Origin of the sequence: Chenggangzhangella methanolivorans (assembly GCF_042648545.1) — a bacterium.
Classification (GTDB): domain Bacteria; phylum Pseudomonadota; class Alphaproteobacteria; order Rhizobiales; family Methylopilaceae; genus Methylopila; species Methylopila methanolivorans.
Genome location: NZ_JBHRXS010000006.1, coordinates 879,215 through 1,100,358, shown reverse-complemented (window position 1 = coordinate 1,100,358; position 221,144 = coordinate 879,215). Strand labels below are relative to the sequence as shown.

The window sequence follows — 221,144 nt, the reverse complement described above, 5'->3', positions numbered from 1 at the left end:
CGGCCGCGCGCCGAGATCGCGATCACGCGGCGTCCCTGCGCGGAGAGCCGCTCGGCGAGCAAGACGAAGTCGTCGAGCGTGCGCGCAAGTCCTGGGAGACAGACGACCGGCGCGCCGCGATGGGCGGCAGGCCGCCAGTCCCGGACGTGAAGCTTGAGCCCGTCCGGGACTGTGACGAAGCGATCCTCGGTCGAAACGACCGAGTCGGTCACCGGTGTGCGCCGCGCGCCATGTCGCGCTCGATCAGCAGCGCGGTCCGGCCGTTGAGGCGGGTGCGGTAGATCTGGGTGTTCTCCATGACGCGCTGCACGTAGTTGCGCGTCTCGGCGAAGGGAATGCGCTCGACCCAGTCGACCGGATCGACCTCGGCCTTGCGCGGGTCGCCGTAGCGCTGCGTCCATTCGAGGACGCGCGCGGGACCCGCGTTGTAGGCGGCGAACACCATGACGTAGGAGCCGTCATACTTCTCGGCGAGCTCGCCGAGATGGGCCGCGCCGAGCTGCGCGTTGAACGCGGCGTCGGTGGTCAGGCGCTTGGCGTCGAAGGGCAGGCCGGCGGCCTTTGCGGTCTTGGCCGCCGTGCCCGGCAGAAGCTGGAGCAGGCCGCGCGCGTTGGCGTGGCTCACCGCCTTCGGGTTGAACGCGCTTTCCTGCCGGGCGATCGCGTGCACGACGGGCGTCTCGATCGCGGGCCCCACCGCCTTGAAGCTCGGAATGCCGCTCGTCGGATAGGCGAGGGCGTCCATCGGGAAGCCGTTCTTCAGCGCCGCCTTGCCGACCACGAGGGTCGCGCGCGGATCCTTGTATTTCTGGGTGAGCGCGCCGAGCAGCACGACCTCGCCGGGGTTCTTGAGGTCTTCGGCGAGCGCGCCGGCGAGCGGCAGCGCGAGCTCCTTTTGGTCTGCGCGGTAGAGAAGATCGATGGCGCGGACCGAGAGGCGCGATCCGAAGGTGGCGCGGTCGGTCGCGCTCGGCTGCGGCAGCGAGCGGATCGGCAGGTCGGACAGGCCAAGACGCGCGCGGGAGATCTGGCCGTAGTAGCTGGTGACGTAGCGCGCCGCCCGCTCATAGGCGCCGCGGGCCGAGGCGGTGTCGCCCATCGCCTCCAGGCAGCGGCCCTGCCAATAGAGCGCGCGCGAGGTGGTGCCCGGGATCGTGGCTTCCTTATGGACGGCGGTGAAGTGCTTGTAGGCGGTCTTGGCGTCGCCGAGCGCGCGCAGGGCGATGAAGCCCGCAAGCATGTCGGTCTCGATCTTGTCGCTGTCGTTCTCGGCGTCGTCGCGTGCGAGGGTCTGGTAGGCGAGTTTGGCGTCGCCGTTGTCGAGCAGGTCGCGGGCGACCACGCGGCGCTCGATCGACCAGGCGTCGGCGTCGACGAGGGCGGCGCCGCGCGGCGCGGCGTTCAGCGCGGCGGCTGCCTCGCGGGGCTTGTCGGCGCGGCGGTTGAACTTCGCCACCGTGAACAGGAAGCCGGGGTCGGACCGCGCGCCGCTCGGCACAGCCGCGATCAGCGCGCCGGCTGAGGGGTTCTTGCGTATCACCGCCGCGCGCGCCTTGGCGATCGCGAGATAGGAGCCGCCCACGCGGTTGGCGGCGCGCATGCCGGCGTCGATCTCGTCAGCGAGGAAGCGGCCTTCGGCGCGGGCGCGGTGGTCCGAAGCGCTGAGCAGCGAGCCGAAGGTCTGGAGAGCCTGGGCTTCAAGCGACCCGTCGAGCGCGTCGCGGCGCCACGCCTCGCGGGCGACGGCGGCGGCGGACGCCTTGTCGCCGCTCGCGAGCAGCGCGCGTGCGAGCGCCAGGCGCCCTTCGGGCCGCTCGGGCTTGCCGTTGGCGGCGAAGAAGCCGCGCACGGTCGAGGGCGACACGTTTTCGAGCCAGAGCGCCTCTTCGGCGCGGCGGCGGACCCAGCTCGCCATCGGCCAGTCGCGATGGGCGCGATAGAAGGCGTCGATGCGGCTGAAGCCGACCTGCCGCGAAGCGAGCCGCACGCCCAGCCAGTCGACCAGCGCCATCGCGCCAGGATCGGCCAGCTGCGACTTCACGGCCATCGCGCCGGAGGTGTCGCCGCGCTCGAAGGCCGAGATCGCCGCGCGCACCAGCGCGACGTCGTTGGCCGACACCGACGCCGTCGGGGCGGCGCGTGACGAGGTGGAGATCGAGCCGGTCGCGGTCGCGTCATAGGCGAGCACCATGCCGGCCGACTTCATCGTGTCGGCGGAAAGCTGGTCGCTGTCGCCCTCGACCGCGGGGATGAACCGCTCCTCGGTCAGAGGCTCGGGCTTGCCGCCGACGGACGCCGCGAAGGCGGTGGACGCCGTCGACAACAGCGCGACTGCGGCCACGCCGCGAAGGAGAAAGCTCAAAAGGGGCATGGCTCTCGGCTTCGGCTGAGCGACCGGCGGGAGGGACCGGGCGAGGGACTCGGGAACTGGCCTCAGTTTCGCCATGCCGGCTTTACGAAACGCTAACCGAGAGAACACGACGCCCGCTAAGACCGCCTCCGACGGACGGCGGGCTTTCACTTGCGCGCGAGCGGGTCTATCAAGACCGGCCGACCGCGGCGCCGGCATGGCGAGCGCGATCACCTTTCCGCGCGTCTGCTGCGCCAAGGCGCAAAACCGCGCCCGACACGTTAAAGCGTCTCGTCATGACCCAACCGATCTTTCACGGCTCCATCACCGCGCTCGTCACGCCCTTCAAGGACGGCAAGCTCGACGAGGCCGCGTTCCGCCGGCTGGTCGACTGGCAGATCGCCGAAGGCACGCACGGCCTCGTGCCGGTCGGCACCACGGGCGAGAGCCCGACGCTGAGCCACGACGAGCACAATTCCGTCGTGCGCTGGTGCGTGGAGGAGGCGAGGGGCCGCGTGCCTGTGATCGCCGGCGCGGGCTCCAACTCCACCCGCGAGGCGATCGCGCTCGCGCGTCAGGCGGAGAAGGACGGCGCCGACGGCCTGCTGGTCGTGACGCCCTACTACAACAAGCCGACCCAGGCGGGCCTGATCGCGCACTACACCGCGATCGCCGAGGCGACCGCGCTGCCGATCATCATTTACAACATCCCGGGCCGCTCGGTGATCGACATGTCGGTCGACACCATGGCGCGGCTTTACGAGATCAAGAACATCGTCGGCGTGAAGGACGCGACCGCCAACGTCGTGCGCGTCAGCCAGCAGCGCGCCGCGATGGGGCCGGACTTCATTCAGCTTTCCGGCGAGGACGCGAGCGCCATCGGCTTCATGGCCCATGGCGGCCATGGCACCATTTCGGTCGCCTCCAACGTCGCCCCGGCGCAGTGCGCGGCGTTCCAGGAAGCCTGCATCGCCGGCGACTACCGCGCCGCGCTCGCTTATCAGGACCGGCTGCTGCCGCTGCACATCGACCTGTTCTGCGAGGCCAATCCGGGACCCGCGAAGGCCGCGCTCGCGATGCTCGGCCGCTGCGGCGAGGAGATGCGGCTTCCGCTCGTGCCGATCTCGGACGCGAGCCGCGCCAAGGTGCGCGCCGCGCTTCTGCACGCCGGCCTCCTTCAGGAGGAGCCACGCATCATGGTGGCGGAGCGGGCTTGAACGGCTCGCCGCTCAGCCAGATCTAGACCTTCATGAGCTCGAAGAATCCCAATCCCCGCTACAAGATCGTCGCCGACAACCGCAAGGCGCGCCACAACTACGAGATCGGCGACACGATAGAGGCCGGCATCGTGCTTGTCGGCACAGAGGTGAAGTCGCTGCGCCAAGGCAAGGCGACGATCGGGGAGTCGTACGCCGGCGAATACGGCGGAGAGTTCTTCCTCTACAACTCCTACATTCCGGAATATTTGCAGGCCAACCGCTTCAACCACGAGGTTCGCCGGCCTCGGAAGCTGTTGCTGCACGAGAGCCAGATCAACAAGCTATCGGGGGCCGTGACCCGTGACGGCATGACGGTGGTGCCGCTGAAGATCTATTTCGACGACCACGGCCGCGCCAAGGTCGAGATCGCGCTAGCGCGCGGCAAGCAGCTCCACGACAAGCGGCAGGCCGACAAGGAAAAGACCTGGAACCGCGACAAGGCGCGCATCATGCGCGATCGCGGGTGAGCGACGAGCCGCTCGCCGGAAGGCTTCGCGGCGCGCTCGACAGATGGGGCCTGGCCCCCGACGGCGACCTGCTGGCGACCCGCACCAGTTTCCTCCAGCCCGTCCACACCGCCGCCGGCGAGGCGGCGATTCTCAAGATCAGCCATTCGCCGGAAGAACGCTTCGGCGCCGAGGTGATGGCGTGGTGGGGCGGGCAGGGGGCCGCGAAGGTGTTGGCCCATGAGGGCGACGTCTTGCTGCTCGAGCGCGCGGCTGGCGAGCGTTCCCTCGCGGCGATGGCGCGCGGCGGAGACGACGACGAGGCCACGCGGGTGATCTGCGGCGCGGCCGAAGCGCTTCACGGCCGCCGCGAGGATCCGCCTGCAGGACTGACGCCTCTCGACGTCTGGTTCCGCTCTCTGTTTTCGGTCGCCGACAGCCACGGCGGCTTGCTTGTCCGCTGCGCGGAGACCGCGTGCGAACTGCTTGCTGAGCCCAAGGACATGGTCGCGCTTCATGGCGACCTTCACCACGGCAACGTGCTGGATTTCGGCCCGCGCGGCTGGCTTGCGATCGATCCCAAGGGGCTTCTGGGCGAACGCGGCTTCGACTTCGCGAACCTGTTGCGCAACCCGGATCCGGATACGGCGCAGACGCCGGGTCGCCTCGCCCGTCAGGCCGACGTCGTCGCGGAGGCCGCGGATCTCGATCGGACGCGCCTGCTCATGTGGGCGCTGGCGTGGTTCGGCCTCTCGGCCGTCTGGATGGTCGAGGACGGCGAGGCCGAGGCGATCGACCTGACCATGGCCGAGATCGCGGCCGCCGAGCTCGATCGCTAGCGCGCGTCCACATACGCCCGGACGCTCGCGAACACCGACTCGAACATCTCGGTGGTGAGCACGCCGGTGTTCGTGTTGTAGCGGGAGCAGTGATAGCTGTCGAAGAGCGTCACAGCGCCGAGCGCGTGGCGCGCCCCGTGGGCGAACGGCGCGGCCTTGAGCGCGACGCCGAGCGTCCGGCAGAGGCTGTCATGCGCAATGCGCCCGAGCGCGACCACCGCGGCGCCGTGACCGAGCGCCTCGATCTCCGACGTCAGATACGGCCGGCAGGTCGCGATCTCCCTGGTCTCGGGCTTGTTCTGCGGCGGCACGCAGCGCACCGCGTTGGTGACGCGCGCGCCGACGAGCGCCAGGCCGTCGTCGGGCCGCTCGTCATAGACCCCTTCGGCGAATCCGAACTTCAGCAGCGTCGCGTAGAGCAGGTCGCCGGCCCAGTCGCCCGTGAAGGGACGACCGGTCCGGTTCGCGCCCTGAAGGCCCGGGGCGAGACCGACGATCAGAAGCTTTGCGGAGACCGGCCCGAAGGACGGGACGGGCGCATTGTGCCAGTCGGCGTGCTTGGCCCGCTGCTCCTCTCGGAACGCGACGAGGCGAGGGCAGAGCGGGCAGTCCCGCGGCGGCTCGGCCGGCGCGGTGGCGGCGGAGATCAAGGTTCCGGCGTGGTGTCGACGGCGGCGGCGCGCCTCGCCTCGCGGGCGGCGCGCTCGGCCGGGTCACGGCCGACCTTGGAGGCGAGGTCGGCGAGGTCGAGGAAGTGGTCGGCGCGGCGGCGCAGGTCGTCGGCGATCATCGCCGGCTGGGTCGTCACGGTCGAGACGACGGTGACGCGCACCCCCTTGCGCTGCATGGCGGCGACCAGCGGCGTGAAGTCGCCGTCGCCGGAAAACAGCACCATGTGGTCGATCTTCTCGGCGATCTCGAGCGCGTCGATCGCGAGTTCGATGTCGAGATTGCCCTTCACCTTGCGCCGGCCCTGGCTGTCGGTGAACTCCTTGGTGGGCTTGGTCACCACGGTGTAGCCGTTGTAGTCGAGCCAATCGATCAGCGGGCGGATGGTCGAGACCTCGAGGTCCTCGCTGAGCGCGGTGTAGTAATAGGCGCGAATGAGATAGCCGCGGCCCTGGAATTCGCGGAGAAGCCGGCGGAAGTCGATGTCGAAGCCCACGCCGCGGGCCGTGGCGTAGAGGTTGGCGCCGTCGATGAAGAGGCCGAGCCGTTCGTCCGAATAAAACATCGCTTGAAACATCCCTTGCTTGAAACCCGCCGCAACCGACGAAGACGCAGATCTGAAAGCCGTTGCGAATAAAGGCCGAATGGCCGCTCCACGTCCGCGCGGAGCATTACGCCCGGTCCTTGCCACGAGATCGGTCCCGCGGTAAAGACCGCGCTCGTTTCCGAACCGTCGAACTCACACAACAGCGGAGGCCCCCATGGCCCGCGTCACCGTCGAGGATTGCATCGACAAGGTCGAGAACCGCTTCGACCTCGTTCTGCTCGCAGGGCACCGCGCCCGGCTGATCTCCTCCGGCCAGCCCATCACCATCGACCGCGACAACGACAAGAATCCCGTCGTCGCGCTTCGCGAGATCGCCGAACAGACCGTCGTTCCGGATGATCTGCGCGAGGATCTGATCCATTCGCTGCAGAAGTACGTCGAAGTCGACGAGCCCGAGGCCGAGGTTGTTCCGGCGCTCGCCGGCTCCGCCGGCGCGTCGGACGACGCCGGCGACGTCGCCTTCGACCGCATGACGGAAGAAGACCTTCTGCGCGGCCTCGAAGGTCTCGTGCCGCCGGCCGAGACCGACGACGACGAGTAAGCCGCTCTTAACTGAGCCGCAGATTCGAACGCCGTCGCGGACCGCCGCGGCGGCGTTTCGCTTTTTGAAGCGTTCGCGAATCTTGTGCGGCGCGATGATCGCCGCGATATTCGGCCGGGGAGCCTCACGCTCCCGAGAGGAGCGCCAGTCTTCACGACATGATGCGGCAGTACGAGCTCGTCGAACGCGTCAAGGCGTACAATCCCAACGCCGACGAGGCGCTGCTCAACCGCGGCTACGTCTACGCGATGAAGGCCCATGGCGCGCAGACCCGGGCCTCTGGCGACCCGTATTTCTCCCATCCGCTCGAAGTCGCCGCGATCCTGACCGACCTGCGTCTCGACGACTCCACGATCGTCGCAGCGCTCCTCCACGACACGATCGAGGACACCGACGCCACCCGCGCCGAGATTGACGCGCTGTTCGGCGAACAGATCGGGGCGCTGGTCGAGGGGCTGACCAAGCTCAAGAAGCTCGACCTCGTCACCAAGGAAGCCGCGCAGGCCGAGAACCTGCGGCGCCTGCTGCTTGCGATCGCGGCCGACGTGCGCGTGCTGTTGGTGAAGCTCGCCGACCGCCTCCACAACATGCGCACGCTCCATTTCGTGCCGCCGGCCAAGCGCGCCCGGATCGCGCAGGAGACGCTCGACCTCTATGCGCCGCTCGCCGGCCGCATGGGCATGCAGGCGCTGCGCGACGAGCTCGAGGACATCTGCTTCCGCACGCTCTTTCCGGAAGCCTTCGACACCATCGTGTCGCGGCTGAACCGGCTCGCCTCCCGCAGCGCCGAATCGATCGAGGAGATCAAGACGGCGTTCGAGAAGCGCTTCGCCGACCAGCGCGTCGAGGCGCAGATCACGGGCCGCGCCAAGAAGCCCTATTCGATCTGGCGCAAGATGGAGCGCAAGTCCGTCGCCTTCGAGCAGCTCTCGGACGTGTTCGCCTTCCGCGTGATCGTGAAGGACGTGCCGGACTGCTACCGCGCGCTCGGCGCGCTGCACAGCGGCTGGCCGACCGTGCCCGGGCGCTTCAAGGACTACATCTCGACGCCCAAGGAGAACGACTACCGCTCGATCCACACCACGATCGTCGGTCCCGAGCACCAGCGCGTCGAACTCCAGATCCGCACCGAGGCGATGCACCGCTTCGCCGAATACGGCATCGCGGCCCATGCGCTCTACAAGGACGGGCTTGGCGGCGACGTCGAGGGGCTTGCGCGCGAGAGCCGCGCCTATGGCTGGCTGCGGCGCACCGTGGAGCTGCTCGCCGAGGGCGACAACCCGGAGGAGTTCCTCGAGCACACCAAGCTCGAGCTGTTCTCCGACCAAGTGTTCTGCTTCACGCCGAAAGGCCGCCTGATCGCGCTGCCGCGCGGCGCGACCCCGATCGACTTCGCCTATGCGGTCCACACCAGCGTCGGCAACCAGTGCGTCGGCGCCAAGATCAACGGCAAGACCGAGTCGCTCGTCCAGCCGCTCTCGAACGGCGACGAAGTCGAGATCATCCGCTCGGAAGCCCAGACGCCTCCGGCCGCCTGGGAGGCGGTGGTGGTGACCGGCAAGGCGCGAGCCGCGATCCGCCGCGCGACGCGTTCAGCGGTTCGGGCGCAATATGCCGGCCTCGGCCGCCAGATCGTCCAGCGCGCCTTCGATCGGGCCGGGCAGCCCTTCGTCGAGGAGAAGCTGCGGACGTCGCTCCATCGCCTCGCGCGCAGCAGCGTCGACGACGTGCTGGCGGCTGTCGGCCGCGGCGAGATGCATTCCAACGACGTCGTGCGCGCCGTCCATCCGGAGGTGAAGGACGAGCGGTCGCCGACGATCGGCGCGCCGTCGAACGGATGGTTCGGGCTGGAGCACGCCGGCTCGCTGCGTTTCAAGGCGCCGAACGGCGAGCCCGCGGACGGCTTTCTCCCCTCGATCCCGATCCGCGGTCTTCGCGGCGACCTGCCGGTGCGCTTCGCGCCCGACGGCGGCGCGGTGCCGGGCGACCGCATCGTCGGCATTCTGGATCCGGGCGCCGGCATCACGATCTATCCGATCCAGTCGCCGGCGCTGAAGGCCTTCGACGATCAGCCCGAGCGCTGGCTCGACGTCCGCTGGGACGTGGATTTCGGTCGGAGGGAGCGGTTTCCCGTGCGCGTCACCGTGACGTCGATGAACGAGCCGGGCTCGCTCGCGCTCATCGCCGGGATCATCTCGAACTACGAGGCGAACATCGACGACGTGCGCATGGTCTCGCACTCGCCCGACTTTCACGACATCGTCTTCGACCTCGGGGTGTTCGACTCCAAGCACCTGAGCGCGATCATCGCGGATCTGAGGCAGACGCCGGTCGTGTCGAACGCCGAGCGGGTGAACGGCTGAGGGCCGAACGAGGAATTGCGTGCTTCGAGACGCCGGCCTACGGACGGCTCCTCAGCATGAGGACCGATTGGGACACTCGAAACGCCTCTCATGCTGAGGAGCGCCAAAGGCGCGTCTCGAAGCACGCAGCACAGTGGTGAAGGCCATGGCCCAAATCATCCGCCTCGGCGTCAATGTCGACCACGTCGCGACCGTCCGGAACGCGCGCGGCGGCGTCCATCCGGATCCCGTGGCGATCGCCAAGCTCGCGATCGCGGCCGGCGCGGACGGCATCACGGCGCATCTCCGAGAGGATCGTCGCCACATCCGCGACGCCGACATCGAGCGCCTGATGGCCGAGATCGATAGGCCGCTCAATTTCGAAATGGCGGCCACCGACGAGATGGTCGCCATCGCGCTCAGGCGTCAGCCTCACGCCGCCTGCCTCGTGCCAGAGAAGCGCGAGGAGCGCACGACCGAGGGCGGGCTCGACGTCGTCGGCCAGCGGAGGCACCTGGAGCCGGCCGTGCGCGAACTCGTGGCCGCGGGCGTCCGCGTGTCGCTGTTCGTCGAGGCCGACGCGGCGACGCTCGAGGCTTCAGCCGCCATGGGCGCGCCGGTGGTCGAGCTCCACACCGGCACCTGGTGCGAGGCGATCGCGCATGGCCGCGCCGACGAAGCCGCCCGCGAGTTCGACCGACTCGCCGAAGGCGCCCGCCGCGCTTCCGCGCTCGGTCTCGAGGTCCATGCCGGCCACGGGCTCGACTACGCCAGCGCCGAGACGATCTCCGCGCTGCCCGAGATCGCAGAACTCAACATCGGCCACTATTTGGTGGGAGAGGCGCTCGCCGTCGGGTTTCCCGAGACGATCCGGCTCATGAAGGCCGCGATCGCGCGCGGCAGGCGAAAGGCGGCGGCATGATTCTCGGTCTCGGCAACGATCTCTGCGACATCCGGCGCATCGAGCAGACGCTGGAGCGCTTCGGCGACCGGTTTCTCCAGCGCGTGTTCACCGAGACCGAACGCAAGCGCGCCTTCGCCAAGGCCGAGCCCGCCAACACGCTGGCCAAGCGCTTCGCCGCCAAGGAGGCCTGCGCCAAGGCGCTCGGCACCGGTTTTCGCGCCGGCACCTTCTGGCGCGACATGGGCGTGACGAACCTGCCCTCTGGACGCCCGACCCTGACGCTGACGGGCGGCGCCAAGGAGCATCTCGACCGGATGACGCCGGAGGGATACGAAGCCCGGATCGACCTCACTTTGACGGACGAGCCGCCGCTCGCCTCCGCCGTGGTCATCATCAGCGCGGTTCCCAAGGCGAGCGCGTGACGTGAGGCGGACGGGCGCCGTTTGCCAGCGGCCGCGCCCGGGGCTATCACGCGCCTGCCGCTCCTCTCGCCGCGGCGTCTTTCGGACAGGACTGGAATGAGCGCGACCACCGACAAGAAGGGCCAGTCCGAAGGCGGCTTCGCCGAGATCGTGAAGATCTGCGCGCAGGCGCTGATCATCGCGGTGGTGATCCGGACGCTGATCTTCCAGCCGTTCAACATCCCGTCCGGCTCGATGGAGGACACCCTCCTCGTCGGCGACTACCTGTTCGTGAACAAGTTCTCCTACGGCTACAGCCACCATTCGCTGCCGTTCAGCCCGAAGATCTTTTCGGGCCGCGTCATGGGCGCGGTTCCCGAGCGCGGCGACATCGCGGTGTTCAAGGTCTGGGTGCCGGGCGACGGCTGGACCGACTACATCAAGCGCGTGATCGGCCTGCCCGGCGATCGCATCCAGATGGTCGACGGCCAGCTGATCATCAACGAGAAGCCGGTTCCCAAGGTCCGGCTGCCGCAGGACTACATCGAGGGCACCGGGGGCGCGGCGCGCCACATTCCGCGCTTCGAGGAGACGCTCGACAACGGGCGGAAATACGAAGTCCTCGACATGGACAAGAACGGCTTCCTCGACAACACGCCGGTCTATGAGGTGCCGCCCGGCCATCTCTTCATGATGGGCGACAACCGCGACAACTCCACCGACAGCCGCGTGCAGTCGGCGGTGGGCTTCGTGCCGATGGAGAACCTCGTCGGCCGCGCCGAGATGCTGTTCTTCTCGGTCGAGCGCGGCGAGGCCGCCTGGGCGTTCTGGAAGTGGCCGTGGTCGGTCCGCTGGTCGAGGATCGGGACCTTGCTCGAATGAAGCGCCGTCCGGTCACGGACGGCCTCCTCGAAAACCGGCTTGGCCACGACTTTGCCGACAAGTCCCTGCTCGACCGCGCTTTGACGCATATTTCGGGCGCGACCTCGAAGGAAGGGCGGCTCGGCAGCTATCAGCGGCTCGAATTCCTCGGCGACCGCGTTCTGGGCCTTGCGATCGCTTCGCTGCTGATGGAGACCTATCCGACCGCCGACGAGGGCGAGATGTCCCGGCGCCTCGCCGAGCTCGTGCGCGCCGAGACATGCGCCGAGGTGGCGCAGGCGATGGATCTCGGCCCCTACATCCGGCTCGGCGCGGGCGAGGCGAGTTCTGGCGGGCGCCGCAAGGCGGCGATCCTCTCCGACGTCTGCGAGTCGGTCATCGGCGCGGTCTATCTCGACGCAGGGTTTCCCGCCGCCGCGGACCTCGTGGAGCGGTTCTGGCGCGAACGTCTGCTGGCGCCGCGTCGTCCGCTGCGCGACGCCAAGACCGAGCTTCAGGAATGGGCCCAGGGGCGCGGTCTGCCGCCGCCCGTCTATCGCGAGGTCGCGCGCTCGGGGCCCGACCACAATCCGCAGTTTCGCGTCGTCGTCCTGGTCGACGGCGCCGAAGAGGTCGAAGGTTCGGGCCGTTCGAAACGCGCGGCCGAGCAAGCGGCCGCCGAAGCTCTCCTCCAGCGCGAAGGCGTCGCGAACCATGACTGAAACCGAGACGCCCGACACGCCTGAGGCGACGACCCGCTGCGGCTACGTCGCCCTCGTGGGCGCGCCGAACGCGGGCAAGTCGACGCTGGTCAACCGGCTCGTCGGCGTGAAGGTCTCGATCGTCAGCCACAAGGTGCAGACGACTCGGGCGCTGATCCGCGGCCTCGTGATCGAGAAGGACGCGCAGATCGTCTTCGTCGACACCCCCGGCATCTTCGCGCCCAAGCGCCGGCTCGACCGCGCCATGGTCTCGACCGCCTGGGGCGGAGCGACCGACGCCGACGTGATCGCGTTGCTGATCGACGTGCGGAAGGGCCTCGACGACGACAACCTCGCGATCCTCGACAAGCTCGCGGGCGCCCCCCAGCGCAAGATCCTGATCCTCAACAAGATCGACATGATCGACCGCGAGAAGCTGCTGGCGATCGCGCAGGAGGCGGCGGCGCGCGTCTCGTTCGACCGGGTGTTCATGATCTCGGCCAAGACCGGGTCCGGCGTCTCGGACCTGCCCGCCTATCTCGCCGACGAGATGCCGGCCGGGCCCTGGCTCTATCCGGCCGACGACGTCTCGGACCTGCCGCTGCGCGCGCTCGCGGCCGAAATCACCCGCGAGAAGCTGTTCGCGCGGCTCCATGACGAACTTCCCTACGCCTCCACGGTCGAGACGGAGAAGTGGGAGGTCCGCGCCGACGGCTCGGCGCGCGTCGAGCAGACCATCTATGTCGAACGCGAGAGCCAGAAGCGCATCGTGATCGGGAAGGGCGGCCAGACCGTGAAGCAGATCTCCATGGAGGCCCGCAAGGAGATCTCGGAGATCGCGGAGACGGACGTCCATCTCTTCCTGTTCGTGAAGGTGCGCGAGAACTGGGCCGACGACCCGGAGCGCTATCGCGAGATGGGGCTGGAGTTTCCCAAGGGCTGAGGCCAAAGGGCGTGGGCACGCCGACCTCCAGCTCGGGCTTGATCCGGAATCCAGGAAATCGACGATCGCGAACGAAGCCGCGCCGCCAGCGCGTCTGGAGTCCGTCTCTGCGGCCGGAATGACGGCCGCGCGGTCCGCCGGGTCGTTCCGAACGCGACCAATTCTCGCTTCGATGGGCCGGATGGACGCCTCTTGGGCGTCCTGCATCGGCCAAAGTAGCGCTCACGCGCGGCTCACGCCGCCTTGATATCGCGCCAATCGTCCACGAAATTCGATCGATCTCTCTGAGGCTTCGGCGCTCGGACGACGACCGCGAGGGGAACCGCGGGCGCTCTCCTGTCGTCGCCTCGTCTCCAATCGGGCGGGCATGGAAAACATCGCGGTCGTCAACGCCATCCTGCTGTTCGGCGCGGCGCTGATGCTCGTGGGAATCCTGTCGTCGCTCGTGGCGTCGCGGTTCGGCGCGCCTCTGCTGCTCGTCTTCCTGCTGATCGGCATGCTGTCTGGCGAAGACGGCCCCGGCGGCATCGCGTTCGACAACTACCGTGTGACCTACCTGATCGGGTCGATCGCGCTCGCCATTATCCTGTTCGACGGCGGGCTCAGGACGCGGATATCGCATCTGGCAGGAGCGCTCTGGCCGGCGGTGAGCCTTGCGACCGTCGGCGTGCTCATCACCGCAGGACTGATCGGCGCCTTCGCCGCCTGGGCGTTGGGCTTGCGCTGGATCGAGGGACTGCTGATCGGCGCGACCATCGCCTCCACCGACGCGGCCGCGGTGTTCTTCCTCATCCGGGCGAGCGGCCTGCAGCTTCAGCGCCGCGTCGGGGCGACCCTCGAAATTGAATCGAGCACCAACGATCCGGTCGCGGTGTTCCTCACCGTGCTGCTCGTCGGGCTCGTGACGTCGGCCGCAGGCCATACGACCGGGGCGATCGTCGGCCACTTCCTCCAAGAGGCGCTGATCGGCGGCCTCGCGGGCGTCGCGGGGGGATTCGCGCTCGCCTTCATGCTGAATCGCGTCGACCTGCCGTCGGGCCTCCACCCGCTGTTCGTCGTGGCGTTCGTGGTGGCGCTGTTCTCGCTCACCGCGGTCCTGCACGGCTCGGGTTTCCTCGCCGTCTATCTGGCGGGCATCATCGTCGGCAACCGGCCGGTGCGCGCTCTGCCGTCGATCATCGCGTTCCACGACACGGTGACGTGGCTCTGCCAGATCGTGATGTTCATGGTGCTGGGGCTGCTGGTGACGCCCTCCACCATGATCTCCTCCATCCTGCCGGCGCTGGCGATCTCGGTCGTGCTGATCTTCGTCGCGCGTCCGGTCGCCGTCGCGCTCTGCCTGCTGCCGTTCGGTTTTTCGCGGAAGGAGATCGCGTTCGTCGGCTGGGTCGGCCTGCGCGGCGCCGTTTCGATCTTTCTCGCGGCGATCCCGACGCTCGCCAAGGTCCCGAACGCCGAGATCTATTTCAACGTCGCCTTCGTGGTGGTGATCGTCTCGCTGATCGTCCAGGGCTGGACCATCACGCCGCTGGCGAAGCGCCTCCATCTCGCCGTGCGCCAGATGACGCGAAGCGTCCACCGCGTCGAGATCGATCTGCCGGGCCAGCTGTCGCAGGAGATGGTCGGCTACGTGGTCACGCCGCACTGCCCGATCCTCAACCGCGATTCGGTGCCGAAATGGGCGAAGCCGGTCTTCGTGGTGCGCGACGACCGGATTCTCGATCCGCTCCAGGCCGGCGCGCTGAAGCCCGGGGATTACGGCTACTTTCTCACCGAGCCCGAACGCGTCTCCGAACTCGACGGACTGTTCGCGTCGACCGAAGCGGGCAGGGCGCGTCCGTCGCTCGGCGAGTTCCCGATGCGCGGCGAAACCCCGCTCGCGACGCTGGTCGAGCTCTACGGCCTCGGCGTCGACGCGGAGGAGGCCGGACTGACGGTCGCCGAAGTGTTCTCCGCGCGGTTCGAGAACGAGCCGGCGGTCGGCGACCTGCTCGAGCTCGGACCGGCGACGCTCATCGTGCGGGCGGTCGACGAAGGCCGCGTGACCCGCGCGGGCCTGCGCATCGAGGACGAGGGGCCGGACCAGCCGATGACCTCGCTCGCGCCCGCCGCCGAGACGCCCGCCAAGGCCGGGCCGGCGGCCACGATCCAGCGCCTCGCCGAGAAAGTGAAGGCGCAGATCGGGGCTGGCTGACGGCGCCTCTAAACGGTTTGGAAACCATGTCGGACGCATGCTCGTCCCATGATCGTCCGGACCAAATGGCGCATGGTCGCCGCCCAGCTCGCGCTCTGGATCGTCGCCGCGGGAGCGGTGACGTATTTCGGGCAGCAGGCCTATGTGGGCGCTCACGGCCTCGTCGCCAGCAAGGCGATGCAGGAGGAGATCGCCAAGCTCGAGACCCGTCTCGCAGAAGTGAAGGCGGAGCGCTCCTCCGTCGAACACCGCATCGACCTGATGACGTCCGAGCGTCTCGACCCCGATCTTCTTGACGAACAGGCCCGTTCCGACCTTGGCTGGCTAAGCCCCGCCGACCGCGTCCTTCAGAACGACTGACCCCTCGTCTTTCGCAGGCGGCGCGGGACAGCCATGCGGAAACGTGTGGCGGGGCGGGCTTGCGACTTTGGTCTAGCTTCTGTCAGGTTTCCAACCAACGCTCAGGCAGGGGTCGGCTCGCTTTCGCGTGGCCGGCGCCTTAGCTTGGTTAAAAAGACAAAAGAAACGACCAAGGGGACGTCATGGTAGCCACAGCCGCTAAGGCCGCGCCGAAACGCGCCGCGAAATCCTCCGCCGGCGCTTCGCGAGCGGCCGCGGACAAATCCCCCGCGGCCAAGTCGGCCCCCGCGAAATCCGCTTCGACCAAATCCTCCGGCGCTCTGTCCTTCGACAAGGACCAGGAACTCCACGCCCATCGGGAAATGCTGCTGATCCGCCGCTTCGAGGAGAAGGCCGGACAGCTCTACGGCATGGGCCTCATCGGCGGCTTCTGCCACCTCTATATCGGCCAGGAAGCCGTTGTGGTCGGCATGCAGATGGCGCTCAAGCAGGGCGACCAGGTCATCACCGGCTACCGCGACCACGGCCATATGCTCGCCTGCGAGATGGACCCGAAGGGCGTGATGGCCGAGCTCACGGGGCGCCGCGGCGGCTACTCCAAGGGCAAGGGCGGCTCGATGCACATGTTCAGCGTCGAGAAGCAGTTTTACGGCGGCCATGGCATCGTCGGCGCTCAGGTCTCGCTCGGCACCGGGCTCGCCTTCGCCAACAAGTACCGCAAGAACGACAGCGTGACGCTCGCCTACTTCGGCGACGGCGCCTCCAACCAGGGGCAGGTCTACGAGAGCTTCAACATGGCGAAGCTCTGGAGCCTGCCGGTCGTCTACGTCATCGAGAACAACAAGTACGGCATGGGCACCTCGGTCGAGCGCGCCTCGTCGAACACCAATCTCAGCCAGCGCGGCGCGAGCTTCGAAATCCCGGGCGAGCAGGTCGACGGCATGGACGTGCGCGCCGTGAAGGCCGCGGGCGACCGCGCCGTGAAGCACGCCCGGTCCGGCAAGGGCCCCTATATTCTCGAGATGGTCACTTACCGCTATCGCGGCCACTCCATGTCGGACCCGGCGAAGTACCGGTCCAAGGAGGAGGTCCAGAAGATGCGCGAGACCCATGACCCGATCGAGATGGTGCGCAAGCGCCTGATCGAGGCCGGTTTCGCAAGCGAGGACGACCTGAAGGCGGTCGACAAGGAGGTCCGCGAGATCGTCAACGCGGCCGCCGAATTCGCGACCAACGATCCTGAGCCCGATCCGTCCGAGCTCTGGACCGACATTCTGCGCTGATCGCGGTCCCTGAGACGGTCGACCGAACAAGCCCCTGCGAAGACGGGGGCGCTCAAGACAATAAGCCCTCTGGGCGAAAGGGACGTCCCATGCCGATCGAAGTCCTCATGCCGGCGCTGTCGCCGACCATGGAGGCGGGCAAGCTCGCCAAGTGGCTGAAGAAGGAAGGCGACAGCGTCACCTCCGGCGACGTGATCGCGGAGATCGAGACCGACAAGGCCACGATGGAGGTCGAGGCGGTCGACGAGGGCAAGATCGGCAAGCTGCTGATCGAGGAGGGGACCGACGACGTCAAGGTCAACACCCCGATCGCGCTCATTCTCGGCGACGGCGAGGACGAAAGCGCGCTGAAGAATGGCGCCGCCGCTCCCGCCAAGGCCAAGGAAGCCGAGGCCGAGGAGCCGACCAAGGCCGAAGAAGAGGCCAAGGCCGAGCCGAAGAAGGACGCGTCCGCCAAGGTCGAATCCGCCGCCGCCAACCCTCCCCAGCCGAAGACGCAGCCCGAACCCGACGTCCCCGAGGGGACCGAGATGGTCACAATGACGGTGCGCGAGGCGCTCCGCGACGCGATGGCCGAGGAGATGCGCAAGGACGACCGCGTCTTCGTGATGGGCGAGGAGGTCGCCGAGTATCAGGGCGCCTACAAGATCACGCAGGGCATGCTGACCGAGTTCGGCCCCGACCGCGTCATCGACACGCCGATCACCGAGCACGGTTTCGCAGGCGTCGGCGTCGGCGCGGCGCTTGCGGGCCTCAAGCCCGTGGTCGAGTTCATGACCTTCAACTTCGCCATGCAGGCGATCGACCAGATCATCAACTCGGCCGCCAAGACGCTCTACATGTCCGGCGGACAGATGGGCTGCTCGATCGTGTTCCGCGGCCCGAACGGCGCCGCGGCTCGCGTCGCGGCCCAGCACAGCCAGGACTACACCGCCTGGTACTCGAACGTGCCGGGTCTCACCGTCATCGCCCCCTACACCGCCGCCGACGCCAAGGGCCTGCTGAAGGCCGCGATCCGCGACGAGAACACGGTGATCTTCCTCGAGAACGAAATCCTCTACGGCCAGTCGTTCCCCGTGCCGAAGCTCGACGACTACATCGTGCCGATCGGCAAGGCCAAGATCGCCCGGCCGGGCAAGGACGTGACGATCGTCTCCTGGTCGATCGGCATGACCTATGCGCTCAAAGCCGCCGAAAAGCTCGCCGAGGAGGGGATCGAGGCCGAGGTCATCGATCTGCGCACCATCCGCCCGATGGACACCGATACGATCGTGGAGTCGGTCAAGAAGACCGGCCGCATCGTGACGGTGGAGGAGGGCTGGGCGCAGTCCGGCGTCGGCGCCGAGATCGCCGCGCGGATGATGGAACACGCCTTCGACTGGCTCGACGCTCCGGTCGTGCGCGTCACCGGCAAGGACGTGCCGATGCCCTACGCGGCGAATCTCGAGAAGCTCGCGCTGCCGAGCGTCGATGAAGTGGTCCAGGCGGCGAAATCCGTCTGTTACCGCTGATGGCGGCCCCCGGCGCGCCCAGGGAGCTCGCCGTGCCCTTCGCGGCCCACGAGGCCAAGGAGGCCTCGGAAGTGCTGCGCGCCTGGATCGTCGACAGCGGGCTTCATGTCTCTTTGCAACGGGGCTTCGAGGACCCGGCGGTCTGGGGCGTGCTGCTCTCCGACGTCGCCCGGCACGTCGCCAAGATCTTCGAGACCGAGAACGTCTGCTCGCAGGACGAGGCGCTCGAGGCCATCAAGGCGACGCTCGATGCCGAATGGGACGCGCCGCGCGACTCCACCACGCAGGCGATCCAGTGAGGGGTATCGATAGATGATCGGCCGCCTCATCAAGATCGCCGCGAACGAATTTCTGCGCCGCCGCCACGCGCAGACCGGAACCGGACCCCGCCGGCTCCCGCCGACTTCGATCGGCGAGGCCCAGAGCCGCGCGGCGCATACGCTGATCCGCATGGTCCTCGACCGGTTCATGAAGCGCTGAGACCGATCGAAACGCCCGATACGCCCCAGAAGCCTTCCGAAGAGGCCTGAAGACCGATGCCGACCAACATTCTGATGCCCGCGCTCTCGCCCACGATGGAAAAGGGCAATCTCGCCAAATGGCTCGTGAAGGAGGGCGACGAGGTCAAGTCCGGCGACGTCATCGCCGAGATCGAGACCGACAAGGCGACGATGGAGGTGGAGGCCGTCGACGAGGGCAAGATCGCCAAGATCCTTGTCGCCGAAGGCACCGCGGACGTCGCCGTGAACGAGCTGATCGCGATCCTGCTGGGCGACGGCGAGGACGAGAGCGCGCTGAAGGACGCCGGCGACGCGAAGGCGGCGCCCGAACCCGCGAAGGCTGAAGCGCCCAAACCCGAAGCCTCAAAGCCTGAGGCCTCCAAGGCCGAGGCTCCGAAGTCGGAAGAGGCGCCGAAGCCGGAGCCCAAGGCCGAAGCCAAGCCGGCCTCGAACGGCCACGACAAGGGCGCGCGCGTCTTCGCCTCGCCGCTCGCCCGCCGTCTCGCCAAGGAGGCCGGGATCGACCTCTCGGCGGTCTCCGGCTCGGGCCCGCATGGCCGCGTGGTGAAGGCGGACGTCGAAGGCGCGAAGGCGTCCGGCGGCGCCAAGCAAGCGGCCGCGCCTGCCGCGACGTCCGCCGACGCGCCGGCTCCCGCAGCCAAGGCTTCGGCGCCTGCGTCTGACGAGGCCATCAAGAAGCTCTTCCCCGAAGGATCCTTCGAGGAAATTCCGCACGACGGGATGCGCAAGACCATCGCGCGCCGCATGACCGAGGCGCGCCAGACGGTGCCGACCTTCTACGTGACAGTGGATTGCGAGATCGACGCGCTGCTGAAGCTGCGCGAGCAGATCAACGCTTCCGCGCCCCAGAAGGACGGCAAGCCGGATTGGAAGGTCTCGGTCAACGACATGGTGATCAAGGCGCTCGGCGTCGCGCTCGCGCAGGTGCCGGACGCCAACGTCTCCTGGACCGAAGGCGCGATGCTGAAACACAAGCACGCCGACGTCGGCGTCGCGGTGGCGCTTCCGGGCAACGGCCTGATCACGCCGATCATCCGCGCGGTCGAGACCAAGACGCTCTCGACGATCGCCAAGGAAATGAAGGACTTTTCGGCCCGCGCCAAGGAGCGCAAGCTGAAGCCCGAGGAGTACCAGGGCGGCACCACGGCGGTCTCGAACCTCGGCATGTTCGGCGTCAAGGACTTCACCGCGGTGATCAACCCGCCGCATTCGACCATCCTGGCGGTCGGCGGCGGCGAGAAGCGCGCGGTGGTGAAGGGCGACCAGATCGTCGCCGCGACCGTGATGAGCCTGACGCTCTCCTGCGACCATCGCTCGGTCGACGGTGCGCTCGGGGCGACGCTGATCTCGGCGATCAAGCGCCTGATCGAGAACCCGATGGGCATGCTGGTCTAGAAGGCGAGCCTCCGTGGTTCTGCGTGCTTCGAGACGCCGTCCCTTCCGGGCCGGCTCCTCAGCATGTGGGCTGTGGAGAAATGGCGAACCTCAGCCGTCCCTCATGCTGAGGAGCTTCGCGCCAGCGAAGCGTCTCGAAGCACGCAGTTCGTTTCCCCAAATGAGAGCCTGACCCCATGCCCCTCGTCCGCATCTCGCTCCTGAAGGGCCACAATGAGGCCGTCAAGCACGCCATGTGCGAGGGCGTCTATGACGCCATGCGCGAGGTCTTCAACGTGCCGGAAGACGACAAGTTCGTGGTCATGCACGAGCACGGCAAGGCGGAGTTCTCCTACGCCAAGTCCTATCTCGGCGTGGCGCATGACGACGGCCTGGTGATCGTCCAGATCACCTGCAACGAGGGCCGCAGCCTCGAGATGAAGAAGGCGCTCTACGCCTCGATCGCCGACAAGTTCGAGGCCGCGGGCGTCGCCAGGAACAACGTCTTCATCAGCCTCGTCGAGGTGAAGAAGGAGAACTGGTCGTTCGGCGACGGGATCGCGCAATATGCCTGAGGCGGGCGCCGCGCGATGAAAGCCTATCTCGCCGGCCCGGACGTCTTCCGCGCCGACGCGGCGGAGATCGCCGCCCGGCGCAAGGAGCTCTGCGCGACCTATGGCGTCGAGGCGCTGCATCCGTTCGACCAGGCGCTCGACGGGCTCGCCGCCCATGACCTCGCCGGCGCGATCTTCCGGGCCAACATCGCGATGATGCGCGAAGCCGACGTCGTGATCGCGGAGCTGTCGCCGTTCCGATCGCCAAGCGCCGATCCCGGCACCGCCTTCGAACTCGGTTTCGCCTTCGCGGCCGGGACGCCGGTCTACGGGTTTTCGGCCGCGGCTGAACCGCTGTTCGAGCGCACGGTCGGCGGGGTATCCCGCGACAATCTCGAAGTTCTGCCCGACGGCCGCCTGCTGCACGCGGACGGTCTCGTGGTCGAGGATTTCGGGCTCGCCGACAATCTGATGCTCATCGAGGCCATCACGGCCTCGGGCGGGCGCTTCTTCACCTCCGCGGGCGGCCCCTGGGCCGCGCCGGGCGGCCTTGATCCGTTCGAGGCCTGCCTCGCGGCGGCTTCAAAGCGCCTCGCTTTCGCTGCGGCCGCAGAGCCGCCGACACACAAGAAAACCGCAGGGACCACCCATGGCTGACGCATACGACGTGCTCATCATCGGCGGCGGGCCGGGCGGCTACGTCACGGCCATCCGCTCGGCGCAGCTCGGCTTCAAGACCGCCGTGGTGGAGCGCGAACATCTGGGCGGCATTTGCCTCAACTGGGGCTGCATCCCCACCAAGGCGCTGCTCCGTTCGGCCGAGGTCTACCACTACATGCAGCACCCCGACGCCTACGGCCTGAAAGCCGAGAAGGTCGGCTTCGACATCGCCGCGGTGGTGAAGCGATCGCGCGGGGTGTCGTCGCAGCTCAATGGCGGCGTCGGGTTCCTGATGAAGAAGAACAAGGTCGACGTCATCTGGGGCGAGGCGACCATCACGAAACCCGGAGAGGTGAAGGTCGTAGGCCCCAAGAAGTCCGTGCAGGGCCCTCCCGTCCCTGCGCCCAAGGGCGCGCTCGGGGAGGGGACCTATTCGGCCAAGCACGTCATCGTCGCGACCGGCGCGCGGCCCCGCTCGCTGCCGGGCCTCGAGGGCGACAAGAAGCTCGTCTGGACCTATTTCGACGCCATGGTCCCGACCGAGATGCCGAAGTCGCTGCTGGTGATCGGCTCGGGCGCGATCGGCATCGAATTCGCAAGCTTCTATCGATACATGGGCGCCGAAGTCACGGTCGTCGAAGTGCTGCCGCAGATCCTGCCCGTCGAGGACGAGGAGATCGCGGCGCACGCCCGAAAGCGCTTCGAGAAGCAGGGGATGAAGATCCTCTCCGGCGCGAAGGTCACGAAGCTCGACAAGGGCTCGAACGACGTCACCGCGACGATCGAGCTGTCCGACGGCAAGACCGAGAAGCTCAAAGTGGACCGCGTCATCTCGGCGGTCGGGGTCGTCGGCAACATCGAGAACCTCGGCCTCGAGGCGCTCGGCGTGAAGACTGAAAAGGGCTGCGTGGTCACCGACGGGCTGGGCCGCACCAATGTGAAGGGCGTCTACGCCATCGGCGACGTCGCCGGTCCGCCGATGCTCGCCCACAAGGCCGAGCACGAGGGCGTGATCTGCGTCGAGGGCATCAAGGGTCTCGACGTCCATCCGATGGACAAGGCCAAGATCCCGGGCTGCACCTATTGCCAGCCGCAGATCGCCTCGGTCGGGCTGACGGAAAAGAAGGCCAATGAGCAGGGCCGCAAGGTCAAGGTCGGCCGCTTCCCGTTCAACGGCAACGGCAAGGCGATCGCGCTCGGCGAGCCCGATGGGCTGGTGAAGACCATCTTCGACGCCGAGACCGGCGAGCTTCTGGGAGCCCATATGGTCGGCGCGGAAGTCACCGAGCTCATCCAGGGCTTCGTCATCGCCATGAACCTCGAGACCACCGAGGAAGAGCTGATGCATGCGGTGTTCCCGCACCCGACGCTCTCCGAAATGATGCACGAGAGCGTGCTCGACGCTTACGGGCGGGTGATCCACACCTGAGGCGTATCCATTCGGGCGGACGCGCCTCGACCGTCATGCCCGGCGAAGCCGGATATCCACGACTTCGTCGTCGCGTTTCACGATCTCAGAAAGTCGTGGGCGCCTGTGTCGCCGCGCGGGCATGAGGGCGGAGTGGGCGCGCGGCGGACATATCACACGCCCGCTATCAGTAATTTATTCCTGCCCTACTGGAACTTGGTCGGCGCCGCCCGAGTTCTTTACGCGACGGGACAACGCTTCGCGGGAGTTATGCAGGAATGACAGGCGTCGGCTGGTTAATGGCGATCATCCTCGGCGGCATCGCCGGATGGATCGCCGAGCAGATCATGAAGTCCGACATGGGACTGATCATGAACATCATCCTCGGGATCGTCGGGGCGCTGGTGATGAACGCGATCCTCGGCGCGATCGGCGTCGTGCCGCCCGGCGGCTGGATCTGGCAGTGCATCGTGGCGATCGCTGGCGCGTGCCTGCTGATCTTCGTCTGGCGGGCGATCCGCGGGCGGCGCGCGGCCTGACGCGCATCGACCTGAGCCCTGCATTCGCGCCGCGTCCGCTCTGCGGGCGCGGAGCAGCGGATGACGCGGGCTCCGGCCTCGGTTAAATTCACAAGGAGAGCAGGCGAAACGCCCGCTCTCCTTTTTTCATTCGCGGCGGCCCGTTGCGTATCCTCCGCCGCGTCACGATCTGGGCGCCATGGTCACGGTTCTCGACCGAACGAATGGACTTCCCCGCGCGCGTCATCCTGAAAAGGCGCGCCGCGAAGACACGCTCAAGCTCGCCAAGCCGGACTGGATCCGCGTCAAGGCGCCGGGCTCGCCGGTCTGGCGCGAGACCAACGAGATCGTTCGCGCCAACAAGCTTGTGACGGTGTGCGAGGAGGCCGGCTGCCCGAACATCGGGGAGTGCTGGTCGAAGAAGCACGCGACCTTCATGATCCTCGGCGACACCTGCACCCGCGCCTGCGCGTTCTGCAACGTGCGCACCGGCATGCCCGAGGCTGTCGACGCCGGCGAGCCGGAACGGGTCGCGGACGCCGTCGCCAAGCTCGGCCTCCACCACGTCGTCATCACCTCGGTCGACCGCGACGACCTCGCCGACGGCGGAGCGAAGCACTTCGCCGACGTCATCGGCGCGATCCGGCGCGCGAGCCCGCAGACCACGATCGAGATCCTGACGCCCGACTTCCTGCGAAAGGACGGCGCGCTCGAGACAGTGGTCGCGGCGAAGCCCGACGTCTTCAACCACAATCTCGAATGCGTGCCGTCGCTCTACCTCACGGTCCGCCCCGGCGCTCGCTACTTTCATTCCCTGCGTCTGTTGCAGCGCGTGAAGGAGCTCGATCCGGAGATCTTCACCAAGTCCGGCATCATGGTGGGTCTCGGCGAGGAGCGGAACGAGGTCCTCCAGCTGATGGACGACCTGCGCTCCGCCGACGTCGATTTCCTGACCATCGGCCAGTACCTGCAGCCGACCAAGAAACACCACGCGGTCATGCGGTTCGTGACGCCGGACGAGTTCCGGTCCTACGAGACGATGGCCTACGCCAAGAGCTTCCTGATGGTGTCGGCGAGCCCGCTCACCCGCTCGTCCCACCATGCGGGCGAAGACTTCGCTCGGCTCAAGGCCGCCCGCGCGGCCAGGCGGCCGGCGGCTGTCGCGGCAGAGTAGGTCTCGTCCGCTAAAGCCCCGTCAGAAGTGGTCGTAGGAGATCGAGGGATCGTCCTTCCATTTTGAAGGGGGCGCCGGCCGTGGCGTCGACGGGGCCGGAGGAGAGGGCGGCGTTTCCGACCGTGGCGGCTCGGGCCGGACGTCGGCGGCGGTCGCAGGCGCCGGCGGAGGGGGCTCCGGAAGTCGCTCGGGAGCTGCGATCGGGCCTGGTCGAACGGTAGGCGCCGCCACGCGATCTTCGACCGGCTGCCTGACGCGCGAGGGAAGCGCATCCTGATCCGGCTCGCGAACGCGGCGGCGCGTCTCCGAACGCTCCGACAGGCGCTCGGCGCGGGGCGGTCGCTCGGATGCTTGCGGGCTCCGGCGGCGGGGCGCGACGTCCGGTTCGAAATCCTGCGGCGAGCCCGCGAGCACCGGCGTCCGCTCGACCGTTCGCGCCCGGTCCGGCAGGGCGGCCCTCTCCACAGCGGGCGTTCTGATTGGCGGCGCGCGCCGGGCTTCGGTCGGCGCCGTCCCGCAAATCACGTCGACCACGGTCGTCTGCCTGACGATCTCTTCCCCCGGCGGTCGCCGCTTCGCCGAAACGACGCCCGTGCGGCACGCCTGGGCTGCGATCTCGGCGTCGCTCGGCGCCAGGCCGAACGGCGCGATGATCCAGTTGGTGAAGCCCGGCGCGACGATCGAGCATTGCAGAAGCGTCGGCGCGGCGCAGGCGACTTTTCGCGACGAGCCGATCTCGGAGAAGGCGGGAGCGGGCGCCGCGACGACGGCGAGCGAGGCGACGAGCAGTCCGGCGCGCATCTCGATCCTCCGAGGCGCGAGCCGGGCGGCGCGCGTCGCTGCGAGCTTACGTGGGGCGACCGGCGACACAAGACCCGCGCCGATCACGAGGCGGATGACGAAGCGCGGCGCCTCGGCTATTGCTCCTGCACACCTTCAAGAGGATCAAGCCGCTCATGCCGCTTCCCAAGCTTCTCGAAGGTCGGCTGTCGATCCCCGTGATCGGCGCGCCGATGTTCATCGTCTCGGGCCCCGAGCTCGTCGTGGCCCAGTGCAAGGCGGGCGTGGTCGGTTCTTTCCCGGCGCTGAACGCGCGGCCCGCCGATCAGCTCGACGTCTGGCTCGGCCGGATCGAGGACGAGCTTACAGCCTTCGCCGACGCCAATCCCGGCGCGCCGGTCGCGCCTTACGCCGTGAACCAGATCGTCCATTCCTCGAATGCGCGCCTCGGCGAGGACATGACCGTCTGCGCCCGCCGTCGCGTCCCGATCGTCATCACCTCGCTGCGCTCGCCGAACGAAGTGGTCAAAGCGGCGCATGACTGGGGCGGCGTCGTGCTGCACGACGTGATCTCGGTCCGCCACGCCGAAAAGGCGCTCGAGGCGGGCGTCGACGGGCTGATCCTCGTCTGCGCGGGCGCAGGAGGCCATGCCGGCATGCTCAGCCCGTTCGCGCTGACCCAGGAGGTGAGGGCGATCTTCGACGGTCCGATCGTGCTGTCGGGCGCCATCGCGACGGGAAGGGCGGTGCTCGCCGCGCAGGCGGCGGGCGCGGACCTCGCTTATGTCGGCACGCGCTTCATCGCCACGAAGGAGGCCAACGCCGACCCGCGCTACAAGGAGATGCTGGTGGCGGGCGCCGCGAGCGACATCGTCTATTCGTCGCTCTTCACGGGCGTGCACGGCAACTATCTGAAGCCGTCGATCGCGGCCTCCGGGCTCGATCCCGAGGCGCTGCCCGACGCCGACAAGTCGAAGATGGATTTCGGATCCGCCGCAAAGGCCTGGCGGGACATCTGGGGCGCAGGACAAGGCCTCGGCGCGATCTCGGACGCGCCGAGCGCTGGCGAAACCATCGCCCGGATGGTCGCGGAATACGGCGCCGCCAAAGCCGACCTCGCAGCCGCGTAACGGGGCGCGGCGGCGGCCATCCTTGAGCGAGCGCCCTTCGGCCAAGACAAAAGTCGGGCGACCGAGGGCCGCATGACGGCGGAAGTCCCTCTACGTCCTCGCCGCGTAGAATGGCGCAACCGCCTCCGATCCCTCCAAACCCGGAGACGGCCAGAGGCGCCGACCTTTGCGGCCGGCGTCTCGCCCTAACCGGATGAAGGACAGCGCCAGTGAACGTCGAGGATGCGGAGGGCGTGGATGGCTGGCTTATCGCCTTCGAAACCGGGCCGACCGGCAATCCGCTGTTCTGGGCCGTCAACGTGGCCGAAGAATCCCTGGCTCTGACCGTCGCGGCCGCGGCCGCGGACGTCTCGGTCGACGCTCCGGTCGTGTCGGGCCCCAATCCCACCCGTTCGATCGAAACCTTCGGACCTCTGCGAGGCGAGGCGGCCTTCGTCGGAGACATCGGAGCTCCAAGGCCCTGACCCACGCTCTAGCGGATCCGTCGTGAAAGCAGGCGAACCCGCCGGGATAAAACCCGCATAGGTGGCGATGCGGAGACGGCGCGGGATTCGCCAAAACGCCTGACTGGCTCGCGCTTGACGCCGCCCAGTCGCCGGTGGGACGATCCTGGATGCAACCGGGGCGGGGGCTCGCGATGCTGTCTGACGACCAGTTCGAGCGGTTCGCCCGAGACGGCTATCTGCAGGTGCCGGGCGCCGTCGCCAAGTCGACCTGCGACCACCTGCGCCGAATGGCGTGGCGCCGGCTTCCAGAACATTGGGTGAGAGGCGAGCCCGAGACATGGACGGGGCTCGTCACCGACTCCTGCCATACCGAAAGCCTGGGCTTTCGCCGCGGGCTTCTCAAATTCCAGAAGGGCGAGCTCCCGACAGACGACCTCGCCAACGCCACGTTCGGCCGAAAGTCGCCGTTCGAGAAGATGATCGCCTCGCTGATCGGCCGGCCGACGCGTCCGCGCTACCGGGGCCTTTACCTGATCGTGCCGTTTCAAGGGTCCGAAGACGCCGCGCGCTACGCCCTCCCGCATGTCGAGGCTCACCCGGTCCAGATCATCGCGACCACCTACCTGCAGGACGTCCGGCCGGGCGGCGGCGGGCTTCTGGTGTGGCCCGGCAGCCATCGCGACCTTTATCCCGCGTTCGAGTCGAAGGTCGATTTCATCGCTCGGGATTCCTACCGGGAAATCATGAAGCGTTATCGCCGCCTCGAGCCGGTGGAGCTTTCCGGGGCGGCCGGCGACGCGATTCTGATCCACCACCGCCTGCTTCACGCCCCGAGCCTCAACAGGCGCCGGCGCATCCGCTACGCGCTCCTCTGCGACTACTTCCTGCCGAATGTCGGCGAGCTTGCGCGCGAGACGCCGGGCGACGATCCGTTCGAGGATTTTTCCCCTCGCTTCGAGGCGTACCGAGGTCGGGAGACAGAGCATGACTATCGCACTGTCGATCCCGCCGACCTGAAGGGGCGGGCGATCGAAGGCGGTCATTACACCGCCATCAACAAGCGCGACGCGTCCCGGCTGATCCGCACGCTGAAGGACGGCGACATCTGGATCACGCTCGCGGACAACGACTCGCTTTCGGGCACGAACAAGGTGCAGCCCTGCGGGATGTCGCTCGCGGAGCAGGGGCTCCGCGTGTTCTCGGACGGCGTCGAACTCGTCTCGGCCTGCCGCAACGATTTCATCGCGAAGGCGCCCGCTGGGGATTTGCGGGCCCTCAAGATCGTCGGAGCGCGCCAGCCCCTGTGGCTGCGCGTCATCCGGGTCTCGCTGCCGGTTCGCAGCAGCGCGGTGATCCTCGACCAGCCGATCGAGCCCGAGGACGAACGCGAGTTCAGCGTGGGCGCGATCGGCTCAGGCCCGACTTAGTCGGCGGCCTGCGGCGGACCGGCAAAGTGGCGGAAGGGGTGGGATTCGAACCCACGGTGGAGTCGCCCCCACGGCGGTTTTCAAGACCGCTGCCTTAAACCACTCGGCCACCCTTCCGGCGCGCCATTCTTTGGGCCAAGCCGAGGCGCGCCGCAACCACATCGTCGCGCCTCGCGTCGCGATAACGGGTTTGGCGTTCGCAACCTTGGGTCGGCGCTGGCGCGCATGTGACCGTCAAAACGCCCTGACGTGGTGTCCGATCCGTTAATTCCGGCTTGTTTTGCCGCATTCACGCCATATTCTGGCGGCCACGTGGACGTGGAAACATGGCGATCCGGTGACGGTCGCCTTGTCTCGAGAAGGCGGCGGACGTCGATTGACGTCGGCGGCGCAGGGCAGGGCCGACGAGGTCCACGCCTGCGGTCTCTCGGGGGAATACGGGGACGGAATTGATGATCGACGCCGGCGCTCGCCGAAAGGCTCTGCAGCTTGCCGGCTCCGTCGTCGACGATCCTCGCGTCTCCATCATCAGCGAACTTTCGGGGGGCGCCGCCCGCGTCGCGGCGGCTGCGCTTTTGTGCGGCGGCCTCGCGGCGTGTTCGGCGCATGAGCGGGGCGTCGCGTCTTCGCAGACGCCGGCGACGGCCGAGCAGGCGGGCGTCTCGGTCGGCGCGTCGGCGAGCGCCGATGTCGTGGCGGCCGCTCCCGGGCAGGCGCAGACGGTGCAGACCGCCGCCGCGGCTCCGGCCGCCGCAGGTCCGGCGGGAGCCTCCCAGCCTGTCGTGGCGGCCGCGCCGGCGCCTGTCCCCGCGCCAGCCGCCGTAAGGACGGCCTCGACGGCGAAGATCGGGCGGTCGGGCGGCGGGCTCGCCTCCTGGTACGGCTCGCGCTTCCATGGCCGGCCGACCGCGAATGGCGAACGCTTCGACATGGGCGGGTTCACCGCCGCCCACCGCAAGTTTCCGCTGCCGTCCTATGTGCGCGTCACCAACGTCTCGAACGGCCGCTCGATCGTCGTGCGCGTCAACGACCGCGGCCCGTTCCACGGAAACCGCGTGATCGACGTTTCGCGGCGCACCGCCGACGTTCTCGGCTTCCGGCACGGCGGCGTCGGCAACGTGAAGCTCGATCTCATCGGCCCGGCGCCGGAGTCCGGCAGCGACGACCGCAGGCTGCTCGCGTCCTACCAGGAGTTCGGTCATCCGACCGCCGCGCCCGGACAGCAGCTCGCCATGGCGCCGGTGTCGGACCAGGATCTCGCCAACGAATCGCTCGGCTATGGCGGCCGCGCCTATGCGGTGGCGAGCGCCGCGGTGACGAAGTCCGCCGCCTTCGTGACGACGTCGGCGTCCGCGGTGGTGGCGAAGGCGTCCGACGCGGCCTCGAGCGCGACGGCGGCTGTCGGCAAGGCGCTGCCGACCTTCTCGCAAGCGAAGAAGACCCAGACGCCGACTCAGGTCGCGGCGGCCGCGCCGCAGCCCGCGGGCGCTCCCGCGGCCTACGCTGCGCCCAACCCTGCTCTCGCCTCGATGCCGGCGGCGATCACCGGCGCGCCCGCGCAGAAGCCGCGCGTGGTGGCGCCCGCCGAGCCGGTGCTCGCGAGCGCGGCTCCGGTTTCGGTCGCCCCGGCTCCCGTCCAGACGGCGTCGGTCGACGTCACGTCGCGCATCGCGGCCGGTTTCGACAGCTTCGACGCCTTCGCGCCGCGCCTGCGCTCCGGCGCCGACCGATAACCCTGTCTCCTGGAAAGCGAGCCGCGTCGCGCCGCGCCGATTGTGCGGGGGACGATCGCGCCGTATCTTCTGGCCAGTGAGCGTAAGGGTTTTGGCGCGATGGTCGTGATGACGTTCCGAACCGGTCGCTTCGCCAGGGCCGCGGCCGCAGCGCTTGTCAGCGCGCTCGTCGCCGTCCAGGCCGTCGCCAAAGAGCCGGCCAAGCCCGCGTCGCCCACCGACGCTCCGATCGCCTTCCTCTACGACGAGACCGCGGGCTCGGTGCTCTTCGCCAAACAGGCGGACCTGCCGTCGCCGCCTGCGAGCGTCGCGACGCTCATGACGCTCGAGCTCGTCTTCAAGGCGCTCGCCGAGGGCCGGTTGAAGCGCGAACAGACGTTCCGCATCACCGAGGACGCCTGGCGGCGCGGGGGCGCGCCTTCGCGTTCCTCGACGATGTTCGCCAAGCTCAATTCCGAGGTCTCGGTCGCCGATCTGCTGCGCGGCGTCATCGTCCAGTCCGGCAACGACGCGGCGATCACGCTTGCGGTCGGCCTGTCGGGGTCCGAGCAGGCCTTCGCCGACGAGATGAACCGCCGGGCGAAGGAGCTCGGTCTGTCGCGCTCGACTTTCCGGAACGCGACCGGCCAGCCGGACCCGGACCAGAAGATGACCGCGCGCGACTCCGCGCGGCTCGCCGCGCATCTCATCGAAGCCTATCCGGAGCAATACAGGATCTTCGCCGAGCCGGAGTTCACCTGGAGCAAGATCACCCAGCGCAACCGCAATCCGCTGCTCGCCGATTACCAGGGCGCCGACGGGCTCAAGACCGGCTACACCGAGGATTCCGGTTATGGCCTCGTGGGGTCCGCGGTGCGCGACGGACGTCGTTTGATCATCGTTCTGAACGGCCTCGAAACCGCCAAGGACCGGGCTGAACAGGCCCGCAAGCTGCTCGATTGGGGCTTTTCTGCCTTCGAACAGCGACGCCTGTTCGAGCAGAACGCGCCGGTCGCCGAGGCCCGCGTCTTCGGAGGCTCCTCGCTCTATGTGCCGCTGGTCTCAGAGCGCGCCATCGACCTGCTGACGCCGAAGGGCGACGACGCCCGCGTGGCGGCCCGGGTCGACTACGCCGGGCCGGTGACGGCGCCGATCGCGAAGGGAACGCGCATCGGCGTGCTGAAGGTCTGGCGCGGAGAGACGCTGATTGTCGAGACCCCGCTGACGGCGGGCGCGGACGTGCCGCATGGCGATCTTCCCCGGCGCGCCTTCGACGGCGCGATGGAGCTTGTCGGCGGCTGGGTCGGCCAGCTCGCCGACAGGATGTGATGCCCGGTCGTTTCGTCACCTTCGAAGGCGGGGAGGGGGTCGGCAAGTCGACCCAGATCCGTCTGCTCGCCGCACGGCTTCGTGCGCTTGGCCGCGAGGTGGTGGTGACGCGCGAGCCCGGCGGCTCGCCGCGCGCCGAGGCGCTGCGCGAGACGCTGCTCGGAGGCGGGGCGAAGCGGTTCGGACCGCTCGCCGAAACGATCCTGGTCGCTTCCGCCCGCGCCGACCATGTCGACCGGGTGATCCGGCCGGCGATCGCACGCGGCGACGACGTGCTGTGCGACCGCTTCATCGACTCCACCGCCGCCTACCAGGGCGCGCTCGGGGGAGTTCCGCCCGAGACCATTCGCGCGCTCGCTGACGTCGCCGCCCATGGCTGCCGGCCGGACATCACCCTCGTGCTCGACGCCTCGCCCGCGAGCGGCCTCGCCCGGGCGCGCAAGCGAGCCGGGGAGGGCGCGACGGCGGATCGCTTCGAAGCCGAGAACCTCACATTCCACGAGCGGCTGCGCGACGCCTTCCGCGCGATCGCGAAGTCCGAGCCGGAGCGCTGCGCGTTGATCGACGCGGAGGGGTCCGAGGACCAGGTCGCGGAGCGGGTCTGGGAGGCAGTCTCGCGCCGGCTGGGTCTCGCCGTCGCCATGCCGGCCGCAGGAGCGGCCGAATGATCGAGCCCGACGGACCGCCCGAAGCCGACCGCCGCGACGGTTGCCCGCATCCGCGCGAGACCGAGCGGCTCGTTGGGCACGCGGCGGCCGAGCGTGAACTCGTCTCCGCCTTCACGTCCGGCCGGATGCATCACGCCTGGCTGCTCACCGGACCCGAGGGCGTCGGCAAGGCGACGCTTGCCTACCGCATGGCGCGCTTCGCCCTGTCGCATCCCGACGCCTCGACCGAAGTCGCCGCCGCCCGAGATCTTTCCGTCCCGTTCGACGCTCCCGCGGCGCGGCGGATCGCGCGGCTGTCGCATCCGGACCTGCTGTTGTTGCGCCGCGGTTGGAACGCCGATCGCAAGACCCATTACGGCGAAATCCGCGTCGACGACGTGCGGCGGGCGACCGGCTTTTTCGGCTCGACCGCCGGGGAGGGGGGCTGGCGCGTCGCGATCGTGGACGCCGCCGACGACCTCAACGGCGCGGCCGCAAACGCCCTGCTCAAGGTGCTGGAGGAGCCGCCGCCGCGCGCGATCTTCCTGCTGGTCTCCGCGACCCCTCGCCTGCTGCCGGCGCCGGTGCGCTCGCGCTGCCGGACGCTCGCGCTGCGGCCGCTCGGCGTCGCCGAGGTCGCCGAAATCCTACGAGGCTTGCCCGAAATCGCCGAGGAGCACGAGGAGGAGGCCTTGGTGTCAGCGGCGGAGCTGTCCGAGGGCAGCGTCGCCCGGGCGCTGTCTTTGCTCGCGAGCGACGGCGCTTCGCTTCGGCGCACGGTTTCGGGTCTGCTCGACCGGCTGCCCTCGATCGACGTCAAGGCCACTCACGCGCTCGCCGAGGACCTCGCCAAGCGCGGCGCGGAGGAGCGGTTCGCGCTCTTCGTCGGCCTCGTCCAGGATTGGCTGCACGATCGCGCCCGCGCAGGCGCCGCAGTGCGGGAGCCGCGCCTTGCGCGCTTTGCGGAGGTATGGGAAAAGACGGCCCGCGCCGCCCGCGAGGTCGAGATCTTCAACCTCGACCGTCGGCCCTTCGTCCTCGAGACGCTGACCGAGCTCTCCGGCCTCGTGCGCCGCTGACGCGGGCCCCTGAGCTCTGGGACCAGCGATGCCGGACGCCAAGACGCCTTTCTACGTCACCACCGCGATCTCCTATCCGAACGGCGCGCCGCATATCGGCCACGCCTACGAGGCGATCGCGACCGACGCGATCGCGCGCTTTCACAAGCTCGACGGCCGCGACGTCCGTTTGCTCACCGGCACCGACGAGCATGGGCTGAAGATGTCCCAGACGGCCGCGCGCGAGGGCGTGACGCCGTTCGACTGGGCGACCAAGAACGCCGCGCGCTTCAAGGCGATGGACGAGCTCTACGGAATCTCGTTCGACCGCTTCATCCGCACCACCGACAAGGACCACTACTCCGCGAGCCAGGAGCTGTGGAGGCGGATGGCCGCCAGCGGCGACGTCTACCTCGGCAAATACGAAGGTTGGTACTCGGTCCGCGACGAGGCCTATTTCGACGAGAGCGAGACGACGCTCGCCGAGGACGGAACCCGCAGGGCGCCGACCGGCGCGCCGGTCGAGTGGGTGAAGGAGGAGAGCTACTTCTTCCGCCTCTCCGCCTATCAGGACCGGCTGCTGAAACTCTACGAGGACCAGCCGAACTTCATCGGCCCGGACGCGCGCCGCAACGAGGTGACGGCCTTCGTGAAGCGCGGCCTCACCGATCTTTCGATCAGCCGCACGACGTTCGACTGGGGCGTGCCGGTGCCGGACGACCCGAAGCACGTCATGTATGTCTGGGTCGACGCGCTCACCAACTATATCACCGGCGCGGGCTTCCCTGACGAGGCCTCGGACCTCTGGCGCTACTGGCCCGCTGACCTGCACGTCATCGGCAAGGACATCATCCGCTTTCACACGGTGTTCTGGCCGGCCTTCCTGATGTCTGCCGGCATTCCGCTGCCCAAGCGCGTCTTCGCCCACGGATTTCTGAATGTCCGCGGAGAGAAGATGTCGAAGTCGGTCGGCAACGTCGTCGATCCGTTCGCGATCGCAGAAGGCTATGGCGTCGACGCCGTGCGGTATTTTCTGCTGCGCGAGGCGCCGTTCGGGCAGGACGGCTCCTACAGCCACGAGGCGATCATCGGGCGCATCAACGCCGACCTCGCCAACGATCTCGGCAACCTCGCGCAGCGCTCGCTGTCGATGATCGCGAAGAACTGCGAGGGCAGGGCGCCGACGCCCGGCGCGTTCACGCAGGCCGACCAGGCAATGCTCGACGCCGCCGACGCGCTTTTGGCGAAGACACGCAAGGCCTTCGACGACCTCGCGCTGCATTCGGCGCTGGCGGGCATCTGGGCGGTGGTGGCGGAAGCCAACCGCTACTTCGCCAACGAGCAGCCGTGGTCACTGAAGAAGACCGACCCGGAGCGGATGGCGACGGTGCTCTACGTCACCGCCGAGACGGTGCGGATCGTCGCGTTGCTGGCGCAGCCCTTCGTGCCGACGGCGGCCGGAAAGTTGCTCGACCTTCTGGCGGCGGCGGAAAGCGATCGGAATTTCAACGCGCTGGAGGCTGGCAGGCGGCTCGCGCCCGGCGCCGAGCTTCCCACGCCGCAGCCTGTGTTCCCGCGCTACGTCGAGCCGACGCCCGAGGCCGCGCAATGAGCGGCGGCGTTTCCTTTTCCTCCCCTGCGTTGGCGGGTGAGGATCAAGGAGCGGCGGCATGACCATCGTCGACAGCCATTGCCACCTGGACTTCCCGGACTTCGCCCCCGAGGTCGATCAGGTCGTGGCGCGGGCCCATGCGGCCGGAGTCGGCCTCATGGTGACGATCTCCACCCGCGTGCGACGGTTCGAGCAGATCCTCGCGCTCGTCGAGGCGCATGACAGCGTCTGGGGCACGGTCGGCACCCATCCGCACAACGCGCATGAGGAGCTCGACGTCACGCTCGAAGAGCTCGTGCGGCTGTCCGGCCACCCGAAGATCGCGGGCATCGGCGAGGCGGGCCTCGACTACCATTACGAGGGCGACTACGCGGCACAGGAGGCGAGCTTACGCACGCACATCGCCGCCGCGCGGGAGACGAAGCTGCCGCTCGTCATCCACGCTCGCGCCGCAGACGAGCGCATGATCGAGGTGCTCGAGGAGGAGACGGGGAAAGGGGCTTTCCCGGCCGTCCTGCACTGCTTCTCGTCCGGCGCCGAGCTCGCCCGGCGGGGCGTGGCTCTCGGGCTCTACGTCTCGTTCTCCGGCATCCTGACGTTCAAGCGCTCCGAGGAGCTGCGCGCCATCGCGGCCGAAGTGCCGGCCGACCGGCTGCTGGTCGAGACCGACGCGCCCTACCTCGCGCCTGAACCCTTCCGCGGCAAGCGCAACGAACCGGCGCACACGGTCCGCACCGCGGCGACGCTCGCCAAGGTGCGGGGCTGGAGCGAGGCCGAGGCCGCGCGCATCACGACGGACAATTTCTTTCGTTTGTTCAACAAGGTGAAGCGACACTCTCTAGTGACGCCGAAGGGCGCCGACGCGGCATGAGCTTGCGGGTCACGATCCTCGGTTGCGGGTCGTCCGGCGGCGTGCCGCGCGTCGCGGTCGGCTGGGGCGCGTGCGACCCGGCCGAGCCCAGGAACCGTCGCCGCCGCTGCGCGCTGCTGGTCGAGCGGACGTCGCCCGAAGGCGTGACCTCGGTTCTCGTCGACGTCGGCCCCGACCTTCGCGACCAGCTGATCGGCGCCGACGTCCGCCATCTCGACGGCGTCCTCGTCACCCACGACCACGCCGACCACACGCACGGCGTCGACGACCTGAGGCCGCTCGTCCTCAAGATGCGCCGCCGGATGGACGTCTGGTCGGACGCGCGCACCTTTGAGGTGCTGAAGACGCGCTTCGGCTACGCCTATGAGTGCCCGCCGGGCAGCGACTATCCGCCGATCCTGACCGACCGGAGGATCGAGCACGGCCGCGCCGTTTCGATCGACGGGGAGGGCGGCGCGATCGAGGCGCTGCCGATCGACCTCATGCACGGCCGCGCCTATCGCGCGCTCGGCTTTCGCTTCGGCGCCCTCGCCTACACGCCGGACGTCAACGGAATCCCGCCGGAGTCCGAAGAGGCTCTGTCGGGTCTTGATCTCTGGATCATCGACGCTCTGCGCGAGACGCCGCATCCGAGCCATTTCTCGCTGTCGGACGCGCTCGCCGCGATCGAACGGTTCCGTCCGCGCCGGGCGATCCTCACCAACCTCCACACCGATCTCGACTACCGGACGCTGAAGGACAGGCTGCCGCCCGGGATCGATGTGGCGTTCGACGGGATGGTCATTGAGACTGGCTGAGCGGGAACTGCGTGCTTCGAGACGCCGGCCCGATGGCCGGCTCCTCAGCATGAGGGGCGTTGAATCAATGCACGCGCAAACTTCCCTCATGCTGAGGAGCCGCCTGCAAGGCGGCGTCTCGAAGCACGCCGTCCCGCCGACCGTGGACCGCCGATGACCGACATCCTGTTCTATGGCGCGACCGGCTATACGGGCGAACTCTGCGCCGAGCACGCGGCCGGCCGGGGCCTCAGCCCGATCCTCGCCGGCAGGAACGCCGATCGCGTCGATCGGCTCGCGCTGAGGCTCGGCCTCGAAGCGCGCAGTTTTGCGCTCGGCGACCGGGCGGCGATCGCAGCGGGCCTGACGGGCGTCTCTACCGTCCTCAATTGCGCCGGCCCGTTCTCCGCCACGGCGCGGCCGATGGTCGAGGCGTGCCTTGCGGCGGGCGTCCATTACGTCGACGTCACCGGCGAGATCGACGTGTTCGAAGCGCTGTCGGCGCGCGACTCCGAGGCGAGGGGCAGGGGAGTCGCCCTGCTCCCGGGCGCCGGCTTTGACGTCGCTCCGAGCGACTGTCTCGCGGCCCACGTCGTCGGCCGCCTGCCCGGCGCGACACGGCTGAAGCTGTCGATCGGCGGTTTCGGCGGGCTCGGTTCGGCGAGCCGAGGGACGGCCAAAACCATGCTGGAGGCGATCGGCGACGGCTGCCGCGCGCGCCGCGGCGGACGGATCGTGACGCTCGACGCCGCGCCGCCCGGCGTCGCCGATTTCGGCGACGGTCCGCGTCCCACGGTCGGCGTCGGCTGGGGCGACGTCTCGACCGCCTATCGCTCGACCGGCGTCCCGGACATCGACGTCGCCTTCGAGGCGACGCCGCCCATGCGCCGCGCCGCCGCCATGCCGGGCTTCGCGCGGCGGCTCGTCGGCACGGCGCTCGTGCGCGGCGCGCTGAACCGCCTGATCGAGCGCGCCATGCCGCCCGGCCCATCCGAAGACGAGCGGCTGGCAGGCCAAAGCCTCATCGTGGCCGAGGCCTGGGACGCCGCCGGAGGCCATGCGGTGAGCCGTCTGATCGCGCCGGAAGCCTATCGGCTGACCGCCTGGACCGCCGTCGAGATCGCGCGCCGCGTCGCGGCTGGAGAATGCCCGACCGGCTACCAGACGCCGGCCACGGCGTTCGGCGCAAACTTCATATTGTCGTTCGATGATGTTGAGCGGATTGACGTTTCCTGACGTCATGGCGGACCGTTGCAGGATCGCTTCCGCGAGGCCATCCTGACGCCTCGCCATCAACTTCACCCATCGGAATGTTCCATAATATATCTTATGCGACTCATGGGTCCGGCTCTGGAGGTGGATTGATGGCGGTCCGGCGCGTCCTCTTTCTCTGCAGCCGCAATCGTCTCCGCAGCCCGACCGCCGAGAGCGTGTTTGGGACCAGGACCGATCTCGAAGTCGCCTCCGCGGGTCTGGCGCCAGACGCGGAAGAGCCGGTGACGCCGGAACTGTTGGACTGGGCCGAAATCATTTTCGTCATGGAGAAGCGGCATCGGGCGGCGCTGTCTCGCCGGTTCCGCCGGCATGTGGGACATGCGCGGATCCTGTGCCTCGACATTCCGGACGACTTCGACTTCATGGACCCTCGCCTCGTGGCTTTGCTGAACGCGCGTGCGGGGCCGCATCTTCGCTGAATCCCGGAGCCCGTCATGCAGTCCTCCCGAGACGTCGCGCGCCTGATCGAGATCATGGCGGCGCTCCGTACGCCGGCGACCGGCTGCCCGTGGGACCTGGCGCAGGACTTTTCGACGATCGCCCCCTACACGATCGAGGAGGCCTACGAGGTGGCGGACGCCATCGCGCGCGCCGACATGCTCGACCTTCGCGACGAGCTCGGGGACCTGCTGCTCCAGGTCGCCTACCACGCAAGACTCGCCGAGGAGACCGGCGCCTTCGCGTTCGGCGACGTGGTGGAGGCGATCACCGCCAAGATGATCCGACGGCACCCGCATGTGTTCGGCGACAAGGGCGGCATGGCGACGCCGGCCGTCGAGGCGCAGTGGGAGCAGATCAAGGCGCAAGAGAAGGCGACGCGGGCGGCCGAGCGCGGCGAGGAACCGGCGAGGGCCGCGGGCCTGCTCGACGGAATCCCGGCCGCCCTCCCCGGCCTCACCCGTGCGATCAAGCTCCAGCAGAAGGCCGCGACCGTCGGCTTCGACTGGGACGACGTGTCTCTGGTGGTCGGCAAGGTCGAGGAAGAAGGCCGCGAGGTGGCCGAGGCGGTGGCGTCCGGCGACAGGGACGCGATCGAGGACGAGATCGGCGACCTGCTTTGCGCCGTGGCGAACCTTGCGCGCCACACCGGCGTGGACCCGGAGGCTGCGATCCGGCGGTCCAACGCCAAGTTCGAGCGCCGTTTTCGCGCGATCGAGGCCGCGCTCGCCGCCCAAGGGCGGACCCCCGCCGACAGCGACCTTTGGGAGATGGACGGGCTCTGGAACGAAGCCAAGGCTCGGGAGAAGGCGGCCAAGGCCGCGGAGTAGGGCGCGCAGCCCCTTGCCCCTTTGAGCCCGATCAGGACGCCAGCCGAAGCTCCTCGCTGCGGCGGCGAAGCTGTTCGGCGAGCAATTCGCCCGAGGTCGCGGCGATGTCTCCGAACGCCGCCCGCTGCGCGTCCGTGAGGTCGACGTCGCGATCCTCGATGATCTCGGAATAGCCGAGGATCGTATTCATCAGTGTCCGGACCTCACGCACGAAGGCGAGGTTGTCGGAGCATTCGACGCCGTCGGGCTCATCGGAGCGCGCAAGCAGCGTCGGCGTTTCGAGGGACGACGAATCCTTGACGGGCGCGGCAGTCGCGCCCGCTATAAGTAATTGAGACATAAGGATAATCCCCCGGAACAGGGAGAGTTTCTCACGCCTCGTTCGGGGCCGTCAAACCACGTTTTAACGCAACCTTATGGTTCTACGGCTGGCCGCCGGGCGGACGTCGTTGAGATGACTCAGTTTCGCCCCGGAAGGGCCGCGCATGAGTCAGAACGCCGCAGCCCCGGAGAGCGCCTTAGGCCGCAACGTCCGCGGGTATCGGCTCTTTTCCGATCTGGTCGCGTAGAAATGCCGTGATGTGGTCGATCGCCTCGCGACCCTCCGGCAGGAAGCGAGCGAAGGCCTGCCAGACATGCGGCATGCGCGGCCAGACCTCCAGTTTCGACGCGACGCCTGCGGCCAGCAGGGCGGCGTGCATCCGCGTCGCGTCGTCGAGCAGGATCTCGTCGCCGCCGCATTGGATGAAGCTCGGCGGCAGGCCTTGGAGGTCGCCGAACAGCGGCGACAGGAGCGGATCGAGCGGATCGAGGCCCGGGGCGTAAGCGCCGACCACGTCCGGAAGCCGAACCACGTCCAGAAACGGATCGAGCGTGGCGTTGGCGGTCATGCTGGCGCCGCTGCCCGTCATGTCGACGAAGGGAGAGAGGCCGACGACGGCGGCGGGGAGACAGACCCCCTCGCCTTTCAGTTTCAGCATCAGCGCGAAAGCGAGATTGCCGCCCGCGCTGTCGCCGACAACCGCCATCCGGGACGGATCGATCCCCGTGGCCAACAGAGCGCGATACGCGGTCGCGGCGTCTTCGAGAGCGCACGGATAGGGATGCTCGGGCGCGAGCCGGTAGTCGATCGTGTAGACCGCGGCCCCGACGCCCCGCGCGAGGCGTCCGGAAATGCCGCGATGCGTGCGAGAGGAGCCCATCACGAAGCCGCCGCCGTGAAGGTAGAGCACGACGCCCCTGCCCGCTCCGCCGCGCGGTTCGTGCCTGTCGCAGGCGAGCCCGCCGAGACGCGCGCGCCGTCGGGTGACGCCGCGAGGCGCGTCGGGCGCGAACACCGCGACGGCGTCGCCGTTTTTCCGCAGACGGAGCAGATCCTGCTCGCCATTGATATGATGCTTCACCACATGGCGCAGGAACGCGCGCAGCATGCGGGCCTGCGGGCTGACTTGTCTCGTCGGATCCTTACGCATTCCCCTGCGATCCTTGCAGTCCGTCACGCGCGACGGGCCGAGCCATGCCATTCTTGCGCGCGAGCCCACGCAGGCGAATCGGCGAACGTCACAGGACCGATATGGTGAAATCCAATGACCTTTTTGCGGGGCCGACCGCTGAGGAGCCGCGGCGCGGCGCCGCACGCGAGGCCAAGTCCGCCGCCACGCCGTTCGTTCCTGTGGGCGAAGCCGGCTACACCGCCGCCAGCATCGAAGTGCTCGAGGGCCTCGAGCCGGTGCGCCGCCGGCCGGGCATGTATATCGGCGGCACGGACGAGAAGGCGCTGCATCACCTCTTCGCCGAGGTGATCGACAACGCCATGGACGAGGCGGTGGCGGGCCACGCCACCTTCATCGCGGTCGAGGCGCTGTCCGACGGCTCGGTGGCGGTGACCGACAACGGGCGCGGCATCCCGATCGATCCCCACCCGAAGTTTCCGGGCAAGTCGGCGCTCGAAGTCATCATGACCACCCTGCACTCGGGCGGAAAGTTCGACGGCAAGGTCTACGAGACCTCCGGCGGCCTGCACGGCGTCGGCGTCTCGGTGGTGAACGCGTTGTCCGAAAGCGTCGAGATCGAGGTGGCGCGAAACCAGCGGCTCTACCGCCAGGTCTTTTCGCGCGGCGTGCCGCTCGGGCCTCTGGTCGAGGTTGGCGCGATCCAGAACCGGCGCGGCACGAAGGTCCGTTTCCGGCCCGACCCTCAGATCTTCGGCGAGGGCGCGCGCCTTCTGCCGGGGCGGCTCTACCGCATGGCGCGCTCCAAGGCTTACCTGTTCTCCGGCGTCGAGATCCGCTGGACCTGCGCGCCCGAGCTCCTGGGCGACGCCGACGCGGCGCCGGAGCGCGCCACTCTGCACTTTCCCGGCGGCCTGAAGGAGTTTCTCGGCGTCAGTCTCAATGAGCGCAGCCTTGCGGCCGAGATCTTCGCAGGCTCCCACAACCGCGCCGGCGGCCATGGCGGCGTCGAATGGGCCGTCGCCTGGACCGACGACGGCGACGACGGGTTCTCGCGCTCCTACTGCAACACGATCCCGACGCCGGACGGCGGCACCCACGAGCTTGGCCTGCGCACCGCGCTGCTGCGCGGCCTCAAGGCCTACGCCGAGCTCACCAACGTCAAGCGCGCCTCGATCCTGACCGCCGAGGACGTGATGGCGGGCGCGGGCGCCATGCTCTCCGTGTTCGTGCGCGAACCCGAGTTCCAGGGCCAGACAAAGGAGCGGCTTGCGACGCCCGAAGCCGCCCGCATCGTCGAGACGGCGGTCAAGGACGCCTTCGACCACTGGCTTGCGGCCTCCCCGCAGGCCGCGACCCGTCTGCTCGAGGCCGTCATCCTGCGGGGCGAGGACCGCATGCGGCGCCGCCAGGAGCGCGACGTCGCCCGCAAGTCCGCCACCAAGAAGCTGCGCCTGCCCGGCAAGCTCGCCGACTGCAGTCAAGCGGGCTCGAAGGGCTCGGAGCTCTTCATCGTCGAGGGCGACTCGGCCGGCGGCTCCGCCAAGCAGGCGCGCGACCGCGCCACCCAGGCGGTGCTGCCATTGCGCGGAAAGATCCTCAACGTCGCAAGCGCCGGCGCGGACAAGCTCGCCCAGAACCAACAGCTCGCCGACCTGATGCTCGCGCTTGGTTGCGGGACGCGCAGCCGTTATCTCGACGCCGATCTGCGCTACGACCGCGTCGTGGTGATGACCGACGCAGACGTCGACGGCGCGCACATCGCCTCGCTCCTGATGACGTTTTTCTATCGCGAGCTGCCGGAGCTGATCCGCCACGGCCATCTCTTCCTCGCCGTCCCTCCGCTCTACCGGCTCACCGTCGGCAGCGAGACGGTCTATGCCCGCGACGACGCCCACAAGGACGAGCTTCTGGCCAAGAAGTTCAAGGGCAAGAAGGTGGATATCGGCCGCTTCAAGGGTCTGGGCGAGATGATGCCGGCGCAGCTTCGCGACACCACCATGGCGCCGGCCAAGCGCACCCTGCTGCGTGTCGCCATCGACGAGGAGGACGGCGAGGGCACCCGCGACGCTGTCGACCGGCTGATGGGGACCAAGCCCGAAGCGAGGTTCCGCTTCATCCAGGAGCGCGCGGCCTTCGCGGGCGACCTCATCGACATTTGACCGGTCGTGCGCCCGCAGGGCGCGCCTCTGGCGAACGTGAACCGCTATAGGGGCCTGACGCCAACCCTTAGGAGGCGCCCGATGCGACCTGCGACCATCCTGTTCATCGCCGCCCTGGCCTGCGCCGCCGCGGCCGGGCCGTCGCTCGCGCAGGCCCCCTCGCCTGCCGCGCCGTCGCAGACGACGCCGCCCGACAAGATCGATCCGGTCCCGGTGACGCCTGAGGCCGGGGCGTCCGAGGCCCCCGCAGCCGGCGGCGACCGCATCGGCGTGCCCGCCAGGGTCTGGGCGATGCGGATCGCGGGAGGCTGGGAGGCGAACGGCCAGAAGGGCTTTTCGCGGGTGATCGGCACCTTCGAGGGCGACCGCCAGAAGCTCACGGTCCAATGGCTCGCCGAACCTGACGGACGCGTGGTGAACGCGGTGGAGCTGAACGACGAGGAGGCCGCCAAGCTCACCTTCGGCGACATGCGGGCCGAGCCGGAGGACCGCGGCGGCGTCACAATGTTCATCGACACGCTGCGGGACGCCGACGGCCTGAGCGACACCTGGGTGCTGGTGATCGGCGAGCCGGGAGACGCGCGCTTCGGCCCCGCCACGAACTGATCCGGATGGGGCTCCCCCTGCCCCTATAGCCACAGTCGGACCATCGTTCCACGCGCCGGATCGACCGAAAACTTCGGCTGCGCGACGTCGCCTTTACGTGCGCGGGCGCGCTCAGCGCGGCGAAACCGCCCGCTAAACTGCGTCCCGCATTGACAAACGGGGCCAAAACCCTCATTTCCCAACGCGATCGTGGAGCTTACCGCCGCTCGGCGCGACAGTCCCAAGGCGACCCGCCCATGGCGCCGCCGTCCTCGATCGCAATGCCTTAAGGACCCAATGAGCTTTTCCGAACTCGGCCTCAGCCCGAAGGTGCTCGCCGCCGTCGAAGCCTCCGGCTACACGGCGCCTACGCCCATCCAGGCGGCCGCCATTCCCCACGTGCTCGCCCGCCGCGACGTTCTGGGCATCGCCCAGACCGGCACGGGCAAGACGGCCTCTTTCACGCTGCCGATGCTCACCCGGCTCGAAAGCGGCCGCGCCCGCGCGCGCATGCCCCGCACGCTGATCCTCGAGCCGACGCGCGAACTCGCGGCGCAGGTCGAGGAGAACTTCACCCGCTACGGCCAGAACCACAAACTGAACATGGCGCTGCTGATCGGCGGCGTGTCGTTCGGCGACCAGGACGCCAAGCTGACGCGCGGCGTCGATGTTCTGATCGCGACGCCCGGCCGCCTGCTCGACCATTTTGAGCGCGGTCGTCTGCTGCTGACCGGCATCGAGATCCTCGTGATCGACGAGGCCGACCGCATGCTCGACATGGGCTTCATCCCGGACATCGAGCGCATCTGCAAGCTCATCCCGCCGGCGCGCCAGACGCTGTTCTTCTCCGCCACCATGCCGCCGGAGATCCAGCGCCTCACCGAGCAGTTCCTGCGCGATCCCGAGCGCATTGAGGTCGCCCGGCCCAATACGTCTTCGGCCAACATCACCCAGCTGCTGGTGCGCGCGAGCGACGACGCCTCCGAGAAGCGCGACGCGCTCCGCCGCGCGCTCCGGAGCCAGGAAAACTTCAAGAACGCGATCGTGTTCTGCAACCGCAAGCGCGACATCGGCGTGGTTCACAAGTCGCTCGAGAAGCACGGCTTCAACGTCGCCGCGCTTCATGGCGACATGGATCAGCGGGCCCGCATGGCCGCGCTCGACCGGTTCAAGACCGGCGACGTCGAGTTGCTGGTCGCAAGCGACGTCGCGGCGCGCGGCCTCGACATTCCGGACGTCAGCCACGTCGTGAACTACGACGTGCCGATTCACGCCGAGGACTACGTCCACCGCATCGGGCGCACCGGCCGCGCCGGCAAGAACGGCGTCTCACTGACGCTGGTCGCGCCGTCGGACGGCAAGAACCTCGGCGCGATCGAGCAGCTCACCGGCTCCAAGATCGCCTGGCAGGGCGACGCGCTTGAAGAGGACGAGATGGCCGCGGCGGGCGGACGGCGAGGCCGCGCCCGGTCTGGCCGCCGGTCCGAGCAGCCCGCCAAGGCCGAGAGACCCGCCAAGGCCGCCAAGCCTGCCGTCCGCGAGGAAAAGCCAAGCGAGGCGCGTCCGAAATCGCGTCGCCCCGACAAGGTCGCCGAGCAGGCCGCGCCGAAATCCCGCGACACGGCGCCTGCTGCGCCCTATGCGCGAAACGGCGAGCCGGCGCCTCGCGAGGCCAACGAAGGCCGTGTCGTCGGCCTCGGCGACCACGTCCCCGCGTTCCTTCTAAAGCCGGTGCGTCTCAAGCGCGCGTAAGCTTTGACGCTTTTGTGAAGTTTAAGAGAAGATTCACTGTGGGCGCCGAAGATGCCCTCGTGGGCGGATACGCCTGCAGGGGGAACTGCAACCATGGCGCGTGTGAATGATTTCGACCGCACGATCGCATTCAGCGACGCGGCGATTCAGCGCCTGCGCGCGCACAGGCATCCGGCTTACCCTCGCAACTACGAGCTCTGGTACACCTACGCCACGGGCTACAACTCGGCGCTGAACCGCGCGATCAACGAGGCGCTTGAGCGGGCCCCTCTCCTGTCCGAGCAGGATCTTGATCTTCTCTACGAGACCTATCTTTCGCCGCTGCGCCTTTCCGAGCGCGTCGACAACATCGGCACGCGGATCCTCAGCGAAATCTCGGAAGTCACGGACGTCCTGAAGAACGCCCGAGAGGCGAACGGCGGCTATTCCGACACGCTGGAGCGTCTCGCCGGCGAAGCCGAAGGCCTCGGCGACACCGGCAAGGTTCTGGGCGGTTTGGCGCGCGCGATGGTCTCGGCCACAAACGCGATGGTCGCGCGCACGCGCGAGTTCGAGTCGCTGCTCGCCAATTCCCAGGACGAGATGCAGGAGCTCCACAACACGCTGGAGGTCATCCGCGCCGAGTCCCTCACCGATCCGCTGACGGGCCTCGCCAACCGGAAATTCCTGCAGGGCACGCTCGACTCCTCGATCGCCGACGCGGCCAAGGGCCAGAGGTTCTCGGTGCTCGTGATCGACATCGATCACTTCAAGGCGTTCAACGACAATTACGGCCACCTCACCGGCGACCAGGTGCTCCGCCTCGTCGCTCAGGCGCTGAAGCAGAACGTCAAGGGCCAGGACCTCGCCGCGCGCTTCGGCGGCGAGGAGTTCGCCATCGTCTTGATCGACACCCCGCTCGCCGGCGCGGTCGCCGTCGCCGAGCGCATCCGCCGCGCGGTCATGACGAAGGATCTGGTGAAGCGCTCGACCGGCGAGCATCTCGGCCGCATCACGGTTTCGATCGGCGCGGCCACCTGGCGTCGCGGCGACAGCGGCCAGACGATCATCGATCGCGCCGACCGCTGCATGTATCTCGCCAAGCGCGGCGGTCGGAACCTCGTGGTCTCCGAAGACGATCCGCGCGTCACCGCCGACATGGCCGGTCAGGTCGCCTGACGTCGGCGACCTGCCGAGACCAAGTCAGGTTACGCCGCGCTGAGCGTCGCGCCCTCGAGCGTCGGGTAGTCGACATAGCCCTTCTCTCCGCCGCCATAGAGCGTCGCCTTGTCGAGGGCGGCGAGCGGAGCGCCTTCGCGGATGCGCTCCACGAGATCGGGGTTCGAGATGAAGGGCCGCCCGAAGGCGACGAGGTCCACGGCGCCGCTTGAGACCCGCTCGGCCGCGAGCGCCGCGTCGTAGTTGTTGTTGCCGATGTAGACGCCCTTGAAGGCGTTCCGCAGCTTGGCGAGGTCGAAACCGCCCTCTGGCGTGCGATTTCCCTGGGTCTCGCCCTCGATGACGTGGAGATAGGCGATGCCGAGCGCCGACAGCCGCTCCACCGCATGAACGAACAGCGGCTCCGGGTTCGAGTCCGAGATATCGTTGAAGGGGCTGAGCGGAGACAGGCGCACGCCGACGCGATCCGCGCCGATCGCGTTTGCGGCCGCCTCGACCGCCTCGATCAGGAAGCGGGAGCGGTTCTCGATCGACCCGCCATAGGCGTCGGTTCGATAATTGGTCCCGTCGCGCAAGAACTGGTCCAGCAGATAGCCGTTCGCGCCATGGACCTCGACGCCGTCGAACCCGGCGGCGCGGGCGTTTTCGGCCGCCTTGCCGTACTGGGCGACGATGCCCGGGATTTCATCGAGCTCGAGCGCGCGCGGCTCCACCATCGGCTTGAAGCCGTCCGTAGTGAAAGCCTGGCCCTCCGGCTTGATGGCGGAGGGCGCGACGGGCAGCTTGCCGTCCGGCTGGATATCGGGATGCGAGATGCGGCCGACATGCCAGAGCTGGAGCACGATGCGCCCGCCCTTGGCGTGGACCGCGTCGGTGACGAGCTTCCAGCCCGCGATCTGCTCGTCGGAATAGATGCCGGGCGTCCAGGCGTAGCCCTGCCCCTCGGGCATGATCTGCGTGGCCTCGGCGATGATGAGGCCCGCCGAGGCGCGCTGCGCATAGTAGTCGGCGTTCATCTGGCGCGGAGCCAGCGTCTTGGCGTCGGCGCGCGAACGCGTCAACGGCGCCATGACGATGCGGTTCGGAAGGTCGAGAGGGCCGAGCTTCAGCGGCTCGAACAAGGCGTCGACGGACATGGATGATCTCCAAATCACAGTTCAGGCGTGGCCATCAGCGGTCCGCCGGTTTCGGAAGTGGAGATAGGGGCCATGGTGCGCCGCGGCAAAGGGCGGTGCGGCGATCTGCGGCGCAAATCCGCGCTTGCACCGCCGCGGGGCCTTGTGGCTTGAGACCCGGAATGATTGCTCGCGGCCCGATCCATTCCGAGACATCCGGTTCGACGTCGGGCCTCCTTCAGGCCTTCGCCTCGCTTCCGCCCTTGACGTAGCGGCCCCGGCCGCTCTCGAGCTGACGTTTCCTGATTTTCTCGTAATAGCTGCGCTTGGTCAGCGCGATATTGGACTCGCTCCGGAAATTCCTGGCGAAGGTCATCGACAGGCCGATATCGAGGAACTGATAGCCCTCGAAATCCTCGAACACGATGGCGGCGCTCCATGAGGGCGTCGATCGCTTCCTGCCGCGTGAGCTTGAAGAGATACAGGTCGTCGAGACGAAGGGATTTCGTCTGCTTCACGAAATCGATCATCACGAGCGTGTCGGACTCGAACAGCAGGACCGGCAGCTTGCGCGGAATCACCTCGCGAAACTCCAGGAACCCTTTGGCTCTCGGAACGCGCTTTACGGGCTCGCCGAGGATCGCCGCGCATTCCTCGGTCGACATTCCCAGGCGCAGGGGGCCTACGCCGACCAACGGCGTGACCGCCCAGTCGATTTTCGACGGCGGCGCAGCCTTCTTGGCCTCGCCCGCGCTCATTCGGCTGCGTTCTTTCGCGGACGTTTTTCTGAGCGAGGTTTCGGCGTTTTGCCGGCCTTGGCCGCCGCGAGCGAGCGTCGCGCCCAAGCGGCCATCTCGTCCGGATCGTCAAGCGCTCGCTCGGGCGCGCGCCGATACGACGTCATGACGTGGCGGCCGGTCTTCGTGTCGTAGGCGAACGGGCCGAGGCCCTCGGCGTCGAAGTCCGGCGCGTTCGAGGGGCCCGCTTTCAGAAAAATCTCGTCGTCCGCCACGAGGCCGAACATCACGCCGTCGGCGTAGAGGCCGTGGCCGCCGAACATGCGCTTGACGCGGACCGGACCGAAGGCTGCGAAGAGTTCGTCGGCCTGGTCCTGATCCATGTCGTCAAGCGACCGGCTGATAGCTTTCGGGCAGCGCCGGCGTGATGGAGACCGACTCGCCGCAGCCGCAGGCCGAGACCTGGTTCGGATTGTTGAACACGAAGCGCTGCGTCATCTTCTCGGTCACGAAGTCCATCTCGGTGCCGAGCAGATAGAGGATCGCCTTCGGATCGATCAGCACCGTGACGCCCTTGTCCTCGACGACCTCGTCGGCAGGCCCGGCTTGCGCGGCGTAGTCGAGCACGTACTCCATCCCTGCGCAGCCGCCGGTTTTGACGCCGATGCGCAAGCCTGCGACGGGCGTCTCGGAGCGCGCGATGATCGCGCGCACGCGATCGGCGGCGCGGTCGGTCAGCGTCAGAACTTTTGGGCGCGGGCGAGCCATTTGCGGAACTCCTCGAGGACGCGTCCGCGCGCCCTCCATGTCGTTCGAAGATAAGCGCGACCCGCGGGTTTTGCGAGGCTGGGAAGCCTGCCGGCGAGCGTCGGCGACCGCTTGCGGCTCACCACATGTCGAGCGCGACGCGGGCCTCGTCGGACATGCGCGACTGATCCCACGGCGGGTCGAACGTCATCTTGACCTTGACCGCGCCCACGCCCGGAACCGCGCCGACGGCGTTCTCCACCCAGCCCGGCATTTCGCCGGCGACCGGACAGCCCGGGGCGGTTAGCGTCATGTCGATCGCGATGTCGCGGTTGTCCGCCACGTCGATGCGGTAGACGAGGCCGAGCTCATAGATGTCGACCGGGATTTCCGGATCGTAGACCGTCTTCAAGGCCGCGATGATGTCGTCGGTCAGCCGGTCAAGCTCCTCCGGCGGAATCGCGGAGACTTGCGCGTCGGTCTGGGGCTTCTCGGCCGTTGCGGCGTCGCTCATGGCTTAAGCCTTTCTCACGCAAACAGATCGCGCGCCTTGACGAGCGCGTCGGCGAGACGATCGACCTCATCGGTCGTGTTGTAAAGCGCGAAGGACGCCCGGCACGTGGAGGTGACCCCGAGACGCTTCAGCAGAGGCTGCGCGCAATGGGTGCCGGCCCGCACCGCGACGCCGGAGCGGTCGAGCACGGTCGCGACGTCATGGGCGTGGGCGCCTTCGACGTTGAAGGCGACGATCGCGCCCTTGTCCCGCGCGTGGCCGAAAATCTTCACCGCGTTGATGCGCGAAAGCCGCTCCATCGCATAGGCGCCGAGCTTGGCCTCATGGGCGGCGATCGCCTCGAGCCCGACGCCGCGCATGTAGTCGAGCGCGGCCCCAAGGCCGATCGCCTGAACGATCGGCGGCGTGCCGGCCTCGAAGCGATGCGGAGGGTCGCCGTAAGTGACGTTGTCTTCGGTCACGTCGCGGATCATCTCGCCGCCGCCGTTGAAGGGCGGCAGGGCGTTGAGCGCCGCGGTCTTGCCGTAGAGCACGCCGATGCCGGTCGGGCCGTACACCTTGTGGCCGGTCAGGACGTAATAGTCGCAGTCGATCTCGCGGACGTCCGGCGCGAGATGGACCGCGCCCTGGCTGCCGTCGACGAGCACCGGCACGCCGCGCTCATGGGCAAGGCGGCAGACCTCCTTCACGGGCACCACGGTGCCGAGCACGTTCGACATGTGGGTGACGGCGACGAACTTCGTGCGGGGGCTCAGAGCCGCCTCGAAGGCCTCGATGTCGAAGGAGCCGTCCTCGCGCACCTGCACCCACTTCAGCACCGCGCCGCGACGCTCGCGCAGAAAGTGCCAGGGCACCACGTTGGAGTGATGCTCCATGATGGTGAGGACGATCTCGTCGCCCTCCCCGATCCCGGACAGGCCGACGCCGTTCGCCACGAGATTGATCGACTCGGTGGCCGAACGCGTGAAGATGATCTCGTCGATGGTCGCCGCATTGAGAAAGGCCCGGACGCTTTCGCGAGCGTTCTCAAAACCTTCCGTGGCGGCGTTCGCAAGGTAGTGCAGCCCGCGATGGACGTTGGAGTACTCGGACTCGTAGGCCCTGCGCATCCGGTCCAGCACCTGGACCGGCTTCTGCGCCGATGCGCCGTTGTCGAGATAGACGAGCGGTTTGCCGTGAACCGTCAGCGACAGAGCCGGAAAGTCGGCGCGTAGGCGCTCGACGTCATAGGCCGCGGCGGGCGCGATGGTTTCGGCGAGTGACATGCGCCTGACTTAAACGCTTTTCAGCCGAGAACAAGCTGAACGAGCCAGTTGAGCGACTGGTCGAAGGCGAGCCCGCCGACCGAGATCACGCCGAACAGCAAGGCCGCCCCGCCGACCGCGCCGATGACCTGGATCGCGAAGGCCTGCCCGAGCGAAAACCCGGTCGCGGCCGCATAGCCGACGAGGCCGTAGCCGAACAGCGGCAGGATGAGCACGTAGTCGAGGATGTTGAGAGCGGCGACGCCCTGCTCCGCGCCGAGCAGGAACCGGAACGCGAAAGCGCTCGCGATCACGGCCGCGCTGCACGCGACCTGGGGAAGCGCGCCCGCCGCGACGCCGATCGCGCTCGTCCTGAGCGTCACTTTCGCGCCGAACAGGCGCGCCGCGCACCACCAGACGAGCGTCAGAAAAACGGCGATGACGACGAACAGGCAGAACGTCCCGACGCCGAGAATCGCGAAATCGCTCGCTTCGGCGCTCAGATGCGGATCGGTCGGCGGCGCGGCGTGTTCGCGCATGGCGGTCTCGACGCCGATCGCCACGGCGCTCGCGCCGGTCATCGCCGCGAACGCGCCCCACCCTGCTCCCGCCTCGAACGCTTCGCGCACGACGAGCCGCATGCGGGTGAGGCACAGTGTGAGATGCCGGGCGAGCAGAGCGGCCGAATAGCCGCTCCCAACCTCAGGAGACGGCTCGCCCGCCGGGCTCACCGGTCAAACGCGCTCGGAGAGCCAGCGCTCTGCGCGGGCCGACAGGGCGTCGCGCAGCGCGTCGTCGTCGACGCTTTCGAGCGCCTCTCCCACGAAGGCCTGGACGAGCAGCCCCTCGGCTTCGGCTTTCGGGATTCCGCGGGCCATCAGGTAGAACAACAGCTCGTCGTCGATCGCGCCGACCGTCGCTCCGTGGCCGCAGACCACGTCGTCGGCGAAGATCTCGAGCTCGGGCTTGGCGTCGGCTTCCGCGGTCTCCGACAGAAGCAGCGCGTTCGCCATCATCTTGCCGTCGGTCTTCTGGGCGCCCGGGCGAACCGTGATGCGGCCCTGGAACACCGAGCGGGCCTCGCCGTCGAGCGCGGTCTTGAACAGCTCGCGGCTTGAGCAGCCGAGCGTGCGGTGGTCGATCACGAGCGTGGTGTCGAGATGCCGCTTGCCGCCGGCGAGACCCGCGCCGAACACTTCGGCCTTGGCCTTGTCGCCGGCGAAATCGAGGTAGATCTGCTGACGCGCGGCCGACGAACCGGTCGCAAGCGAGACGCTCTCGAAAAACGCCTTCGCGCCGAGGCGGGCGGCGAGCGTTGCGAGATGCAGCGTGCCGAGCCCTTCGTCCTGGAGCTTCAAGACCTTGGCCGAGGCGCCGTCGGCGATGTCGAGGCCGATGAGCGTGTTGGTCTGATGCGCCCCGCTGTCGCCCACATGACTTTCGATCAGCGTGATCGAGCCGCCCTTGCCGACCGACACCAGCACGCGGCCGTACGATGCGTGCGCCGCGCCGGTCTGGATGTTGGCGACATGGATCGGGCGATCGATCTTCGCGCCGTCCGACACGGCGATCACCAGCCCGTCGGCCGCAAAGGCCGTGTTCAGCGCCACGACAGCGTTGTCATTCGGAACGCCCTTCAGAGCCAGCGCCGAAACCGCGTCGCCCGCGAGCGCGACGGCGAGCGGCGCGATCGAGAGCCCCTCCTCCAGCGTGTCCATGTCGGAGAGATCGGGCGAGAGCCGGCCGTTGACGAACACGACGCGCCGCGCCGCCACCTCGCCGAACGGCAGCAGCGCGCGCGCGGCCTCCACCTCGTCGGCGCCCGGCGTGTCGGCGAGCGGACGCGCTTCGCGCATGAGGGCGCGGAGGTCGGTGTACTTCCAGTCCTCGACGCGCCGGTTGGGCAAACCTTTGCGGCCGACGACCGCGAAAGCCTCGTCGCGGACCCTCAGCGCCGCTTCGCCGCCAGGCAGCTCTTCGCGCGCGGCGGCGAAGATGTCGCCGAGCGAGCTCTCGGCGGCCGTGCGGATGGGGCGGATGTCAGCGTTCATGCCGTCGTCCGTCCTCACGCCGCATCGGCCGCATAAGCGGCGTAGCCCTGGGCCTCGAGCTCATGGGCGAGCTCCGGCCCTCCGGTGCGCACGATCCGCCCCTTGGCCATCACATGGACGATGTCCGGGCGGATGTGGTCGAGCAGGCGCTGGTAATGGGTGATGACCACGAAGCCGCGGTTCTTCGCGCGAAGCGCGTTGACGCCTTCGGAGACGATCTTCAGAGCGTCGATGTCGAGGCCGGAGTCCGTTTCGTCGAGCACGCAGAGCTTGGGCTCGAGCAAGGCCATCTGCAGGACTTCGTTGCGCTTCTTCTCGCCGCCCGAAAATCCGACGTTGAGACCGCGCTTCAACATGTCGGTAGAAATACCGAGACCGTCTGCCTTTTCGCGCACCAGCTTCATGAAGGCCGGCGTCGGCAGCTCGTCCTCGCCGCGCGCGCGGCGCTGCGCGTTGAGGGCGGTCTTGAGGAACGTCATCGTGGCGACGCCCGGGATCTCCAGCGGATACTGGAACGCGAGGAACAGCCCGCGAATGGCCCGCTCGTCCGCTTCAAGCGCAAGCAGGTCCTCGCCCTCGAGCGTCGCCGAACCGTCGGTGACCTCGTAGTCGGGCTTGCCGGCCAGGACATAGGACAGCGTCGACTTGCCGGAGCCGTTCGGGCCCATGATGGCGTGGACCTCGCCCGCTTTCACCTCGAGGTCGAGCCCGCGCAGAATCGGCTTGTCCTCGATAGAGGCGTGGAGGTTCTTGATCGAGAGCATTTCCTGTCCGTTTCCCAACTCGTCCTCCCGGCGGCCGCGTCTTCGCCCGACCGGGATCGCCCTTCAAGAAGGGCGTCATATCCTGCGAACGATCCCGGATCGACCTTCGGTCGCCAGGGATGACGCGATCGTCGTTAACCCACGCTGCCTTCGAGCGAGATCGAGATCAGCTTCTGGGCCTCGACCGCGAACTCCATCGGCAGTTGCTGCAGCACGTCCTTGACGAAGCCGTTGACGATGAGCGCCACCGCCTCCTCCTCCGACAGCCCGCGCTGCTGGCAGTAGAACATCTGGTCCTCGGAGATCTTCGAGGTGGTGGCCTCGTGCTCGAACACTGCGGTGGAGGTCTTGGCCTCCAGATAGGGCACGGTGTGCGCTCCGCAGTCGTGCCCGATCAAGAGGCTGTCGCAATTGGTGAAATTGCGCGCGTTCGTCGCCTTGCGATGCGCCGAGACGAGGCCGCGATAGGTGTTCTGCGACTTACCCGCCGAGATGCCCTTCGAGATGATCTTGGACGTGGTGTTCTTGCCCAGATGGATCATCTTGGTGCCGCTGTCGACCTGCTGGCGGCCGTTCGAGATCGCGATCGAGTAGAACTCGCCGCGCGAACCGTCGCCGCGCAGCACGCAGCTCGGATACTTCCAGGTGATGGCCGAACCGGTCTCGACCTGCGTCCAAGAGATCTTGGAGTTTTTGCCGCGGCAGTCGCCGCGCTTGGTCACGAAATTGTAGATGCCGCCTTTGCCTTCGGCGTCGCCCGGGTACCAGTTCTGGACGGTCGAGTATTTGATCTCGGCGTCGTCCAGCGCGACGAGCTCGACGACGGCCGCGTGCAACTGGTTCTCGTCGCGCATCGGGGCGGTGCAGCCCTCGAGATAGCTGACGTAGGCGCCCTCATCCGCAATGATCAGCGTGCGCTCGAACTGGCCGGTGTTCTTCTCGTTGATGCGAAAATACGTCGAGAGCTCCATCGGGCAGCGCACGCCCTTGGGCACATAGACGAAGGAGCCGTCCGAGAAGACTGCGGAATTGAGCGTCGCGAAAAAGTTGTCGGAGGTCGGAACGACCGAGCCGAGATATTTCTTCACCAGCTCGGGATGCTCGCGGATGGCCTCGGAGATCGGGCAGAAGATGACGCCGGCCTTCGACAGCTCTTCCTTGAACGTGGTCGCCACCGAGACGCTGTCGAACACGGCGTCGACCGCGACGCGGCGCTGCTCGACGCCGGCGAGGATTTCCTGCTCCACGAGCGGGATGCCGAGCTTTTCATACGTGCGCAGCAGCTCCGGATCGACGTCGGCCAGCGTCTGCGGACCCGACTTCGTGCCCTTCGGCGCGGCGTAATAATAGAGGTCTTCGTAGTCGATCGGCGGATAGTCGACGCGCGCCCAGTTCGGCTCGGTCATCGTGCGCCAGCGCCGATAGGCTTCCAGACGCCATTCGAGCATCCACTCCGGCTCGCACTTCTTCATCGAGATGAAGCGGACCGTGTCCTCCGACAGGCCTTTTTCGGCCAGATCGGACTCGATGTCGGTGACGAAGCCGTACTTGTACTGGTCGACGTCGATCGCGCGGACGCGGGCGACTGTCTCCTGAACTGCCGGCATTTTCCTCAACTCCCTCGTCGCGGACGGGGCCGCGGCGTCAATCTGGAACGTCTCTAGCAGGGCTTTGCCGTAGGCGGAACGCCCTACGTCACGCGGCGGTCATAACCGCGCCCGGTTTTCGCCGCGCGACGATCGGCGTCCAGGCTTTCAGAAAGGCCTCGCCGTCTTGGGCGCCCGACGACCAGCCGAAGCTCACACGCAGCATTCCGGTGGAGAGATCGTGATCGATCCCCATCGCGTCAAGCACCGGCGACGCCTTGGTTTTCCCGGAAGAACAGGCCGAGCCTGCCGAAACCGCGATCCCTGCGAGATCGAGCGCGATCATGGCGTTCGCGGACGACAGGCCGCGAACCGCAAAGCAGCTGGTGTTCGGCAGACGCGACACGCCCTCCCCGAACACAGTGAGATCGCCCAGAGCGCGCAGCCCCGCCTCCAACGCATCCCTGACCTGCGCAAGGTCCGCAAAGGCTTCAAGCCCCGCCGCCGCCTCCTCCGCCGCCACGCCCATCCCGACGAAGCCAGCGACGTTTTCGGTGCCGCCGCGCCAGCCCTTTTCCTGGCCTCCGCCGCGGACGAGCGGCTCGTCGACCGAAAGTCCTTCATGCGCTCGCGCCAGCGCGCCGACGCCCGCCGGCCCGCCGAACTTGTGGGCCGCGATCGCCAGGAAGTCGCAGCCGAGTTCGCCGATGTCGACCGGGATCTTGCCCGCCGCCTGCACGGCGTCGACGTGGACGAGGCCGCCGTGGCGCTTGGCGATCGCGGCGGCCTCCGCCACCGGCTGGATGACGCCGGTCTCGTTGTTGGCCGCCATCAGCGCGAGGATCATGCGCTCATCGGGATGGACCGAGGCGTGGCGGGCGAACGCCGCCTCCACCGCCTGGAGGTCCACGACGCCGCGACCGTCGACCGGGATGGTTTCGACCGCGGCGGACGGAAACCGCGCGCCGGCGGCGACGGCCGGATGCTCGACGGCGGAGACCGCAAGCCGGGTCACGCGCCGCAGATCGCGCGAGTCGCGGATCGTCGGGGTCAAAGCAAGGTTCGAGGCTTCGGTGCCGCCGCTCGTGAAGGTGACGCAGGCCGCGTCCGCGCCGACGAGCGCGGCGACCTTCCGGCGCGCCTCTTCGACGAGCGCGCGCTTGGCGCGGCCTTCCGCATGGACCGAGGAGGGATTGCCGGTCGCTGCGAGCACGTCGGCCATCGCGGCTGCGACGGAGGGGCGCGTCGCAGTCGTGGCGTTGTGATCGAGATAGACGCGGGCGACGGTCATGCTGGCCTCTTCGCTCGAGCCGCCGCGCGGACGCCGGCGAACGTCACGCGATCCTTGCAAGGCGACCGACCATCCGTGCTAGAGACGACCGTCCCGCCGCGCAAGACGGCATATCTCAACAGCCGCGCGCGACAGCATTAAGGATTCGTCATGCCCGAGGTGATTTTCAACGGCCCCGCCGGCCGGCTCGAGGGCCGCTACCACCCCGCCAAGCGCCGCCGCGCACCGATCGCGCTCATCCTGCACCCTCACCCGCAGTTCGGGGGCACGATGAACAACCAGATCGTCTACAATCTCTATTACGCGTTTCTGAACCGCGGTTTTTCGGTCCTGCGTTTCAACTTCCGCGGCGTCGGCCGCAGCCAGGGGGCGTTCGACCATGGCTCGGGCGAGCTGTCGGACTCGGCCTCGGCGCTCGACTGGGCGCAGGCTCTCAATCCCGACGCGCGCGCCTGCTGGATCGCGGGCGTGTCCTTCGGCGCCTGGATCGGCATGCAGCTGCTGATGCGCCGTCCCGAGGTCGAGGGCTTCATCTCGGTCGCCCCGCCCGCCAACCGCTTCGACTTCTCGTTCCTGGCCCCCTGCCCGTCGTCCGGCCTGTTCGTCCATGGCGACCAGGACCGCGTCGCTCCGATGAAGGACGTCCAGACGCTGATCGAGAAGCTCAAGACGCAAAAGGGCATCGTGATCGACCAGTCGATCATCCCGGGCGCCAACCACTTCTTCGAGAACCGCGTCGACGAGCTGCTCGTCGAGGTGAACTCCTATCTCGACAAGCGCCTTGGCCCGACCGGCGATCCGATCGTCGAGGGCGGCGAGAGCGCGGCGTAAGCGCTGGCTTGGAACCAACGATGATGCGGCGACGAGAGATTGTTCTGGCGGCCGGCGGAGCGCTGGCTGCGTCGTTGTTCCCACCAAGCGCACGCGGACGCGAGGTCGGCGGCCGCACGGCGACAGTAACAGCGTCATCTCTCGGTCTCACCGCAGACGGGCGGACCGACATGCGGGCGGCGCTCTCAAAAGCGCTGAACTCCGGCACCGTGGTCGATGGCCAAGGCGGCGCCTTCGCGGTTCGCGGAAATCTTGAGGGGGCTGAGAATTTCAAGGGGCTGGTCAACGCCCGGCTCATTCAGCTTGAGCCAGACGGACCCAACCGCCGCACGCTGGCGATCTCGAATGCTTCTGATTTTGTGCTTGAGAACGTCACGGTGCGCCGCGGCGGCACCGGTCGAGAGCATCCCGAGCTAAAGATGGTGAATGACAACGGCGGGATTTTCATTAGCAAATGCACTAACTTCTCTGTTAGGGGCCTCGCCGTCGGCGGCGGCGGCATCGGGTCGGGAATTGCGTTTCTCTACTGCGATAACTTCACGGCCGATGACGTTTCGGCCTCGGACATGCGCTATCGCCTCGATGAACATCCGAAGGACGACGCGATCCAAGGCATTTGGATGGCGCGTTGCTCGAAGTTTAAGCTACGGCACGCGAAAGCGTCGGACATTGGCGGCACAGACAAACGCTGGGCCGTGTTCGACAATAATCGTGGGCTTGCAGTTGCGGGCTGCAACGACTTTTCGGTTGAAGATCTAGACGTTCGACGAGTCGGTCAGGCGGTCGACTTCAGCGGCAGCGGAGCGAACGAACGTTTTCGCGTAATCCGCGGCGTGGCGGAGGACTGTTACAGCTGGGGATTCAAGTTTGCGAATAGCTCGATCACCGGGGAAGTCGTAGACGCCGTTTCACGCCGTTGCGGCATTGGTGGTTTCGTTATTACGGGACCAGGCGACGCATCGAACCCCCTGACAGGAGACGTCCGGTTTCTCCGCTGCCTGGCCGAGGATGTGGTGGGATCACACCCCAATCCGTCGGCGAGCTACGGCTTCGCTACCGACGCCCGCCAGATCGCGCGAAGCTATCCGAGAGGCGTGATTTTTGAGGAATGCGTCGCACGAGCTGGAGACCTGCACTGTTGCATGAGGGTCGGCTTCCGCAACGACGTTCCAGTGGAAATGGCTGAGGACCGGCCGAACCGGGCGATCCGTTGCCGCGTCGAAGGACCAATTGAAATTCCATACATGGGCTTCTGAGGACCCGCGGGGTCTGCGTCAGGGCCGCGCCAGCACTCCGCCGGTCATCGGACGCGGCGCCCCTGTCGTTCCCGGATAGGTCAAAGGCAGGCCCCTGAGGCTTCTGACCGCCAGCACCGCAAAGGCCTGCGCTTCGATGGCGTCGGCCGCCAGACCGATCTCGTCGGCGGTCTTCACCTTGGCGCCGAGACGCTCCCGCAGCATCGTGAGGAGCGTCGGGTTTCTCGCCCCTCCCCCTGCGACGATCCAGAGAGCGGGCTTGGCCGGCAGATGCGCGGCGGCCGCTGCGACCGACGCCGCCGTGAAGGCAGCGAGCGTCGCCAGCGCGTCGGCGAGCGGAAGCGCGTCCGTGACGGTCGCGTCGAACGCATTGCGGTCGAGCGACTTCGGCGGCCGCCTCGAAAAATAGGGATGCGCCATCAGCGCGCCGAGCGCGGCGTCGTCCGGGCGTCCCGTTGCCGCGATCCGGCCGTCCTCGTCGAAGGCCTGGCCCGTTTCGCGCGAAAGCCGGTCGTCCATGAGGGCGTTCGCGGGGCCGGTGTCGAAGGCGATCAGTTCGCCGTCCTCGCCGATGAAGGTGACGTTGCCGACGCCGCCAAGGTTCAGAACGGCGAGCGGCCGCGGCAGGCCGAGCCCGCCGACGAGCACCGGGTGGATGGTCGGCGCCAACGGCGCGCCCTGCCCGCCCGCGGCGACGTCCGCGGCGCGAAAATCATAGACCACGGGCCGTCCGAGCGTCCGCGCCAAGGCGGCGCCATCGCCGATCTGGACGGTCAGGCGATCCTCCGGCCGGTGCAGCACCGTCTGCCCGTGAAAGCCGACCACGTCGACGCCCGCGAGATCGATGGCGTTGTCGGCCGCGAAGGCGTTGACCGCAGCGGCGTGCGCGCCGGTGACGATCTCCTCGGCCTCGGCGACGGCGCCGGGCCGGGCGTCACGGTCGGTCATTCCGACCGCCTCCCCCAAAGCCCGCGCGAGCACCGCGCGTTCGGCGGCATGATAGGGTCGATAGCCGGTCGGCCCGAACGACGTGATGCGCTCGCCGTCGGTCTCGACGAGCGCGACGTCGACCCCGTCGAAAGAGGTCCCGCTCATCAGCCCGATCGCGCGCATGCGCCGCCCTCCAGCACGCGCCGAAGGGCGCGGCGACTTAGCGCTCCCATGCTCGTCGCAGAGAACGCGGCGTCAAGACTGCTGGGCGGGAGCCGCAGTCGCGGCCCCCGCCCCGGCCGTGGTCAGGCGGCCTGCTTCAGCGACGCCATGTCGACGACGAAGCGATACTTCACGTCGCTCTTCAGCATCCGGCCATAGGCCTTCTCGATGTCCTGGATGTTGATGAGCTCGATGTCCGAGGTGATGCCGTGCTTGCCGCAGAAATCGAGCATCTCCTGCGTCTCCGCGATGCCGCCGATGAGCGAACCGGCGAAGTTGCGGCGGGAGAAGATCAGGCTGAACACGGCGACGGCGAGCGGATCTTCCGGCGCGCCGACCTGGCACAGCGTCGCGTCGCGCTTCAGCAGCCAGATGTATTCGTTGATGTCGTGGTTGGCCGCGACGCAATCGAGGATGAAGTCGAAGCTCGAAGCGTGGGCCTGCATCTGCTCCTTGTCCTTCGAGATCACGACCTCGTCGGCGCCGAGCTTCTTGGCGTCCTCGACCTTGTTCGGAGAGGTGGTGAACAGCACCACATGGGCCCCCATGGCGTGGGCGAGCTTCACGCCCATATGCCCCAGGCCGCCGAGGCCCACGATGCCGACCTTCTGGCCGGGCCCGACCTTCCAGCGCTTGAGCGGCGAATACGTGGTGATGCCGGCGCAGAGCAGCGGCGCCGCGGCCGCGAGATCGAGATTGTCCGGAAGGTGGAGGACGAAGCTCTCGTCGCAGACGATCTGGTCGGAATAGCCGCCGTAGGTGTTCTCGCCGGTCTGCTTGTCGGCGCCGTTATAGGTGCCGACGAAACCGTTCTCGCAATATTGCTCGAGCCCTTCCTTGCAGCTCGCGCAGCTGCGGCAACTGTCGACCAGGCAGCCGATCGCGGCGTTCTGGCCGACCTTGAACTTGGTCACCTGCGGGCCGACCTCGACAACCTTGCCGACGATCTCGTGGCCCGGGAGACAGGGATAGACGGTGTTCTTCCACTCGTTGCGGGCCTGGTGCAGGTCGGAATGGCAGACGCCGCAATAGGCGATCTCGATGCGCACGTCGCTCGGGCGCAGGGCGCGACGCTCAAAGCTGAACGGAGCGAGCGGCTTGTCGGCGGCTTCGGCGGCATATCCGGTGCATGAAAACATGGAATGATCCTTTGGATTTCGCCGCGGCCGCAGTCTCGCGGCGACTGGCGACGCGCGCGACTTAGGGCGCGCTTATCCGAAGTCCCGTTGCGTATGGGCACATACAACGCAGCGGACAGGCAAGAACGCTTCTTTTGCGCGCCCGGACGCTCAGAGACCCGCCATGTAGGTGGGCAGCGCCGCCATGTTCGGCACCACGACGAGCTTGGCGATCTCGCCGGCTTTGAAGGCTCTCAGGAAGCGGCCGTAATCCTTGAAGACGACGCAACCGTTCGACTGCGAGCGGGGGCCGCCGCCAGCGTACATGTAGGAATGAGCCAGCAGGCCGTCGCGATTGAAGACTTTCTTCTGATCGCGCGGCAGCAGCCGAATGGCTTCAGTGCCGTGGAACAGGGCCTCGCGCATTCTCATGTCGTAGACGTTGGGCGGCGTCGGGCCGCGGTTTTTTTCGCGCACATAGGCTGCGTTGTCCTGCCTGTGCGCGAGGCCCGAATGCGCCTCGAGTCGCTCGCCGTTCGGCAGGCGCACGGTCGCGGAGGCGATGTCGTAGATCGCAATCCCCCGCCGGCCGGAAAGCAGACGCGAAGCGTCGTCGCGGCCGAGCAGGCTGCTGAAGAAGCCGCCGGGGGTGTCGGTCTTCGTTTCGGTCTCGGGAGCCGCATAGGCGAGCGCAGTGGGCCGAGGAGACGGAGCCCCGGGCGCCTTGGTCTCCGGCCGAACGACCGTGGCCTCGGCGCGCAAGGGCGCGACCGGTTGCGACAGGCGGGCGAACTCGACTGGACGCGGCCTCGGGACAGGCACGACGACCGGCTCCGCGACCAGGGGCCGTTCGACCGCCATCGGCTCGACAATCGCCGGAGCCGGCGCAGGCTGCTCCAGCGCGGCGAGCCGGACGACAGGCGTCGGCGGGACCACGGACGCTTCGACGGGCGGCGCCGGCGCGATCACGCGAGGAGCTGGCACCGGCTCGATCGCCCGGGCCGGCGCCGGTCCGAGCGAGGCGATCCTGACGGCCGACGGCCTCTGATCCTGTGCGACGCGAGCCTCGCTCATCTCGGCGCCGAGCGTCGCCAGTTTCTCGCCGAGAGCCTTGGAGCCCCCACGCCCGAACTCGGCGTCATGTTCGGCGAACAGCGCGGACCATTTTCCCGCTGAAGTCCCCGCCCCCGAAGCGACCTGAGGCTGGCGCCAATCCGCGAGCGCTCCCGGGCGATGCGAGGCCGCGGCGACGAGGTTTGCGGTCGCCATCGACGTCACGGCAAGCAATGCCGCGATCGCGCCGCCGCTCGCCAGGAACAGCCCCGCCCCGACACAGATCAGCCGGCCCCTGCGGCCCGAACCCGCTACGCGAACGCTTGCACTCATCGACCGGCATCCCCCGACGCCAACGGCGCGGTCGGTTACTCCCAAGACTTTCGCCGCGGCCCGACACGATCGGCGTCGTGAGGCTTCAGCTTAGTCCTCCAGATGGTGGCGCAAAAACGTTAACCATCTTTGCGTGCGCGATCGAACAGGCGTTCGGCGTGGATTTGGTCCGCGAACCTGCTACACACCGCGCTCTTCTTTCCGCCTCGCCGACCGAGCTTTTCTGATGACCGCCTACGCCTCCGACCTTCTGCGCCTGCTCGACGAGCGCGGGCAGATCCATCAGGTCTCCGAGCCGCACGAACTCGACAAGCTGGCGTCGGAGGGCCGGGTCACGGCCTATATCGGCTACGATCTGACCGCGGCCTCGCTCCATGTCGGCCATATGGCCAACATCATGATGCTGCGCCGGCTCCAGCAGGCCGGCCACAAGCCGATCGTGCTGATGGGCGGCGGCACCACCAAGATCGGCGATCCCTCGTTCCGCGACACCCAGCGTCCGCTTCTCGACGACGCCGCGATCGCGGCCAACAAGGCGACGATCAGAGGCGTCTTCACCCAGTTCATGAGCTTCGGCGAGGGCGCGGGCGACGCCGTCATGGTCGACAACGCCGAGTGGCTCGACCAGCTGGAATATGTGCCGTTCCTGCGAGAAATCGGCCGCCACTTCTCGGTCAACCGCATGCTGTCGTTCGACAGCGTGAAGAGCCGCCTCGAGCAGGAGCAGCCGTTCTCCTTCCTCGAGTTCAACTACATGATCCTGCAGGCCTACGACTTCCTGGAGCTGAACCGCCGCTACGGCTGCCGGCTGCAGATGGGCGGCTCGGACCAGTGGGGCAACATCGTCAACGGCATCGAGCTCGGCCGCCGGGTCGACCAGGCGCAGCTTTTCGCGCTCACCTGCCCGCTGATCACCACCGCGTCCGGCGCCAAGATGGGCAAGACCGCGGGCGGCGCGGTGTGGCTCAACGCCGACATGACCGGTCCCTTCGCCTTCTGGCAGTACTGGCGCAACGTCGACGACGCCGACGTCGAGCGGTTCCTGAAGCTCTTCACCGACCTGCCGCTCGACGAGATCGCGCGGCTCGGCGCGCTCCAGGGCAACGAGATCAACGAGGCCAAGAAGGTGTTGGCCACCGAAGCCACCGCGATCGTCCATGGCCGCGCGGCGGCCGAGGCCGCGCTCGAGACCGCCCGCAAGACCTTCGAGGAAGGCGCGCTTGCCCAATCGCTGCCGACCGTCGAGGTCGACGCCGCGGCGCTTTCGGCGGGCGTCGGCGTGCTGACGGCGTTCGCCGAACTCGCCGGGCTCGTCGCGTCGAACGGGGAGGCGCGCCGTCAGGTGAAGGGCGGCGGCCTGCGGGTGAATGACGCGCCGGTCACCGACGAGCGCGCGACGCTGACCTCGGCGGATCTCGTCGACGGCGTGATCAAGCTTTCGCTCGGCCGCAAGAAGCACGTGCTGCTGCGGCCAGCCGGCTGACGCGCTCGGGCTGAACTGCGCGCGTCTCGAAGCGCGCGGTCGGCTTCAGCCGCCGCTACTGCGCGGTCGCCCCATCGGCGGCGTTGCCGCCGCTCGTGCTTCCTGTCGCGGCGTCCCCGCTCGGCGCGCTCTGGCGGAACTCGAACAGCTTCCGGAAAAATCCCGGCGCGACCGCCGACATTGGATTGATCACGACCGCCGGCTGGTTGGTCGCGCCTCGCACCTGGAACGTCACGCCCACGAGGCCGCCGTTCTTGCCGCCGCCGAGCAGCGCTCCGATGATCGGCACCCGGCTGACGAGATTGTTGAGAGCGTAGATCGGCACGAAGGTGCCGACGAGATCGACCTTGTCGGCGGCGTAGTTCACCGTGCCCGACATGGTCGCGCCGATCGTGGGCCCGTAGACCACGGCCTCGTCCACCTTGATCATTCCGGTCGACTGGACGAACTGCACCTGCAGGCGGTCGAAGCGCGTCGCGCCGCGCGAGGCCGCGGCCGCGGCCGCGCCCTGATCGGCGTTGGTGGTTCGCCGCACCCGCTCCAGCGCGGTCTCGTTGCGGACCGAGAAATTCCGGATGCGCAGAACGCCTGGGCCGCCGGCGAGCGAGGCGTTGAGGTCGAACGCGCCGCCGTCGATGCGGCCGTAGAGGTCGGCGAAACGGAAGAAGGAACCGGCGTCGCCGCCCTTCACGGCAAGCCGCCCGTCCTCGCCGGTGGCGAAGGAGATCGGGGCGGATCCGACGCGCCCCGATCCCTCCGCCTCGCGCACCTTGCCGTCGCGCACCGCGAGCTTCACGTCGAGCCCCGCTACGGCCTCGTCGCCGTAGCCGAGCCCGGTGCCGAGCTTGGCGGTGACGTCGAGGTTCTTCGGGGCCGAGCTGCTGTCGGATTTCGCCGCGCCGCCGCCAGGGCCGGGCTTCCCGCGAACCTTGTCGAGGATCGGCTTGAGGTCGAGCGCCGCGCCCTGAACCGCAATCGCCGTGACGCCGCCCTTGGCCTTGTCGATCTCCACCTTCGCGTCGTCGCCGGGACCCGGCCGGTAGATCGGCAGGTTCGCCGAGAGAAGATCGCCCTTCGGGCCGAATTCGATCGTGCCGCGAACGCTCCTGTCGCCGCTTTCCAGCACGAAGTCTTTGAGCGTGGTCTTGTCTGACCCCTTCTCGACCACGAAGCCGAGGCGGCCTGCGCGCCCTGCGGGCTTCCTGAAGCCCGGCACCACGCCGTCGATGCCGACCGCGGCGAGGTCGGCCTTCACCACCATGGGCGCGCTCTGGTCGTCGAGCATGATGTCGGCCGACAGCGGGATCGATCCCGTCAGCGCGCCCGGTATATCGAGACCGAGCTTCTGGAGGTCGGTCGCGTCGGCGGTCAGCGTCACGGCAAGCTTGCGGCGCGGCGGAGCGCCGTCCGAGCCCGGCGTCTCGGTGATCTGCACGACGGCGGGCGCGCCGCCCACCTGTCCCTTTCCGCTGAGCGTCGTCGGCTGGTCGCCTGCCTTCAGCGAGAGCGTCCCCCGCTCGAAGTTGCGGCCCGCGAACACGCCCGCGATCCTGACGTCGCGCGCCTCCGCCGTGACCTTGACGACAGGCGGCGGCGACTGGCCCGGCGGATGGCTGAGCTCGACGTCGATCGCGACGTCGGAGGTCACCTTGCCCGAGACCTTGCTGACGTCGAGCTGCTGCGGAATGGGGTTTTGGCCGAGTTGGCCCGAGCCGACGAGGGTGAGCGCGCGACGCAGCGACCCGTCGACGGTCAGGGTCACCCGCGCCTTCGGATAGCGCGGCGCGAGATCGTCGACGCGAAACAGCACGTTCTGCACCGCAAGCGGACCGTCGGCCTCCGAGCTTGGGATCTCGGCGCGCTCGATCGTCACGTCGACCTTGCGCGAGGTGGCGAGCACCCGGCCCTTCGCCTTCTCGATCCAGGGCAAGCTGGCGGAGCCCCGCAGCGTGCCTTCGGTGAAGGGAATGTCGAGCGACATCGAACCGGGAGGCAGCGGATCGTGCGGCCCCATGGCGGCGAAAGCTCCGGAGGGCACGTCGAGGGTCAGCGAGAGACCATCGACCGTGCCTGCGCCGACATTCTCCACCACCCACTCGCGGATCGAAGTCCCGAGGAAGAACGGCCAGAGCCGCTTCACTGCGGAGGCCGGCATGGAGGTCGACACCAGACCGAGGCGAACCGCGGGACTGGCGCCCTCGAAGCGGACGAGCCCCGTCAGCGCGGCGTGAGCGGTCGGGCCCTGAAGCTGGCCGCGCACGATTTCGAGCACGCCGGCGGTCGGATCGAAGGTCGCGGACAGGTCGATGCGGTCGAGCCTCAAGGGGGGATCGGCCTGGGTGTCGCCGGAAAGCAGGACGTCCCCGCCCGAGACCTCGGCCGCCCACGGCTTTCCGGGCCCGGACGGCGCCGTCAGTAGGCCGGAAAACGCCAACTGACCGCCGGGCCCGCGGATCTGCGACGGTTCGATCACGAGCGCCCGTCGAACCGGATCCCAGCGGGTCGCAAGTTGAAGGCGGTCCACCGAGATGGCGCGGACCGCCGTCCGTTCTCCTTCGGCGCGGGCAGGTCCTGGCAAGGCGAACTGAAGGCCGCGGGCCTCGAGCCGGCCTTCGGCGGCCAGCAGCGTCGCCTCTCGTCCGATCCGGGCGCTGAAATGACCGGACAGGCGTCCCTTGGCGGGCGACGCGCCGGCCTTTTCGGCGAACGGCGCGGAATAGGGCGCGAGATCGACGTTCTCGAGCCCGAGGTCGAGCGAACGCGATTGGTCCGGCGCCGACGCCGAGACCGTCACCGCCGTGGTCCAGCGGTCTTCCGCCCGCGCCGAGGAAGCGGTGAGCGCAAGCGCCCCCCCTGCCCCGCGCGACAGTCTGAGGTCGACGCCGTCAAGCGACAGCGGCGCGCGGGCGCGCGGCGCGATCAGGACGGTCGCTCCCGTGACCTCCACCTCCTCGAGCGCGCCCGCGGCCCCGTCCGCGCCGAGCAGACGGTCGAGGTCTCCGATGGCGGCGAGGATGCGGTCAGGCAAGTCGGAGTTCTTCGACGCCGCGTCCACCGCCATGTCGAAGCGCATGTCGAGCCGGGGATCGGTCACATGGACGGTGCGGATCTTCACGTCGCCTGCAAGCAGGCTCATCCCGTCGAGACGAAGCTCCGCCCTCGGAACGCTCGCCACCACAGGGCCGCCTCCGGCTTCCGTGATGGTGAGGTCCACGAGCCGCAGCTCGACGCCGTCCGGTCCGCGCTGGAGCTCGGCGTCGTCGATCTTGACCGCATAACTTGCGCCGAGCCGCTCCTGCAGCGCCGCCTGCACGCGAGGCGCGACCTGAGAGGCGGGAATCGGCAGATAGAGGATGGCGAGCCAGACCGCCGCCGCGACTGCGACGAGCGCCGCGACGCCGCTGAGCGCAAGGCTGAGGATCCGCCGCGCCGTCGGCTTCGGCGAGGCGGGAAGCCCGTCGGCCCGAACCCGCCGGCGTGGAAACGCGAACGCCGCAAGCCGCTTGCGCCGGCTCACAGACGGTTGCGCGGCCGCGGACGAGTCCGTCCGTCCGCCATCGATCACCGGCTTTTCGATCCCTGACGCGTCCGGCATTCCGAGATACGGGTCTCCTCCGGGCAGGCGCCCCGTCGGACGCGCGTGTGACGGCGGGACTCAACCGTCTCGCCGAAGCGGCTGGACCCGGCCGCGGGACCGTGTTTCATCCTGACGTCCGCCGCAAGCTATTCCACGCCCTAAGCGGCGTTTTCATGAAGCCTCTGGAGGACGTCCAATGCCACATGCGCTTACCGTCGGATCGCCCGCGCCCGATTTCGAGCTTCCGGCGTCCGGAGGCGGATCGATCAGCCTCGCGTCTCTCAAGGGTAAGGCGGTGGCGCTTTATTTCTATCCGAAGGACGACACCAGCGGCTGCACCAAGGAGGCGATCGACTTCAATCGCCTGAAGGGCGACTTCGAAGCCGCCGGGGCGGTGGTGGTCGGCGTTTCGCCCGACAGCGTCGCGAGCCACGACAAGTTCAGGGCCAAGCACGGTCTCGGCTTCGATCTTGCGGCCGACGAGGAGAAGTCGATGCTCGAAGCCTATGGCGTCTGGCGGGAAAAGAGCATGTACGGCAAGAATTTCATGGGCGTCGCCCGCACCACGGTGCTGATCGACCGCGACGGAAACATCGCAAAAGTGTGGGAGAAGGTGAAGGTCGACGGCCACGCCGACGCCGTGCTCGCCGCGGTCAGGGCGCTCTAGGCGAACCTGCCGCCCAAGACCCCGGCGTTATCTGCTGATTAACCCTAACCGCCCACGATCCCTCAGTGTTTCCGCTGGAGGGATTCGATGCCGGTCGCAGGGGCCAAGGGGTATGGCGCAAGCCAGGGCGAGCGGATCGTCATCGAGCGCGGCGGACGGCGCATGGCGGTGCGGCTGCCGCGCTACGGCGTTTTCGCCGTCGTGGCCTCCCTGCTGGCGATCGTCGTCTGGTCGCTGTCGTCAGCGGCCTACATGATCTTCCACGACACCGTCGTGGCCGAGCTCAGGGCCGGCGCCAACGCCTCCGCGAACGTCTATGAGGCGCATCTCGCCACGCTGCGCGACGAGCTGGAGCGCGCCCGCACCCGCAGTCTCGTGGCGGCTTCGGGAATGGACGATCGCTTCGCCGAACTCGCGGCGCGCCAGGCCGCGATCGAAAAACGTCAGAGCCGTCTCGACGAGCTCGCCGATCTCGGGGCGGGCCTTTCCGCCCGCGCCGAGCGCCCGTCTCCGGCGGCGGCGGCGAAGCCACAGCCGCTCGACGTCGAAAGCCACGGCGCTCCCGAACTGCGTTCGTCGTCCGGCGACGCCGCCGATCGCATGTCGGCCTCGCTCGACGCGATCGAAGTCGATCAGGCCCGCGCGCTCGAAGGGCTGGCGATCCGCACCTCCGAGCGCCGCAAGACGCTGGAGCAGGTCTATGACGCGGCGCGCATCCGTCGCCCCGCCGTCGGCGACGGCCGGGCGCGCGGCGGGCCGTTCGAGCCCCTCCCCGCGGGCGCCCTCACTTTCGAAAGTCGGGCGCTCGAGGTCGAGGCCGACCGCGTCGCCGTCACGGCGTTCGAGCGCGGGCTCGCCCGGGCGCCCATCCGCCTGCCCGTCCCCGCCGCGACGATCTCGAGCGGTTTCGGCGCGCGGCCCGATCCGTTCCTCGGCCGCGTCGCCTTCCACGCCGGCGTGGACTTTGAACGGGAACAGGGCGAGCCGGCCCGCGCCACCGCGGCCGGGCGCGTGACCAACGCCGAGTGGAGCGGGGGTTACGGCCTGATGGTCGAGATCGACCATGGCGGAGGTCTCGTGACCCGCTACGGACACCTGTCGTCGATCCTCGTGAAGGACGGAGACCAGGTCGAGATCGGCTCGGTGGTCGGCCGCGTCGGCTCCACCGGCCGCTCCACCGGCCCGCATCTCCACTACGAGACCCGCGTCAACGGCGAGGCGGTGGATCCGATGCGGTTCCTGAACGCCGGACGGTTGCTGGCGTCGCGGTGAGTTTCTTGTCCCGGACGTAATCCGGGAAAACCGAAGCGCCTTCAGAACAAGGCGTGGTTTGTCGAGCCAAACTCGAAAAGCGTCGCGGCTCTGGGTCCTGGCTCAAGGCCAGAACCCAGCTGGTGTTTCTTCAGTCCACGTCGTCGACGTCGCCGGCGGTCGTGCCATAGGCCCGCTGGGCGAGCGTCGCTTTCATGAAGTCGTCGAGTTCGCCGTCGAGCACGTCCTGCGGCGACGTGGAGGTGTGGCCGGTGCGGAGATCCTTCACGAGCTGATAGGGCTGCAGCACGTAGGAGCGGATCTGGTGGCCCCAGCCGATGTCGGTCTTGGCGGCCTGGTCGGCGGCGGCTTCCGCCTCGCGCTTCTTGAGCTCGGCCTCGTAGAGCTTGGCGCGCAGCATGTCCCAGGCGGTAGCCCGGTTCTTGTGCTGCGAGCGGTCGCCCTGCGAGACGACCATGATGCCGGTCGGATTGTGCACGAGGCGCACCGCCGACTCGGTCTTGTTGACGTGCTGGCCGCCGGCGCCGCCCGAGCGCATCGTATCGACGCGCACGTCGCTCTCATTGATCTCGATTTTGATCGTGTCGTCGATGACCGGATAGACGTCGATCGAAGCGAAGCTCGTCTGCCGGCGCGCGTTCGAATCGAACGGCGAGATGCGCACGAGACGGTGCACGCCGGCCTCGGTCTTCAGCCAGCCATAGGCCTTGTCGCCCTTGATCTGCAGCGTGGCCGCCTTGATGCCGGCCTGCTCGCCGTCCTGATGCTCGATCACGTCGATCTTGAAGCCGCGCCGCTCCGCCCAGCGGGTGTACATGCGCAGCAGCATCTCGGCCCAGTCCTGGGACTCGGTGCCGCCGGCGCCGGGATGGATCTCGAGGAAGGTGTCGAACTGGTCGGCCTCGCCGGACAGCATCGCCGCGAGCTGCAGGCGTCCGCATTCGTCCTTGAGCGAACGAAGCGCGCCCTCGGCTTCGGTGACGACGCTCTCGTCGTCCTCCATCTCGCCGAGCTCGATCAGTTCGAGATTGTCCTTGAGGTCCTTCTCGATCCGGACCACGCCCGACATCTGGTCGTCGAGCGAGGTGCGCTCCTGCATGATCTTCTGCGCGCGCTGGGGATCGTCCCAGAGCGTGGGATCTTCGGCGATGTGGTTCAGTTCGTCGAGGCGGGCTTGTGCGACATCCCAGTCAAAGATGCCTCCTCAGCAGCCCGACTGACTGCTCGATGTCCTGAACGAGTGTTTCGATCTCGGCGCGCATGGGCCTTGGGCTGAATCCGGCTGGGGCTGCGGGGCCGCGACTGTTAGCCCGAGCCCCCGCCGCATGTAAACCGCGCGACTTCCGCGCAGCCTCGCCCTATGTGGGCCACGCGGCCGTTCGAGCCGCCGACGAAACGATGATCGGAAGGACTTTTCCATGAGCGTGAAGCTCGTCGTCATGTATCCGAAGCCTGCGGACCCGGCCAAGTTCGACAGCTATTTCCGCAGCACCCACATGCCGCTCGTGGAGAAGATGCCGGGCCTGAAGTCCTTCAGCTTCGGCCCCTCGACCGGCCCGGACGGCGGCGAAGGCGCTTATTTCTGGATCTTCGTCGGGACCTTCGACAGCAAGGAGGCGCTCGGCGCGGCTCTGTCCTCCCCGGCCGGCCAGGACGCCGTCGCCGACATCCCGAACTACTCGCCGGACGCCCCCACGATCGCGGTCATCGACGCGACCGACGGCTGAGCTTTCACAGAGTTCAATCGCAACGGCCCGAGTTCAGCTCGGGCCGTTTTTGTTTCTGACTGCGGAGTTGAACTGCGTGCTTCGAGACGCCCGGCCATGCCGGGCTCCTCAGCATGAGGGACCTTGGCGTAGACTGAACCCATCCCCGTGCCGAGGAGCCGCTCGGAGAGCGGCGTCTCGAAGCGCGCAGTCGGGTTCAGCCGGTCGAAGTCTTCAGTAGAGCCCGCCCGTCCCCGAGCGGACCGCGCGATCCTGGTCCGGCGTCACGCTTTCAGGCTGCGAGCTCGCCTGGCCGATGATCGAGTAACTGTCGGGCGGCGCAGTGCCGGGCTTGAACGCCTCGAGGATCGTCTTGCCGCCCGACGCGCGCATGCCGTTCGACGGGTTGATGCGGATCAGCTTGATGCCCGGCGGCACGCGGAACGGCGTCGCGGGCTTATCTGAAAGCGCCGCCTTCATGAACTCGCCGAACACCGGAGCGGCCACCGAACCGCCGGTCTCGCCCTCGCCCATCGAACGAGGCTTGTCGTAGCCGAGATAGACGCCGACCACGAGGTCGGGCGAGAAGCCCACGAACCAGGCGTCCTTGTAGTCGTTGGTGGTGCCGGTCTTGCCTGCGATCGGCTTGCCGATCGACTTAAGGCTGGTGGCCGTGCCGCGCAGCACCACGCCCTCCATCATGGACGTGATCTGGTACGCGGTCATCGGGTCGAGCACCTGCTCGCGGGCGTCGATCAGCTTCGGCTCGTCCTGGCGAGCCCAGGCGGTCGAGGTGCAGCCGACGCACTGCCGGTCGTCATGCCGATAGATGGTCTTGCCGGTGCGGTCCTGCACGCGGTCGATCACCGTCGGCGTCACCCGCTTCCCGCCGTTGGCGAACATCGAATAGGCGGCGGTCATCTTCAGGACGGTGGTCTCGCCGGCGCCGAGCGACATCGAGAGCATCCGCGGCAGATCCTCCATGACGCCGAAGCGCTTGGCGTATTCGGAGATGAGCGGCATGCCCATGTCCTGCGCGAGACGCACGGTCATCACGTTGCGCGACTTCTCGATTCCGAAGCGCAGCGTCTGCGGCCCATAGAACTTCTTGGCGTAGTTCTCCGGCCGCCAGATGCCGATGCCCGGGCCCTGGTCGATCTCGATCGGCGCGTCGAGCACGACGGAGGACGGCGTGTAGCCGTTGTCGAGCGCGGCCGCGTAGATGAACGGCTTGAACGAGGAGCCCGGCTGGCGCAGCGCCTGCGTCGCGCGGTTGAACTGGCTCGCCTCGTAGGAGAAGCCGCCGGCGAGCGCCAGCACGCGGCCGGTGAACGGATCCATGGCCACGAGGCCGCCGGAAATCTCCGGCGCCTGGCGGAGCCTGTAGTCGCCGGAGCCCTGCTTGGACTCCTCGACATAGACCACGTCGCCCGGCCTCAGCACCTGAGCGGCGGTCTTGACCGGGCGGCCGCGGAGATCGCCCTTCGCCCATTTGGCCCAGCGCAGCCCCTCGAGCGGGATCCTGCCGGTCACGCGGTTGCGACTTACCTGGCCGGACCGCTCGCGCTCGGGCTGCAGGCCGATCGTGGCTTCGCTCTGTCCGCTGTCGAGCACCACCGCGAGCTTCCAGGGCACGTCGCCATAGGCCGGCACGTCGGCGAGCGCCACGCCCCAGTCGCCCTTCGGATCGATCTCGCGCTCGGGCCCGCGCCAACCGCGCGCCTCGTCGAAGCCGATCAGGCCGTCGGTGAGCGACTTTCGCGCCAGCGCCTGCATCTTCGGGTCGAGCGTCGTGCGGACCGAAAGGCCGCCTTCATAGAGGCCCTTCTCGCCGTAGCGCTCGTAGAGGACGCGACGGACCTCCTCGTTGAAATATTCGCTCGAGGCGAGCTGGAAGCCGGTCGGACGCGGCTTGACGTCGAGCGGCTCGCGCTTGGCGGCCTCGCCCTCCTCCTTGGTCGCGTAGCCGTTCTCGACCACGCGGTCGATCACCCAGTTGCGGCGCTCGATGGCGCGCTCGGGATAGCGGAACGGATGGTAGTTGTTGGGCGCCTTCGGCAGCGCCGCGAGATAGGCGGCTTCCGCAAGGTCGAGCTCGCCGACCGACTTGTCGAAATAGACGAGCGAGGCCGCGCCGACGCCATAGGCGCCGAGGCCGAAATAGATCTCGTTGAGATAGAGCTCGAGAATCCGGTCCTTCGAATAGGTCTGCTCGATCTTCAGCGAGAGCAGCGCTTCCTTGATCTTGCGCTCGTAGTTCTGCTGGTTGGTCAGGAGGAAGTTCTTGGCGACCTGCTGGGTGATGGTCGAGGCGCCCTGCGGCCGACGGCCGGCGTTCTGGAAGTTCGAGAGCGCGGCGCGCGCGATGCCGAAGAAGTCCAGGCCGCCATGCTCGTAGAAGCTCTTGTCCTCCGCCGAGATGAACGCGGTGGTGAGCCGCTTCGGCACGGACTGGATCGGCAGGAACAGGCGCCGCTCCTTGGCGTATTCGGCGATCAGCCGGCCGTCATTGGCGTGCAGCCGCGTCATGATCGGCGGCTCGTAGTTGGCCAACTGCTCGTAGTCCGGCAGCTCGCGCGAGTATTTCAGCGCGAAATAGCCCACGACCGCCGCGCCGATGAGCCCGAGCAGCGCGCCGGTCGCGAACAGGAAGCCGATGGCTCGAACGAGTAGCCGCAAACCCCGATCCTTTACGAGACCCCGCGACGCGTGACCGCCGCCCCCAATCGCCGACCGGCCCCGCCTTTCAGGCGGGATGGGCCGATGTCATCCGACGGCACCGGAATCGTGGCGCTTTGTGGAGAATGTACGGCGCCGCGGCCGCCTCCGACAAATCAGCGCCCGGCCGCGCCCTGGGCGACACGGGTTTCGAAATAGCGGTCGATCGCCTGCGCCACCGCGCCGGTCGCCTTTTCCCGCCACGCCTCCGACATCATCAGCTTGGCGTCCTCCTTGCTGGAGAGGTAGCCGAGCTCGAGCAGGACCGAGGGCACGTCGGGCGCCTTGAGAACGCGGAAGCCCGCCGAACGCAACGGGTTCTTGTTCATCTGCGCGGTCTTCTTCAACTCCCGGACGAGGCCCTTGGCGAACTGGCTGGTGAAGGACGCCGTCTCGCGCCGCGTCAGCTCGAACAGGATGCCGGCGACTTCGGCAGGCTCGTCGGAGAGATCGAGACCGGCGATCAGGTCCGCGCGGTTTTCTTTTTCGGCGAGGCGCTCGGCCTCGCGGTCGGAGGCCTTCTCCGAAAGGGTGTAGATCGTGGCGCCGCGCACTCCGAACGGATCGGACAGCGTGTCGGCGTGGATCGAGATCATGAGCGCCGCGCCGGCCTTCTGCGCGATCTCCACGCGGCCCGGGAGCGAAACGAACGTGTCGTCGTCGCGGGTGAGGACCGCCCGGCGTTTCCCGCTCGCGTCGATCCGCTCCTTCAGCCGCTTGGCGAAGGCGAGCACGATCTCCTTCTCGCTCGCCCCGTCGGGGCCCGCCGCGCCGGGATCGACGCCGCCATGTCCGGGGTCGATCACCACGAGAGGGAGCTCGCCGGCGTCGGCGGCCTTCGACGAGATGGCGCCGGTCTTGTCGCTCGGGTCCGGTTCGGCGGCGGAGATGGATTGCAGGAACTTCTTGCGGTCGCTCGGCGTAAGATCGATGACGAGGCGCGCCGGCTGCCCCTCGACGGGCTCAAGCACGAACGCCTTGTCGATCGCGACCGGTTTCTTGACGTCGACCACGATGCGTGAGCGGCCGGGCGCGAGCACGCCGAAGCGATAGGCCGAGATCAGCCCCCTGCCCTCGCGGCCCGCGCTTTCCGGCAACCGGAACGCCACTTCCGGCAAGTCGATGACGACGCGATAGGGGTCGGCGAGCGTGAAGGCGCGGATCGTGGCCGAGGCGGACAAATCCATCACGAGGCGCGTGCGCTGATCGTCGCCCGCGAGCCGCGCGTCGGTCGCGACCACGGCGGGCTCGGCGCGTTGCGCGCGCGCTTCGGCCCCCAGAACCAGCGGAAAGGCGAAAACGATCAGGGCGAAAAGCCTGAGAATCATCGCTTTCGGATCGCTCCCCGGAAAGGCGTTGGCTTCGAACCGCCAAAGGCTTACTCGTTGTTAAGCCTGCACGGTTAACGGTTGTTAAACCCTCATGGTCCGCGACAGGACACCTGTGGCGCCTGGCCCACAAATAAAGCCGCCTCGTCTTGGACTTTGGGGCGAGCCAAAGCTTCGCGCGCTTGTCAAACTTGCCTCTTCTCGGCTAGAGAACGAAAGCTCACGTCGAGGCGAAGCGAGTCTCCCCCATCGAGATTCGCCCCGCGCTCGTGGTCTTGGACGCGACGTCTGAGGCGCTTTTGCCCGCAACTCTTGCGGGCGTTCCGCGCATCAGACTCATCGGCGGCGCGACGGACCGATCCCGCAGCCGCGACCCGCGGCGCGGATCGACCCAAGCGTCACACCCGCCCTCGACCCGACGGATCGACGTCGAGCCGCCGACGGCGCCGTCGTCGGCCGTTTTTGACGTTCCGCCAGGACGCGTTCGGACCAAACCCGGCCGTCCTGCCAGATAGCGAGGCCTCACCGGGAATGCGCACGGCGCTCATCGCCGATTTCGCTTCGTCCGGGACCTCGATCCGCCGGCGCCGCCGGCGTTCGCCTTCGGAACGCGCCGCCTTCGCCGCGCGCTTCCCATGCCCCCTTTCAACCACAGTCGGGCGCCGTTCGCGCGAGATTTGCGCGCCGCCCTCGCCGTCCAAGACGGCGGGCGGGCCGCCCGGCCGCACAGCCGAGTCAGTCACATGGCCAACAAAATGCTCATCGACGCCACGCACGCGGAAGAGACCCGCGTCGTGGTGGTGCGAGGCTCCAAGGTCGAGGAATTCGATTTTGAGAGCGCCAACCGTCGCCAGCTTCGCGGGAACATCTATCTCGCCAAGGTGATGCGGGTGGAGCCGTCGCTTCAGGCGGCTTTCGTGGAATATGGCGGCAACCGCCACGGCTTCCTCGCCTTCAGCGAGATCCATCCGGACTACTACCAGATCCCGGTCGCCGACCGGCAGGCGCTTCTCGCCGAAGAAGAGACCGAAGCCGCCGAGGACCATGACGAGGAGCCGGCGGAAAAGCCCGCGAGCGGCCGCCGTCGCCGCGGACGCGCGCGGCCGAAGGCGTCGCCGTCCGGCGACTCCACCAGCGAAGCCGCCCCTGACGAGGACGGCGTTCCCGAACTCGAGCCGGCCGAGGCCGCCGAGGCGGACGCAGCCGTCGCCGAGCATGTCGAGGAACAGGCCGCCAAGGTCGAGGCGAAGGACGTCTCCGACGACGAGGACGGCCATGACGACGAGCACCACGAGGAGCATCCGGTCGAGTCGATCGGCGCCGGCGACGCGCTGGAGGAAGTCCCCGAGCGTCGTCCCCGCCGCCTGCGCTCCTACAAGATCCAGGAAGTCATCAAGCGCCGGCAGATCCTGCTGGTGCAGGTCGTCAAGGAAGAGCGCGGCACCAAGGGCGCGGCGCTGACGACCTATCTGTCGCTCGCCGGCCGCTACTCCGTGCTGATGCCCAACACCGCGCGCGGCGGCGGCATCTCGCGCAAGATCACGAGCGCGCAGGACCGCAAGCGCCTGAAGGAGGTCGCGAGCGACCTCGACGTGCCGGACGGGATGGGCGTCATCCTCCGCACCGCGGGCGCGACGCGCACCAAGCCGGAGATCAAGCGCGACTTCGAATATCTGATGCGCCTCTGGGAGACGGTGCGCGACCTCACGCTGAAGTCCAGCGCGCCCTCGCTCGTCTATGAGGAAGGCTCGCTGATCAAGCGCTCGATCCGCGACCTCTACAATAAGGACATCGACGAGGTTCTGGTCTCCGGCGACAACGGCTATCGCGAGGCCAAGGACTTCATGCGGATGCTCATGCCGAGCAACGCCAAGATCGTCCAGCCCTACCGCGACAGCCATCCGCTCTATTCGAAGATGGGCGTCGAGACCCAGCTCGACGCGATGTTCTCGAACGTCGTGACGATGAAGTCCGGCGGCTACATCGTCATCAACCAGACCGAGGCGCTCGTCGCGATCGACGTGAACTCGGGCCGTTCGACGCGCGAGCACAACATCGAGGACACCGCGCTCCGCACGAACATGGAGGCGGCCGAGGAGGTCGCGCGCCAGCTTCGCCTGCGCGACCTCGCTGGCCTCATCGTCATCGACTTCATCGACATGGAAGAGTCGCGCAACAACCGCGCGGTCGAGAAGAAGCTCAAGGACTGCCTCAAGAACGACCGCGCCCGCATCCAGCTCGGCCGGATCTCGCATTTCGGCCTGATGGAGATGTCGCGCCAGCGCATCCGCACCGGCGTGCTGGAGAGCTCGAGCGAAGTCTGCCCGCATTGCAACGGCGTCGGCTCGGTGCGCGCTGTGCCTTCCGTGGCGCTTCACGTGCTGCGCATGGTCGAGGACACGTTGCGCAAGGACGCCTCGCGCAACCTGTTCGTGAAGACCCGCGCCGAGGTCGCGCTCTATCTCCTCAACCAGAAGCGCGCGCACATCCGCGAGATCGAGGGCCGCTTCGGCGTGTCGATCTCGTTCGGCGCCGAAGGTCATCTTCCGGCCGGTCAGCATCTCGTCATCGAGCGCACCGATCCGGCGACCGGCGAGGTCCGCGCGCCCGTCACCCAGGTTCGCATCGACTCGATCGAGCCGGACGAGGTCGTGGAGGAGGTCGAGGTCGAGGCCTCCGAGGAGGTTGAAGCCGAGGCCGAGAAGCCGTCCGGCGAAGATCGCGGCGACGGCTCCGGGTCTTCCGGCCGTCGACGCCGCAGGCGTCGGCGCCGCGGCGGTCGCGGCGGCAATGGCGGAGAGAACGGCCAGGCCTCGTCCGACGCCGACGAAGACGGCTCGGACGACGAGGACGAAACGTCGGCCGAGCAGGCTGAGGGCGAGACGGTCGTAAGCGACGTCGCGGCGAGCGATGTGGCTGACGGCGAGCCTGCTCCGGTCGAGGCGGCCGCTCCCGAAGGCGACGGCGCGCCGGCTGAAGCCGAAGCGGCGGCCGAAGACGACGACGCGACTTCGAAGCCCCGCCGCCGGGGCCGTCGCGGCGGCCGCAGGAGCCGTGGCGCGGCCGCGGCCGAGGCCGGCGAGGAGGACGCGACTGTCGTCGAGACCGCCGCTCCGGTCGAGACCGTGACCGAGGACTCGCCGGCTATCGCGGAAGCGGCGGCGGCGCCGAGCGAGGATCCCGCGCCCGAAGACGCGACGCCGCCGGCCGCCGAGCCCGTCGCGGAGGCTCAGGAGCCGGAGCCGGAAGCGCCTGCCGCGCCGCGTTCGACGCCGCCTCAGCCCGAGGCCGAGATCGATCCGAGCCGTCCCCGCCGCACCGGCTGGTGGAGCAAGCGCGCCGGCTGACGGACGCTCAGGACGAAGCTCTCAAAGCGGCGGGACCAAAAGTCCCGCCGCTTTTTCTGTTCGAAAGCTTCAGTCCTTCGCGGGACCGAGCCGAGATCCGCCACAGCACTCGGCCCGCAAACAGCGGTCGAGCGGGGCGCGTCTCCCCTCGCGCGGCCGTCAGGCCCGCTCGAAGCGCGAGCATCCGCGACTGCAACGTTCCGCGCCCGCTTTGAACGACGGCCGCCATGGCCCGGCTCCACCGGGACCATCCGCGCTTCGTGGCCAGCTCGACGCCAAGCGAGAAGTCCTGAAGTCTGGCAGGAAGACAGCGGAGAAGGGCGCCCTCCCCCGGCTTGCGCTGTTCAGAACCTTCCACCGCCGAGATGGCGTCGGCGACCGGCGAGAACCGCAGAACGAGGACGATCATGGCGTAAGGCCGCGACGGCGCCTGGAGCGGGACCATCGGACAGCCATCGCCCCGCGCAAAAAGAAAAGGCCCGGATCGCTCCGGGCCTTTTCCGTTGAACTGCGGCTTTCGCTTACTGGGCGCCGGAGGGCGCGGCCGGAGCGGCGTTGGGCGCGGCGCCGGGCGTCTGGCCGGCGTCCGGCGAGGTCGGCTGGGCGGGGGCCTGCTTGACCTCCTCCTGGGCCTTGGCGGCGTTCGGATCGGAGACCTGCGGCGCGACCGGGGTCGCGTCCTGGGGCATCGGAGCCGTCTGCGCGCCGCCGGGGACCTGCCGGTCGCCATCGGTCGGCGGGCTGTTCACGTCGCCGCCCGGGACGGGAGCGGCGGGCGCGGCCGGCGCGGGAGCCGACGGGGCCGCGGCGCCGCCCATCGGGGGCGTCGGCTCGCCGGAGGACGGCGGTGCGAATTCGGGCTGCGGGGGCGAGCCCGCGCCGCCGGCCGGCTTGAGGGCCGGCAGGATGCCGCCCTGGCCCGTTCCGAGCGGCGCCTGCGGGCCGCTTGGCGCGGTGGCGGGCCGCGGCTGAGCGGCGCTCGGCTGGAGGCGGTCGAAGGCCGACCCGCCGCCATAGCCGGCGATGATGGTCAGCGCGATACTGGTCGCGAAGAAGCCGGCGGCCAGATAGGCGGTGAGCCGCGACAGCGGATTGGAGGCGCTGCGGCCGGCCATGAAGCCGCCGCCGCCGCCGATGCCGAGCGCGCCGCCTTCCGACTTCTGGAGAAGCACCACCACCACGAGCGCGAGCACGATCATGAGGTGGATGACGATGAGAACGGTCTGCATGTCGCGTTGCGCTTTACTGCCGGCTTCGACGGAGCGGCGCCTCGCGGCGACGCATCGACCCAGGATATGGGGCTAAGCGGGCCCTCTTACACGCCCGCGCGCCTCGCCGCTACCTTTGGCGTGCGGTCATTTCGGGGCGCCCGCAGGAGGATCAGGCGAGCGCGGCCTTGGCGATGGCGAGGAAATCGTCGGCCTTGAGGCTCGCTCCGCCGACAAGCGCGCCGTCGACGTCGGCGGCCGCCAGAAGCTCGGCCGCATTGCCGGGCTTCACCGAGCCGCCATAGAGCACGCGGATCGCGCCGCCCTTCTCGCCGAAACGTCCGACCAGCGCCGAGCGGATGAAGCCGTGCATCTCGGCGACCTCGGCCGTGGTCGGCGTGAGGCCCGTGCCGATCGCCCAGACGGGCTCGTAGGCCACGACCGTGTCGGCCGCGCTCGCGTCGTCGGGAATCGAGCCGGCGAGCTGCCGGCCGACGACGGCGTTCGCCTCGCCCGACTCGCGCTCGGCCCGGGTCTCGCCGACGCAGATCACGGCCGTGAGCTTGGCGCGCCGCGCGGCCTCCGCCTTGGCGCGGACGGCCGCGTCGGTCTCGCCGTAATCCTGGCGACGCTCGGAATGACCGACAATCACCGCGCCGCCGCCGGCGTCCGCGATCATCTCGGCCGAGACGTCGCCGGTATGCGCGCCCGACGCATTGGCGTGGCAATCCTGCGCGCCGACCGTGACGCCGGCGCCCCGGCTCGCGCTGGCGAAGCTCGTCAGCAGGGTGAAGGGCGGAAACACCATCAGGTCGACGCTGTTTTTCATGGCGCCCTGATAGGCGCCCACGACGCGCACGAATTCGGGCGCCGAGGCCGCGAGCCCGTTCATTTTCCAATTGCCCGCGATCAGCTTCTTGCGCGCCGCCATCCGGTTCTCCCGTCGAGACCGCCCGGTCTTCGCGCCGGGCCGGCCGCGACGTAGCAGACCCGCGGCCTTGCGCACAACAGAGCCGGGCTCCGCGGACGCCGCCGGCGCCGAACGCTTGCAAATTCCTCCCGCTCTTGCGATTTGCCCGCGTCAGGCGAGCCCGTCTAAGGTCCCGCTCTTCAAATCGCTTCCGCGTCCTTATGGATCAGGAGGCCTCGAACGCGAATATGTGACCCGCAGATGCTCCAGACTCTCCGCAGCGGCGCCGCCGGATGGGTGGCCAAGATCTTCCTCCTGCTGCTCGTGCTGAGCTTCGCGGTGTGGGGGATCGAGGACATTTTCCGCATCGGCGGGTCATCGAAGAACGCCGCCACGGTGGGCGACCGGACGATCTCGATCGAGGACTATCGGCAGGCCTACATGAACGAGCTGCGCCGCATCAGCCAGCAGGCGCGGCGAGAGATCACGCCCGAGCAGGCGCGGATGGCGGGGATCGGCGAGAAGGTGCTGGGCGATCTCGTCAACGAGGCGGCGATCGACGAGAAGCTGAAGGCCCTCAAGCTCTCGGTCTCCGACGATCAGGTCGTGCGCGAGATCCAGCAGGACGACATGTTCCAGGGGCCGACGGGCTCCTTCGATCGCTCGACGTTCCAGGCGATTCTCAGCCAGAACAACCTGACCGAGAACCGCTATCTCGAGCTGCAGCGCCAATACACCGTGCGCCGCCAGATGACGGACGCGCTGATGTCCAACGTCGAGGCCCCCGAGGTCTTCCGGCGCGCGATCCACGCCTACAACACCGACAGCCGCTCCATCAGCTTCGTATCGCTCAAGCCCGAGGCCGCCTCCGCGGTGCCCGCGCCGACCGCCGACCAGCTCAAGGCGTTCTACGACGAGCGCAAGGCGAGCTTCGCGGCTCCGGAGTTCCGCAAGGTCGCGGTTCTGGCGCTCGACCCGAAGGCCATCGGCGAGACGCTGCAGATCCCGGAGGCGGAGCTCAAGGCCTATTTCGACGGCAACCAGCCGCGTTACGCCGACATGGAGAAGCGCTCGATCGAACAGATCACCTTCCCCACCATGGACGCCGCAAAGAAGGCGTCCGACGAGATCAAGGGCGGCAAGCTGTTCGAGCAGATCATGGCCGAGCAGAACCTGAAGCCGCAGGACATCTTTCTCGGCGACATGACCAAGGCGCAGATGTTCGACCAGAAGATCGCCGACGTCGCTTTCTCTCTTCCTCAGGGGCAGGTGAGCGAGCCGGTCCAGGGGTCCTACGCCAACGTTCTGCTCAGGATCACCGGGATCCAGCAGCAGCAGCTGAAGCGCTTCGAGGACGTTCGCGAGGACATCCGCCGCGTCATGGCGGAGGAGCGCGCCAAGCGCGACGTGCTCGCCCAGCACGACAAGATCGACGAGGCGCGGCTTGGCGGCGCGACGCTCGAGGAGGCGGCGAAGACCGGCGGCCTGACGGTGCGCGAGCTTGCGGCGGTCGACAGCGAAGGCAACGGCCCCGACGGCAAGCCGCTCGCCCAGATTCCGCTTCAGCGTCAGGTCCTCGAGACCGCTTTCCGCACCGACCAGGGCGACGTCGCCGGCACCATCCAGGACGGCGACGCCTATGCCTGGATCGACGTGCGCGGCGTGACGCCGCCGCGCGAGCGCCCCTTCGACGAGGTGAAGACGCTCGTCGAAAGCCGCTGGCGCCAGGAAGAGGCCGAGAAGCGGCTCGACGCCCGCGCCAAGGGCGCGCTCGAGGAGCTGAAGAAGGGCAAGGCGCTCGATCAGGTCGCGTCCGGCCTGAAAACCAGCGTCGAGCAGGCGGAGACGACCCGCCTCGGCGGCGCGCCCTCGATCACGGCGGCCCAGGCGAAGGCGATCTTCCAGACGCCGGTCGAGCAGTTCGGCCAGACGCCGAGCGACGAACAGGGCGGCAGGCTCGTCTACAAGGTCACCGCCGACAACGATCGGCCGTTCGACCCCGGCCAGCCCGACGATTCGGGCCAGATCGAGAAGATCTCGCAAAGCATCGGCAGCGACGTGGTCACCTCGCTCGTCCGCCAGCTGCGCGACCAGCTCGGCGCCAGGCTCGATCCGGCGGCCATCGCCCAGGTGACCGGCCGTCAGGCAGGCTGACGCCGCGGCCGTTTTGCCGTAAGCAACGCGGCGGCCGCGACCTCGGCGGCCGCGGTCTCCCTCGGCGAGGGACGCCCATCGCGCCTCGCAATCTTGCCCTCATGGGCGAGACGGCGGCGAGCCTCCACGCGAACCGAACGACTCCCATGCTGATCTCGCCCGCGCTCGAAGACTTCGCGCCGACTTACGCCTCGGGCCGACCGCAGCTCGTCTCGACGACGCTCGTCAGCGATCTTGAAACGCCCGTGGCGGCCTATCTGAAGCTTGCGGAGGGGCGCTCGGAGGCGTTCCTGTTCGAGTCGGTCGAGGGCGGGGCCACGCGCGGCCGCTATTCGATCATCGGGCTGAAGCCGGACCTGCTCTGGCGCTCCCAGGGCGGCCGCGCCGAGATCAACCGCCGCGCCGCGCAGGACCGCGAGGCGTTCGAACCCTGCGCTGGACGTCCGCTCGACGAACTGCGGCTTCTGCTCGCCGAATCGCGCATCGAGACGCCGGAGGGCCTGCCCCCGATGGCCGCCGGCGTTTTCGGCTATCTCGGCTACGACATGGTGCGCGAGATGGAGGAGCTCCCCTCCCCCAATCCGGACGCCCTGCGCGTGCCGGACGCGATCCTGATGCGGCCGACGGTCATCGTCGTCTTCGACGCGGTGAAGGACGAGATCACGCTCGTGACCCCGGCCCGGCCCGAGGCCGGCGTTTCGGCCGAGATCGCGCATGCGCGCGCGGTCGACAGGCTGACCGAGATCGTCGACGGGCTCGACCGCAGCGTGCCCAAGGAGCCGGCCGCCGAGCCTCGCGGCCTCGACGGCTACGACATGGTCTCGAACACGCCGGCGGGCGATTACGAGGCGATGGTGATGCGCGCCAAGGAATACATCGCCGCCGGCGACATCTTCCAGGTGGTGCTGTCGCAGCGCTTCGAGGCGCCGTTCGACCTGCCGGCCTTCGCGCTCTATCGCGCGCTTCGCCGCACCAATCCGGCGCCGTTTCTCATCCATCTCGACTTCGGCGGCTTCCAGATCGTCGGCTCGAGCCCCGAGATTCTCGTCCGCGCCCGAGACGGCAAGGTCACGATCCGGCCGATCGCCGGCACGCGGCCGCGCGGCGCGACGCCCGCGGAGGATCGCGCGCTCGGCCAGGAGCTGCTTTCGGACCCCAAGGAGCGCGCAGAGCACCTGATGCTGCTCGACCTCGGGCGCAACGACGTCGGCCGGGTCTCGGAGATCGGGTCGGTGACGGTCACCGACCAATTCTTCCTCGAGCGCTACAGCCACGTGATGCACATCGTGTCGAACGTGGAAGGCAGGCTCTCGGCCGAGCATGATTCGCTCGCAGCCCTCGTCGCGGGCTTTCCGGCCGGCACCGTGTCGGGCGCGCCGAAGGTCCGCGCGATGGAGATCATCGACGAGCTCGAGCGCGACAAGCGAGGCGTCTACGCCGGCTGCGTCGGCTATTTCGGTTCGAACGGCGAGATGGACACCTGCATCGTGCTCCGCACCGCGGTGGTGAAGGACGGCCGAATCTTCGTGCAGGCGGGCGCCGGCATCGTGGCGGACTCCAACCCGGCCTCCGAGCAGCAGGAATGCGTCAACAAGGCCAAGGCCCTGTTCCGCGCCGCCGAAGAGGCGCGCCGCTTCGCAAGCGCCGGACGGCGCGGCCAGTAGCCGGCGTCTTTCGAGTTAACCCCGAAAACGAAACGGGCGCTCCGAAGAGCGCCCGTCGAGGCAATCACGCCCGGTTCCGCGACGAGATCAGTCGCAGGGGACGCGGTAACGCTCGCCGTAGCGGTTGCGGGCGTAGCAGCGCGGACCGCGGGTCTGCGAACCGATGATCGCGCCGGTGCCTGCGCCGAGCGCGCCGCCCACAAGGGCGCCGCCGGCCTTGCCGGTGACAGCGCCGCCGATGGCGGCGCCGGCCGCGGTGCCGATAAGGGCGCCGCTGAGAGTGCGTTCGTTGCGGGTCTCGCCGCAGGCCGCAAGGCCAAGCGCGAGCGCCGAGACCGCGATGAGTGAGCCGACTTTCTTCATGGGCGTGAAGCTCCGTTCTACTGACGAGCCGAATTTAGGCGGGTCGACCCGAACGGCCACCCTGTCCAAACAAACTCGTGACCCCCGATGCGACCAAGCGCTCCCTATTGCAGCGGCGGATTTGGCCGGATTCGCGGCGGACGGCGCCCCAGGATCGCCATCAGCGTAAACAGCACCGCCGCGTTGAGGATGTGCCAGAGCGGATGCGCGCCCGTCGGCGCAGCCTCGCAGACGACGCCGTCGAGGGTGCGAAACGTCAGCGACATGGCGAAAAGCGCCGCCACCGCCATCAGCGCGCGGCCGTCGGAGGGCCCTGGAGCGGGTCTGGCGAGGAGCGCCGCGCCAACCCCGAGGAGGCCGAGCAGCCCGCCCACATAGCCTCCAAGGCCGCGCCAGAGCCCATCGCGGGGCAGAAGGCTGGGCGCGGTCGCCGCCGCCGCCATGAACAGGCCCGTGGCGCAGATCGCCGCCAGCGGTCCGAGCCCGAAGAACCGCCGCATGGCGAAGAAGAAATAGAGCGCGATGAACGCCTGGATGGGGATCACGTCCGCGAGCAGCGCCCAGCGCGTCGCGAAAGTGTGAAACAGGAAGCTTCCGACGCCGATCGCGAGCGTCGTCGCGGCGAGCAGCTCCACCGCCCGGTCGCCGCGCCAGCGCACGAGCGCGACGGCGCCGGCCATGATGAAGGCGGCGTTGGTGACGGCGTTGACGGGCTCGGCCCAGAACGTCGGATCGAAGCCGCGCTCGCAATAGACGCCCAGAACCTTGGCGCCTGCGCCGTCGCTCATCGTGACCCCTTCCGAAGCGTTCAGGCCCCAGCGGCGCGGATCGCCCCGACATAGCGGCCGGCCGGAGCCCGCTTCGCCCGGCGCTCGATCGGCGCCATGGCCTCGACGAGCAGCTTGAAGGAAGAAGCCGGCAGCGGCGGCGCGAACACGTAGCCCTGGGCCATCCGCACGCCCTTGCCCCTCAGATACTCGACCTGCTCGATCGTCTCGACGCCCTCGGCGATAAGGTCGAGGTTCATGTCCTCGGCGAGCTTCACCATGCTGTCGACGATCGCGACCGAGTAGCGGTCGGTGCCGATCGCGTCGACGAACATCTTGTCCATCTTCATCACGTCGACGCCTAGCTTGAGCAGATAGGACAGACCGCCATGGCCTGTCCCGACGTCGTCGAGCGCGACGCGCGCGCCGAGCGCCTGCAGCTTCGCGATCACGAGGCGGGCGCGCGGAATGTCCTGCAGCGGCTGGCGCTCGGTCACCTCGAACATCAGCTGCGTCATGCGGATCTGCGAGCCCTCGAAGATGCGCTCGACGTCGTCCACGATGGCGACGTCGTCGAAGTGGCCGGCGAACAGGTTGAAGCCGAGCTTGAGCTGGCTGCGCTCGCCGTAGAGTTCGCCGAGGTCGTCGCGCGCGGCCTCCATGAGGGCCAGCGTCATCGGGAAGATCTCGCCGCTCGCCTCGGCGAGCGAAATGAACCGCCCCGGCGGCACAAGCTTGCCGTCCGGCTTGATCCAGCGCACCAGCACCTCGCATCCCGCAAGCCGCCCGGACACGATGTCGATCACCGGCTGGTAATAGGGCACGAACTCCCGGTTCCGGATCGCGTCGTGCATCTCGCGGACCGGTCCGCCGGAACGGCGGCCCACGATAAGGGCGATGGCCGCCGCCACCAGCGCCAGCACGAAGCCGCCGATGTTGGCGTAGAGGAACAAGGCGCCGTGGGCCTCCACAAGCGCGCGGCCCGGGGTCGCGACGTTGATGCGCATCGGATAGCGCTGCGACGCCGCCGTCGCCTTCACCGCGGGTAGGCGCGACCCGTCGGGCTTGGTGAGGCTCGGATCCGTGAGCTTGCGCGCGATCACCGCGCCGTCGACCATCACGGCCTCGGCCAGGAAGGCGGGCGTGAACTCGCTCTTGAGGAAGTAGGGAAAGACGTCTTCGCTCGGGATCAGGATCCGGAAGCCGTAGCCGTCGTCGCCCCGCCATTGCAGGCGGATCATCTGCTGCGAGGACGCGGCGCCGATCGAGACGACCGACAAGGCCACGTCCGCGTCGAGCGCGCCGTGCTCCGGCGACACCTGGGTGACGACGCGCGGCTCTCCCTGAGCGGCGCAGATGGCCGCTCCGGTCGGGTCGACGACCGCGACTTCAGACCCCGCCCCCACCCTCGCGGACGCCGCCGAAAGCGCCGCCCGGCTCGCGGGACTGCAATCGTGGGCGTTCTCCATGCCGAGGCCGATGAGGGCGGTCGCGGCGTCGTCGAGGCGGGAGGTGGTGATCCTCAGCACCTCGTTCGCGACGCCGTCGATCTCTCGTTGCGCGGTCGTGCCCAGGTTGAACGCGAGCAGAGCGTTCAACGCGATGACCGGCGCGACGACGATCGGCGCGGCCGTCAACAACGTCCGCTTGAGGGAATATCCGCCGTCCTGCGCCAAGGCCGCACCGAATCCTGGAGGGCTCCCGGCAGCCCTCCGTCGTCGGCATGGTGGGACGACAGGCTTAATGTCGCCCTAAGGCCGGCCCTGCGAACGCGGCGGGTCAGCCCTGCGCGGCGGCGCTTTGCTGGGCCGCGTCGACCACGGCGACGGCCGTCATGTTCACGACGCCGCGCGCGGTGACCGACGGCGTCAGAATGTGCGCAGGCTTCGCCGGGCCGACGATGATCGGCCCGACCGGCAGCGCGTCCGCGAGCGTCTTGATCAGCTGCGTCGCGATGTTGGCGGCGTCGAGGTTCGGGAAGACGAGCAGATTGGCCTCGCCCGTCAGGCTCGACGTCGGAAGCAGCCTCTCCCGCAGGGCCGGCGTCAGGGCGACGTCGCCCATCATTTCGCCGTCGACCTCGAGCGACGGCGCCGTCTGCCGGAGGATCGCCAGCGCTTCGCGCATCTTCACCGCGGACGGGGTGTCGTCGGAGCCGAAGTTCGAGTGCGAGAGCAGCGCGACCTTGGGCGTCAGCCCGAAGCGTTCGACGCTTCGCGCGCCGAGGATCGCGCATTCGGCGATGCTCTGCGCGTCCGGATCGGGCGTGACGTAGGTGTCGGTCAGGAAGTAGGCGCCGCGGCCGCTGATGAGCAGCGACAGCGTCGAGTAGTCGGGCGCGTCGGAAGCCAGGCCGATGACCTGGTCGATGTAGCGCAGGTTGTTGTGGAACCGGCCCTCCAGCCCGCAGATCATCGCGTCGGCGTCGCCGCGCTGGACGGCGAGCGCGGCGATCACGGTGGTGTTGGTGCGCACCACCGTGCGGGCGCGGTCCGGCGTCACGCCCTTGCGGCCGGCGCGCTCGAGATAGAGCGCGACGTAGTCGCGATAGCGCTTGTCGTCTTCCGGATTGACGATCTCGACGTCCGTTCCGGGCTTGAAGGTGAGGCCGTAGCGGCGGGCGCGCACGTCGATGACGTGCGGGCGGCCGATGAGCACCGGAACGGCGATGCCCTCCTCGAGCGCGACCTGCGCGGCGCGGAGAGCCCGCTCGTCCTCGCCGTCGGCGTAGATGACGCGCTTGGGAGTGGCGCGGGCCGCGGTGAACACCGGCTTCATCACGAAGCCGGAGCGGAACACGAAGCGGTTGAGCTGCTCCTCATAGGCGCGGAGATCCGCGATCGGGCGCTTGGCGACGCCGCTCTCCATCGCGGCGCGCGCCACCGCCGGCGCGATGCGCAGGATGAGGCGGGGATCGAACGGGCTCGGGATCAGCGAGTCGGGTCCGAAGAGGCGCGTCTCGCCGCCATAGGCCTTCGAGACGACGTCGGACGAGGCCTCGCGGGCGAGCGCCGCGATGGCGCGCACCGCGGCGGCCTTCATCTGCTCGTTGATCTCGCTCGCGGAAACGTCGAGCGCGCCGCGGAAGATGTACGGGAAGCAGAGCACGTTGTTGACCTGGTTCGGGAAATCCGAACGGCCCGTGCAGATCATCGCGCCCGGCTTCGCCTTGCGCGCCTCGTCCGGCATGATCTCGGGCGTCGGATTGGCGAGCGCGAGGATCATCGGCTTGTCGGCCATCGACGCGACCATTTCGGGCTTCAGCACGCCGCCGGCCGACAGGCCGAGGAACACGTCCGCGCCGCCGATCACCTCGCCGAGCGTGCGCGCGTCGGTCTTCTGGGCGTAGATGCTTTTCCAGCGGTCCATCAGGGACTCGCGGCCCTCGTAGACGACGCCCTCGATGTCCGTGACCCAGATGTTCTCGCGCTTGGCGCCGAGCGTCACGAGGAGGTTGAGGCAGGCGAGCGCCGCGGCGCCCGCGCCCGAGGTCACGATCTTGACCGACGAGAGCGGCTTGCCGGCGAGCTCGAGGCCGTTGGTGATCGCGGCCGCGACGATGATCGCGGTGCCGTGCTGGTCGTCGTGGAAGACGGGAATGCCCATCCGCGCCTTGCAGGCTTCCTCGACCTCGAAGCACTCCGGCGCCTTGATGTCCTCGAGGTTGATGCCGCCGAAGGTCGGCTCGAGCGCGCACACGACCTCGATGAGCCGTTGGGCGTCGGTCTCGGCGACCTCGATGTCGAAGACGTCGATGCCGGCGAATTTCTTGAAGAGCACCGCCTTGCCCTCCATCACCGGCTTGCCCGCTAGCGCGCCGATGTTGCCGAGGCCGAGAACGGCGGTGCCGTTGGTCAGGACCGCGACGAGGTTCTGGCGGATGGTGAGTTCGGCGGCCTGTTCGGGATCCTCGGCGATGGCGTCGCAGGCGGCCGCGACGCCGGGCGAATAGGCGAGCGCGAGATCGCGCTGGTTGCCGAGCGGCTTGGTGGCGGCGATCTCGATCTTGCCGGGCCGGGCGCCGGTGGCCGCGTTGCCGCGGTGATAGACGAGCGCTCCGGTGCGAAGGTCGTCCGACATCTTGCTGCCCATGCCGCCATCTCCCTATAAGCCCGGCCTTGTCGACGGAGGTCTCCGCCGCGTTTCTTCGCCTTCCTTTCGGAATGGCGCGAGGGCGGCGCGAGCGTCAAGCGCGAAGCGCCGCCCCAGCCCCGCGCAGGGCGCGACCCGGCCAAGCGTGGCAGAGACGGTCGCCGCGGGCGCCGGACCGCCTATTTCGGCGCGGACGCGGACAGGACAAGGGGGAAACGGGCCGAACATGAAGCGTGCGCTTGCGACCGCCGCCATCGTCATCGCCGTCGTCTGCGGCGCCGGCGCGCTGTTCGGCCCGATGCTCGCGCAGCGCTACGCCGAGGCGCAGGTGGACAAGGCGCTCAGCCGCATCCGTGTCCAGACGACCTCCGTCGCGGGACGCGGGGACGTGAGCCTCGACCTCGCCTCGCAAACGGTCGCGGTGCGGGATCTCTACGTCGAGAGCGCCAGGCGCGAGCAGCGCATCCAGATCAAGTCGCTCAAGATCGTCGGCGCCCAAGCGTCCGAAGGGCTTCTGACGGCCGATCGGGTCGTGTTCGACGACGTGACGATCCGGTCGGCCGGCGAGACGATCACGATCCCGCGGATCGACATCGAAAACTACTCCGGACCCGAACGCGGCCTGACCGCGACCCCCGGGATCGGCCGCAACGCCCGCACTCAGGCCGACCTCATCGCGATGGTGTCGCTCGAGCGCGCGACGGCGCCGCTCGTGACCTTCTCCGGCGACAGAAGCGAGATTCGCCGGACGCTTCGCAATCTCTCGGTCAATCGGGTCGTAAAGGGAGCGGTCGAGAGCGCGACCGTCGACGGCGTTTCGCTCGACATCCCCTACCTCGCGCCGGACAGCTCGCCCCAAACCTCGTCGCTTTCGGCGTCGGCCGGGCCCTTGGTCTATGAGGGCGTGAACCTGCCGACGCTCTGGCGCTTCTACGCCGGCGACGGGGCCGGCGACCGCCAGCCCTTCCTGAAATCCGGCGTGATCGTCAATGTCTCGGCGGTCGCGACGCTGCGGCCAGGCGGCGAGATCCGGGCGTCGTGGCGGCGCCTCAAGGTCGAAAACGTCGAGGTCCGCCCCCTCGCCTTCCCGGTGACGGCGATCGACGTCGTGATCTCAAAGCTGCGCGAGGGCGTCCCCACGACGCCGGCCGAGATCCGCGAGCAGCTGCTTTACGGGGCCGACGGGTTGAGGGCCGTGTCCTTCGACCGCGTTCGGATCGACGGCGCCAAGGTCGAAATCGCTCGAGACGGCGAGCTCCGCCGCGCGCTCGACGTCGGGGCCGCCGAGATCGGCCCCTATGCGGACGGACGGCTCGACATGGTCAAGCTCGAGGCGGCGCGGTTTGATCGGGAGGACGGCGTGCGTTTCGCCGTCGAGAAGGCCGAGGCGCATGGCTTCGAGGCCTCCGGAGTGCTCGACTACGCCGACAAGGTGGGCCGCGACGAGGTGCTGATGACGACGGCTCCGACCGCAGCGGAGCTCGTCCGGCACGCGCCGAGGCTCACAAGCGCCGAAGCCTCGGGGGTCGACGCCGCGGGGCCTGACGGCGAGGTGACGGCGCGCTCCGTACGCGTCGAGTTCAACGCGCCGCTGAACGTCGTGCCGCAGCATGTCGCCTTCGACCTCGACGACCTCGACGCCCGCCCGGCCGCGGGCTCGCGCGGCGCGGCCGCTCTGGAAACGATGCGGCTCGAAAGCCTGCGCGGCGGGCTGAGCTTTGCGCTGACGCTGGATCCCGGCGCCGAGACCCTCGCGCTCGACGCCTTCGACTACCGCTTCGCCGACCTCGGCGTCGTGAAAGCGAAGGGCGAGCTCGCCGCCTTCGACCCGATGCTGGCGGTCGCGAGCGGAACGGCCTTCGTCGACAAGTTTTCGGCGATCGAGGTCGGGACCTTCAGGATCAAGATCACCGACGGCGGCGCGGTCGAGACACTGATCCGCCGCGCCGCCGAGCAGGCCCATATGCCGGCCGAACTCTATCGCGAGCAGATCGCCCGCGACGCGCAGGAGACGATGATGCGGGTGTTCGGCCCGCCGGCCGAGAACTCCGCAGAGTCGGCCGCGCGCTTCATCCGCGACCCGCGCACGCTCGAGGTCACCGTCACGCCGCGCGCGAGCGTCGCGCACCTGCTCGAGCTGATCCGCGCCTTTGATCTTGGGCCCGCCGGAATCGCACAGGTGATCGACGTCGCCGCGCTCTACAAGCGCTGAGCGAGCGAACTCGTCGGCCAAGGCCGGGACGCATGGAGATGCGTGCTTCGAGACGCCCGCCGAAGGGCAGGCTCCTCAGCATGAGGCGCCTTTGCGCATGCCAGAACACAGACGTCCCTCATGCTGAGGAGCCGTCCGAAGGACGGCGTCTCGAAGCACGCAGTTGGCTTGTGCAAGTCAGAACAAGCCCGCCAGCCCCGCTCATCCCTGCTTGGCCGGCGGCAGCGCCGCGCGGATGTGGAGCTCCTTGAGCTGCTGCGGCGTCGCCTCGGAGGGCGAGCCCATCAGCAGGTCCTCGGCGCGCTGGTTCATCGGGAAGATCGAGATCTCGCGCAGGTTGGTCGCGCCCGTGAGCAGCATCACGATGCGGTCGACGCCGGCCGCCATGCCGCCATGGGGCGGCGCCCCATACTGGAACGCGCGATACATGCCGCCGAAGCGGTCGATCACGGTCTGCTCGTCATAGCCCGCGATCTCGAACGCCTTCACCATCGCCTCGGGGCGATGGTTGCGGATGCCGCCCGAGGCGATCTCGAAGCCGTTGCAGGCGATGTCGTACTGGAACGCCTTGATGGTCAGCGGGTCCTGACCGTTCAGCGCCTCGAGCCCGCCCTGCGGCATGGAGAAGGGGTTGTGGGAGAAGTCGACGCGCTTCTCCTCCTCGCTCCATTCGTAGAACGGGAAGTCGATGATCCAGGCGAGCTCGAAGCGGTCATGGTCGACGAGCTTCAGCTCTTCGCCGACCCGGGTGCGCGCCAGACCCGAAAACTTCCAGAACTTCTGCGGGTCGCCCGCCACGAAGAAGGCGGCGTCGCCGTCCTTCAGGCCGAGCTGCTCGCGGATCGCGGCCGTGCGCTCCGGCCCGATGTTGTTCGCGATCGGGCCGGCGCCCTCGCCGCCTTCCCGCCACATGACGTAGCCGAGGCCGGGCTGGCCTTCCGACTGCGCCCAGGAGTTCATGCGGTCGCAGAACGCGCGGCTGCCGCCGGTCGGCCCGGGGATCGCCCAGACCTGGTTGCCTTCGGTCTCCAGCATCCGCGCGAAGACCTTGAAGCCGCTGCCGCGGAAATGCTCCGAGACGTCCTGCATGATGAGCGGGTTGCGCAGGTCCGGCTTGTCGGTGCCGTACTTCGTGATCGCCTCGGCGTAGGGGATTCGCGGCCAGTTCTTGGTGACGGGCTTGCCGTTCGCGAAGTCCTCGAACACGCCGGTGATCACCGGCTCGACGGAAGCGAACACGTCCTCCTGTTCGACGAAGCTCATCTCGAGGTCGAGCTGGTAGAACTCGCCCGGCAGACGGTCGGCGCGCGGGTCCTCGTCGCGGAAGCAGGGCGCGATCTGAAAATAGCGGTCGAAGCCGCTCATCATGATCAGCTGCTTGTACTGCTGCGGAGCCTGCGGCAGCGCATAGAACTTGCCCGGATGGATGCGGCTCGGCACCAGGAAGTCGCGCGCGCCTTCAGGCGAGGAGGCGGTGAGGATCGGGGTCTGGAACTCGAAGAAGCCCTGGTCCTTCATCTTCGCCCGCATGGCGTCGACGATTTTTCCGCGGGTCATGATGTTGCGGTGAAGCTTCTCGCGGCGCAGGTCGAGGAAGCGGTATTTGAGACGCGTCTCTTCCGGGTACTCCTGGTCGCCGAACACCGGCAGCGGCAGGTCGGCGGCCGGGCCCAGAACCTCGATGTCGCGGGCGTAGACCTCGACCTGACCGGTCGGGAGCTCCGCGTTCTCCGTGCCTGCAGGGCGGGTGCGGACGTTGCCGTCGATCCGGATCACCCATTCCGATCGCACCGTCTCGACCGTCTTGAAGGCCGGCGAATCCGGGTCGGCGACCACCTGCGTCACGCCGTAATGGTCGCGCAGGTCGACGAACAGGACGCCGCCATGGTCGCGCACGCGGTGCACCCAGCCCGAGAGCCGGACGGTCTGGTCGACATGCTCCGAACGGAGCGCGCCGCAGGTGTGGGAGCGGTAGCGATGCATCGTGGTCGGTCCTTCGTTCGGGCCGCGAGAAGGCGCGGGCCCGACAAGCGCGCGGAAATCCGCATGGGGGCGCCTCGATTGTCAAGGCGAACGGGTCGGACACGGACTGCGTGCTTCGAGACGCCGTCTTGCCGGACGGCTCCTCAGCATGAGGATCGTTGAGCATCCCAGACGCTCCTCATGCTGAGGAGCCCGCGTGAGCGGGCGTCTCGAAGCACGCAGTCCAGATCGACTTGGGCGTGTAAGCTCGACCTTCTCCCAAGACACTGCGGGCCGAACCCGCTATAGCGACCTGACGATGATCACCGATACGAACGCCCTCAAGACCGTCTGCGCGCGCTTGGCGAAAGCGCCCTACATCACGGTCGACACCGAGTTCCTGCGCGAGACCACATTCTGGCCAAAGCTCTGCGTCGTGCAGCTCGCCGACGCCGAGGGGCCCGAAGTCGTCGACGCGCTCGCGCCGGGCATCGACCTTACGCCTTTGTTCGAGCTCATGGACGACAGAAACGTCCTGAAGGTCTTCCACTCCGGCCGGCAGGACATCGAGATCTTCCATCACCTGTCGGGCAAGGTGCCGCACCCCGTGTTCGACACGCAGGTCGCCGCCATGGTTCTCGGCTTCGGCGACTCGATCTCCTACGACCAGCTGGTCGCGCGCACGACCGGCGGCGTGATCGACAAGTCCTCGCGCTTCACAGACTGGAGCCGCCGCCCGCTCTCCGACGAGCAGGTGACCTACGCGATCGCCGACGTCACGCATCTGCGCGACGTCTACGAGAAGCTCGCGGCCGACCTCGACAAGCGGGGCCGCGCCGATTGGGTGAGCGAGGAGATGGAGGTGCTGACCTCGCCCGCGACCTATGAGGCCCATCCCGACGACGCCTGGCGGCGCTTCGCCTCGCGGCTGCGCAAGCCGCGCGACCTCGCCGTGATGATCGAGGTGGCGGCCTGGCGCGAGCGCGAGGCGCAGGGGCGCGACGTGCCGCGTTCTCGCGTGCTGAAGGACGACGCCATCGTCGAGGTCGCGACGCGCGCGCCGCGCGACGTGGCGGCGCTCGGATCCCTGCGCGCCTTCCCTCGCGGCTACGAACGGTCCAAGGCCGGGCAGGAGATTCTCGAAGCCGTCGAGCGCGGCCTCAAGCGCGATCCCGCCGACCTCCCCGCGCTCGAGGCCCAGCGCGGCAATGGCGGCAATCCGGCGACTGTCGAGCTCCTCAAGGTGCTTCTGCGCATGATCGCCGAGAAGCATGCGGTCGCCGCCAAGGTGCTCGCCAACACCGAAGACCTCGAACGCATCTCGGCCGACGACGACGCCGACGTTCCTGCGCTTTCGGGCTGGCGGCGCGAGTTGTTCGGCGAGCAGGCGCTGAAGCTCAAGGCCGGAACGCTGGCGCTCGGGATCGAACGAGGCCGGGTCGTGGCGCTCGAGCGCGAGCCCGGCGAGGACGGCCCCCTGCCCGCGCCGAAGCCGAGGCGGAGCCGCGGCCGTCGTGGCGGCGGCGGCGGCAACGGCGGAGAGCAGGCGACGCAGGAGATCTGAAAAGCGTCTGCAGCAAAGCCCGGCGGGCCTTGCTGATTTGACGAGAGACTTGCGTAGGCGTCATGCCCGGCGGAGCCGGGTACCTGCGACTTGGTCGAAGGACCCGGCGCTGTTCCAAGTCTCAGATGCCCGAGCGAAGGCTCGGGCATGACGAGGCGGTTCGCGCGCCTCGTTCGGCAAGCGCTTCAGATCGCCTCGATGGCGGTCTGCTTTCCCAGCAGCTTGCCGAGCTTGTTCAGCCGGTTCCTGAGCTTGTCGCTGGCGAGGTCGCCGAGCTCGGACGGCAGTTTCAGCGTCAGCACGTCGCGCTTCATGACGAGCGGCGCGCGCGGCAGCATGCCGGGGACTGCGGCCGAAACGAGGAACGCGACCCGCATCGCCCCGCCGAGCGTGCGCGCCCGGTCGAGGATGCGCGTCGATGCGATCTCGCGGATCCGGGGCGAGGCCTCGTCGTCCAGAAGCCCCATGTGCCGGTAGAAGATCGCAAGCGACATGAAGGCGCGGCCCGGATGATCGACGCCGGTGAACGCCGCGTGGGCGATGACGTCGAGCGCCTGCTCGCCGCGATAGTCAGGATGGGCGCGCCAGGCGAGGTCGGAGAGGTGGCAGGCGGCGTGGCGCCAGCGGCGCTCCTCCGCGGTCTCGTCGAGATCGACGGAGCGGAACAGCCGGTCGGTCCACTCCAGGAGGTCGTCGCCGTGGCGCGGCGCGCGCGAGCGCAGCCAGCCGAGGTCTCGCGCGGAGCTGATCAGCCCGTCCTCGCGGCGGCCCTCGTCGTCGAGGAGTTCGTAAAGCAGCCCCTCGCGCACGCCGAGGCCGGACATCACGACCTCCGTCGGCTTGCCGATCCGGATGATGTGCTCGAGCACCAGCGCGCCGTATGCGAGCAGCGGGCGACGGTCCGAGGAGACGACGCCGATCGCCGGAAGCGTGTCCGGGTCGACGCGGCGGACCAGCCGGCAGAACTCGAGGGCCTCCTTGGCCGGGATCGTGTAGCCGTGGAGCACGTGCAGCGCGTAGTGCTTCTGCACCATGTGGAGATGGGCGAGCGCCCGCCACGTGCCGCCGACGGCGTAGAAGGTGCGCCCCTTCAGCCTTTCGAGCGGCGCGGAGTTCTCGAGTTCGTCGCGGACGATCCGGTCGGCCTTCTTGATCGAGCGGTCCGAGACGTCCTGCAGGCGGATGCCGCCGAGCGGATAGGTGACGCCGGCCGCGATGCGCTTCTTTGCGACGTCGACGAGCTCGAGGCTGCCGCCGCCGAGATCGCCCGTCACGCCGTCCGGACGGAAGAACCCCGAGACGACGCCCATCGCCGAGAGATGCGCCTCGCGCTTGCCTGAAAGCAGCTCGACCGGCGCTCCGCAGATGCGCTCGGCCTCCTGCAGGAAAGCCGGGCCGTTCTCGGCGTCGCGGGCCGCGGCGGTCGCGAGCACGTAGACCTTTCCGACTTTCATGCCGTCGGCGAGCGTGCGGAAGCGCTTCAGCGCCGAGATCGCCTTGGCGACCGACTCGTCGGCGAGCTTGCCCGTGACGGCGACCGAACGGCCGAGCGCGCAGAGCTCCTTCTCGTTGAAGAGCGCTGTGGGCGAACGTGAAATGCCCTCGTAGACCACGAGGCGCACCGAGTTCGAGCCGATGTCCACGATCGCGACGGGCGGGCCGCAAGGAAGCCGGCCTGGCGGCAGAAGCGGTCGGTCGGCGCGGCCGAGGGCCGCGCCGGGTTCTGCTTTCTGGCCGGACTTAGCCACGTTTGGCCAGGCGACGCGGCGAGCTGGTCTTCACCGACTTTCCACGTCCGGAGAGGCTGGGATTGGTCATGAAATACTGATGCGCGTTGAACGGCTCCTCGCCTTCGGCCGGCGCGATGCGCCGCGAGGTTCCGTCGGGGAGGATGGTCCAGCTTTGCTGGTTGTCCTTGAGGTTCGCCACCATGATCTGGTCAAGAACCTGTTCGTGGACGGTCGGGTTGGTGATCGGCAGCATCGCTTCGACTCGCCGGTCGAGGTTCCGCTGCATCAGGTCGGCCGAGGCGATATAGACGTGCGCCTGCGGCGAGGGAAGCCCATGGCCGTTGCCGAAGGCGTAGATCCGGCTGTGCTCCAGGAAGCGGCCGACGATCGACTTCACCCGGATGTTCTCCGAAAGGCCCGGCACGCCCGGACGCAGCGAGCACATGCCGCGGACCACGAAATCGACCTGCACGCCGGCCTGGCTCGCCTCGTAGAGCGCGTCGATCGTCTCCGGGTCCACCAGGCTGTTGCACTTGCCCCAGATGGCGGCCGGCCGGCCTGCCTTGGCGTGCTCGATCTCCTCGCGCACATGCTGGATGAAGCGCTTGCGCAGCGTGTGGGGCGAAGCGGCCATCAACTCGAGCTCGTCGGGCTCGGCGTAGCCGGTGATGAAGTTGAACAGCCGCCCGACGTCGCGGCCGATGACGGGATCGTCCGTGAACACCGAGAGGTCGGTGTAGATCTTGGCCGTGATCGGGTGGTAGTTGCCGGTGCCGACATGGCAGTAGGCCCGCAGCCCGCTGGCCTCGCGGCGCACGACGAGCGAGAGCTTGGAGTGCGTCTTCAGCTCGATGAAGCCGAACACGACCTGCACGCCGGCGCGCTCGAGGTCGCGCGACCAGCGGATGTTCGCCTCCTCGTCGAAGCGCGCCTTGAGCTCGACGAGCGCGGTGACCGACTTGCCGGCTTCGGCCGCCTCGGCGAGCGCCTTGACGATCGGGCTGTCGGACGAGGTGCGGTAGAGCGTCTGCTTGATCGCGACGACGTTCGGGTCGCGCGCCGCCTGGAACAGGAACTGGACGACGGCGTCGAACGACTCGTACGGGTGGTGGACGATGAAGTCCTTTTCGCGGATCGCCGCGAAGACGTCGCCGGCCTGTTCGCGGATCCGCTCCGGGAAACGCGGATTGTAGGGCTTGAACTTGAGGTCCGGCCGGTCGACGCCGACGATCTGGCTGAGGTCTCCGAGCGCCAGAACGCCGTCGACCACGAACACCTCGTCATCGGCCACCGCGAGCGCCGCGATCACGAAGGCGCGCAGCTCCGGCGGCATCGTGTTCTCGATCTCAAGCCGGATGACGGAACCGCGGCGACGGCGCTTGAGGGCGCTCTCGAAGGTGCGGACGAGATCCTCGGCCTCTTCCTCGACCTCGAGATCGCTGTCGCGGATGATGCGGAACGCCGCCTGGGCGGACACCGTGTAGCCGGGAAACAGTCTGCCGATGTGCAGGCCGATCACCTGCTCGAGGCTGATGAACCGCGTCCCTTCGTTTCCGCCGTCCGGCAGCTTGATGAAGCGCTCGAAGCGCGCCGGCATGCGGATGAGCGCGTTGAGCGGGCGCCCGTCCGACTGGCGCGCGAGCTGCAGCGCGATCGTGAAACCGAGATTGGGGATGAAGGGGAAAGGATGCGCCGGATCGACCGCGAGCGGCGTCAGCACCGGGAAGACGTAGTTGAGGAAATGATCCTCGAGCCAGACCTTCTCGGCCTTCGTCAGCTGCGGGCCTTCGACCAGAAAGATCTTGGTGTCGGCGAGCTGGGAGCGCAGCTCAAGCCAACGCACCTGCTGGTCGCGGGCGAGCGAGGAGACGAGTTCGGCGATCCGCACCATCTGCTCGGCGGGCGAGAGGCCATCGGGGCTCACCGTGGTGAGGCCGGTGCGCGACTGTGCGCGCAGGCCCGCGACGCGAACCATGAAGAACTCGTCGAGATTGTTGGCCGAGATCGACAGGAAGCGGAGCTGCTCGAGCAGCGGATGATTGGCGTTGGAGGCCTCTTCGAGAACCCGGCGATTGAAGCCGATCCAGGACGCCTCACGGTTGACGAAACGGGACGGATCGCCCGGCGCGACTTCGGGCTTCTCAGCCTCGGGAGCCTTCAGCTCGACCTCGGCGATGGCGGCGCGCGGCGGAACGCGGACGTTCTCGTTCATCTCTTCGGCTCCTTCCCCATTCGGCTCCGCGGGGGCGGGCTTGCGGCGGGGAGCGCGCTCTATACGACGGCCGTGTGACGGCTTCGCAACGTCCATTTAGTCGGTTTCCTCCTGCATGCGGGCGATGACGTCCGCCGCCAATCCACGACCCACCGCGCGACCGCGCGCGAGCGACTCGCGGTCGAGAGCTTCGACGAGCGCACGGACGGCGCCAATCGAACGATCGGCCCGCAGCGCCAGAAATTCCACCACGTCGGCCTCGACGCGCAACTGTCTGTCGTCGATGAGCTTGACGAGCACCGCCGCCACCATCTGGTCGTCGGCGGGTTCGAGCCGCGCGACCGGGACAGCGCGAAGCCGCGAGGCGAGATCGGCGAGGCGCGGCCACGTCGGGGTCGGCGTGCTCCGCGCGGTGAGAAGCAGCTCGCCCCTCGCCTCCCGTACGGCGTTGAGCAGGTGAAACAGCGCAGTCTCGTCCGCGCCCGGCGCGTCGCAGTCGTCGAGCAGGATCGGGCGCTCCGGCATGGCTCTCAGGGCGTCGAGCGCGTCCGCGGCGCTCGAAGCAGCCGCGGCTTCCGCCGTCGCCGCCCAGATCGAGGCGAGATGGCTCTTGCCTGCCCCTTCGGGCCCCGCCAGCAGCAGGATCCGGTCGGGCCATCGCGGCCAGGAGGTCACCAGCGCATGCGCGGCGTGGTTCGGGCCGGCGACGAAATAGTCCTCCGCCCCGAACCTGTGCTCGACCGGCAGCGCGAGCGGATATTGCCGGGGAGCCTCGCGCGGCATGGGTTACGCGCCGGCCTGCGGCGCGCCCGCGTTCTGGCTGGGCGGCAGCGTCGGCGGCGCGCCGCGGCCGGGCAGCGGCCGGGCCGCAAGCCCCATCGGCAATTCGTTCGGCGTGTCGCCGGTGTAGAATTCGCTCTGGAGATAGCGGTCGACAGCAAACCGCGCGAGCACGCCGACGGCGGCCGCGAGCGGCACCGCGACCAGCAGGCCGACGAAGCCCATCAGGTAGCCGAAGGCGACGAGGGCGAACATCAGCCACACCGGATGGAGCCCGACCGACCGGCCGACGAGGCGCGGCTGGAGGATGTTGCCTTCGACAAACTGACCGAACACGAAGATGCCGAGCACGACCATCACCATCGTCCAGTCCGGCCAGAACTGCACGATCGCGACGCCGACCGAAACCAGCAGGCCCGTGATCGAGCCGACATAGGGAATGAAGCCGATGAAGCCGGCCCCGAGGCCGATGACGAGGCCGAAGTTGAGCCCGACCAGCGTCAGCGCGATGCCGTAGAACGTGCCGAGGATGAGGCACACCAGCGCCTGCCCGCGCACGAAGCCCGAAATCCCCTCGTCCATCTCGCGGGCGAGCCGGCGGATCGTGTCCTTGTGGCGGACGGGCGCGTAGTCGTCGAGCGTACCGAGCATCCGGTCCCAGTCGATCAGCATGTAGAAGGCGACGACGGGGGTGACGACGAGGAGGCTGAGCAGCGAGATCATCGCCTGCCCGCCGCTCCACAGCGAGACGAGGAACGACGTCAGCCAGTCCACGCCCTGGCTCACGACCGTGCCGATCGAGGACTTGAGCTGCCCGACGCCCTGCCCGACCATTCGGCCGAGCCATTGCTCGTTCTGCGCGGCGATCAGCTCCTGCAGCCGCTGCACCGTCGAGGGCAGGCGCTCGACGAACCCGGAAATCTGGGATCCGAGCACCGGCACGATCAGCATGACCGCCAGGACCAGCACGAGCACGAAGGCGATCAGGATGACGACCGTCGCCCAGACGCGCGGCAGGCCGACGCGCTCCAACCGATCAGCGAGCGGATCGAGCAGATAAGCGAGCGCGAGCCCAGCCACGAAGGGCAGCAGGATGCTCGAGAACAGATAGAGGAACAGCATGAGCCCTGCGAAGGCGCAGAGCCAGAACAGCGCCTGGCGTTGCAGCGTCATGGCCCTGCTCCCGTTGCGGTTTGCCGGCGCGGGCGGCCAGGGCCCGGGGGCCATCGGCCGAAACGCCTGACGATGCCTGGAGATAGGCGCCCGCCGAGGCGAGCGTCAAGGCGGGCTTGCCGGAGAACGGGCCGGACGAGGACGTCCGAGGCGTCGAGCGGATGGGCGGCTGCGCCGTGGATGACTGGGGCCCGCGCCGCCGGCGTCGGTTGCGTCGAGACGCCCCGGCGGTCTAAGGGTCGCGCACGTTTTCGAATGGAGCCGAAATGGCCGGACAGGACAAAGACGCGGCCGGCCTCACCTATGCGGACGCCGGCGTCGACATCGATGCGGGCAACGCGCTGGTCGAACGGCTGAAGGGGCTCGTTCGGGCCACCCGTCGCCCCGGCGCGGACGCCGAGATCGGCGGCTTCGGCGGATTGTTCGACCTCAAGGGCGCAGGCTTCGCCGACCCCGTGCTGGTGGCCGCCAATGACGGCGTCGGCACCAAGCTCAAGCTCGCCTTCGACACCGGCGTCCATGACACGGTCGGCGTCGACCTCGTCGCGATGTCGGTCAACGACGTCGTGGTGCAGGGCGCCGAACCCCTCTTCTTCCTTGACTATTTCGCCTGCGGAAAGCTCTCGGGCGACACCGCCTATGAGGTCGTCAAGGGCATCGCCACAGGATGCATGGAGGCCGGCTGCGCCCTGATCGGCGGCGAGACGGCCGAGATGCCGGGCATGTATCCGGACGGCGAGTACGACCTTGCAGGCTTTGCGGTCGGCGCGGCCGAACGGGGCAAGCTGCTGCCGCGCCGCGACGTGAAGGACGGCGACGTGCTGCTCGGCCTCGCATCGTCGGGCGTTCATTCGAACGGCTTTTCGCTCGTCCGCCGGATCGTCGCGCGCTCGGGACTGTCGCTTGAGGACGCCGCGCCCTTCGCGCCGGCCGAGAGCCTCGGGCGCGCGCTGCTGAAGGCTACCAAGATCTATGTCCGCCCGCTGCTCGCCGCGTTGAAGGCCGGGTTCGAGATCAAGGCGCTCGCCCATATCACCGGCGGCGGCCTGCCCGACAATCTTCCGCGCGTGCTGCCCGACGGCCTCGGGGCCGCGATCGACCTGTCCGCGATCAAGGCTCCGCCGGTGTTCGGATGGCTGTCGCAGGCGGGCGGGGTCGCCGAGCACGAGATGCTGCGCACCTTCAACTGCGGCGTCGGAATGGTGGTGGTGGCTTCGGCCGACCAGGCCGAGGCGATCGTGGCGAAGCTCGCCGACGAGGGCGAGACGGTCGCGCGCATCGGCGAGATCGTGGCGATCTCGGCCGCAGACGAGCCCGTCACGTTCTCGGGCTCGCTCGGGTTCTGACGATGCGCGTCGCGATCCTCGTTTCGGGCCGCGGCTCCAACATGGCGGCGCTCATCGACGCCGCGAAGGAGCCGGGCTTTCCGGCCGAGATCGTCGCCGTGATCTCGAACCGCCCGACCGCAGGCGCGCTCGACATCGCGGCGGGCGCCGGCATCGCGACCGCGGTCGTCGACCACAAGAAGTTTCCGTCCCGCGAGGCCTTCGACGAGGCGCTCGACGCGGAGCTTCGCGGCCACCGCCCCGACATCATCTGCATGGCGGGTTTCATGCGGCTGCTGACGCCCGGCTTCATCTCGAAGTGGGAGGGGCGGATGCTCAACATCCACCCTGCCCTGCTGCCGAGCTTCAAGGGATTGGACACCCACGCCCGGGCGCTCGAGGCGGGGGTCCGGCTCCACGGCTGCACGGTGCATCTCGTCACCGCAGAAATGGACGCCGGCCCGATCGTGGCGCAGGCGGCGGCGCCGGTGCTCGACGGCGACGACGAGGCGGCGCTCGCGGCCCGTGTGCTGAAGGCCGAGCACAAGCTCTACGTCCATGCGCTCAAAGCCTGGGCGGACGGCCGCGCCCGGCTCGCGGGAGACCGCGTGGTCTGGGACCGGGCGGTCGAAGCTCCCGAGGCGCTGATCTGGCCCTAAGGGCCACGCGAGCCCTTCGCGCTATCTTCGCCTGCCGACCACGGTCGGCTCGGAGACGCGCCATGCCCAAGATCGACCTCGCCGACGCCCCGGAGCAAAAAGGCTCCGGCTATCCTGAGGAGTTCGCCGCGCCTTGCGCGTCGCGGATCCGCCGCCGGCTCGGCGACGCCGGCGGACTGACGGATTTCGGCGTCAATCTCATGCGCCTTCCTCCCGGCGGCCGGTCGAGCCAGCGGCACTGGCACAGCCGCGAGGATGAGTTCGTCCATGTGCTCAAAGGCGAGCTGACGCTGGTCGAGGACGGCGGCGAAACCCTGCTTCGGGCCGGCGACAGCGTCGCCTTTCCGAAGGGGACCGGAGACGGCCACCACATGATCAACCGCTCGGACCGAACCGCGGTCTATCTCGAGGTCGGTTCGCGGAACCCGGACGACGTCATCACCTGTTCGGACGTCGACATGATGAGCGCCAACGCCGACGGGCTGTTCCGCCGCAAGGACGGAACGCCTTACGCCTAAGGCGCGTCGATCTCCGCGATCTTCCTGCGGTTCGCTTTTCGAAGCGCCCGGTTCGCTTGCCCCGCCCCAAAAGAAAAAGGGCGCGGATCGCTCCGCGCCCTTTCCTGTTTTTGTCAGTCCGCGATCACGACGCGTCGCGGATCGTGCCTTCGGCGGTCGCGTGCTTCTTGCGCTTCACGAAGTAGGCGAGCGCGATGACGATCGCGGCGCCGGCCGCGGCCGCGGCGTAGTGCAGCCACTTCACGGCGGTGAACTGCCCTTGCGTCTCCGGATCCGGAACCACGAGCGCCGGGTCGAAGCCCTGCAGCCAGCCGACCACCAGCACGTCGCCAAGGATCATCTCGCCCGCGATCCAGCCGAGCAGCGCCGCGCCGAGCCAGACCAGGAACGGGTACTTCTGGAGGATCGTGGAGAGCAGCGTCGAGCCCATGATGATCAGCGGGATCGTCAGCAGCAGGCCGAAGATGAAGAGCTCGGGATGACCCTTCGCGGCGGCGGCGATCGCCACCACGTTGTCGAGGCTCATCACGGCGTCGGCGATCGCGATGGTGCGGACCGCGCCCCAGAGGTTCGAGGAGGCCTCGACGTCGGCGTGCTCCTCATGCTCGTCGGTCGCGAGCTTGATGGCGATCCAGAACAGAAGGACGCCGCCGGCGATCTTCAGGAAGGGCACGCCGAGCAGGAAGGTGATGAAGAAGGCGAAGATGATTCGCAGGCCGACGGCCGCGCCCGCGCCGAGCAGAATGCCCATCTTGCGCTGATCGGCCGGCAGCTTGCGGCAGGCGAGCGCGATGACCACGGCGTTGTCGCCCGACAGCAGCAGGTCGATCCAGATGATCTGCATCAACGAGATCCAGAACGCCGGCTGATCGAACGCGAAATTGAATTCCATGAGGTCCCTCCCGAAGGCGGGACGCCTCCGAGAGAGGGGGGCCCGCCGTTACACTTTGGTAGCAGGCCCCGGATCCGATATCGAGACCGTGATCATCCCGCGTGTTCTTCGACGCGGCTTCTGACCTTCATCCGACGCACCAGCCAGCCGACCAGCAGAACCACGACCGCGAGCGTGAGCGCCGCCGTCGTCTCCCAACTGTGAACGTATTCGCCGCCGAAGTGATCCTCCAAGGCCTTGTCGGACACGAGCATTTCGCCTGCGACATAGCCCAGCAGCGCCGCGCCCGCCCACACGATGAGCGGGAACTTATCCATTATGGCCAAAATGACGGCGCTGCCCGCGACGATCATCGGAACCGAGATCACGAGTCCGAGAACAAGCAGACCGAAGTGGTCTCCGGCGACGCCCGCGATGGCGATGACGTTGTCGAGGCTCATGACCACGTCGGCGATCGCGATGGTGGCGATCGCCCGCCAGAGGCTTTCGTGGCTCTTCACGCCCTGCTCGTCCTCGGCGCCCTGCGGGCCTACGAGATCGACGGCGATGTAGAGCAGCGCGAGCGCGCCGAGGATCTTGAGATAAGGCACGCCCAGAAGGCGCACGATGATGAGCGTGAACAGCACGCGCAGCGCGATGGCGACGCCAGCGCCCGCCACCATGCCCATTTTTCGCTGCCTGGCCGGCAACGACCGGCACGCCATCGCGATGACGACGGCGTTGTCGCCAGACAGAAGCGCGTTGATCCAGATGATCTCGCCAAGCGCGAGCCACTCAGCGGAGCCGAAACCCATGGCCCCCTCCCCCGTTGTTGGGCGCCGTCGGACGCGGCGCTTGAGACCGGGAGGCGTTCACGAAAGCGTGCGCCGGCCGGCGCACGCTTGGTATCATGCATGCCGCAGATCGGGGAAGCGGCGTCTTCTATCGTTCAGCCGACGATCTCTTCCGGCTTGAAGAAGTAGGCGATCTCTTCCTTGGCGGTCTCGGGCGCGTCCGAACCGTGCACCGAGTTCGCCTCGATCGACTCGGCGAAGTCCTTGCGGATCGTGCCGGCGTCGGCGTTGGCGGGGTTGGTCGCGCCCATGATCTCGCGGTTCTTGAGCACGGCGTTTTCGCCTTCGAGCACCTGGACCACGACCGGGCCGGAGATCATGAAGGAGACGAGGTCGTTGAAGAACGGGCGCTCCTTGTGGACCGCGTAGAAGCCCTCGGCCTGCTCCTTGGTCATGTGGATGCGCTTCTGGGCGACGACGCGCAGGCCGCCGGCCTCGAGATAGGACAGCACCTTGCCCGTGATGTTGCGGCGGGTCGCGTCGGGCTTGATGATGGAGAAGGTGCGCTCGATGGCCATTTTGGACGCCTTGTCTTGTGCGGCGCGGGCGGCGTCGGCATGACGCGCGCTCTTCACGCTTCGAAGGGTTGAAAGCGCGCGGCTTATAGCGCGCGCTTACCCGGGGCGAAAGTCTCAGACGCCGCGCGGAACCGGCGCTGGCTCCGAGGCCGCGGTCTGGGACTGCTGGAACAGGTCCATATTGGCTTCTCCCCAATCTGAGAGAGCCAAAAGGATCGGCACGAATGTCCGGCCCCGATCAGACAGGCTGTATTCGACCTTGGGCGGCACCTGAGCGTAGACGACGCGATTGATCAGTCCGTCGGCTTCCAGCTCGCGCAACTGATTGGTCAGCGTCCTCTGCGTGACCCCGGACATCAGGCGCATCAATTCATTGAAGCGAACCGCGCCTCTCTCCTGAAGATACCAAAGCGCGACGCACTTCCATTTTCCGTCGATCAAGCTGATCGCCGCCTCCACAGCGCAACCAGGATTGTCGTCGAAACTGGAGTGGCGCCGTTTGGCCATGACGGTATCCTTTCGTGCACTTAGAGCAGAATTTGTACGTATTACGGAGATCGCGCGTACCCGCTAGGTGAGCTCTTATCCTCCATTTGGCTACTGAAAGGGTAAGAGCATGAGCGACACCATGAAGGCGATCGTCCTGAGTAAGTTCGGCGGTTTCGACGCTTTCGAGATGCGCGATGTGGCCGTGCCGCCAGTCGGACCTCGACAGGTCCGGGTGCGGGTTCACGCCACCGCCCTCAACCCGCTGGATTATCAGATCCGACGCGGCGACTACGCCGACTATGTGCCGCTCCCCGCCATCATCGGTCACGACGTTTCCGGCGTCGTGGAAGAGACGGGGACGTCGGTCAGCGAGTTCGAGATAGGCGACGAGGTCTACTACACGCCCAAGATCTTCGGCGGCCCCGGCTCCTATGCGGAGCAGCACGTCGCCGATGTCGATCTGGTCGCCCGCAAGCCGCGCAACATCACCCATCTGGAGGCCGCCAGCCTGACGCTGGTCGGAGGCACGGTCTGGGAAGCCTTGGTGACCCGCGCCCAGCTCGCCGTCCATGAGACCATTCTGATCCACGGCGGAGCTGGCGGCGTCGGCACGATCGCGATCCAGGTCGCCAAAGCGATGGGCGCGCGGGTCATCACCACGGCGCGCCGCAGCAACCATGAGTTCGTGCGTTCGCTTGGAGCCGACGAGGCGATCGACCACACGTCCGACGACTACGTCTCGGCCGTGGCGGAACTGACCAACGGGCATGGCGTGAACGTCGTGTTCGACACGATTGGCGGCGACGCCCTGACGAGAAGCGCGCTCGTCCTCGCGGACGCCGGACGGGTCGTCAGCATCGTCGATATCGCACAGCCGCAGAACCTGATCGAGGCGTGGGGCAAGAACGCCGCCTACCATTTCGTCTTCACCCGGCAGAACCGGGGCAAACTCGACGCGCTGACGAACCTGGTCGAACGCGGCCTGATCCGACCTGTCGTCGGCGCCGTGCTGCCTCTGGCTCGGATCGGCGAAGCGCACGACGTGCTCGAAAGCGGAGGCGCCCGCGGGCTTCGAGGCAAGCTGGCGATCGATGTCGTGGGAGAGACCGTCAGGCTTCCACAGCCGCGATAGATGGAGCGATGGGACGGCGGCGCTCTTCCCGGAACGCCGCCGTCTTCAGGAGGGCCGATCAGGCGGATCGCCTGACCTTACCCCCGGGTTTTCGCCAGCGTCTCGCCGTAGCGATCCTCCAGCCGGGAGAACCAGGCGGCGAGCTTGTCCTCGCCGTCGAGATAATCGACCGCGCCCACGACCCGCGCCCACTGGAAGAGGCCCGCGATCAGCATGTCGGCGAACAGCGGTTCGTCGCCGCCGAGGAACGGCTGCTGCCGCAGCAGGATCTTGATCGGCGTCATGGCCTCGCGGGCGGACGCGATCGAATGTTCCGGGTTCGCCGCCACCTCCTCGAGCGGTCGCCGGAACATCTTTTCGCGCGAGGTCCGGAAGTAGGCCTGCGTCTCGGCGTCGAGACCGTCATGGATCGCCAGCACCATGGCGCGCGACATCTTGCCGAGTAGGTATGCGGCGTGCGCGCCGACGAAACGGCTGAGCGCCACGCCGCCATCGCCGGCGAACAGCGTCAGCCGGTCCGGGAAATCGCGCTCCAGCTTCAGCGCGAGTTCGAAGGAGTCGCCCACCACCTCGTCGCCGAGCTCCACCACCGGCACGGTCTTGAAGCCGCCGCCGCGAATGTTCGGAATGTCGACGAAGCGCGCCGCGGTCGTCTCGAACGCCACGCCCTTGTGCGCGAGCGCAAGCTTGGCGGCCCAGCAATAGGGGCTCAGGCGACGGCCGTCCGCGAGCGTCAGGTCGTAGACATGGGCGTTCATCAGCGTCCTCCGGATCGTTTTTGGCTCAATCTTCTTGGCGCGCACTCTGGCATGCCAGACGAGCCGAAGGCGAGGCCGAAGTTTCTCGCTCCGTCACGTCACGCCGGATCCCGCCGCCTCGTCATGTCCTCGTCAGTCATCTCGAACGAGGATTTCTCCCATGACCGCGCGTCTCGACCCCTTCGAAGCCGAGGACGAGCGCGTCGTCGCGATCTACGTGACGCGCAACCCCGAGAAACTGATACGCGTCGAGGCGTAGCGCTGAACCCTCCTCCTCGCGCGCCTCGCGTCAGCGCCGAAGGACCGACCATCGATAGTCCGACGGTTCGAGCGGGCCGGCGGCGGCGCGCACCTGCGGAGCAGGCGGCGCGAACGCATCGTTCCCAGAGGGTGCGGGCATGCGGATCGTGATCTCGATCCAGGGCGAAAGCGCGCCGCCGGCCCAGGCCGCCGAAATTCCGTCGGCGGTCCTACGGACGCGGACCGCATCGCCCGCGACGCGCATCGCGGTGGCGGCGGAGGGAAGCGGAATGTCGGCGCCCGCCCCGCCAAGCGTCATCGGCGGCTCGAGGCGCAGCACGAGCTCGATCTCTCGCGGACCGATCGCCGCGGCGCGCACGGCCGGCGCGAGCGAGGCGCCGAGCGCCAACGCCGCCCCGCCTGTCAGCGCCGCCCTTCGATCCAGCATCGCGGCCTCCCTCGTCGCGCGACGATCAATCCGGCGCGGCTCCCCGTCAATTGCGCGCCTTGCGCGAAGGCTCGAGCCGCACCAGATTTTCTGACGCGCGACGCCTCGCGCGACCGACTGGAGCCGAAGCCGAAACATGACGACCTCTGCCCCGCTCTATCCCGCAGCCCAGCCGCCCCGCGAGGTCTTCGACCCGCTGGTGGAGCCGCGGCTCTACGAGGGCGTGCTCAGCCGGCGCATCCTCGCCTTCTGCGTGGACTTCGTGATGGTCTGCCTGCTGACCTTCGTGGCGAGCGGCGTCATCCTGATGCTGGGCTTTCTGACGTTCGGCCTGGCGTGGCTTCTGTTCGGCGGCGTCTTCCCGGCGGTCGCGATTCTCTATTCGGGCGCGACGCTCGGCGGCGACAGAGCCGCGACCTGGGGCATGCGGCTCACTGGCCTCACCTGCCGTCTGTGGCACGGCGCGAAGCCCGGCTTCGTCATCGCCGCCGCCCATGTCGTGTTCCTCTACGTCTCGATCACCTTCCTGACGCCGCTCATCCTTGCGGTCGGACTGTTCACGCGTCGCAAGCAGTTGCTGCACGACCTCGTGCTCGGCACGCTGTTCGTGGATCGCGGAACGCTCGAAGGGCGGCGCTGACGCGCCGCTTGCCGGGCGGCGAAGCGCTGATATCCTGATCGACGCTGCGTCGCGGGCGGGACCGCGGCGCTCGGCTGGACGACGCCTTGACCGCTCATTCGCGCGACACGCCGCAGTTCTATCTGACCGCGCCCTCGCCCTGTCCCTACCTCAAGGGCCAGTTCGAGAGAAAGGTGTTCACGCACCTTGTCGGCGAAGAGGCCGCGACCCTCAACGATCTGCTGACGCATGGCGGGTTCCGCCGCAGCCAGACGATCGCCTATCGGCCGGCTTGCGAAAGCTGCCGGGCCTGCGTGTCGGTCCGGGTGCGGGTGGCCGAGTTCGCGCCCACCAAGGCGTTCCGGCGGAACCGCGCGGTCAACCGCGACCTCGTGCGCGCCGAGATCGGCGCGACGCCGACGTCGGAGCAGTATTCGCTGTTCCGCGCCTATCTCGACAGCCGCCATTCCGACGGCGGCATGGCCGACATGACGGTGCTCGACTACGCCACCATGGTGGAGGACAGCCATGTGCGCACCGGCCTCGTCGAGTATCGCCGCCGCGGCCCCGACACAGCGATCAACGGCCGGGGCGCAGGTCCGCTTCTCGCGGTCGCGCTCGTCGACCGGCTCTCGGATGGGCTGTCGCTGGTCTATTCCTTCTACGATCCCGCCCAGCGCGAGCGCGGCCTCGGCACGCATGTGATCCTCGACCACATCGAGCGCGCGAGGGCGCTCGGACTGCCCTACCTCTATCTTGGCTACTGGGTCGATGGCTCGCCGAAGATGGACTACAAGCGCCGCTTCCGCCCGCAAGAATATCTCGGACCGACCGGCTGGACGCTGCGCGAGGGCGAGTAGGCTGTCGGATCTGCGCCGCTTACGGCGCCGGCGAGGAGCGCCAGATCGCGATCGCGTCCGTCGTGGAGCCGTAGACCTCTCCATCCGGCCCCCAGACGGGCGACCCTTGCGGATAGTTGTAGCTCGGCCCGAAGCTCTCCCGCAGCCGAAGACGATAGTCCGCAGGCCCTGAGGCGCGCGGCGTGAGTTCAAGCAGAGCGCCGACGTTGAACACGCCGCCCTGATACGTCGTCACGGCGAGCGCCCCGCTCCCCGCATCGCGCGCCACGCCGAGCGGAAAGCATCCCTCCCCGCCGCCGGCGAGCTTACGAACCTTCTGGAACTTCCATTTCTTTCCGCTCCCCGACGGAGGCGCCAGGCGATAAACGCCGCCGCAACCGTCCGCGCCGCCGTTGCGCGCCGCGCCGATCACGGCTCCAACCCCATCGAGCGCGATGTCGCCGATGGGCGACCCGACCTGGTTCGGGTCGCTGAAGGACTTCAGCGTCTTGAGCTTGTATGAGCCGCCGGACGTCGGCCTGAGCATATAGGCCGCCCCGAGATTGGCGGCCCCGCCCGTGAAAAGCGCGCCGTAGAGATTTCCAGCGTCGTCGCGCGTAAGCGCGGACCGCGGCGTGCAGCCGACTTCGGAGGCGAAGGTCGCGAGCGTCTTGAACTTCCAGGGCAGCGCGCCGCTCTTCTGAGGCTTCAGCTGAAACACGAGGCCGCAGTTCGACGGGCCGCCCCCTTCCGTCGTCCCGAACAGCGATCCGTCGGGCGCGAGCAGAAGGTTCGTCGAGGGCGACCCGCACAACGTCGGGCGAGAAGATTGTCCGCCGACGACTTCTTAGCCGAAATTGAACCCGTCAGCCGGTGAACCGGTTCGACTTCGGGAACCCGTGGGGAGGGAGCCTGCCCGCCTCGGCGCGGTTGCCGAGCCAGTCGCGCAGCTCCTCGCCCTTCACGAGCCGCGCGACGCCGCCATTCGTGGTGAAGCTCAGTCCTTCGGCGAGCGCGAAGACCTTGGCGTCGGAGACGCCGCCATCCTTGTAGCGCTGGAGGCGAACGCCCGAACCGCGCGCCATCTCGGCCACCTGGCCGATCGGGAACAGCAGAAGCTTCCTGTTCTCGCCCACGATCGCGACCGTGTCGCCTGACGCCTCCGCGAACTTCAGCACGGTGGCGCCGGTCTCGAGGTTCGCCACCTGCCTGCCCTTGCGGGTGGAGGACAGGAGCTGGTCCTCGCCCACCAAGAAGCCGCGCGCGCCGGTCGTCACCACGAGGCGCTTTCTTGCGGCCTTGTGCGCGAAGACGTCCACCACCTCGGCGCCGTCGTCGATGTCCGCCATCAAGCGGATCGGCTCGCCGTTGCCTCGTCCGCCGGGGAGCTTCGAGGCGTCGAGCGTGTAGACCTTGCCGTTCGACGTGACGACGAGGAGCTTCGCCGTGGTCTCGGTCGGAAACGAGAGCTTGAGCTTGTCGTCGGCCTTGAACGACAGGTTCGAGACGTCGGCCACATGGCCCTTGAGCGCGCGGATCCAGCCTTTTTCAGACACCACCACGGTGATCGGCTCGCGCTCGACGAAGGCGTCTGCGACGTCGGCGGCCGTCGCCGAGGGCGGCGCCTCGAAGGTCGTCCTGCGCTTGCCCAGCGGCGTGTCAGGTCCGAAGGACTTGGCGAGCGCGTCGAGCTCCTTGCCGACGCGGTTCCACTGCTTCCGCTCGGAGCCGAGCAGCGCGCGCAAGTCCTCGCCCTCCTTGGTGAGCTTCTCGTGCTCGCGCCTGATCTCGATCTCTTCGAGCTTGGCGAGCGACCGCAGGCGCATGTTGAGGATCGAGTCGGCCTGAAGCTCGGTCAGGTCGAAGGCCGCGATGAGGTCCGCCTTGGGGTCGTCGGCCTGGCGGACGATCCGGATCACCTCGTCGATGTTGAGGAAGGCGATCAGCAGGCCGTCGAGAATTTCGAGCCTGCGCACGATGGCGTCGAGCCGGTGCTGGGCGCGGCGCTGGATGACCTCGCGGCGATGGTCGAGCCAGTGACGGAGCGCGTCCTTGAGACCGAGCACAACAGGCGTCGTGCCGCGCACCAGCACGTTCATGTTGATCGGGATGCGGGTCTCGAGCTCCGTGAGCTTGAACACGCTCTCCATCATCACGACCGGATCGACCTGGCGCGCCCGCGGCTCGATCACCAGGCGGATGTCCTCGGTCGACTCGTCGCGCACGTCGACCACGAGCGGAAGCTTGCGGTCGTTGATGAGCTCGGCGATGCGCTCGACGAGCCGGCTCTTCGGCACGAGCCACGGGATCTCGGTGACGACCGCCACCCATGTGCCGCGGCCAAGGTCCTCGACCGACCAGCGCGCTCGGGTGCGGAACGAGCCGCGGCCGGTGCGGTAGCTTTCGGCGATGACCGACGCGCTGTCGACGATCACGCCGCCGGTCGGGAAGTCCGGGCCCTTCACGTGGCCGAGCAACGCTTCGGTCTCGGCGCTCGGATCGGCGAGGAGAACCCGGGCGGCCTCGACCAGCTCGAACACGTTGTGGGGCGGCACGGCGGTCGCCATGCCGACCGCGATGCCCTGGGAGCCGTTCGCGAGCAGGTTCGGGAAGGCGCCGGGCAGGACGATCGGCTCTTCTTCCGAGCCGTCATAGGTTGGGCGGAAATCGACCGCGTTCTCGTCGAGCCCGTCGAGCAGCAGGCGCGCGACCTCGGTGAGGCGCGCCTCGGTGTAGCGCATGGCCGCGGCGTTATCGCCGTCGACGTTGCCGAAGTTGCCCTGCCCCTCCACCAGCGGCCAGCGCTGCGCGAAGTCCTGCGCAAGGCGCACCATCGCGTCATAGACCGACTGGTCGCCGTGCGGATGGTACTTGCCGATGACGTCGCCGACGACGCGCGCGCATTTCTTGAAGGCCGAGCCCGGGTCGAGCTTCAGCTCCCGCATCGCCCAGAGAACCCGGCGATGCACCGGCTTCAGCCCGTCGCGGACGTCCGGCAGGGCGCGCTGCGTGATGGTGGAGAGCGCGTAAGCGAGATAGCGCTCCTCCAGCGCCGACCGGAGGTCGACCGGCAAGACGCCGTCTTCGGGCGGAGGCGCGAGTTCGCTCATCGCATCTCGTTAGGCCGGGATCCGATTCGCTTCAAGAAAAGCCGGGCGTTCCGCCTGTGGGGAACGCCCGGCTCATTGACGGTTTGGGCTTTCTGAGATCGGCTCAGCGGCCGGCGCCCTCGGCGTCGACCGAACCGCCCTGGCGGATCACGGTCGTTTCGCCCGGGACATGCTCCACCGTGGTCTTCTTGTGAACTTCGCGCATGGTGGTGTCGGGCGCCGGATGGTCGCGCGCCTGCGGGGTCGCGCCGGCGACCGGCGCGGAATAGACGCCGCTCGTGGTCGACCTGGTCACGATCTCGTCGGCCTGCGCCGCGCTCGCGAGCGCCAGCGCGGCGATGGTCGCGCAAAGGGTCAGGATCGAGGTCTTCATCGGGCTCTCCCTGTTCGGGTCGTCCGACGGCCGAAGCCGTCTCGTTCGCCTCTCGCGGTCTCAATGGCCAGAACTGGGATATCGTTCCGATGCGGCCCCTCGCGCAAAGGAGCTTTGCGCCCGAGGCCCTTGCGCGGGCGGCTTTGCGCGCCGACCTCCCGTGACGCCAGACCGACAGGAGGCGAGAAGCCCCATGCCCGTTCTTTCCGTCCTCGACCTCGCCTTCATTCCCGAGGGCGGCGACGCCGCCGTCGCGCTCCACCGGTCGCGAGATCTCGCACAGCGCGCAGAGGCGCTCGGCTACAGGCGGTTCTGGCTCGCCGAACACCACAACATGGTGGGCATCGCGAGCGCCGCGACTGCGGTCGCCATCGCGCATGTGGCGGCGGGCACGACCTCGATCCGGGTCGGCGCCGGCGGCGTGATGCTGCCCAACCACTCGCCGCTCGTGATCGCCGAGCAGTTCGGCACGCTCGAGACCCTGTTTCCGGGCCGCATCGACCTCGGCCTCGGCCGAGCGCCGGGCACCGACCAGATGACGCTGCGCGCGCTGAGGCGCGATCCGAACGCCGCCGACACGTTTCCGCAGGACGTTCTGGAGCTTCAGGCGCTGCTCGCCCCGGCGGGCGAAACCCAGAAGGTGCAGGCCGTGCCGGGCTCCGGGACGGAGGTGCCGCTCTGGATCCTTGGCTCCAGCCTCTTCGGCGCGCAGCTCGCCGCGGCGCTTGGCCTGCCTTACGCCTTCGCCTCGCATTTCGCGCCGGACGCCCTCGATCCCGCGCTCGAGATCTATCGCGCGCGGTTCCAGCCTTCACAGCAGCTCGGCGCGTCCTACGCCGCCGTCGGCGTCAACGTGATCGCGGCAGAGACCGATGAGGAGGCGCGGCGGCTGTTCACTTCGGCGCAGCAGAGCTTCACCCGCATGTTCCGGGGGACCCGCGGCAAGCTTCCGCCGCCGATCGACGACATCGACGCCTTCTGGAGCCCGCGCGAGAAGATGCAGGCCTCCTCCATGCTCGCCTGCTCGGTGGTCGGATCTCCGGAGACCGTCCGACGCGGGCTCGAAGAGCTCGCCGAGCGCACGGGCGCGGACGAGTTCATCGTCGCGGCCGCGATCTGGGACCACGAGGCGCGCAAGCGCTCCTACGAGATCGTCGCGGAGGTCTCGGGCATGAGAACCGCGCCGAAGCTTGCGGCCTGCGGCTGAGTCTGGCCTCAGACCGCCCGCTTGGCGAAGCTTGCGAGCAGCGCCGCGCGCGCGTCCGGCGGTTTCATGCCGCGCGGCTCCCAGACATGGGCGTTGAGAAAAAAGCCGGTGAGCGCGAAACCCGCCGCGACGTCATCGGGCGTCGGCGAGGCGTTGGGTCCGCGCGCGAGCAGAAAAGGCGGCAGCGCGAACAGGCGTTGCGCGTAAGGCGCGCCGGCTTCCCGGCCGACCGCTCGGCCGGATTTCGGCGAAACATAGGCGAGGTCGTCGGTTTCGCCAGTCGCCGCGCAAGCCGTGAGATCAAGTCCGAAGCCGAGTTCCTCCAGCACGGCGAGCTCGAGGCGCACCAGCAACGCAGGCGCCGCTTCCGGATCGTCGAGATGGTCGGCGACGATCTCGGCGGTCTCGTAAAGCGCTGCGTGAGGATCGCGCTCGGCGAGCAGCCGCAGCAGGCCGGCGAGATGGCCGACGCCGTGCAGCGCCTCGGCGCGCTCCATCAGCCGCCCGGCCCGCGAGGCGAGCGGCTCGACCACGAAGGCGCCAAGATGGTCGTCGAGCCGCGCGCGCCATGTCGCCCGCACCGTGTTGCCGGGCTGAAGCGTCGGCCGCAGTCTTTTCGAACGCCCGCCCCGAACGAGGCCGAGATGGCGACCATGCTCGCGCGTGAACAGCTCGAGCGTCACGGAGGTTTCCCCGTGGCGCCGCACCCCGAGGATCAGTCCGTCATCGGTCCATTGCATGAGCAGAAGATGGCGCCGCGCGGGCGCGACGTCACGCGGAGAGCGCGCAGAGCCCCTGCCCCTCATTCCGGCTCTTCGCTGCGCTTCGGCCGGAACGACGGTGAGGCCATCCCGACCGAACAGCTCGGTCAGGCCTGACGCATCCGTAAGTCTGGTGGTGAACGAAGACTTATGCTCGTCATTCGACCAACAATTCTCTCTTAAGCACAGCAAAAACAACGGGGTGGCGATTTAGGGACATTTAACCCGGCCGGGGTCATTCACGCCCTCGAACGACCCGCCGGCGCAAGGACCGCGGGTTTCTTGTCGGGGAAATTTCGATGGTTCGCTCTCTCGCTCTCGGCGCGGCTCTCTCCGCCGCCCTTCTCTCCACCTCGGCCTTCGCCGCCGACCTTCCGATGGAAGCCGCGCCGGCCGTCATCGCCGTGCCGTCCTTCAGCTGGACCGGCGCCTATCTCGGCGTCCAGGCCGGCTACGGCAAGGATCGTCTGGGCGGCGGCGCGTTCCGGCCGAAGGGCGCGCTGATCGGCGGCTACGCCGGCTATAACTATCAGTTCGACGCTTCCCCGCTCGTTGTCGGCGTCGAGACCGACTTCAACTGGTCGGACCAGGACGACAAGGTCAGCTTCGCTCCGTTCGGCAGCGTGAAGGCTGACGTGAAGTGGGCCGGCGCCACCCGCGGCCGCGTCGGCGTCGCGTTCGATCGCGTCATGGTCTACGGCGCGGCGGGCGTCGCCTATGCGCGCGTCAAGGGCACCGGCACGGGCGGCGCGGCGACCCAGTCCCGCAGCTTCACCGGCTGGACGGCCGGCGGCGGCGCCGAATACGCCTTCACCGACAACGTCGTGGGCCGCGCCGAGTACCGCTACGCGGATTACGGCCGCCGCAGCGGCGTGAAGCTCACCGAGAACCGGGTCATGGGCGGCCTCGCCTACAAGTTCTGATCCGCACGATCGGACCAAAGAAAAACCCCGCGGTTTCGGCCGCGGGGCTTTTTGTTGGCTCACGGGCCGCCCAAGGCGACGCTCGGAGAGATCAGTCGAGCGCCTTGAGCGCCGCCCTGCCGGCGTAGATCGCCTGGGCGCCGAGCTCCTGCTCGATGCGCAGCAGCTGATTGTACTTCGCGATCCGGTCCGAACGGGCGAGCGAGCCGGTCTTGATCTGCCCGCAATTGGTCGCGACCGCGAGGTCCGCGATGGTCGCGTCCTCGGTCTCGCCGGAGCGGTGGCTCATCACGGCCGTGTAGCCGGCGCGCTGGGCCATGTCGACGGCGGCGAGCGTCTCGGTCAGCGAACCGATCTGGTTGACCTTGACCAGGATCGAGTTGGCGACGCCCTTCTTGATGCCCTTCGACAGACGCTCGACATTCGTGACGAACAGGTCGTCGCCGACCAGCTGGCACTTGTCGCCGACGAGCTCGGTGACGGCCTTCCAACCCTCCCAGTCGTCCTCGGCCATGCCGTCTTCGATCGAGACGATCGGGTAGTTCTTCACGAGCTTGGCGAGGTACTTGGCCTGCTTCTCGGGGTCGCGGGTCTCGCCCTCGCCCTCGTAGACATACTTGCCGTCCTTGAAGAACTCGGTCGCGGCGCAATCGAGCGCGATGTAGACGTCCTTGCCCGGCTTGAAGCCGGCCTTCTCGACCGACTTCATGACGAAGTCGAGCGCGACCTCGGCCGAGGAAAGGTTCGGAGCGAAGCCGCCCTCGTCGCCGACATTGGTGTTGTGGCCGGCGTCCTTCAGCTGCTTCTTCAGCGTGTGGAAGATCTCCGCGCCGGTGCGCAGCGCCTCCGAGAAGCTCTCGGCGCCCACCGGCATGATCATGAATTCCTGGAAGTCGATCGGGTTGTCGGCGTGCGCGCCGCCGTTGACGATGTTCATCATCGGCACCGGAAGGACGCGGGCCGAGACGCCGCCGACATAGCGATAGAGCGGCGTCATGGAGCTCGCCGCCGCGGCCTTGGCGGTCGCGAGCGAGACGCCTAGGATCGCGTTCGCGCCGAGCCGCGCCTTGTTGGGCGTGCCGTCGAGCGCGATCAGGGTCTCGTCGATCTTCACCTGCTCCTCGGCGTCGAAGCCGCCGATCGCGTCGAAGATCTCGCCGTTGACGGCGTCGACCGCCTTGGTGACGCCCTTGCCCAGATAACGCTTCTTGTCGCCGTCGCGGAGCTCGACCGCCTCATGCGCGCCGGTCGAGGCGCCGGAGGGCACCGCGGCGCGACCCTGGCTGCCGTCCTCGAGCGTGACGTCCACCTCGACGGTCGGATTGCCGCGGCTGTCCAGGATCTCGCGGGCGACGATGTCGACGATTGCGGTCATGTGGCGGGCTCCGAAGGCTGAGATGGAGGAGGTCGGCGCACCTCTAGCGGATGGCGCGCCACCGCGAAAGATCGCGCTTGGCCCCAGGCTGCGCTAAATCCGCCCGAGATTTCAGGAGATCCCATGAGCGACCTTCAGCTCGGCCGGCAGACGCCGCTTCCCGCATCCCCCGAAGAGGCGGAGCTCGACCGCGTTCCCAATCCCCATACGGACGTCGACTACGTCGTCCGCTTCGCCGCGCCGGAGTTCACCTCGCTCTGCCCCGTGACCGGCCAGCCGGATTTCGCCCATCTCGTCATCGACTACGCGCCGGGCGCGTGGCTGGTGGAGTCCAAATCGCTGAAGCTCTATCTCGGCTCGTTCCGCAACCACGGCGCCTTCCACGAGGACTGCACGGTCGCGATCGGCAAGCGGCTCGTCGCGGCGCTCGCCCCGAAGTGGCTGAGGATTGGCGGCTACTGGTATCCGCGCGGCGGCATTCCGATCGACGTATTCTTCGAGACCGGCGAACGCCCCGCAAGCCTCTGGGCGCCGGACCAGGGCGTGCCGCCGTATCGCGGACGGGGGTGACCGCATGTGTCGCGCCAGAAACGGAATGGGCGCAAATACGGCGGCGCGCCGTCGCCGAACCGTCACGCTGGCCGTGCCGGCGGACTCCCGCGCCGAGAGCCGCTAGGACGCGGTCTCGTGAGACGCCGCCGCCGCGAATACGCCCCAAGCGCCCCCCACCTTCCATGCCGTGAACGACGCATGCGAAGTTGGAAGGCGCTGATGATCCCCGATACGAATTCCGAGCGGCGCCCCGACGACGTGCTGGTCATCACGAACGGCGACGCGGCAGTCGCCCGGCTGGAGGCAGCCGGCGTCGCCGGCCGGATCCTCGCCTGGCGCGACGTCCTGCATGACGGCCCGGTGCCGGCGATGAGCGGCCTCGAACGTCTGTCGGCGATCCGCGCGACTTTCATTTCCTCCGACCTCGGGCTCGGAGCCGAGGAGGTCGCGACCGAATTCCGGTCGCGCGACGCCGCCATTCGCCGGCATTCGGGCTTCCAAAGAGTCGAGATCTGGCTCGAGCACGACCTCTACGACCAGTTGCAACTGCTGCAGATCCTCGACTTCTTCCGCGGTGAAGATCGTCTCGAGGGGCTCCATCTCGTCCAGGCCGACGACTATCTCGGCCATCAGGGACCGGACTCGATGCGGCGCCTCGCCGAGGCGGCCGCGCCGGTGACGCACGAGCAACAGAGCCTCGCGAGCGAGGCTTGGGAGGCGTTCACTGCGCCGACCCCCCATCGGCTCGCCGATCTCGCCCAGTCCGATACCAGCGCCCTGCCCTATCTTGGCCGCGCGCTGAACCGCCTGCTGGCGGAGCTGCCCGACCCGCTGATGGGGCTCACCCTCACCGAGGAGCGGGCGTTGTCGCATCTTGCGCGCGAGGAGACGACCACCGGCGAACTCTTCCGCCGCGTGAGCGAAGAGGACGACGCGCAGTTTCTGGGCGACGCCAGCTTCTTTCGCCGGCTCGACGGGCTGGCGTTCGGCGACAGGCCGCTGATCGAAGGGCTGCCCGGGCCCTCGCAGGACCATTGCGGCTCAAGGCCCACGCCCGACCGGGGCTACGCCGAGTTCGCCCGGGCGCGCCTGCGGCTCACCCGCACGGGGCGCGCGGTGCTGTCGGGGCGGCTCGACCACCGGGTCGTCAACGGCGCCGACCACTGGGTCGGCGGCACGCATGTGTCGGCCGCAGCCTATATCCGCTACGACCGCGCCAACGCGCAGCTCGTGGCGCAGACTTAGGCCTTTCAGGCGCGGGCGCGTGTCCAGCCGAAGCCCTGGCCGGTCGCCTCCGCAGGTTCGAGCGCCTTCCGCAGAGCCGCCAGCGAGGCCGCCTGCTCATCGCTCGGCGGACCGTCGACGTTGGCGATGCGGTCCACCATGGCGAAGAGATCGTCGCGCTCCTCCGGCGTCAGCCGGTCGCTCGGCAAGGGCGCGACGTCCTGGATCGCGGCGGTGACGCTCGGCGTCTTGGTGCAGGCGAAGCGCGCATAGGACTGGCGCTCGGCGAGGTCGCCCTCAAGCGACAGCACGCCGCGCATCTCGGCCCCGATGGCGGAGAGCTGGGCCGCTGAATAATCGCCCTTCTGGCGCGCGACGAGGTACATCAGGACGGTCGCGGCGTCGCGCGGATCAGCGATCAACGTGATCGGCGCGCGAGCCTCGGCGTCGAGGGCCGCCGCCCGTCGCTTGGCGTTGCGCCGCCCGGTGAGCATGCCGCCGACGGCCTTGTGGCCGTCCATGAAGATGAACCAGTAGACTCCCCAGAAGAAGAGCCCGCTGAGGATCGTCGCGATGATCGGCATGCCGTCTTCCCCCGTCGAAGCCGGAACGGTCTTGCCGCCGCGGCTTCGATCAGTATCGGGGCGGACTGTCGCAATCAATCAATTGATCAACAGGACGAACCTGAGGCGGATCAGGCCGCTTTGGCGATCTTGTCGAACGCCATCAGGCGCTCGAGCAGCGCCGGCATGTCCTTGAGCGCGACCATGTTCGGACCGTCCGAGGGGGCGTGGTCGGGATCCGGGTGGCTCTCGATGAAGAGCCCCGCCACGCCGACCGCCACCGCGGCGCGCGCGAGAACGGCGACGTATTCGCGCTGGCCGCCCGAAGACGTGCCCTGCCCGCCCGGCTGCTGCACCGAATGGGTGGCGTCGAAGATCACCGGCGCGCCGGTCTTGGCCATCTCGGGCAGCGCGCGCATGTCGGAGACGAGCGTGTTGTAGCCGAACGAGGCCCCGCGCTCGGTGAGCAGCACCTTCGGGTTCCCGGCGCCGGTGAGCTTGGCCACCACGTTCTTCATGTCCCAGGGCGCGAGAAACTGACCCTTCTTGACGTTGACGACGCGGCCCGTCGCGGCGGCGGCGAGCAACAGGTCGGTCTGGCGGCAGAGGAACGCCGGGATCTGCAGCACGTCGACGGCCTCGGCCACGGCTGCGCACTGATGGGCGTCGTGGACGTCGGTCAGCGTCGGCAGGCCGAGGCTCTCGCGGATCTCGGCGAAGACCGGCAGCGCCGCCTCGAGCCCCATGCCGCGCTGCGCGTTCGCGCTGGTGCGGTTGGCCTTGTCGAACGAGGTCTTGAACACCAGCCCGATCCCGAGCTTGCCCGCGATCTCCTTGAGCGCGGAGGCGACCTCGAGCGCGTGCTCGCGGCTTTCCATCTGGCAGGGGCCTGCGATGAGCGCGACCGGAAGGTCGTTGCCGAAGCGGACCTTGCCGGCGCCTTCGCCGATTTCGACGACGCCCTGCGGGCGGTTCTGGACAGGTGCGTTCATCGGGCGGTGCTCCGGTTCGTTCGGCCGTGCGACCTATCAGGCCGCGCGCGCCTCTTCCAGCACAAGCGTGAGGCCGAAATGATCCGTCCCCGGCGCAATCTGCGCGCGAGGCGCGGCGATGCGGATGGCGGCGAGCCGCATTCCGTCCCCCTGCGGAGCCTCGACGCCGGTGAGTTGGCGGAACGCGAACGGGGTGAGCACGTCGAGCGTCCCGCGCGGCGTCGCGATCGACAGCCCGAGCGAGGTGGCGCGAAAATCGTGGACGCCTGTGAACGCCTTGAGGAAGACGTGGTGATCCGAGGGATTTTCGGCCGTCAGGATCGCCCCGAGGATTGTGGTCGCGCCGTTTGGATGGCGCTGCGCCTCTTCGCTCCAGAAGTTGTCCGGGAATTTGTGATCGCAAGCGAAGAAGAGCGCGTCCGGCGAGGCGGCGTCCTGCGCGAAAGCGAGCTCGAACGCGACATGGACGTCTGAGCCCTCGGCGCGCGTCCCGCGCCGCTCGAAAAAGAACGGCTGGAAGTCTCCGATCCCAAAGCGCGCGAATGCTGCGGCGTCGCCGCGCGCATCGGGGCATTCGAGCGCGATGCCGGAGCCGCCCTCGCCTGCCCGCGCAAGCAGGTCGCGATGGAAGGCGGCGAAGGACGGCTGGCCCGGCGCGGCGTCCGGAACCGGCGCGTGGTCGCCTATGGCCAGGATCTCGATGAACGCGCCGGGGAACTGGACGATGCGGTTCTTGGTGCCGAACGGATGGCGGTTCTCGGACGAGACCCTGAAGCCGAGCCGCTCATAAGCCGCAGCCGCAGCGTCGAGGTCGCGCACGAGGTGGATGAGGTGATCAAGGCCGCGCGCCGTCATCGCCTGACGGGCCTCAGGCGCGCGCTCAGCCGGTCGAATTCGTCGCGGGCTTCGTCGAGGCCCAGCGCGCCTTCCGGCCAGGGCGCGCTTGGAGCCAGCAGCGTCTTCTCGACGACGCCCACATAAGCCTCGACGTCGAACTCTCCTAGGAGGCCGTCGAGCACGATGTAGGTCACCTGACTGAAACTCGCGTCGTCGAGCCGGCCGTCGGTCTTCAGGTAGAACGCCATGTCCACATTGTCCGCCGCCGCCGCAGGCTTCAGCCTCATGTCGGCGGGCGGATAGTCGACGCCGAACATCTTGAGCATGTAGTCGACCGGCATGCGCTGCCGGAAGGGGACCACTTTCCAGCCGGGGATCTCGGGCGCGCCCTCCACATAATCGATGACCGCCCCGAACCGCTCCCTCTGGCCGTCGGCCGAGATGACGAACTGCGCCGAACCGTCCTTGAAGCCGACTTCGCAGATGACGTTTTCGAACGCGGCGTCGAACTGCTCGTTCAGCTCCGCGTAGAGCTTCATCCGCTCGTCCTCCGAGGCTTCCGGCTCCACGATTCGCGCGAGACGACCCGCGTTCACGGAAAACCACGCCCAGAACTTTGCGGGCGTGGACCGCATCACACCAGCCGGCTCTGCGTCAGCGCCGCGCCGACGAAGCTCGCGAACAGCGGATGCGGCTCGAACGGCCGCGACTTGAGCTCGGGGTGGAACTGGACGCCGACGAACCAGGGATGGTCGACATGCTCGACGATCTCCGGCAGCAGCCCGTCGGGCGACATGCCAGAGAAGATCAGGCCGCGCTGCTCCAGCCGGTCGCGATACGCGGTGTTGACCTCATAGCGGTGGCGGTGGCGCTCGGAGATGTCGGTCGCGCCGTAGATCTCGGCCGCCTTCGAGCCGAGCTTCAGCGTCGCGTCGTAGGCGCCCAGACGCATGGTGCCGCCGAGATCGCCGGCCGCGAAACGCTTCTCGAGTTCGTTGCCCTTCACCCATTCGGTCATCAGGCCGACGATCGGCTCGGGCGTCGGGCCGAACTCGGTGGAGTTGGCCTCGGTCACGCCGGCGAGATTCCGCGCCGCCTCGATCACCGCCATCTGCATGCCGAAGCAGATGCCGAAATACGGCACCTTGCGCTCGCGCGCGAAGGTCGCGGCCTTGATCTTTCCTTCAGCGCCGCGCTGGCCGAAGCCGCCCGGAACCAGAATGCCGTGGACGTGCTCGAGGAACGGCGTCGGATCTTCGCGCTCGAAGATCTCGCTCTCGATCCAGTCGACGTTGACCTTCACGGTGTTGGCGACGCCGCCGTGCACGAGCGCCTCGTAGAGCGACTTGTAGGCGTCCTTCAGACCCGTGTACTTGCCCACGATCGCGATCGTGACCTCGCCCTCCGGGTTCTTGATCCGGTGGGTGATGTTGCGCCAGCCGGACAGATCCGGCGGCGAGCCCGGCTCGATCCCGAAGGCGCGCAGCACTTCGACGTCGAGGCCCTCGCGGTGGTAGGCCTCTGGCACCTCGTAGATGGTGCCGACGTCGCGGGCCTCGATCACGGCCGTCTCGCGGACGTTGCAGAACAGGCCGAGCTTGCGGCGCTCTTCGGGCGGAATCGGCCTGTCGCAGCGGCACAGCAGGATATCGGGCTGGATGCCGATCGAGCGCAGCTCCTTGACGGAGTGCTGGGTCGGCTTGGTCTTCAGCTCTCCGGCGCTCGGGATGTAGGGCAGCAGCGTCAGGTGGATGTAGATGCAGTCTCCGCGCGGCAGGTCGTTGCCGAGCTGGCGGATCGCCTCGAAGAACGGCAGGCCCTCGATGTCGCCGACCGTGCCGCCGATCTCGACCAGCACGAAGTCGAAGTCGTCGTTGCCCTCGCGGACGAAGGCCTTGATGGCGTCGGTGACGTGCGGGATCACCTGCACGGTGCCGCCGAGATAATCCCCGCGGCGCTCCTTGGCGATGATGTCGCGATAGATGCGGCCTGTCGTGATGTTGTCGCGGATCGAGGCCGGCTGGCCGGTGAAGCGCTCGTAATGGCCGAGGTCGAGGTCGGTCTCGGCGCCGTCGTCGGTGACGAACACCTCGCCGTGCTGGGTCGGGCTCATCGTGCCCGGATCGACATTGAGATAGGGATCGAGCTTGCGCAGCCGCACCGAATAGCCGCGCGCCTGAAGCAGGGCTCCGAGCGCCGCGGAGGCGAGGCCCTTGCCAAGCGAGGACACCACTCCGCCGGTGATGAAGACGTAGCGCGCCATTCCGTCTCTCAGGTTGATCGGCCGACGCCGCGGCGAACCACGACTCGTCAGCCTTAGACGCAGCCGTCCCGATTCGGGGAGCCGGCGCCGTCCCTTGTCCACATCGCAGACCCCAAAACGCACGCGCGCCCGCCGTCCGTGACGAAGCCGGGAGGCGGGATCGCGAGAACGTGCGTTCGGGCCGTCGCCCCTAATAGACCGAAGGGCTCCCCTCGCGCAAAGGGCGCCGGCGAAAGGCGGCCGCGCGCGCCTGCGCGTTGCCCGCGTCCTTCCGCGCGGATAGCATCCGAGCGCTCGCACGATCCCCGACGCGAGGAGCGATGATCCCGACTTTGCGTACGCAGACCTTCCTGGGTCGCCAGCTCCGGCGGGCGACAGCGCTCGTCGCGGCCGCGGCGACGGCGCTCGTCGGCGTGACCGCCCCGGCCTCCGCCCAGACGCCGCGCGGCATGCCCGTCATCCGCGACGCCGAGATCGAGGGGCTGCTGCGCGACTACATGGCGCCGATCTTCAAGGCGGCGGGCATCAACGAGGGCGTGGTCGAGATCACGATCATCAACTCGAAGGAGTTCAACGCCTTCGTGGCCGACGGCCGGCGCATCTTCGTCAACATCGGCACGCTGATGGAAGCCAAGACCCCGAACGAGGTCATCGGCGTGCTCGCGCACGAGACCGGCCACATCGTCGGCGGCCATCTGGCCAGACTCCGCCAGCGGCTCGACCAGGCCCAGACGATGTCGATCGTCGCGATGCTGCTCGGCATCGGAGCCGCGGCCGGAGCGGTGGCGACCAGTCGCCCGGGCGACAACGCCGGCGGCGCGGTCGCAGGCGCGGTGATGGCGCCGCAGGAGGCGATCCGCCGCTCGCTGCTCTCCTACCAGCGCGGCGAGGAGCAGGCGGCCGACCGATCGGCGATCAGCTACCTGAACAAGTCCGGCCAGTCGGCCAAGGGCATGCTGACGACGTTCCAGCGTTTCGAGAGCCAGATCGCGTTCTCCAAGCGCTTCATCGACCCCTACGCGCAGAGCCATCCGATGCCGGCCGACCGCATCGCGAACCTTCAGGATCTCGCGAAGAAGAGCCCCTATTACGACAAGCTCGACCCGCCGGCGCTTCAGGCGCGCCACGACATGATGCGCGCCAAGCTCTACGGCTTCACGGACACGCCGCAGGGCGTCGGCCGGCGCTACCCGCCGAGCGACATGAGCCTGCCGGCCCGCTACGCGAGGGCGATCGCCTCCTACCGGTCGTCGCCGATCGACAGCGCGGCCGCGCAGATCGACGACCTCATCCGCGCCCAGCCCAACAATCCCTGGTTCCACGAGCTCAAGGGGCAGGCCTATCTCGAGAACGGGCGCCCGGCGCAGGCCGTGCCCGAGCTTCGCAAGGCGCTGTCGCTCGCCCCGGGCGCGACGCCGATCCGCACCATGCTCGGACAGGCGATGAACGCCGGCGGCGGCAAGGGCGGCGACGCGGTGGCCGAACTCACCCGCGCCACTGCGCGCGATCCGAAGAACGCCGAGGGTTTTCGGCAGCTCGCCATCGCGCTCGCCAAGAAGAACAAGATTCCCGAGGCCGACCTCGCCTCGGCGCAGGCGGCCTTCGCCGAGGGCGACTACGGCACCGCGCGCCAGATCGCGAACCGCGCCAAGGCCGGCTTCAAGACGGGCACGCCGAACTGGCTGAAGGCCGACGACATCGCGACCTACACGCCGCAGAAGATGAACTGAGGCGAACTGCGTGCTTCGAGACGCTCGTCGGAGACGAGCTCCTCAGCATGAGAAGCGTCGGTGACGTCTCGGCGGGAGATTTGGCGCGCACGACATCGAATAGCCAAACTCCGCCACATTCCTCATGCTGAGGAGCCGGCCAAAGCCGGCGTCTCGAAGCACGCAGCACGTTCTGTCGTCCGCACCGCTCCGATCTGACACGGAAACCACCACCATGCCCCTCTTCCCCCGCCTCGCCCTCGCCGGCGCGCTGATCGCCGCGGCCGCAGGTCCGGCGTTCGCCTTCGACGCCAAGGAGAAGGAGGAGATCGGCAAGATCGTCCGCGAATATCTCGTGACCAATCCAGAGGTGCTCTACGAGGCGCAGCAAGAGTGGAACCGGCGCCAGCAGGCCAAGCTCGCCGAGCAGCGCGCCGACGTGCTGAAGACCTATGTGTCGAAGATCGACGAGAAGAAGCTGCACGCCGTCCTCGGCAATCCGAAGGGCGACGTCACGCTGGTCGAGTTCTTCGACTACAATTGCGGCTTCTGCCGCCGCGCCATCAAGGACATCGACGCGCTCGTCGACAACGACCCGAACCTGCGCGTCGTGGTGATGGAGCTTCCGGTCATCCGCGAAGAGTCGGTCGGGGCCGCGCAGGTCTCGATCGCCCTGAACCGCATCGCCCCGGACAAGTTCCGCGCCTTCCACGACAAGCTGCTCGGCGGCCAGTCGCTCGCGACCCGCGACAAAGCGCTCGCGGTCGCGACCGAGGTCGGCGTCGACCGCAAGAAGCTCGAGGCCGCGATGGGCGCGCCGGAGGTCGAGGCGACCCTGCTCGAATCGAAACAGCTCGCCGACGATCTCGGCGTCGAGGCGACGCCGACCTACGTGATCGGCGAGGCCGTGGTGCCGAACACGCGCGGGATCGTCGACGACCTCAAGGGCCGGGTCGCGGCGCTTCGGAAGTGCGGCAAGGCCATGTGCTGAGCCGATCGCCGGCGGTCCGGCGCGCCCGACCGCCGGCGGTTCCGCGCAGCCTTCGAACCCTCCTGTTCCGGAATCGCTTGGGTTCGGGCCGCGTCTTTCCTATAAGGCGGCGTTCTGCGGCTTCCGGCCGCGCCCGTCCCGGCGGCCAGCCGGGCCGCCTCAGCGAAGCGTCCCTTGAACCCAGTGGTCTTCATCCTCAATGGACCGAACCTCAATCTGCTCGGGCTGCGCGAGCCGGCGGTCTATGGCTCGGCGACGCTCGGCGACGTCGAGGCTCGTTCGCGCGACGTCGCCGACGGACTCGGCCTGTCGGTCGTGTTCCGCCAGTCCAATCATGAGGGCGAGCTGATCGACTGGATCCAGGAGGCGAGGCAGGCGGCGGACGGCGTCGTGATCAACGCCGCCGGGCTGACCCACACCTCGGTCGCCCTGCAGGACGCGCTGCGCGCGGTGGAAAAACCGATCGTCGAGGTCCACATCTCGAACATTCACGCCCGCGAAAGCTATCGCCACCATTCCTACATTTCCGCCGTCGCCGACGGCGTCATCGTCGGCCTCGGGATCGACGGATACGAATTCGCCCTTCACGCGCTCGCGCGTCGCATCCGCCGGGACGGCGGCCCCGCGACGATCGCGGTCTGACCGCGGAAAGCGGCCCCGGAGACGGAGCATACCCACATGAAGACTTGCCGCCGATGAGCAAAGCACCCGTCCGCCACAACGACGACCAGGCCTTCGTCCGAGAGCTCGCCGAGCTGCTCGAGGAGAAAGGCCTGAGCGAGATCGAGATCGAGCGCGGCGACTTCCGCGTCCGCGTCGCGCGCCAGCTCACCGCCGGCCCGGCCGTCGCGCCGGTCTACGCCGCTCCCGCGGCGGCATCCGCCGCGCCGGCCGCCGCCGCCGACGATCCGGCCAAGCATCCGGGCGTCGTGACGTCGCCGATGGTGGGGACCGCCTATCTGGCGCCCGAGCCCGGCGCGAAGGCCTTCGTCGAGGTCGGCGCCAGCGTCCGGCAGGGCCAGACGCTGCTGATCGTCGAGGCCATGAAGACCATGAACGCGATTCCCGCGCCGCGCGCCGGCACGGTTCGCGAAATCCTCGTCGCCGACGGCCAGCCGGTCGAATTCGGCGAACCGCTCATCATCGTCGACTGACCCGATGGCCGGCATCGACAAGGTCCTGATCGCCAACCGCGGCGAGATCGCGCTGCGCATCCTGCGCGCCTGCAAGGAGCTCGGCATCGCGACGGTGGCGGTCCATTCGACCGCCGACGCCGACGCCATGCATGTGCGCCTCGCCGACGAGAGCGTCTGCATCGGCCCGCCGGCCGCGCGCGACAGCTACCTCAACATCCCGGCGCTGCTGGCCGCCTGCGAGATCACCGGGGCGGACGCGGTGCATCCCGGCTACGGCTTTCTCTCGGAGAACGCGCGCTTCGCCGAGATCCTCGAGGAGCACAACCTCACCTTCATCGGCCCCAAGCCGGGGCACATCCGGATCATGGGCGACAAGATCGAGGCGAAGCAGACGGCCAAGCGCCTCGGCATTCCGGTCGTGCCGGGCTCGAACGGCGGCGTCACCGACGAGGTCGAGGCGATGCGCGTCGCCAAAGAGATCGGCTTCCCGGTGCTCGTGAAGGCGGCGGCGGGCGGCGGCGGGCGCGGCATGAAGGTCGCCAAGACCGAGGACGATCTCGTCGAGGCGCTGCAGACCGCGCGTTCGGAGGCCAAGGCCGCCTTCGGCGACGACGCTGTCTATCTTGAAAAATATCTCGGCCAGCCGCGCCACATCGAGATCCAGGTGCTCGGCGACGGCGAAGGCGCGGCGATCCATCTCGGCGAGCGCGACTGCTCGCTGCAGCGCCGTCACCAGAAGGTCTGGGAAGAGGCCCCCTCGCCTGCGCTCAACGCGGCCGAGCGCGAGCAGATCGGCGAGACAGTCGCGGCCGCGATGCGCGAACTGAAGTACCGCGGCGTCGGCACGATCGAGTTTCTTTACGAAAACGGCCGCTTCTACTTCATCGAGATGAACACCCGCATCCAGGTCGAGCATCCGGTGACCGAGATGGTCACAGGGATCGATCTGATCAACGAGCAGATCCGGATCGCGGGCGGCGCGCGTCTCGGCATCGCCCAGGAAGACGTGATCTTCCGCGGCCACGCCATCGAGTGCCGGGTGAACGCCGAGCATCCCGAGACCTTCCGGCCCTCGCCCGGCCGCATCGCCTACTACCACGTGCCCGGCGGCCTCGGCGTGCGCGTCGACAGCGCGGCCTATCAGGGCTACGCGATCCCGCCGAACTACGACTCGATGATCGGCAAGCTGATCGTCCACGGCCGCAACCGCACCGAATGCCTGATGCGGCTGCGGCGCGCGCTCGACGAGTTCGTGGTCGACGGCGTCGACACCACCCTTCCGCTGTTCCGCCGGCTGGTGCGCAACGCCTCGATCCAGGACGGCGAGTACGACATCCACTGGCTCGAGAAGATGCTGGCGGAGTCGCAGGGCGGGGAGTGAAACGCGCGGACGCCGACTGCGTGCTTCGAGACGCGCCTTCGGCGCTCCTCAGCATGAGGAAGGTGGAGGCCCGAACGTTTCGGTATATTTTCGCTCCACGGTCCTCATGCTGAGGAGCCTTCCGCAGGAAGGCGTCTCGAAGCACGCAGTTCGCGCCCGCAGCCGAGTCGCTCCCGTATGACCCGCATCAACGACGTCCTCGTCGAGATCACGCCGGAGGTCCTGCTCAAGGCCTACGCCTGCGGGATCTTTCCGATGGCGGAGAGCGCGAACGACCCCGGCCTGTTCTGGATCGAACCGGAGCAGCGCGGCGTTCTCCCGCTCGACGATTTCCGCGTTTCCGATCGTCTCGCGCGCACCGTGCGGGGCGACCGCTTCGAAATCCGGATCGACTCTGCGTTCGACGCCGTAATGGAGGGCTGCGCCGCGCCGGCCCCCGGGCGGCAGAAGACCTGGATCAACGAACGCATCCGGAAGCTTTACGGCGACCTCCACGCGATCGGGCGCTGCCACAGCGTCGAGGCCTGGGCGGACGGCCGTCTCGTCGGCGGGCTCTACGGCGTGCGGCTCGGCGCCGCCTTCTTCGGCGAGAGCATGTTCCATGTCGAGCGCGACGCCTCGAAGGTCGCGCTGGTCCACCTCGTCGCCAGGCTGAAGGTCGGCGGCTTCCATCTGCTCGACACCCAGTTCGTGACGGACCACCTTCGTCGATTCGGCGCAGTCGAGACGCCGCGGCGCGACTATCATCGTCTGCTCGAGGCCGCGCTTGCGCATGAGGGCGATTTCTTCGTCTGGCCCCGCGAAAAAATCATGAGCGGCGCCGAAGCCTTGGGCGCGATTGGAGTCGCTCCGGTAACGCTTCGGTAACGACATTCGAACGTTACTCGTCGGATGTCGCCCGAGGGTTACACCGATGACCGCCGCTCTCCCCAAGCCTGACCAATCCTTCAGCCGCGCCATCGCGGACTGGAAAGGCGAACCCGCCGAGGACGCCGCCTTCTCGTCCGGCGATCCGCTCGAGCCCCCTTACGAGCGCGATCGTGCGCGCTGGTCCTTCGCCCCTTACGCGCTCGCGGCGGCGCTCGCGATCGGCGCGGGGGCGGCCGCCGCCTCCTTCGCGACGGCGCCGGCGCTGACCGATTCGCTTGACACCGTCGCGGCGCTCGACGCCCGCGCGGTCGGGCTCGACTCGAACATCGATCCGAGCGGCCAGCAGAAGAAGGCCGCGGCCCTCAACAAGGACATGACCGCGCTCCGCAACGAGGTCTCGCGCCTCCAGCGCGCGCTCGACCAGTCGAAGCAGAGCCAGTCGCAGCTGTCGAAGTCGGCCGCCAACGCCGCCGCCAACAGCCAGGACGAGGTCCGCGCCCTCAAGTCCGAGCTCGCCGGCCTCCAGAAGACGCTCGACGCGACCCGTGACCAATCGAGCTCCAAGATCGAGACGCTCTCGGCCAAGCTCGACCAGTCGAAGGGCGACGCCCAGCGCGTGGCCGAGATGCAGGAGCGTCTCGACCGCATGGAGAAGCAGGCGACCGAGGTTCGTCAGGCCGCGGAAGCCAGGCAGAACGAACAGCAGCGTCTTGCGCGCGCCGACGATCAGATCGCGACCGGCAGCGTCTCCCGCGACGCTCGCGCCGCCACCGCAGCCGAAGAAAAGCCCCGCGACAACGCCAAGATCGTCCGCAACTGGACGGTGCGCGAGGTCACCCGCGGCGTCGCCCTGCTCGAAGGCCGCTACGGCATGATCGAAGTGGTGCGCGGCGCCCGCGCCCCGGGCATCGGCCGCGTCCGCTCGATCGAGCGCCGCGACGGCCAGTGGGTCGTGGTCACCGACCGCGGCCTCGTGATCGAACGCGCCGAGCTTTAAACGCGGATTTAAGTCCCGCTGGGCCAGGCTCTTCCGAAGACCTCCGGGAGAGCCCACGGCGTGACCGCGCCCGACCCCACCGCCCTCGCCATCCGCGCCCGCATCGTCCCCGTGACTCTCGCGCTTATCGGGGCCTATGCGGTGGCGCTCGGCGCCATGTGGGCGACGTCGTCGGGCGGCCTCGACGCCGCGGGCCGCCCGCTCGGAACCGACTTCTCCAATGTCTGGGCGGCCGGCCGCCTCACGCTCGAAGGCGCTCCGCAGGCGTCTTACGACCTCGCGCGTCACTACGCCGAGCAGGTGAGGGAGTTCGGTCCGGGCGTGCCGTTCTTCGGCTGGCACTACCCCCCGATGTTCCTCGCGCTCGCGGCGGCGCTCGGCGCCCTGCCCTATCTCGGAGCGCTCCTCGTCTGGCAGGCCGCGACGCTTCCGATCTATCTCTATGGCCTCGTGAAGATCTTCGGCGAGAGCCGCCGCGAGCTGCTGTTCGCCGGCCTCGCCTTCCCGGCCGTGTTCGTGAACCTCACCCACGGCCACAACGGGTTCTTGACCGCGGGCCTGTTCGGCCTCGGCCTTGCGCTGCTGCGCAGCCGGCCGATCCTCGCCGGCGTTCTGCTCGGCCTCCTCGCCTACAAGCCCCAGTTCGGCGTGCTGCTGCCCTTCGCGCTCGCGGCCGGCGGCTATTGGCGGACCGCGTTCGCCGCCGCCGCCACCGTCATGGCGACCTGCGCGCTGTCTCTTGCGCTTTTCGGCGTCGAGACCTGGCAGGCGTTCGCCGCGAGCGCCGCCTTCACCCGCACGGTGGTGCTCGAGGCCGGCGACACGGGCTGGCACAAGATCATGAGCGTCTTCGCGGCGGCGCGCGCGCTCGGCGGCGGGTTGCCTACCGCCTATGCGGCGCAAGGGATCGTGGCGGCCGCGACGCTCGCGGTCGTGATCCGGCTCTGGCGGAACGACGCGCCCTTCGGCGCCAAGGCCGCGGCCTTGCTCGCCGGCTCCGTTCTCGTGACGCCTTACGCGCTCGACTACGACCTGATGATCCTCGCGCCCGCCCTCGCCTTCATGGTGCGCGACGCGCTCCAGCTCGGCTTCCGCCGCTTCGAGGCGGCCGCGCTCGCCTTCGTCTGGGCCGCGCCGCTCGTCGCGCGCACGCTCGCCGAACTCACGCTGATCCCGGTCGGCTTCCTCGCCACGTTGACGCTGTTCGCGCTCGCCGCGAGCCGCGACCCCGCCCTCTTCGCCCTCTCACGGACGCACGCCCATGCCGCAGGTCGTTGAACGCCTCTACGAGCTCGCGAACCTCAAGCCGCAGGCTGCGCCGCTGAAGGTCGCGGTGCTGCTGCCCTGCTACAACGAGGAGGCCGCGATCGGCGACGTCGTGCGCGGCTTCCGGGCCGTGCTGCCGGGCGCCGATATCTACGTCTACGACAACAATTCGAAGGACCGCACGATCGAAAAGGCCGAAGAGGCCGGCGCGATCGTCCGCCGCGAGCGGCGGCAGGGGAAGGGCAACGTCGTGCGCCGCATGCTCGCCGACGTCGAGGCCGACGTCTACCTCATGGCCGACGGCGACCTGACCTACGATCCGCTGGCCGCCCCGCTTCTCATCGAACGGCTCGTCTCCGAGCAGCTCGACATGGTGGTGGCGACGCGCGAGGGCGAAGGCATGCTGGCCCGCAAGGGCCACGCCGCCGGCAACGCGATGTTCAACCGCATGATCACGCGCCTGTTCGGGACCGGCTTCACCGACATCCTGTCTGGCTACCGAGTGTGCTCGCGACGCTTCGCCAAGTCGTTCCCGACCGCCTCGAACGGCTTCGAGATCGAGACCGAGCTCTCGATTCATGCGCTCGACCTGCGCCTTGCGGTCGACGAGATCCCTGTCCGCTACGGCAAGCGTCCGGAGAACTCGACCTCCAAGCTCTCCACGTTCCGCGACGGCTTCCGGATCCTCTGGACCATCGCGATGATGTACCGCGCGGTGAAGCCGTTCCGGTTCTTCGGCGCGATCGCGCTCGCGCTCGCAGGCGCAGGCGCGGTCCTCGGCGCGCCGGTGGTGGTGGAGTTCCTGGAGACGGGACTCGTGCCCCGCCTGCCGACCGCCGTGCTCGCCGCGAGCGTGATGCAGCTTTCGGTGCTCAGCCTGGTCTGCGGCATCGTCGTCGAGGCCATCGCCGAGGCGAGGCGCGAAGCCAAACGGCTCCGCTACCTCGAACTGAAGGGCGCGTGAAAGCCGGCCCGTCAGGCCGCCTTCAGCCTGACGGTCGCTCCGACCGCGCTTTCGATCGCCTTTTCGCGCAGGCTGGGCCCAGCCATCACGCCTTCGGCGACCAGAAACTCGACGTCCGTGACGCCGATGAAGGCGAAAACCGCCTTCAAGTAGCTCTGGACATGCTCGAAGGCCGCCATCGGCGTGTCCGCGCCGTAGAAGCCCCCGCGGGAGATGGCGACGACGACGCGCTTGCCGCCCGCAAGACCGACCGGCCTGCCGTCCTCGCCGTAGCGGAACGTCTTGCCCGCCACGAGCACGCGATCGACCCAGGCCTTGAGTTGGCTGGGCACGCCGAAATTGTACATCGGCGCGCCGATCACCACCACGTCGGCGTCGAGAAACTCCTGCAGCGCGCGGGCGCCCTCCTCGTTCTCGGCTCGGACGCCCGCGGGCGCGTCCGAACCGAGAGCGAGGGCCGCCAGATGGGCTCCCGAAAGGTGCGCGATCGGCGCGCCTGCGAGGTCGCGGCGGACGATTTCAAGCTCCGGAGCTTCGTTCTTGAACCGCGCGACGGCCGCGGCCGAGACCGTGCGGCTGACCGAATTGTCGCCAAGGATGCTGGCGTCGACATGAAGCAGTTTCATCTTGATCCTCGGTATAGGTTTGTGACCGAGGCTCCATAAGTTACCTTCGAGCGCGCCGCGCAAGGAGGCACAGATTTGACACGCAGCCACACCGATGTGCCCGCCCACGGCTACACCGGCGCCGAGAACCACGACTGCCGCATGGTCAATTCGGTGCTGGCGCGGGTCGGCGACAAGTGGAGCGTGCTCGTCGTCACGATCCTTGCGGACGGACCGAGGCGGTTCAACGAACTGAAGCGCCAGATCGGCGGGGTGTCGCAGCGGATGCTGACGCTGACGCTGCGCGGGCTCGAACGCGACGGGCTGGTGACGCGCACCGTGACGCCCTCGATCCCGCCGCGGGTCGACTACGAGCTCACCGACCTCGGGCGCTCCCTGCAGCGGCATGCGATCGCCCTCGCGGGCTGGGCGATCGAGAACCAGAGCGTGATCGAAGGCGCGCGCAAGGCGTTCGACGAGCGGCACGCGGCGTCCAGCTGAGACGCCCGCAAGGTCTGGCGCGGGATTTCCCAGGGTACGGCTCGCCGCCGGGCCCCGGACAGGCTCCACGCAGCTCGTACGCCGTCCGTCCCAGCCCCTGGCAAGCGCGTGATCGGCGGGCAGACCGCCAGCCGCTGACCGCGCTCCCGCGGCCGGATCGCTTGCGCCGGCCGCGCATGCGCTTATGTTGCGGGGCGTTCCCAAGCCCCGCAACTTCGGCCCCAAATGACCTTCGTCGACGCTGACACCTCGCCCCTTCGCAAGACTGGAGCCATCAAGCTTCATGGTCCGGAAGCGTTCGAGGGCATGCGCAAGGCCGGCCGCCTCGTCGCCGAGGGGCTCGACATGCTGGGCGAACGCGTGAAACCCGGCGTGACGACCGAAGAGCTCGACCGGCTGGCGCTCGAGTTCGGCATGGACAACGGCGCGCTGCCGGCCTGCCTCTACTACCGCGGCTACACCCACACGATCTGCACCTCGATCAACCACGTGGTCTGCCACGGCATCCCGAACGACAAGCCGCTGCGCGAAGGCGACATCGTCAATGTCGACGTCACCTACATCGTCGACGGCTGGCACGGCGATTCGAGCCGGATGTATGCCGTCGGCGCGATCCCGCGCCGCGCCGAACGGCTGATCGAGATCACCTACGAGTCGCTGATGCGCGGCGTCGCGGCGGTGAAGCCCGGCGCCACCACCGGCGACATCGGCGCGGCGATCCAGGACTACGCCGAGGGCGAGCGCTGCTCCGTGGTGCGCGACTTCTGCGGCCACGGCATCGGCCGCCTGTTCCACGACGAGCCCAACATTCTGCATTACGGCCGCCGCGGCGAGGGCCCGGAGCTCAAGCCCGGAATGCTCTTCACCATCGAGCCCATGATCAATCTCGGCCGCCCGCACGTAAAAGTGCTCGGCGACGGCTGGACGGCGGTGACCCGCGACCGCTCGCTCTCGGCGCAGTACGAGCACATGATCGGCGTGACCGAGACCGGCTACGAGATCTTCACGGAGTCGCCCCGTGGCCTGATGGCTCCGAGCTTCGCGAGCGCCTGAACGAAGCCGACTGCGCGCTTCGAGACGCCGCTCGCATGAGGATCGTGGAGAAGCGAAAACCATCCTGAGGCTGAGGCGCCGGCCGTCGGCAGGCGTCCGGAATCACGCAGTTCCTTGCCGATCGTCGCGGCTGGGGCCACGATGGGGTCACGCCCCGTTCGCGAGCCAGAGCCCGCATGTCCACAGACGCCGAAAGCGCCCTGCCCGGCTTCGACGACGCGCTGCCCGCGCGCAAGACGGCGTCGCCCGCCGGCGACGCCGAGCCCCACTATCTCGGCCACCGCGCCCGGCTGAAGGCGCGCTTCCTCGACAGCGGGCCCGAATCTCTCCCCGACTACGAACTGCTCGAGCTCGTGCTCTTCCGCACGCTTCCCCGCGGAGACGTGAAGCCGCTCGCCAAGCAGCTGATCGCCGCCTTCGGCTCCTTCGCGGACGTGCTGGCGGCGCCCTATGAACGGCTCGTCGAGATCAAGGGCGTCAAGGACGCGACCGCGACCGACTTCAAGGTGATCGAAGCCGCAGCACGAAGATTCGCCAAGGGCGCGATCGGCAAGAAGACCGTGCTGTCGTCTTGGTCGGCGCTGATCGACTACTGCCGCACCGCCATGGCGTTCGACGACCGCGAGCGTTTCCGCATCCTGTTCCTCGACAAGAAGAACGGCCTGATCGCCGACGAGGTGCAGCAGTCCGGCACGATCGACCACACGCCCGTCTATCCGCGCGAGGTGGTCCGTCGCGCTCTTGAGCTTCGCGCCTCCGCGCTCATCCTCGTCCACAATCATCCGTCCGGCGACCCGACGCCGAGCCGCGCCGACATCGAGATGACTCGCACGATCGTCCAGATCGCCAAACCGCTCGGGATCGAGATCCACGACCATGTGATTGTAGGTCGCGAGGGTCACGCCTCGTTTCGCGCGCTAAAGTTGTTCTGACGGGTCGGGAGGCGCCGCGGCGCCTGAAAAAGGGGCGCCGCCCCCCTTTCCACGAGCCGCTCGTGGATTAGCATCTCTCCAGACGCGTTCTATTGGAGTCCGTTCGCTTGCCAGCCCTCGCCTTTGACGAAATGACGCTGTCCGACGGCTCAATCCGCGAGGCCTATGGCAAGCTTTCCGAATGGCTCAGCGCGGCGCCCCCCGATCTCCTGGAATATCGGGTGAAGGAAGCCGAGCTGCTGTTTCGGCGCATCGGCATCACCTTCGCGGTCTATGGCGACCAGCAGGCGCAGGAGCGCCTGATCCCGTTCGACATCATCCCGCGCATCATCACGAACCCTGAGTGGAACGCGCTCAAGGTCGGCCTCGAGCAGCGCGTTCGGGCGCTCAACATGTACATCGCCGACGTCTACGGACGGCGCGAGATCCTGAAGGCCGGGATCATCCCCGACGACCTCGTGTTCCAGAACGAGGCGTTCCGGCCCGAGATGGCGGGCAAGCGACCGCCTCACGACCTCTGGGTCCACATCGCCGGCATCGACATCGTCCGCGTCGACGCCGACACTTTCTACGTTCTCGAGGACAACGCCCGCACGCCGTCGGGCGTCTCCTACATGCTCGAGAACCGCGAGGTGATGATCCGCCTCTTCCCCGAGCTGTTCTCGCGCCACCGCGTCGCGCCGGTCGAGAAATACTCCGACGAGCTTCTGGCCACGCTGCGCTCGATCGCGCCGCGGTCGGCCTCGGCCGACCCCACCGTCGTGCTGATGACGCCGGGCGTCTACAACTCGGCCTATTACGAGCACTCGTTCCTGGCCGACAAGCTCGGCGTCGAGCTGGTCGAGGGCCGCGACCTCTTCGTGCGCGACGACGTCGTCTACATGCGCACGACCGAGGGCCCCAAGCGCGTCGACGTGATCTACCGCCGCATCGACGACGAGTGGATCGACCCGATGGTGTTCAAGCCCGAGAGTTCGCTCGGCGTTCCGGGGCTGATCAGCGCCTACCACGCCGGCAACATCACGCTGACCAACGCGGTCGGCACCGGCGTCGCCGACGACAAGGCCGTCTACAGCTACATGCCCGAGATCATTAAGTTCTATCTCGGCGCAGAGCCCATCTTGAAGAACGTCCCGACCTATCGCTGCCGCGAGCCCGAAGCGCTCAAATACGTGCTCGACCATCTGCCCGAGCTCGTGGTGAAGGAGGTCCACGGCTCCGGCGGCTACGGCATGCTGGTCGGCCCGCACGCCACCAAGGAGCAGATCGAGCTCTTCCGCGCCAAGCTGAAGGCCTCGCCGGCGGGCTTCATCGCCCAGCCGACGCTCGCGCTCTCCACCTGCCCCACTTACGTCAATTCCGGCGTCGCGCCGCGGCATGTCGATCTGCGGCCCTTCGTGCTGACCGGCACGGACGCCGTGCGCATCGTGCCCGGCGGGCTGACGCGCGTCGCGATGAAGGAGGGATCGCTGGTCGTGAATTCGAGCCAGGGCGGCGGGACCAAGGACACCTGGGTGCTGGACGACTGACATGCTGAGCCGCACCGCCGACAACCTGTTCTGGCTCTCGCGCTACATCGAGCGCGCCGACTCGCTCGCGCGCATCCTCGACGCGACCCAGCGCCTCGCCTCGCTTCCCGTCGCCTATGGCGGCAAGACCAACGAGTGGGAAAGCGCGCTGCAGACCGCGGGCGTGGCCACCGCCTTCTTCGCGAAGTACGAGGAAGCCAACCACGAGAACGTGGTGAGCTATCTCGCTTTCGACCGCGACAACCCCTCGTCGATCCTGAGCTGCTTCGAGACCGCCCGGCACAACGCCCGCTCGGTCCGAACCGCGCTCACCATGGAGATGTGGGACGCCATCAACGGCGCGTGGATCGAGCTGCGCCGGACCTCCGACCGCAAGCTCGCAGGCGAGGAGCTAACCCGCTTCCTCACCTGGGTGAAGGAGATCTCGCTGCGGTTCGACGGTTCGGCCGCGCGGACGATGCTGCGGAACGACATCTACGACTTTTCGCAGCTCGGGATGCTGCTCGAGCGCGCCGACAACACCGCGCGCATCCTCGACGTGAAGTACCACCTGCTGCTGCCCGACAAGGACGAGGTCGGCGGCGGCCTCGACTATTACCAGTGGTCCGCGATCCTGCGCGCCGTGTCGGCCGTGAACAGCTACCACTGGGTCTATCGCGAGAGCCTGAAGCCCTGGCTGGTGGCCGATCTCCTGATCCTCAACGACCAGATGCCGCGCTCGCTCGCCTCCTGCTATGGCGAGCTCGTGCGCCATCTCGACGACCTCGCGCGCGCCTATGGCCGCCAGGGCCAGGCGCAGCGGCTCGCGCGGGCGAGCAGGGTGAGGCTCGACAACGCCGACATCAAGGAGGTGTTCCAGGGCGGGCTGCACGAGTTCATCACCGGCTTCATCAGCGACAACAACCGGCTCGGCTCGGCGATCCACGAGCAGTATCTCGCATGACGACGCCTGGCATGACGGTGGCTGCGACATGCGCCTGAAGATCCGTCACGAGACGGTCTACAATTTCGAGACGGCGCCGGCCTCTGTGATCCAGACGCTGCGCCTCACCCCGCGCAGCTTCGAGGGGCTGCACGTGGTGCGCTGGCGGCTCGACATCGACCGCAATTGCCGCCTCCACGCCTCGGAGGACGCGTTCGGCAACCAGACCCACGTCTTCGCGGTCGACGGGCCGGTCGAAAGCCTGAGCGTCCTCGTCGAGGGCGAGGTTGACACCCATGACGTCAGCGGCGTGGTGCGGGGCGCGGTGGAGCGGTTCCCGGCGCCGCTTTATCTGCGCGAGACCGACCTCTCGACGCCTGACCTCGACATCCGCGCCTTCGCCGCCGACGCGGCGGCCGGCGCCAAGGATCCGCTCGACGCGCTCCACCGCCTGCTCGCCGCCGTCCACGAGACGGTGGCCCTCGATCCGGAGGCGAAGGATCCCGCCGGCAGCGCGGCGGAGGCCTTCGGCGTGAAGCGCGGCACGCCGCAGGATCTCGCCCATGTCTTCCTCGCCGCCGCGCGCAGCCTGGGGTCGCCCGGGCGATACGTCACCGGCTATCTGCACCTGAAGGACGGCGGGCAGTCGGCCACCGCCTCGCTCAGCCAGAGCCAGGACGGGCAGACGCAAAGCATGGGCGCGGCCGAGGCGGAGGACGAGGACGACGGGCCTCGCCCGCAGAACGCCGCGCATTGCTGGGCCGAGGCCTATGCGCCGGGTCTCGGCTGGGTCGGCTTCGATCCGTCGCTCGGCCTCAGCACCACCGAATCGCACGTCCGCGTCGCCATCGGCCTCGATCATCTGGGCGCGGCGCCCACCCGCGGCTCGCGATATGGCGGGATCGGCGAGACGTTTTCGGTGGACGTGTCGGTCGAAGCTTCGGGCGGTCCGCGCGCTTTCCGCCGCGCCTGACGCCGCAGCTTTCGAACTTCGGCGCCCAGCTTTCGGCGGCGCCGGAGACTCGCGCATTGTGCCGCGGCCTTCTCCCCTGCTAGCCTCCCGCGCGCGGGAGCTCGGGATCGTATTTCTCCATGACGTATTGCGTCGGCATACTGGTCCGCGACGGGCTCGTGATGATCGCTGACACGCGGACCAACGCGGGCATCGACAACATCGCGACCTTTCGCAAGCTAAAGATCGTCTCGGAGAAGGGACGGCGCACGCTCGCCATCGCGACGTCCGGGAACCTGTCGGTCAGCCAGTCGGTGCTGTCGCTGCTGTCGGAGGGCGTCGAGAATCCCGAAACGGGCGAGCTCGAGACGCTCGACCAGCAGCCCACCATGTTCAAGGCGGCGCAGCTCGTCGGCCGGGCGGTGCGCGAGGTCTGGCGCGTCGACGGCGCGAGCCTCGAACAAATGACGGCGCGCTTCGACGTCCAGATGCTCTTCGCCGGTCAGGTGGCGGGCGGACGCCTGCGTCTCTTCATGATCTACGCCGCCGGCAACTTCATCGAGGTGACGCCCGACACCCCCTATTTCCAGATCGGCGAGCACAAATACGGCAAGCCGATTCTCGACCGGGCGGTCACCTACGACACCGACCTCTACGACGCGCTGAAGATCGGCCTGATCTCGATGGACTCGACCATGCGCTCCAATCTCGGCGTCGGCCCGCCCATCGACGTCCTCGTGCTGCGGAAGGACGCGCTCGAACCCGAGCTCGATTTCCGGATCGAGCCGAACGACCAGTATTTTCTCGATCTTCGGGAGCGCTGGTCGCAGGCGCTGCGCGACGCCCACATGCAGATTCCCCGGCCGCCTTACGGCGCGAACGTGCCGGGCGACATCTAAGCCGAGCGCGCGCCGTCGTGCGGCGTCATTCCGGGTCGATGTCGAAGTGCGTCACGTCCTCGCGGCGGCCGAGCTTGGCGTAGAGCGACCGCAGGCTCGTCGCCGTATGAAGCTCACTCGCCGAGCGTCGGCCCCTGCGGGGCCTCGGGGCGCGCGCCGCCTTTGCAGTCGATCAGCCACACGTCGTAGATCGGATGCTCGACGCCCGTGAGGCCGGGACTCGAGGCGAACATCCAGCCCGAATAGATCTTACGCTGCTCGTTGGTGAGCGTGATCTCCTCGACGTCGACATACGAGGTCGTGTTCGGGGCCTCGGTCGGCGGGCGCGTGTAGCAGACATGCGGCGTCACCTTCAGCGCGCCGAAAGTCGCGACCTTGTCGATCGGCGCGTCGAATTCGGTGATGCGGCCGGTGATCTTGTCGAGCCCGTTGAACACCGCGACCGGGTTCGAAATCCGCGGCGTCGGCTGCACGACCTCGGGCCGCGCGGCGCGCGGCTGGCGCTCGAGCGTGGAGGTGCCGGGGTTCTGGGCGAGCGCGGCCGCCGGAACGAGAGCCGCGGCGGCGATCAGCAGACAGCGAAGGGACGACAAAACGGCTTTCAAGCCTCGGACAGGAGACGCGACGATTTTCGACGCCGTGAGCAAGCCCGGAAATTCAGGCGCGGACGAGGCGAAAACGGAGCCTCAGTCGCCGGGCGACCAGGCCTGATAGTCGCCGGTCGCGGCCGGACGCTTGCCCGTCGAGAGCGCCGAGCCCTTCGGGCGATAGGCGTCGGCCGAACCAGTGCGATTCGGAAGATGCGGCTTCTGCCATTCGCGCGCGACGTAGTTCTCGTTCGCAGGCGGCGTGTTGACCGTGTGGTGCATCCAGCCGTGCCAGCCGGCGGGAATCGCCGAGGCCTCGGCGTAGCCCGAATAGATCACCCAGCGCCGCTCGGTCCCGAAGGCGGCGTTCTTCGCGGGGTCGTTCGGCAGGCGATAATACTTGTTGCCGAACTCGTCCTCGCCCACGAGTTCGCCCTTGGCCCGAGAAATGGCCACGCGCGTTCCGATGGTGGAGCCGTTCCACCAGGTGAAGACGCTCGTGAGGATGCTCATCAGGGACATGGGTCGCCGCCCGCCGAGAAAGGTCCGATGGGTATCGGCCCGCAGGCTGCGTTTGTCCAGTCCGCACAGCCGTTCGGAGGCCGCTTTCGCGGGGCCGTGAACGTTGTCGCCCGCCGCTTATCCCCGGTGTTCGACGACCCTCCGGTTTTCCGCTTGACGGCGGCCGCGGCCACAATCGTCCCCGCAGTTTTCCACAGCGCGCCGGATCGGGCCGGGCCGTTAACGAGCGCTGAAAAACGACGGTTTGAGACAGCGCCGTGAACAGGTCGTCAACCTTTGATTCAGGAGTCGGGCGACACTATATCTAGTGTCTCGAACGGACCACATGGCCCCACAGATTGGGATACGTACGGGAAAAAGAGACTCGACTGAGACACGATTCTCGACCAGCTTCGGACCCGTCGCAGCCGACCTGATCGTCGGCGCCAGACAGCGACGGAACAATCGAACGCATCGCCCGCGCAAGGCCTCCCGGCCTTCCGGCCAAACTTGCGCACGCCCTGCGCGAGAGCGGCTTCTTGCGCTCCGGCGACTGCATCTGGAACGCTGACGCGTCTCGGGGGCGCGGCCGGCCTGACTTTTGGAGCTTTGGACGACCATGCGCATCGACCGTCGCTACACCAAGGCCGGCCAGTCGCGTTACGCGGAGATCGCGTTCCGCAAGGCGACGAGCGAGATCCGCAATCCGGACGGCTCTGTGGTCTTCCGCGCGGCCGACATCGACGTTCCGGAGGCCTGGAGCCAGGTCGCGGTCGACATTCTGGCGCAGAAGTATTTCCGCAAGGCCGGCGTCCCCGCGCGCCTGAAGCCAGTCGAGGAGAACACGGTTCCCTCCTGGCTCTGGCGCTCGGTCGCCGACGAGGCGGCGCTTCAGTCCCTGCCCGAGGCCGAGCGCTTCAGCGGCGAGCGCGACGCCCGTCAGGTCTTTGATCGTCTGGCCGGCACCTGGACGTATTGGGGCTGGGGCCAGGGCTATTTCGACACCGAGGAGGACGCGCAGGCGTTCTTCGACGAGCTCGCCTATATGCTCGCGACCCAGAAGGCCGCGCCGAACTCGCCGCAGTGGTTCAACACCGGCCTGCACTGGGCCTACGGCATCGACGGCCCCTCGCAGGGCCATTTCTACGCCGACCACAAGACCGGCGAAGTGCGCGCCTCCGAGAGCTCCTACGAGCGCCCGCAGCCGCACGCCTGCTTCATCCAGGGCGTCTCCGACGACCTCGTGAACGACGGCGGCATCATGGACCTGTGGGTCCGCGAGGCGCGCCTCTTCAAGTACGGCTCGGGCACCGGCTCGAACTTCTCCCAGCTCCGCGGCGAAGGCGAGCGACTGTCGGGCGGCGGGCGCTCGTCGGGCCTCATGTCCTTCCTCAAGATCGGCGACCGCGCCGCCGGCGCCATCAAGTCGGGCGGCACGACGCGCCGCGCGGCCAAGATGGTCGTGGTCGACGCCGACCACCCCGACATCGAGACCTACGTCTCGTGGAAGGTGAAGGAGGAGCAGAAGGTCGCGGCGCTTGTCACCGGCTCAAAGGTCGTCAAGAAGCATCTCAAGGCAATCCTGAAGGCCTGCGTGAACTGCGACGGTCCCGGCCATGACTGCTGCGACCCGGAGAAGAACCCGGCGCTCAAGCGTGAGGTGAAGCTCGCCCGCAAGGCGCAGGTCTCGGATTCGCTGATCAAGCGCGTGTTGCAGCAGGCGGCCCAGGGCAAGACCGACATCGATCTCGACACCTACACGACCGACTGGGACGGCGAGGCCTACCTCACGGTCGCGGGCCAGAACTCCAACAACTCGGTGCGCGTCACGGACGACTTCCTCCGCGCGGTCGAGCAGGACGGCGACTGGAACCTCATCGGCCGCACCACCGGCAAGGTCACCAAGACGCTGAAAGCTCGCGGGCTGTGGGACCAGATCTCCTACGCGGCCTGGGCCTGCGCCGATCCCGGCATCCAGTACCACACCACCGTCAACGACTGGCACACCTGCCCGGCTTCAGGCCCGATCCGCGCCTCGAATCCGTGCTCGGAGTACATGTTCCTCGACGACACGGCCTGCAATCTCGCCTCGCTCAACCTGCTGCAGTTCCGCCGCGCGGATAAGAGCTTCGACGTCGAGGCCTATTCCCACGCCTGCCGGCTGTGGACGATCGTGCTCGAGATCTCGGTGCTGATGGCGCAGTTCCCCTCGCGCCAGATCGCGGCCCTGTCGTGGAAGTTCCGCACGCTCGGCATCGGCTACGCCAACATCGGCGGCCTGCTGATGTCCTCGGGCGTCGCCTATGACTCGGCCGAAGCCCGCGCGCTCTGCGGCGCGCTCTCGGCGCTGATGACCGGCGTCTCCTACGCGACGTCCGCCGAGATGGCGGCCGAACTCGGGGCCTTCGACGGCTTCCCCGAGAACCGCGACCACATGCTGCGCGTCATCCGCAACCACGCCCGAGCCGCCCGCGGCGAGGCCGGCGGCTACGAGGCGCTCTCGACGCTCCCCGTGCCGCTCGACGTGGCTTCCGTGAAGCAGCGCGAGATCGCGACCGCGGCGCAGGACGTCTGGGCGAAGGCCCTCTCGCTCGGCGAGCAGCACGGCTTCCGCAACGCGCAGGTCTCGGTGGTGGCCCCGACCGGCACGATCGGCCTCGTGATGGACTGCGACACCACCGGCATCGAGCCCGACTTCGCGCTGGTGAAGTTCAAGAAGCTCGCGGGCGGCGGCTACTTCAAGATCATCAACCGCGCGGTGCCGGAGGCGCTCCGGGCGCTCGGCTACGCCGAGCACCAGATCGCCGAGATCGAGGCTTACGCCGTCGGCCACGGCTCGATGCGCCAGGCGCCGGGCGTCAACCCCTCGACGCTCCGCACCAAGGGTTTTTCGGACGAGGCCATCGAGACCCTGGAAGGCGCCTGCAAGTCGGCCTTCGACATCAAGTTCATCTTCAACAAGTGGACGCTGGGCGAAGCCTTCCTGCGCGACCAGCTGAAGGTGCCGGCCGAGAAGCTCGAGGATCCGTCCTTCGACCTGCTTGTCCATCTCGGCTTCACCAAGGCCGAGGTCGAGGCCGCCAACACCCATGTCTGCGGCGCGATGACGGTTGAGGGCGCGCCCTTCCTCAAGGCCGAGCACTATCCGGTGTTCGACTGCGCCAACCCTTGCGGGCGCACCGGCAAGCGCTTCCTCTCGGTCGAGAGCCACATCCGTATGATGGCGGCCGCCCAGCCCTTTATCTCGGGCGCGATTTCCAAGACCATCAACATGCCGAACGACGCGACCGTCGAGGATTGCGCCGCGGCCTACGACCTCTCCTGGAAGCTCGCGCTGAAGGCCAACGCCCTCTATCGCGACGGTTCGAAGCTCAGCCAGCCTCTTTCCGCGCAGCTGATCTCCGACGAGGAGGACGAGGACGACGCGATCGAGGCTCTCGTGGCCGCGCCGCAAGCGGCGCGGACGGCCCAGGTCATCGAGAAGATCGTCGAGCGCGTGCAGCTCACCCGCGAGCGCGAGAAGCTTCCGTCCCGCCGCAAGGGCTACACCCAGAAGGCGATCGTGGGCGGCCACAAGGTCTATCTGCGCACCGGCGAATATGACGACGGCCGCATCGGCGAGATCTTCATCGACATGCACAAGGAAGGCGCGGCCTTCCGCTCGGTGATGAACAACTTTGCCATCGCCGTCTCGCTCGGCCTGCAATACGGCGTGCCGCTCGAAGAATATGTGGAGGCCTTCACCTTCACCCGCTTCGAGCCGGCCGGCTTCGTGCAGGGCAACGACACGATCAAGAACGCGACGTCGATCCTTGACTACGTGTTCCGCGAACTCGCGATCTCGTATCTGTCGCGCTACGACCTCGCCCATGTCGACCCGTCGAGCATCACGCCCGACGCGATCGGCGAGGGCGTGAGCGAGGACCGCGCCCCCTCCCCGGTCCCGGTCTCCAAGGGTCTTGTGCGCGGCCGGCAGCTCTCCGCGGTGCCCTCCTCCACGACCAACGGCGAGCCTCGCGGCGCGGCCAGCGCCTCAAACGTGACCGCGATCGGCGGCCGCCCGGCGGTGACGGCTCTCTCGTCCGGCGGCGCCGCAACCGCGCTGAAGCGCGAGCCCGCGCGGGAAGAGACGCCTGCGCTCGGCCATCTCGCCTGGGAGGCCCCGAAGGAGCCCGCCCCTGCCGCCAAGACCGCCGAGGCCCGCCGAGCCGAAGCGCGCGTGAAGGGCTATGAGGGCGACAACTGCTCGGAGTGCGGCAACTACACGATGGTGCGCAACGGGACGTGCCTGAAGTGCGACACGTGTGGTTCGACGAGCGGGTGCAGCTGAGCGAACGGCTCATCGATGAGAGATTGAGCCGAGCGCCTTCAATCAAGAAACGGCCCGGACGAACCCGGGCCGTTTTCTTTTAGAGGCCCATACCGCCTCACCTCTTCAGCGTGCACGCCCCTCTCGAACTCCCGCGCCTCCGCCTTCTGGCCGCGCAGCGTCCGGAACGCCTTCGCTGCGTTCGCGGGGCCTTCCGCCGGCATGACGAACCCTGCGACGGTCGCCGTCGCGACATGGACGCCCCTCTGGTGGTAGGGTTCAGAAGCGCCCCGCACGAACGCGGACGCCCGCCACGCCGCTGCTGCGACAGGAAGTCCGGGCGCGGCTGCTGCGCATCGTCGCCGTCATCGCGCCGCGGCCCCTCAGGCTCCCTCCTCCGCCATCTCCTCCTCCATCGCGGCGATGACCGGCAGCGTCAGGCGTATGCCCATCTCCGCCCAGCGCCCCTTGGATCTTTCGATCTCCTCCCTCGCCGCCCCCACGTTCCCCTCGTTCAGCAGCGCGCGGGCCAGGAAAGCGTGCCGGAGCGAGCAGGCGAAGGGCGTCGCCTCGGGGCCGAACTCCATCTCCAGATGTCGTCTCGCCTCGGGACGGCCGAGCATCGCCAGAACCGCCCCGCGGCTGGCGTTGGCGTTGGGATTTTCAGGCAGCAGCGCGACGAGCTCGGCGGACCACTGGTCGAGATTGGCGAGGTCGCCGGAGCCGACGAGAAGATCCCCGGTGACGAGCGAGTCCAGCAGCGTCGCGCGTTCGGCCGGCGTCAGCGCCCTTCGCCGCAGCAATGCGGCGTGCAGGCCCCGGGAAAGATACCGGTCGCCGGGCTCCTGCGGCTCAGTCGCGTCCGGGTCGCGGTCGGGGCCGCCGACATGGACCGCGTGCAGCGCGACGGCCGACAGCCTCGTGGCGCGCTCGGGCCCCGCGCCGCGATAGCCGCGGCGGATTCCGGCGAAATAGTCCCTGATCAACGCCCGATCCCAGCCCGGGCGCGCGCGGAACGCAGCCAGAAGCGCACCGCCGTCGGGGGTCAGGCCCGTCAGCCGCGAGGGGCGGACGGACAGGAGTTCGAACAGTCCGAGAAACTGCCCGACGACGAAGAACAGCAGATAGCCCCGCACCTGCTCGGACGCGCCGTCCATCGCGACGAACAGGCCGACGATCGCGAGGACGTTGGCGGCACAGCCGCCGATCAAGAAGGCGATGCGCGCTCGCCGCCTTAGTAGGAACGGTCGATACAGGAACGTCGCCCCGCGGCCCGGAAGCAGACGCCAGCGGATCAGCGTGAGGCCCACGACGGCCTGGAACAGCACGTAGCCGCTTCCGACCTCGACCAGCCGCACCGGATAGCCCGTCAGCCAGGCGGCCGCCGCATGGCCGGCCTCGTGCGCTGCGAGCATGGCGTGGAGCGACGCCCAGACCAGAAGCGCAACCCCGCAGGCGAGCAGGCCGGCGGTCGCGAGCCATTGCAGCGCGGCGAAAATGGCGTCCATCGTCGTCTCGCCGATCGGCCGGGCATGGCCGGCGGAAACTTCTGATCAGACGATAACCGGGCGGCGGCGAGACCGGAAGCAGACCCCTCTTGTCCCGGACTTGATCCGGGACCTAGAACCGATGCGGCTTCAGAGACAGAGAGAGATCGGCCTCTCGGAATTTCCATCGGAAACGGTTTCGGCTCTGAGTCCCTGACTCGATCCGGGACGAGGGTGCGGTCACCCCTCGTCGATCAGCTTGCAGGTGATCACGATCGGCTGCGTCTGCGCCCGCTTGATCGAGTCCTGGAAGATGCCGCAGTTCAGCAGGTTGTCCTGGTGGGCGAGGCGGGCCGAGAAAATATTGAGGAGAACCATCGGCTCCTTCACCCAGCCGATCTTCTTTGCGGGCATCTCGCCCTTCATCCGCGCGGCTCCGCCTTCCGGAGGCAGCACGACCTCCTCGTCGCCGAGCGAAATCTCGCCGACCTCGTTGGCGAGCTTGCGCTTCGAAGGGACGGGCTCGCCGGAGTAATAAGCCGCGACCTTCACCTTCTCGCCGATCTTCTTCAGCCGCGCCTGCGCCTTGGCCGACATGAAGATCTGCGCCTCGAACGAATGCGCGACTGCGCCCTTGGCGGCGATTTCCGGCCCGACGCTCGCGCCGGACGCCTGCGTCGGCGAGGCGACCGGAGCGCCGCCTTTGCGCGCGACGCATTCCTCGACCTTGAGGAGCGCGGCCGCCGCGCCGTCGAGCGCGAACTCGAAACCGGCCGCGCCGGCGTTCAGCCTCGCCGCCTTGCCCTGCCGCAGGGCCTCGACGTCGCTCATCGACAGCCAGGCGATCGTCCAGCCGTCGCGCGCCGCGCCGCCGACGCTCTCGCCGCCGCCATGGCCCGAGCCTCGGCCGTCGATCTCGAGCGCGCCCCGCCAGTCGGGCTTCGACGCCACCGGAACAGCAAGCCGCCACTGCCCGGACGCGCCCGGTTCGACGAGGTCGCGACCCAGCCGCACGTCGCCGCGGCCGACATCCTTGGTCGCGGCGCAATACATGAAGGTCCGGCCGCTGAAGGCCGACGTCACCTGCCAGCCGCGCGCCTCTCCATAGCTGCGCTCGAACGCCTCATTCCCGGCGATGTCGTAGCCGCCATAGTCGGTCGGCCGCGCGAGCCGGCCTTTGACGCACTGGCTGGCGAGCCGGCGGATATAGGTCGCGGCGCCCTCCACCTCGCTCTGCGCGGTCCGCATGCACCAGTCGCGGTGCATCTTCTCGATCCCGTGGACGCCCTTGCTGAAGTCCTGGCAGGCGCCGTCGATGCGGATCGCGTCCTCCGCGACGACCGCGGTGGTCGCGGCGTAGGACCGGCAGAACGCCGCGTCGCCCGACTGCGCGGCGGCGGCGCCGGCGGAGCACAACAGCATCGTCACGGCGAGGCGCAGGCGCGTCATGGTTCTTTGAACTCCCCCGAGTTCGTCAGGCGGGCCGCCGGATGATCGGGCGGCGCGGCGCCTGCGCCGCAGGGCTTAAGTCACGGAACATGTCGCGGCAAGTCGACGTCTCCGCTCGTCTCTCGACGACCTCGCGATACGCCGTGTAGAAGCCGGCTTCCTGACGCCTGTTCGATCGATTACTATCAAGCGAACAGATTTCGTCATCTCCGCCCGTCGAGCCCTTAGCCGACAGCCGCCGCGATCGCGTCCGACAGGATTTCCAGCCCCAGATCGATCTCACCGTCCGAAACCGTCAGCGGCGGCGCGAGGCGGAACACGCCGCCCATGCCGGGCAGCTTCACGATGTTCATGCTCAAGCCGCGCCGCATCGCCTCCTCCGAGATCTTCGCGCCGAGCTCGTAGCCGGCCGTCTTCGCGCCGCGATCGAGCACGATCTCGAGGCCGAGCAGCAGGCCCCTGCCCCGCACGTCGCCGACGCAGTCGAAGCGCTGCTTCAGCGCGTCGAGGCCGCCTTGCAGCCGCTCGCCCCTCATGCGGGCCTGACCCACGAGCCCGTCGCGCGCCACCACGTCGAGCACCGTGACGCCGACGGCCGCCGGCAGCGGGTCGGAGACGTGCGTCGTGTAGAACAGGAAGCCGCGCTCGAAGGCCTTTTGCTCGATCGCCTGCGTGGTCATCACCGCGGCGAGCGGCAGGCCGGCGCCGAGCGTCTTCGACAGCGTCAGGATGTCGGGCGTCACGCCGTCGCGCTGGAAGGCGTACATGTGGCCGGTGCGCCCGACCCCGGTCTGCGCCTCGTCGAGGATCAGCAGCATGCCGCGCTCGTCGCATTTCTGTTTCAGCGCAGCGAGATAGCCCTCGGGAAGCTCCAGGATGCCGCCGCTCGAGAGGATCGGCTCGGCGATGAACGCCGCGAGCGCGCCGGTGGACTGCCTGTCGACCAGGTCGAAGCCGTCGTCGAGTTCGGACCGCCAGTCGTTGGAGCCATCCGGGTTCCTGAAGCGCGGACGATAGGCGTTCGGCGCGGGGATCACGAAGGAGCCGGGGGTCGCCGGCCCATAGCCCCTGCGGCCGGCGCTGTAGGTGGCGGAGGCCGCCGCCCCCGTCATGCCGTGCCAGCTCTGGGCGAAGGCGACGATCTCGTGCCCGCCGGTGACGAGCTTGGCCATGCGGATCGCCGCTTCGTTGGACTCCGCGCCTGTGGTGAGAAGCTGCACCCGATCGAGGCCGGGCGCGGTCTCGGCGAGACGCCGCGCAAGCTCCACCACGGGGCGCGACAGCATTCCGCTGAAGAGATGAGCGACCGCGCGCGTCTGCCGTTCGACGGTCGCGACGACGTCCGGATGGGTGTGGCCGAGCACGGCGCTCATCTGGCCGGAAGTGAAGTCGAGAATCGCGCGGCCGTCGGCGTCGTGGACGAAGCTGCCCTCGGCGCGCTCGACGATGATCTCCTCGAAGCTGCCGCCGTAGCGCGTCAGGTGTTTTCGGGCGGCGGCCCAGAAGGCGGGATCGGCGTTGAGCGACATGAGAGTCCCGGAAGGCGACGCGGCGGGGTCCGTGTTGTCGCGCCCGCCTTAGGCGAGTTCAAGCCGCGACGGCCGCGCCCGCGATCGTCTTGCCGATCTTATCGGCTCGCTCGAGCGCGGAAGCCGGGAACGCGTCATCGCCAGGCACAAGCCGGCTCGAGCTCAGCACCGGCGCGCCGCAATAATCGAACATGCCGTGGTCGATCTGGGCGCGCATCGCCTCGGCGTAGCCGTGGCGTTGGTAGACGCCCTCGTCCGCGCCGCCGATCGCGACGAGATGGATCTTCAACCGCCCCAGAAGCTTCGCGACCGACCCGTCGGGACGCTCGTCATACGCCCAGCCATTGTTGAAAACGCGGTCGATCCACCCCTTCAACAGTCCCGGCATCGACCACCAGTAGACCGGATAGACCAGCACCAGCGCGTCGACTTCGTCGAGACGCGCCTGCTCGGCCGCCACGTCGTCGGGCGCGGGCGCCTGCTTGCGATAGGCCGCGATGTCGGCCTCGCTCCAGCGTGGGTCGAAGCCCTCGGCCGCAAGGTCCGCGACCTCGACCTCGGGGGCCGGATCTTGCGAGCGGACTGCTTCCGCGATCCGGCGCGCGACCGCGTGGGTGAGCGAGGTCTTGTCGGGATGAGACAGCACGATCAGCGTGCGCATGGCCGAACTCCAGCGAAGGCTTGGCGTCAGGGATCGATCGTTATATACTTTTCGTAAGTTACTTTTGGTATATAGCGATGTCAACAGCCGACGCCGTCGATCGCAAGGCCCCTCGTCGCCGCCTCACGCGGGACGATCGGAGACGGCAGCTCATCGAGGTTTCGTGGAGAATCGCGCAGGCGGAAGGCGCCGACGCGCTGACGCTTGGCCGCCTCGCCGAGCAGGCCGAGGTCGCCAAGCCTGTCGTCTACGACCATTTCGGCACGCGCAACGGCCTGCTGGCGGAGCTTTATCGCGACTATGACGAGCGCGTGGGCGCGGCCATGGCGGCGGCGCTGTCAGCCAGTCCCGACACGCTCGAGGACAAGGCGCGCGTGATCGCCGACGCCTATGTGGACTGCGTGCTGAAGCAGGGCCGCGAGCTGTTCGGCGTCGCGGCCGCGCTCGAGGGATCGGCTGAACTCGGCGCGGTGAGGCGCCAGTGCGACGCCGCGTTCCTCGATCAGTGCGAAGCGGCGCTCGCGCCGTTCGTGGAAGCCGGGATCTCGCGCATCGCTCTCATCGGCGCGCTCGGCGCAGCCGACGCGCTCTCGCACGCCGCCGCCGCCGGCGACGCGGACGCGGAGGATGCGCGGGAGGAACTGTCCCGCGTCATCCTCGCGGCGGCGCGCAGGACAGAAACCGGCGGTCGAGGCTGACAGCGGACGCGGGTCAGCGCCCGATCGTGCGCCCGCGGGCGTAGCCCGTCGACACGCGCGATGAGAGCCGCGTGACCTGCGCCTCGAGTTCGGCGTTGGCGGCCAGCAGCGCCGTGACGGCGGCTCGCACGTCGCCGTCGAAGGCGGCGATCGCCTCGTCGGTGGCGGCTTCCAGTTCGTCGGCGTGAATGTTCAGTGCAGCTTCCGCCATGGCGACGCTCCCTTACTCTGGACGACGCGATGCTGCCCGAGTCGCATGACAAGCCGCTAGGGCGGTCTGCCCGGCGTTCACAGATTCTGTCCGCGGTCCCGCCAGCGGCGACGCAGCGCCGCTTGAGAATAACTTTCTTTTATAGATACCGCCGATTTTGCGGATCGTATGCGTAACGCATATTCCAGAGCGCTCCAGAAAGGGCAGAGCCGTCATGACCCGGGATGCGGACGTCGTCGTCGTCGGATTGGGCGCCATGGGCGCGGCCTGCGCCTATCAGCTCGCCAAACGCGGCCTGAAAGTGCTGGGGCTCGATCGCTTCGCGCCGCCTCACGCCGTCGGCTCCAGTCACGGCGAAACCCGCATCACCCGTCAGGCTGTCGGCGAAGGCGCGGCCTATGTGCCGCTCGTCACCGCCTCGCATCGGATCTGGCGCGAGCTCGAGGCCGAGACAGGCCAGAAACTGTTCGAGGCCTGCGGCGCGATCGTCATCGCGCCGGGCTCGGGCGAAAGCTCGCACCACGGCAAGCCCGATTTCGTGGCGCGTTCGAGCGAGGTCGCGGTCGACTACGCCATCCCGCACGAGATCATGACCGGAGCGGAGGCCGCCCGGCGGTTTCCGCAGTTCGCCAATCTGGCGGGCGACGAGAAGGTCTATTACGAGCCCGGCGGCGGCTATGTGTTTCCCGAGCGGTGCATCGAGGCGCAGCTGTCGCGCGCCGCGGAGCTGGGCGCCGAAATCCGGACCGGCGTCGAGGTTCTCTCGATCGCGCAGGACGGCGATCAGGTCGTCGTCGAGACCGCCGGCGGACGGATCGTCGCCGGCCAGGCGATCGTCTCCGCCGGCGGATGGGCGAGCGAACTTCTCGGCGCGCCGTTCGACCGTCTCCTGACGGTCAACCGCCAGGTGCTGCACTGGTTCGAGCTTGACGACATGGCGCCCTACGGCCCGGACGCGCCGGTCTTCATCTGGATGCACGGCCCGACCGACGTCGACTATCTCTACGGTTTCCCTCCCCTGCCCGGCGATCCGCGGATCAAGGTCGCGACCGAGCAATACGCCGCCGCCACCACGCCCGACGCGATGTCGCGCGACGTCTCGGCCGAAGAATCCGCCTGGATGCATCGAACGCATGTCGACGGGCGCCTCGCCGCGGCCTCGGCGCGCGTCGCCAAGGCCGCGGCCTGCCTCTACACGGTGACGCCCGACAACGGCTTCATCATCGACCGCCACCCGCGCATGGACCGAGTGGTCGCCATCTCCGCCTGCTCGGGCCACGGCTTCAAGCACTCCGCCGGCATCGGGGAGGCCGTCGCCACGGCGGTCGCGGGCGGAGACTGGAAGCCGCTCGGCCCGTTCTCGGTCTCCCGGTTCGACTGAACCCGGGAGCTCACGCGGCGAGCGGGCGCGAATAATCCATCCTCCGGAGGTCCGAGATCAGGCCGGGGCCCGTCGGGCTCCAGCCGAGCCTTGCGCGCGTGATCGCGCTTGTGGCGCTCATGTCGAGGCCGGCGAAAATCGAGAGCCAGCCGAAATGCGCCCCGGCGTCTTCCGCCGACAGCGAGATCGCGGGAACGCCGAGCCCTTCGGCCACGACTTCGGCGATGTCGCGCATCGGCACGCCCTCCTCGTCGACGGCGTTGTGGCGGACGCCCGGCCCCGCGCGCTCGACCGCGAGCACATAAAGGCGGGCGACGTCGTCGACATGGGCGGCCGACCAGCGATTGCCGCCCTCGCCCACATAGGCGGTTAGGCCCTTGTCGCGCGACAGCTCCACATAAGGCGTGATCAGTCCCTGCCTGCGCGTGTCGTGGACCTGAGGGAGCCGCACGACGGAAACGTTCGCGCCCGCCTGAAGCGCGGCCTCGCACGCCCGTTCGCTGGCCGCCCGGGGATGCGGATTGGCGGCGTCGAACACGTCCTCGGTCGCCGGCCGCCCCGAGCCGTCAGAACCCATGCCCACTCCCGAGGTCACGACGAGAGGCCGGTCCGACCCCTTGAGCCCCGACGACAGCGCGCCGACGGCGCGGGCGTCCTTCTCGCAGTTGGCCGCGAAGTTCGAGAAATCATGGTCGAAGGCGAGGTGGATGACGGCGTCGGCTGCGGCCGCGCCGCGGGTCAGGCCGTCGAGATCGGTCAGTTCTCCGCGATGGACGCTTGCGCCGGCGGCTTCGAGCGTTCTCGCCCCAGCGTCCGACCGGGTGAGCCCCAGAACCTCGTGGCCGGCCTTCAGGAGTTCGCTTGTGACGCGCGACCCGATGAAGCCGGTCGCGCCGGTGAGAAAGATGCGCATGGACATGTCTCCGTGGTTGCCCGCGGCGAGACATCGGCCCAAACTCCATCCTGTAAAAGTAGTGATCTTATCCTGGTATAATCACTGACAGGATCGCCTATGCCGCTCGAAGGCTCCGGCGCGCTCGGCGCGTTCCTCCGCGACCGCCGCGCGAAGCTCGATCCCGCGGCCTTCGGCTTTCCGGCCGGCCGCCGCCGCACGCCGGGGCTGCGTCGCGAGGAGATCGCCCAGAGGGCGAACATCAGCCCGACCTGGTACACGTGGCTCGAGCAGGGCCGCGGCGGCGCGCCGTCGGCCGACGTCCTCGACCGTCTCGCCGCCGGCATGATGCTGACGGAGCCGGAGCGCGAGCATCTCTTCATGCTCGGCCTCGGGCACCTGCCCGAGCCGCGGTTCCGGAAGGTCGAGGGCGTGACGCCGCGGCTGCAGCGGCTGCTCGAGGCGATGCCCTACAGCCCCGCGATCGTGAAGACCGCGACCTGGGACGTCGTGGCGTGGAACAGGGCCGCGGCCGCGATCCTCACCGATTACGCCGAACTGCCGCGCAGGGAGCGCAACATCCTGCGGCTGGTCTTCCGGGATTCTCGCGTCAAGGCGGCGCAGGAGGATTGGCGGAGCGTCGCGCGCTTCGTCGTGGGATCGTTTCGCGCCGACGCCGCGCGCGCAGGGGTTGGAGGCGAGATCGCGGATCTCGTCGAGGAACTCACGAACAGCAGCCCCGAATTCGCAGCGCTCTGGCGCGACAACGCGATCGTGGCCCAGGGCGAGGGCACGAAGCGGCTGCGCCATCCGGAGCTCGGCCTGCTCGAGCTCGATTTCTCGTCCTTCGCGGTCGAGGGACGCAGCGACCTCGGAATGATCGTCTACGCCGCCGCGACCGAAGACACGGCCGAGCGGATCAAACGGCTCGTCGACGCCAGGAACGCGGCGCGCGCAGACGCCTGAAACGACGGTTCGATCACGCAGCAGGCGTCAGCCGCCACGCCTGCTCGAGCGCCGGACAAAAGCCCTTCAGGCCGCCATCGACGGCGACGCTCTCAAGCGGCGTGACGGCGTAAACGCCGCCGTAAAGCGCCCGCACCTCCCGTTCCGGCACGGCGAAGGGCGGGCCCGCCATCGCGCTCTGCTCGTAGTCGAAAGTGATGGCGAGCTGCGGCGCGCAAGCCGTGATCGCGACGAGATGAGCGGCGTAGGCGCGGCGCGTCTCAGGCGGCAGCGCGACGAGCGCGGCGCGGTCGTAGACAGCCTCGACCGGCCCGAGCGTCCCTGCGTCGAGATCGAAGAGATCGCCGACGAAAACCTCAAGTCCTTCGCCGGCAAATTTTCTGAGAGAGCCGATGTCGGACAGCTCGGGCGCGACGCCCGCAGAGGCGAACAGGCGCTCGACCGCGGAAGCCACCAGTTCGACGCCGACGACTCGATGACCTCTCGAAAGCAGCCAGCCGACGTCGACGCTGTCGCCGCAGAGCGGGACGAGGATCCGCGCGCCCTTTGCGAGATCCAGGGCGTCCAGGTTGCGGACGAGCAGCGGATTGGGCGCCGCCTGCCGCCATCCCTGCCGCTCCTCCCGCCATTTCTCGCGCCAGAACTCCGCGTCCATTCACGCCTCCGAACCTCGTCGCCGCCAGCGCGGCGTCGTGTTATGTGTCGCTACACAGTTGGCCCAGGGAGCCCACGCCCATGCAGTTCGAAGTTCCTCACAGCCTCGGCAAGTCGGAGGCGCGGCGCCGCATCGAAAACGGCCTCCCCGCGCTCGAGAAGCATATACCGGGCGGAGGAACTGTCGCCTCGACATGGACGGCGGAAGATCGCCTGTCGCTTACGATCTCGGCCATGGGCCAGTCGATCGACGTGGCGATCGAGGTGGAGGACGCGGTCGTGCGCGGAGACATCGACGTGCCGATGATGCTCTCGATGATGTCGGGCGCGATCCGCGACTTCGTCGAGAAGAGCTCCCGGATCATGCTGGAGAAGGGCGGAGAGCCGGCGAAGGCCTGACGCACCCCTCTCCTTTCAGCGCCCGCTCGCGGCGGGCGTTCCGAACATGCGGCCCGCAAGGTCGTCGCGCCACACGAGGGAATGCGCCAGCGCCGCAGCGGCGTGGCCGCCGACGATCGCGAGCAAGACCCACGACAACGGTCCGTGGAGCGCGTCGGCGAGCGCGACCACGAACGGGACCGTCGTTCCGGTCACGGCGAAGATCTCGACGCCGCCGATGGTCCAGCCCTCGCCCTTCGCCCAGACCCGCGCGACCGCGAGCGTCGGAACGATCAGCATCAGCGCGTACATCGTCTTGTGCGCCGCGCCCGCAAGCGCGCCGGCGACGCCGGGCCGAAGGGCCGGCCGACGCCCGGCGTTGCCGAGCGCCCAAAGGATGCGCGCAAGCGCGAAGGCCGGAATGACGAGGCCGACATAGCCGTGCGGCCCGAAGCTCGCGACCGCGTTGAGCCCGGGAGATTCGCCGAAGATCTTGTAGAGCGCCACGATCGAGAACTGCCACAGCACCAGCGCGGCTGTGACCGCATGAAGAGCGCGCGTCGCCCGGCCATAGGCCGCCGGCGTGTCGCGGAACGTCCGTTCAGGCCGCATTGAGGTGCTCGAACAGAATCGAGGCCCCCAGTCCCACCAGCATCAGGCCGCCGGCCAATTCGGCGTAGCGCCCGAAGCGCGCGCCGATGAGACGCCCGGCCAGCATGCCGCCGGTCGACATCAGCGCGGTGGCGAGGCCGATCGAAAGCGCGATCACCACGATGTTGGCCTGCAGGAACGCGAGCGAGACGCCCACCGCCATGGCGTCGAGGCTCGTCCCGACCGCCGTCGCGAGCAGGACGCCGAAGGACTGCGACGGCGCCGAGGGCGCGGCGTCCCCGCTCCGCTTCAACGCGTGGAAGAACATGCGGCCGCCCACCGCGCCCAACAGGGCGAACGCGACCCAATGGTCGACCGCCTGGACATATTGGCTCGCGACGACGCCCGCGCCCCAGCCGATGAGCGGCGTGAGCGCCTCGACCACGCCGAACACCACGCCGGTGCGCGCAGCCTCCGCGAAGCTCGGCCGCCCCATCGCCGCGCCCCGACTGACGGATGCGATCAACGCGTCGACAGACATGCCCACGGCGAGCAGGGCGATCGCGAAAGGCGACATGGGCGCGGCCTCGAAACAGAGTCGGGGAGCGGCCCGCGCCATGGCCCGTCCGCCCGCGGCAAGTATCTCCCGGCGGCCGCCATGTCAAATACTAAGTATTTGTAATAATTATGCAATTCATTCGCAACTGATCGCCCCGGATGCAGTTGCGAATGAGATGCGAAAGCTGCATTGACTGGCCGCTCGGGTCGCCATTCGGGTTGACGTATTTGGGCATGAACGGACCCGCGCCGTTCACCGGCAGCACGGTGATCTCGTCGCCGTTCCAGAGCGAATGAGGCATGTCGGGCAGATAGACGAAGTCGCCAGTCTTCACCCCGGCGCCGCGCGTCTTGTCCATGGTCTCGCCCCTGAAGGCGGAGCTCTTGGAGGGGCGCGGCCTTTGGAGGAGGCGTCCTGTCAGGAGGCTTCGGCGGACGTTCCCGTCACTCCACCGTGACCGATTTCGCGAGGTTGCGCGGCTGGTCGACGTCCGTGCCCATGAACACCGCCGTGTGATAGGCGAGGAGCTGGATCGGAACGGCGTAGAGCAGCGGGCTCACGAAGGCGAAGGCCTTGGGCAGGACGATGGTGGCGAGCGTTTCGCCGGCGTGCGCCGCGCCCTCCTCGTCCGTCAGCAGCACGATCTTGCCGCCGCGCGCGGCGACCTCCTGCATGTTGGAGGCGGTCTTCTCGAACAGCGGATCGAACGGCGCGAGCACGACGACGGGCACGTTCTCGTCGACGAGCGCGATCGGCCCGTGCTTGAGCTCGCCCGCGGCGTAGCCCTCGGCGTGGATGTAGGAGATTTCCTTCAGCTTCAGCGCGCCCTCGAGCGCGATCGGGAAGCTGGTGCCGCGGCCGAGATAAAGCACGTCGTCGGCCTTTGCGAAGACCGGCGCGAGCCGCTCGATCTCGCTTTCGAGGTGGAGCGCCTCGACCATCAGCCGCGGCAGTTCGATCAGCGACGAGACGAGCTTGGCCTCGTCGGTCTCCGACAGCACCTTACGGTCGCGGCCGGCCTTGATGGCGAGGGCCGCGAGCGTCGCGAGCTGGCAGGTGAAGGCCTTGGTGGAGGCCACGCCCACCTCGACGCCCGCGACCGTCGGGAACACGACGTCGGCCTCGCGCGCGATCGTCGAGGTCGGCACGTTGACCACGGCGCCGATCTTCATGCCCTGCGCCTTGCAGTGGCGCAACGTCGCGAGCGTGTCGGCGGTCTCGCCCGACTGCGAAATCAGGATCGCGAGCGAGCCGGGGACGAGCGGCGGCTCGCGGTAGCGGAACTCCGACGCGATATCGATGTCGACCGGCAGGCGCGCGAACTTCTCGAACCAGTAGCGCGCGACGAGGCCGGCGTAATAGGCGGTGCCGCAGGCCGAGATCGCGAGACGGTCGAGCTTCGAGAAGTCGAAGTCCGACCCATGCGGCAGGCGGATGCGCCCGGCCGCCATGTCGATATAGCGGGCGAGCGTATGGCCCACGACCTCCGGCTGCTCGGCGATTTCTTTCGCCATGAAGTGCCGGTAGGAGCCCTTGTCGACGATGACGGAAGCGACCGAGGCGCGCACCGTCTCGCGCTCGGCCTTATCTCCCGCCTCGTCCAGGATCTCGATCGAGGAGCGAGTCAGAACCGCCCAGTCGCCGTCCTCGAGATAGGTCACGGCGTCGGTGAAAGGGGCGAGCGCCACGGCGTCGGAGCCGAGGAAGACCTCGCCCTCGCCATGGCCGATCGCGAGCGGCGAGCCGCGGCGCGCGCCGATGAGGAGGTTCTCCTCGCCCTCGAACAGGAAGGCGAGCGCGAAGGCGCCGCGTAGGCGCTTCAGCGTCGCGGCGACCGCCTCGCGCGGGCTCGCGCCGCCCTTGAGCGCATGGGCTGCGAGATGCGCCACGACCTCGGTGTCGGTCTGGCTTTCGAAAACGGCGCCTTCGGCCTCGAGCTCGGCTCGCAGTTCGCGAAAGTTCTCGATGATACCGTTGTGCACGACCGCGACCGGGCCGGAGGCGTGCGGGTGCGCGTTGGCCTCGGTCGGCGCGCCGTGCGTGGCCCAGCGGGTGTGGCCGATGCCGGCGTGGCCGGCAAGGGGCTCGCCCTTCAGCCGCGCCTCGAGATTGCGGAGCTTGCCCTCGGCGCGGCGGCGCACGATGCGCCCGCCTTCGAGCGTCGCGACGCCGGCGGAGTCATAGCCGCGATATTCGAGCCGCTTCAGCCCGTCGACGAGCTGCGGCGCGGCCGCGTCCTTGGCCAGGATGCCGACAATTCCGCACATGCGTTGGCGCTCTCCGGTTGGTCCCGCTGGAGGCTCATAGCACGGGAAGGCTTAGCGGGAGTTGAAAGGAAAGCTCGACTTCGAGCGCCCCTCTCACCCGCCCTTCTCGGCTTTCAGCCGCGCCTTGAGCTCCGCGCCGCGACCCTCTTTCGTCACCTGCCGCGCGCGGGCGATGGCGAGCGCGCCGTCGGGCACGCTCTCGATGATGACCGAGCCCGTGCCGACATAGGCGCCCTCGCCCACGCTCACCGGCGCGACGAGCGCCGAATGGACGCCCACGAACGCGTCCGCTCCGATCGTGGTCCGGTGCTTGAGAACGCCGTCGTAATTGCAGGTGACGGTGCCGGCCCCGAGATTGGCGCGCGGGCCGACGGTGGCGTCGCCCACATAAGTGAGATGGTTGAGCTTGGCCCCCTCGCCGATCTCGGCGTTCTTGGCCTCGCAGAAATTGCCGATCTTGGAGCCCGCCGCCATCCGCGTGCCCGGCCGCAGCCGCGCGAAGGGGCCGACTGAGACGCCCTCGCCGACATGAGCGCCTTCAAGGTGGCTGAAGGCGTGGATCACCGCGCCGTCCGCCACGCTCACGCCCTCGCCGAAGAAGACGTTCGGCTCGATCAGGACGTCGCGTCCGATCTTGGTGTCATGGCTGAAGAACACGGTCTCTGGCGCGATCAGCGTCGCGCCGTTCTCCATCGCGGCGGCGCGCAGCCGGCGCTGGAACTCGGCCTCGACCACCGAAAGCTGGGCGCGGGTGTTCACCCCCTGCACCTCGGCCTCCGCCGCCTGCTCGATCGCGACCGCGAGCCCGCTCATGACCGCGACCTCCACGACGTCGGTCAGATAGAACTCGCCCTTGGCGTTGCGGTTGCCGATCTTCTCGAGCAGCCCGACCGCGTGGCGGCCGGCGACCGCCATCAGCCCGCCGTTCGAGAGGCGGATGGCGCGTTCTTCCTCGCTGGCGTCCTTCTCCTCGCGAATCGCCACGAGGCTTTCGCCTTCGGAAATCAGCCGGCCGTAGCCGGTCGGATCCTGCGCCTCGAAGCCGAGCACCGCCACCGAGGCGCCGTGCGCGAGCGGCGCGCGCAGACGCTTCAGCGTCTCGGGCCGCACCAGCGGCGTGTCGCCGTAGACGATCAGCACGTCGTCGTAGTCCGATCCGATCGCCTCGCGGGCCGCGAGCACGGCGTGCGCGGTCCCAAGCCGCTCGGCCTGCACGAACACCGGCGCGCCGGGCGCGAGCCGCTCTGCCTCCGCCGCGACATCCTCGCGGTTGGGCCCGACGACCACGGCGAGCGAACAGGAGCCGGCCTCGCGCGCGGCGGCCAGGACATGGCCGAGCAGCGTACGGCCCGCCGCGCGGTGCAACACCTTCGGCAGGGCCGAGCGCATGCGCGTGCCCTCGCCCGCGGCGAGCACGACGGTGAGGCAACTGCGGGACGCGGCGGGATCGGACATCGCAGGGGCTCGAACGAGGCGGCGCGGGAAGCCGCGGGGACAGGACAGGGCCGACGAGGCGGCGCGACAGTGGCGCGTCGCGCCTCCGGCCGCAACCGCCATCCGGCTCGACGAAGGAGGGACGGCCGCGCGCGGCCGCCGCGACTCAGCTATCGTCCTCGCAATAGAGGGTTTTTGGAGAGCCGCGTGAACCGCAGTCCTTATGACGAGGAGGTCGAGACCTACAATCTCCAGCCTGCGGCGCCCGCGATCGTCTGGGGCGCGCTGATGGCGGTCGCGCTCGTCGGCGCCGCGGCGACCGTGATGCGTTCCTCCGGACAGGACCGTCAGGAGCGCCTCGTCGCCTCCGACGACCGTTCGTTGCAGAGCGAGGTCGCCAAGCTCTCGACCGAACGCGACGAGCTCGCCGGCCGCCTCGCATCGCTCGAGCGCAGCTTCGGCCAATTCCGGCTCGCCTCGCGCGCGGCCGGCGCGCCGGAGACCACGGGCTCCATCGCCCGGCCGCAGCAGTCCGCGGCGGCGACCACGCCCGGCACCGTTCCTTATGTGGTGGTCGATCCCGCCGACGCCGGCGGTCCGATCGGCGTCCTGATCGGCCACGACGGCACGACCGACGAGATCCGCCGCCGATGGTCGTCGCTTGCTTCGCGCTATCCCCAGCAGCTCGGCAAACTGTCGCCGCGGATCCAGCGCACGGGCGGCGGCACCGGGCTCGTCAGCCTCGTGGCCGGGCCCTTCGCGAGCCGCGCAGACGCCGACCGGGCCTGCACGACCCTTGCGGACGCCGGCCTCGCCTGCGATACCACGGGATATGCGGGCGACCCGATCGGACGGCCCTGACAGGCCTTGCGTCGCACGCCCTCCGTTCGCTGCTCCGGACCTATGATTTTGCCGCATTCGCCGCGACATCGTCCCTGCGCCCTCCTCCGGGACCACGCCGGTTTCGTCCGGCGGCCGCAGGGCTCATGAACCGCAGAGAGTTCGTCTCCGGCGCCGTCGCGGCGACCGCGCTCGCGAGCGGGACGGCGCGCGCCCAGGCGCCGCAGCCTCAGGCTCAGACCCCGCCGCCCCCGCCGCCCGACATCCACGCCGACGGAACGCCGTTCTCGACCGACGCGCTGCTCGAGACCGCGCGCTCGCTCGCCGGCCGCGGCTACGAAGCGCCGAAGGGTTTTCTGCCGAACGGCTTCGCGGAGCTGCCGCAGGACGTCTTCCGCTCGATCCGCATGAAGCCCGAGCGCGCCGTCTGGAACGGCGAGAACCGCGGCTTCGCGCTCGACGTGCTTCCGGGCGGCTTCATCTACCGCTCGCCGGTGCGGATCGCGCAGGTCGAGGACGGCCGCGTGAAGATGCTTCCGGAGTCCCAGGACTGGTTCGACTTCGGCCGCGCGCCCAAGCCTCCGGCCGACCGTCCGTTCCCGCTGTCGGGCTTCACCGGCCGCACGGCGCTCGACCGGCCCGACGAGCTCCGTGACTTCCTGACCTTCCAGGGCGCGACGATCTTCCGCGCCATCGCCCGCGGCCAGATCTTCGGCGCCTCGGCGCGCGGCCTCGCGCTCGACGTCGGCGAAGCGAACGGCGAAGAGTTTCCGCTGTTCCGCACGTTCTGGATCGAGCGCCCGAACGCCGGCGCCAACGCGATCGTCGTCCATGCGTTGCTCGACAGCCGACGCGTCGCCGGCGCCTACCGCTTCACCGTCCGCCCGGGCGAGATCACGGTGGTGGACGTCGAGCTGACGCTGTTCGCCCGCGAACCGCTGAGGCATGTCGGCGTCGGACCCATGACGTCGATGTTCCTGTTCGGCCCGAACGACCGCGTGGGGGTCGACGACGTCCGCGGGCAGGTGCACCGGGCCGACGGCCTGCAGATGTGGACCGGCAACGACGAATGGGTGTGGCGGCCGCTGTCGAACCCGAGCGATCTCCAGATCAGCGTGTTCGGGGACGTCAATCCGAAGGGGTTCGGGCTGCTGCAGCGCCAGCGCGGCTTCCAGCCCTACAACGATCTCGGCCGCCGCTACGATCGCATGCCGAGCGTCTGGATCCAGCCGATCGGCGACTGGGGCGAGGGCCAGTTCCAGTTGCTCGAGATTCCGACCGACACCGACATCAACGAGAACGTGGTGGCCTATTGGCGCCCCAAGCGCGCGATCGAGCCGGGCCAGCCGTTCTCGATGGCCTATCGGATGCACTGGTGCTGGTCGCCGCCAGACCGGGCCGGCGGCGCTTCGGTGGTGAGCACCTCGTCCGGTTCGGCCGGAGACCGCCGTCGTCGCTTCGTGGTCGACTTCGCCGGGGACGCGGTCGCCGACCCGGCCCGCGCGGCGTCGATCCGTCCCAACGTCTCGACCTCGGCCGGCGGGATCCGGGACGTGGTCGGCCTCGCGAATCCGGAGCTCAAGGGCTACCGCGTCGCCTTCACGCTCGATCCGGCCAACGAGGATCTTTGCGAGCTCCGCCTCGTTCTTGAAAGCGACGCCGGCCGCATCGGCGAGACCTGGCTCTACCGGTGGACCGAGTGACCGATCCGACGCCTGTGAACGAGCGCCCCGCAATGCCGCCGGAGACGCCGCTCGCCATGCCGGCGCAGCCGCTGTCGCGCTGGTCGAAGAAGCACGTGCGCCCGCTCGAGGCGCCGAAGCTCTGGAAGACCCCCTGGCTCAGCCGGATCTTCGTGTTTTCCGGGCTCGCCGTCGCGATCGCGCTCGGCGGGCGCGAGATGTACGGCGTCGTCGAGGTCGGCGGCGTCACGGTGCTGGAATGGGCGCTGCTCGGCCTGTTCCTGATCAACTTCTCCTGGATCGCGCTCGCCTTCGCGAGCTCGATCGTGGGCTTCTTCGCGCTTCTCGGCCGCCCCGCGATCGAGACGCCGGCCCCGCCCGAGAGGCTCTCGTCGCGCAACGCGCTCGTGATGCCGATCTACAACGAGCAGCCGAGCCGCGTGTTCGGCGGCATCCAGGCGATCTATGACGAGATCCAGGCGCTCGGCTTCGGCGAGCACTTCGACTGTTTCCTCGTCTCCGACACCACCGATCCGGACGTCTGGATCGCCGAGGAGCGCGCCTTCGTGGCGCTGCGCGAGGCGCTCGGGCCCGACGCGCGGGTCTATTACCGCCACCGCGCCAAAAACCACCGCCGCAAGGCCGGCAACATCGAGGATTTCGTCACCCGCTGGGGCGGCGCCTACGACCACATGGTCATCTTCGACGCCGACAGCCTGATGACCGGCCACGCCGTCGTGGCGCTCGCCGCCGCGATGGAGGCCGACCCGGACGCCGGCATCATCCAGACGCTGCCGCTGATCATCAACCGCAACACGCTGTTCGCCCGCGTGCAGCAGTTCGCGAGCCGCGTCTACGGCCCCGTCATCGCAGCCGGCATCGCGGTCTGGTACGGGCGCGACGGCAACTATTGGGGCCACAACGCCATCATCCGCATGCAGGCCTTCGCGGAAGGCGCGGGCCTGCCGGACCTCAAGGGCCGCCCGCCCTTCGGCGGCCTCATCATGTCCCACGACTTCGTCGAGGCCGCGCTCGTGCGCCGCAAGGGCTGGGCGGTCTACATGCTGCCGCGGATCGAGGGCTCCTACGAAGAAAGCCCCCCGTCGCTGATCGACCTCAGCCAGCGCGACCGCCGCTGGTGCCAGGGCAACCTGCAGCACACGGCGCTGCTTGGAACCAAGGGGCTCTATCCGCTGAGCCGCCAGCATTTCCTCAATGGCATCTTCTCCTATCTCGCCTCGCCGCTGTGGATGTTCATGCTGCTCTGCGGCATCGCGCTCGCGCTGCAGGCCCGCTTCATCCGGCCGGAATATTTCACCGACGAGTTCTCGCTCTTCCCGGCCTGGCCGCGCTTCGACGCCGAACGCGCGCTCGCGCTGTTCGGGATCACCATGGCGATCCTCATCGCGCCGAAGATCTTCGGACTGATCGTCCACATCCTGAACGGCCGCTCGCGGCGCGGCAGCGGGGGCGCGTTCCGGATCCTCGTCTCGGCCTTCCTCGAAATCATCCTGTCGTCGCTGTTCGCGCCGATCATGATGCTGGTGCAGTCCGGCTCGGTGTTCCAGATCCTCGCGGGCAAGGCCACCGGCTGGAACCCGCAGCGGCGCGACGACGGCTCGATCCCGTTCAGCGACATCCGCCGCCGCCACCAGTGGCACACCGCGCTCGGAGCGGTGACGCTCGTCTCGGCGCTCATGATCGCGCCCTCGCTCGCCGGCTGGATGTCGCCGACGATCGCCGGACTCCTGCTCGCGATCCCGCTCTCCTGGCTCTCGGGCCACCTCGCCTCCGGCCTTTTCCTGAAGCGCCTCGGCCTCATGATGATCCCGGAAGAGACCGAACCACCCGCGATCGCGGTCTCGGCGCGCGAGAACGGGCGGCGGCTCGCCGCGCTCGGCGTCGACGAGGGCGACGGCCTGGAGGCGATCGCGCGCGACCCCGACCTCTACCGCGCCCACGAGAAGATGCTGCCGGCCGCCCCGCCTCGTCCGCGCGGCCAGATCGAGCCCGACCGCGTGATGGCCGCGGCCAAGCTCAGCGAGGCCGAGACGCTCGGCGAGGCGATCGGCTGGCTGAGCGCGAAGGAAAAGACCGTCGTGTTCCAGGACCGCGCGCTGCTCGCCATGGCGGTGAAGCTCGGCAAGGCCTGAGCGCGCTCCGACCTCGCGAAGGCTTGCCTGTCGACGCCGATCCCCCCGGCCGTTCAGTCGCTGAAGCTCACCCGGCTGAAGTCCGCCACCTTCGGGTCGTCGACGGTCGGCGTCGTCGTCGTCATGAGCCCGGCGTCGCCGCTCGTGTAGGTGCTGTCCTCAGTCGAACACACCATCTTGCCGTCGTAATACAGCTTCAGCGACTTCTTCTCGGCGACGAACTCGATCGTCCTGGCCTTGTCGGCCGTGAAATACGCAAAACAGAGGTTCGTCAGTCTCCCGCCGATCGTATCGAGCGAGTATCTGTCGTATCGATTGATGTAGACGGAAAAGATGCCGTTGTTTCCGAGCACCAGGCCGCCATAGCCGGAAATCGCGTCTCCTGAACGTTTCACGCGCAGGATCGGACCGCCTTCATAGTGGTACGGATCCGACACGATCATGGTCGCGACCGACACGTTGGAAAACTTCTTGTTTCTCAACAGCGTCGCCGAATATCCCGTCGGGCTCGACAACGGCCTGTAGGCCCGAGCCCGGACCACCCACTTGGTCCGGATCGTCTTGAAATCTTTCGCTTTGCTGCTTTTGGTGAAGACGTACTTGTACGTATCGGCGACGGCGACGTCGGCCGCGCACGTCACGAAGCAAAGCGCAAGCGCACCCGCCAAAATCTTCATGTCCGCCCCCCGGCTTATTTAGCCGAGAGTGCTCGCGCGGGCGAACCGCGTCAATCTCCGCGTGCGCGAGAGCTCAACCGCAGGGCGTCCGCGCACGGAGCGGCGGACTAAAGCTCCGCCGCGGCCTCGAACGGCAGGAAACCGACCGGATCTCCCTCCCGAACCTCGTCGACGCCTGCGGCGATCACCGCGAGCCCATCGGCGGCGATCAGCGGCGCAAGGCGGGCGGAGCCGCCGCGCCCGAGCTTCTCGACCACCGGCAGGCCGTTCTCGGCCGTTCCCATGAGCTTGGCCGGCGCGAACTCAGTGCGGCCGCCCGGCCCCTTCTGCGAGAAGCCTGCGACCGCCGCAAGCGGCGTGAGCGGACGCGGCGGAAGGCCCGCCAGCCGCTCGAGCGCGACGCGCCCGACCAGGAGCCATGCGACCAGCGCCGCGAAGGGGTTGCCGGGCAGCCCGATCAGCGTCGCGCCTCCGAGACGGCCCGCCACCACGGGTTTTCCCGGCTTGATGGCGACGCTTGCGAGCCGCAGCCGCCCGCCCGCGGCCGTCACGGCGGCGGCCAGATGATCCTCCTCGCCGACCGAGGTCGCGCCGCTCGTCACCAGCGCGTCGCAGCGGCGCGCGGCGTCGGCGACGAGGCGGGCGAGTTCCTCGCGATCGTCGGGCGCGACGCCGAGATCGACGATCTCGAGCGCGGGCTGGGCGCCGAGCAGCGCCGCCAGCATCGGGCGGTTGGCGTCGTGGATCATGCCGGGCGCGAGCGGCCGGCCGGGGCGCACCAGCTCGTCGCCCGTCGACATCAGCCCCACGACGACGCGCCGCCGCACAGCGATTTCGGAGACGCCCGCGGCGGCGAGAATCGCGACATGGCGGGCGTCGAGCCGCACCCCCGCCGGCACGATCACGTCGCCGACGCCGACGTCCTCGCCGCGGCGGCGGATGTTGGCGCCGGCCTCCAGCGGCCCGCGAAGCGCGATGCGGTCGCCGGACGCCTCGACCCGCTCCTGCATCGCGACAGCGACCGCGCCGGGCGGCATCGGCGCGCCGGTCATGATCCGCGCGGCCTCCCCGGGCGCGAGCGGTTCGCGCGCGCCGCGCGAGCCCGCGGCGAAGCGGCCCCTCACCACATGGTCGGGTCCAAGCGAGGCGAGCGCGTAGCCGTCCATCGCCGAATGATCGAAGGGCGGCAGCGGGGTCGGGCTCGTCACGGGCTCGGCCGACACCCGGCCCGCGATCCGGGCGATCGGGAGCGTCTCGACGCCCACCGGTCCGTCCGCAAGACCCGCCGCGAGCCCCTGCGCCTGCTCGACCGTCAGCAGCCCGCGGCCCTTTCGGGGGGCGTCGCAGGGGTCGGCCGCAAGCGCCGGGGGCGCGGCGCTCATGCGGCGGCCTCGTCCTCGTCGATGCGCATCCGCCGTCCCTTGCGGTCGAAAAACGCGCCGTCGTTGATGCGCAACCGGTCGTCGCCGATCTCGGCCTCAACGCGGCGCAATTCGACCCGCGCGAGCGGCTCCTCGATCGGCCCGCCGTCGCGCGAGGTCGCGGTGAAGAACACCGCGCCGTCCCAGCCGCCGGGCGCGGAGGCGAACATCTTCCGCACGTCCTTCCACGTCGCCTCGTCGCCGATCACGTGGAAGAACGTCGAGGCGACCGGCTTGGCGTCGGTCTCGGTGATCTCGACCAGCACGACGAGCGCCGTGAAGCCTTCCGTCTCGGCGAAGGCGGCCTTCAGCCAGTCGTCGAAGTCCAGCATCGGCGGGTTGGCGTCCGCAACGTCCTGATCAGAAATCGACAAGCGGCGTCTCCGGCATGTAGCGGTCGAACGCCACCACGAAGGACTGGCCGCGGGCGGTCTCGAAACGGGCCTCGAAGTCCGCGAGCGCCATCAGGAGCGCGGCGGCGCGGTCGTGGCCCTCCGCGGCGTCCTCGGTCTCCTCGAGCAGACGCTCGTCATGGACGGCGTCGGAGAGCGGCTCCAGCTCGTCGAGAGCTGCGGCGCGGGGTTGGTCGAGCTCCTCCCAGTCGAACTCCGCAGCGGCGGCGCGGCGCTGCGCGCCCCGCGACTCCTCGCGGCTCGAGGACCGGGCGTCCGCCGCCACCAGGGCCGCCAGAAAATTCATGCGCCGATAGGCGCGTCGGCGCTCGGTCTCGAGGCGCAGGATCTCGCGCGCGAACTCCTCGCGGAACCGCGTTTCGGCGGCGCCGGCCTCGCGCGCCGTCATCTCTAGCACGTCGAGCGCTGCAGGACGAAACGTCATGGTTCGGCTCCTTCGCCGCCTGTCACGTCGCGGCGACGGAACAGGTCGATGCGGTGGCGGTTCATCCGCCGGTCGTCGCCGCGGCGGATCGTGACGCCGTGGCGGTCGAGAAATTCGAGGATCTGGATCGCGACCTTCCGCCCGTTTTCGAGCCTGTCGCGAAACCGCGCCGCCGTCACCACCTCGTCCTCGCGCGCGACGTCTGCGGCGATGTCGACGAGTTCGGCGATGGTCTCGCGCAGGAAGAAGTGGTCGTGCGCGACCTCGTCGACCTGGCCGAGCCGACCGACGAGCTTGAGCGTGCGCCGCACCTCCGCCTCCTCGGCGCCGATCTCGCCGGCGATGTCGCGGACCCGCGGCGGCCGGAACCGCGCCTCGCCGCCAAGCAGCGGCGCAGCCTCCTCCCAGAGCGCCTCGTCGGCGGGGGCGAGGCGCACGGCATGGCCGGGGAGGCGGATCCACGCCCCCTCCGCCGCCACCGCGCCCTGACGCTGAAGCGTCGCGACGGCGGCGAGGAAAGACGGGGCCGGCAGCCTCGGCTCGACCGACAGTCGCAGCCGCTCAGCGCCGACGCCCTGAAGGTCCGGGTGCTCGGCGTGATAGCGGGCGAGCGCCTCGTCGACGCTCGCCGAAAAGGCCGCGAAATCGCGGGCTGAGAGCGCCACGCCCTTCGATCCGAGACGCACAAGGCCTGCGTCTCTTATAATCTTTTCAGATTGTTGCGGGCCGATGTTGCGGTCCCGCATGAAGCCGTCGACGTCGACCGCGTGAGGCGGCGCGGCGAGCAGAGCGCCGAGCGCCTCGGCGTGATCTTCATGCGAGAGCGCGGCGAGCTGGGCGCGGCGCTCGGGCGAGCGTCGCCGGCGCTCGGGCGCGCGCAGGTCGAGGATCCGCCCGCCCGCCACGGTGCGCGCGCCGCTGGTGTCGCGGGCGACGAACCGGTCGAGCGCCACCGCGGCGATCGGATGGTCGAGCACGAGCTGGACCCGCGCGGTCTCGCCGGGCCGGATCGCCTCGCCCTCGAGCGGCACGAGCCGGGCCGCGACGTCGGCCGCGCCATGGTGCAGGCGCAGCGGCGTCCACGGACCGAACGGCTTCGGCTCGCCCGCCAGCACCGTCATCTCGACGTCGATGCGCGCCGTCGGCCGGTGCAGCTCCGGCGCGCCCACCACGTCGCCGCGGCGGATCGCCTCCTTGGAGACGCGGGGCCCGACGAGATTGAGGGCGCAGCGCTCGCCGGGGCGCCCCTCCTCGGCAGGCCGGTTCTGGGCGTGGATGGCGCGCACCCGCGCCTCGACGCCGGTCGGAGAGACGATGACAGGATCGCCGACCCTGACGACGCCGTCGCGCACCGAGCCGGTCACCACCGTGCCGGCGCCCGACAGCGTGAAGCAGCGATCGACCGACAGCCGAAACCGCCCGTCGGCGGCCGGTCGCGCGACTTCCGAGGCGAGACCGTCGAGCCGCGCCTGCAGCGCCTCGAGCCCCTCCCCGGTCACCACCGAAACCGGCACGACCTCGACCCCCTCGAAGGAGGAGCCGTCGAGCAGCGCCTCGATTTCGGCCACCGCCTCGCCGCGGCGCCCCTCGTCGGCGAGATCGCATTTGGTGAGCGCCACGAGCCCCCGCCGCACGCCGAGCAGGTCGACGATCGCGAGATGTTCGCGCGTCTGCGGCATCGGCCCGTCGTCGGCCGCGATCACGATCAAGGCGAGATCGATCCCGCTCGCGCCCGCCAGCATGTTGCGGACGAACTTCTCATGGCCCGGCACGTCCACGAAGCCGAGCACCGAGCCGTCGTCCCGCGGCAGATAGGCGAAACCGAGGTCGATCGAGACGCCCCTCGCCTTCTCCTCCTTCAGCCGGTCGGGATCCACGCCGGTCAACGCGCGCACGAGCGCGGACTTGCCGTGGTCGACATGTCCCGCCGTGCCGATGATCACGCCGCGCCCTCCTGGATCGGCGGCTGGGCCGCCACGGCTTCGGCGGCCGAGATGTCCTCGGGCCCAAGCGCGGCGCGGACGGCGGCGACGAAGGACGCGGCGAGCGGACTGCCGCCCTGTCCTGCGCGGATGAGCCAGATCAGCGCCGCGCGGTCGTCCTTCTCGACGCCCGAACCAAGATGGAGCGAGGCGCCGAGCATCGCCTGTCCGTCGGCGTCGCCGCGGCGGGCGGCCTCGTACCACCACCGCGCCGCTTCTTCCGGATCGCGCTCCATGCCGAGCGCATTGTGGGCGATGAGCCCGAGCCGGGTCATCGAGGAGGCCACTCCCTGCTCGGCGGCCGCCAACGCCCAGCGCCGCGCGCCCTGCGGGTCGGGCTCGTCGCCCTGCCCTTCGAGCAGCATCCAGCTCAGCATGTCCTGCGCGGCGGCGTCGCCTTGTTCGGCGGCCGCCTCGAACAGTTCGAGCGCGGCGGCGTCGTCCTGCTCGACGCCGCCCTCGCCCTTGAAATGCAGCGTCGCGAGATTGCGCTGCGCGACCGAGTCGCCGGCCTCCGCGCCGCGCGCGAACAGCTTCGCGGCCTTGGCGAGATCCCGGCTGACGCCGAGCCCCTCGACGTAGCAGGCGCCGAGATTGCTGAGCGCGCGGGGCGGCCATCCCTGGGCCGCGAGCGGGCCCCAGACGCCGACGGCGATGTCGTAGTCGCCGCGCTCGGCGGCCTCGTAGGCCATCTCCATCAGCGCCGCGACGTCCTGCTCCTCCTCGGTCCGCCGCTCCGCCTCGCGGTCGCGCGGAACGAGCAGGCTTGAGCCGAGCAGCTTCTGGAACCAGGTCATGGCCGTCCCTCCGCGCCCGCGGCGAGTCCGAGCTCGAACAGGCTGCGGCCGAATTCGGCCTCGTCGTCGAGCCCGCGCAGGTCCAGCAGCAGCCTGTCGTCGGCGATGCGGCCGATGATGGGGGTCGCAAGCGCGCGCATGGCGGCCGAGAGACGCGTCAGCGCTCCCCCGCCGCCGGAGAGCGCCTCGATCGCAAGGCCCGCGCTTGGAATGGAGGCGAGCGGCAGCGCGCCGGAGCCGATCTGGCTTTCGAGATCGACGGTCGCGACAGAGAACTGCGATCCGATCGCGCCCTCGAGGCTCGGCCGGAAGCGCTCGGCGAGCCGCTTCAGCTTCTCGGCCGGACGGGTGAGCAACGCGAGCGTCGGCAGCCGCTCGGCGAGGCGGTCCGGATCGCGATAGAGCCGCAGCGTCGCTTCGAGGCCGGCGAGCCGAAGCTTGTCGAGCCTCAGGGCCCGCTTCAGGTGGTTCTTGGCGAGCCGCCGCACGAGATCGCGGCGTCCCACCACGACGCCGGCCTGCGGGCCGCCCAGCAGCTTGTCGCCCGAGAAGGTGACGAGGTCGGCCCCGTCCGCGACCGCTTCCTGCACCGTGCGCTCGCGCTGGAGGCCCCATGTCGTCAGGTCGACCAGCACGCCCGAGCCGAGATCGTCCACCAGCGGAACGCCGCGCTCGCGGGCGACGGGGGCGAGCTCGCGGGCCGTCACCTCCTTGGTGAAGCCCTCGATCCGGTAGTTCGACGGATGCACCTTCATCAGAAGCGCGGTCGCGGGCCCGATGGCGTCGGCGTAATCGGCGAGATGGGTGCGGTTGGTGGTGCCGACCTCGACGAGCCGCGCGCCGGCGCGGCTCATGATCGAGGGCATGCGGAACGCGCCGCCGATCTCGATCAGCTCGCCGCGCGACACGATGGTCTCGCGCCCGTCCGACAGCGAATTGAGCGTCAGCAGCACGGCCGCCGCGTTGTTGTTGACCGCGACCGCGTCCTCCGCGCCGGTGAGCTCGCGCAGGAGGCCGCGGACATGATCGTCGCGCTCGCCGCGGGCGCCGCCCGAGAGGTTGAACTCGAGCGCGGTCGGGCTGCGCATGGCCGCCACCACGGCCGCGATCGCCTCCTCGGCGAGGAGCGCGCGGCCGAGATTGGTGTGCAGCACAGTGCCGGTGAGGTTCAGCACCCGGCGCTGGCTCGGCCGCTCGTCGGCCTCGAGCCGAAGCGAGGCGGCGGCGGCGATCCGCTCGGGCGAGACGTCGAGCTCGACGCCGGAGAGCCAGGCGGGCCTCAGCTCCGACAGCGCCGCGCGGACGGCCGCGACGGTCGCGGTCCGGCCATGGCGTTCGGAGGCGATCTGCGCCGCCTCCGCGGCCAGAACGCGGTCGACGGAGGGCAGCGGCGCACGGGCGTTGGCCGGAGCGAGGCTCGACTGGTCACTCATCTCGGCTTGCGGTCGCTCGTCGGGACGTTGAGGGCGGGCCGAACCGCCCGCCCGCTCATCAATAGCCCAGAAGATAGGGATTGAAAGCCGCGCGCGCCCAGCCCTCCTCGCGCAGCTTCAGGTCGAGCCCGAGGGTGGCGACGTCGTCGGCGACCGGATCGACGTCCGGCACGACATGCTGGTGCATGATCTTCACGTAGGTCTTGCAGCTGTCGCAGGTCTCGGCGCGCACGGGCGCGCGGGCCTCGGCCTGCTCCTTGGCGCGAAGGCCGCGCGTGGCCTTGGGCTCGGCCCCATCCTCCTCGGGCGCGAGCTCGCGATAGGCGATGCCCGCGGTCGAGTCGCAGGCGACGCACTTGACCCGGACATGGTTCCACAACGTCGCGCAGAGCGCGCAGGAGACGAAGCGCGCGCCGTGGGCGGCGGTCCAGCCGACCACGAGGCTCGCGACCGGCGGCCCGCCGCAGGCCGGACACGCGCCCGTGCCGACCGGCGACAGCCTCTCGGCGTCGAGACCGGCGGCGACGCGGGCGAAATGCACCTGAAGCGCCGCCGCGGCGAAGACGTGGGAGGCGAGCGTCTCGACGCCCGGCGCGCCTTCGAGCGCCTGGACGAGCGCCGTGCGGCGGGCCTCGGCATCGTTTGCGAGCTTGGCGCGCGCGGCCGCCGCGGGCTCCGGCATGTTCACCGCCACCGCCTTGTCGAGCAGCCGCTCAAGCGTCGTGAGCGCCGCCCCGTCGGGTTCGAAACGGGCGCGGTCGAGCGGCGGCATGGAGAAATCGAGCGCGCGCTCCATCGCCTCGGTCGAGGGCGGGCGCGGCGCGGGCAGGCTCGGCTGGATGTCGTGCTGGATCTGGCTGAGCTCGGCGAGGAACGTCAGGTAGTCGGCGAGCGGATGATCTTCGGCGAGGTCGCGAAACCGCGCGGCGCGGGCCGCGAACATGGTCTCGGGCGCCGGAAGCACCGCGAAGGGCGGCTTCGGGGTGACGCCGATGACGTTGGGGGACGGCTCGAGGACGCTCGGTCCGGCCATGCTTACGCTCCGTTCGGAAATAACCGGCGCCGCCCTTGTCCCGGACTTGATCCGGGACCCAGAAACGTCGTCCGTTCCGGACGACGCGGGTCGGCCGGCGACTTCTTGAACTATGTCGTGGATACGGGTCCCGGCTCAAGGCCGGGACAAGAGGTCGGCGGCGGGATCCGACCGTGAGGCCCGATCCCGCCGCAGCCCGATCAGCTCACTCGCCGGCTTCCTTGCCGCCGCGGGCTTCGCGGCGCAGCCATTTGCGGTGATGCCGCCAGGCCCAGCCGCCGGTGACCCGGCCCTGCGTCATGCTCGACACCGTGCCGCGCACCCAGATGCCGGCATAGACGTGCACGACGATCAGCAGGATGGCGAAGAACGCCATCACCGCATGGACGAGCGCCGCCAGCCGGTTGGTGTCGATCGACACGTACCCGCCGAAATACTGGTCCCAGATGATGAGCCCCGAGCAGAACAGCACGAGGATCATCAGCGACTGGCCCCAGAACACGCCCTTCTGGCCGGCGTTGTATTTCTCGAGCTCGGGCAGCTTCTCCTCGTCGCCCTTCACCACGTCGCCGATCTTGGAGATCCACTTCGTGTCGTCCTGGTTCCAGAGGTTGGCCCTCCAGAACTGCAGGAACATGCCGAAGAACGAAATGACGAGCAGCACGCCGAGCCAGGGGTGGATGACGCGCGTGAGCGCGCCTCCGCCGAAGAGCCCGGTGAGGAAGAACAGGCTCGGATGGAACAGCGCGAGACCGCTCAGGGCGAGCGCCACGAAGGTGAGCGCCGTGATCCAGTGGTTGACCCGCGCGAAGGCCGAGTAGCGGTGGACGTAGGTCCGCTCCCGGGCCGCCGGAGCGCGGTGTTCGATGTCGATCGCCATCAGACCCGCGCCTCCGGACCGTCTCCGCCAGAGGTCTTCGCCCTGGTCGCCTCGATCAGCTCGGCCGCGTTCTCCTCGTCATGCTCGGAGACGCGGTTCGCCCCGACCACCGTGTGGTGGACGAAGGCGCCGATCGCCGCGAAGGCGAGAGCGCCGAGCGCCAGCACCTTGCCCGTGCCCTTCCACGCCGCGACCAGCGGGCTGATCTTCGGCTCATGCGGCAGGCCGGCGTAGATCTCCGGCTTGTCGTTGTGGTGGAGCACGTACATCACGTGAGTGCCGCCCACGCCCGCCGGATCGTAGAGGCCGGCGTTGGCGTAGCCGCGCGACTTCAGGTCCACGATGCGCTTCTCGGCCTGGGCCTTCATCGCGTCCTTGGTCCCGAACATGATCGCGGTGGTGGGACACGCCTTGGCGCATGCCGGCCCCTGGCCGACCGCGACGCGGTCGGAGCAGAGCGAGCACTTGTAGGCCTTGTGGTCCACCTTCGAGATGCGGGGAATGTTGAAGGGGCAGCCCTTCAGACAGTAGCCGCAGCCGATGCAGTTCTCGTGGATGAAGTCCACGATGCCGTTGGTGTACTGCACGATCGCGCCCGGGGCCGGACACGCCTTGAGGCAGCCCGGGTCGGAACAGTGCATGCAGCCGTCCTTGCGGATCAGCCACTCCATGTTCCCCGTGTCCGGGTTGTCCCATTCGGCGAAGCGCATCAGCGTCCACGAATGGGGGGTGAGGTCATGCGGGTTGTCGTAGACGCCCGTATTGACCCCGACCTCCTCGCGGAGGTCGTTCCATTCGAGGCACGCCGCCTGGCAGGCCTTGCAGCCGATGCACTTCGAGACGTCGATGAGCTTCGCCACCTCGATCTGGGCCCCGCCGGCGACGGCGGGGACGTCGGTCGAGGCCGAGCGGCGCAGCAGGTTGAGGGATTGGTTCGCCATATCTCTCGCCCTCCCTTACGCGATCGGACCCGAGGCCACGGCCTCGATGTTGACCAGGAACGCCTTGTATTCCGGCGTCTCGATGTTCGCGTCGCCCACGAAGGGGGTCAGCGAGTTCGGGTTGTGGCCCTTCTTCGCCGCGCCCATGAAGCCCCAATGCTGCGGGATGCCGACGATGTGCGTCGGCTTGCCGTCGACCATCATGGGCTTGATGCGCTTGGTGACCACGGCCTTGGCCTTGATCGAACCGCGGTTCGACCAGACCCGGACCCAGCCGCCCTTCGTGATGCCCTTCTCCTTCGCGAGCTCTTCGGAGATCTCGACGAAGAATTCAGGCTGCAGCGCCGCGTTGACCCGATTGTGCTTCGTCCACTGGTGGAAGTGCTCGGTCAGGCGGTAGCTGGTGGCCACGTAGGGGTACTTGTCCGACGAGCCGAGCGCCGCGAAGTCCGCCTTGAAGATGCGCGCGGCGGGATTGCCGCGGATCTTCGGGGCGACGGCGTTCGCGACCGGCGACTCGAAGGGCTCGTAGTGGGCCGGGAACGGTCCGTCCCGCATCATCTTGCGGGAGAAGAACCGCGCCACCCCTTCCGGGTTCATGATGAAGGGGCCGACGTTCTGCTCCGGCTTGAAGGCCGCGCCGTAGTCCGGCACGTCGATCCCGCCCCACTTCTCGCCCGTCCAGTAGACGAGCTTTCTCGTGTCGTCCCACGGCTTGCCCGCAGGGTCGGCCGAGGCGCGGTTGTAGAGGATGCGCCGGTTGGCCGGCCACGCCCAGGCCCATTTGGGCGCAAGTCCTGCGTCCTCCGGGTCGGTGTTGTCGCGACGGGCCATGTTGTTGCCGGACTCCGTCCAGCAGCCGGCGTAGATCCAGCAGAAGGACGTGGTGGAGCCGTCGTCGCGAAGCTGCGCGAAGCCGTCGAGCTGCTTGCCCTTCGCCACGATGACCTTGGTCGCGTCCTTGGGATCGAACACGTCGCCGAGCGCCGACCCGTTCATCTCCTTGGCGAGCTCCATGGGAGACGGCTCGCCGGGATCCGCGTAGGGCCAGTTCAGCTTGGTGATCGGATCGGGGAACGCGCCCCCTTCCGCCTCGTAGAGCTTCTTCAGGCGCAGATGGATCTGCGCCATGATCCACGTGTCGTGCTTGGACTCGTAGATCGGCTCCTGGCCCGGATAGTGCCACTGCAGCCAGCGGCCCGAGTTCACGAGCGAGCCCTCGTCCTCGGCGAAACAGCTCGTGGGGAGCTGGAACACCTCGGTCTTGATGTCGGCGCTCTTCACGTCGTTGTACTCGCCGTGATTCTCCCAGAAGCGGGAGGTCTCGGTCTCGAGCGGATCCATCGTGACGAGGAACTTGAGGTTCGACAGGCCCTTGGTGAGCTTGCCCCGGTCGGGGAAGGTCATCAGCGGGTTGAACCCCTGGCAGAAGTAGCCGGTCATCTTGCCCTGCGCCATCAGGTCGAAGGCGCGCAGGACGTCGTAGGTGACGTCGAGCTTGGGCAGGTAGTCATAGGCCCAGTTGTTCTCGGCCGTCGCGCTCGCGCCCCACATGGACTTGGCGAACGACACGTAGAACTTCTTGTAGTTCTGCCAGAAGCTCATCTGGCCCGGCTGCAACGGCTTGAAGCCGCGCGTCGACATGTAGGCGTTGAAGTCCGGCTCCTTCTCCGTCGGCATCGTGAGATAGCCGGGGATCAGGTTGGACATCAGGCCGAGGTCGGTCAGGCCCTGGATGTTCGAGTGGCCGCGGAGCGCATTCATGCCGCCGCCGCGCACGCCGATGTTGCCCAGCAGCAGCTGAATCATCGCCATGCAGCGGATGTTCTGCGAGCCCTTCGAATGCTGGGTCCAGCCGAGCGCGTACATCGACGTCATGGTCTTGGTCGGCGTCGAGCACGTTGCGATCATCTCGGCGACCTTCAGGAACTTGTCCTTGGGCGAGCCGCAGATCTTCTCGACCAGCTCCGGCGTGTAGATCGCGAAGTGCTTCTTCATCAGCTGGAAGACGCAGTTCGGATCCTGCAGCGTCGGATCAGTCTTGGCGAAGCCGTCCTCGCCCATCTGGTAGTCCCAGGTGGAGGTGTCGTAGCCGCGCTTGGCCTCGTCGTAGCCGGTGAACAAGCCGTCGGCGTAGCCGAAGCCCGGATTCACCAGATAGGCGACGTTGGTGTAGTTCTTGACGTACTCATGCTGGATTTTATCGTTTTCCAGCAAGTACTTGATGACGCCGCCGAGGAACGCGATGTCGGTTCCGGGACGGATCGGGCAATAGTAGTCGGCGACCGAGGCCGTGCGCGTGTAGCGCGGATCGACCACGATGAGCTTCGCGCCGCGGTTCTCCTTGGCCTTGACGACCCATTTGAACCCGCAAGGGTGAGCTTCAGCAGCGTTGCCACCCATGACGACGACGAGATCCGTCGAGGCGATGTCGCCCCAGGAGTTCGTCATGGCGCCGCGACCGAATGTTGGGGCGAGACTCGCCACCGTCGGTCCGTGTCAGACGCGCGCCTGGTTGTCGAACACCACCATGCCGGCCGAACGCACGACCTTGTAGGTCAGCACGGCCGTCTCGTTGGTCGTCGCGGACGCGGCGAGGAAGCCCGTGGTCGCCCAGCGGTTGACCGTCACGCCGTCCTTGGACTTCGCCACGAAGTTCGCGTCGCGGTCGTCCTTCATCAGGCGCGCGATGCGGTCGAGCGCCACGTCCCAGGAGACCCGCTCGAACTTGTCCGAGCCCGGCTTGCGGTGCATCGGGTACTTCAGGCGAGTGTCGGACCGCACGAAGTCGAGCAGGGCCGCGCCCTTGGGGCAGAGCGTCCCGCGGTTCACCGGATGGTCCGGATCGCCCTCGATGTGCATGACGGTCTTGGGCAGGTTCGCCGAACCGTCGCCCGTGGAATACATCAGGACGCCACAGGCCACCGAGCAGTACGGGCAGGTGTTCCGGGTCTCCGTCGTCTTCGCGAGCTTGAACGGCCGCACAGTCTGGGCGAGAGCCTGTTCTGCGCCGCCGAAGCCCATCGCTCCGAGCGTCGTCCCGGCGACGCCCGCGCCCGCAGCCCGAAGGAACTGCCGCCGCGAAAGTTCGCCGATCATAGGGGAAGCATCCTCCCTCTCTAAAGCCGCCGTCCCCCATCGGAAACGGCCGATCCCTCGCCGGCCCTCGGCCGACGTATCGCTTCCGATTTAGAGTTCGAACCGTTCGAATGTCAAACGCCTCTAATCTGTTTTGCGACGCAAAAACCGTGATTTGAGAGTGATTTAAGGAGTTCTCTATTGGTTGATCGCAAAACTGTGGTTACGGCTGAAGCCCTTGGTGGCGCCGTCGCGCGCGCGCTCGACCTCCGGGGGCTCCATTGCCCCCTGCCCGTCCTCAAGATTCGCAAGGCGTTGGCGGGACTTGGTCCAGGCTTGGAACTGGTCGCCGTGACCGACGATCCGCTCGCCGCCGTCGACGTTCCAAACTTCGTGCGCGAGAGCGGCGACGCGCTTGTCGACGTCCGGCGCGAAGGCGCGGCGCGTGTGTTTCGCATCCGCAAGCGCGAATCGAGCGCGTGACGCCGCAGTGCGGCGCGCCTTAGCCTTGAGCGCACGCGGTGGCGTCATCGGGGGAACAAGACGTGGCCGACGCCGCGCCGGGTCTGCGCGCCTACGTAGAATTCCCTATTGCCGCGCAGCGTCGCGACGTCGACCATGGCTTACCTCCCGCTCGTCGAGACCCCCGCCATGCGCCGCGCTTTGTCACGCTCCTCGTGGGTCGCCGGCTCGGCCGCGGCCCTTCTTTTGGCTCCCGCCGTCCAGGCGGAGATTTCGGACCAGCCGCTCTTCGCCTGCTACGCGCCGACGGGGCCGCAGTCCGGGCGGGTGCGGCTCGTGCCCGCGGACGGCGTGTCGGGGTGCGGCCCCGAGGAGACCCGCGCGGAGCTCGCGGCGGGGGGACTGACCTGACGCGGCGACTGGACGGCGGGCGTGTCCTATGGGGCGAACGACGCCGTCGCTTACAAGGGCTCGAGCTACATCGCGCTGAAGAAGACCAAGGCGAAGCCGACCGACCAGACGGCCTGGGGCCGGCTTGCGGCGAAGGGCGGCGACGGCAAGGACGGCAAGAAGGGCCCGGCGGGCGAGGCGGGACCGCAGGGCGAAACCGGCCCCGCGGGCCCGGCCGGCCCGCAAGGAGCCGCAGGCCCCCAGGAGCCGCAGGCCCCCAGGGCGAGACCGGCGCAGCCGGGCCTCAAGGGCCCGCGGGCCCTCAGGGGAACGCCGGACCGGCCGGGCCAGCCGGACCCGCGGGTCCGCAAGGGCCGGTGGGCCCGACCGGCCCGCGCAGCGCCGGCGCATTCGTCTCGCAGAGCTCGACCGCGCTGTCTGCCCTGAACCTTGGATCCACGTTCACCGCGCCGCGGACCGCCCAATGCCTCCGTCAATCTCAGGCTGGAGATCGACGCCTACGACCTGCCGAGCAGCCCGCGCTCCGGCCGCTCGCTCACCACCTATTATTTGACGATGACCCGCAACGGCGTGTGGGAGACGGACGCCTACGCCACGTCGTTCCCGACCTACATCTATGGCGACGCGACGCTTCCTCCCTCGACCGCGCCGTTCACCTGGCCGCAGCCGGCCTCGAACCGGAGCGCCACGTTCAGCGTGAACGCCGGCGACCAAGTCCTGCTCGGCGTCGCGTTCAACGAATCGAGATTGTGGACGAACGCGAAGCACTACGTCTCTTACAGCTACGACTGCTTCTGAGCGCGCGGGCGCGTCGAGCGCCGAAGCGGGCGACCGCGATATGCGGTCAACCGCGTTGCGACGGATCGCCCGATCTTCGCCAAGAAGGCTCGCGCGAAGCCGCGCGCGATGCTACAGGAGCCGCGCCCGCCGCTGCGGGAGGGCGCGTAGCTCAGCTGGTTAGAGCAACTGACTTTTAATCAGTAGGTCCTGGGTTCGAGTCCCAGCGCGCTCACCACCGCCTGTCTTTGTCGGCAGGCGGCGCAGTCTTCGTCCGGCATCCTCGAAGCAGATCAGGCTCACCGCTGCGGCGGGTCGATCACCGGCTGTTCCGGCGGGACCGGCTCATCGATCGACGGATCGACGCCGGGGTCGGGATTCGGCACGACATCGGGATCCTGCACCGGAACGCCGTCCGGCCCGGGCGGGGGCATGCCCGGCCCTCCAGGCGGCGGGATGTCGGGCCCGGGACCGGACGGGTTCGGGACGTTGGGGCCCCCGGTCACCTGCGGCCACCCATCGCCACCTTGCGGTTCTCGCCGAGATCGGGGCGCTCCTCCGACAAGCGCGCCTTCGCGATCTCGAACGCCACCGCCACGGGATTGCTCTTGCCGTCCCAGAACTCCCCGGCATGCGGATCGACGACCAGCAGGCGCACGTTCGCGTCCTCCGGGCCGCCGGGAAACCAGACCTTGGCCATCTCGTTGAAGCGGGCCTTGATGGCGGCGCGGTCGTTCGAGACGCGCGCCCTCCCCGAGATCGAGACGTAGTCCTGGCCCTTCGGGCTCGCGAAGGCGAGGCACACCTCCGGATCGGCCGCGATCTCCTCGTCCTTGTGGTGGCGGACGTCGGTGAGGAACGAGATCTCGCCCGTCGCCCGGTCAAGTTTGGCGTGCATCGGGCGCGCCCGCAGGCTTGCGCCGGATTTCGACGTCAGCATGCAGACGGCGATTTCCTCGACGAGGTCGTGCAGGCGGTCGATGTCGGACGTGCTGGACATGGAAGGTCTCCCAAAGAGGCTTTGGAAGACCAACAAAGCGCGGCGGCGGAGGTTCCCGCCGCCCTCGCTCACTGCTCCCGGAAGCTGCGCCGGAACGAGTGGATGACAGGCTCGAGGAAATACTCCATCGCGACCCGCTTCCTCGCCTCGACATAGGCCTCGACCGGCGAGCCGGGCTTCATGTCCTCGACCTTGGCGTAGGCCGCGAACGCCGATCGGTCGACCGCGACCTTGGCGAGATAGTAGGTCTCGTGGGTCTGCTCGTCCTTCAGCGCGTCGGCCGCGACGTGGATGACGCGGCCCGGGATCATCGGCATGTCGCGCATCGGGAAGGTGGTGAAGGACACCCGCGCCATCTGTCCGGTTTCGATGTTGCGGATGTCCTGCGGCGAAACCCGCCCCTCGATGATGAGGTCGCCCTCGGTCGGCACGATCTGCATCAGGTCAGTGCCGGGCCGCACGACGCCGCCGACCGTCTTGGCCTGGCTGTTGATGACGTAGCCGGTCGCAGGCGCGATCACCTGCGTGCGCGTAAGGATGTCGGCGCTCGCGGAGAGCTTGGCGGCCATGCCGGCGATCTCAGAACGGGCCTTGGCGAGCTCGGTCGAGGCGTCGTTGAGGAAGGTGGTCTCGGCGTTTTCGAGGCTGATGCGCTTCTCGACCTTCTCGATCTCCGCGGTGCGGATCTGGGCGTTGAGCGACGCGATCTCGGTGTCGAGCTCGGAGCGACGGCGCTGCAGCTCCAGCATCTGGGGCTTTCGCGCCAGCCCCTTCTCCATGAGGCTGTTGATGTCCTCGAGCTGGATGTCGATCAGGCGCTTCTGGTCGGACGAGCCGGCGATCTTGCCCTTCGAGCCCTCGATCTGCGCGGTGAGCTTGTCGATCTGGGCGCGCAGCAGATCCTGCTTCTCCTTCAGCCCCCGCACGCTTGAGACGAACAGCGCCTGCTGGCCCTTCACGAAATCCGGGAACGTCGGGTCGCCCTCGGCGTCGGTGATCGACTGCGCGAAATCGACCTCCTTGGCGTTCGTGATCTGGGCGAAGAGACGCGCGGCCTCTGCCTCGCGGCGCGACATGGTGTTGCGCACCTGCCCGACCGCGGCGAGCGCCTGCGCGCGCTCGAGCGTGATCAGCGGCTGGCCCTTCTGAACGAGGTCGCCGTCGCGGGCGAGGATTTCGCTCACGATGCCGCCCTCGAGATGCTGGACCGACTTGCGGCTCGCCTCGGGGCCGACCGCGCCCTTGACCACCGCGCCGGCCGAGAGAGGAGCGGTCGAGGCCCAGACCGCAAAGCCCCCCATGAAGCCGAAGATCACCACGCCGCCCGCGAGCGCGACCCCGCGCAGGCGCGTGGCGAGCCGCGCGGGCCGCGGACGCATGTCCGGCAGCGCCTCGAAATCGGTTCCGTCGTCAGGGCCTGAGAGCCGTCCGGTCATCGCGAGCCTCCCGGGATGGAGCGGACGTTTTCGGACGGCGCCGGCGCCACGAGCTCGCGCAGCACCTCGGTCGCGGGCCCGAGCTTCTTGAGCTGGCCGTTCTGCATCACCGCCACCTTCGAGGCGAGATGGGCGAGCGCTGGCTTGTGCGTCACCATGATCACCGTCACGCCGCGCTCCTTCAGCGTCGAGATGCAGTTGACGAGCGCCCGCTCGCCCTCGCCGTCGAGGCTGGCGTTGGGCTCGTCCAGCACCACGAGGCGGGTCTCGCCGTAGACGGCGCGCGCAAGCGCGATGCGCTGGCGCTGGCCGCCGGAGAGCATCCCGCCGCCATTGGCGAGCAGCGTGTCGTAGCCCTGCGGCAGGCCGAGGATCAGCTCGTGGCAGCCCGCGAGCTTGGCGGCCTCGACCACGGCCTCGTCGTCAGGCTCGTCGAAGCGGGCGATGACGTCGCGCACGCGCCCGGTGAACAGCTCTGTGCCCTGCGCGAGATAGCCGACATATTTGCGCCGCTGGTCGTCGCGCCACAGCATGACGTCGCCGCCGTCGAGCCTGACCTTGCCGCGATGGGGCGCGCGCGATCCCACGATCGCGCGGCAGAGCGTCGACTTGCCCGAGCCCGACGGGCCGATGAAGGCCACGCTGTCGCCCGGCGCGATCTGCATCGAGACGTTGTTGATGATCGCCTTGTCGCCGCCCGGCGCGACCACCGTGACGTTCTCGATGGTGAGGCGCCCCTCGGGCTTCGGCAGCGCGATCGGATCCTCGACGCTCGCTCCGGCGGCGTTGAGCAGCGCCTCGATGCGCTTCCAGGCGAGGCGGCACTGCTGGAAGCCGCGCCAGGCCGCGATCGACTGGTCGAGCGGCGCGAGCGCGCGCGACAGCAGGATGGACGACGCGATCATGCCGCCCGGCGTGATGTGGCCGCCGAGCGAAAGCCAGGCGCCGAGCGCGAGCGTCATGATCTGCGCGACGACGCGCAGGAACTTGCCGGAGCCGATCGTGGCCGAGCTGCGGTTGGTGGCCTCGGCGAGCAGCGCCATCGAAAGCGCGTTGGCGCGACCCGCCTTTTCGGCGAGCGGCTTGGCCAGACCCATGGCCGCCACGGTGTCGACGTTGCGCGCGGCTTCCGCCAGAACGCGCTGCGCCTCCTGATGGCCCTGCTGGACCTTCTCGGCCGCGGGCTTGGTCAGGCGGTCGTTGACGAGCGCCAGGATCACGATGAGGAGCGCGAAGACCGCGCCCAGCAGACCGAGATAGGGGTGGATCAGCGTGCAGCCGAGCAGGAACACCGGCATCCACGGCACGTCGCAGAGCGAGGGCAGCGTGGAGCCCGAAAGGAAGGTGCGCACGAGCCGCAGATCCTGGAACGGCGCGCCTTCCTGCGCGCCGAACTTCACCATGCCGCGCTCGGCTCCCATGGCGGCGGCGAACACCGGCTCGAACAGCGTGTCCTCGATCCACTCGCCGACGCGGGCGAGCGCGCGCAGGCGCAGCGACTCCAGCAGCGCGTAGACCGCGATCGCGCCGGCGGCGATCAGCGTGACGTAGATCAGCGTCTCGACCACGCCGCTGCGCAGCACGCGGTCATAGATCTGCATCATGTAGATGGAGGGCACGAGGAGCAGCAGGTTGATCGCGACCGAGAACACCGCCAGCAGCCCGATGGCGGCGCGCATCTCGACCCGCACCGACTTCAGGATCTTGGCGCCTGCGCCTTCGTTCTCGGCCTTCGCCATCGATGTCTCAACCCGTCCTGCGGCCACGCGTCTCGCGCCGACGCTCGCGCGAGCTATCTAGCACGTCCCGTCGCCGGAGCCTCTTATGTTCCTGCAACACGGCTGCTGCGCGGCAGGATGCGCGACGGATCACAACCATTCGTGAAGCGACAACCGAAATTTGCAAGCGCCCCGTCGAGCGCAACCGTTTTACGCGTCGCCGCGCGCCCATCCTGCGGTCGTTTCGGCGGCGTAGTCGGCGAACGCGCCCGAGGCGATCGCGGACCGGGCGCCGGCCGTGAGCGCCTGGTAATAGGCGATGTTGGCCCAGCTCAGCAGCATCATGCCGAGGATCTCGCCCGACTTCACGAGATGATGGAGGTAAGCGCGCGAATAGTCTCGCGCAGCAGGACAATCGCTCGTCTCGTCGAGCGGCCTCTTGTCCTCGGCGAAGCGCGCGTTCTTCAGGTTCATCTTGCCGAAGCGGGTGAAGGCCTGGCCGTGGCGGCCCGCGCGGGTCGGCATCACGCAGTCGAACATGTCGACCCCGCGCGCGATCGACTTCAGGATGTCGTCGGGCGTTCCGACGCCCATGAGATAGCGCGGCCGGTCCGAGGGAAGCTCCGGGACCGTCTCTCCGAGCATCGCCAGCATGACGTCCTGCGGCTCGCCGACAGCAAGCCCGCCGACCGCGTAGCCGTCGAAGCCGACGGCGACGAGCTCGCGCGCCGAGACCTTGCGCAGGTCCGCCTGGTCGCCGCCCTGCACGATGCCGAACAGCGCCCGCCCCTGCGGGCTGCCGAACGCCGCCTTTGAGCGCTCCGCCCAGGCGAGCGAGAGCCGCATGGCGCGCTCGACGTCGTCGCGCGGGGCCGGCAGCCGAACGCATTCGTCGAACTGCATGGTGACGTCGGCGCCGAGCAGCCGCTGGATCTCGACGGAACGCTCGGGCGTCAGCCGGTGGGTCGAGCCGTCGATGTGCGACTGGAACGTCACCCCGTCCTTGTCGAGCTTCCTCAGCGCGGCGAGCGACATCACCTGGAAGCCGCCGGAATCGGTGAGGATCGGCTTGTCCCAGCGCATGAACTCGTGGAGCCCGCCGAACGCCGCGACGCGTTCGGCGCCCGGCCGCAGCATCAGGTGATAAGTGTTGCCGAGCACGACGTCGGCCCCGGTCGCGGCCACCTGGTCGGCGTAGAGCGCCTTCACGGTCGCGGCCGTCCCCACCGGCATGAAGGCGGGCGTGCGGATGCTTCCGCGCGGAAACACGAGTTCGCCTGTGCGCGCCGCGCCGTCGGTCGCGTGGACGTTGAAGGGGATACGGCTCATCGGGCGCCTGCGGAAATGAACTGCGTGCTTCGAGACGGCCCTGCGGGCCTCCTCAGCATGAGGACGGTTGAAGGTTCCGAGGAGCCGCGACGGTCCTCATGCTGAGGAGCCCGCCCGGGCAGGCGTCTCGAAGCACGCAGTTCCGTCACCGCTTCGCCTCCGGCAGGAACAGGCACGCGTCGCCATAGGAGTAGAACCGGTAGCGCTCGGCGACCGCATGGGCGTAGACGCGCTTCACCACGTCGAGGCCGGCGAAGGCCGAGATCAGCATCATCAGCGTCGAGCGCGGCAGGTGGAAGTTGGTGAGCAGCGCGTCGACCGCGCGGAAGCGGTAGCCCGGCGTGATGAAGATGTCGGTCTCGCCCGAAAACTCACCGATCAGTCCGTCCGGCGTCGCGGCGCTTTCGAGCAGCCGCGCCGACGTGGTGCCGATCGCCAGAACCCGCCCGCCCTGCTCGCGAACCGCGTTGAGCCCCGCGGCGGTCCCGGCGTCGAGGTGGCCGGTCTCCGAATGCATGCGGTGGTCGTCGGTGTTCTCCGCCTTCACCGGCAGGAAGGTGCCGGCGCCGACATGGAGCACCGTCTCGTGGCGCGCGACGCCCCGCTCCCGCAGCCGCTCCATCAGCTCCGGCGTGAAGTGCAGTCCGGCGGTCGGGGCCGCGACCGCGCCCGGCTCGCGCGCGAACAGGGTCTGGTAGTCGTCGGCGTCGCGCGCGTCGGTCGCGCGCTTGCCCGCGATGTAGGGCGGCAGCGGCAGCTCTCCGGCCGCCGCGATCGCGGCGTCGAGGGCGGGCCCCGAGAGATCGAAGCGGAGCGTGACCTCGCCCTCGTCGCCCCTCGCCTCAACGGTCGCGTCGAGCCGGCCGAGAAGGCAGGCCTCGCCGCCCTCCCCAATCTCGATCCGGTCGCCGGAGCCAAGTTTCTTGGCGGGCCGCGCGAACGCCTTCCAGCGCGCGCCGTCGAGGCGCTGGTGCAGCATGATCTCGACCTTGGCCGAGGTCTCTCCGCGCAACCGCCGCCCATGGAGCCGCGCCGGGATGACGCGCGTGGCGTTCACCACCATGGCGTCGCGCTCGGTGAACAGGCGCGGGAGGTCTCGAACGGATAGGTCCTCGAGTTCGCGCTCGGCTCCCGGCCGCACCACGAGCAGCCGCGCGCTGTCGCGCGGGCTCGCCGGGCGGAGCGCGATCAGCTCCTCGGGGAGCTCGAAATCGAACAGCGAGACGTCCAAAGGGGCTCCGGAAGCCTTGGCTCCGGAGGCCGGAGCGTCACGAGAAGTCTCAGAAGAAGCGCACCAGCAGCGCGCCGCCGATCAGCATGCCGATCCCGGCCGCCCGAACGTAGTTGAACGGATGCACCGGCGTGCCGAGCGCGCCGAAATGATCGAGCGCGGAGGCCGCGATCAGCTGGCCGGCGATCGCGAACGCCATCGTGGCCGCGATCCCGACCCGCGGGGCCGCGAAGGTCACGGCCGTGACGAAGGCGGCGCCGAGCAGCCCGCCTCCGATCCACCATCCGGGCCCGAGAGCCTTCGCCGAGGCGAAGGCCTGGCCGACGCCGCCCGAAGCGAGCGCCAGCATGGTGAGGACGAACCCGCCGACCCAGAACGACACCGTCGCCGCGAGCACCGCGGAGCCGAGGCCCCGTGCGAGGCCCCCGTTCACGATGCCCTGCAGCGACAGGCCCATCCCGGCCGCGAAGACCGGGATGACGTAGAGCAGCTTGTCCATCCCCCGGGGAGCCTTTGGCTCAGCCAGCGTCGGCCGCGACCTTGATCGACAGGATCTTGTCGGGATCGCGCACGGGCTCGCCGCGCTTGATGTTGTCGACGTTGTCCATGCCTTCGGTCACCTTGCCCCAGACCGAATACTGGCCGTCGAGCCAGGGCGCGTCCTCGAAGCAGATGAAGAACTGGCTGTCGGCCGAGTTCGGGTCCATGGCGCGCGCCGCCGAAACGGTGCCGCGCACATGCTTCTCCTTGGAGAACTCGGCCTTCAGCTTCTTGCCGGAGCCGCCGGTGCCGGTGCCGTGCGGGCAGCCGGTCTGGGCCATGAAGCCGTCGATGACGCGGTGGAACGCGACGCCGTCGTAGAAGCCCTCGCGGACCAGCTCCTTGACGCGCGCCACGTGGCCGGGCGCGAGGTCGGGCCGCATCTCGACCTTGATCGGGCCCTTTGTGGTCTCGATCAGAAGCGTGTTTTCGGGATCGCTCATTGTCTCTGGTCTCCTGAGGGTCAGCCGCCGAGACGGGCGGTCTTGACGATGTCCGGGCCGCTGACGGAGCCGCTCTGGCCCTGGCCCTTCTTGAGCTGGTCGACGACGTCCATGCCGCTCACGACGTCGCCCACGATCGTGTACTGGCCGTCGAGCCAGGGAGCCGCCGCGAAGCAGATGAAGAACTGGCTGTTGGCGCTGTTGGGATCGCCCGCGCGCGCCATGCCGACGGTGCCGCGCTTGAAGCTCTCGCGCGAGAACTCGGCGTCGACGTCGGGATATTTGGAGCCGCCCGTGCCGGTGCCGGTCGGGTCGCCCGTCTGGGCCATGAACCCTGAGATCACGCGGTGGAACGGCACGCCGTCGTAGAACTTCTCCTTCACCAGCGTCGTGATGCGCTCGACGTGCTTGGGCGCGAGATCCGGGCGCAGGCGGATGGTGACCGCGCCCTTGGAGGTGTCGAGCACGACGGTCGGCCCTGCGGGCGGCTTCGACTGCGCGAGCGCCGGCGCGGTCATCAGCGCAAGGGCCGTGAGGAGGGAAAGCCAGAGCTTCATCGGCGGAACCTCTCGGGAGAAGGCGGCGGTCAGGTGGCGGCGCGCGCGGCGAGGCGCGCGGCGACGGAAGGCGGCACGAAGGCGGAGGCGTCGCCGCCCATCGCGGCGATCTGGCGGACGAAGGTGGAGTTCACCGCGCGGACGGCGGCGCCTGCCGGCAGCAGCACGGTCTGGATGGCGGGCGCCATCGCCGCGTTCATGCCGGCCATCTGCATCTCGTAGTCGAAATCGGCCCCGTCCCGGACGCCGCGGATCAGCATCGAGGCGCCGGCGGCGGCGGCGGCTTCGACGACGAGCCCGCCGAAGGTCGCCACCTCGAAGGCGCAGCCGGCCTCGCGCGCGATCGGACCACAAGTCTCCTCGAGCATCGCCCGGCGCTCCTCGACGGAGAACAGCGGCGTCTTGCCGTGATGGGTTCCGATCGCGACCACGAGCCTGTCGGCGAGCCGGCAGGCGCGCGCGGCGAGGTCGAGATGTCCGTTCGTCACGGGATCGAAGGACCCGGGATAGAAGGCGACGCGCGGCATAAGATCCGGAAGCTTCGAGGGCGAGGCGCTGTGGTCCCGGCCGCGCGCCAAGGCGTTCTTGGCGCTCGGCCCTTTGCGGGGCCGGCCGTCCCTTACCCCGGCGCGCACGGGCTCCGCAACCCTCGCGGCCCGATCTCCGCCAGTGAACGATCGATGAACAGGGGCGCCAGAGTGCGTTCAGTCGCGGTCGATATGGTGTCCCACGAACATCAAGGGAGCACGCGATGACGGGAACGGAGACGCGCACGGGGCATCTGAAGACGGCGATCGCCGCCTTCGCGATCCTCTATGCGGTCGCCGCTCTCGCTGCGCTTGCGACGGCGACGACGGGCGGGGGACGTTCGGCGTTGGAGCGACTGGGCGCGGCGGGCTTCCTCGAACAGAGCCCCCTCGGGCGTTGACCCCCGCCTTGACAGGCGTCGGTGACGGATTCCCGCCCCTCTCCGCACCGGAAGCGCACGAGGACGCCCGGCCGTCTGGGGAACGGCCGGGCGACCAGTCTTAAGGTTTCGACTGGCGACCCCAGGCTTCGGCTGGCGAAGCCCCAAATGCGAAACGGCGTCCCGCGCAAGCTGGACGCCGTTTCGTCATCTGGAGGCCCGACCTGGAGTTGAACCAGGATGCGAGGACGTTCCCGCCCCCTGGGTAGCCATTCCCCCACCGGGCCGCGACGGGAATTTCCCATGGGCGGCCGCCGCGGAGCAAGGGCGCAAAGGCGGCTTGCACGTTTACCCGTCGGTATCCTTAACGAAACCGCCGCCAGCCGGTCACATCTCGTCCGGATCGCCAAAACCGCTCTCGTAGACCCGCGGCGTGTACATCCAGAGCCGCCCGTCGGCCCGCGCGAACACGCGCGTCTTGGACGAGCCGACGACGAGCAGCGTGCGCATGTCCACGACTGCCGGGTCGAGGTCTCCGAGCGTCGTCAGCGTCATGCCTTCGGCCGGGCGGCCGATGTCGCGGGCGAGCGCGACCGGCGTCTCGCGCGTGCGATAGCGGCGGACGATCTCGAGCGCGTCGTCGAGCTGTTTGCGGCGACGAAGCGAGGCGGGATTGTACAGCGCGAGCGCGAAGTCCGCGCTCGCCGCGGCGTCGAGCCGGGCCGCGATCGTCTCCCAGGGCTTCAGCTGGTCGGAAAGCGAGATCACCGCGAAGTCGTGGCCGAGCGGCGCGCCGAGGCGCGAGGCCGCCGCCTGCATGGCCGAGATCCCGGGCGCGACCTCAATCGCGACGCCCGGCCAGCGCGCGGGCTCGGCGGCGGCGGCCTCCATCACGGCGGCCGCCATGCCGAACACCCCGCTGTCGCCGGACGACACCACCGCGACCTCCCTCCCCTGCGCCGCGAGCGTCATCGCGGCCTGGGCGCGCTCGAGCTCGACGCGGTTGTCGGAGCCGTGGCGGCGCTGGCCGGCGCGCTCCGGCACCATCGCGAGATAGCCCTCATAGCCGACGAGATCCTGCGCGCGGTCGAGCGCGGCGGCGGCTTCGGGCGCGAGCCAGCCCTTCCAGCCCGGCCCGAGCCCCACCACGGTGACGCGGCCGGAGGCGCGGCCGCTCGCATGCGGCGGCTGCGGCTCGGCGAAGCGATGAAGCCTGAAGCCCGGCTCGCCATGGACGATCTCGCCGCCCTCGATGCGCTGTTCGATCAGCCTCAGCGGAACGCCGCGGGCGTCGAGCCGCTCGACGAACACGTGGTGGATCGGCGCGCCTTCGGGCGCGGTCGCGAAGGAAAGCGCGGCGGGCGCGAGGCCGAGGCTGGCGATCGCCGTGTCGAGCCGGTCGAGCGTCTCGGCGTCGGGCCGGTCGAACTCGGCGACCAGCACCTTGGGATGGAACAGCAGTCCGCCTTCCGGCGGCGCGCCGACCTCGGGCGAGAATCGCAGCACGATGTCGCCGTCGCCGGAGACGGGCAGGTTCGAATTCTCGATCCAGGGCGCCGAGCCCTCGATCCGGGCCTCCTTGCCGCCGAGCAGCGTCGAGGTCACGGCCTTGGCGTCGTCGGGATTGGCGAGCGCGTAGCCGGGCGGCGGCGCCTCGAAGATCACGCCGAAGCGCCGCGCGCCGGCGCCGGTGAGGGCCGCCGCCCCGCCGAGCGCGGCCGCAAGCTTGCGGGCGAGCGGATCGGCGCCCGTCAGCCCGCCGAGCAGCGGCACCACGGTCTCGCCGTCGTCGCTCACCGCGAGCACCGGCGGCTCGGAGCGCTTGTCCTTCAGCAGCGGCGCGAGCAGGCGGATCAGGATGCCGGAGGCGCAGACGCCGATGATCGGACGCCCGGCGCGAAACAGTTCGCGGACCTGCGCCTCGGCGTCCTCGAAGGAGCCGTCGAGCCCCTCGACGCGGCTCGCAAGCCCGAGCGCGTCGCCCCCGACCGCGTCGGCGGCGCGTCGGGCGATCGCGGCGCCGGCCATGTTGAAAGCGAGGACCGCCGGACGGTTCACGGAACTTCCCTCCCCGGCACCACGATGATCGAAAAATACGGCGCGGAGGCCGGGTCGACCTCGGCGGCCGGCATCACGCGCTCGGCCTGCTGGCTCGCGCGCTCGACATAGAAGGCGCGGTCGAGCGCGTCCGCCTCGACGAGCGCGGCCCGCACCTTGGCGAAGGTGCGCCCGAGCTTCATCACGACGGCGGCGTCCGCGGCCTTGAGGCGGCGCACGAGCTCGCCCTCCGGCAGCGTGCCGGGAATGACCGTCACCGTGTCCTTGCGCAACACGAGCGGCCGGCCGAGCGCGGCCGGTCCCGCCATCACCGAGGAGACGCCCGGCGCCACCGTGGTGTCGTAGCGGTCCTTCAAGCGCGCATGCCAGTAGATGAAGGAGCCGTAGAAGAACGGGTCGCCCTCGCAGAGCACGCAGACGTTGCGGCCCCGGTCGAGATGCCCGGCGATCTCCTCGGCGGTGCGGTCGTAGAAGTCGCGCATCACCTGCGGATAGGTCGGGAGGTCGGCCTCCGGGCTCGCGGTGATCGGATAGACGAGCGGCAGCAGCTCCTGGTCGTCGCGGATGTGCGGGCGCGCGGCGGAGAGCGCGACGCCCCTTCCCGCCTTCGCGGCCGGATAGGCGACGACCTGCGCCTCGCCGATGAGCCGCACGGCCTTGAGCGTCAGGAGCTCCGGATCGCCCGGGCCGACGCCGACGCCTGAGAACTTGCCGGGCGTCATTCGGACGGGTCCGCCAGCGCGTTGAGGGCCGCGACCGCCATGGCGCTGCCGCCGCGGCGACCGAGCAAGGTGAGATACGGCACACCGCGGGAATCGCGGACGAGCTCGTCCTTCGATTCCGCCGCGCCGATGAAGCCGACCGGCAGGCCGACGATCGCGGCCGGCTTCGGCCAGCCGGCGTCGAGCTTCTCGAACAGGTGGAACAGCGTGGTGGGCGCGTTGCCGACCGCCACCACCGCGCCCTCGATCCGCTCGCGCCAGAGCTCCACCGCAGCCGCCGAGCGCGTGGTGCCGAGCGCCTTGGCGAGGCCGGGCGTCTCCGGCGCGTCGAGCATGCAGAGCACGTCGTTGTTCGCGGACAGGCGGGCGCGGGTGACGCCGGACGCCACCATCTTGGCGTCGCAGAGGATCGGCGCCCCGGCCTTGATGGCCGAACGCGCGGCCGTCACCACGTCGGCCGAGAACCGCACATCCTTGGGAAGATCGGTCATGCCGCAGGCGTGGATCATGCGCACGACCACGCGGGCGACGTCGTCGGGCAGACCCGAGAGGTCCGCCTCCGCGCGGATCGTCGCGAATGAGCGACGGTAGATTTCCGCGCCGTCCCTGACGTAGTCCATGCCGGTCTTCGCGTCCCCGTGATCCGCGACAGCCTTGTGACGACCAAGCGTCCGGGACGCAAGGCGTTCTTTCCGGCGAGACGGCCGGATCGCGCGTCAATCGTCGGCGGCGAGGCGGGCGAGAAGATCTGCGGGCTTGGCGTCGAAGTCCCGTTCGAGCGCAGGGCCCGGCCGGCGGGGCGCGGCGTCGCGGTGAAGGGTCCAGCCCTCGCGCTCGCTCGCGCCGAGCAGCAGAAGATCGGCGGGCGCAGACCCGGCGCACCCCTTCGCGCAGGCCGAGAGATGAAGGGTCCGGGGCCTCTTCGGCAGGCGTTCGGGTTCTGCGGAGGCGAGCGCGAGCGCCGCGGCGCCGAGCGCCTTCGCGGGCTCTGTCGCGCGCTCGCAAGCCGGCGCGCCGGCGCAGGCGACGACGCGAAGCCGCCTGGCCACCTCCGGCGGGACGAAGCCGACCGAGGTCGCGGCCTCGATCAGCGCCCCCGCCCGATCCGCCGCGACGCCGCCGAGCACGACGCCCGACCATGGCGCGAGGCGGACGACGCCGTCGCCCTCTCGCTCCGCAGCGTCGGCGAGGACGCGCAGCATGTTCGGGTCGAGCCGCCCGACGGGCGCCGCGAGGCTGACAGCGACGCGGGCCGGGTCAGCGCTCAGAACCGTTCCGAAGCGCGGAGACAGTTCGTCCACCCTCCCCTTTGCGGGGAGTGGTCGGGGGTGGGCCAGAATCGGGCGCCGAGGCTGACGCTGCTCTACGCCGACCCGCGCCGCTCCGACCGTCACCCTCTCCGCAAGGGAAAGGGAGGCGGAGAGGCCGCGTTCCACGGCCTCCGGCGACCCATCGCCCCAGAGATCTTTGCCCCGCATGTCCGCGCCGGCCCGCGCGGCCGTCTCGGCCAGACCGATCATCGCATCGACGGCCGACGCCTCTTCCTCGAACGACGCCGCCCGTCGGCCGCCGACCAGAATCTCGATCCCCTCTTCGCAGGCGATCGCCGTCACGTCCGACGTTATCGCCGAGACGTTCGAGACCCCGCCGCCATCCAGCGCGAAAGAGAACTTCGGCGACAGGGCGGCGATCCAGGGCGCGGCGACGAGCGCGCGGTCGAGCGCGTCGGAGAGCGGGCGCATGTCGCGGCGCTCCGCGGGGTCGAGGCCGGAAAACGGATCGATCAGGATGTTGCGCCGCCGGTCGGCTTCGCCGTGGAAGCGGAACCCTGCGACCTCGAGCATGGCCGCGAGCGCCCGACCGCCGTCCGGGGCCAAGCCGCGGATCTGCAGGTTGGCGCGGTTCGTCAGGTCGACGACGCCCGATCCCAGTCGTTCGGCGGCGTCCGCAACGGCGCCAAGCTCGCCGGCCGTCAGCAAACCGCCGGGCGCGCGCAGCCGCGCGAGGCCGCCGTCGGCCATCAGCGCCAGATGAACGATGCCGGGACAGTCCGCCATAAATCCGTCGTCGCGCCTTGGCGATCCAAACGCAAGCGGCAGGCGGCGTCTGGCGCGACCTTCCGCCGCGCGTGAGTCCGGGAACGCTCGCGGCGCTCGCAGGAACCCGGCGCGGGAGGAGACGTTATACGCTGCGACGGCGGCATTTTTTCCGCCTCCCATCGAAGACGTGAGGGATTCCATCATGGCGGACAGAAAAGCGAGCTCGCTCGCCAACGACGCCGGCGCCCAGCTGGCCGAGCTCAAGGACACCATCGCCGATCTCGGCGAGCGCGTGGCGGAGATCGCCGCCGCGCGAGGCCGCGATGCGCGCCGCAGCGCCCGCAGCGCCGCGAAGTCGGCCCGCGCGACGAGCGCCAGCCTGTATGACGACGGCGCCGAGGCGCTCGGCCATGCGAGCGACGCCGCGCTCTATTACGGCCGCCGCGCCGGCACGGTGGTGAAGAACAATCCCGGCCTCTCCCTCCTCGGCGTCGCGGTCGGCATCGGCGTGATCGCCGCGATCGTCTACGCCTCGCAGGAAGACGAGCGCCGCTGGTACGAGCGCCCGCGCGGCGGTTGGCTCTGATCCTCGACAGAGGCTGAAACGACAAAAGGGCGGAGCCGCCGGCTCCGCCCTTTTTCGTGTTCCCTGGATCAGCGTCACAGCCGGCCGCAGCCTCGAGCGCCGCCCTCTCCCGCGTCATCCCGGGCCTGACCCGGGATCCAGACGCGCTGCCGGCGCCGAAATCACTCGGCGTCCGTGGTTCTGGATCCCGGCTCTCCGGCCGGGATGACCGGCGACGGTTCCACAGCAGTCCCGGTCGGCCGCAGCCTCGAGCGCCGCAACCTCGCCCGTCATCCTGGGCCTGACCCGGGATCCAGACGAGCTGGCGGCGCCAAAATCACGCCGCGCCCGAGGTTCTGGATCCCGGCTCTCCGGCCGGGATGACCGGCGACGGTTCCGCAGCATTTCCGGTCGACCGCTGCGTCAAGCGCCCAACCTCATCCGTCATCCCGGGCCTGACCCGGGATCCAGACGCGCTGCCGGCGCCGAAGTCACGCCGCGTCCGCGGTTCTGGATCCCGGCTCTCCGGCCGGGATGACCGGCGACGGTTCCACAGCATTCTCGGTCGGCCGCCGCTTCGAGCGCCGCAACCTCCCCGTCATCCCGGGCCTGACCCGGGATCCAGACACGCTGCCGGCGCCGAAATCACGCCGCGTCCGTGGTTCTGGATCCCGGCCCCATGGCCGGGATGACCGGATGCGGCTCCTCGCGCCTTCAGTCGATCGTCGCGCCGGACTCCTTCACGATCGGCGTCCACTTCGCGAGCTCCTTCTTGACGTGCTCGCCGAGCTCTTCCGGGGTCGAGCCGACGATCACGGCGGTCGCGTCGGTCAGCTTCTGCTTCACGACCGGATCCTTCAGCGCCTCGACGCCGGCCTCGTTCAGCTTCTTGACGATCTCGGGCGACATGCCCTTCGGGCCGAACAGCGCGTTCCACGAATAGGTCTCGTAGCCCGGCAGCGCCTCGCCGATCGCCGGCACGTCGGGAAGGTTCGGCACGCGCTGCGCGGTGGTGACGCCGAGCGCGCGCAGGCGCCCCGCCTTGATGTGCTCGATCGAGGACGGAAGGTTGTCGAACTGGATCGGCACCTGGCCGGCGATCACGTCGACGAGCGCGGGGCCAGAGCCCTTGTAGGGAATGTGGGTGAGCTCGACGCCCGCGAGCTTGTTGAACAGCACGCCCGACAGATGCAGCGGCGAGCCGTTGCCCGACGAGGCGTAGGCGTATTTGCCCGGGTCCTTCTTGGCCATGTCGATCAGCTCCTTGACCGACTTCGCCTCGAACTTCGGGTTCACCGTCAGGACGTTGGGCACGTTCACCAGGAGGGTGATCGGCGTGAAGTCGGTCTCGGCGTTGTAGGTGATCTTCTTGTAGAGCGCGGGGTTGAGCGCATGGGTCGCGACCGTCGCCATCAGGATCGTGTAGCCGTCCGGTTCGGCCTTGGCCACGACGCCCGCGCCGAGGCTGCCGCCGGCGCCGCCGCGGTTGTCGACCACCACCTGCTGCTTGAGGATCTCCGACATCTTCTGCGCGACGATGCGGGCCACGAGATCGGTCGAGCCGCCGGGCGCGAACGGCACCACCAGCGTGATCGGGCGCGTCGGATAATCGGCGGCGGAAGCCGGCGCGCCGAAGGCCGCAAGCGCGATCGCCGCCGCGCCCGCAAGGCGCGCCGCAAGTGACAGGGATTTCCGCATGTTCAGCTCCTAGACGGCTCCGGGCGCCGCCCTTCCGTCGGGCGGTCGTGTTCCCGGCCGAGCGGCCGGGCTAGGCGCGACTGTGGCATGCCGCCGCGCCGCCGTCGACCGCCCCAAGCCCTTGTTTCCAAAAGCGCTTAATCGCGAAATCGTCAGCGGCCGACGTCGCGCACGTCGCCGGCGTCCGGGAAGCAGGTGGGCGCGCGGCCCTTGCTCTCCTCCCACCGTCCGACCGCGACGCGGGTGCGGAAGCCCACGAGCCCGTCGGCCGAGCCGACGTCGTGGCCCTGCTTCTCGAGTCGCTCCTGCATCGCCGCCACTTCGGCCCGGGTCATGCCCTTGGGCGTCGACCATTTGCCGAGGATCGGCCCGCCGCCCCTCATCCGGTCGGCCAGATGCCCGACGAACAGCGCGTAGAGGTCGGACTCGTTGTATTCCTTGATGACGTAGAAGTTCTTCGAGACGAGGAACTGGGGGCCCGTGCGGCCGGCCGGCGCCATGAGATTGTAGTCGCCGGCCTTCGGCAGCGCCGCTCCGCCCTTGGCCATCGCGCCGAGCTTCGGCCACTCGGCCGCGGCCTTGGCCTGGTCCGGCCCCTCGACGGTGCAGGACACCGAGGCCGGAAGGTCGATCTCCACCCCCCACGGCCGCCCCGACACCCAGCCGTGCCGCTTCATGTAGTTGGCGATGGAGCCGAGCACGTCGGGAACAGAGTTCCAGATGTCCCGCTTGCCGTCGCCGTCCATGTCGACGGCGTTCTCGAGATATTTGGACGGCAGGAACTGCGGCTGCCCCATCGCGCCGGCCCAGGAGCTCTTCATGTCGCCGAGCGCGACGTGGTCGCCGTCCAGAACCTTCAGGGCCGCGACGAGCTCGCCGAAGAAGCGCTCCTTGCGCGCGCCGATGAAGGCCTCGGTGGCGAGCGCCCGCACGGCCACATAGGGGATCTTGGCCCGACCGAAGCGCGACTCGCGGCCCCAGATCGCCGCCACGATCTCGCGCGGCACGCCGAAGCGCTTCTCCACCGCGTCGAAGGTGGCCCTGTGCTTCTTCAGCTCCGCCTGCCCTTCGGCCGTCAGCGCGGCGAAATTCGGCTCGGCCACGTACTTGGCCGGATCGCTGAACTCGGCCTGCCGCTGCGGCCCCTCGAGCTTCGGCGCGCCGGGCGGCGCGAGATCGGGAAGCGTCCAGTCGAGCGTCACGCCCGACATCGCGGCCTCGAAGGTCGCGGCCGACACGCCGGCCTTGGCGGCCGCGGGCTTCAGCTGCCGCTCGACCCAGACGCGAAAATCCGCCTCGACGCGGGGCCGATCCACGGCCGCGGACGCCGGAAGCGCCGACCCCGCCACGACCAGCGCGAGTGCGACGGCGGCCGTCACATTGGAGACGTCGATTCGGGATATCCGCATGTGTCGCCTGTGACGCAGTGAAAAAAACATCTGAAGCTCGTGGAACCTTTGCCTGTGGCCGACGCTTTCTCGTCGCTCGCTCATGAGCGGCGAGGCGCGTTAACCATTCTTAAAGTGGTTTGGGTCACGCTTTCTTAAGGGTTCGATCGGGTTGGAAACTCCGCTGATGCAAACCGCTTCCGTCTTCGCTTCTCAGTCCCTCGCGCCGAAAGCCGGGCCGCTCGCCTCGGCCCAGCAGCGCGCGCTCGGCGACATGCGCGCCTTCCTCGCCCGCGCGCGGCCGCAGAGCCCGTCGGAGGCGCTGAGGCTGCTCCGCAACGCCTACCCCGAGTCGCCGCTCAGCCTTCGGGTCGCGGCCTGCGGTCTCGCCGAGGCCTGATCCTCGGCTCTAAGCTTCAGGCGCCGCGGCCGCAGCAGCCGCCGCCTTGTCGCGCGCCTTGAGGCGCGCGTGGTGCATGTAGGCGAACGGCATGGTGGCGAGATAGGCCAGCACGACCAGCGCCAGCACCGCCCACGGATAGCTCACCAGCAACGCGACGAAGAACGCCGCCCCGATCAGCGCGGGCGCCACCCAGGCGCGGCTGATGCGGGCGCCGAGCTGCTTGCCCGACCATGTCGGCAGCGGGCTCACCATGAAGAACGCGACCAGCACCACATAGGCGACGATCAGCGGCGCGCCGATCGGCGCGCGCGGAAAGCCGAGGAAATCGAGATAGATCGGCAGCATCGCGCCGATCGCGCCGGCGGGCGCGGGAACGCCGGTGAAGAACGCCCCGGCCCAGGCGGGCTTGTTCGGATCGTCGAGCGCCACGTTGAAGCGCGCGAGCCGCAGCGCGCAGGCGATCGCGAGCACGAGGCCGCCGATCCATCCCACATGGCCGAGGCCGTTCAGCCCCCACATGTAGAGGATGAGCGCCGGCGCGACGCCGAAGTTCACGAAGTCGGTCAGGCTGTCGAGCTCGGCGCCGAAACGCGAGGTGCCCTTCACGAGCCGCGCCAAACGCCCGTCGACGCCGTCGAGGACGGCCGCCAGCACCACGAGATAGACGGCCATCTCCATCCGCCCCTCGATCGCCATGCGCACGCCGGTGAGGCCTGTGCAGAGCGCGAGCAACGTGACGAAGTTTGGCAGCAGCACGCGGAACGGCACGCGGCGGATGCGGCTGCGCTTCTGCAGCGTGGCTTCGCCGTCGGTGGTCGGAGGCTCCATCAGCGGATCGCTCATCTCGCCCTCACCCGGCCCGGAACGCGCGGAGGTCGTCGGTCCGCGTCAGGTCGCAGATCACCGTCTCGCCCGCGACCGTCCGCTGTCCGACGCCGACGAGCGGCACGGCGCCGGCCGGCAGATAGTGGTCGACCCGGCTGCCGAAGCGGATCAGCCCGAAGCGCTCGCCCGGGGCCAACTGCTCCTGCTCGCGCGTGAAACACACGATGCGGCGGGCCACGAGCCCGGCGATCTGGATCACGCCGAACCTTCCGTAGGCGTTTTCGATGACAAGCGCGTTGCGCTCGTTGTCCTCGCTCGCCTTGTCGAGGTCGGCGTTGAGGAACTTGCCGGGCGTATAGACGATCTTCGCCACCCGCCCGCCGATGGGGGCGCGGTTCACATGGACGTCGAACACGTTCATGAACACCGCGACGCGCGGCAGCGGCGCGGTCCCGAGGCCGAGCTCCGGCGGCGGCACGGCGGCCTTCACGTCGCACACCACCCCGTCCGCGCCGCTCATCACGAGGCCGTCGCGCATCGGGGTGACGCGGTCCGGATTGCGGAAGAACAGCGCGCACCAGATCGTCAGACCCGCGCCGAGCCACCCCAGCGGCTGCCAGATCAGGAACAGGATAAAGGCCACGATCGCGAATGCGGCGATGAAGATCCGCCCTTCGGGGTGGATCGGCACCATCACCTTGCGGATGGAGGCTTTGACGTCGTCGAGCGCTGACATGGGCGGCTGTTTACGCGATCGAGGGCGGCGAACCAAGAGAGCCAAGAGGTGAAGCACAACCTCTTGTCCCGGCCCTGACTCCGGGATCCAGAATTGGGACCGTCCGGAGGCAAGGGCGAGACGGCGAGCGCTCAGGTTTGAAACGCCGTCGGTTCTGGGTCCCGGATCAAGTCCGGGACAAGGGGAGAGTCTTGGCCGCCTATGTCTACATTCTGGCGAGCGGCCAGCACGGGACGCTCTATGTCGGCGTCACGACGGATCTCTCACGCCGGATCGAACAGCATCGGTCGGGCGCAGTCCCGGGGTTCACGAAGGCCTACGGCGTCACCCGGCTCGTCTACTACGAGGCCTTCGACAGCATCCTGGAGGCGCGGGCGAGGGAACGAACGCTCAAAGGCTGGCGGCGGGACTGGAAGACGACGCTGATCGAAAGCGTCAATCCGGACTGGTCGGATCTCTCCGCGACGCTGGCCTGAGCCCCCGCCCTTGTCCCGGACTTGATCCGGGACCCAGAACCGACGGGGCTTCCGAATGATGCGGCCACCGTCGCGATCATCGAAGAAGCCGGTTCGGTTCTGGGTCCCGGATCAAGTCCGGGACAAGGCGTAGTGATCGTCGCCGGAGGGTCTGGGCATAACTCGTCATGCCTGTTCGGACGTGAGGCGTCCGCGCCCCAGTCTCCCTTTCTTATTCCGGACTTGATCCGGGACCCAGAGCCGAGACCGTTCGAGGACAAGGGCGAGACGGCGAGTTCAGGTTTGAAACGCCGTCGGTTCTGGGTCCCGGATCAAGTCCGGGACAAGAGCCCGACCTACTGCGCGGCGTCCCTCGGCTCCTCGTCGTCCTCGGGGCGGCCTTCGTCGGGCAGTTCGTCCTCTCCGATGCGCGCCAGCGTCTCGCGGGCCTCGTCGGCCTCGCGCTGGCGGTTCCAGAGGCCGGCGTAGAGCCCGCCTTGCGCCAGCAGCTCGGCGTGCGTCCCACGCTCGGCGATGCGGCCGGCCTCCAGCACGATGATCTCGTCGGCGGCCACGATCGTCGACAGGCGATGCGCGATCACGAGCGTCGTGCGCCCGCGCGCGACGCCGTCGAGGGAGTCCTGGATGTCCTTCTCGGTCGCCGAATCGAGCGCCGAGGTGGCCTCGTCGAGAATGAGCAGCGGCGGGCCTTTCAGAATCGTCCGCGCGATCGCGACCCGCTGCTTCTCGCCGCCCGAAAGCTTCAGGCCGCGCTCGCCCACTTCGGTGTCGTAGCCAAGCGGCAGCAGGCGGATGAAGCCGTCGATCTGGGCGAGCCTCGCGGCCTCCTCGACGTCGGCGTCGGAAGCGTCCCAGCGGCCGTAGCGGATGTTGTAGCGGACGGTGTCGTTGAACAGCACCGTGTCCTGCGGGACCATGCCGATGGCCTCCCGCAGGCTCGCCTGGCTGACGTCGCGCAGGTCCTGCCCGTCGATCGTGATGCGGCCGCCGCTCACGTCGTAGAACCGATAGAGAAGCCGCGCGATCGTGGACTTGCCCGCGCCCGACGGGCCAACGATCGCGATGGTCTGGCCGGCCTTCGCCTCGAAGCTGACGTTCTTCAGGATCGGCCGCTCGGGGTCGTAGGAGAACGAGACGTCCTCGAAGCGGATGACGCCCGCGCCGATCTCGAGCGGCTTCGCGCCCTCGCGGTCCTCGATCTCCGGATCCTGCTCGAGCAGGCGGAACATCGCCTCGAGATCGGCGACCGCCAGCTTGATCTCGCGGTAGACGAACCCCATGAAATTGAGCGGCACGTAGAGCTGGATCATCATGGCGTTGATCAGCACGAAGTCGCCGACCGTATTGTTTCCGGCGCGCACGTCCGCCGCCACCATGGCCATGCAGGCGGTGAGGCCCGCGGTGAAGATCGCCGCCTGCCCGAAGTTGAGCCAGGCGAGCGAGGTGTAGGTGCGCACCGCCGCTTTTTCATAGCCGGCCATCGACCGGTCGTAGCGATCGGCCTCGCGGCCCTCGTTGCCGAAGTACTTGACCGTCTCGTAATTGAGCAGGCTGTCGATCGCCTTGGAGCTCGCCTCGGTGTCGTTCTCGTTCAAAGCCCGGCGATGCGCGATGCGCCGCTCGGTCGCGAGATAGGTGAAGGCGAGATAGACCACGACCATGCCGGCCACGACCGCCGAATAGCGCCAGCCGAACTGCCAGGCCAGAACGCCGAGCACCAGCGCGAACTCCAGGATCGTGGGCACGACGGTGAGGAGCGCGGTGCGCGTCAGCGTCTCGATCGCGAGCCGCCCGCGGTCGACGATCCGGCTCACCGCGCCGGTGCGCCGTCCCAGATGAAATCGCAGGCTGAGGCGATGCATGTGGCGGAAGACGATGAGCGAGAGCCGCCGCACCGCATGCATCACGACCGGGGCCGTGACGCCGTCGCGCGCCTGCGCGAACGCCACCATGGCGATGCGGCCGAAACCGTAGGCCAACACCATCACGGCCGGCGCGCCGAGCGCCAGCACGCGCCAGTCGTCGAGCCAACCGCCGGCGGAGGCGTCCGGCGCCCTGCCCTGCTGGATCAACGTCAGCGCGTCGGTCGCCCATTTGAAGCCGTAAGGCACCAGCACGGTGACGAGCTTGGTCGCCACCAGCAACACGATCGCGATCGCGATGCGCCGCTTCAGGTCCGGCCGTTCGCCCGGCCACATATAGGGCTGGAGCCGGCGCATCGTCTGGAAGAACGCGAAGCCGCCGGCCGAAACCTCGCTCTGGGGACCGCCGTCGCCGCGGCGGCGCCTCACCATGCGAGGTCGCCGCGACGGCTGCGCTGGCGGCCGTCGCCGAAAGGAGCGGTTTGAAGGATCATCCGCCGCAGGTAGGCCTCACGGGCCTGCGGCGCAAGACGTCAGCGCTTCTCGGCCGCAGCGGCTTCCGCGCCCTGGTTCGGCACCACCAGCACCTGGCCGGGATAGATCAGGTCCGGATCGCGGATCTGCTTGTCGTTGGCGCTGAAGATGATGGTGTAGCGCCGCCCCTGGCCATAGGCCGTGCGCGAGATGCGCCACAGGCTGTCGCCGCGCTTGACGGTGGCGGTGTCGATCGAGGCGACGACCGGGTTCGCGGGATCGGCGACAGGCGGCGCGCCCGCTCCGCCCGGCCCCTCGGCCGGCGATCCGGCTGCGGCGGCGTCCGCGGAGTTTGCGGCCGGCGCAGCCGCCTCGCCGCTCGCGCCTTCGCCTTCGCCGGGAGCTCCGCGATCGCGGCGCGCCAGTCCGTCGCCGCCCGCGGACGATTGTTCCACCGCCGCCTGCGGGCCGGCCGCGCCGCTCGTCCCGGACGGCGCCGACGTCGGCGATCCGGCCGCCTGCCGGCCCGACGTCTTGTCCTGCGATCCCGGGGCCGCGGCCGCGACCTCGCCTTCGTAGTCGAAGCCGGTCTCGGCGCGCTTGACCACCTTGCCGGCCGCGTCGACGTGATCGACGCGCGCGGTGTATTTGCCCTCGGTCAGCCCCCGCTCGACGCGCAGCGACCAGCGGCCGTCGGCGCCGGCGGTCGCCTCGGAAACGAGCGAATTGTTGAGATAGATCCGAAGCTTCGACCCGGCCGGCGCCGTGCCCTGAAGGAAGAACCGGCCCTGGTCGGCGTCGATCGCGCCGAGCGAGAGCGCCGTCGCCGCCCCGGCGGCGGGCGCCGCGCCGTCGGGCCGCGCGGCGACGCGGTCGCCGGCCGCGGGCTTCGGCGCTTCGGCGGCCGCAGGCTCCTGGCCCGGCCGCTGCAGGATCTGGGACGGCGCGTCGGGCGCGTTCAGCACCACGACCACCTCCTTCGACGGCGCCTTCGGCACCGACACCGTGACGCTCTGCTCGGAGGTCTCCTGCTTGCCGTCAGGCGTCGTCAGCTTGAGGCGCAGCTGGTGATCCCCGGGCGGCAGCGCCGGCGGCGTCATGGCGAAGGAGCCCCCGGAGTCAGCTTTCGCGGTGTCGATCGTGCGGCCGTTCGCGGTGAGCTCGGCCGTGCAGCCGGCGGCGCAGCGGCCAGCCACCACCGCGTCGCCCGAGGGCTCGACGCGGACGACGTCGAACGCGCCCTTGGCGGCGTCGGGCTTGGCGGCGTCGGGCTTGGCGCCCTTGGCCTCGCCGGCCCGGCCGGCGGCCGCGGCCGCGCCGCTTCCCGGCGTCGATCCGGCGTCGGCGGCGTTGGGCGGCCGCGTGGAGGAGGGCGGCGACATGTTGGGCGGGGTGACGGAGGGCGGCGTGGCGCCCGGCGTCGGCGTCGCCGAAGGCGGGGTCGCGGGCGTCGTCGGCGCGACGGACGGCGCCGCGGCGCCGCCCGCTGGCCGTTCGGGCGCGGCGCCGGGACGGCTAGGCTCGCCGTCAGGCTGCGGCGTGAAAGATCTGGAGGGCGGCGTCTGCGTGTCCGCGCGCTTCTCCTCGGCCGGCCGCCAGTATCCCTCGCGCCACGCCCACGCGCCGCCGAAAATCGCGGCGAGCGCGAAGCCGATCGCAAAGCCGATCCTGACCGAAGCCGACATTCTCATTCCGCCCCTCGGCGAGGCCCGCGGGCCGCCGTCGCAGTTCCATCAATCTCCATGACTTACAAGGAGATGGGGCGACATGCATCACCTTCGATGGAATCGGTTCACGGCTTGCGTTCGCCGCTTGACCCCGGGACCGGCCAAAGGCTCACTCGACACATGACAAAACTCCGCACCGTCTGCGTTTTCTGCGGCTCGAGCCCCGGCGCGATGCCCGAACACATCGCCGACGCCGAGAAACTCGGCCGTCTTCTCGCCGAAGCCGGGGTCGGCCTCGTCTATGGCGGCGGCAACATCGGCCTGATGGGCGCGGTCGCGCGCGCGACGCTCGCGGCCGGCGGGCACGTGACCGGCGTCATCCCGAAGTTCCTCGTCGAGCGCGAGGTGATGCTGGCCGACGTTCAGGAGCTCGTCGTCACTGAGGACATGCACGAGCGGAAGCGCCTGATGTTCGAGCGCTCCGACGCCTTCGTGGCGCTGCCGGGCGGCATCGGCACGCTCGAGGAGCTCGTCGAGCAGATGACCTGGGCGCAGCTCGGCCGCCACGCCAAGCCAATCCTCATCGCCGATCTCCATGGCTTCTGGTCGCCGCTGACGGCGCTGCTCGACCACATGTCGGCCGAAGGCTTCCTGCGGCCGGGCCTCGAGGCGCCCTACATCGTCGCCACCGCGGTGGAGGAGATCCTGCCGGCGCTCGAAGGCGCGCTGCTGATCGTCGCCGACATCGCCGACGACGCCGAGCCCGTGGCCTCGATCCACCAGCTCTGATTCGTCAAAACGGCGGGTCGCGCCGGCTGAACCGCCAGAGGCGGATGAGCTCGCGCCACCGCGCCGGGTCGCGTGGGGCCCCGAACGGGTCCGGCCGTCGTTCGATCCGCGCAAGCGCTGCCGCCGCGAGCGCGACGGGCAGAAGCGCCGGATGGGCGCCGCGGTCCATCTCGGCCATGGCGGCGCGCGCCTCGCCGAGGCGGCTGACGCCGTGGCCCGCCAGCCGCTCGACCGCCAGCCGAAGCTGCGGGGTCGCGCGGCCCGAGAGCAGATCGTCGCGCTGCGCGCCGGTCTGCGCCATCAGGTAGGCGGGGATCAACGCCTGGCCGCGCGCCGCGAGCTTCGGCAGGCCGCCCAGAACGCTCGCGATTCCCTGCGCGACGCCCGCGAGGCCGCAGGCCGCCGCGCCTCCGGGATCGCGCCCTTCGGCGACGATGAGGCTCGCAAGCCGCAGCACCGCGCCGTGGGTCGTCCCGAGCCGCCCCTCGAGCTCGTCGAGGCTCGCCACCGGATCGTCGTAGAGATCGTCCCCGCGCGCGTCGACGATCGCAAGAAGCGCCTCGGTGGGCAGGCGCCCGAAAACGATCGCCGCGTGGAGCGCGCGCGCGATCGGGTGCGACAGCACGTCGGCGCGCTCGGGGTTCTCGAGCGCGTCCCGCCACCATTGCAGACGGAGTTCCCCAGGCATCGGCTCGCGCACGAGATCGCGCACGCGCGAAATCTCGATGTCGAAGGCGTAGAGCGCGAAAAGGTGCGAGCGGACCGGCGCCGGCGCGAACAGCGTCGCGGCGTAGCGGCCGAAATCGACCTCGCGGACGAGGCTCGCGACCGGATCGGAGAGCGCGTCGTCGCTCATGGAACCGCGAGCAGCGCCGCCGCCACCCGCCTCCTTTCGCCCACGAGAATATTCCAGGTGCGCGCCGCGGCTCCCGTCGCCATCGGCTCCGCCACGATGCCGGCCGCCCGGAACGCCTCGCGCAGCGCCGGTTTCAGCCCCGCGATGTCGGCCCCCATGCCGATGAGCAGCGTGTCGATCTCGTCGGCCTCGGCGAAGACGCGCGCGAAGGCCGCCTCGTCGAGCTCGGCGGGTCTGGCGTAGGGCCAGGCCCACATGCCCGACGGCAGGCCGAGCAGCGATCCGCGATGGCCGAGGTCGGCGAGCCGAAACCCGCCTGAGCCGTAGGCGTCGATGAGGTGGCGGCCCGGCAGGTGGCGGTCGTCGGTCATGAAAACTCGCGGCGGGACCGGACTGCGTGCTTCGAGACGCCGCCTTGCAGGCGGCTCCTCAGCATGAGGACCGTTTGAGCCTCCTCAACGGTTCTCATGCTGAGGAGCCCGCGCCCGCGGGCGTCTCGAAGCACGCAGTCCGGCCCCGTCGTCTCAGCTTGTCGCCGGCTTGCGGCGGGCGCCGGCTTCGCGGAGCGCGGCCTCGGCCTTGTCGTCCGCCACCGCCCGGGCCGACGTCTTTACGCCGAGATAGATCAACATCGGCGACGACACGAAGATCGCCGAATAGGTGCAGATCACCACGCCGAACAGCATCACGTTGGCGAAGCCCTGGATCGCCTGGCCGCCGAACAGCACAAGCGCGAGCAGCGACAGCGCCGTGGTGGTGGCGGTCATCACCGTGCGCGACATGGTGTGGTTGATCGAGAGGTCGAGCAGCTCGTCGGTCGGGATGTTCTTGTATTTGCGAAGCAGCTCGCGCGTTCGGTCGAACACCACGACGGTCTCGTTGAGCGAATAGCCGACGATGGTCAGGATCGCGGCGATCGAGGTCATATTGAACTCTTCCCGCGTGATCAGGAAGAAGCCGACGGTCAGCACGATGTCGTGGAGCGTGCCGATCACCGCGCCGATCGCAAGGTTCAGCTCGAAGCGGAACCAGAGATAGACCAGCACCGAGACGATCGAGAGCACGACGCCGAGCGTGCCGGCCTGGACGAGCTCGCCCGAGACGCGCGGACCGACCGTCTCGACGCGGCGGATCTCGTAGTCGCTCTCATAGGCTTTGCGGGCGTCCGCCACGAGCTTCGATTGCGCCGACTCGCCGCCCGGCTGGATGCGGAAACGGATCGAGACCTGGCCGCCCTGGCCGAACTCCTGCACCTCGACCTCGCCCACTTCGAACGAGTGGGCGGTCTCGCGCACCTTGGCGAGGTCGGCCTGGCCGGACTTCGCCTGCATCTCCATCAGCGTGCCGCCGGTGAAGTCGATGCCGTAGTTGAGGCCGACGGTCAGGAACAGGATCAGCGTCGCGACCGAGATGAAGGCCGAGAACGGAAAGCTCAGCACGCGCCAGCGCACGAAGCGGAAGTTCGAGTCGTCCGGGAAGAGACGGAGAAGCTTCATTGGATCCGCCTCCTCAGAACGGCAGCGTCTGCGGACGCGAGCGGCGGTACCAGAGCGCGATCATCATGCGCGTCATGGTCACGGCCGTGATCACGGTCGTCAGAATGCCGAGGATGAACACCACCGCGAAGCCCCGCACCGGGCCCGAGCCCAGCAGGAACAGGATCACGGCCGCGATGCCCATGGTGGAGTTCGAGTCGATGATGACTGCGAAAGCGTGCCGGAAACCGGCGTCGATCGCCGACACCATGCTTCGTCCCGCCCTGAACTCTTCGCGTATGCGCTCGTAGATCAGAACGTTGGAGTCGACCGCGGTGCCGATGGTCAGCACCACGCCGGCGATGCCCGGAAGCGTGAGCGTCGCGCCCAGCACCGACATCAGCGCGAAGATGAACACGACGTGGACCAGCAGCGCGATGTTGGCGATGAAGCCGAACACGCCGTAGGTCGCGAACATGAAGACCACGACGAAGGCGGCCGCGTACCAGGTGGCGCGGGTGCCGGCCTCGATCGAGTCCTGTCCGAGGCCTGGGCCGACGGTGCGCTCCTCGATGACGGTGAGCGGCGCCGGCAGCGCGCCCGCGCGCAGCAACACCGCGAGGTCGTTGGCGCTCTCGACCGTGAAGTTGCCGGAGATCTGGCCCGAGCCGCCGGTGATCGGTTCGTTGATGCGCGGCGCCGAGATCACCTCGTTGTCGAGGATGATGGCGAAGGGATTGCCGACATTGGCCTGCGTCACCGCGCCGAACTGGCGGGCGCCGCGATTGTTGAAGCGGAACTGGACGATCGGCTCGCGCGTGCGCTGGTCGAAGCCCGGCTGAGCGTCGACGAGGTCTTCGCCCGACACCATCACGCGCTTCTCGACGAGCACGGGCACGCGCTGTCCGGCTTGCGTCTCGAACAGGACTTCCGAGCCTTCCGGCGGACGGCCGGCGGCGGCCTGCTCGGGCGGCACGGAGCGGTCGACGAGGCGGAAGGAGAGCGCCGCGGTCTTGCCGAGGATGTCCTTCAGGCGCTGCGGATCCTGGAGGCCCGGCACCTGCACGAGGATGCGGTCGGCGCCCTGGCGCTGGATCGAGGGCTCGACCGTGCCGAGCTCGTCGACGCGGCGACGCACGATCTCGATCGACTGGTCGACCGCGGAGCGGATGCGCGCCTGGAGGCCGGCTTCCGTCGCGGTGGCGGTGACGATGTTGTCGCCCTGCTGGCCGACCTCGACTTCGTTCGGGCCCGTGCCGCCGAACACGCCCGAGGAGGCCGGGACCGCGAGCGTCCGGAGCTTTTCGAGCGCGAGGCTCATCTGGCTCGGATCGCGCAGCGTGGCGCGCACCGTCTGGCCGTCGAGCGCGATCGCGGTGGTGCCGATGCGCGCCTCGCGCAGCACCCGGCGGACGTCGTCCTGGGTGGCGGCGATGCGGGTGCGGCGGAGCGCCGGGCCGTCGACCTCGAGCAGCAGCTGCGAGCCGCCCTGGAGATCGAGCCCGAGCACGACCGTGCGCGCCGGGAACCAGCTCGGATAGGCGTCGCGGGCCTGCTGCGACAGGAAATTGGGGATCAGCAGCAGAACGCCGAGCGCGCAGAGCGCGAGGACGCCGGCGATCTTCCAGGGCGAGAAATGAAGCATTATCGGCGGCTTTCAACAGGCGGCGGCGCGGGGAACCGCGCCGCGGCCGCGACGGGCGTCAGGCGCCTTCGGTCTTGACCGGCTCGCCCTTGGCGCGAACCTCGGAGATCATGCTGCGGGCGAGACGGACGCGGACGTTGTCGGCGATCTCGACCTGGACCTCGGCGTCGTCCACGACCTTCACCACCTTGGCGATGATGCCGCCGCCGGTGACGATCGTGTCGCCGCGGCGCACGTTCTTGATCATCTCGCGATGCTCCTTCACGCGCTTCTGCTGCGGACGGAGGATCAGGAAGTACATGATCACGAAGATCAGGATCAGCGGGAAGAAGCTGATCAGGGTCTGATCGAGCCCTCCCGCGGGAGCGGCGCCCTGGGCGAAGGCGGGCGTAACGAACATCTGCGGAAGCTCCGGCGTGGGATTCGCGCCACGTCGTTGAGCCCGAGGCGGCAGAACCTTTGAAAATGACGGCCGGGCGTCGTGCCCCCGGCGAGGCGGCGCGGACTATAGCCACGGCCCCCGCGAAATCAAATCACGCGCCCGATGGGACCTTCGACGGCTCGTCGCGACGCCCTGCGGCCCCGTCCCGGCTTGACCGCACCACCCATGACGGGCGTAGAGCTTCGCGCGAACGCGGATCGTCCGGGCCGGGTCCGGACGCCGCGCGCCGTTTTCCGCCGTCGAGGGCTTTCGCCGTGTCCGATCCGTTCTACTCCATGCCCGCGACCGACACGCGCGACGAGCTTCTCGCGCGCATCGCCGAGGCGCTCGAGCGCATGGCCCCTCCCCGCGTCCAGGCGCCGGACTTTGAGGTCGCCGACGCCTTCGTGTGGTCGGCGGTCGAAAAGCGGCTGATCCCGGTCGCGAAGGTCAGCCGCGTGGACATGCGGCTGCTGAAGGGCGTCGACCGCGCCCGCGACACCCTCCTCGACAACACGCTGCGATTCGCCCGCGGCAAGCCCGCCAACAACGCCCTGCTCTGGGGCGCGCGGGGCATGGGCAAGAGCTCGCTGGTGAAGGCTTCTCACGCGACGGTCGTCGAGACGATGGAGCGCGAAGGCCGGCCGAGGCTGAAGCTCGTCGAGATCCATCGCGAGGACATCGAGACGCTCCCGACGCTGATGTCGCTGCTGCGGGCCGCGCCCTTCCCGTTCCTGCTGTTCTGCGACGACCTGTCGTTCGATCTCGCCGACGCCTCCTACAAGTCGCTGAAGGCGGTTCTGGAGGGCGGCATCGAGGGACGGCCCGAAAACGTGCTGTTCTACGCCACCTCGAACCGCCGGCATCTGCTCGCCCGCGAGATGATCGAGAACGAGCGCTCGACCGCGATCCACGCCGGCGAGGCGGTCGAGGAGAAGGTCTCGCTGTCGGACCGCTTCGGCCTCTGGCTCGGCTTCCATCGCTGCTCCCAGGAGGAGTTTCTGGCGATGGTCACGGGCTACGCCGAGCATCTTGGGCTCAAAGCCGACCCCGAGACGCTGCGCCGCGAGGCGCTCGAATGGGCGACGACGCGCGGCTCGCGCTCAGGCCGCGTGGCGTGGCAGTTCATCCAGGATCTGGCGGGCCGCGACGAGGGCTGAAGAGCCCCAAGACGTCATCCCGGACGGCCGAAGGCCGATCCGGGACCGTCTTCCGAAAAGCGCGCCTGACCCTCAATCGTCATCCCCCGGCTCGTCCGGGGGATCCACGTGCGGGCCAATGCCCCGCGCATCGGAACAGTGGATGCCCCGGACGAGCCGGGGCATGACGAGCCCATTTCCGATCACGATCCCGGCTCGCGCTTCGCGCGTCCGAGATGACGGTCGGCCGCAAACGAAAAGGCCCGGCGGATCGCTCCGCCGGGCCCTCGCTGACTACCGGACAGATACTCACACGTCCGGCAGATGCTTCATCGGGTCGACCGTCGAGGCGCCCTTGCGCACTTCGAAGTGCAGCTGCGGCGAGGAGACGGAGCCGGTCGAGCCGGACTTGGCGATGATCTGGCCACGGCGCACCGTGTCGCCGCGCTTCACGTTGAGCGCGCTGTTGTGCGCGTAGGCCGTGACCCAGCCGTTCGAGTGGCGGATCAGCACGAGGTTGCCAAAGCCCTTGAGCTCGCTGCCCGAGTAAGCGACGACGCCGTCGTCCGAGGCCTTGACCTCGGTGCCTTCCGGCACCGCGATGTTGACGCCGTCGTTCGATGCGCCGCTGGTCTTCGAGCCGTAGCCCGAGATCACGCGGCCGCGGACCGGCCAGCGGAACGAGGGGCCGCTGTCGGCGACCGAGGGAGCCGCCGGAGCCGGATCGGCCTTGAGCGCCGCGGTCTTGACGTTGTCGGACTCGCTCGGCTGCGGAGCCGCCGAGGGCTTGACCGGCTGGGCCGCGAAGGCCTGCTCGCGCGGGGCCTCGACGCTCGGCTTCAGGGCGGGCTTGGCCGGGGCCTGGGCCGCGACCTGGACAGGCTTGGCCGGAACCGGCGCGGGCTTGGCTTCGGCGACCTTCGGCTGCGCGCCCTGGATGAACTGCATCTTGGGAGCGGAGGCGGTGGCCGGCGCCGCGGCGACCGGCTGCGGGCGCATCGGCGCCGGGCGCGTCGTCGCGACCGGCGAAGAGACCGGCGCGGCGGGGCGCAGCGGCGCGGCGGCCATGCGCGAGGAGCCGCCCGAATAGCTCGGGATCACGAGGCGGCTGCCTTCGCCGATCCCGTTCGCGTTCTGGAGGCCGTTGGCCTGCAGGATCGCGCTCGCCGGCACGCCGTAGCGGTTGGCCGCGGTGGTGACCGTCTCGCCTCGGCCGAGCGTGATCGTGGTGCCGCTGTCGGCCGACCAGCCGGTGGAGCGGCCCGACACGGAGCCGGTCGAGACGGGCTCGGAGCGCTGCTGGACCGGCGGAAGGCTCGAGGCGCGGTAGGAGCCGCCCGAGGACGACGACGAGGAGGAGGCGCCGTTTCCGTAGCCGTACATCGGGCGCTGCTGGACCGCGTTCGGCGCGCCGAGCGGGGCGCGCTGGATGCGCGTCGTCGGAGCGGCCTGGACGGAGCCGGTCGCGTAGGTGTCGGACGAGCGCTGCTGGCGCGGCGCGTCGTTCGAGGCCGAGGAGAACGGATTGGAGAAGGGGCTTTCGGAGAAGCGGCTCGAGTCCGAGCTGCAAGCTGCGACCGAACCCGACACGAGGGCGATCGCGGCGACGCGGACCATGAGGCGGGTCCGCAGAGACGGGACGAAGTTACGCATGGTGGGCACTCGCGACCAACTCGACCAACATGAGTTCAGTTAAAACCCATTGAGGTAAACAGCCGGTTAGCTGAACGCGGCATTCGCCTAAAAGTCGCCGCAAAGCTTGGCGCGCGGGGGTTGAGCGGCGCAGTCCCAAGAAACGCGCCGCTTGCAGGCGATCGGGGGCTGTGGACGGGCGCTGGTTTCGGACCGTGGAGCCGCCTCTCCGTCATGCCCGGCGGCGGCTTCGCCGTTATCCGAAAAAACGCCTTCGTTCAGAGCGCCGCCGCGACCCCGGGGACGGCCGGCGGCAGGCGCGCCGCGCCGAGCGTGAACTCCTCGAGCGAGCCGTCGCGCGCCTTGGTGATCCGCGTGAGCCGCTGGCCGGCGACCGGGCCGACCGCCAGCACCATGACGCCGCCGGGCTTCAGCTGGTTGAGCAGCGCCGACGGCGGCGCCTCGACCGCGGCCGACACGAAGATGCGCTCGAACGGCCCCTGATCGGGCAGGCCGAGCAACCCGTCGGCGACCGAGAACACGACATGGTCGGCGTTGCCGAGCGCCCTCACCCGCCGCTCGGCGTTGTCGGCGAGCGTGCGCCAGCGTTCGACGGTGAAGAGGCGTCGTGAGATCTGGGCGAAGATCGCGGTGGCGTAGCCCGAGCCCGAGCCGATCTCGAGCACCGTGTCGAGCTCGCCCACGCCGAGCGCGTCGATCGCCTTGGCGATCTCCGAGGGGCGCTCCATCGTCTGCCCGCAGGCGATCGGCAGCGCGCGGTCGGAATAGGCGTGTTCGGCGAGCCGCGACGGGGCGAAGGCCGAGCGCGGAATGGTCTCGATCGCCGCGAGCGTGCGCAGATGCCGGATCCCGCGGCTCCGCAGCGACAGCACGAGCTCGGCGCGGCGCGTGCGCTCGATCTCGTCGCCGGACTCGGACATTTTTGGACTCAGCTCTCTGCGAAGGCTTTCCGCAGTCGGTCGAACGAGGCGTCGTCGGTCAAGTCGATTTTGAGCGGGGTCACGGAAATCCGCTTCTGGCGGATGGCCTCGAGGTCGGTGCCCTCGCCCGGATCAAACTCGGCGCGACCGAACATCAGCCAGAAATACGGGTTGCCGCGCCCGTCCGCGCGCTGCTCGACCGTCAGAAGCTCCTGGTTCCGCTGGCCCTGGCGCGCGACGGAGACGCCACGCACCTCCTCCGGCAGGCATCCCGGAAAATTGACGTTCACCAGCCGGTCGCGCTCGAAGCCGGCCTCGATGATGGTCCTCACCACCTCGGGACCGCGCGCGCGGGCGACGGCGAACATGTCCTCGACGTCCTCGCGCTTGCGATCAAAATTCTGGCTGAGCGCGATCGAGCGGACGCCGAGCAGCGTGCCCTCGATCGCGCCGGCGATGGTGCCCGAATAGGTGACGTCCTCGGCGACGTTCTGGCCGCGGTTGACACCTGAGAGGATGAGGTCGGGCCGGTTGTCCTTCAGCACGTGGCGCACGCCCATGATGACGCAGTCGCTCGGCGTGCCGCGCACCGCGAAGCGCTTCTCGCCGATCTGCCGCAGGCGCAGCGGGTCCGAGAGCGAGATCGAGTGCGAGGCGCCCGACTGGTCGGCCTCCGGCGCCACGACCCAGACGTCGTCGGAAATGGCCGCGGCGATCTCCTCGAGGGCCTCGAGGCCCGGGGCGTTCACGCCGTCGTCGTTGGTGAGGAGAATTCTCATCGATCAAACGCTTTCATAAGGCGAACTGCGTGCTTCGAGACGGCCGCTTGCGCGGCCTCCTCAGCATGAGGACCGTCTTGCTTGCTCGAACGCGCCTCATGCTGAGGAGCGCCGTAGGCGCGTCTCGAAGCACGCAATGGATCTCAGCCGGCGCGCTCGATGCGCTCCAGCCCGCCCATATAGCGCTGCAGCGCCGACGGGACTGCGACGGAACCGTCGCTCTGCTGGTAGTTCTCCAGCACCGCGACCAGCGCGCGGCCGACCGCGACCCCTGAGCCGTTGAGCGTGTGGACGAAGCGCGGGCCCTTGCCCTCGGCCGGGCGGTAGCGCGCGTTCATGCGCCGGGCCTGGAACTCGCCGCAGACCGAGCAGGACGAGATCTCGCGATAGGTCTTCTGCGCCGGCAGCCAGACCTCGATGTCGTAGGTCTTCTGCGAGGCGAACCCCATGTCGCCCGTGCAGAGCGTGACGGTGCGGAACGGCAGCTCCAGCCGCTTCAGAACCTCTTCGGCGCAACCGAGCATGCGCTCGTGCTCCTCAAGGCTCTTCTCGGGCGCGGTGATCGAGACCAGCTCGACCTTGGTGAACTGGTGCTGGCGGATCAGCCCGCGCGTGTCGCGCCCGGCGGCGCCGGCTTCCGCGCGGAAACAAGGGGTGCCGGCGGTGAAGCGGAGGGGGAGCTCCTCCTCGGAGAGGATCTGTTCGCGGACGAGATTGGTGAGAGAGACTTCGGCGGTGGGGATGAGCCAAGTCCGATTTGAGACGCTAATCGTCGGTTTCTTTCCGAAGCTTATGCCTATTCGCCCAGAGTGTTTTAGCTTCTCAAACGCCCGCCGTTCGTCGGCATCCGTAATCTCGAACATCAGAGATGGGTCGAAAGAGTCGTACGATCCCGGACCTCGCGGCTTTATATTTTTCGAACGAAAAGAATAGATTGTTGATTGAAACTGATCGTCTTTAAATTTCGGCAATTGCGCCGTGCCAAACATCGCTTCATCGCGCACCAACAGTGGCGGGGCGACCTCCGTGTAGCCGTGCTCCCCCGTATGCAGGTCGAGCATGAAGCTCTGGAGCGCGCGTTCGAGCCGCGCGACGCCGCCCTTCAGCACGGCGAAGCGCGCGCCGGACATGCGGCTCGCGGCCTCGAAGTCGATCAGGCCAAGCGCCTCGCCGAGGTCGTAGTGCGCCTTGGCGTCGTGGATCTCGCGCGGCTCGCCGACGCGGTGAAGCTCGACGTTTCCGCTCTCGTCGGGCCCGTCCGGTACCTCGAGCAGCGGGATGTTGGGGATCTCGGCGAGCGAGGTCTGCAGCTCCTGCTCGATCGCGGCCTGCTCGGCCTCGGCCGCGGGCACGTCCTGCTTGAGCCGCCCCACCTCCTCGATCAGCGCCGCGGCGCGGGCCTCGTCCTTCTGCGCCTTGGCCTGGCCGACCTCCTTGGAGGCCGCGTTGCGGCGCTCCTGGAGCGCCTGCAGGCGGCCGATGACCTCGCGGCGCTTTTCGTCGATCGCGATCAGCTTTCCCGACAGCGGCGCCAGACCCCGGCGGGCGAGGCCGCGGTCGAAATCGTCCGGATTGTCGCGGATCAGGCGGATGTCGTGCATCGGAGAATCGCTTCCGTCATTGCGGACAGTTCTGGCGGCGTCGGACTGCGTGCTTCGAGACGCCCGCTTACGCGGGCTCCTCAGCATGAGGAGCGAAGAGGATCAAGTGCCGGGCGCAAACCCGCCTCATGCTGATGGCCGCCTGAGGCGCGTCTCGAAGCATGCAGTTCGGCCTGGAGACGAACGGCTTACGCCTCGTCGTCCTCGTCCGGCTCTTTCGTCTCTTCCGCCGCGCGCTTCTTCTCGGTCATCCTGACGACCCAGATCGAAATCTCGTAGAGCAGCAAAGTCGGCACCGCGAGCGCGATCTGACTGATGACGTCGGGCGGGGTCAGCACCGCGGCGACCGCGAACACCACCACGATGGCGTAGCGGCGCTTGGCCACGAGCCAGGCGGCGTCGATGAAGCCCGCGCGGGCCAGGAGCGTGAGAATCACCGGCGTCTGGAAGCAGATGCCGAAGGCGAAGATCAGCGTCATGATCAGCGAGAGGTATTCGCTCGTCCGCGCGATCAGCTCGATGGACGGCCGCCCCTCCGCGCCCACCTGCTGCATCGACAGGAAGAACTTCATCGCGAGCGGCATCGCGGCGAAATAGACGAAGGCCGCGCCGAGGAAGAACAGGATCGGGGTCGCGATCAGGTACGGGTAGAAGGCGTCGCGCTCGTTCTTGTAGAGGCCCGGCGCGACGAACTTGTAGATCTGGTTCGCCACGATCGGGAACGAGATGAAGCCCGCGCCGAACATCGCGAGCTTGATCTGCGTGATGAAATATTCCTGCGGCGCGGTGTATTGCAGCCGGATCGCGGCGGAAGAGCCGGCCGCGAGCTCGTAGGGAACGAGCAGGATGTTGAAGATGTGCCCGGCCACCGCGAAGCAGAGCGCGAACGAGATCGCAAAGGCGATGATGGATCGGATCAGTCGTGCGCGGAGCTCGATCAGATGCTCGATGAGCGGCGCCTTGGTGGCGTCGATGTCAGCCTGACTCACGCAGCGGCTCCGGGCGGGGTCGGCTCGCTCTTGTCCTCGGCGGCCGCCGACGCTCCGGCGGACTTGCCGGCCGATTTGGCGGGCTTCGTCTCCGTCACGGCCTTGGCGGGCGCCTTGGTCGTCGACTTGGTGGTCGTCTTGGACGCAGCCTTAACGCCGGGCTTGGCCGCAGGCTTCTTTTCAGGCGTCGCCGGTTCGGCGGCGGGCTTCGCGGCCTTGGCGGCCTTCTTGACCGCTGCTTTGGGCGCGGGCGCGGTTCCGTCGGTTGCGGCGGCGGTCCTGGCGGCTTTCGCAGCCTGATCGGAGGACGTCGACGTCGCCTCGGCCGGCCGCATCGCAGGCGCGGCCGTCGGCCGGAACTCGGCCTCGGTCGGCGCAGGCGGCTCGGGCGTCGGGTCGATGGTCGGGGCCGGCGGAGCAAGCGCGGACGGGACGTCCGAGGCGACAGACGGCTTGGCGGCGTCTTCGGATCCGCCGGCGAGCGCCGAGGGCGCGTCCTTGGACTTCTGGTCGCTGCCGTTCAGCGCGTTCTTGATCTCGTCGCGGGCGATCTGGAACGGGCTCGCGCCGACCATGCGCGACGCCTTGTCCTTGAGGCCCGTCACCTCGTCCTTGAGGCCGTCGAGCTCGGCCTCGCGCATGGCTTCGTTGAACTGGCCCTGGAACTCGCCGGCCATGCGGCGAAGACTCGCGACCGTCTTGCCGACGGTGCGCAGCAGAGCAGGCAAATCCTTGGGGCCCACCACGACGAGCGCGACGACCGCGACGACGAGGAACTCGGACCAGGCGATGTCGAACATGGGCGTGGTCCAGCGCCGGAACGGGCGCTTGCGCGGCCGCCGCTAGAGGGCGGCCGCCTCCCGCTTAAACGATCAGGACGACTTCCGGCCGTCGACGCTGCCGACGGTCGGACGGACCTGCTGATCGGCGCGATGCTCGATGGTCTGCGCCGGACGGTTCTGCTGCGACATGCCGTCGGCGACCTCGTCCTCTTCGGCAAGACCCTTCTTGAAGCTCTTGATGCCCTTAGCCATGTCGCCCATGAGCTCGGAAATCTTGCCGCGGCCGAACAGCAGCAGCACGAGCACCGCGACGACCAACCAATGCGTGAGGCTCATGACATTCCCTTTCGAACCGCCGACGATTGACGCACGCGGTCATCTCTCCGCGCAATGGCTCCCCGGCGAGATCGGAACCTAAGAGCGGCGGACGACAAACACAAGAAGTTAGACGTCCGTAGGGGTCACTCGCGCGTCAACGAGACGCGGAGTGGTTACCGCTCCTCCTCGCCGCCCGACGGGAGCTCGCCCGAGAACGGATCGCCGTCGCCGAGCGGCTCCTCGTCGTCGCGCAGCGACTCGTCGTCGACCGGCGGCGGCATTTCGAGCCCGGGCGGCAGGCGGGCGTCGAGCAGGCCCGCGGCCTTCATTTCGGAAAGGCCGGGCAGATCGGAGACTTTCTCGAGCCCGAAATGATCGAGGAAGCCCGCCGTGGTGCCGAACGTCACCGGGCGGCCCGGCGCCCTGCGGCGCCCCCGGAACCGCACGAAGCCGGCCTCCAGAAGCGTTTCGAGCGTGCCCCGCGAGGTCGCGACGCCGCGAATCTCCTCGATCTCCGCGCGGGTCGCGGGCTGGTGATAGGCGATGATCGCGAGCGTCTCGATCGCCGCGCGCGACAGCTTCCTGGGCTCCCTCGCCTCCCCCGACAGCGCCGCGGCGACGTCGGGCGCGGTGCGGAACGCCCAGGCGTCGCCCACCCGGCGCAGGTTCACGCCGCGCGCGGCGTAGTCCTCGACCAGAACCCGCATCAGCAGGCGCAGGTCGGCGTCGACCGGCAGCCGGGCCGCGAGCGCCCGCTCCTCCACCGGCGCCTGCGAGGCGAACAGAACGGCCTCGACGAGCCGCAGATGATCGAGAGGCGCGCGGGCGCGGTCCTCCGGCGTCAGACGGCCGTCGAAGCCGGGGCCCGGAAATGTGGGCTCCTCCTCGCTCACCGCTTGTCTCCGGACGGCGACACGAGCGCGAGCGGAGCGCCGGAGCGCACGAACAGCGGCCCGAAGGCGCGCTCCTGCCGGATCTCCATCCGCCCTTCCCGCGCGAGCTCGAGCGACGCGCCGAGCCCGGAGGCGAGCACCGAGGCGCGCATCTGCGGCGTCATGAAGCGCAGCAGCAGCCCGTCGAGACGCGCCCAGTCGGCCGAGCGCCCGACGAGCCGCTCAAGCGCCGAGCGCGCCTCGGCGAGCGTCCAGTGCGGCCGGCGCTGCACGGTGACCTGCGTGTGCAGCGTCTTGACCCTCTGGCGGGCATAGGCGGTCAAGAGATCGTAGAGCGTCGCGGTCCAGAGCGTCGGCGCCTCGGCGCCTTGGGCCGGGGCCTCGCCGCGCGGCAGCGCGTCGCGGCCGAGCAGCGGGCGATCGAGCAGCGCGGCCCCGGCCCGCCGCATGGCTTCGAGCCGCCGCAGCCGAAAGGCGAGCGCCGCGGCCGCGATCTCGGGCGGGATCTCGTCGTCCTCGGAGGGCGCGTCCGGCACGAGAAGGCGGGACTTCAGATAAGCGAGCCAGGCCGCCATCACGAGATAGTCGGCCGCGAGCTCCAGCTGGTCGGCGCGCGCGGCCTCGACGAAGGCGAGATACTGCTCGGCGAGTTCGAGAATCGAGATCTTCGCCAGATCGACCTTCTGGCGACGGGCGAGGTCGAGCAGCAGGTCGAGCGGGCCTTCGAAACCGTCGAGATCGAGCAGCAGGGCCGGCGACTCGGGGCTCGGCCGCTGGTCGGCCTCGAACTCGTCCGCGTCCGGCGTCTGCGTTCCGGTCAAGCGCCGCTCCCCGGCGGCGTCAGGCGACCGCTTCCGCGAGCAGTCGGTCGCGCGTCGCGGCGAGCGCCGCCATGTCGACCTCCCGCGGCCCGACGAGCAGCGCGAGCGCCCGCGCGGCCCTCTCGGCCGAGCGACCTTCAAGCCGCGGCGCCGCCGCCGCGACCTCGATCATTTCGCCCATGTCGCCGCTGCAATGCAAGGCGATGTCGCAGCCCGCCGCGATCGCGCCCGCGGCCGAGGCGCCGACCGGACCTTTGAGCGCCTTCATCGAGAGGTCGTCGGTCATCAGCAGCCCGTCGAAGCCGATATGGCGGCGGATGATCTCCTGGATCACGATCGGAGACAGGGTCGCCGGGCGGTCCGGGTCGATGGCTTCGAAGACGACATGGGCGCTCATGCCGAGCGGGGCGTCGGCGACGTGGCGGAAGGCGGCGAAATCCGCCGCCTCGAGCGCCGCGCGATCCGCCGCCACCTTCGGCAGCTCGTAATGGCTGTCGACGGTGGCCCGGCCGTGCCCCGGCATGTGCTTGATGACCGGCAGAACCCCTTGTGCGAGGCACCCGTCGATCACCGCCTTCCCAAGAGCCGCAACGGCTTCGGCGGTGCGCCCATAGACGCGGTCGCCGATCGCGTCGGTGAGGCCTGCGGCCGGCACGTCGATCACCGGCAGGCAGTCGACGGTGACGCCCACCGCCGCGAGCTCCGCCGCCATAAGCTCCGCGCCGGCGCGGGCCGCCGCGAGCGCCGCCGCCGGGTCGGTTTCATAGAGCGCGCCATAGCGGGCGGCCGGCGGATGCGGGAAACTGAGCGGCGGACGGATGCGCTGGACCCGGCCGCCCTCCTGGTCGATCAGCACCGGCGCGTCGTCCCGGCCGACGCAGTCGCGAAAGTCAGCGGTCAGCCGCGCGATCTGCTCCAGCGAGACGACGTTGCGGCCGAAAAGGATGAGGCCCCAAGGGTTTGCGTCGCGCAGATAGGCGCGCTCACCGGGGGTGAGGGTCGGGCCGCTGCAGCCCACGGTGAACGCGCCGGCGGTCATCTGCGCCCCTTGAGAATCGAGACGCCCGCAGCTGGCCTTCCGGCCGGCCGCGGGCGAAATTCAGTTTCAAACCGCGTCAGTTGCGGGCGACCACGCAGTCGCCGCCGGCCGCGCGGAGATTGTTGCACACCGTCGAAGCGTCAGAGCTCGACCCGAACGGCCCGACCCGGACGCGGTAGTAAACGCCGCGGTCGCCGACCGTCGCGGTCTGGATCGAGGGCTGATAGGGCCCGAGCACCGAGGGATAGCGCTTCTGCAGGTTGGCGTAGGCGGTGCGAGCGTCGGTTTCCGATCG

At 68.9% G+C, this 221,144-nt stretch carries 208 protein-coding genes and 3 tRNA genes (2 of these 211 running past the window's edge); 95 read left to right on the top strand and 116 right to left on the bottom strand.

The features are described from left to right. Both ACFOWB_RS16710 and ACFOWB_RS16705 read right to left on the bottom strand, forming a co-directional pair. On the bottom strand, positions 1–212 hold the start of the coding sequence (locus ACFOWB_RS16710; protein WP_261403277.1) for an alpha/beta fold hydrolase. 667 nt of this gene lie to the left of the window's left edge; the window shows 212 of its 879 coding nt (coding positions 1–212); its start codon is at positions 210–212; its stop codon lies off the left edge, out of view. Further along, on the bottom strand, positions 209–2,371 hold the full coding sequence (locus ACFOWB_RS16705; protein WP_261403276.1) for a lytic transglycosylase domain-containing protein: 2,163 nt from the start codon (positions 2,369–2,371) through the stop codon (positions 209–211). The genes ACFOWB_RS16710 and ACFOWB_RS16705 overlap by 4 nt, the downstream gene beginning before the upstream one ends. A gap of 275 nt (positions 2,372–2,646) precedes the next feature. Between ACFOWB_RS16705 and dapA the strand changes: the two genes are divergently transcribed. Genes dapA through ACFOWB_RS16690 form a run of 3 tightly spaced genes read left to right on the top strand, consistent with a single transcriptional unit; the run spans position 2,647 to position 4,894 of the window. Beyond that, positions 2,647–3,567, top strand: coding sequence for a 4-hydroxy-tetrahydrodipicolinate synthase (gene dapA / locus ACFOWB_RS16700; RefSeq protein ID WP_261403275.1), 921 nt, complete (start codon positions 2,647–2,649; stop codon positions 3,565–3,567). A gap of 32 nt (positions 3,568–3,599) precedes the next feature. Further along, positions 3,600–4,076: an SsrA-binding protein SmpB gene (gene smpB, locus ACFOWB_RS16695; RefSeq protein ID WP_261403274.1), complete on the top strand. Its 477-nt coding sequence runs from the start codon at positions 3,600–3,602 to the stop codon at positions 4,074–4,076. After that, the gene (locus tag ACFOWB_RS16690; protein ID WP_261403273.1) at positions 4,073–4,894 is read left to right on the top strand and encodes an aminoglycoside phosphotransferase family protein; all 822 of its coding nucleotides are present in this window, start codon (positions 4,073–4,075) and stop codon (positions 4,892–4,894) included. Before smpB ends, ACFOWB_RS16690 begins: the two co-directional genes overlap by 4 nt. Here ACFOWB_RS16690 and ACFOWB_RS16685 read toward each other — a convergent pair. Then, on the bottom strand, positions 4,891–5,544 hold the full coding sequence (locus ACFOWB_RS16685; RefSeq protein ID WP_261403272.1) for a uracil-DNA glycosylase: 654 nt from the start codon (positions 5,542–5,544) through the stop codon (positions 4,891–4,893). The two genes, ACFOWB_RS16690 and ACFOWB_RS16685, sit on opposite strands and share 4 nt — an antisense overlap. Further along, on the bottom strand, positions 5,541–6,128 hold the full coding sequence (locus tag ACFOWB_RS16680; protein ID WP_261403271.1) for a LabA-like NYN domain-containing protein: 588 nt from the start codon (positions 6,126–6,128) through the stop codon (positions 5,541–5,543). The genes ACFOWB_RS16685 and ACFOWB_RS16680 overlap by 4 nt, the downstream gene beginning before the upstream one ends. A gap of 196 nt (positions 6,129–6,324) precedes the next feature. On the opposite strand from ACFOWB_RS16680, the gene rpoZ reads away from it, so the two are divergent. The 19 genes from rpoZ to lipA all read left to right on the top strand — a co-directional run bounded on the left by rpoZ (position 6,325) and on the right by lipA (position 24,420). Beyond that, positions 6,325–6,711, top strand: coding sequence for a DNA-directed RNA polymerase subunit omega (gene rpoZ, locus ACFOWB_RS16675; protein WP_261403270.1), 387 nt, complete (start codon positions 6,325–6,327; stop codon positions 6,709–6,711). Positions 6,712–6,869: 158 nt separating this feature from the next. Continuing rightward, complete coding sequence (locus tag ACFOWB_RS16670) at positions 6,870–9,074, top strand: RelA/SpoT family protein (protein ID WP_378148383.1); 2,205 nt, start codon at positions 6,870–6,872, stop codon at positions 9,072–9,074. Between the two features lie 145 nt (positions 9,075–9,219). Then, positions 9,220–9,975 carry a pyridoxine 5'-phosphate synthase gene (locus tag ACFOWB_RS16665; RefSeq protein WP_378148381.1) on the top strand — a complete coding sequence of 252 codons (756 nt, stop codon included), beginning with the start codon at positions 9,220–9,222 and terminating at the stop codon, positions 9,973–9,975. Continuing rightward, the gene (gene acpS, locus ACFOWB_RS16660; RefSeq protein WP_261403269.1) at positions 9,972–10,379 is read left to right on the top strand and encodes a holo-ACP synthase; all 408 of its coding nucleotides are present in this window, start codon (positions 9,972–9,974) and stop codon (positions 10,377–10,379) included. Before ACFOWB_RS16665 ends, acpS begins: the two co-directional genes overlap by 4 nt. A gap of 96 nt (positions 10,380–10,475) precedes the next feature. Next, a complete protein-coding gene (gene lepB, locus ACFOWB_RS16655) occupies positions 10,476–11,240 on the top strand; it encodes a signal peptidase I (RefSeq protein WP_261403268.1) in 765 nt (254 codons plus the stop codon). Continuing rightward, entirely contained in the window at positions 11,237–11,941 is a 705-nt protein-coding gene (gene rnc / locus ACFOWB_RS16650) for a ribonuclease III (protein WP_378148378.1), read from the top strand. The genes lepB and rnc overlap by 4 nt, the downstream gene beginning before the upstream one ends. Next, on the top strand, positions 11,934–12,863 hold the full coding sequence (gene era / locus ACFOWB_RS16645; protein ID WP_378148376.1) for a GTPase Era: 930 nt from the start codon (positions 11,934–11,936) through the stop codon (positions 12,861–12,863). The genes rnc and era overlap by 8 nt, the downstream gene beginning before the upstream one ends. Before the next feature lie 367 nt (positions 12,864–13,230). Continuing rightward, the gene (locus ACFOWB_RS16640) at positions 13,231–15,057 is read left to right on the top strand and encodes a potassium/proton antiporter (protein ID WP_261403267.1); all 1,827 of its coding nucleotides are present in this window, start codon (positions 13,231–13,233) and stop codon (positions 15,055–15,057) included. Positions 15,058–15,105: 48 nt separating this feature from the next. Beyond that, positions 15,106–15,417: an FtsB family cell division protein gene (locus ACFOWB_RS16635; protein ID WP_261403266.1), complete on the top strand. Its 312-nt coding sequence runs from the start codon at positions 15,106–15,108 to the stop codon at positions 15,415–15,417. Positions 15,418–15,599: 182 nt separating this feature from the next. Further along, on the top strand, positions 15,600–16,700 hold the full coding sequence (gene pdhA, locus ACFOWB_RS16630) for a pyruvate dehydrogenase (acetyl-transferring) E1 component subunit alpha (RefSeq protein WP_378148373.1): 1,101 nt from the start codon (positions 15,600–15,602) through the stop codon (positions 16,698–16,700). Positions 16,701–16,789: 89 nt separating this feature from the next. After that, a complete protein-coding gene (locus ACFOWB_RS16625) occupies positions 16,790–18,211 on the top strand; it encodes a pyruvate dehydrogenase complex E1 component subunit beta (RefSeq protein WP_261403265.1) in 1,422 nt (473 codons plus the stop codon). A 32-nt stretch (positions 18,212–18,243) separates the two neighbouring features. After that, on the top strand, positions 18,244–18,510 hold the full coding sequence (locus tag ACFOWB_RS16620) for a DUF5076 domain-containing protein (protein ID WP_378148370.1): 267 nt from the start codon (positions 18,244–18,246) through the stop codon (positions 18,508–18,510). Between the two features lie 13 nt (positions 18,511–18,523). After that, positions 18,524–18,691 carry a hypothetical protein gene (locus ACFOWB_RS16615; protein WP_261403263.1) on the top strand — a complete coding sequence of 56 codons (168 nt, stop codon included), beginning with the start codon at positions 18,524–18,526 and terminating at the stop codon, positions 18,689–18,691. 56 nt (positions 18,692–18,747) lie between these two features. Continuing rightward, entirely contained in the window at positions 18,748–20,127 is a 1,380-nt protein-coding gene (locus ACFOWB_RS16610) for a pyruvate dehydrogenase complex dihydrolipoamide acetyltransferase (RefSeq protein ID WP_261403262.1), read from the top strand. Positions 20,128–20,303: 176 nt separating this feature from the next. Next, positions 20,304–20,681 (top strand): tautomerase family protein, encoded by a 378-nt coding sequence (locus ACFOWB_RS16605; RefSeq protein ID WP_261403261.1) that lies wholly within the window; start codon positions 20,304–20,306, stop codon positions 20,679–20,681. 15 nt (positions 20,682–20,696) lie between these two features. Beyond that, positions 20,697–21,317 (top strand): nucleoside 2-deoxyribosyltransferase, encoded by a 621-nt coding sequence (locus ACFOWB_RS16600; RefSeq protein ID WP_261403260.1) that lies wholly within the window; start codon positions 20,697–20,699, stop codon positions 21,315–21,317. Beyond that, on the top strand, positions 21,310–22,749 hold the full coding sequence (lpdA, locus tag ACFOWB_RS16595; protein ID WP_261403259.1) for a dihydrolipoyl dehydrogenase: 1,440 nt from the start codon (positions 21,310–21,312) through the stop codon (positions 22,747–22,749). The genes ACFOWB_RS16600 and lpdA overlap by 8 nt, the downstream gene beginning before the upstream one ends. 257 nt (positions 22,750–23,006) lie before the next feature. Further along, entirely contained in the window at positions 23,007–23,267 is a 261-nt protein-coding gene (locus ACFOWB_RS16590; RefSeq protein WP_261403258.1) for a GlsB/YeaQ/YmgE family stress response membrane protein, read from the top strand. A gap of 178 nt (positions 23,268–23,445) precedes the next feature. Beyond that, entirely contained in the window at positions 23,446–24,420 is a 975-nt protein-coding gene (gene lipA / locus ACFOWB_RS16585) for a lipoyl synthase (RefSeq protein ID WP_261403257.1), read from the top strand. 21 nt (positions 24,421–24,441) lie between these two features. On the opposite strand, the gene ACFOWB_RS16580 is transcribed toward lipA, so the two are convergent. Beyond that, complete coding sequence (locus ACFOWB_RS16580; protein ID WP_261403256.1) at positions 24,442–25,221, bottom strand: hypothetical protein; 780 nt, start codon at positions 25,219–25,221, stop codon at positions 24,442–24,444. A 155-nt stretch (positions 25,222–25,376) separates the two neighbouring features. Here ACFOWB_RS16580 and ACFOWB_RS16575 point away from each other — a divergent pair, with 155 nt between their 5' ends. The 3 genes from ACFOWB_RS16575 (at position 25,377) to ACFOWB_RS16565 (ending at position 28,203) form a co-directional block, all read left to right on the top strand. Next, on the top strand, positions 25,377–26,330 hold the full coding sequence (locus tag ACFOWB_RS16575; protein WP_378148365.1) for an NAD(P)H-dependent flavin oxidoreductase: 954 nt from the start codon (positions 25,377–25,379) through the stop codon (positions 26,328–26,330). A gap of 233 nt (positions 26,331–26,563) precedes the next feature. Beyond that, positions 26,564–26,794 carry a hypothetical protein gene (locus tag ACFOWB_RS16570; RefSeq protein WP_261403254.1) on the top strand — a complete coding sequence of 77 codons (231 nt, stop codon included), beginning with the start codon at positions 26,564–26,566 and terminating at the stop codon, positions 26,792–26,794. Between the two features lie 173 nt (positions 26,795–26,967). Beyond that, positions 26,968–28,203 (top strand): phytanoyl-CoA dioxygenase family protein, encoded by a 1,236-nt coding sequence (locus tag ACFOWB_RS16565; RefSeq protein WP_378148361.1) that lies wholly within the window; start codon positions 26,968–26,970, stop codon positions 28,201–28,203. Between the two features lie 27 nt (positions 28,204–28,230). On the opposite strand, the gene ACFOWB_RS16560 is transcribed toward ACFOWB_RS16565, so the two are convergent. Next, positions 28,231–28,320 (bottom strand) — tRNA-Ser (locus tag ACFOWB_RS16560). Between the two features lie 335 nt (positions 28,321–28,655). On the opposite strand from ACFOWB_RS16560, the gene ACFOWB_RS16555 reads away from it, so the two are divergent. From ACFOWB_RS16555 to mazG, 10 genes are all read left to right on the top strand, one after another. Further along, positions 28,656–29,936, top strand: a complete 1,281-nt coding sequence (locus ACFOWB_RS16555) for a septal ring lytic transglycosylase RlpA family protein (RefSeq protein ID WP_315855108.1) — start codon at positions 28,656–28,658, stop codon at positions 29,934–29,936. Between the two features lie 108 nt (positions 29,937–30,044). Then, complete coding sequence (locus tag ACFOWB_RS16550; protein ID WP_261403252.1) at positions 30,045–31,244, top strand: D-alanyl-D-alanine carboxypeptidase family protein; 1,200 nt, start codon at positions 30,045–30,047, stop codon at positions 31,242–31,244. Then, positions 31,244–31,912: a dTMP kinase gene (gene tmk / locus ACFOWB_RS16545; protein ID WP_261403251.1), complete on the top strand. Its 669-nt coding sequence runs from the start codon at positions 31,244–31,246 to the stop codon at positions 31,910–31,912. Before ACFOWB_RS16550 ends, tmk begins: the two co-directional genes overlap by 1 nt. Beyond that, positions 31,909–32,970: a DNA polymerase III subunit delta' gene (locus ACFOWB_RS16540; protein ID WP_261403250.1), complete on the top strand. Its 1,062-nt coding sequence runs from the start codon at positions 31,909–31,911 to the stop codon at positions 32,968–32,970. Before tmk ends, ACFOWB_RS16540 begins: the two co-directional genes overlap by 4 nt. 28 nt (positions 32,971–32,998) lie before the next feature. Next, positions 32,999–34,561 carry a methionine--tRNA ligase gene (gene metG / locus ACFOWB_RS16535; RefSeq protein ID WP_378148358.1) on the top strand — a complete coding sequence of 521 codons (1,563 nt, stop codon included), beginning with the start codon at positions 32,999–33,001 and terminating at the stop codon, positions 34,559–34,561. A 58-nt stretch (positions 34,562–34,619) separates the two neighbouring features. Beyond that, positions 34,620–35,432 carry a TatD family hydrolase gene (locus ACFOWB_RS16530; RefSeq protein ID WP_261403249.1) on the top strand — a complete coding sequence of 271 codons (813 nt, stop codon included), beginning with the start codon at positions 34,620–34,622 and terminating at the stop codon, positions 35,430–35,432. Then, positions 35,429–36,229, top strand: a complete 801-nt coding sequence (locus ACFOWB_RS16525) for an MBL fold metallo-hydrolase (protein ID WP_261403248.1) — start codon at positions 35,429–35,431, stop codon at positions 36,227–36,229. Before ACFOWB_RS16530 ends, ACFOWB_RS16525 begins: the two co-directional genes overlap by 4 nt. A 153-nt stretch (positions 36,230–36,382) precedes the next feature. Further along, entirely contained in the window at positions 36,383–37,444 is a 1,062-nt protein-coding gene (locus ACFOWB_RS16520) for a saccharopine dehydrogenase family protein (protein ID WP_378148355.1), read from the top strand. A gap of 128 nt (positions 37,445–37,572) precedes the next feature. After that, a complete protein-coding gene (locus tag ACFOWB_RS16515) occupies positions 37,573–37,902 on the top strand; it encodes a low molecular weight protein tyrosine phosphatase family protein (protein ID WP_261403245.1) in 330 nt (109 codons plus the stop codon). A gap of 15 nt (positions 37,903–37,917) precedes the next feature. Beyond that, a complete protein-coding gene (gene mazG, locus ACFOWB_RS16510) occupies positions 37,918–38,751 on the top strand; it encodes a nucleoside triphosphate pyrophosphohydrolase (protein ID WP_261403244.1) in 834 nt (277 codons plus the stop codon). A 31-nt stretch (positions 38,752–38,782) separates the two neighbouring features. Here the strand turns inward: mazG and ACFOWB_RS16505 are convergent, their stop codons facing one another. Both ACFOWB_RS16505 and ACFOWB_RS16500 read right to left on the bottom strand, forming a co-directional pair. Beyond that, entirely contained in the window at positions 38,783–39,091 is a 309-nt protein-coding gene (locus tag ACFOWB_RS16505) for a hypothetical protein (protein WP_261403243.1), read from the bottom strand. Positions 39,092–39,269: 178 nt separating this feature from the next. After that, a complete protein-coding gene (locus ACFOWB_RS16500) occupies positions 39,270–40,223 on the bottom strand; it encodes an alpha/beta hydrolase (protein WP_378148352.1) in 954 nt (317 codons plus the stop codon). A gap of 101 nt (positions 40,224–40,324) precedes the next feature. Here ACFOWB_RS16500 and parE point away from each other — a divergent pair, with 101 nt between their 5' ends. From parE to ACFOWB_RS16480, 4 genes are all read left to right on the top strand, one after another. Further along, the gene (gene parE, locus ACFOWB_RS16495) at positions 40,325–42,364 is read left to right on the top strand and encodes a DNA topoisomerase IV subunit B (protein ID WP_261403242.1); all 2,040 of its coding nucleotides are present in this window, start codon (positions 40,325–40,327) and stop codon (positions 42,362–42,364) included. 81 nt (positions 42,365–42,445) lie between these two features. Then, positions 42,446–42,970 (top strand): hypothetical protein, encoded by a 525-nt coding sequence (locus ACFOWB_RS16490; protein WP_261403241.1) that lies wholly within the window; start codon positions 42,446–42,448, stop codon positions 42,968–42,970. A 276-nt stretch (positions 42,971–43,246) separates the two neighbouring features. Then, the gene (locus tag ACFOWB_RS16485; protein WP_261403240.1) at positions 43,247–44,701 is read left to right on the top strand and encodes a DEAD/DEAH box helicase; all 1,455 of its coding nucleotides are present in this window, start codon (positions 43,247–43,249) and stop codon (positions 44,699–44,701) included. A 93-nt stretch (positions 44,702–44,794) separates the two neighbouring features. Then, entirely contained in the window at positions 44,795–45,859 is a 1,065-nt protein-coding gene (locus tag ACFOWB_RS16480) for a GGDEF domain-containing protein (protein WP_261403239.1), read from the top strand. A 29-nt stretch (positions 45,860–45,888) separates the two neighbouring features. Here the strand turns inward: ACFOWB_RS16480 and ACFOWB_RS16475 are convergent, their stop codons facing one another. The 11 genes from ACFOWB_RS16475 to ACFOWB_RS16425 form a co-directional block, all read right to left on the bottom strand. Further along, positions 45,889–46,995 carry an alkene reductase gene (locus ACFOWB_RS16475; RefSeq protein ID WP_261403238.1) on the bottom strand — a complete coding sequence of 369 codons (1,107 nt, stop codon included), beginning with the start codon at positions 46,993–46,995 and terminating at the stop codon, positions 45,889–45,891. A gap of 14 nt (positions 46,996–47,009) precedes the next feature. Further along, a complete protein-coding gene (locus ACFOWB_RS16470) occupies positions 47,010–47,732 on the bottom strand; it encodes a hypothetical protein (RefSeq protein ID WP_261403237.1) in 723 nt (240 codons plus the stop codon). Next, positions 47,729–48,094 (bottom strand): TfoX/Sxy family protein, encoded by a 366-nt coding sequence (locus tag ACFOWB_RS16465; protein ID WP_261403236.1) that lies wholly within the window; start codon positions 48,092–48,094, stop codon positions 47,729–47,731. The genes ACFOWB_RS16470 and ACFOWB_RS16465 overlap by 4 nt, the downstream gene beginning before the upstream one ends. Before the next feature lie 4 nt (positions 48,095–48,098). Further along, complete coding sequence (locus tag ACFOWB_RS16460) at positions 48,099–48,479, bottom strand: HesB/IscA family protein (RefSeq protein WP_261403235.1); 381 nt, start codon at positions 48,477–48,479, stop codon at positions 48,099–48,101. 118 nt (positions 48,480–48,597) lie between these two features. After that, complete coding sequence (locus ACFOWB_RS16455) at positions 48,598–48,972, bottom strand: SUF system Fe-S cluster assembly protein (RefSeq protein ID WP_261403234.1); 375 nt, start codon at positions 48,970–48,972, stop codon at positions 48,598–48,600. 14 nt (positions 48,973–48,986) lie between these two features. Then, entirely contained in the window at positions 48,987–50,237 is a 1,251-nt protein-coding gene (locus tag ACFOWB_RS16450; RefSeq protein ID WP_378148346.1) for a cysteine desulfurase, read from the bottom strand. A gap of 20 nt (positions 50,238–50,257) precedes the next feature. Further along, on the bottom strand, positions 50,258–50,947 hold the full coding sequence (locus ACFOWB_RS16445) for a hypothetical protein (protein ID WP_261403232.1): 690 nt from the start codon (positions 50,945–50,947) through the stop codon (positions 50,258–50,260). A 3-nt stretch (positions 50,948–50,950) separates the two neighbouring features. Then, the gene (gene sufD / locus ACFOWB_RS16440) at positions 50,951–52,267 is read right to left on the bottom strand and encodes a Fe-S cluster assembly protein SufD (protein ID WP_378148344.1); all 1,317 of its coding nucleotides are present in this window, start codon (positions 52,265–52,267) and stop codon (positions 50,951–50,953) included. A gap of 14 nt (positions 52,268–52,281) precedes the next feature. After that, positions 52,282–53,031 (bottom strand): Fe-S cluster assembly ATPase SufC, encoded by a 750-nt coding sequence (gene sufC, locus ACFOWB_RS16435; protein ID WP_261405852.1) that lies wholly within the window; start codon positions 53,029–53,031, stop codon positions 52,282–52,284. A 134-nt stretch (positions 53,032–53,165) separates the two neighbouring features. Next, positions 53,166–54,638 carry a Fe-S cluster assembly protein SufB gene (sufB, locus tag ACFOWB_RS16430; RefSeq protein WP_261403230.1) on the bottom strand — a complete coding sequence of 491 codons (1,473 nt, stop codon included), beginning with the start codon at positions 54,636–54,638 and terminating at the stop codon, positions 53,166–53,168. 88 nt (positions 54,639–54,726) lie between these two features. After that, entirely contained in the window at positions 54,727–55,908 is a 1,182-nt protein-coding gene (locus ACFOWB_RS16425; RefSeq protein WP_378148341.1) for a cysteine desulfurase family protein, read from the bottom strand. Between the two features lie 150 nt (positions 55,909–56,058). Here ACFOWB_RS16425 and ACFOWB_RS16420 point away from each other — a divergent pair, with 150 nt between their 5' ends. Both ACFOWB_RS16420 and ACFOWB_RS16415 read left to right on the top strand, forming a co-directional pair. Continuing rightward, on the top strand, positions 56,059–56,739 hold the full coding sequence (locus tag ACFOWB_RS16420) for an alpha/beta hydrolase (RefSeq protein ID WP_261403228.1): 681 nt from the start codon (positions 56,059–56,061) through the stop codon (positions 56,737–56,739). 170 nt (positions 56,740–56,909) lie between these two features. Then, positions 56,910–57,995 (top strand): hypothetical protein, encoded by a 1,086-nt coding sequence (locus ACFOWB_RS16415; protein ID WP_378148339.1) that lies wholly within the window; start codon positions 56,910–56,912, stop codon positions 57,993–57,995. 18 nt (positions 57,996–58,013) lie between these two features. On the opposite strand, the gene ACFOWB_RS16410 is transcribed toward ACFOWB_RS16415, so the two are convergent. From ACFOWB_RS16410 to ACFOWB_RS16400, 3 genes are all read right to left on the bottom strand, one after another. Continuing rightward, entirely contained in the window at positions 58,014–59,108 is a 1,095-nt protein-coding gene (locus tag ACFOWB_RS16410) for an anhydro-N-acetylmuramic acid kinase (RefSeq protein WP_378148337.1), read from the bottom strand. A 122-nt stretch (positions 59,109–59,230) separates the two neighbouring features. After that, positions 59,231–60,286: an NAD(P)-dependent alcohol dehydrogenase gene (locus ACFOWB_RS16405; protein WP_261403225.1), complete on the bottom strand. Its 1,056-nt coding sequence runs from the start codon at positions 60,284–60,286 to the stop codon at positions 59,231–59,233. A gap of 150 nt (positions 60,287–60,436) precedes the next feature. Then, complete coding sequence (locus tag ACFOWB_RS16400; RefSeq protein ID WP_261403224.1) at positions 60,437–61,651, bottom strand: DUF2778 domain-containing protein; 1,215 nt, start codon at positions 61,649–61,651, stop codon at positions 60,437–60,439. 226 nt (positions 61,652–61,877) lie between these two features. Here ACFOWB_RS16400 and tyrS point away from each other — a divergent pair, with 226 nt between their 5' ends. Beyond that, complete coding sequence (gene tyrS, locus ACFOWB_RS16395; RefSeq protein WP_261403223.1) at positions 61,878–63,134, top strand: tyrosine--tRNA ligase; 1,257 nt, start codon at positions 61,878–61,880, stop codon at positions 63,132–63,134. Positions 63,135–63,189: 55 nt separating this feature from the next. On the opposite strand, the gene ACFOWB_RS16390 is transcribed toward tyrS, so the two are convergent. Further along, the gene (locus tag ACFOWB_RS16390; protein ID WP_378148332.1) at positions 63,190–66,729 is read right to left on the bottom strand and encodes a YhdP family protein; all 3,540 of its coding nucleotides are present in this window, start codon (positions 66,727–66,729) and stop codon (positions 63,190–63,192) included. Positions 66,730–66,907: 178 nt separating this feature from the next. On the opposite strand from ACFOWB_RS16390, the gene ACFOWB_RS16385 reads away from it, so the two are divergent. Next, on the top strand, positions 66,908–67,378 hold the full coding sequence (locus tag ACFOWB_RS16385) for a peroxiredoxin (RefSeq protein ID WP_261403220.1): 471 nt from the start codon (positions 66,908–66,910) through the stop codon (positions 67,376–67,378). An 87-nt stretch (positions 67,379–67,465) separates the two neighbouring features. After that, on the top strand, positions 67,466–68,650 hold the full coding sequence (locus ACFOWB_RS16380; protein WP_378148328.1) for a M23 family metallopeptidase: 1,185 nt from the start codon (positions 67,466–67,468) through the stop codon (positions 68,648–68,650). A gap of 130 nt (positions 68,651–68,780) precedes the next feature. Here the strand turns inward: ACFOWB_RS16380 and prfB are convergent. Beyond that, positions 68,781–69,912 (bottom strand): peptide chain release factor 2 gene (prfB, locus tag ACFOWB_RS16375; protein ID WP_378148326.1). Its coding sequence is split into 2 segments (ribosomal slippage): positions 68,781–69,842 and positions 69,844–69,912, totalling 1,131 coding nucleotides; the frame shifts between segments, so codons are not numbered across the junction. Positions 69,913–70,068: 156 nt separating this feature from the next. On the opposite strand from prfB, the gene ACFOWB_RS16370 reads away from it, so the two are divergent. Then, positions 70,069–70,377 carry an EthD family reductase gene (locus tag ACFOWB_RS16370; protein ID WP_261403218.1) on the top strand — a complete coding sequence of 103 codons (309 nt, stop codon included), beginning with the start codon at positions 70,069–70,071 and terminating at the stop codon, positions 70,375–70,377. Between the two features lie 213 nt (positions 70,378–70,590). On the opposite strand, the gene ACFOWB_RS16365 is transcribed toward ACFOWB_RS16370, so the two are convergent. Together ACFOWB_RS16365 and ACFOWB_RS16360 are read right to left on the bottom strand one after the other, a co-directional pair. After that, positions 70,591–73,035, bottom strand: a complete 2,445-nt coding sequence (locus ACFOWB_RS16365) for a penicillin-binding protein 1A (protein ID WP_261403217.1) — start codon at positions 73,033–73,035, stop codon at positions 70,591–70,593. A 155-nt stretch (positions 73,036–73,190) separates the two neighbouring features. Further along, a complete protein-coding gene (locus ACFOWB_RS16360) occupies positions 73,191–74,402 on the bottom strand; it encodes an N-acetylmuramoyl-L-alanine amidase (protein ID WP_261403216.1) in 1,212 nt (403 codons plus the stop codon). A gap of 743 nt (positions 74,403–75,145) precedes the next feature. Here ACFOWB_RS16360 and ACFOWB_RS16355 point away from each other — a divergent pair. Continuing rightward, positions 75,146–77,749 (top strand): Rne/Rng family ribonuclease, encoded by a 2,604-nt coding sequence (locus ACFOWB_RS16355; RefSeq protein ID WP_378148323.1) that lies wholly within the window; start codon positions 75,146–75,148, stop codon positions 77,747–77,749. A 521-nt stretch (positions 77,750–78,270) separates the two neighbouring features. On the opposite strand, the gene secG is transcribed toward ACFOWB_RS16355, so the two are convergent. Then, a complete protein-coding gene (secG, locus tag ACFOWB_RS16350; protein WP_378148321.1) occupies positions 78,271–78,978 on the bottom strand; it encodes a preprotein translocase subunit SecG in 708 nt (235 codons plus the stop codon). 151 nt (positions 78,979–79,129) lie between these two features. Then, positions 79,130–79,888, bottom strand: a complete 759-nt coding sequence (gene tpiA, locus ACFOWB_RS16345; protein WP_378148318.1) for a triose-phosphate isomerase — start codon at positions 79,886–79,888, stop codon at positions 79,130–79,132. Positions 79,889–80,128: 240 nt separating this feature from the next. Here tpiA and ACFOWB_RS16340 point away from each other — a divergent pair, with 240 nt between their 5' ends. Both ACFOWB_RS16340 and trpE read left to right on the top strand, forming a co-directional pair. Next, positions 80,129–82,021, top strand: coding sequence for a SurA N-terminal domain-containing protein (locus ACFOWB_RS16340; protein ID WP_378148316.1), 1,893 nt, complete (start codon positions 80,129–80,131; stop codon positions 82,019–82,021). Positions 82,022–82,167: 146 nt separating this feature from the next. After that, complete coding sequence (gene trpE / locus ACFOWB_RS16335; protein ID WP_378148314.1) at positions 82,168–83,685, top strand: anthranilate synthase component I; 1,518 nt, start codon at positions 82,168–82,170, stop codon at positions 83,683–83,685. 87 nt (positions 83,686–83,772) lie between these two features. On the opposite strand, the gene ACFOWB_RS16330 is transcribed toward trpE, so the two are convergent. The 4 genes from ACFOWB_RS16330 to ACFOWB_RS16315 form a co-directional block, all read right to left on the bottom strand. Then, positions 83,773–84,048 carry a glycine zipper domain-containing protein gene (locus ACFOWB_RS16330; protein WP_261403214.1) on the bottom strand — a complete coding sequence of 92 codons (276 nt, stop codon included), beginning with the start codon at positions 84,046–84,048 and terminating at the stop codon, positions 83,773–83,775. 104 nt (positions 84,049–84,152) lie between these two features. Then, positions 84,153–84,836, bottom strand: a complete 684-nt coding sequence (locus ACFOWB_RS16325; protein ID WP_261403213.1) for a ceramidase — start codon at positions 84,834–84,836, stop codon at positions 84,153–84,155. A 20-nt stretch (positions 84,837–84,856) separates the two neighbouring features. Continuing rightward, positions 84,857–86,452 (bottom strand): EAL domain-containing protein, encoded by a 1,596-nt coding sequence (locus tag ACFOWB_RS16320; RefSeq protein WP_378148311.1) that lies wholly within the window; start codon positions 86,450–86,452, stop codon positions 84,857–84,859. 142 nt (positions 86,453–86,594) lie between these two features. Continuing rightward, positions 86,595–88,907: an NADP-dependent malic enzyme gene (locus tag ACFOWB_RS16315; RefSeq protein ID WP_378148309.1), complete on the bottom strand. Its 2,313-nt coding sequence runs from the start codon at positions 88,905–88,907 to the stop codon at positions 86,595–86,597. Between the two features lie 226 nt (positions 88,908–89,133). Here ACFOWB_RS16315 and ACFOWB_RS16310 point away from each other — a divergent pair, with 226 nt between their 5' ends. Next, on the top strand, positions 89,134–91,119 hold the full coding sequence (locus ACFOWB_RS16310) for a hypothetical protein (protein WP_378148307.1): 1,986 nt from the start codon (positions 89,134–89,136) through the stop codon (positions 91,117–91,119). Between the two features lie 201 nt (positions 91,120–91,320). Here ACFOWB_RS16310 and aspS read toward each other — a convergent pair whose 3' ends face one another. Next, positions 91,321–93,102, bottom strand: coding sequence for an aspartate--tRNA ligase (gene aspS, locus ACFOWB_RS16305; RefSeq protein ID WP_261403210.1), 1,782 nt, complete (start codon positions 93,100–93,102; stop codon positions 91,321–91,323). A gap of 292 nt (positions 93,103–93,394) precedes the next feature. Here aspS and rnd point away from each other — a divergent pair, with 292 nt between their 5' ends. Further along, entirely contained in the window at positions 93,395–94,645 is a 1,251-nt protein-coding gene (rnd, locus tag ACFOWB_RS16300) for a ribonuclease D (protein ID WP_378148820.1), read from the top strand. A 185-nt stretch (positions 94,646–94,830) separates the two neighbouring features. On the opposite strand, the gene ppx is transcribed toward rnd, so the two are convergent. From ppx to ACFOWB_RS16280, 4 genes are all read right to left on the bottom strand, one after another. Then, positions 94,831–96,393 (bottom strand): exopolyphosphatase, encoded by a 1,563-nt coding sequence (gene ppx / locus ACFOWB_RS16295; protein ID WP_378148304.1) that lies wholly within the window; start codon positions 96,391–96,393, stop codon positions 94,831–94,833. Continuing rightward, positions 96,386–98,587: an RNA degradosome polyphosphate kinase gene (locus tag ACFOWB_RS16290; RefSeq protein ID WP_378148302.1), complete on the bottom strand. Its 2,202-nt coding sequence runs from the start codon at positions 98,585–98,587 to the stop codon at positions 96,386–96,388. The genes ppx and ACFOWB_RS16290 overlap by 8 nt, the downstream gene beginning before the upstream one ends. A gap of 96 nt (positions 98,588–98,683) precedes the next feature. Next, the gene (locus ACFOWB_RS16285) at positions 98,684–99,370 is read right to left on the bottom strand and encodes a DnaA ATPase domain-containing protein (RefSeq protein ID WP_261403208.1); all 687 of its coding nucleotides are present in this window, start codon (positions 99,368–99,370) and stop codon (positions 98,684–98,686) included. Positions 99,371–99,373: 3 nt separating this feature from the next. Continuing rightward, positions 99,374–100,540: an AI-2E family transporter gene (locus ACFOWB_RS16280; protein WP_378148299.1), complete on the bottom strand. Its 1,167-nt coding sequence runs from the start codon at positions 100,538–100,540 to the stop codon at positions 99,374–99,376. Between the two features lie 266 nt (positions 100,541–100,806). Here ACFOWB_RS16280 and purM point away from each other — a divergent pair, with 266 nt between their 5' ends. The 3 genes from purM to ACFOWB_RS16265 all read left to right on the top strand — a co-directional run bounded on the left by purM (position 100,807) and on the right by ACFOWB_RS16265 (position 103,042). Then, positions 100,807–101,886, top strand: a complete 1,080-nt coding sequence (gene purM / locus ACFOWB_RS16275) for a phosphoribosylformylglycinamidine cyclo-ligase (RefSeq protein ID WP_261403207.1) — start codon at positions 100,807–100,809, stop codon at positions 101,884–101,886. Positions 101,887–101,888: 2 nt separating this feature from the next. Next, positions 101,889–102,524 (top strand): phosphoribosylglycinamide formyltransferase, encoded by a 636-nt coding sequence (purN, locus tag ACFOWB_RS16270; RefSeq protein WP_378148297.1) that lies wholly within the window; start codon positions 101,889–101,891, stop codon positions 102,522–102,524. A gap of 62 nt (positions 102,525–102,586) precedes the next feature. Continuing rightward, positions 102,587–103,042 (top strand): cupin domain-containing protein, encoded by a 456-nt coding sequence (locus ACFOWB_RS16265; protein ID WP_378148295.1) that lies wholly within the window; start codon positions 102,587–102,589, stop codon positions 103,040–103,042. Positions 103,043–103,166: 124 nt separating this feature from the next. Here the strand turns inward: ACFOWB_RS16265 and ACFOWB_RS16260 are convergent, their stop codons facing one another. From ACFOWB_RS16260 to ACFOWB_RS16245, 4 genes are all read right to left on the bottom strand, one after another. Beyond that, a complete protein-coding gene (locus ACFOWB_RS16260) occupies positions 103,167–103,934 on the bottom strand; it encodes a TerC family protein (RefSeq protein WP_261403205.1) in 768 nt (255 codons plus the stop codon). 92 nt (positions 103,935–104,026) lie between these two features. Next, positions 104,027–104,728 carry a TerC family protein gene (locus tag ACFOWB_RS16255; protein ID WP_378148293.1) on the bottom strand — a complete coding sequence of 234 codons (702 nt, stop codon included), beginning with the start codon at positions 104,726–104,728 and terminating at the stop codon, positions 104,027–104,029. Positions 104,729–104,862: 134 nt separating this feature from the next. Further along, positions 104,863–105,285, bottom strand: a complete 423-nt coding sequence (gene ndk, locus ACFOWB_RS16250; protein ID WP_261403203.1) for a nucleoside-diphosphate kinase — start codon at positions 105,283–105,285, stop codon at positions 104,863–104,865. Positions 105,286–105,399: 114 nt separating this feature from the next. Beyond that, the gene (locus tag ACFOWB_RS16245) at positions 105,400–105,792 is read right to left on the bottom strand and encodes a winged helix-turn-helix transcriptional regulator (RefSeq protein ID WP_261403202.1); all 393 of its coding nucleotides are present in this window, start codon (positions 105,790–105,792) and stop codon (positions 105,400–105,402) included. Positions 105,793–105,901: 109 nt separating this feature from the next. Here ACFOWB_RS16245 and ACFOWB_RS16240 point away from each other — a divergent pair, with 109 nt between their 5' ends. Continuing rightward, on the top strand, positions 105,902–106,906 hold the full coding sequence (locus tag ACFOWB_RS16240) for a zinc-dependent alcohol dehydrogenase family protein (RefSeq protein WP_261403201.1): 1,005 nt from the start codon (positions 105,902–105,904) through the stop codon (positions 106,904–106,906). Between the two features lie 77 nt (positions 106,907–106,983). On the opposite strand, the gene ACFOWB_RS16235 is transcribed toward ACFOWB_RS16240, so the two are convergent. Together ACFOWB_RS16235 and ACFOWB_RS16230 are read right to left on the bottom strand one after the other, a co-directional pair. Continuing rightward, positions 106,984–107,664 carry a glutathione S-transferase N-terminal domain-containing protein gene (locus ACFOWB_RS16235; protein ID WP_378148290.1) on the bottom strand — a complete coding sequence of 227 codons (681 nt, stop codon included), beginning with the start codon at positions 107,662–107,664 and terminating at the stop codon, positions 106,984–106,986. Between the two features lie 289 nt (positions 107,665–107,953). Then, positions 107,954–108,352, bottom strand: a complete 399-nt coding sequence (locus ACFOWB_RS16230; protein WP_261403198.1) for a hypothetical protein — start codon at positions 108,350–108,352, stop codon at positions 107,954–107,956. 136 nt (positions 108,353–108,488) lie between these two features. Here ACFOWB_RS16230 and ACFOWB_RS16225 point away from each other — a divergent pair, with 136 nt between their 5' ends. Together ACFOWB_RS16225 and ACFOWB_RS16220 are read left to right on the top strand one after the other, a co-directional pair. Next, complete coding sequence (locus ACFOWB_RS16225) at positions 108,489–108,992, top strand: RDD family protein (protein ID WP_378148287.1); 504 nt, start codon at positions 108,489–108,491, stop codon at positions 108,990–108,992. Positions 108,993–109,078: 86 nt separating this feature from the next. Next, positions 109,079–109,831: an arginyltransferase gene (locus tag ACFOWB_RS16220; RefSeq protein ID WP_261403197.1), complete on the top strand. Its 753-nt coding sequence runs from the start codon at positions 109,079–109,081 to the stop codon at positions 109,829–109,831. 19 nt (positions 109,832–109,850) lie between these two features. Here the strand turns inward: ACFOWB_RS16220 and ACFOWB_RS16215 are convergent, their stop codons facing one another. From ACFOWB_RS16215 to ACFOWB_RS16205, 3 genes are all read right to left on the bottom strand, one after another. After that, positions 109,851–110,624, bottom strand: a complete 774-nt coding sequence (locus ACFOWB_RS16215; RefSeq protein ID WP_261403196.1) for a choice-of-anchor tandem repeat GloVer-containing protein — start codon at positions 110,622–110,624, stop codon at positions 109,851–109,853. Between the two features lie 52 nt (positions 110,625–110,676). Beyond that, the gene (gene parC, locus ACFOWB_RS16210) at positions 110,677–112,920 is read right to left on the bottom strand and encodes a DNA topoisomerase IV subunit A (RefSeq protein WP_378148285.1); all 2,244 of its coding nucleotides are present in this window, start codon (positions 112,918–112,920) and stop codon (positions 110,677–110,679) included. Between the two features lie 103 nt (positions 112,921–113,023). After that, positions 113,024–113,293 carry a hypothetical protein gene (locus ACFOWB_RS16205; RefSeq protein WP_261403195.1) on the bottom strand — a complete coding sequence of 90 codons (270 nt, stop codon included), beginning with the start codon at positions 113,291–113,293 and terminating at the stop codon, positions 113,024–113,026. A gap of 193 nt (positions 113,294–113,486) precedes the next feature. On the opposite strand from ACFOWB_RS16205, the gene ACFOWB_RS16200 reads away from it, so the two are divergent. Next, positions 113,487–114,500: an LLM class flavin-dependent oxidoreductase gene (locus ACFOWB_RS16200; protein WP_378148282.1), complete on the top strand. Its 1,014-nt coding sequence runs from the start codon at positions 113,487–113,489 to the stop codon at positions 114,498–114,500. 8 nt (positions 114,501–114,508) lie between these two features. Here ACFOWB_RS16200 and recO read toward each other — a convergent pair whose 3' ends face one another. After that, a complete protein-coding gene (gene recO, locus ACFOWB_RS16195; RefSeq protein ID WP_261403194.1) occupies positions 114,509–115,240 on the bottom strand; it encodes a DNA repair protein RecO in 732 nt (243 codons plus the stop codon). Positions 115,241–115,560: 320 nt separating this feature from the next. On the opposite strand from recO, the gene ACFOWB_RS16190 reads away from it, so the two are divergent. Then, entirely contained in the window at positions 115,561–116,184 is a 624-nt protein-coding gene (locus ACFOWB_RS16190) for an outer membrane protein (protein ID WP_261403193.1), read from the top strand. Positions 116,185–116,275: 91 nt separating this feature from the next. Here ACFOWB_RS16190 and eno read toward each other — a convergent pair whose 3' ends face one another. Beyond that, on the bottom strand, positions 116,276–117,559 hold the full coding sequence (gene eno, locus ACFOWB_RS16185; RefSeq protein ID WP_378148279.1) for a phosphopyruvate hydratase: 1,284 nt from the start codon (positions 117,557–117,559) through the stop codon (positions 116,276–116,278). Positions 117,560–117,682: 123 nt separating this feature from the next. Here eno and queF point away from each other — a divergent pair, with 123 nt between their 5' ends. Continuing rightward, a complete protein-coding gene (queF, locus tag ACFOWB_RS16180; RefSeq protein WP_261403192.1) occupies positions 117,683–118,129 on the top strand; it encodes a preQ(1) synthase in 447 nt (148 codons plus the stop codon). Between the two features lie 201 nt (positions 118,130–118,330). Then, positions 118,331–119,356: a hypothetical protein gene (locus ACFOWB_RS16175; RefSeq protein ID WP_378148275.1), complete on the top strand. Its 1,026-nt coding sequence runs from the start codon at positions 118,331–118,333 to the stop codon at positions 119,354–119,356. Positions 119,357–119,361: 5 nt separating this feature from the next. On the opposite strand, the gene ACFOWB_RS16170 is transcribed toward ACFOWB_RS16175, so the two are convergent. From ACFOWB_RS16170 to ACFOWB_RS16150, 5 genes are all read right to left on the bottom strand, one after another. Beyond that, positions 119,362–119,919 carry a TerB family tellurite resistance protein gene (locus ACFOWB_RS16170; RefSeq protein ID WP_261403189.1) on the bottom strand — a complete coding sequence of 186 codons (558 nt, stop codon included), beginning with the start codon at positions 119,917–119,919 and terminating at the stop codon, positions 119,362–119,364. Between the two features lie 110 nt (positions 119,920–120,029). Continuing rightward, positions 120,030–120,890, bottom strand: coding sequence for a 3-deoxy-8-phosphooctulonate synthase (kdsA, locus tag ACFOWB_RS16165; protein WP_261403188.1), 861 nt, complete (start codon positions 120,888–120,890; stop codon positions 120,030–120,032). A 36-nt stretch (positions 120,891–120,926) separates the two neighbouring features. Further along, on the bottom strand, positions 120,927–121,745 hold the full coding sequence (locus ACFOWB_RS16160) for a VOC family protein (protein WP_378148272.1): 819 nt from the start codon (positions 121,743–121,745) through the stop codon (positions 120,927–120,929). Beyond that, a complete protein-coding gene (locus ACFOWB_RS16155) occupies positions 121,742–122,362 on the bottom strand; it encodes a hypothetical protein (protein ID WP_378148270.1) in 621 nt (206 codons plus the stop codon). The genes ACFOWB_RS16160 and ACFOWB_RS16155 overlap by 4 nt, the downstream gene beginning before the upstream one ends. Next, positions 122,362–123,990 carry a CTP synthase gene (locus ACFOWB_RS16150; RefSeq protein WP_378148268.1) on the bottom strand — a complete coding sequence of 543 codons (1,629 nt, stop codon included), beginning with the start codon at positions 123,988–123,990 and terminating at the stop codon, positions 122,362–122,364. Before ACFOWB_RS16150 ends, ACFOWB_RS16155 begins: the two co-directional genes overlap by 1 nt. Positions 123,991–124,310: 320 nt before the next feature. On the opposite strand from ACFOWB_RS16150, the gene ACFOWB_RS16145 reads away from it, so the two are divergent. The 9 genes from ACFOWB_RS16145 to ACFOWB_RS16105 all read left to right on the top strand — a co-directional run bounded on the left by ACFOWB_RS16145 (position 124,311) and on the right by ACFOWB_RS16105 (position 133,304). After that, positions 124,311–125,720, top strand: a complete 1,410-nt coding sequence (locus ACFOWB_RS16145; protein ID WP_378148265.1) for a M48 family metalloprotease — start codon at positions 124,311–124,313, stop codon at positions 125,718–125,720. A gap of 214 nt (positions 125,721–125,934) precedes the next feature. Then, positions 125,935–126,690, top strand: coding sequence for a DsbA family protein (locus ACFOWB_RS16140; protein WP_378148263.1), 756 nt, complete (start codon positions 125,935–125,937; stop codon positions 126,688–126,690). A gap of 174 nt (positions 126,691–126,864) precedes the next feature. Continuing rightward, entirely contained in the window at positions 126,865–127,332 is a 468-nt protein-coding gene (gene aroQ / locus ACFOWB_RS16135) for a type II 3-dehydroquinate dehydratase (protein WP_378148261.1), read from the top strand. Between the two features lie 53 nt (positions 127,333–127,385). Next, positions 127,386–127,844, top strand: coding sequence for an acetyl-CoA carboxylase biotin carboxyl carrier protein (gene accB, locus ACFOWB_RS16130; RefSeq protein WP_261403184.1), 459 nt, complete (start codon positions 127,386–127,388; stop codon positions 127,842–127,844). A gap of 4 nt (positions 127,845–127,848) precedes the next feature. Next, positions 127,849–129,207 (top strand): acetyl-CoA carboxylase biotin carboxylase subunit, encoded by a 1,359-nt coding sequence (gene accC, locus ACFOWB_RS16125; RefSeq protein WP_378148259.1) that lies wholly within the window; start codon positions 127,849–127,851, stop codon positions 129,205–129,207. 177 nt (positions 129,208–129,384) lie between these two features. Further along, positions 129,385–130,074, top strand: coding sequence for a leucyl/phenylalanyl-tRNA--protein transferase (gene aat, locus ACFOWB_RS16120; RefSeq protein ID WP_261403183.1), 690 nt, complete (start codon positions 129,385–129,387; stop codon positions 130,072–130,074). 46 nt (positions 130,075–130,120) lie between these two features. Beyond that, entirely contained in the window at positions 130,121–131,074 is a 954-nt protein-coding gene (locus tag ACFOWB_RS16115) for a hypothetical protein (RefSeq protein ID WP_261403182.1), read from the top strand. Between the two features lie 60 nt (positions 131,075–131,134). Beyond that, positions 131,135–132,352 carry a glycosyltransferase family 87 protein gene (locus ACFOWB_RS16110; RefSeq protein WP_378148256.1) on the top strand — a complete coding sequence of 406 codons (1,218 nt, stop codon included), beginning with the start codon at positions 131,135–131,137 and terminating at the stop codon, positions 132,350–132,352. Further along, entirely contained in the window at positions 132,336–133,304 is a 969-nt protein-coding gene (locus ACFOWB_RS16105) for a glycosyltransferase family 2 protein (protein ID WP_261405847.1), read from the top strand. The genes ACFOWB_RS16110 and ACFOWB_RS16105 overlap by 17 nt, the downstream gene beginning before the upstream one ends. Positions 133,305–133,315: 11 nt before the next feature. On the opposite strand, the gene ACFOWB_RS16100 is transcribed toward ACFOWB_RS16105, so the two are convergent. Then, entirely contained in the window at positions 133,316–133,930 is a 615-nt protein-coding gene (locus ACFOWB_RS16100; RefSeq protein WP_261403181.1) for an FMN-dependent NADH-azoreductase, read from the bottom strand. A gap of 75 nt (positions 133,931–134,005) precedes the next feature. On the opposite strand from ACFOWB_RS16100, the gene ACFOWB_RS16095 reads away from it, so the two are divergent. The 7 genes from ACFOWB_RS16095 (at position 134,006) to ACFOWB_RS16065 (ending at position 140,697) form a co-directional block, all read left to right on the top strand. Then, the gene (locus ACFOWB_RS16095; RefSeq protein ID WP_261403180.1) at positions 134,006–134,410 is read left to right on the top strand and encodes a winged helix-turn-helix transcriptional regulator; all 405 of its coding nucleotides are present in this window, start codon (positions 134,006–134,008) and stop codon (positions 134,408–134,410) included. A 225-nt stretch (positions 134,411–134,635) separates the two neighbouring features. Next, positions 134,636–135,463 (top strand): type I methionyl aminopeptidase, encoded by an 828-nt coding sequence (gene map / locus ACFOWB_RS16090; RefSeq protein WP_261403179.1) that lies wholly within the window; start codon positions 134,636–134,638, stop codon positions 135,461–135,463. Between the two features lie 176 nt (positions 135,464–135,639). Next, the gene (gene radC, locus ACFOWB_RS16085; protein WP_261403178.1) at positions 135,640–136,395 is read left to right on the top strand and encodes a RadC family protein; all 756 of its coding nucleotides are present in this window, start codon (positions 135,640–135,642) and stop codon (positions 136,393–136,395) included. A 131-nt stretch (positions 136,396–136,526) separates the two neighbouring features. Continuing rightward, positions 136,527–137,924 (top strand): circularly permuted type 2 ATP-grasp protein, encoded by a 1,398-nt coding sequence (locus tag ACFOWB_RS16080; protein WP_378148819.1) that lies wholly within the window; start codon positions 136,527–136,529, stop codon positions 137,922–137,924. A gap of 1 nt (position 137,925) precedes the next feature. Beyond that, complete coding sequence (locus ACFOWB_RS16075) at positions 137,926–138,867, top strand: alpha-E domain-containing protein (RefSeq protein WP_261403177.1); 942 nt, start codon at positions 137,926–137,928, stop codon at positions 138,865–138,867. A gap of 28 nt (positions 138,868–138,895) precedes the next feature. Then, the gene (locus tag ACFOWB_RS16070) at positions 138,896–139,819 is read left to right on the top strand and encodes a transglutaminase family protein (protein ID WP_378148251.1); all 924 of its coding nucleotides are present in this window, start codon (positions 138,896–138,898) and stop codon (positions 139,817–139,819) included. A 119-nt stretch (positions 139,820–139,938) separates the two neighbouring features. Next, positions 139,939–140,697, top strand: a complete 759-nt coding sequence (locus tag ACFOWB_RS16065; protein WP_261403176.1) for a peptidase — start codon at positions 139,939–139,941, stop codon at positions 140,695–140,697. Between the two features lie 113 nt (positions 140,698–140,810). On the opposite strand, the gene ACFOWB_RS16060 is transcribed toward ACFOWB_RS16065, so the two are convergent. Then, positions 140,811–141,290: a DUF2155 domain-containing protein gene (locus ACFOWB_RS16060; RefSeq protein ID WP_378148249.1), complete on the bottom strand. Its 480-nt coding sequence runs from the start codon at positions 141,288–141,290 to the stop codon at positions 140,811–140,813. Positions 141,291–141,383: 93 nt separating this feature from the next. Next, the gene (locus tag ACFOWB_RS16055; RefSeq protein WP_261405846.1) at positions 141,384–141,800 is read right to left on the bottom strand and encodes an NADH:ubiquinone oxidoreductase subunit NDUFA12; all 417 of its coding nucleotides are present in this window, start codon (positions 141,798–141,800) and stop codon (positions 141,384–141,386) included. A 604-nt stretch (positions 141,801–142,404) separates the two neighbouring features. Between ACFOWB_RS16055 and ACFOWB_RS16050 the strand changes: the two genes are divergently transcribed. Further along, the gene (locus ACFOWB_RS16050) at positions 142,405–146,115 is read left to right on the top strand and encodes a vitamin B12-dependent ribonucleotide reductase (RefSeq protein ID WP_378148247.1); all 3,711 of its coding nucleotides are present in this window, start codon (positions 142,405–142,407) and stop codon (positions 146,113–146,115) included. A gap of 362 nt (positions 146,116–146,477) precedes the next feature. Here the strand turns inward: ACFOWB_RS16050 and ACFOWB_RS16045 are convergent, their stop codons facing one another. The 4 genes from ACFOWB_RS16045 to ACFOWB_RS16030 all read right to left on the bottom strand — a co-directional run bounded on the left by ACFOWB_RS16045 (position 146,478) and on the right by ACFOWB_RS16030 (position 151,220). Continuing rightward, positions 146,478–147,602 carry a site-2 protease family protein gene (locus ACFOWB_RS16045; RefSeq protein WP_378148245.1) on the bottom strand — a complete coding sequence of 375 codons (1,125 nt, stop codon included), beginning with the start codon at positions 147,600–147,602 and terminating at the stop codon, positions 146,478–146,480. 219 nt (positions 147,603–147,821) lie between these two features. After that, on the bottom strand, positions 147,822–149,030 hold the full coding sequence (locus tag ACFOWB_RS16040; protein WP_378148243.1) for a hypothetical protein: 1,209 nt from the start codon (positions 149,028–149,030) through the stop codon (positions 147,822–147,824). Positions 149,031–149,254: 224 nt separating this feature from the next. Continuing rightward, the gene (locus ACFOWB_RS16035; protein ID WP_261403170.1) at positions 149,255–150,559 is read right to left on the bottom strand and encodes an aspartate aminotransferase family protein; all 1,305 of its coding nucleotides are present in this window, start codon (positions 150,557–150,559) and stop codon (positions 149,255–149,257) included. Positions 150,560–150,617: 58 nt separating this feature from the next. Beyond that, positions 150,618–151,220, bottom strand: a complete 603-nt coding sequence (locus tag ACFOWB_RS16030; RefSeq protein WP_261403169.1) for an NAD(P)H-dependent oxidoreductase — start codon at positions 151,218–151,220, stop codon at positions 150,618–150,620. A 77-nt stretch (positions 151,221–151,297) separates the two neighbouring features. Between ACFOWB_RS16030 and ACFOWB_RS16025 the strand changes: the two genes are divergently transcribed. Then, positions 151,298–151,918: a TetR/AcrR family transcriptional regulator gene (locus tag ACFOWB_RS16025; RefSeq protein WP_378148240.1), complete on the top strand. Its 621-nt coding sequence runs from the start codon at positions 151,298–151,300 to the stop codon at positions 151,916–151,918. Between the two features lie 13 nt (positions 151,919–151,931). Here the strand turns inward: ACFOWB_RS16025 and ACFOWB_RS16020 are convergent, their stop codons facing one another. Further along, positions 151,932–152,129, bottom strand: a complete 198-nt coding sequence (locus tag ACFOWB_RS16020) for a hypothetical protein (RefSeq protein ID WP_261403167.1) — start codon at positions 152,127–152,129, stop codon at positions 151,932–151,934. Positions 152,130–152,343: 214 nt separating this feature from the next. On the opposite strand from ACFOWB_RS16020, the gene solA reads away from it, so the two are divergent. Continuing rightward, the gene (gene solA / locus ACFOWB_RS16015) at positions 152,344–153,510 is read left to right on the top strand and encodes an N-methyl-L-tryptophan oxidase (RefSeq protein WP_378148237.1); all 1,167 of its coding nucleotides are present in this window, start codon (positions 152,344–152,346) and stop codon (positions 153,508–153,510) included. 10 nt (positions 153,511–153,520) lie between these two features. Here solA and ACFOWB_RS16010 read toward each other — a convergent pair whose 3' ends face one another. Beyond that, positions 153,521–154,423 (bottom strand): SDR family oxidoreductase, encoded by a 903-nt coding sequence (locus tag ACFOWB_RS16010; RefSeq protein WP_261403165.1) that lies wholly within the window; start codon positions 154,421–154,423, stop codon positions 153,521–153,523. Between the two features lie 99 nt (positions 154,424–154,522). Between ACFOWB_RS16010 and ACFOWB_RS16005 the strand changes: the two genes are divergently transcribed. Beyond that, positions 154,523–155,368: a helix-turn-helix transcriptional regulator gene (locus ACFOWB_RS16005; protein ID WP_261403164.1), complete on the top strand. Its 846-nt coding sequence runs from the start codon at positions 154,523–154,525 to the stop codon at positions 155,366–155,368. Between the two features lie 13 nt (positions 155,369–155,381). On the opposite strand, the gene ACFOWB_RS16000 is transcribed toward ACFOWB_RS16005, so the two are convergent. After that, the gene (locus ACFOWB_RS16000) at positions 155,382–156,023 is read right to left on the bottom strand and encodes a thiopurine S-methyltransferase (protein WP_261403163.1); all 642 of its coding nucleotides are present in this window, start codon (positions 156,021–156,023) and stop codon (positions 155,382–155,384) included. A gap of 80 nt (positions 156,024–156,103) precedes the next feature. Between ACFOWB_RS16000 and ACFOWB_RS15995 the strand changes: the two genes are divergently transcribed. Beyond that, on the top strand, positions 156,104–156,421 hold the full coding sequence (locus ACFOWB_RS15995; RefSeq protein ID WP_261403162.1) for a polyhydroxyalkanoic acid system family protein: 318 nt from the start codon (positions 156,104–156,106) through the stop codon (positions 156,419–156,421). 15 nt (positions 156,422–156,436) lie between these two features. Here ACFOWB_RS15995 and ACFOWB_RS15990 read toward each other — a convergent pair whose 3' ends face one another. The 5 genes from ACFOWB_RS15990 to glmU form a co-directional block, all read right to left on the bottom strand. Next, complete coding sequence (locus tag ACFOWB_RS15990) at positions 156,437–157,012, bottom strand: cytochrome b (protein WP_261403161.1); 576 nt, start codon at positions 157,010–157,012, stop codon at positions 156,437–156,439. After that, entirely contained in the window at positions 157,002–157,568 is a 567-nt protein-coding gene (locus ACFOWB_RS15985; protein WP_261403160.1) for a manganese efflux pump MntP, read from the bottom strand. Before ACFOWB_RS15985 ends, ACFOWB_RS15990 begins: the two co-directional genes overlap by 11 nt. 91 nt (positions 157,569–157,659) lie before the next feature. After that, positions 157,660–157,908 (bottom strand): hypothetical protein, encoded by a 249-nt coding sequence (locus ACFOWB_RS15980; RefSeq protein ID WP_261403159.1) that lies wholly within the window; start codon positions 157,906–157,908, stop codon positions 157,660–157,662. 85 nt (positions 157,909–157,993) lie between these two features. Continuing rightward, positions 157,994–159,817: a glutamine--fructose-6-phosphate transaminase (isomerizing) gene (gene glmS, locus ACFOWB_RS15975; protein WP_261403158.1), complete on the bottom strand. Its 1,824-nt coding sequence runs from the start codon at positions 159,815–159,817 to the stop codon at positions 157,994–157,996. A gap of 93 nt (positions 159,818–159,910) precedes the next feature. Continuing rightward, positions 159,911–161,272 carry a bifunctional UDP-N-acetylglucosamine diphosphorylase/glucosamine-1-phosphate N-acetyltransferase GlmU gene (gene glmU, locus ACFOWB_RS15970; RefSeq protein ID WP_378148232.1) on the bottom strand — a complete coding sequence of 454 codons (1,362 nt, stop codon included), beginning with the start codon at positions 161,270–161,272 and terminating at the stop codon, positions 159,911–159,913. A 186-nt stretch (positions 161,273–161,458) separates the two neighbouring features. Between glmU and ACFOWB_RS15965 the strand changes: the two genes are divergently transcribed. The 3 genes from ACFOWB_RS15965 to mdoH all read left to right on the top strand — a co-directional run bounded on the left by ACFOWB_RS15965 (position 161,459) and on the right by mdoH (position 165,926). After that, a complete protein-coding gene (locus ACFOWB_RS15965) occupies positions 161,459–162,112 on the top strand; it encodes an SPOR domain-containing protein (RefSeq protein ID WP_261403157.1) in 654 nt (217 codons plus the stop codon). 125 nt (positions 162,113–162,237) lie between these two features. Continuing rightward, positions 162,238–163,794, top strand: coding sequence for a glucan biosynthesis protein (locus ACFOWB_RS15960; RefSeq protein WP_261403156.1), 1,557 nt, complete (start codon positions 162,238–162,240; stop codon positions 163,792–163,794). Beyond that, complete coding sequence (mdoH, locus tag ACFOWB_RS15955; RefSeq protein WP_378148818.1) at positions 163,770–165,926, top strand: glucans biosynthesis glucosyltransferase MdoH; 2,157 nt, start codon at positions 163,770–163,772, stop codon at positions 165,924–165,926. Before ACFOWB_RS15960 ends, mdoH begins: the two co-directional genes overlap by 25 nt. Positions 165,927–165,979: 53 nt before the next feature. On the opposite strand, the gene ACFOWB_RS15950 is transcribed toward mdoH, so the two are convergent. The 11 genes from ACFOWB_RS15950 to fdnG all read right to left on the bottom strand — a co-directional run bounded on the left by ACFOWB_RS15950 (position 165,980) and on the right by fdnG (position 179,026). Next, on the bottom strand, positions 165,980–166,603 hold the full coding sequence (locus ACFOWB_RS15950; RefSeq protein ID WP_378148229.1) for a hypothetical protein: 624 nt from the start codon (positions 166,601–166,603) through the stop codon (positions 165,980–165,982). 107 nt (positions 166,604–166,710) lie between these two features. Then, positions 166,711–167,985: a molybdopterin molybdotransferase MoeA gene (locus tag ACFOWB_RS15945; RefSeq protein WP_261403153.1), complete on the bottom strand. Its 1,275-nt coding sequence runs from the start codon at positions 167,983–167,985 to the stop codon at positions 166,711–166,713. Beyond that, positions 167,982–168,398 (bottom strand): hypothetical protein, encoded by a 417-nt coding sequence (locus ACFOWB_RS15940; protein ID WP_261403152.1) that lies wholly within the window; start codon positions 168,396–168,398, stop codon positions 167,982–167,984. Before ACFOWB_RS15940 ends, ACFOWB_RS15945 begins: the two co-directional genes overlap by 4 nt. Continuing rightward, positions 168,385–168,861: a hypothetical protein gene (locus tag ACFOWB_RS15935; RefSeq protein ID WP_261403151.1), complete on the bottom strand. Its 477-nt coding sequence runs from the start codon at positions 168,859–168,861 to the stop codon at positions 168,385–168,387. Before ACFOWB_RS15935 ends, ACFOWB_RS15940 begins: the two co-directional genes overlap by 14 nt. After that, positions 168,858–170,804, bottom strand: a complete 1,947-nt coding sequence (gene selB / locus ACFOWB_RS15930) for a selenocysteine-specific translation elongation factor (protein WP_378148225.1) — start codon at positions 170,802–170,804, stop codon at positions 168,858–168,860. The genes ACFOWB_RS15935 and selB overlap by 4 nt, the downstream gene beginning before the upstream one ends. Continuing rightward, positions 170,801–171,640: a tetratricopeptide repeat protein gene (locus tag ACFOWB_RS15925; protein WP_378148223.1), complete on the bottom strand. Its 840-nt coding sequence runs from the start codon at positions 171,638–171,640 to the stop codon at positions 170,801–170,803. The genes selB and ACFOWB_RS15925 overlap by 4 nt, the downstream gene beginning before the upstream one ends. Continuing rightward, positions 171,637–173,073: an L-seryl-tRNA(Sec) selenium transferase gene (gene selA / locus ACFOWB_RS15920; protein WP_261403149.1), complete on the bottom strand. Its 1,437-nt coding sequence runs from the start codon at positions 173,071–173,073 to the stop codon at positions 171,637–171,639. Before selA ends, ACFOWB_RS15925 begins: the two co-directional genes overlap by 4 nt. Before the next feature lie 58 nt (positions 173,074–173,131). Further along, positions 173,132–174,106: a formate dehydrogenase accessory protein FdhE gene (gene fdhE, locus ACFOWB_RS15915; protein ID WP_378148221.1), complete on the bottom strand. Its 975-nt coding sequence runs from the start codon at positions 174,104–174,106 to the stop codon at positions 173,132–173,134. Positions 174,107–174,311: 205 nt separating this feature from the next. Next, positions 174,312–174,986 carry a formate dehydrogenase subunit gamma gene (locus tag ACFOWB_RS15910; protein ID WP_261403147.1) on the bottom strand — a complete coding sequence of 225 codons (675 nt, stop codon included), beginning with the start codon at positions 174,984–174,986 and terminating at the stop codon, positions 174,312–174,314. Next, positions 174,986–175,927 carry a formate dehydrogenase subunit beta gene (fdxH, locus tag ACFOWB_RS15905; protein WP_261403146.1) on the bottom strand — a complete coding sequence of 314 codons (942 nt, stop codon included), beginning with the start codon at positions 175,925–175,927 and terminating at the stop codon, positions 174,986–174,988. The genes ACFOWB_RS15910 and fdxH overlap by 1 nt, the downstream gene beginning before the upstream one ends. A 15-nt stretch (positions 175,928–175,942) precedes the next feature. After that, complete coding sequence (gene fdnG / locus ACFOWB_RS15900; protein ID WP_378148218.1) at positions 175,943–179,026, bottom strand: formate dehydrogenase-N subunit alpha; 3,084 nt, start codon at positions 179,024–179,026, stop codon at positions 175,943–175,945. A 198-nt stretch (positions 179,027–179,224) separates the two neighbouring features. On the opposite strand from fdnG, the gene ACFOWB_RS15895 reads away from it, so the two are divergent. The 5 genes from ACFOWB_RS15895 (at position 179,225) to ACFOWB_RS15875 (ending at position 180,893) form a co-directional block, all read left to right on the top strand. After that, positions 179,225–179,488, top strand: coding sequence for a sulfurtransferase TusA family protein (locus ACFOWB_RS15895; RefSeq protein WP_261405844.1), 264 nt, complete (start codon positions 179,225–179,227; stop codon positions 179,486–179,488). Between the two features lie 135 nt (positions 179,489–179,623). Further along, on the top strand, positions 179,624–179,878 hold the full coding sequence (locus ACFOWB_RS15890; RefSeq protein ID WP_261403145.1) for a hypothetical protein: 255 nt from the start codon (positions 179,624–179,626) through the stop codon (positions 179,876–179,878). Between the two features lie 21 nt (positions 179,879–179,899). Next, positions 179,900–180,304: a collagen-like protein gene (locus ACFOWB_RS15885; protein WP_261403144.1), complete on the top strand. Its 405-nt coding sequence runs from the start codon at positions 179,900–179,902 to the stop codon at positions 180,302–180,304. Between the two features lie 3 nt (positions 180,305–180,307). After that, positions 180,308–180,676 carry a hypothetical protein gene (locus ACFOWB_RS15880; protein WP_378148215.1) on the top strand — a complete coding sequence of 123 codons (369 nt, stop codon included), beginning with the start codon at positions 180,308–180,310 and terminating at the stop codon, positions 180,674–180,676. A gap of 140 nt (positions 180,677–180,816) precedes the next feature. Further along, positions 180,817–180,893, top strand: a tRNA-Lys gene (locus ACFOWB_RS15875). A 61-nt stretch (positions 180,894–180,954) separates the two neighbouring features. Here ACFOWB_RS15875 and ACFOWB_RS15870 read toward each other — a convergent pair. The 10 genes from ACFOWB_RS15870 to coaD all read right to left on the bottom strand — a co-directional run bounded on the left by ACFOWB_RS15870 (position 180,955) and on the right by coaD (position 189,436). Then, a complete protein-coding gene (locus tag ACFOWB_RS15870; protein WP_378148213.1) occupies positions 180,955–181,089 on the bottom strand; it encodes a hypothetical protein in 135 nt (44 codons plus the stop codon). A gap of 68 nt (positions 181,090–181,157) precedes the next feature. Next, positions 181,158–181,655 (bottom strand): pyridoxamine 5'-phosphate oxidase family protein, encoded by a 498-nt coding sequence (locus tag ACFOWB_RS15865; RefSeq protein ID WP_378148211.1) that lies wholly within the window; start codon positions 181,653–181,655, stop codon positions 181,158–181,160. Between the two features lie 68 nt (positions 181,656–181,723). Further along, positions 181,724–183,091 (bottom strand): HlyD family type I secretion periplasmic adaptor subunit, encoded by a 1,368-nt coding sequence (locus tag ACFOWB_RS15860; RefSeq protein WP_378148209.1) that lies wholly within the window; start codon positions 183,089–183,091, stop codon positions 181,724–181,726. Further along, entirely contained in the window at positions 183,088–184,830 is a 1,743-nt protein-coding gene (locus ACFOWB_RS15855) for a type I secretion system permease/ATPase (RefSeq protein ID WP_378148207.1), read from the bottom strand. Before ACFOWB_RS15855 ends, ACFOWB_RS15860 begins: the two co-directional genes overlap by 4 nt. Before the next feature lie 189 nt (positions 184,831–185,019). Next, positions 185,020–186,138 carry a tRNA guanosine(34) transglycosylase Tgt gene (gene tgt / locus ACFOWB_RS15850; protein ID WP_378148205.1) on the bottom strand — a complete coding sequence of 373 codons (1,119 nt, stop codon included), beginning with the start codon at positions 186,136–186,138 and terminating at the stop codon, positions 185,020–185,022. 145 nt (positions 186,139–186,283) lie between these two features. Further along, a complete protein-coding gene (gene queA / locus ACFOWB_RS15845; RefSeq protein WP_378148203.1) occupies positions 186,284–187,369 on the bottom strand; it encodes a tRNA preQ1(34) S-adenosylmethionine ribosyltransferase-isomerase QueA in 1,086 nt (361 codons plus the stop codon). Positions 187,370–187,418: 49 nt separating this feature from the next. Beyond that, positions 187,419–187,868 carry a DMT family transporter gene (locus ACFOWB_RS15840; protein WP_261403139.1) on the bottom strand — a complete coding sequence of 150 codons (450 nt, stop codon included), beginning with the start codon at positions 187,866–187,868 and terminating at the stop codon, positions 187,419–187,421. A 19-nt stretch (positions 187,869–187,887) separates the two neighbouring features. Continuing rightward, a complete protein-coding gene (locus ACFOWB_RS15835) occupies positions 187,888–188,352 on the bottom strand; it encodes a peptidylprolyl isomerase (protein ID WP_261403138.1) in 465 nt (154 codons plus the stop codon). A 20-nt stretch (positions 188,353–188,372) separates the two neighbouring features. Beyond that, complete coding sequence (locus ACFOWB_RS15830; protein ID WP_261403137.1) at positions 188,373–188,909, bottom strand: peptidylprolyl isomerase; 537 nt, start codon at positions 188,907–188,909, stop codon at positions 188,373–188,375. 29 nt (positions 188,910–188,938) lie between these two features. Beyond that, positions 188,939–189,436: a pantetheine-phosphate adenylyltransferase gene (gene coaD / locus ACFOWB_RS15825; RefSeq protein ID WP_261405843.1), complete on the bottom strand. Its 498-nt coding sequence runs from the start codon at positions 189,434–189,436 to the stop codon at positions 188,939–188,941. A gap of 224 nt (positions 189,437–189,660) precedes the next feature. Between coaD and ACFOWB_RS15820 the strand changes: the two genes are divergently transcribed. Continuing rightward, positions 189,661–189,837, top strand: coding sequence for a hypothetical protein (locus tag ACFOWB_RS15820; protein ID WP_261403136.1), 177 nt, complete (start codon positions 189,661–189,663; stop codon positions 189,835–189,837). 191 nt (positions 189,838–190,028) lie between these two features. Here the strand turns inward: ACFOWB_RS15820 and ACFOWB_RS15815 are convergent. The 5 genes from ACFOWB_RS15815 to cobG all read right to left on the bottom strand — a co-directional run bounded on the left by ACFOWB_RS15815 (position 190,029) and on the right by cobG (position 194,653). After that, positions 190,029–190,103 (bottom strand) — tRNA-Ser (locus tag ACFOWB_RS15815). Between the two features lie 100 nt (positions 190,104–190,203). Continuing rightward, complete coding sequence (gene cobJ, locus ACFOWB_RS15810; RefSeq protein ID WP_261403135.1) at positions 190,204–191,874, bottom strand: precorrin-3B C(17)-methyltransferase; 1,671 nt, start codon at positions 191,872–191,874, stop codon at positions 190,204–190,206. Next, positions 191,871–192,596 carry a precorrin-2 C(20)-methyltransferase gene (locus ACFOWB_RS15805; RefSeq protein WP_261403134.1) on the bottom strand — a complete coding sequence of 242 codons (726 nt, stop codon included), beginning with the start codon at positions 192,594–192,596 and terminating at the stop codon, positions 191,871–191,873. The genes cobJ and ACFOWB_RS15805 overlap by 4 nt, the downstream gene beginning before the upstream one ends. Continuing rightward, positions 192,593–193,216, bottom strand: coding sequence for a precorrin-8X methylmutase (locus ACFOWB_RS15800; protein ID WP_261403133.1), 624 nt, complete (start codon positions 193,214–193,216; stop codon positions 192,593–192,595). Before ACFOWB_RS15800 ends, ACFOWB_RS15805 begins: the two co-directional genes overlap by 4 nt. Before the next feature lie 96 nt (positions 193,217–193,312). Then, positions 193,313–194,653: a precorrin-3B synthase gene (gene cobG / locus ACFOWB_RS15795; RefSeq protein WP_261403132.1), complete on the bottom strand. Its 1,341-nt coding sequence runs from the start codon at positions 194,651–194,653 to the stop codon at positions 193,313–193,315. 184 nt (positions 194,654–194,837) lie between these two features. Between cobG and ACFOWB_RS15790 the strand changes: the two genes are divergently transcribed. Next, entirely contained in the window at positions 194,838–195,221 is a 384-nt protein-coding gene (locus ACFOWB_RS15790) for a hypothetical protein (protein WP_261403131.1), read from the top strand. A gap of 693 nt (positions 195,222–195,914) precedes the next feature. Here ACFOWB_RS15790 and ACFOWB_RS15785 read toward each other — a convergent pair. After that, positions 195,915–196,898: a Bug family tripartite tricarboxylate transporter substrate binding protein gene (locus ACFOWB_RS15785; protein ID WP_378148197.1), complete on the bottom strand. Its 984-nt coding sequence runs from the start codon at positions 196,896–196,898 to the stop codon at positions 195,915–195,917. A gap of 152 nt (positions 196,899–197,050) precedes the next feature. Further along, entirely contained in the window at positions 197,051–198,307 is a 1,257-nt protein-coding gene (locus tag ACFOWB_RS15780; RefSeq protein ID WP_378148195.1) for a lytic murein transglycosylase, read from the bottom strand. Positions 198,308–198,473: 166 nt separating this feature from the next. Between ACFOWB_RS15780 and ACFOWB_RS15775 the strand changes: the two genes are divergently transcribed. After that, positions 198,474–198,686: a transferase gene (locus ACFOWB_RS15775; RefSeq protein ID WP_261403129.1), complete on the top strand. Its 213-nt coding sequence runs from the start codon at positions 198,474–198,476 to the stop codon at positions 198,684–198,686. A 9-nt stretch (positions 198,687–198,695) separates the two neighbouring features. Here the strand turns inward: ACFOWB_RS15775 and ACFOWB_RS15770 are convergent, their stop codons facing one another. After that, entirely contained in the window at positions 198,696–199,532 is an 837-nt protein-coding gene (locus ACFOWB_RS15770; protein ID WP_261403128.1) for a CDP-alcohol phosphatidyltransferase family protein, read from the bottom strand. A gap of 7 nt (positions 199,533–199,539) precedes the next feature. Then, a complete protein-coding gene (locus tag ACFOWB_RS15765; protein WP_378148817.1) occupies positions 199,540–200,286 on the bottom strand; it encodes a phosphatidylserine decarboxylase in 747 nt (248 codons plus the stop codon). Between the two features lie 155 nt (positions 200,287–200,441). Here ACFOWB_RS15765 and ACFOWB_RS15760 point away from each other — a divergent pair, with 155 nt between their 5' ends. Continuing rightward, positions 200,442–200,726 carry a GIY-YIG nuclease family protein gene (locus ACFOWB_RS15760; protein WP_261403127.1) on the top strand — a complete coding sequence of 95 codons (285 nt, stop codon included), beginning with the start codon at positions 200,442–200,444 and terminating at the stop codon, positions 200,724–200,726. Positions 200,727–201,061: 335 nt separating this feature from the next. Here ACFOWB_RS15760 and ACFOWB_RS15755 read toward each other — a convergent pair whose 3' ends face one another. Both ACFOWB_RS15755 and ACFOWB_RS15750 read right to left on the bottom strand, forming a co-directional pair. Further along, positions 201,062–203,020 carry an ABCB family ABC transporter ATP-binding protein/permease gene (locus ACFOWB_RS15755; protein ID WP_378148192.1) on the bottom strand — a complete coding sequence of 653 codons (1,959 nt, stop codon included), beginning with the start codon at positions 203,018–203,020 and terminating at the stop codon, positions 201,062–201,064. A 101-nt stretch (positions 203,021–203,121) separates the two neighbouring features. Continuing rightward, positions 203,122–204,747, bottom strand: coding sequence for an Ig-like domain-containing protein (locus ACFOWB_RS15750; protein WP_378148190.1), 1,626 nt, complete (start codon positions 204,745–204,747; stop codon positions 203,122–203,124). Between the two features lie 162 nt (positions 204,748–204,909). On the opposite strand from ACFOWB_RS15750, the gene ACFOWB_RS15745 reads away from it, so the two are divergent. Then, positions 204,910–205,518 carry an LOG family protein gene (locus ACFOWB_RS15745; RefSeq protein ID WP_378148188.1) on the top strand — a complete coding sequence of 203 codons (609 nt, stop codon included), beginning with the start codon at positions 204,910–204,912 and terminating at the stop codon, positions 205,516–205,518. A 4-nt stretch (positions 205,519–205,522) separates the two neighbouring features. On the opposite strand, the gene ACFOWB_RS15740 is transcribed toward ACFOWB_RS15745, so the two are convergent. The 5 genes from ACFOWB_RS15740 to yajC all read right to left on the bottom strand — a co-directional run bounded on the left by ACFOWB_RS15740 (position 205,523) and on the right by yajC (position 209,894). Further along, positions 205,523–206,374, bottom strand: coding sequence for a phytoene/squalene synthase family protein (locus ACFOWB_RS15740; RefSeq protein WP_261403124.1), 852 nt, complete (start codon positions 206,372–206,374; stop codon positions 205,523–205,525). Then, positions 206,371–206,745, bottom strand: coding sequence for an Mth938-like domain-containing protein (locus ACFOWB_RS15735; protein WP_378148185.1), 375 nt, complete (start codon positions 206,743–206,745; stop codon positions 206,371–206,373). Before ACFOWB_RS15735 ends, ACFOWB_RS15740 begins: the two co-directional genes overlap by 4 nt. 153 nt (positions 206,746–206,898) lie before the next feature. After that, complete coding sequence (secF, locus tag ACFOWB_RS15730; protein WP_378148183.1) at positions 206,899–207,870, bottom strand: protein translocase subunit SecF; 972 nt, start codon at positions 207,868–207,870, stop codon at positions 206,899–206,901. Positions 207,871–207,883: 13 nt separating this feature from the next. Next, positions 207,884–209,494, bottom strand: a complete 1,611-nt coding sequence (gene secD, locus ACFOWB_RS15725; protein ID WP_261403123.1) for a protein translocase subunit SecD — start codon at positions 209,492–209,494, stop codon at positions 207,884–207,886. Positions 209,495–209,552: 58 nt separating this feature from the next. After that, positions 209,553–209,894: a preprotein translocase subunit YajC gene (gene yajC, locus ACFOWB_RS15720; protein WP_261403122.1), complete on the bottom strand. Its 342-nt coding sequence runs from the start codon at positions 209,892–209,894 to the stop codon at positions 209,553–209,555. 317 nt (positions 209,895–210,211) lie between these two features. Here yajC and ACFOWB_RS15715 point away from each other — a divergent pair, with 317 nt between their 5' ends. Further along, entirely contained in the window at positions 210,212–211,075 is an 864-nt protein-coding gene (locus tag ACFOWB_RS15715; RefSeq protein ID WP_378148816.1) for an ATP-binding protein, read from the top strand. A 288-nt stretch (positions 211,076–211,363) separates the two neighbouring features. Here the strand turns inward: ACFOWB_RS15715 and ACFOWB_RS15710 are convergent, their stop codons facing one another. The 11 genes from ACFOWB_RS15710 to ACFOWB_RS15660 form a co-directional block, all read right to left on the bottom strand. After that, a complete protein-coding gene (locus tag ACFOWB_RS15710) occupies positions 211,364–212,707 on the bottom strand; it encodes a LysM peptidoglycan-binding domain-containing M23 family metallopeptidase (RefSeq protein WP_261403121.1) in 1,344 nt (447 codons plus the stop codon). Between the two features lie 257 nt (positions 212,708–212,964). Further along, complete coding sequence (locus ACFOWB_RS15705) at positions 212,965–213,627, bottom strand: protein-L-isoaspartate(D-aspartate) O-methyltransferase (protein WP_261403120.1); 663 nt, start codon at positions 213,625–213,627, stop codon at positions 212,965–212,967. A gap of 8 nt (positions 213,628–213,635) precedes the next feature. Further along, positions 213,636–214,406 carry a 5'/3'-nucleotidase SurE gene (surE, locus tag ACFOWB_RS15700; protein WP_261403119.1) on the bottom strand — a complete coding sequence of 257 codons (771 nt, stop codon included), beginning with the start codon at positions 214,404–214,406 and terminating at the stop codon, positions 213,636–213,638. 143 nt (positions 214,407–214,549) lie between these two features. Further along, the gene (serS, locus tag ACFOWB_RS15695; protein ID WP_261403118.1) at positions 214,550–216,007 is read right to left on the bottom strand and encodes a serine--tRNA ligase; all 1,458 of its coding nucleotides are present in this window, start codon (positions 216,005–216,007) and stop codon (positions 214,550–214,552) included. Between the two features lie 188 nt (positions 216,008–216,195). Beyond that, the gene (gene tatC / locus ACFOWB_RS15690; protein ID WP_261403117.1) at positions 216,196–216,996 is read right to left on the bottom strand and encodes a twin-arginine translocase subunit TatC; all 801 of its coding nucleotides are present in this window, start codon (positions 216,994–216,996) and stop codon (positions 216,196–216,198) included. Next, positions 216,993–217,796, bottom strand: a complete 804-nt coding sequence (gene tatB / locus ACFOWB_RS15685) for a Sec-independent protein translocase protein TatB (protein WP_261403116.1) — start codon at positions 217,794–217,796, stop codon at positions 216,993–216,995. Before tatB ends, tatC begins: the two co-directional genes overlap by 4 nt. A gap of 72 nt (positions 217,797–217,868) precedes the next feature. Further along, complete coding sequence (locus tag ACFOWB_RS15680; RefSeq protein WP_261403115.1) at positions 217,869–218,114, bottom strand: twin-arginine translocase TatA/TatE family subunit; 246 nt, start codon at positions 218,112–218,114, stop codon at positions 217,869–217,871. 155 nt (positions 218,115–218,269) lie between these two features. Continuing rightward, positions 218,270–218,989, bottom strand: coding sequence for an SMC-Scp complex subunit ScpB (scpB, locus tag ACFOWB_RS15675; RefSeq protein WP_261403114.1), 720 nt, complete (start codon positions 218,987–218,989; stop codon positions 218,270–218,272). Next, positions 218,986–219,810 carry a segregation and condensation protein A gene (locus ACFOWB_RS15670; protein WP_261403113.1) on the bottom strand — a complete coding sequence of 275 codons (825 nt, stop codon included), beginning with the start codon at positions 219,808–219,810 and terminating at the stop codon, positions 218,986–218,988. Before ACFOWB_RS15670 ends, scpB begins: the two co-directional genes overlap by 4 nt. Positions 219,811–219,829: 19 nt before the next feature. Then, positions 219,830–220,849: a beta-N-acetylhexosaminidase gene (gene nagZ / locus ACFOWB_RS15665; protein ID WP_261403112.1), complete on the bottom strand. Its 1,020-nt coding sequence runs from the start codon at positions 220,847–220,849 to the stop codon at positions 219,830–219,832. A gap of 76 nt (positions 220,850–220,925) precedes the next feature. Beyond that, positions 220,926–221,144, bottom strand: the 3' portion of a protein-coding gene (locus tag ACFOWB_RS15660) for an SPOR domain-containing protein (RefSeq protein ID WP_261403111.1). 1,086 nt of this gene lie beyond the right edge of the window; only the last 219 of its 1,305 coding nucleotides appear in the window; the start codon falls outside the window, past its right edge — the gene reads right to left on this strand; its stop codon occupies positions 220,926–220,928.

What these genes read in the sequence shown, in the direction of transcription:
- ACFOWB_RS16605 (WP_261403261.1), top strand. Translation starts at nt 20,304, where the DNA reads ATGCCCCTCGTCCGCATCTCGCTCCTGAAGGGCCACAATGAGGCCGTC.
- ACFOWB_RS16405 (WP_261403225.1), bottom strand. Translation starts at nt 60,286, where the DNA reads ATGTTTTCATGCACCGGATATGCCGCCGAAGCCGCCGACAAGCCGCTC.
- ACFOWB_RS16515 (WP_261403245.1), top strand. Translation starts at nt 37,573, where the DNA reads ATGGCGGTCCGGCGCGTCCTCTTTCTCTGCAGCCGCAATCGTCTCCGC.
- ACFOWB_RS16475 (WP_261403238.1), bottom strand. Translation starts at nt 46,995, where the DNA reads ATGTCCGTCGACGCCTTGTTCGAGCCGCTGAAGCTCGGCCCTCTCGAC.
- ACFOWB_RS15855 (WP_378148207.1), bottom strand. Translation starts at nt 184,830, where the DNA reads ATGGCGAAGGCCGAGAACGAAGGCGCAGGCGCCAAGATCCTGAAGTCG.
- ACFOWB_RS16325 (WP_261403213.1), bottom strand. Translation starts at nt 84,836, where the DNA reads ATGAGCGACGGCGCAGGCGCCAAGGTTCTGGGCGTCTATTGCGAGCGC.
- ACFOWB_RS15870 (WP_378148213.1), bottom strand. Translation starts at nt 181,089, where the DNA reads ATGCCCCCGCCCGGGCCGGACGGCGTTCCGGTGCAGGATCCCGATGTC.
- ACFOWB_RS16040 (WP_378148243.1), bottom strand. Translation starts at nt 149,030, where the DNA reads ATGACGCGCCTGCGCCTCGCCGTGACGATGCTGTTGTGCTCCGCCGGC.
- fdhE (WP_378148221.1), bottom strand. Translation starts at nt 174,106, where the DNA reads ATGGCCGGACCGAGCGTCCTCGAGCCGTCCCCCAACGTCATCGGCGTC.
- glmU (WP_378148232.1), bottom strand. Translation starts at nt 161,272, where the DNA reads ATGTCCGATCCCGCCGCGTCCCGCAGTTGCCTCACCGTCGTGCTCGCC.
- ACFOWB_RS16020 (WP_261403167.1), bottom strand. Translation starts at nt 152,129, where the DNA reads ATGGCGGAAGCTGCACTGAACATTCACGCCGACGAACTGGAAGCCGCC.
- parE (WP_261403242.1), top strand. Translation starts at nt 40,325, where the DNA reads ATGGTGAAATCCAATGACCTTTTTGCGGGGCCGACCGCTGAGGAGCCG.
- ACFOWB_RS15860 (WP_378148209.1), bottom strand. Translation starts at nt 183,091, where the DNA reads ATGACCGGACGGCTCTCAGGCCCTGACGACGGAACCGATTTCGAGGCG.
- ACFOWB_RS16670 (WP_378148383.1), top strand. Translation starts at nt 6,870, where the DNA reads ATGATGCGGCAGTACGAGCTCGTCGAACGCGTCAAGGCGTACAATCCC.
- ACFOWB_RS15820 (WP_261403136.1), top strand. Translation starts at nt 189,661, where the DNA reads ATGACGGGAACGGAGACGCGCACGGGGCATCTGAAGACGGCGATCGCC.
- ACFOWB_RS16225 (WP_378148287.1), top strand. Translation starts at nt 108,489, where the DNA reads ATGACGACCTCTGCCCCGCTCTATCCCGCAGCCCAGCCGCCCCGCGAG.
- ACFOWB_RS16000 (WP_261403163.1), bottom strand. Translation starts at nt 156,023, where the DNA reads ATGGACGCGGAGTTCTGGCGCGAGAAATGGCGGGAGGAGCGGCAGGGA.
- era (WP_378148376.1), top strand. Translation starts at nt 11,934, where the DNA reads ATGACTGAAACCGAGACGCCCGACACGCCTGAGGCGACGACCCGCTGC.
- ACFOWB_RS16330 (WP_261403214.1), bottom strand. Translation starts at nt 84,048, where the DNA reads ATGAAGAAAGTCGGCTCACTCATCGCGGTCTCGGCGCTCGCGCTTGGC.
- eno (WP_378148279.1), bottom strand. Translation starts at nt 117,559, where the DNA reads ATGACCGCAATCGTCGACATCGTCGCCCGCGAGATCCTGGACAGCCGC.
- ACFOWB_RS15745 (WP_378148188.1), top strand. Translation starts at nt 204,910, where the DNA reads ATGACAAAACTCCGCACCGTCTGCGTTTTCTGCGGCTCGAGCCCCGGC.
- ACFOWB_RS16175 (WP_378148275.1), top strand. Translation starts at nt 118,331, where the DNA reads ATGATCCCCGATACGAATTCCGAGCGGCGCCCCGACGACGTGCTGGTC.
- ACFOWB_RS16205 (WP_261403195.1), bottom strand. Translation starts at nt 113,293, where the DNA reads ATGAAGACCTCGATCCTGACCCTTTGCGCGACCATCGCCGCGCTGGCG.
- mazG (WP_261403244.1), top strand. Translation starts at nt 37,918, where the DNA reads ATGCAGTCCTCCCGAGACGTCGCGCGCCTGATCGAGATCATGGCGGCG.
- ACFOWB_RS16150 (WP_378148268.1), bottom strand. Translation starts at nt 123,990, where the DNA reads ATGGCGCGCTACGTCTTCATCACCGGCGGAGTGGTGTCCTCGCTTGGC.
- ACFOWB_RS16355 (WP_378148323.1), top strand. Translation starts at nt 75,146, where the DNA reads ATGGCCAACAAAATGCTCATCGACGCCACGCACGCGGAAGAGACCCGC.
- ACFOWB_RS16010 (WP_261403165.1), bottom strand. Translation starts at nt 154,423, where the DNA reads ATGCGCATCTTTCTCACCGGCGCGACCGGCTTCATCGGGTCGCGCGTC.
- ACFOWB_RS16555 (WP_315855108.1), top strand. Translation starts at nt 28,656, where the DNA reads ATGATCGACGCCGGCGCTCGCCGAAAGGCTCTGCAGCTTGCCGGCTCC.
- ACFOWB_RS16340 (WP_378148316.1), top strand. Translation starts at nt 80,129, where the DNA reads ATGCTCCAGACTCTCCGCAGCGGCGCCGCCGGATGGGTGGCCAAGATC.
- ACFOWB_RS16505 (WP_261403243.1), bottom strand. Translation starts at nt 39,091, where the DNA reads ATGTCTCAATTACTTATAGCGGGCGCGACTGCCGCGCCCGTCAAGGAT.
- ACFOWB_RS15995 (WP_261403162.1), top strand. Translation starts at nt 156,104, where the DNA reads ATGCAGTTCGAAGTTCCTCACAGCCTCGGCAAGTCGGAGGCGCGGCGC.
- fdxH (WP_261403146.1), bottom strand. Translation starts at nt 175,927, where the DNA reads ATGGCGAACCAATCCCTCAACCTGCTGCGCCGCTCGGCCTCGACCGAC.
- ACFOWB_RS16610 (WP_261403262.1), top strand. Translation starts at nt 18,748, where the DNA reads ATGCCGACCAACATTCTGATGCCCGCGCTCTCGCCCACGATGGAAAAG.
- ACFOWB_RS15750 (WP_378148190.1), bottom strand. Translation starts at nt 204,747, where the DNA reads ATGTCGGCTTCGGTCAGGATCGGCTTTGCGATCGGCTTCGCGCTCGCC.
- ACFOWB_RS15910 (WP_261403147.1), bottom strand. Translation starts at nt 174,986, where the DNA reads ATGGCGATCGACATCGAACACCGCGCTCCGGCGGCCCGGGAGCGGACC.
- ACFOWB_RS16525 (WP_261403248.1), top strand. Translation starts at nt 35,429, where the DNA reads ATGAGCTTGCGGGTCACGATCCTCGGTTGCGGGTCGTCCGGCGGCGTG.
- rnc (WP_378148378.1), top strand. Translation starts at nt 11,237, where the DNA reads ATGAAGCGCCGTCCGGTCACGGACGGCCTCCTCGAAAACCGGCTTGGC.
- ACFOWB_RS15775 (WP_261403129.1), top strand. Translation starts at nt 198,474, where the DNA reads ATGCAAACCGCTTCCGTCTTCGCTTCTCAGTCCCTCGCGCCGAAAGCC.
- ACFOWB_RS16315 (WP_378148309.1), bottom strand. Translation starts at nt 88,907, where the DNA reads ATGGGCAGCAAGATGTCGGACGACCTTCGCACCGGAGCGCTCGTCTAT.
- ACFOWB_RS16600 (WP_261403260.1), top strand. Translation starts at nt 20,697, where the DNA reads ATGAAAGCCTATCTCGCCGGCCCGGACGTCTTCCGCGCCGACGCGGCG.
- radC (WP_261403178.1), top strand. Translation starts at nt 135,640, where the DNA reads ATGTCCACAGACGCCGAAAGCGCCCTGCCCGGCTTCGACGACGCGCTG.
- ACFOWB_RS16705 (WP_261403276.1), bottom strand. Translation starts at nt 2,371, where the DNA reads ATGCCCCTTTTGAGCTTTCTCCTTCGCGGCGTGGCCGCAGTCGCGCTG.
- rpoZ (WP_261403270.1), top strand. Translation starts at nt 6,325, where the DNA reads ATGGCCCGCGTCACCGTCGAGGATTGCATCGACAAGGTCGAGAACCGC.
- ACFOWB_RS16465 (WP_261403236.1), bottom strand. Translation starts at nt 48,094, where the DNA reads ATGGATCAGGACCAGGCCGACGAACTCTTCGCAGCCTTCGGTCCGGTC.
- aspS (WP_261403210.1), bottom strand. Translation starts at nt 93,102, where the DNA reads ATGCATCGCTACCGCTCCCACACCTGCGGCGCGCTCCGTTCGGAGCAT.
- aat (WP_261403183.1), top strand. Translation starts at nt 129,385, where the DNA reads ATGACCCGCATCAACGACGTCCTCGTCGAGATCACGCCGGAGGTCCTG.
- ACFOWB_RS16045 (WP_378148245.1), bottom strand. Translation starts at nt 147,602, where the DNA reads ATGGACGCCATTTTCGCCGCGCTGCAATGGCTCGCGACCGCCGGCCTG.
- ACFOWB_RS16460 (WP_261403235.1), bottom strand. Translation starts at nt 48,479, where the DNA reads ATGGCTCGCCCGCGCCCAAAAGTTCTGACGCTGACCGACCGCGCCGCC.
- ACFOWB_RS16050 (WP_378148247.1), top strand. Translation starts at nt 142,405, where the DNA reads ATGCGCATCGACCGTCGCTACACCAAGGCCGGCCAGTCGCGTTACGCG.
- acpS (WP_261403269.1), top strand. Translation starts at nt 9,972, where the DNA reads ATGATTCTCGGTCTCGGCAACGATCTCTGCGACATCCGGCGCATCGAG.
- ACFOWB_RS16550 (WP_261403252.1), top strand. Translation starts at nt 30,045, where the DNA reads ATGACGTTCCGAACCGGTCGCTTCGCCAGGGCCGCGGCCGCAGCGCTT.
- ACFOWB_RS16635 (WP_261403266.1), top strand. Translation starts at nt 15,106, where the DNA reads ATGATCGTCCGGACCAAATGGCGCATGGTCGCCGCCCAGCTCGCGCTC.
- map (WP_261403179.1), top strand. Translation starts at nt 134,636, where the DNA reads ATGACCTTCGTCGACGCTGACACCTCGCCCCTTCGCAAGACTGGAGCC.
- metG (WP_378148358.1), top strand. Translation starts at nt 32,999, where the DNA reads ATGCCGGACGCCAAGACGCCTTTCTACGTCACCACCGCGATCTCCTAT.
- ACFOWB_RS15790 (WP_261403131.1), top strand. Translation starts at nt 194,838, where the DNA reads ATGGCGGACAGAAAAGCGAGCTCGCTCGCCAACGACGCCGGCGCCCAG.
- ACFOWB_RS16575 (WP_378148365.1), top strand. Translation starts at nt 25,377, where the DNA reads ATGCCGCTTCCCAAGCTTCTCGAAGGTCGGCTGTCGATCCCCGTGATC.
- sufB (WP_261403230.1), bottom strand. Translation starts at nt 54,638, where the DNA reads ATGCCGGCAGTTCAGGAGACAGTCGCCCGCGTCCGCGCGATCGACGTC.
- pdhA (WP_378148373.1), top strand. Translation starts at nt 15,600, where the DNA reads ATGGTAGCCACAGCCGCTAAGGCCGCGCCGAAACGCGCCGCGAAATCC.
- ACFOWB_RS16470 (WP_261403237.1), bottom strand. Translation starts at nt 47,732, where the DNA reads ATGAGCGCGGGCGAGGCCAAGAAGGCTGCGCCGCCGTCGAAAATCGAC.
- tmk (WP_261403251.1), top strand. Translation starts at nt 31,244, where the DNA reads ATGCCCGGTCGTTTCGTCACCTTCGAAGGCGGGGAGGGGGTCGGCAAG.
- ACFOWB_RS16235 (WP_378148290.1), bottom strand. Translation starts at nt 107,664, where the DNA reads ATGAACGCCCATGTCTACGACCTGACGCTCGCGGACGGCCGTCGCCTG.
- selA (WP_261403149.1), bottom strand. Translation starts at nt 173,073, where the DNA reads ATGAGTGACCAGTCGAGCCTCGCTCCGGCCAACGCCCGTGCGCCGCTG.
- lipA (WP_261403257.1), top strand. Translation starts at nt 23,446, where the DNA reads ATGGTCACGGTTCTCGACCGAACGAATGGACTTCCCCGCGCGCGTCAT.
- ACFOWB_RS16080 (WP_378148819.1), top strand. Translation starts at nt 136,527, where the DNA reads ATGACGCTGTCCGACGGCTCAATCCGCGAGGCCTATGGCAAGCTTTCC.
- ACFOWB_RS15830 (WP_261403137.1), bottom strand. Translation starts at nt 188,909, where the DNA reads ATGAAGCTCTGGCTTTCCCTCCTCACGGCCCTTGCGCTGATGACCGCG.
- queF (WP_261403192.1), top strand. Translation starts at nt 117,683, where the DNA reads ATGAGCGACCTTCAGCTCGGCCGGCAGACGCCGCTTCCCGCATCCCCC.
- ACFOWB_RS16420 (WP_261403228.1), top strand. Translation starts at nt 56,059, where the DNA reads ATGCCCGAGGTGATTTTCAACGGCCCCGCCGGCCGGCTCGAGGGCCGC.
- cobG (WP_261403132.1), bottom strand. Translation starts at nt 194,653, where the DNA reads ATGGCGGACTGTCCCGGCATCGTTCATCTGGCGCTGATGGCCGACGGC.
- ACFOWB_RS16075 (WP_261403177.1), top strand. Translation starts at nt 137,926, where the DNA reads ATGCTGAGCCGCACCGCCGACAACCTGTTCTGGCTCTCGCGCTACATC.
- ACFOWB_RS15705 (WP_261403120.1), bottom strand. Translation starts at nt 213,627, where the DNA reads ATGTCCGAGTCCGGCGACGAGATCGAGCGCACGCGCCGCGCCGAGCTC.
- accC (WP_378148259.1), top strand. Translation starts at nt 127,849, where the DNA reads ATGGCCGGCATCGACAAGGTCCTGATCGCCAACCGCGGCGAGATCGCG.
- ACFOWB_RS16530 (WP_261403249.1), top strand. Translation starts at nt 34,620, where the DNA reads ATGACCATCGTCGACAGCCATTGCCACCTGGACTTCCCGGACTTCGCC.
- ACFOWB_RS16115 (WP_261403182.1), top strand. Translation starts at nt 130,121, where the DNA reads ATGACCGCCGCTCTCCCCAAGCCTGACCAATCCTTCAGCCGCGCCATC.
- tatB (WP_261403116.1), bottom strand. Translation starts at nt 217,796, where the DNA reads ATGTTCGACATCGCCTGGTCCGAGTTCCTCGTCGTCGCGGTCGTCGCG.
- lepB (WP_261403268.1), top strand. Translation starts at nt 10,476, where the DNA reads ATGAGCGCGACCACCGACAAGAAGGGCCAGTCCGAAGGCGGCTTCGCC.
- kdsA (WP_261403188.1), bottom strand. Translation starts at nt 120,890, where the DNA reads ATGAACGCACCTGTCCAGAACCGCCCGCAGGGCGTCGTCGAAATCGGC.
- accB (WP_261403184.1), top strand. Translation starts at nt 127,386, where the DNA reads ATGAGCAAAGCACCCGTCCGCCACAACGACGACCAGGCCTTCGTCCGA.
- ACFOWB_RS15960 (WP_261403156.1), top strand. Translation starts at nt 162,238, where the DNA reads ATGAACCGCAGAGAGTTCGTCTCCGGCGCCGTCGCGGCGACCGCGCTC.
- ACFOWB_RS16590 (WP_261403258.1), top strand. Translation starts at nt 23,007, where the DNA reads ATGACAGGCGTCGGCTGGTTAATGGCGATCATCCTCGGCGGCATCGCC.
- ACFOWB_RS15840 (WP_261403139.1), bottom strand. Translation starts at nt 187,868, where the DNA reads ATGGACAAGCTGCTCTACGTCATCCCGGTCTTCGCGGCCGGGATGGGC.
- ACFOWB_RS15710 (WP_261403121.1), bottom strand. Translation starts at nt 212,707, where the DNA reads ATGCGTAACTTCGTCCCGTCTCTGCGGACCCGCCTCATGGTCCGCGTC.
- ACFOWB_RS16370 (WP_261403218.1), top strand. Translation starts at nt 70,069, where the DNA reads ATGAGCGTGAAGCTCGTCGTCATGTATCCGAAGCCTGCGGACCCGGCC.
- lpdA (WP_261403259.1), top strand. Translation starts at nt 21,310, where the DNA reads ATGGCTGACGCATACGACGTGCTCATCATCGGCGGCGGGCCGGGCGGC.
- ACFOWB_RS15770 (WP_261403128.1), bottom strand. Translation starts at nt 199,532, where the DNA reads ATGAGCGATCCGCTGATGGAGCCTCCGACCACCGACGGCGAAGCCACG.
- ACFOWB_RS16170 (WP_261403189.1), bottom strand. Translation starts at nt 119,919, where the DNA reads ATGCCGATCATCGCGACGATCCTCAGCGGGCTCTTCTTCTGGGGAGTC.
- ACFOWB_RS16490 (WP_261403241.1), top strand. Translation starts at nt 42,446, where the DNA reads ATGCGACCTGCGACCATCCTGTTCATCGCCGCCCTGGCCTGCGCCGCC.
- secD (WP_261403123.1), bottom strand. Translation starts at nt 209,494, where the DNA reads ATGCTTCATTTCTCGCCCTGGAAGATCGCCGGCGTCCTCGCGCTCTGC.
- ACFOWB_RS16140 (WP_378148263.1), top strand. Translation starts at nt 125,935, where the DNA reads ATGCCCCTCTTCCCCCGCCTCGCCCTCGCCGGCGCGCTGATCGCCGCG.
- ACFOWB_RS15780 (WP_378148195.1), bottom strand. Translation starts at nt 198,307, where the DNA reads ATGCGGATATCCCGAATCGACGTCTCCAATGTGACGGCCGCCGTCGCA.
- serS (WP_261403118.1), bottom strand. Translation starts at nt 216,007, where the DNA reads ATGCACGACATCCGCCTGATCCGCGACAATCCGGACGATTTCGACCGC.
- ACFOWB_RS16380 (WP_378148328.1), top strand. Translation starts at nt 67,466, where the DNA reads ATGCCGGTCGCAGGGGCCAAGGGGTATGGCGCAAGCCAGGGCGAGCGG.
- ACFOWB_RS16255 (WP_378148293.1), bottom strand. Translation starts at nt 104,728, where the DNA reads ATGGGTTTCGGCTCCGCTGAGTGGCTCGCGCTTGGCGAGATCATCTGG.
- ACFOWB_RS16105 (WP_261405847.1), top strand. Translation starts at nt 132,336, where the DNA reads ATGCCGCAGGTCGTTGAACGCCTCTACGAGCTCGCGAACCTCAAGCCG.
- ACFOWB_RS15735 (WP_378148185.1), bottom strand. Translation starts at nt 206,745, where the DNA reads ATGACCGACGACCGCCACCTGCCGGGCCGCCACCTCATCGACGCCTAC.
- ACFOWB_RS16240 (WP_261403201.1), top strand. Translation starts at nt 105,902, where the DNA reads ATGAGCGACACCATGAAGGCGATCGTCCTGAGTAAGTTCGGCGGTTTC.
- ACFOWB_RS16480 (WP_261403239.1), top strand. Translation starts at nt 44,795, where the DNA reads ATGGCGCGTGTGAATGATTTCGACCGCACGATCGCATTCAGCGACGCG.
- ACFOWB_RS16680 (WP_261403271.1), bottom strand. Translation starts at nt 6,128, where the DNA reads ATGTTTTATTCGGACGAACGGCTCGGCCTCTTCATCGACGGCGCCAAC.
- ACFOWB_RS16390 (WP_378148332.1), bottom strand. Translation starts at nt 66,729, where the DNA reads ATGCCGGACGCGTCAGGGATCGAAAAGCCGGTGATCGATGGCGGACGG.
- ACFOWB_RS16005 (WP_261403164.1), top strand. Translation starts at nt 154,523, where the DNA reads ATGCCGCTCGAAGGCTCCGGCGCGCTCGGCGCGTTCCTCCGCGACCGC.
- ACFOWB_RS16035 (WP_261403170.1), bottom strand. Translation starts at nt 150,559, where the DNA reads ATGTCGCTCAACGCCGATCCCGCCTTCTGGGCCGCCGCCCGAAAACAC.
- ACFOWB_RS16280 (WP_378148299.1), bottom strand. Translation starts at nt 100,540, where the DNA reads ATGACGCTGCAACGCCAGGCGCTGTTCTGGCTCTGCGCCTTCGCAGGG.
- ACFOWB_RS16230 (WP_261403198.1), bottom strand. Translation starts at nt 108,352, where the DNA reads ATGCTGGATCGAAGGGCGGCGCTGACAGGCGGGGCGGCGTTGGCGCTC.
- ACFOWB_RS16285 (WP_261403208.1), bottom strand. Translation starts at nt 99,370, where the DNA reads ATGCCGCGCGAGGCTCCCCGGCAATATCCGCTCGCGCTGCCGGTCGAG.
- yajC (WP_261403122.1), bottom strand. Translation starts at nt 209,894, where the DNA reads ATGTTCGTTACGCCCGCCTTCGCCCAGGGCGCCGCTCCCGCGGGAGGG.
- ACFOWB_RS15680 (WP_261403115.1), bottom strand. Translation starts at nt 218,114, where the DNA reads ATGAGCCTCACGCATTGGTTGGTCGTCGCGGTGCTCGTGCTGCTGCTG.
- ACFOWB_RS16385 (WP_261403220.1), top strand. Translation starts at nt 66,908, where the DNA reads ATGCCACATGCGCTTACCGTCGGATCGCCCGCGCCCGATTTCGAGCTT.
- tyrS (WP_261403223.1), top strand. Translation starts at nt 61,878, where the DNA reads ATGACCGCCTACGCCTCCGACCTTCTGCGCCTGCTCGACGAGCGCGGG.
- dapA (WP_261403275.1), top strand. Translation starts at nt 2,647, where the DNA reads ATGACCCAACCGATCTTTCACGGCTCCATCACCGCGCTCGTCACGCCC.
- ACFOWB_RS16070 (WP_378148251.1), top strand. Translation starts at nt 138,896, where the DNA reads ATGCGCCTGAAGATCCGTCACGAGACGGTCTACAATTTCGAGACGGCG.
- purM (WP_261403207.1), top strand. Translation starts at nt 100,807, where the DNA reads ATGGCCGGACAGGACAAAGACGCGGCCGGCCTCACCTATGCGGACGCC.
- tgt (WP_378148205.1), bottom strand. Translation starts at nt 186,138, where the DNA reads ATGAGCCGTATCCCCTTCAACGTCCACGCGACCGACGGCGCGGCGCGC.
- ACFOWB_RS15985 (WP_261403160.1), bottom strand. Translation starts at nt 157,568, where the DNA reads ATGTCGCCTTTCGCGATCGCCCTGCTCGCCGTGGGCATGTCTGTCGAC.
- tpiA (WP_378148318.1), bottom strand. Translation starts at nt 79,888, where the DNA reads ATGGCGGCGCGCAAGAAGCTGATCGCGGGCAATTGGAAAATGAACGGG.
- purN (WP_378148297.1), top strand. Translation starts at nt 101,889, where the DNA reads ATGCGCGTCGCGATCCTCGTTTCGGGCCGCGGCTCCAACATGGCGGCG.
- ACFOWB_RS15785 (WP_378148197.1), bottom strand. Translation starts at nt 196,898, where the DNA reads ATGCGGAAATCCCTGTCACTTGCGGCGCGCCTTGCGGGCGCGGCGGCG.
- secG (WP_378148321.1), bottom strand. Translation starts at nt 78,978, where the DNA reads ATGCAGACCGTTCTCATCGTCATCCACCTCATGATCGTGCTCGCGCTC.
- sufD (WP_378148344.1), bottom strand. Translation starts at nt 52,267, where the DNA reads ATGAACGCTGACATCCGCCCCATCCGCACGGCCGCCGAGAGCTCGCTC.
- ACFOWB_RS16065 (WP_261403176.1), top strand. Translation starts at nt 139,939, where the DNA reads ATGACGTATTGCGTCGGCATACTGGTCCGCGACGGGCTCGTGATGATC.
- solA (WP_378148237.1), top strand. Translation starts at nt 152,344, where the DNA reads ATGACCCGGGATGCGGACGTCGTCGTCGTCGGATTGGGCGCCATGGGC.
- smpB (WP_261403274.1), top strand. Translation starts at nt 3,600, where the DNA reads ATGAGCTCGAAGAATCCCAATCCCCGCTACAAGATCGTCGCCGACAAC.
- ACFOWB_RS16360 (WP_261403216.1), bottom strand. Translation starts at nt 74,402, where the DNA reads ATGATTCTCAGGCTTTTCGCCCTGATCGTTTTCGCCTTTCCGCTGGTT.
- ACFOWB_RS15800 (WP_261403133.1), bottom strand. Translation starts at nt 193,216, where the DNA reads ATGGACTACGTCAGGGACGGCGCGGAAATCTACCGTCGCTCATTCGCG.
- recO (WP_261403194.1), bottom strand. Translation starts at nt 115,240, where the DNA reads ATGCAATGGACCGATGACGGACTGATCCTCGGGGTGCGGCGCCACGGG.
- sufC (WP_261405852.1), bottom strand. Translation starts at nt 53,031, where the DNA reads ATGCTCTCGATCAAGAACCTCCACGCCTCTATCGAGGACAAGCCGATT.
- ACFOWB_RS16625 (WP_261403265.1), top strand. Translation starts at nt 16,790, where the DNA reads ATGCCGATCGAAGTCCTCATGCCGGCGCTGTCGCCGACCATGGAGGCG.
- ACFOWB_RS15990 (WP_261403161.1), bottom strand. Translation starts at nt 157,012, where the DNA reads ATGCGGCCTGAACGGACGTTCCGCGACACGCCGGCGGCCTATGGCCGG.
- secF (WP_378148183.1), bottom strand. Translation starts at nt 207,870, where the DNA reads ATGAAGCTTCTCCGTCTCTTCCCGGACGACTCGAACTTCCGCTTCGTG.
- ACFOWB_RS15805 (WP_261403134.1), bottom strand. Translation starts at nt 192,596, where the DNA reads ATGACGCCCGGCAAGTTCTCAGGCGTCGGCGTCGGCCCGGGCGATCCG.
- ACFOWB_RS16500 (WP_378148352.1), bottom strand. Translation starts at nt 40,223, where the DNA reads ATGCGTAAGGATCCGACGAGACAAGTCAGCCCGCAGGCCCGCATGCTG.
- ACFOWB_RS16100 (WP_261403181.1), bottom strand. Translation starts at nt 133,930, where the DNA reads ATGAAACTGCTTCATGTCGACGCCAGCATCCTTGGCGACAATTCGGTC.
- ACFOWB_RS16415 (WP_378148339.1), top strand. Translation starts at nt 56,910, where the DNA reads ATGCGGGCGGCGCTCTCAAAAGCGCTGAACTCCGGCACCGTGGTCGAT.
- ACFOWB_RS15950 (WP_378148229.1), bottom strand. Translation starts at nt 166,603, where the DNA reads ATGAAGATTTTGGCGGGTGCGCTTGCGCTTTGCTTCGTGACGTGCGCG.
- ACFOWB_RS16290 (WP_378148302.1), bottom strand. Translation starts at nt 98,587, where the DNA reads ATGAACGAGAACGTCCGCGTTCCGCCGCGCGCCGCCATCGCCGAGGTC.
- ACFOWB_RS15925 (WP_378148223.1), bottom strand. Translation starts at nt 171,640, where the DNA reads ATGACCTGGTTCCAGAAGCTGCTCGGCTCAAGCCTGCTCGTTCCGCGC.
- ndk (WP_261403203.1), bottom strand. Translation starts at nt 105,285, where the DNA reads ATGGCCATCGAGCGCACCTTCTCCATCATCAAGCCCGACGCGACCCGC.
- ACFOWB_RS16425 (WP_378148341.1), bottom strand. Translation starts at nt 55,908, where the DNA reads ATGACCGTCGCCCGCGTCTATCTCGATCACAACGCCACGACTGCGACG.
- ACFOWB_RS16450 (WP_378148346.1), bottom strand. Translation starts at nt 50,237, where the DNA reads ATGTCACTCGCCGAAACCATCGCGCCCGCCGCGGCCTATGACGTCGAG.
- parC (WP_378148285.1), bottom strand. Translation starts at nt 112,920, where the DNA reads ATGAGCGAACTCGCGCCTCCGCCCGAAGACGGCGTCTTGCCGGTCGAC.
- ACFOWB_RS15865 (WP_378148211.1), bottom strand. Translation starts at nt 181,655, where the DNA reads ATGTCCAGCACGTCCGACATCGACCGCCTGCACGACCTCGTCGAGGAA.
- ACFOWB_RS16455 (WP_261403234.1), bottom strand. Translation starts at nt 48,972, where the DNA reads ATGAGCGACGCCGCAACGGCCGAGAAGCCCCAGACCGACGCGCAAGTC.
- ACFOWB_RS15715 (WP_378148816.1), top strand. Translation starts at nt 210,212, where the DNA reads ATGCCCGCGACCGACACGCGCGACGAGCTTCTCGCGCGCATCGCCGAG.
- ACFOWB_RS16565 (WP_378148361.1), top strand. Translation starts at nt 26,968, where the DNA reads ATGCTGTCTGACGACCAGTTCGAGCGGTTCGCCCGAGACGGCTATCTG.
- ACFOWB_RS16540 (WP_261403250.1), top strand. Translation starts at nt 31,909, where the DNA reads ATGATCGAGCCCGACGGACCGCCCGAAGCCGACCGCCGCGACGGTTGC.
- ACFOWB_RS16640 (WP_261403267.1), top strand. Translation starts at nt 13,231, where the DNA reads ATGGAAAACATCGCGGTCGTCAACGCCATCCTGCTGTTCGGCGCGGCG.
- ACFOWB_RS16260 (WP_261403205.1), bottom strand. Translation starts at nt 103,934, where the DNA reads ATGGAATTCAATTTCGCGTTCGATCAGCCGGCGTTCTGGATCTCGTTG.
- ACFOWB_RS15890 (WP_261403145.1), top strand. Translation starts at nt 179,624, where the DNA reads ATGGCTTACCTCCCGCTCGTCGAGACCCCCGCCATGCGCCGCGCTTTG.
- ACFOWB_RS16310 (WP_378148307.1), top strand. Translation starts at nt 89,134, where the DNA reads ATGAAGCGTGCGCTTGCGACCGCCGCCATCGTCATCGCCGTCGTCTGC.
- ACFOWB_RS16245 (WP_261403202.1), bottom strand. Translation starts at nt 105,792, where the DNA reads ATGGCCAAACGGCGCCACTCCAGTTTCGACGACAATCCTGGTTGCGCT.
- ACFOWB_RS16030 (WP_261403169.1), bottom strand. Translation starts at nt 151,220, where the DNA reads ATGCGCACGCTGATCGTGCTGTCTCATCCCGACAAGACCTCGCTCACC.
- ACFOWB_RS16410 (WP_378148337.1), bottom strand. Translation starts at nt 59,108, where the DNA reads ATGCGCGCGATCGGGCTGATGAGCGGGACCTCTTTCGACGGGGTCGAC.
- ACFOWB_RS16400 (WP_261403224.1), bottom strand. Translation starts at nt 61,651, where the DNA reads ATGAGTGCAAGCGTTCGCGTAGCGGGTTCGGGCCGCAGGGGCCGGCTG.
- nagZ (WP_261403112.1), bottom strand. Translation starts at nt 220,849, where the DNA reads ATGACCGCCGGCGCGTTCACCGTGGGCTGCAGCGGCCCGACCCTCACC.
- ACFOWB_RS16160 (WP_378148272.1), bottom strand. Translation starts at nt 121,745, where the DNA reads ATGACGGCGCGCGGCCTTGATCACCTCATCCACCTCGTGCGCGACCTC.
- ACFOWB_RS16665 (WP_378148381.1), top strand. Translation starts at nt 9,220, where the DNA reads ATGGCCCAAATCATCCGCCTCGGCGTCAATGTCGACCACGTCGCGACC.
- ACFOWB_RS15945 (WP_261403153.1), bottom strand. Translation starts at nt 167,985, where the DNA reads ATGAGCGCCGCGCCCCCGGCGCTTGCGGCCGACCCCTGCGACGCCCCC.
- ACFOWB_RS16580 (WP_261403256.1), bottom strand. Translation starts at nt 25,221, where the DNA reads ATGCGCGCCGGACTGCTCGTCGCCTCGCTCGCCGTCGTCGCGGCGCCC.
- ACFOWB_RS15755 (WP_378148192.1), bottom strand. Translation starts at nt 203,020, where the DNA reads ATGGTGAGGCGCCGCCGCGGCGACGGCGGTCCCCAGAGCGAGGTTTCG.
- glmS (WP_261403158.1), bottom strand. Translation starts at nt 159,817, where the DNA reads ATGTGCGGAATTGTCGGCATCCTGGCCAAGGACGCGGCCGCGCCGCAG.
- ACFOWB_RS16025 (WP_378148240.1), top strand. Translation starts at nt 151,298, where the DNA reads ATGTCAACAGCCGACGCCGTCGATCGCAAGGCCCCTCGTCGCCGCCTC.
- ACFOWB_RS16265 (WP_378148295.1), top strand. Translation starts at nt 102,587, where the DNA reads ATGCCCAAGATCGACCTCGCCGACGCCCCGGAGCAAAAAGGCTCCGGC.
- ACFOWB_RS16190 (WP_261403193.1), top strand. Translation starts at nt 115,561, where the DNA reads ATGGTTCGCTCTCTCGCTCTCGGCGCGGCTCTCTCCGCCGCCCTTCTC.
- ACFOWB_RS16155 (WP_378148270.1), bottom strand. Translation starts at nt 122,362, where the DNA reads ATGCGGTCCACGCCCGCAAAGTTCTGGGCGTGGTTTTCCGTGAACGCG.
- ACFOWB_RS15980 (WP_261403159.1), bottom strand. Translation starts at nt 157,908, where the DNA reads ATGGACAAGACGCGCGGCGCCGGGGTGAAGACTGGCGACTTCGTCTAT.
- ACFOWB_RS16615 (WP_261403263.1), top strand. Translation starts at nt 18,524, where the DNA reads ATGATCGGCCGCCTCATCAAGATCGCCGCGAACGAATTTCTGCGCCGC.
- ACFOWB_RS15740 (WP_261403124.1), bottom strand. Translation starts at nt 206,374, where the DNA reads ATGAGCGACGACGCGCTCTCCGATCCGGTCGCGAGCCTCGTCCGCGAG.
- ACFOWB_RS16145 (WP_378148265.1), top strand. Translation starts at nt 124,311, where the DNA reads ATGATCCCGACTTTGCGTACGCAGACCTTCCTGGGTCGCCAGCTCCGG.
- ACFOWB_RS16200 (WP_378148282.1), top strand. Translation starts at nt 113,487, where the DNA reads ATGCCCGTTCTTTCCGTCCTCGACCTCGCCTTCATTCCCGAGGGCGGC.
- ACFOWB_RS15835 (WP_261403138.1), bottom strand. Translation starts at nt 188,352, where the DNA reads ATGAGCGATCCCGAAAACACGCTTCTGATCGAGACCACAAAGGGCCCG.
- ACFOWB_RS16520 (WP_378148355.1), top strand. Translation starts at nt 36,383, where the DNA reads ATGACCGACATCCTGTTCTATGGCGCGACCGGCTATACGGGCGAACTC.
- ACFOWB_RS15935 (WP_261403151.1), bottom strand. Translation starts at nt 168,861, where the DNA reads ATGACGTTTCGTCCTGCAGCGCTCGACGTGCTAGAGATGACGGCGCGC.
- ACFOWB_RS16485 (WP_261403240.1), top strand. Translation starts at nt 43,247, where the DNA reads ATGAGCTTTTCCGAACTCGGCCTCAGCCCGAAGGTGCTCGCCGCCGTC.
- trpE (WP_378148314.1), top strand. Translation starts at nt 82,168, where the DNA reads ATGCTGATCTCGCCCGCGCTCGAAGACTTCGCGCCGACTTACGCCTCG.
- coaD (WP_261405843.1), bottom strand. Translation starts at nt 189,436, where the DNA reads ATGCCGCGCGTCGCCTTCTATCCCGGGTCCTTCGATCCCGTGACGAAC.
- surE (WP_261403119.1), bottom strand. Translation starts at nt 214,406, where the DNA reads ATGAGAATTCTCCTCACCAACGACGACGGCGTGAACGCCCCGGGCCTC.